Below are 230,686 nucleotides of genomic sequence, written 5' to 3' on the forward strand. Positions count from 1 at the left end.
AAATGATGTAAAACAAACTCATTATCAAATTTTAGCTTCTTCATCTTTAGAAAAACTAAATGCCGGAAACGCAGATTTATGGGATAGCGGAAAAGTGCAAAGCGACGAATCTGTAAATGTAATTTACAACGGAAAAAAGCTAAAAGACCGACAAGATGTTTACTGGAAAGTAACGGTTTTTACGAATAAAGGCGAAGTTCAATCAAAAGAAACAGCACATTTCAGTATCGGAATTTTAACTTATGCCGACTGGAAATCGACTCGTTGGATTGGTTATGAGAAAACTTCTCCGGGAGATAGTATTTCGCAATATTCTCGATTATCAGCGAGATATTTAAGAAAAGAAATTGACTTGAAAAAGAAAGTCAAAAGTGCCAAGGTTTATATCATGGGAATGGGCTTGTATGAGTTATACATTAACGGAAATAAAATTGGTGATCAAGTCTTAGCACCTGTTCCAACAGATTATACGAAGAACGTGAAATACAATGTTTTTGATGTGACTTCACAATTGAAAGAAGGAAAAAATGCATTAGGAACGATTTTAGGAAACGGACGTTTTTTTACGATGCGTCAAGACTATAAACCCTATAAAATCAAAACTTTTGGTTACCCTAAAATGGCTTTGCAATTGTTTGTAGAATATACTGATGGAAGTAAAGAGGTGATTAGAACCGATGATACTTGGAAAATCACAACTGACGGACCAATATTATCGAATAACGAATACGACGGCGAAGAATACGATGCCCGTAAAGAAATGAAAGGCTGGAATACCATTAATTTTAATGATAAAAAGTGGCTTTCAGCAGAATATGTTCAGGAACCAGGCGGATTCTATGAAGGACAGATGTCTGCGAATATGAAGATTAAACGCGAAGTAAAACCGATTTCAATCAAACAGACACCAAAAGGAACTTATATCTTAGATATGGGGCAAAATATGGTGGGCTGGTTACAATTGAAAGTAAAAGGAAATGTAGGCGACAAAATCACTATGAAATTTGCCGAATCTTTACAACCAGATGGTTCGTTATATATTGCTAATTTACGTGATGCCAAAACGACGGATATTTATACTTTAAAAGGTGAAGGCGAAGAAGTTTGGGAACCCCGTTTTATTTTTCACGGATTTAGATTTGTTGAAATTTCGGGTTTCAAAACAAAACCAACTTTAGAAAATTTCGTCGGAAAAGTCGTTTACGATGATATTGCGACAACAGGAACTTTTGATTCTTCTAACCCAATAATGAATCAGATTTTTAAGAATGCCTGGTGGGGAATCAGTGGAAATTATAAAGGAATGCCAATTGATTGTCCGCAGAGAAATGAGCGTCAGCCTTGGTTGGGAGATAGAACCACTGGAGCTTACGGCGAAAGTTTTTTATTTGATAATCAGACTTTATATGCCAAATGGTTAGACGATATTAAAAATGCCCAAACTATCGATGGCGGAATTCCAGATGTAGCACCAGCTTTCTGGCGTTATTACGGCGATAATGTGACTTGGCCGGGAACGTATATTACTGTTGCAGATATGCTGTATCAGCAGTTTGGAGATAAAAAAGTAGTAGAAAAACAATATCCGTCGATGAAAAAATGGATGGATTATATGGAAGCAAATTATTTGGTTGATGATATCATGACCAAAGATAAATACGGAGATTGGTGCGTTCCGCCAGAATCTTTGGAATTAATTCGTTCGAAAGATCCTTCACGTTTAACAGATGGTGAATTGATTTCGAGTGCGTTTTATTATCAACTTTTAAATATCATGAAGAAATTTGCAGTAATCGCCAATGCACAAAATGATATTAAACATTACGACGAATTAGCTTCAAGAATCAAAAAAGCATTCAACGCTAAATATTTTAATGCAACCAAAAACAACTACGCCAATAATACCGTAACAGCCAATTTACTGCCTTTGACTTTCGGAATGGTTCCTAAAGAATTAGAACAAAAAGTTTTTGAAAACTTAGTGCATGAAGTAGAAGTGACTAAAAATGGTCATGTAAGTACAGGTGTAATTGGAACACAGTTTTTAATGCGAACCTTAACCAATTTTGGGCGTGGCGATTTGGCTTTCAAATTAGCCTCAAACAAAACCTATCCAAGCTGGGGGTATATGGTAGAAAACGGCGCAACTACGATTTGGGAATTATGGAACGGGAATACTGCTGATCCCGCAATGAACTCGCAAAACCACGTCATGCTTTTAGGCGATTTATTGATTTGGTATTACGAAAATATGGCAGGAATCAAGAGCAATCCTGAAACTCCGGGCTTCAAACAAATTATTATGAAACCAGATTTCAACGCTGGATTGACTTATGTAAATGCTTCATACGAATCGATTTACGGAATAATTAAAAGCGATTGGAAAAAAGATAAAAAGGCTTTGGTTTGGAATATTACAGTTCCTGCAAATACTTCTGCAATTGTGTGTCTTCCTGCAAGCGATATTGCAGCTGTTTCAATCAATAAACAGAGGTTGGATAAGACTTCTTACACTTATTCGGTAGAAAAAAATCAAATAAAGGTCACACTTTCGTCAGGAAATTTTGCGATAAACGTTAAATAATCTGCATTTTTAATAATTCGGGACAGTACAGGATACATTGTTAATTTTTTAGTGTTATTTTTACACTTATTAAATATTTTTACCTAAAAAAATGTTAGGTATGTATTTAAAGTCAAAAAAAATAATTCATAATTTAATTAATAATGAAGATAACAAAATTAGCATTTGTCTTGTTTGGACTTTTCCTTTTAGGAAGTTGTAAATCGGCTTTAGAGAAAAAGACTTGGAAAGAAGGAATTTTAGTAGATCAGTTTATTTACGATAAAGCGCCTTATCCGTCTTGCCACGCCGTTACAATTGTCGAAGCTACAAATGGTGATTTAGTTGCCTCATGGTTTGGAGGAACGCACGAAAGACATCCTGACGTTTGCATTTATGTTGCCATCAAACCAAAAGGAAGCGACACTTGGAACGAAGGTGTAAAAGTAGCCGACGGTGTTATGAAAGAAGGTCCAAGATTACCAACTTGGAACCCTGTTTTATATCAGATTCCAGGAGGCGATTTAATGTTATTCTACAAAATAGGACCAAAACCATCAGAATGGTGGGGCGTAATCAGAACTTCATCTGATGGCGGAAAAACTTGGTCTGAGGCTAAAAAAATGCCGGATGGTTTCTTAGGACCAATCAAAAATAAACCTGTTTTATTAAGCAACGGAACTTTATTATGTCCGTCAAGTATTGAAGGCGATGGCTGGAGACTTCGCATGGAATATACTCCAGATTTCGGAAAAACTTGGGTTATGGGCGATACGCTTCCAAGAGGAAAACAAAAAATCAATGCGATTCAGCCAAGTATTTTGTTTCATAAGGACGGAAGTATTCAGGCCATCGGAAGAACTAGAAATAGAGCTATTTTCAGCACATTTTCAAAAGACAACGGAAAAACTTGGTCGGATGTAGAGTTAATCGGATTACCAAATAACAACTCAGGAACAGATGCTGTAACACTTAAAGACGGCAGACATTTATTGGTTTACAATCACGTACTTCCTCCAGGAAAAGAAGCAAAAGGACCAAGAACGCCTTTGAATGTTTCGGTTTCTAAAGATGGAATTCACTGGAATGCTGCTTTGGTTTTAGAAGATTCAAAAATCAGTCAATATTCATATCCATCGATGATTCAAAGTTCAGACGGTATGGTTCATATTGTTTACACTTGGAGAAGAGAAAAACTGAAATATGTAAAAGTGGATCCAAGTAAATTAGTTACACTTCCAATCAAAAATGGTATCTGGCCAGGTGAAGAAGGAAAAGTTGTTACAGCGGTAAAAGCCGAAGAAGAGTAATAAAGATATAGCCACAGATTAAAAGGATTAAATGGATTAAAAAAATCAGCTCAATCTGCCAAATCTGCGTGAAAAAAAATACTCTCGCAGATTTGGCAGATTATGGAGATTGATTAGAAAAAAATCATTTTAATCTTTTTAATCTGTGGCAAAAAAAAATATAAGCATGAAATCTAAAAGAAATTTATTTATTGCAATGCTTTTTGTGATGTCCACGACATTCAACAGTTGCGCAACGGCTCAGTCTTCCAATAAAAAGCAAAAATATAAAGTAGCGGTTTGCGATTGGATGATTTTAAAAAGACAAAAATTAGGCGCTTTTGGTTTGGCTGCTGAAATTAAAGCTGACGGAATCGAGCTAGATATGGGAGGTTTAGGAAACAGACCAACTTTTGATAGCAAACTAGGTGATCCTGTAGAAAGACAAAAGTTTTTAGATAAATCAAAAGAAACTGGAGTTGGAATCAGCTCGATTGCAATGTCTGGTTTTTATGCGCAATCTTTTGCCACCAGAGAAATCACGCCTATGATTACCGATTGTATTCAGGCGATGAAAAACATGAAAGTAAAAGTGGCATATCTTCCATTAGGAACTCAGACCGATTTAGTTAAAAATCCGGAATTGCGTCCAGAAGTAATTAAAAGATTACAATGGGCAGGAAAAGAAGTCGGGAAAATTGGTGGTGTAATTGCAATTGAAACTTCTTTGAGCGCCACAGAAGAAAAAAAACTTTTAGATGAAGTCGGTTCAAAATACATTAAAAGTTCTTTCAATTTTGCGAATGCTTTAGACAATAAAAGGGATATTTCATCAGAATTAAAAATCTTAGGCAAGAAATATCTAGCGCAGATTCATGCTTCGAATACTGATCAATTTTGGTTAGAAAACGACCCCGCGATTGACATGCCAAAAATCAAAGCAACATTAGATGAAATGAAATGGAGCGGATGGCTGATTGTAGAGCGTTCTCGTGACGTAACACAAGTTCATAATGTAAAAGCCAATTACGGAGCAAATGTGGCTTATTTGAAGAAAATTTTCCAGAATTAAAAATATAGTTTTCTCATTTTTGTCATTTCGACGAAGGAGAAATCTCCACGAGAAGCTCTACAAAGATTGATTCTCGATGCGGAGTTACTTGCGAAGATTTCTCCTTCGTCGAAATGACAAACTAGATGAGAATTTTTAATGAATTAAATTATACCATGAAATATTTACAATTACTTTTTTTATGTTTTTATGTCTCTTTCGCGACAGCGCAGAATATCACAGTTGTGAGTGATGCAAATTCGCCGAGAGCAAAATTTGGAGCAGAAAAATTATCAGAAACACTTACAGCAAAAGGTTTCAGTATAACTTCTTCAGCTAAATTCAAAAAATCAAAAGATAAAGTAATCGTAATTGGAGAAAAAGGAACCGATTTCTGGAAACAGAATGCCAAAAGCGCTAAAATTGACGACAGCAAATTAACTAAGAAAGAAGGTTTTCAGATTCGTACTCAAAATAATGTCATTTACATCGAAGGAGCAGATGCTTCAGGAACTTTGTACGGTGCATTAGAATTAGCAGATAGAATCAAAAAATCAGGTCAGCTTCCTTCAGAAATTAGTATTGATGACAGTCCGGAAATGGTTTTGAGAGGCGCTTGTATCGGAATGCAGAAACCAGTTTATCTTCCGGGACGTGATGTTTACGAATATCCGTATACGCCAGAAACTTTCCCTTGGTTTTATGATAAAGCTTTATGGGTAAAATACTTGGATATGCTGGTAGAAAACCGCATGAACTCGCTGTATTTATGGAACGGACATCCGTTTGCTTCTTTAGTAAAATTAAAGGATTATCCGTTTGCAGTTGAAGTGAGCGATGAGGATTTCAAAAAGAACGAAGAAATCTATAAATTCCTAACAGTTGAGGCAAACAAACGCGGAATCTGGGTAATTCAGATGTTCTATAATATTCTTGTTTCTAAGCCTTTTGCAGAACATTATAACATTAAAACGCAGGATCGTTCTAGACCGATTACGCCATTATTGTCAGATTACACCAGAAAATCTATTGCCGCTTTTATCGAAAAATATCCAAATGTGGGTTTAATGGTTTGTTTGGGGGAAGCAATCAACACGGTTGATGACGACGTGGAATGGTTTACCAAAACTATTATTCCAGGTGTTCGTGACGGTTTACAAGCATTAGGAAAAACAGAAGAACCGCCAATTATCCTTCGTTCTCATGATACAGACGGACCTTTGGTAATGGAAAAATCACTTCCATTATACAAAAATCTTTACACAGAAAGTAAATATACAGGAGAATCTTTAACGACTTACACGCCAGGCGGACCTTGGGGAGAAACACACAAACAGTTAAGTGCGCTTAAATCAATTCATATTGAAAACGTTCATATTTTGGCGAATCTAGAACCTTTCAGATACGGTTCACCAGATTTTATCCAGAAAACCGTAAAAGCAATGCACAGCGTTCACGGTGCAAATGCACTGCATTTATATCCGCAGGCATCGTATTGGGATTGGCCATATTCGGCAGATAAAACGAAATCGGGAGAACGTTTATTAGAAATGGATCGTGACTGGATTTGGTACAAAGCTTGGGCAAGATATGCGTGGGACAGCAAAAGAGATCGAAACGAAGAAGTTAAATTCTGGGATAATGATTTAGCTGCGAAATTCGGAACTTCTCAAGAATCAGCTAATAATATTTTAAAAGCTTACGAAGAAACAGGAGAAATTGCTCCAAAAACCTTAAGACGTTTCGGAATTACCGAAGGAAACCGTCAAACCTTATTATTAGGAATGTTCGAAAGTCAATTGGTAAATCCGTCGAAATGGAGAGTTTATCCAGGATTTCACGAATCTTGCGGACCAGCTGGTGAATTGCTTTTAGAATATGCTAAAAAAGAATGGAACAAAGAACCGCATTCTGGCGAACTTCCAACGCAGATTATTGCTGAAATCACAGAACACGGAAGATTGGCTGTTGAAGCAATTGATAAAGCTGAAGCCAGCGTAACAAAAGATAAAGAAGAATTTGCACGTCTTAAAAATGATATTCATGCCTACAAAGCGTTTGCTGATTTCTTCTCAGAAAAAGTAAAAGCCGCTTTATTGGTTTTAAGATACAGTTATTCCAATGACATTGCCGATTTAGACAAAGCAATGCCTCATTTAGAGAAAAGCATCGAGCATTACGAATTATTGGTAAACTTGACAAAAGATACCTATTACTATGCGAATAGTATGCAGACCGCTCAACGCCGAATCCCAATTGGGGGAGACGACGGAAACAACAAAACTTGGGCGGAATTATTACCTCATTACGAACGTGAGTTGGCTAATTTTAAAAGAAATTTAGAAAAGCTAAAAGCCTCAAAAGATGGTAAAATTGAAACCAAAGAAGGAAAACCTTGGAAACCGGCAGAAGTAACTTTCATCGATGAAAAACCGGGAACATATTTAGTTAAAACCGGAACAAAAGTTTACGGAACAGATATTTCTGAATTGACCAAAATAGCTCCAGAGCTTCAAAACTTAAAAGGATTTACTTTCGTAGAAAATGATCAGAACGAAAAAGGAACGCATTTAAAGTTCAGAAATACAAAATCCGTTAAATTAGTGGTGGGTTATTTCAATTCAGATCAAAAGAGATTTTTATTGCCGCCAAGTTTGGAAACAGACGCAGCAGGAAACGCGCACGGTCAGGCCGAAGTAATTTTGGCAAGCGCTATGAATTTAAAAGATTTACCACGTGTAAACATTCATACCTATACTTTCCAGCCGGGCGAAAATAAATTGGATTTAGGTAAAGGAAAAGTATTGATTCTAGGTTTTATCGATGCAGATCAAACCATAACACCACGCGATGTTGGATATATCGATGCAGGAGAAAAAGCAGCTATTGACTGGTTGTTTTATTAAAAGTATCACCACAATTTTGTCATCCTGAGGGACGAAGGATCTCCGCAAGAAACTCTACAAAGATTGGCGACATTTATATGCGGAGCTACTTGCGAAGATTCTTCCTTCGTCAGAATGACAAAAAAGCGAGGTAATCTCCGCAAGAAACTCTACAAAAAATGAGACATTTCTATGCGGAGCTGCTTACGAAGATTCTTCCTCCGTCAGAATGACAAAAAAGCGAGGTAATCTCGATAGAATAACTTAAATAACCTTATAATAATCATTTATATGGTTTAGAAAATATGAATAGAATAGTTTTTTTTATTTTTTGTTTTTTTTCAAGTCTTTGCTTTGTTTGGAGTCAGAGCAAAGATTCAGGGAAGTTTCGTAAAGAGATTTCGCTGAATTCGTCTTGGGAAACCGTAATCTTGGAAAATCTTCCCGCACAGGAAGAGAGGTTTGTAGACCATCCAGAAACTGATTCCAATTGGCAGAAGGTTAGTGTGCCTCACAATTGGGATCAGTATTATGGTTTCAGAAGAACAAAACATGGAAATTTACATGGTACCGCCTGGTACAAAAAAACGCTAAAGCTAGATATAAGAGACATTTCAAAACAGCATTTCCTTTATTTTGAGGGTGTAAGTTCGTATGCAATTGTTTGGGTAAATGGTAAAAAAGTAGGCGAACACAAAGGTGGGAGAACTACATTTACTTTAGATATTTCAAAAGTTGTTTCTTTCGACAAGGAAAATATCATTTTAGTAAAAGCTTCACATCCATCTTTTATTGCCGATTTGCCTTGGGTTTGCGGTGGCTGTTCAGGAGAATGGGGATTTTCTGAAGGTTCTCAGCCAATGGGTATTTTTAGGCCAGTTACTTTGGTAATTACAAATGATGTGAGAATTCAGCCGTTTGGTGTTCATATCTGGAACGATAAATCGGTTTCTAAACAAAAAGCGATTCTTCATACAACTACAGAAATCAAGAATTATGGCACTTCACCGCGAAATTTAACCATCGAAAATATTCTTTTGGATGCTTCAGGAAAGAAAGTTGTCATTACAAAAAGCGACAACAAAATCAATTTAGGAGAAACAAAAGAAATAGCTCAGACACTTCCTGAGATTCAGAATCCGAAATTATGGTCGCCATCGAATCCGTATTTGTATAAATTGGTGACTTCAGTTTACGAAAACGGAAAAATAATCGATCAATTAACAACGCCTTACGGAATTCGCTGGGTAAGCTGGCCAGTGAGTCGTGACGGAAAAGACAATCGTTTTTTCATTAATGATGAACCTGTTTTTATAAATGGCGTTTGCGAATACGAACACTTAATTGGAAAAAGCCATTCATTTTCAGACGAAATGATTCATTCCCGAATAGAACAAATCAAAGCGGGCGGATTTAATGCTTTTAGAGAAGCACATCAGCCTCATAATTTATTATATCAAAAAGAATTAGATGAAAACGGAATCCTTTTTTGGAGTCAGTTTTCAGCACATATTTGGTACGATACGCCAGAATTTAAAGAAAACTTCAAAACCTTATTACGAGAATGGATTAAAGAACGCAGAAACAGCCCGTCGGTTGTCATGTGGGGATTGCAAAATGAAAGTACCATTCCGAAAGAATTTGCCGAAGAATGCACACAGATTATCCGAGAAATGGATCCGTTATCTGCTTCTCAAAGAATCGTAACAACTTGTAACGGTGGAGAAGGAACAGATTGGAATGTCGTTCAAAATTGGTCGGGAACATACGGCGGAGATCCGCTAAAATACCATCTGGAAATGACAACTCAGTTATTAAATGGAGAATACGGCGCTTGGCGTTCTGCCGATTTACATACCGAAGGTGAATTTGATCAAAAAGGAATTTTAAGCGAAAACCGTTTTTCTCAATTAATGGAAATTAAAGTTCGTGAAGCTGAATCAGTAAAAGATAAAATTGCGGGACAATTCAACTGGCTTTTTGCTTCACACGAAAATCCGGGACGTGTCCAAAACGGAGAAGGTTTTAGAGATATCGATAAAGTCGGTCCAGTAAATTACAAAGGACTTTTTACCATTTGGGGCGAGCCTTTAGATGCTTTTTATATGTATCGCGCGAATTATGTTTCGAACAAAACCAATCCGATGGTGTATATCGTTTCGCACACTTGGCCAAGTCGTTGGGAAAAATCTGGAATCAAGAATGGAATCGATATCTATTCGAATTGTGATGAAGTAGAATTGTTTAATGATGTCAATAAAGCTTCACTTGGAAAACAAAAAAATCCAGGAATCGGACAACATTTTCAGTTTAACAATGTCGACATTAAATACAATGTTTTATATGCAGTTGGATATGTAAACGGAAAAGCGGTTGCTAAAGATTATATCGTTTTAAATAACTTTCCAAAAGCACCAAATTTTGATGCTTTAACGTCTGAGAAAAAGGATATAACAAAAGCTCAAAAAGGTTATAATTATATTTATAGAGTAAATTGTGGTGGTTCTGAATTGACAGATTCTGCTGGAAATACTTGGTTTACCGATACGCATAAAAACGGTCAAAATACTTGGGGTTCGTTATCATGGACAGATAATTTTGAAAAACTTCCAGACTTTTTTGCCAGTCAGAGAACAACTTTCGATCCAATAAACGGAACAAAAGATCCTGAATTATTTCAAAGTTTTAGATACGGAGTTGATAAACTACGTTATGAATTTCCTGCATCAGACGGCGAATATTTAATTGAACTATATTTCACAGAACCTTGGTACGGAACTGGCGGAGGATTAGACTGTAAAGGATGGCGTTTGTTTGATGTTGCCATCAACGAAAATGTTGTTTTAAAAGATTTCGATATTTGGGCAGAAGCAGGACATGATAATGCGCTAAAAAAGGTATTTAAGGTAAAAAGTAAAAACGGAAAAATTGTGATTTCGTTTCCAAATGTAAAGGCTTCACAAGCGATTATTTCGGCAATTGCCATTGCAACAAAAGATATTCATGCAAGACCAGCATCCGAATCTTCAAAAAACATTCAAAATCTGGTTTTAAATTCTTATGATAAAACCAACAAAGTAGCTTCATGGCTGGATATTAATTCAAAACAATATTCAGATTCTGATATTGTTTTTACCGAATTACCTTCGGAAGTTTTTGGAGCAGATTATTTACAGTTTTCATCTCATTCTAAAAATAAAGGTTCGTTTACAGCTAAAGAAGAATCGACTGTTTATATTTTAGTTGATGCTAAAATAAAGACATTAAAAAGGCTTTCAGATTATAAAAAAATAGAAGAAAAAGCGAAAAACAGCAACGGAATTTCATTTGATGTTTTCACTAAAAAAGTAAAGAAAGACGAGAAATTTCTTTTTGATAATGCTGAAATTATAAATACAATTGCCATTGTTCCCACTTACGATATGGGCGAAAAAGACGATTCAAGACCTGTTGTAATCATTGAGGCTGAAAAGACAAAAACAACGGGAACAGGAATCGAAAAAGGAAATTTCAAAAAAGCGGATTATATTGAATTCACTAAAAAGACCAATAACAGCATCGAGTTTGAAGTAAAACCTGGAGTTGCTGGAATTTATTTAATGCGTTTCCGTTTTATGAATAGAAATGAAACGCCATTAAAAGTCAAATTCAAAATGGAAGATGCCTACGGAATTTTAATGCGAAATGATACGATTGAGTTTTTTCCATCGCCTGAAAAATGGAAGATTTTGAATACGACTTCTGGAGGGTATATTAATGCAGGAACATATAAAATTACGTTGGAAGGTGATGATTTGAAGGGATTAATGTTGGACAATTTTGAGTTTCAATAGTTTTTTTTTGGTGCAAAGATTCAAAGGGACAAAGGTTCAAAGGTTCGTTAACGAATTTGATTGTAGAGACGCACTGCAGTGCGTCTAACACACAGTATGGACAATTGGAACGTAGGCGCACTGCGGTGCGTCTCTACAGAAAAATACGATTAGAATAAAAAACATATTTATGATAAAACATAAAAACATATTTCAAAAAATTACAATTGCCTTATTGTTTTCGGTATCAATTTTTGCACAAAAACAAGCCAGAATTGTGGAAGATTTCAATAAAGAGTGGAACTTCAAATTAGGAGATTATCCAGAAGCGATAAATGCCAATTTCAATGCATCAGATTGGAGAATGCTTCAATTGCCGCACGATTGGAGTATTGAAGGTGCTTTTGATAAAGACATTAAAACCAAACAAGCACAAGGATTTTTACCTGCAGGAAAAGGCTGGTATCGTAAAGTTTTTACAATTCCTGCGAATTGGAAAAACAAAACAGTTTCGATTGAATTTGATGGTGTTTTCAAGAACAGCGAAGTTTTTATAAATGGAAAATCTTTAGGAGTTCGTCCAAATGGTTATATTTCTTTTGGTTATGATTTAACGCAGTATTTAAACTTCGGGAAAGAAAATATTATTGCAGTAAAAGTTGATAACGATGCACAACCCAATTCGAGATGGTACACGGGATCTGGAATTTATAGAAATGTGCGTTTGGTTGCCAGTGAAAAATTGCATGTTGGTAAATGGGGAACTTATGTTACAACTCCAGAAGTTTCTGCAGCAAAATCAAAAATACATTTAGAAGTTACGATTGATAATGATAATGCTTCGGCAAAAGAATTTAAACTGGTTACTTCGATTGTAAATGCAGAAAATAAAGAAGTGGCCAATTATACTTCAACAGAAAAAATTGGAGCTAAAACATCTGAAAAGAAAGTTCATGATTTGGTTTTAAATCAACCGAAATTGTGGAGTACAGAAAATCCGTATTTGTATAAAGTGATTACAAAAGTGTACGAGAAATCGAAATTGGTTGATAATTACGAAACGCCTCTTGGATTTAGATATTTTAATTTTGATTCAGAGAAAGGATTTTCATTAAATGGTGTTCCAACTAAAATTTACGGCGTTTGTCTGCATCACGATAATGGCGCTTTAGGTGCGGTAGAAAACATTCATGCGGTTCGCAGAAAACTGGCTTTAATGAAAGAAATGGGAGCAAACGCGATCAGAATGTCACACAACCCGCATTCGTTGGAAATGATGCAATTGTGCGACGAAATGGGATTTATCGTTCAGGATGAAGCTTTTGATGTTTGGAAAAAGAAAAAAGTAACCAATGATTACCACAAAGATTGGGATGCTTGGCACAAACAAGATTTAGAAGATTTTATCAAAAGAGACCGTAATAATCCGTCGGTAATAATGTGGAGTATTGGTAACGAAATTAGAGAGCAGTTTGATTCAACTGGAATTGCGATTACCAGAGAATTAGCTAAAATCGTAAAAGCATTAGACACAACTCGCCCTGTAACTTCTGCTTTGACCGAAAATGTAATTGAGAAAAACTTCATTTACCAATCGGGAGCTTTAGATCTTTTAGGATTCAATTATAAACATGAAGATTATAAAGATTTTCCAACTAAATTTAAAGGACAAAAGATATTAGCTTCAGAAAGTGTTTCGGCTTTAGAAACACGCGGTCATTATGATTTTCCTGACGGAATTAAAGCCTGGCCAACCAAACATGGTGCTCCGTTTGACGGAAATGCCGATTGGACCGTTTCGGCTTACGATCAGGTAAAATCGTATTGGGGTGCAACGCACGAAGAGAACTGGAAAACAATTAAAAAACAGGATTTCATGGCGGGAACTTTTATCTGGACGGGTTTTGATTATATCGGTGAACCTGATCCGTATCCTTTTCCTGCAAGAAGTTCTTATTTCGGGATTGTTGATTTAGCCGGACTTCCAAAAGATGTGTATTATATGTACCAAAGCGAATGGTCGAATAAAACGGTTCTGCATATTTTGCCACATTGGAACTGGAAAAAAGATCAAGAAGTAGAAGTTTGGACGTATTATAATAATGCTGATGAAGTAGAATTGTTCTTAAACGGAAAATCTTTAGGAAAAAAAGCAAAACAAAATGATGATTTGCATATTTCTTGGCGTGTAAAATTTGAACCAGGAACATTAAAAGCTGTTTCAAGAAAGAACGGAAAAGTAGTTTTAGAGAAAGAAATCCGAACTGCAGGAGAAGCTTCTAAATTAGATTTGCAAGCTGATAAAACTTCAATAAAAAATGATACTTACGATTTGGTTTATGTAACCGTTTCTATGACTGATAAAGATGGAAATTTAGTGCCAAACGCCATGGATTTAGTCAACTTTGAAGTTTCTGGCGGAGGAAAATTAGTTGGTGTAGATAATGGTTATCAGGCTAATTTGGATTCTTTTAAAGCAAATTCTTGTAAATTGTTTAATGGAAAATGTATTGCTATTATTCAGTCGAATGGGAAGAAAGAGAATATTCGGTTGAAGGCGACGGCAGGCAATTTACAAATTTCTATCGAGATTAAAGTGAATTAATCTTGTAAAATGAAAAGCCCCAACTTTACTTTAGTTGAGTAGTTTAGATTTGATTCTTGTTAAAAAAACAAGCAAGAAAGATGCTATTAGTGTTTATATAAAACAAAAAGCTCCTTAAATTTAAGAAGCTTTTGTATTATAATAATTTATTGCCAGTTCAAGTATACTGTAAGCTTAACTTTATGATTTGGCAGACTTGAATTATCATACTCTAAATCAATTGATGCAGGATATGCATTGGCTCCTGTTGTGTAATCTGACATTGTAGCATATAATTTACCTCCGATATTATTACCTCCGAATCCTTCAATTTTAACTATTGTGAATTCATATTTTTTAGATAGATTACTGATTACTTTAGGAGTTTGGAGTGTCCAAGTAAGTGGTAATTGTGTTTTTGTAATATTTTTAAATATTTGTGATGAAGTCTGATCTTTATAAGTTTCATCATCTACTATAAAAAATTGAAGATTTCCAGTTTCCCATTTATTCCCTTCATAATCAGCAAATGGCATTTCAGTGACCGTAATTTTTGTTATTTTAACACTAGTTGGTACAGGTCGAGCAGTTATAGTTATATTTTTATTAGCAACTGCTGTTCCACCTGGACCAGTAGCAATTAATTGTACTTTGAAATTCCCTGTAGAAGTGTATGTATGACTTGGATTCTTTTCTAGAGAGGTTTCATTATCGCCGAAATCCCATAAATAATCTGTAGCATCAGTAGATTTATTTTCAAAATCAATTTTTGCTGGTGCCTGAGCTTCGCCTTTAAATGTAAAATCGGCAAGAGGTTTTTGTAATGTATCATCTCCTAATCTTTCGTCAGATGAACATCCTACAAAGAAAATTGATAATAATGCAAAGGATTTAATCAAATAGTTTTTCATTTTTTTTGTTTTAATATTCTTGCAATAATAATGAAAAAATATCTAAAAATGTAATCTAATTCTTTCTTTTTTTTTGAAATTATTAAAATTATAGATTTTTAAATGTTACTTTAAATTTTGCTTCCAAATAATCTTGGATTTTATACATTTATAAAATAATAAAAAAACAAAATGACTCCAACTTTCTTTGCAGATCAGTTAGAATTTAGAAAATGGCTAGAGAAAAACCACAAAGACGAAAAAGAACTTTTGGTTGGTTTTTATAAAGTTACGAGTAAAAAGCCCTCTATGAGCTGGCCAGAATCGGTTGATCAAGCGCTTTGTTTTGGTTGGATTGATGGTGTTCGAAAATCTATTGATACGGAAAGTTATACGATACGTTTTACTCCAAGAAAACCTTCTAGTATTTGGAGTGCGATTAATATTCAGAAGATAGAAGATTTGACTAAATCTGGACTTATGACAGATGCTGGTTTGAAAGCATTTAGTTTTAGAACCGAAAATAAGTCTAAGATTTATTCGCATGAAAAAGAACCAGTTCCGTTGTTAGATGCTTACGAAAAGGAGTTTAAAAACAATAAAACCGCTTGGGAATTTTTTGATAAGCAAGCGCCTTCGTATAAAAAAGTGATGATTCATTGGATTATGAGCGCCAAGCAGGAGAAAACGCAGATCTCGAGACTTGAAAAAACGATTACAGAAAGCGAAAAACAGAAAAGAGTGCTGTAATTATCTCGAATAAAATTTTTACTTTAGTGATCTGACTTTTAGCGAAATATGAAAAAAGAAAATACCACAAAAATAAAAGGGGAGATTTTGATAGGTATTATTTTTGCCTTAGAATTATTCGCCTTGCCTGTACAGTTTTATTTACTGGTAAAAAATCCTGAATTTACTTTTTTTAGCGCTGCAGTTCGTTTTTTTAGTTTTTTTACAATTTTAACCAATGCGATAGTTTTTCTTTGTGGCGCAATGTTGTTATTTGGCGGAAGTTCTAAACTGAATTCATTTTTTAAGAGATGTACAACTCTCACTGCTATAACAGTTTATATTCTAATTGTGGGAATCGTTTTTAATTTGCTTCTTCGCCCAATCATTGATTTGAAAGGACATCATCTTATTGTAAGCGAAATATTTCATACTGTTGTTCCAGTTTTATTTTTCTTCTATTGGCTGTTTTTTGTTAGTCCCGAGAAGATTTCTTTTAAAGTTATTTTTTTCTGGCTCGCATATCCGATCATTTATATTTTTTATACTTTATTTCACGGAATAATGACCAATTTTTACCCTTATCCTTTTATTGACGTAACTAAATTAGGTTTTGAGACGGCTCTCGTAAACGGATTGTTTGTTTTAATCGCTTTTGTGGTTTTGTCTGTGATTTTGATTTCGATTTCAAAAATTAGGACTAAGAAGATTAGCTTGGAAGACTAAAATATTCAATCTTCTCGTCAGGAATTGACAAAAAAAGCAACTTTATTCTTTCTTTCTTTCTTTCTTTCTTTCTTTCTTTTTTTCTTTCTTTCTTTCTTTCTCCTGAAATTTTTCTACGAACTTCCGACGGCATTAATTTAATAGATCAAAAATATCTTGGTTTTTGTATCAATACTTCATTTTGATATTGTAATTAATTGTTCCTAAAGTTGTTAAAGGTAAAAAATCATTACCTGAATATTCCGTATTTACTGGTTTAACTAATTAATTAGTATAAATATTAACCAATTAGTTTTGCTACTAATTAATTAGTAGTTATATTTGTCAAAAGATTTCTACTATGATAAAATTAGCCAAACGAGAAGAACAGATTATGCAGGTTTTTTGGGATTTAAACAAAGCCTTCATCAGAGATATTATTCCATTGTTGCCAGATCCGAAACCACATTATAATAGTGTTGCGACGATTGTCAAAATATTAGAAGAAAAAGGATTTCTAAATCGGGAAACAATAGGGAATATGCATTGCTTTTTTCCGGTAATTCAAAGAGAAGAATATCAACAATTTGCGCTGAAAGATATTGTGAGTCAGTATTTTGATAATTCGTATCCACGAATGCTTGCCTTTTTTGCTAAAGAGCAAAAATTAACCGAAAATGAATTGGACGAAATCGTAAACATGATAAAAAAAGATTCTAAATGATACCTTATATTCTATACACAGCGTTTATTCTTTTTGCTTGCCTTATGTTTTATAAGCTGCTTTTGCAGAAAGAAACTTTTTATAATTTGAATAGATTTGTTTTGCTTGGATGCATGCTAGTAGCTTTTACTTTGCCGTTGCTTCCGATTCCGCAGCAATTCTCCCTTCAAAAACAGAAAGCAACTGCAGCCATTCCTTCCATAAAAAAAACAGTTGCAAAAGAATCAATTACTGATCTAAAAACACTTCCTGTAAATGAAGTTTTAGTAAATGAAACAAAGCAACAATTTAATATGGCTTTGGTCATGCAGTGGATAGTGTATTTGTATTGGTTTGGTGTCATTGTTTTTGCGCTTAATTTTTTGATGCAAGCTGTTATATTATTTTACAGAGCGTACACATCAGAGATTATTCGGGATGGAAAATTTAGAATTGTCGAAATAACAGGCGATAAAGCACCTTGTTCTTTTGCTAATAATATTTTTATAAATCCTGAAAAATACGAATGGGAAACGTACAATCAGATTTTGCTGCATGAAAAAATTCACATTGAGCAAAAACATACTATTGATCTTTTGCTTGCAGAAATCGTACTTGTTTTTCAGTGGTTTAATCCTTTTGCTTGGCAATGGCGAAAAGCATTAGAAAGTAATCTTGAATTTTTGACTGATAACGAAATGCTACAACAAGGTAGCGTAGAAAAAGAAAGTTATCAATTTAGCCTGCTTAAAGTAGCGGCGCCACAATTTCCTTTGAGTCTTACAACTAATTATAATCAATCATTACTCAAAAAACGAATCATTATGATGAATTCAAAAAAATCAAACGTAAACACAACATGGAAATATTTTTTCCTGTTACCATTATTGGTATTGTTTGCCTGCCTTTTTAATCAACCGGCAGCGCAAAGTCAGACGCTAACTTCGAATCTTAAAAACGAAGAAACTAAAGCGAATTCAAACACTCAAAAGGGTGATCAAACCGAAGGAAACTGGTTTGCCACAATCAAAGGCAATACGGTAGAAATGGAATTTAAAAACGACGGGAATAGCCATTCTACTCATACTTATGATATTAGCGAGTTTAGCGGATTATCAAAAGATAAACAAGGAACATTTTCTCTAACGCGTGAAGCGGGAACAATGAACTTTACCGGAAAATTTGACGGAAATAGCGGAATGGGAACGTATAAGTTTGTTGGCAATAAAAATTTCGCCAAAGAAATGGCTGCACAAGGGATTACATTGGCAGATGATACAGATCTTATGGTTTTCTTTGCTGTAAATATAAAAACGTCGTATGTAAAAATGCTGCATAAAAAAGGGTATAAAAATGTAGACAAAGAACAAGTAATTCCGTTGGCGGCTTTAAACGTAAGTGAAGATTACATCGATTCTATTAAAGATGCCGGAATTGGAAATATAGATATTGAAACCTTGATTCCTTTTAAATCCTTAAACATTGATAAAGCTTTTATTGAAGACATTATTAAATCAGGTTATAAAAATGTTTCACCAGAAAATCTGATCACTTTAAAATCTCAGAATATTGACGGAAAATATATTAATGATTACCGTTCTTCGGGAAAAACAAAAAAGAATGGAAATGGAGAAGAAGATGAGGACAATATTGTTGCTTTCAAAGCTTTAAATATAGATAAGGCTTATATTGATTCTTTTAAGAAAATGGGTTATAATGATCTTTCAAACGATGACTTAATTGCTTTAAAAGCTTTAAATGTAACTCCAGAATATGTTGGCCAATTCGAAAAAGTAGGTTATAAAAACATTTCGTCTGAAAATCTTACGGCTTTAAAATCGCAAAATATCACGGCAGATTTAATTAAGGAATATAAAGATCTGGGTTTTTCAGATCTAGATTTAGATGATATTGTGGGTGCAAAAGCGGTTGGTGCAACGCCAACTTTCATTAAAGCTATGAGAGAAAAAGGACATAACTTTAAAGGTATTGAAAAGTATATAGCTTTAAAAGCAGTTGTTGGCAACTAAGCTGATATTGCTTTTGATAGTTAAAGCAATACATTTTCTCTGTAAATAAAATATTCAAGTTGTAAGACTACAATCAAAATGTACTAATAAAGCCCAAATCTACAGATTTGGGCTTTATTTTTTAGACAACTTCAAAAAACAGTTGTTTTAAAATAGTATACTCAAACGAATTATTTAAATAAAATCATTTCATACCAAAGTGCTGTAAAAAATGTTGTTGGTCGAAATTCTATTCGAAAGATTTCAATTTATAGTACATTTATGCTTTATAGACCATTTTAAAGCAGATCAGCAATGAAAAAAATATTCCTTTCCTTATGTCTTTTGGGTGTAATTTCTAATGCTTCAAGTCAGGAATTTGCGAATGCGCCAAAGCCTTTTGGACCAGTTCCGACGCAGAAACAAATCGATTGGCAGGAAATGGAATTTTACGCTTTTGTGCATTTTTCATTAAACACTTTTACCAATAAAGAATGGGGTTACGGAGACGAATCGCCAGAACTTTTTAATCCGTCGCAATTAGATGTTCGTCAATGGGCGCGCGTGGTAAAAGAAGCCGGAATGAAAGGAATTATTTTAGTTGCAAAACATCATGACGGATTCTGTTTATGGCAATCGGCTTATACAGAACGTTCTGTGAAAAATTCACCTTGGGAAAATGGAAAAGGCGATTTGGTTAAAGAATTAGCTGCTGCCTGTAAAGAATACGATTTAAAACTAGGATTATATCTTTCACCTTGGGATAGAAATCATCCGCAATACGGAAAACCTGAATATATCACGTATTTCAGAAATCAATTAAAAGAATTATTGACGAATTACGGAGATGTTTTTGAAATGTGGTTTGATGGTGCAAACGGCGGAGACGGTTATTACGGAGGTGCAAATGAAACTAGAAAAATCAATTCGCTTACGTATTATAATTGGGATGAAACCTATAAGTTAATTTACAGTATAGCACCAAAAACATTGGTTTGGGGAGTTGGTCCATCTGAAGCAAGATGGATTGGAAATGAAGAAGGTCGTGCAGGAAAAACCAATTGGTCGTTATTACGTCAGAAAGATGAATTGGCTGGAAAAGTTCATTACACTGAATTTATGTCTGGACATGAAGATGGTGAAAAATGGGTTCCTGGTGAAGCCGATGTTTCGATCAGACCGGGATGGTTTTATCATTCAGTTGAAGACGATAAGGTTCGTTCGCTTGACGAAATGGTAGATATCTATTACGAATCGATTGGGAGAAATGCAACTTTATTATTAAATCTGCCAGTTGACAGACGTGGTTTGGTTCATGAAAATGATGAAGAAAGATTAAAAGAATTAGTTGCAACAATCAAAGCCGATTTCAAAAAGGAATTATTAGCAGGAACAAAAATTCAAGCTTCAAATACAAGAGGAGTTGATTCTAATTTTGGACCTCAGAATGTTGTTGATGGGAATAAAAACACATACTGGGCAACAGACGATAAAGTAAAACAAGCTACAATTGAATTTACATTTAATAAGCCCACTGCAATTAATAGAATTTTGCTTCAAGAATATATTAAATTGGGACAGCGTGTAAAAGCATTTTCTGTTGAAGCAAATGTAAACGGACAATGGAAAACTATTGCCAATGAAACTACAATTGGCTATAAAAGAATTCTGCGTTTAGACCGCGTTACAGCTTCTGCAATTAGAGTTAATATTTTAGATGCAAAAGCGGGATTTGTAATCAATACAATTGAGGCATATAATGCGCCGACTTTTGTTAAAGAACCTCAAATTCTTCGTGATAAAAATGGTTTGGTTACGATTAAATCGGAAGAAGGAAATGCAGTTTATTATTCGCTTGATGGAAAAAATCCTTCAGAAAAAAGTACTTTATACAAAACTCCATTCATATATAATAAAGCGGTAGAAATCAAAGCTATTTCGAGAAATACGAAAGAGAAAATCAATAGTGCGGTAAAAACTGCGAAATATGGTGTTTCTAAAGAAAAATGGAAAGTGATCTCGGTTTCAAGCGGAGACGATAAATCGGTTGAACGAATTATTGATGGAGATGCAAACACAGATTGGGGATTTGGAAACGATGAAAACAAGCTGCCACAAACTGTTGTTATAGATATGGGAGAATTGGTCAGTATTAAAGGTTTTACTTATACGCCGCAACAGGTTGGTAACAATTTAAATTTGATTTCAAATTATGAATTGTATACAAGTGTAGACAGTTTTTACTGGGACAAACAATCAGAAGGAGAATTTTCGAATATTAAACATAACCCAATTGAACAAATTAAGAGTTTTACTGCAGTAAAAGCAAGATTTTTGAAATTTGTCGCTACAGCTGCTGTGGGAAAAGCGCAAACAGTTTCGATTGCAGAAATTGGAGTTGTGGAATAAAATATAGGTTTGCACTAACAATTCATTCCGTAGGAATGTTATATCGGTAGAATCAAATTGGAGTTATGGTTATACGTTCCGTAGGAACGTTTGATTAATAAAACAGATTAGAAATAAGACAAATGAAAAAAAGCTCCTCTAGAGCTTTATAATGTAAATCTTTATTCTTTTGCTATAAATATTTCGCTCCTCCGGAGCTTTATAATGTAAATCTATATCTTCTTTTTGCTATAAATATTTCGCTCCTCCGGAGCTTTATAATGTAAATCTATATCTTCTTTTGCTATAAATATTTCGCTTCTCTAAAGCTTGTAAAAAAAGAATTCCTTTTTTGAAACTGTCTTCTTTTGTCTTTTGCCGAAGCGCAGTCGTTATTAGTCGAATTTTTGTTTAGAACGGATAATTTAATTCTACTTTTAACTTAGAAATTAAATGACAAGGCATATGATTAAAGAAGATATAGGTTTTAGAGAAGCAGGAAAGTTTGAAGAAACTCGTTTTGAAAGAATTCACAATGTTATTTTCGAATCATCGCAAGAGGCATCTTTTTTGGTGGCTCAAGAAATCGCCAATTTAATTCAGAGAAAAAATGAGCTAAACGAACCTTGTGTTTTAGGTTTGGCTACAGGTTCTTCGCCAATTAAGGTTTATGAAGAATTGGTTAGAATGCACAAAGAAGAAGGGCTTAGTTTTGCAAACGTAGTTACTTTCAATTTAGATGAATATTATCCGATGGATAAAAATGATATTCAAAGTTATTATCATTTTATGCACGAACATTTATTTCATCATGTAAATATTCTTCCAGAAAATATCAATATTCCAGATGGGCAGGTGAGTGCCGAGGAATTACAGCAATATTGTATCGATTATGAAATGAAAATTAAATCGTATGGAGGTTTAGATTTTCAGCTTTTAGGAATCGGTAGAACAGGACATATTGGGTTTAATGAACCAGGTTCTCATGTTAATTCAGGAACCAGAAGTATTACCTTGGATCATTTGACTCGTATTGACGCGGCTTCTTCTTTTTTAGGAATTGACAATGTTCCGAGAAAAGCCATTACAATGGGAATTGGAACCGTTAGAAACGCAAAGAGAATCGTTTTGCTAGGCTGGGGAATCAGTAAGGCAGGAATTATAAAAGAGACAATCGAAGGGGAAGTTTCTTCGCACGTTCCAGCTACGTATTTACAAGAGCATCACAACACAACATTTGTTCTGGATACAGAAGCTTCGTCTGAATTGACACGAGTAAAAACGCCTTGGCTGGTGAAGTCTTGTGTTTGGACAGACGAATTAAAATTAAAAGCGGTGGCTTGGTTAAGTGAGTTAACGAAGAAACCTTTCCTGAAACTAACGGATAAAGATTATAACGACAACGGAATGTCGAGCCTTTTGACAGAAGAAGAAACTGCATACGATTTGAACATAAAAATGTTTAATAAAATGCAGCAAACCATCACAGGTTGGCCAGGTGGAAAACCAAATGCTGATGATACGTACAGACCAGAACGTTCTACTCCAGAGAAGAAAAGAGTAATTATTTTCAGTCCGCATCCAGATGATGATGTGATTTCGATGGGAGGAACATTCGACCGTTTGGTAGAGCAAGGACACGAGGTTCATGTAGCTTACCAAACTTCTGGAAATATTGCAGTTTCTAACGAAGAAGCTTTGAAGTTTGCAGAAATTTCAAGAGCATTAAATCCAAATTCTGAGGTTTCTAATGAAATTATAGATTTTCTTAAGAGCAGAACTGGAACAGAAATGGATTCGTCTGAAGTTAGAAAATTAAAAGGATTAATAAGAAGAAGCGAATCTTTTGGAGCGACTCGTTATATTGGTTTGCTAGATTCGAATGTAAACTTTTTAGATCTTCCGTTTTACGAAACAGGAACGGTTAAAAAGAATAATCTTTCAGATGCAGATGTTGACATTATGTGTGACATTATTGAAAGAATAAAACCGCATCAAATTTATGCCGCTGGAGATTTAGCAGATCCGCACGGAACTCATAAAGTGTGTTTAGACAGTTTGTTTGAAGCTTTGAAAAGACTAAAACACAAAAGCTTTATGGATGATTGCTGGGTTTGGTTGTACCGAGGTGCATGGCATGAATGGGAATCGTACCAAATTGACATGGCAGTTCCAATGAGTCCTGACCAAGTTTTAAAGAAACGACATGCAATTTTTTATCACCAGTCTCAAAAAGACGGCGTTATGTTTCAAGGTGATGACAGCAGAGAGTTTTGGGTTCGAGTTGAAGACAGAAATAGATTGACTGCAGAAAAATATCACAGCTTAGGTTTAGCAGATTATTCGGCTATCGAAGCGTTTAAAAGATATCATTTCTAAACTTTTGCAGCAATAAAGATAATAGACTATTTCATGGTTTATTTTGGTTAGTTACCTATAATTGAGAGAAAATGCGGTCGTGGTTGGCCGCATTTTCGTTTTTTATTATTTTGTAAAATGTTAATTGTAAAATGTGAAATGTTATTTGAAAAAGGAATAAAAAAAGTTAGACATTTTGTGTCTAACTTCTTGCTTATAACTTTTTACTTTTCACTAATCACTTCTCACTAGATCGAAGAATTCAAAATTTTCTGTTTTACTTCGTCAATATAAGATCTTCCAATAACGTAACGAAGTCCTTCAATTTCAATACTGTTTCCTTCAACGGCATCGATTTTGTCAATTGCAATTGTGTATGATCTGTGGATTCTGATAAAATCTCTTTCAGGTAATAAACTAGTGAAATCAGATAAAGTGCTGTGAATGATAAACTTCCCTGAAGTTGTACTGATTTTTAAATAATCTTTTAAACTTTCGATTACCAAAATTTCGTTCAAGAAAATCTTTTTCATTTTTTTCTTGTCTATTTTAACGAAAATAAAAGGGTTTTCTTTGCTGTTTTCCTGCGGAAGCTTACTTGCATTATTAAGACGTTTGTTGATTTTGTTTACCGCTTTCATTAATCTCGGAAACTCAATTGGTTTTACCAAATAATCTAAAACATCAAGCTCGTAAGTTTCAATTGCAAACTGATCGTAAGCACTTGTAATAATAAGCAAAGGGGGATTTTCTAAACTTTTAATAAAATTAATACCGTCTAAAACAGGCATATTTATGTCTAGAAAAATTACATCAATGGTATTGTTTTTCAAGAAATTTAATCCTTCAATAGAATTACTAAATGTATTTACTAATTCTAAATCTTCAATCTGCTCAATATAACTCTTAATAACGTTTATTGCCAATGGCTCATCATCGATAATCAAACACTTTATTTTCATTTGTAATATTATTTTTGGGCCACTATTTGGTTTTTGTAGGGATAATTCTCAAAACAGTTAAAAACGGGGTTACGTGACTTTTATAACTAGTTTAACGACAAAAATATTCTTTTTATTTTTAAATGAAAGCTTATAGTCACTTTTATTGTATCCTAATTCAAGTCTTTTTTTTACGTTTTCTATACCTATACCACTTGCCTTGTTAAAATTATCTTTATGTACGGTAAATTCGGGCATAGGGTTTGAAATTGTGAAATATAAATAATCGCCTTTCACTTTAAATCTGATATCAATGAGAACATTTCCAGTGTTTTTATTAACACCGTGTTTAAATGCATTTTCGACAAAAGTCAAAAGTAAAACGGGAGAAATTTCCTTATCATGAATATCCCCCGAAATAGACATGTCAACTTCTAAACGCTCTCCGTTTCTAATTCTTTCCAAATCCAGATAATTCTGAATACACATAATCTCATTTTCCAAAGTCTGTTTTTTGCCTTTTGTTTCATATAACATATAGCGCATCAATTCAGAAAGCTTCAAAACGATTTTTGGAGTTTTGTTTGATTTTTCTACAGAAAGCGAATAAATATTATTTAAGGTATTAAAGAAGAAGTGCGGGGAAATCTGTGACTTCAAAAACAATAATTCGGTTTCCAGCTGAGATTTCTCTAAATCTGTTACACGTCTTTGTTCTTTCAAGAAATCTAGAGTAATTTTAATTGCGGTAACGAAAGTCATTACATACAATTCTCCCATCATCATATCTATAGTATAATTGAGTGTGAGTGTGCTGATGGTTTGTGGACCTTCGGGCCAAACATTGTGCGTAATCAGTAAATAAGTCAAATTAAATTTGAGTACCACCATTACAAAAATTGCAGATAAAACGGTTACTATATATAGGAAGTATTTTTTTCGGTAAACCAAATTCGGCATCAAAACCAAAATATTTAGATAACACAATGCCATGTGAATTGGAAATCCGAGTAAAGTGGTTTTTAACGAATAAACATAATCGTTAAAATAGCTTCCCCAACGGAATGTGTTGAACACAAAATACGTCAGCCAAAAGTAAATATGATAGCGTATAGGTAAGCTGTAAGGTTTGCTTGAGTTAAAAATCATATTGTTAATTTAAAATGTCGTTTGTTACTATTTTTTGATGTTTAGAGCTGTTTAAATGTCGTCCGTCTAAAAATATTTTGGTAAAAGTTGAATTTATCTAAATTTAAAGTTAAATTAATATTGTTTTGATATGAGGAAAATTACTCTGCTTTCTCTGACGGTAATTTTTACTGCAAGTTGCAAAATAAATGTAGATAAAAATCAACATAAAGAAAGTTTTGCAACAAATTATGTAGATCCTTTTATAGGTACTGGTGGTCACGGACATACGTATCCGGGTGCAACAGTTCCATTTGGGATGCTGCAAGTAAGTCCGGATAATGGAATTTCGAGCTGGGATTGGTGCTCGGGTTATCATTATTCTGATTCTATAGTTTCTGGATTTAGTCATTTACATTTAAGCGGGACAGGAATCGGTGATTTGGCAGATATTTTATTTATGCCGACAAACAAAAAGTTAGACTTAACCGCCAAGGCCACTTCACGCGATTTCCTACCGTATAAATCAAAATATAATCATGTTAACGAAAAAGCAATACCGGGTTATTACCAAGTTTTTCTTGAAGATCCTAAAATCAATGTAGAATTAACTTCTACACAAAGAACCGCATACCATAAGTATACCTATAATAATAACGACAAACAATCTGTTGTTGTCGATTTAGGTTTTGCTATTAATTGGGATAAAGCGACAAAAACTGCCATTACAGTTGAAGACGAAAACACGATCAGCGGTTACCGTTACAGTACGGGTTGGGCAAAAAATCAGAAAGTATTTTTTGTAGCTAAGTTTTCTAAACCAATTACCGAATCTATTATCACAGCTGATAAAAAAGTAGTTTCAGCTAAGAGTGCAGAAGGCGAAAATACTGCTCTGCAATTATTCTTCGATTCTAAAAATTCTAAAGAATTAGGCGTAAAAGTTGCGCTTTCTTCTGTAAGTATCGCTAATGCGAAAGACAATTTAGATAAAGATCAAGAATTTGAAAAAGTTAAAACAGATGCATCTGCTATCTGGAATAAAGCTTTAAGTAAAATTACAGTTGAAACTCCAGTTGATTCTCTAAAAACGATTTTCTACACTGCTTTATATCACGCTCAAGTTGCGCCAGTTACATATAGTGACAAAAACGGACAATTTAGAACTGAAGACGATAAAATTGTTACTTCAAAAAATTATACAGCTTATTCTACTTTATCTCTTTGGGATACGTTTAGAGCTGAAAATCCGCTGCTTACTATTTTAGATCCAAATAGAGTTTCTGATATGGTTAATTCAATGTTAGCCTATTACGAAACTAAAAAAATACTTCCGGTTTGGACTTTATATGCAAATGAAACCAATACCATGACAGGATATCATTCGATTCCAGTTATTGCAGATGCTTATTTAAAAGGAATTAAAGGTTTTGATGCTGAAAAAGCTTTTGAAGCAATGAAAGCAACGATGATGCAGGACGAACGCGGTTTGAATTTCTACAAAAAATACGGTTACATTCCTTATAATTTATTAGATGAATCGGTTACCATTACTTTAGAATATGCTTATGACGACTGGTGTGTGGCTCAAATGGCGAAAGCTTTAGGAAAAACAGCAGATTATGAGTTTTTCTCGAAACGTGCAAAAGCTTACGAATATTTATTTGATGCGAAATCTGGTTTCATGAGAGGAAAATCTGAAGATGGAAAATCTTGGAATGAACCTTTCGATCCAAAACACTCTAACCACAGAGAGCATACAGATTATACTGAAGGAAATGCTTGGCAACACAGCTGGTTTGTGCCTCATAATGTTGACAATTTTATTTCGCTTCACGGAGGAAATGACATTTTTACAAAACGTTTAGAACAGTTATTTACAGAGAGTTCTGAAATTACAGGAAATAACGTTTCTGCAGATATTTCTGGTTTAATCGGACAATATGCGCATGGAAACGAGCCAAGCCACCACATTGCTTACATGTTTAATCATGCGAAACAGCCTTGGAGAACGCAATATTGGGTTCGTCATATTTTGGACACACAATATAATACTACTGCAAATGGTTTAAGCGGAAACGAAGATTGCGGCCAAATGTCGGCTTGGTATGTATTCAGTTCAATGGGATTATACCCAATGAATCCAGCTTCTGGTGAATACGAAATTGGAAGTCCGATTTTCGAAAAATCGACTTTAAATCTTCCAAATGGAAAAACTTTTGTAATTGAGGCAGAGAATGTTTCAGACAAAAACTTCTATATCCAATCGGCTACTTTAAACGGCAAAGCATTTAATAAAACAGCAATTTCTCACCAAGAAATGCTAAAAGGCGGCGTACTTCATTTTGTAATGGGAGCGCAGCCAAACAAAAACTGGGGTCTGAACTAACTAATTCAAAATAAATAATTTAATGAACATAATAGACGTATCAATCATCTTAATCTATATCGTACTCTCGGTCGGTATAGGAATCTGGATTTCAAGAAAAGCATCAAAAGGTCTGGACGATTATTTCCTTGGCGGGAAATCAATCAAATGGTATTTTTTAGGATTGAGCAATGGCTCAGGAATGTTTGATGTTTCAGGAACTTCCTGGATGATTGGAGTTTTATTTTTATATGGTGTAAAAAGCTTCATGTTTATGTGGCTTTGGCCAATTTGGAATCAGATTTTCGTAATGATGTTCCTTGCGGTCTGGATTAGAAGATCAAAAGTAATGACAGGTTCTGAATGGATTTTAACTCGTTTTGGAAGTGACAAAGCAGGAAAAGCATCACATATTATTGTGGCCATTTTTGCTATTATTTCTACAATTGGTTTCATTGCATATTTCTTCGTTGGAATCGGAAAATTTGTAACTATTATTCTTCCTTGGGATTTAACAGTTCACATGAATGGTGGAGTTTTCTTAACGTCAGAACAAGCTTATGCATTGTTAATCATTTTCTTAACGACAATTTATACCGTTAAAGGAGGAATGTTTTCTGTTGTGGCAACAGAAGTTGTTCAATATGTAATTATGATTATTGCAGGAGTTTTAATCGCGGGTTATGCTTTTATTAATTATACAGATATTCAGATTAATTCGGTTATTACACCAGAATGGAAAAATGTTTTCTTCGGATGGGAATTTGAAACGCAATGGGGCGATAAATTCGAAACATTCAACAAATTAATTGATACGGAAGGCTATAAAATGTTTGGCGCTTTCATTGGAATGACGCTTTTTAAAGGATTCTTCGCGAGTGTGGCAGGGCCAACTCCAAGTTACGATTTACAGCGTGTCCTTTCTACGAAATCGGTAAAAGAAGCAGCTTACATGAGTGGTTTTACTAACTTGATTTTATTCATTCCGAGATATTTATTAATTACTGGAATCGTGGTTATTGCTTTGGTGAATTTAGCTCCAGAATTAAATGCAAACGTAAATTTAACTGGCGCAGATTTAGAATTATTAATGCCAAAAGTGGTGAATCTTTATATCCCAGTTGGTATTAAAGGAATTCTTCTTGCAGGTTTATTAGCGGCGTTCATGTCTGGATTTTCAGCTTTCGTAAATGCAGGACCAGCATATATTGTAAATGATATTTATAAAAAATACTTTAAACCAGTTGCTTCAAACAAACATTATATCAAAGTAAGTCAGATTTCTTCTTTCTTAGTTGTTGGTCTTGGAGTTTTCATGGGATTCTTTGCTGATTCTATTAACTCATTAACACTTTGGATTACAAGTGCTTTATACGGAGGATACGTTGCAGCTAACTTCTTAAAATGGATTTGGTGGCGTTTCAACGGATGGGGTTATTTCTGGGGAATGGTCGGTGGATTAATTGCAGCTTCTCTTCAGTTTGTTTTAGATCAAAACAAAGGAAATTTAACAGCTGGAACATTCTTGCATGATCTTTCGCAAGTACCTTCAATTTACTTATTCCCATTAATTTTCGGAATGTCAATTTTAGGTTGCCTTTTAGGAACTTACTTAAGCAAACCAACAGATATGGAAGTTTTAAAATCTTTCTATTCAAATGTTAGACCTTGGGGATTCTGGACTCCAGTTTACAAACAATTAAAAGCGGAAGATCAATCTTTCCAAAAAAATAATGATTTCTATTTAGATATGATGAATTGTGTAATTGGTATTATTTGGCAGTCAAGTATGATTCTGCTTCCAATTTATTTCATTATCAGAGATTATCCAAAAGCGGCAGTTGCTTTGGTGGTTTTCTTAGTGACGACTACAGTGTTGAAGTTTACTTGGTTGGATCGAGTTCGTAAGATAGAAGAGTAAATTAAGTATTGCAACTTTGTCAAAGTTCAAAACTTTGACAAAGTTTTTTAACCATGAAGTTTGTCATTTCGAGGAACGAGAAATCACACTCGAAAATAGACAAAGATTGGTAATATAGATTGAGGAGTTTCTAGTGTGATCCTTCGTTCCTCAGGATGACAAAACGAAGCTTTAGAATAAAAGAACAAAAAAACTAATAAATAAAAAGAACAAAAAATGAGTACTATTCCTTGGCAAGACAGACCCGAAAACAGTAAAGATGTAATGTGGAGATATTCTGAGAATCCAATTATCGACAGATATTCGATTCCTTCATCAAACAGTATATTCAATAGTGCAGTTGTACCTTTTGGAGACGGATATGCTGGGGTTTTCAGATGTGATAATAAAGCAGTTCAGATGAATATTTTTGCTGGTTTCAGTAAAGATGGATTCAATTGGGACATCAACCACGAACCAATTGTAATGCAGTCTGGTAATACAGAAATGATCGAATCGGCTTATAAATACGATCCTCGTGTGGTTTGGATCGAAGACCGTTACTGGATTACTTGGTGTAATGGTTACAACGGACCAACAATTGGTATTGGTTATACTTTTGATTTTAAAGAATTTTTCCAATGTGAAAATGCCTTTTTACCATTCAACAGAAACGGAGTTTTGTTTCCACAAAAAATTAACGGAAAATACGCGATGTTAAGCCGTCCAAGTGATAACGGACACACGTCTTTTGGAGATATCTGGATCAGCTATAGCCCAGATATGAAATATTGGGGAGAGCACAGATTGGTGATGAAACCAAGTCCGTTTGAGCAAAGTGCTTGGCAATGTACAAAAGTTGGTGCAGGACCAATTCCAATCTTGACAGAAGAAGGATGGTTAATGATTTACCACGGAGTTATCAATACTTGTAATGGTTTCCGTTATGCAATGGGTTCAGCGCTTTTAGATGTTGATTCGCCAGACCAAGTAAAATACAGAACACAACCTTATTTATTAGGACCAGCAGAGACTTATGAAATGGTTGGAGACGTTCCAAACGTAGTATTCCCTTGTGCTGCTTTACACGATATTAAAGAAGATAAATTAGCGGTTTATTACGGTGCGGCTGATACTCACGTAGCAATCGCTTTCGGAAAATTAAGTGAAGTAATTCAGTTTACAAAAGAAAATAGTTTATAATATAAAGATGCATAGTAGAAGTAAATTATTGTCCCTAGCCGTTTTTTTTGTTGGATTGATGGGTTATTCGCAATCTGAAAAAGGGGTTACACCGAAAAGTTATATTGCGTATAAGACTTCAAAAGAAATTGTTATTGATGGAGACGGGGCAGATAAAGACTGGGAAAAAGCAGATTGGACAACACCTTTTGTCGACATAGAAGGCGTTGAAAAGCCAAAATACAATACTCAAGTCAAAATGCTTTGGGACGATAATTACTACTATATCTTGGCAAAAATAGAAGAGCCTCACGTTTGGGCAAATCTAAAACAACGCGATACAATTATTTTTTACAATAATGATTTTGAGGTTTTTATCGATCCAGATAATGATACTCACAATTATTATGAATTGGAAATAAATGCATTAAACACGGCTTGGGATTTATTTATCAATAAACCATACCGCGAAAAAAATACGGTTTTAAACGACTGGAATATTACAGGTTTAAAATCGGCGGTGAAGATTGACGGAACTTTAAATAATGCTTCAGATGTAGATAAAGGCTGGACATTAGAAATTGCAATTCCGTGGTCGGTTTATAAAACATCATATTTCGATGATATTGTTCCGAAAGATAAATTTTGGAAAGTCAATTTCTCTAGAGTGAATTGGCAGCATTCAGTCGTTGACGGAAAATATGAGCGTAAAAAAGATTCAGAAGGGAAATTTCTCCCAGAATACAATTGGGTTTGGTCGCCTATGGGAGTGATAAATATGCATGAGCCCGAAAAATGGGCTTATGTATACTTCTCTTCAAAAGAAATAGGAGGACAGGATACTTTTACAATTCCACAGGAAGAAAAAGTAAAATGGGAACTGTATACGTTGTATCGTGCTCAAAAGAGATATTTCGATAAAAATAAATCTTGGGCAAAATCACTGCAAAGTATCAGTAAAAAAAATATAGTTGTGGATGGAAAGACTTTAAAACCAGTTTTAGAAAATCATTCATCAGGATTTAATATCTTGGTAAAGAGTCCTTTTTCAAACAAAACCTTAATAATTAAAGAAGATGGTAAAATTATTACGAACGAATAAGTTACAAAAGCTGTCAAAAGTTTTAGTTTTGGCGCTTTCGCTGAGTTTATTTTCGTGCGGACAAAAAGAGAATAAAGATCAGGAAAACGGAAAATTCACTTTTGGAGTTTGGACAACTGCTGACGCTAAAAAATCGGATGCAGATTATTCGAAAGAATTCAAAAAATACAAAGACGGCGGAATCGATGAAGTTTTAATTAACACGCAAACAGATCCGAAACTATTAGCAAGATTAGTTCCTCTTGCAAAAAAAGAAGGACTAAAAGTTCACGCTTGGATTATGGCAATGAATCGTCCAAATGATTCAGTTGCTTTACAACATCCAGATTGGTATCAAGTAAGTAAAGAAGGAAAATCTTGTTTTGATAACCGTCCGTATGTAGATTATTACCAATGGCTTTGCCCAACTAAAGAAGAATCTAGAAACCACGTTTTAGGTTTAGTGGAAGGTTTAGCAAAAGTTGAAGGAATCGAAAGTGTACATTTAGATTACATTCGTTTCCCAGATATTTTCTTGCCAATCAGTTTATTGCCAAAATACAACTTGGTGCAAGATGTAGAATTACCACAATTTGATTTCTGTTATTGTGATGCCTGCGTTAGCAAATTTGAGAAAGAACATCATAAAAATCCAAAAAACAGTCACAATACTTCAATTGATATGGAATGGAAAAATTTCAGGTTAAATGCTGTAAAAGCTGTGGTTGACGACGCTTATAAAATTGCTCACAAATACAATAAAAAATTAACGGCAGCAGTATTCCCTTATCCAGAAATGGCAGATCACATGGTACGCCAGCGTTGGGATAAATGGAATATTGATGAAGTATATCCAATGATTTATCATAGTTTTTATGATGAAGAAATTGACTGGGTGGGTTACGCAACAAAGCAAGGTGTAACAGATTTAGAAGGAAAACAGACGAAAGTAAATACAGGAATTTATATTCCAGGATTAAAATCGGATGCAGAATTGAAAGAAGCGATTTTATTAGCTAAGAAAAATGGTGCAACAGGAGTTTCATTTTTTGACGGAAATGCTTTATCAGATAGTAATTTAAAAACAATTGCAGCCGTAAAAGAGGGGTTATAGACGATTTTACTGGGATTAAAAATTATTACTGATTAATTTAGCAACTATTAAGAACATTTTGTTTTTGAAAGTTGAATTAAAACAAAAAAGACATGTCAAATAGAAGAGATTTTATTAAGAAAACGACTTTAGGCACATTAGCCATTAGTTCTGTTTTGGGCGTAAGCGGATTTGCTGCAAATCACGAAAATGAACCAGAAGTAGAATCAAAAGATAAAAAACAGACAAAACCGATTATCATTTCGACATGGAATCACGGTTTGCCTGCTAATAAAGAATCTTGGAAAAACCTAAAAGAAGGAAAATCAGCATTAGACGCAATCGAAGCTGGAATGAAAATACCTGAAGCTGATCCAAACGTTCGCAGTGTTGGTTACGGAGGATATCCAGATCGCGAAGGAAAAGTAACTCTTGATGCTTGTATCATGGATCACAATAGTAATTGCGGATCTGTTTGTTTCTTACAGGGAATCATGCACCCAATTTCTGTTGCAAAAAGAGTTTTACAAAATACGCCTCACGTTATGTTAGCGGGACAAGGCGCATTACAATTTGCTTTGTCAGAAGGATTTAAAGAAGAAAATTTACTGACTCCAGAATCTGAAAAAGACTGGAAAAAATGGCTGGAAGATTCAAAATATAAACCAGTCATAAATATAGAAAATCACGATACCATAAGCATGCTAATGTTAGACCAAGATGGCAATCTTTCGGGCGGATGCACCACGAGCGGTGCGGCTTGGAAAATGCACGGACGCGTCGGTGACTCCCCAATAATCGGCGCGGGTCTTTTCTTGGACAACGAAGTAGGAGCTGCAGCAGCAACAGGTTTAGGAGAAGCTGTTATTAGAACTGCTGGAAGCGCAATGGTTGTCGAATTAATGCGTCAGGGAAAATCTCCTTATGATGCTTGTAAAGAAATTACAGAGCGTATTTACAACAAACATAAAAACCACAAAGACATGGAATACTTGCAAGTTGGTTTTATTGCTTTGAATAAAAATGGTGAATATGCTGGTTACAGCTTAAGATCAGGATTTAATTACGCCGTTTCTGATGATGTGAAAGGCCACAGAATGGAAGACGCGAAATTTAAAATGTCTTGGGATAAATAATTATCACGTTTAGAACTTTGACAAAGTTTTTCGACAGTATTGTCATTTCGACGTAAGGAGAAATCTTCGAAAGTAGCTCCACAAAGATTAGTGAATTAGTATGAGGAAGTCCTAGTCTGGTTTCTCCTTACGTCGAAATGACATACAAAAACTAAAAAAATACATCTCTAAAAATAGCTTTATAAGAAGTATCAGAGAAACCAAAAAATAAAGAATGAAAAAAATACTATTTCTATTAACCGTAATCACTTCAATTTTTTCGGCTAACGCGCAGAAAGTTTACACGGAAAGTGATATTCATATCATTCCAAAACCGAGTCAGACTCTTATTAAAACAGGTGTTTTTGAATTTACAAAAGATACAAAGTTTGTAGTAAATGGTGATTTCCAAAAAGATGCAGCAAATGCTTTGGCTTCTAAATTTGAAGTTGCTGCAGGATGGAAACCAGAAACGACAACAAAAGCTCCAATAAGCAATTTTGTTCAGTTTAAAGTAGATCCGAACTTAAAAAATGAAGCTTACGTTTTAGATGTTAATCCGACAAGTATTGTTATTTCTGCAAAAGGAAATGTTGGTTTTTTATATGGTTTAGAAAGTGTTAGACAATTGCTTCCTGAAGCAATCGAAAGTAAATATGCGATCACTTCTGCAAAATGGCAGATTCCAAGTTTAACAATTACAGACGAACCACGTTTCAAATGGAGGGGTTTAATGTTGGATTTATCTCGTCATTTTTTTGATAAAAATTATATTCTGGCTACAATTGATCGTTTGGCAATGCACAAAATGAACGTTTTGCATTTACATTTAGTTGACGATCAAGGTTGGAGAATTGAGATTAAAAGATATCCAAAATTAACCGAAGTTGGTGCTTGGAGAGTTGATCAGGAGAATACAAGCTGGAATGCTAGATTAACAACAAATCCTGATGAAAAAGGAACTTACGGTGGATTCTTTACACAAGATGAATTAAGAGAAATCGTAAAATATGCATCTTCAAAAGGAATCGAAATTATTCCTGAAATTGAAATGCCAGCACACGTAAGCAGTGCAATTGCTGCTTATCCAGAATTGGCTTGTTTCAATCAGAGAATTGGTGTTCCGTCAGGCGGAGTTTGGCCTTTGACTGATATTTATTGTGCAGGAAAAGAATCGACTTTTGAATTTTTGCAAAATGTAATTGATGAAGTAATCACGATTTTCCCTTCAAAATACATTCATATTGGTGGTGATGAAGCGACTAAAACGAATTGGGCAAAATGTCCAAACTGCCAAAAAAGAATTAAAGATGAGCATTTAAAAAGTGTTGACGAATTACAAAGCTATTTTGTAAAACGTATGGAAAAATACATCAACTCAAAAGGTAAAAAAGTTATCGGTTGGGATGAAATTTTAGAAGGAGGTTTAGCTCCAGATGCGACTGTAATGAGTTGGAGAGGAATGAAAGGCGGAATTGAAGCAGCTGATCAAGGTCATGATGTTATTATGACTCCAGAATCTCCTTGTTATTTCAACTTTTACCAAGGCCCTCAAAACGAAGAACCTTTAGCTTTTGATGCTTATAATCCGTTAAACGAAGTGTACAAATTTGATCCTGTAGTTTCAACAATGACGTCTCAGGAAGCAGCACACGTTTTAGGTGGACAAGCGAATTTATGGACAGAACATTTAGCATTGCCAAAAGATTCTGAGTATATGATTTTCCCAAGATTGGCAGCATTATCAGAAACTTTATGGAGTCCGAAAGAGAAACGCAATTGGAATGATTTTACTGCAAGATTGTTTTCATTATTCAAACGTTACGATTATTTAGGAATCAATTATGCCAAAAGTGCTTATTTGGTAACTGCTTCTTCAACAGCAGATTTGCCTAATAAACAAATTAAAGTTGAATTGAAAAATGAGTTTCCTAATCCAGACATTCGTTATGCTTTAGGAGATAAAAGTATCGATCATCACGCTATAAAATATACGGCTCCAATTGAGATTAAGGAAACAACAGTTTTAAAAGCTTCTTTATTTCAAAATGATAAACCAGTAGGAAAAACATACACAGATACAATTGTTTTCCATAAAGCATTTGCACAAAAAGTGAAGTACTTAACACCTTATAATCAGAATTATAAAGGAGATGCAAATACAATGGTGAACACTATCAGAGGAAGTAAAAATTTCCACGACGGACAATGGCAAGCTTGGCTAGTTAATGATATGGAATTGGTAATTGATCTTGAAAAAATAGAAAGCATTGAACAAGTTACAGTTGGAGCTTTAGAAAGCCAAGGTGCAGGAGTTAATTTCCCAATTCAAGTGAAAGTGTTGATTTCTACAGACGGAATTAAATATACGCAAGTTGGAAAAATAACACGCCCGTATGCAGTAAATGCAGTTCCAGAATTGAAAGATTTCAAAATCAATTTCCAAAAACAAAATGCGCGTTTCGTAAAAGTAATTGGAGGCAACTTAAAGAAAAGTCCAAAAGGAGAAAGCTCTTGGTTGTTTGTAGATGAAATTTTGGTGAATTAAATATTTTTAAACACATAGAAACATAGAGTTTTTTCTTTTGAAACTTGGTAAAAGAGTTTAGAAAGAAACTAGTTTCTAACACATAGTTTAACGTGAAATGCTTGTGACAGCTTTGTCAAAGTTTCAAACTTTGACAAAGTTTAAAGTCATAAATGTATAATCTGAAAAAAAATGAATAAGATATTATTTAAGCTCGGAGTATTATTGATTTGCTTGATGCCGTTTTTTACTATGGCACAAAGCAAAGGATTTTCTATATCTAATGGAGAATTTCAAAAAGATGGGAAAGTCATAAAAATACATTCAGGAGAAATGCACTATGAGCGTATTCCTAAAGAGTATTGGAGACATAGGCTACAAATGATTAAAGCTATGGGATTGAATACCGTAGCAACCTATGTATTTTGGAATTATCACGAAATTGAACCAGGTGTATGGGATTTTAAAACAGGAAATAGAGATTTGGCAGAGTTTTTACGTATTGCTAAAAGTGAAGGATTGTATGTGATTCTTAGACCAGGTCCGTATGCCTGTGGTGAATGGGAATTTGGAGGATATCCTTGGTGGTTGCAAAATAATCCAGATTTAGTAATTCGTACCAATAACAAAGCATTTTTAGAAGCTTGCAAAACGTATCTGGAACAATTGTATGCAGTGGTAAAAGGAAATTTTGCTAACCAGGGAGGGCCAATTATTATGGTTCAGGCTGAAAATGAATTTGGTTCTTATGTTTCTCAAAGAACCGACATTAGTGCTGAGGATCATAAAGCATACAAAACTGCAATTTACAATATGCTTAAAGAAACTGGGTTTCCAGAGCCTTTTTTTACTTCTGACGGTACTTGGTTGTTTGAAGGTGGTATGGTTGAAGGCGCGTTGCCAACTGCAAATGGGGAATCAAATATAGAAAATTTAAAAAAACAAGTTGATAAATACCATAAAGGACAAGGGCCTTATATGGTCGCAGAGTTTTATTCTGGATGGTTAGATCATTGGGCAGAACCATTTATTAAAATTGGATCTGAGGAGATTGCAAGTCAAACTAAAAAGTACCTTGATGCAGGCGTTTCTTTTAATTATTATATGGTGCACGGTGGTACTAATTTTGGATTTACCTCTGGAGCAAATTATAATGAAGAAAGTGATATTCAGCCGGACATTACAAGCTATGATTATGATGCTCCTATTAGCGAAGCAGGTTGGGCAACACCAAAATTCATGGCTATTCGTGAAGTAATGCAAAAGTATTCTAAAACAAAATTAGCTTCGATTCCAGAGAAAATACCAGTTACAAAATATCCTAATCAGCCTGTCAAATCAAGTATGGATGTTTTAAGTTGGATCAAAAAAGAAAAAGCGGTTGTAAATGACCAGCCATTAACATTTGAAAAGTTAGGTCAGGGAAATGGATATGTTTTGTATCGAAAAAGATTTACTCAGCCAATTTCTTCTGGCAAATTGAAAATCGAGGGATTGAGAGACTTTGCTACCGTTTATGTAAACGGAGTTAAGGTGGGTGAATTGAATAGAGTTTTCAAAAATTACGAGTTGACAATTTCTATTCCTTTTAACGGTATTTTAGAAATTCTAGTTGAAAATATGGGACGTATTAATTACGGAGCCGAAATTGTACATAATACTAAAGGAATTATTTCTCCAGTATTCATTAATGAATATGAAATTAGTGGTGGATGGGAAATGTATAAAATGCCAATGAATGAAGTGCCAGTTATTAAAAATGAAACGATAAAACCAGGTCGACCAGTTTTATATGAATCTACAGTTAACATAGATAAACCAGCCGATACTTTTCTTGATATGACAAATTGGGGAAAAGGAATTGTATTTGTTAACGGACACAATCTTGGTCGCTACTGGAAAGTGGGCCCGCAACAAACGCTTTATGTACCAGGATGTTGGTTGAAAGCGGGCGAGAATAAATTTGTTGTATTGGAGCAGCTTAATGAAAACACCCCAAAAGAATTAACTTTTACTGATCAACCGATACTTGATAAACTAAATTAAGATTACCTATTAAACTAAAAAACAAAGAATAATAAATTATAAATTAGATTAAAGATGAAAAAAGGAATATTCATAATCGCCCTTTTATTTTCAGCTCAGATATTCGCTCAGGCGATTTATGAAGATGAAAGATACGTACCAGAAACTGATCCGTTAGTTTTAAAGAACTTAGACGAATGGCAAGGCAAAAAATTTGGTTTGCTAATGCACTGGGGAACTTACAGCCAGTGGGGTATTGTAGAATCTTGGTCTATTTGTCCAGAAGATTATGGATGGTGTGAACGTAAAAAAGGAAGCAATCCATCTAATTATAATGATTATATTAAAGATTACGAAGGTTTAAGAAAAACGTTTAATCCTGTAAAATTTGATCCTGAAAAATGGGCTAAAGCGGCTAAATATGCGGGAATGAAATACATGGTTTTCACTACAAAACACCATGACGGATTCAATATGTATGACACTAAATATTCTGATTACAAGATTACTAGTAAAGATGTTCCTTTTCACACAAATCCTAAAGCAGATGTTTTAAAAGAAATTTTCAATTCATTTAGAGGTGAAGGTATTTCAACTGGAGCTTATTTCTCTAAACCAGACTGGCATAACGAAAACTACTGGGATCCATATTTTCCTCCATTCGACAGAAACGTAAACTACGATCCGTCTTTATATCCAGAAAAATGGCAAAAATATGTTGACTTCACTCACAACCAAATCTTAGAAATTCTTTCTAACTACGGAAAAGTTGATATCTTATGGTTAGATGGAGGATGGGTTAGAAAAAGAGACCAAGTAAACATCAAAGAAAACTATGACGAGAAATTTACTGAAAACGAATCTAAAAATGGTTTCATTAAACACAGAGTGGTAGATCAAGATCCTAAAATGGATGAATTGGTAATTAAAGCGCGTCAAAAACAACCTGGATTAATTGTAGTAGATAGAGCGGTTCACGGTAAAAACCAAAACTACTTAACTCCAGAAGGACGTGTTCCTGCTAAAACGTTGCCTTATCCTTGGGAATCTTGTATTCCAGCTGGCGGTGGATGGTCTTATTCTCCAGGTGCTACTTACATGACTGGAAGACAAGGAATTCATTTGCTGGTTGATATTGTGGCAAAAGGTGGTAACTTACTGTTAAACATTGCTCCAAGTCCAGAAGGTGAATGGGATAAAGGTGCTTACGATTTATTGCAAGCTTACGGAGATTGGATGAAAGTAAACAGCACAGCAATTTACAACACAAAACCAATCGAGCCTTACAAAGAAGAAAACATCTGTTTTACACAAAACAAAGCTGGAAATGTATTTGCATTTTATTTAGCTAAAGACGGAGAAGATAAAATTCCTGCTGCAGTTACAGTGAAATCTATCAGTCCTAAAAAAGGAACAAAAATCACGATGTTAGGTTCTAAAACTTCTTTAAAATGGACAAAAGAAGGAAACGGATTTAAAGTAATTATTCCAGAAAGCTTAAGAAAAAATCTTCCTGCGAAAGAAGCTTGGACTTTAAAAATCGACGCTATAAACAGATAAGAATGAAGCCTATGCTTTTAAATATTAAAAATAAAATGAAGACAGCATGTATTTTATACATGCTGTTTTTTAGCATAACTATTTTTGCGCAGGAACCTGCTGATTTTGTTAATCCATTTATTGGTACTTCCAATTATGGTGCGGCTTATCCGGGTCCGATTGCACCGCGCGGAATGGCAAGTATTAGTCCGTTTAATGTGGCTGGAGTAAAAAATACTCCGATGGAAAAAGACAGCCAGTGGCTTTCGAATCCGTATGTGAATGAAAATAATTTTTTGACAGGTTTCAGTCAGGTGAATTTGAGCGGAGTTGGCTGTCCAGAATTGGGTGTTATTTTATTGATGCCAACGACTGGAAATGTAGAAATAGATCACTTAAAATATGGTTCGACTTATTCTAATGAAGTTGCCAAAGCTGGCTATTACAGCGTAAACATCGACAAGTATAAAGTTAAAGGAGAATTCACTGCTTCAAAACGAGTGGGAGTAAGCAGAATCACTTTCCCGAAAGGGCAATCTAATATTTTATTAAATCTTGGTTTAGGATTAACCAATGAAGAAGGAGCAATGATAAAAGTGGTTTCTTCTACAGAAATTGAAGGAATGCGATCTGTTGGTTCGTTTTGTTACAATAGTCCAGAAGATGCTTATCCGGTTTATTTTGTGGCTCAATTTTCTAAACCTGCCGATAAATTTGGAGTTTGGAAAAAAACTGCAAAATACAACGGCGTTGAAGCGCAATGGATGGGCTACAACGGAAAAGCGAGAATAATGGAAAATACCATTAAAACCGTAGTAGGTGATAGTATTGGAAGTTATTTTACGTATAAATTCGACAAACAAGAAACGGTTGAAGTGAAGATTGGAATTTCGTACGTAAGTATCGAAAATGCCCGTGAAAACTTAGCAAAAGAAGTGGGTAACAGATCTTTTGATGCAATTTACAAAGAAACCTACAACGAATGGAACGAAGAATTGTCTAAAATTTTGGTTGAAGGTGGTACAAAAGATGAAAACACGATTTTCTACACAGCTTTGTATCACACTTTAATTCACCCAAATACTTTAAATGATATTAACGGACAATATCCCGTAATCAAAAGAAGTAAAATTGCTAAAACCGATGACACCCGTTATACCGTATTTTCTTTATGGGATACGTACCGAAATGTACATCCATTGATGTCTTTGGTTTATCCAAAACAGCAATCGGATATGGTAAAAAGTATGTTGGATATGTTTGATGAAAACGGCTGGTTACCCAAATGGGAACTGAATTCGACTGAAACTTTTACCATGGTTGGAGACCCTGCAAGTATTGTAATTACAGATACTTATATGAGAGGAATTCGTGATTATGATGTTAATAAAGCCTATTATGCGATGTTGAAAGGCGCAGATAATATTGAAAATAATCCGCTTCGTCCAGGATTGAAAGATTATATCAAAAAAGGATATTTAACAACTGACAATAAAGGTCCAGTTTCGACGACTCAGGAATACAATATTTCAGATTATTCTATTTCGCTTATGGCCAACGAATTCGGTGACAAAGACAATGTAAAACGTTTTAAAGAACGTTCATTATCCTACAGAAAATTATTTGATAAAAACTTAAATCTGCTTCGTCCAAGAACGGCTGACGGGAAATGGTACGAACCTTTTGATCCTGCGTCTGGAGCTAATTTTGAAGAAAATGTTGGTTTTATCGAAGGAAATGCGTGGCAATACGCTTTTATGGTTCCTCACGACATTGTTGGTTTAAAGAAATTAATGGGTGGTGATCAAGCTTTTTCGGCGCAATTACAGAAAACCTTTGATATAAAACAATTTGATATGGCAAATGAACCAGACATTGCTAATCCGTATTTATTCAATTATGTTAAAGGTGAAGAATATAAAGCTCAGGAAATGGTAAAGAAATTGGTTCACGAATATTTCAAAAATGAACCAAAAGGATTGCCAGGAAATGACGATACTGGAACAATGTCAGCTTGGTTAGTATATTCAATGATGGGAATTTACCCAATATCGCCGGGAGATCCAATTTACACCATTACAGCGCCAATGTTTCATAGAGTGACGATTAAATTAGATCCAAGATATTATAAAAAAGAAAGCATTGTTATTGAAAGACAAATCAATAACGGTGGAAAAATCAATTCGATTGAGCTAAACGGAAAATCAATTAACAGCTTTTTTATTTCGCACGATGATTTTGTGAATGGAACAAAGCTTAAAGTGATTCAAAACTAAACACAACACAACTATGTTACAATTAAGAATGAGAAAAACGGCCATTATTTTTGTAATGGCTGTTGGTTTTTTAAACCAAACCCACGCCCAGAAAAAGTATCTGTATCAAGATGCGAAAGCGCCTGTTGAAGACAGAGTAAAAGACTTGTTGAGCCGTATGACGCTTGAAGAAAAAGTGCGTCAGATGGATATGTATAGAGGAGATTTTTTTAAAGAGAAAGAAGATTTTGCTAAAGCTAAATCGGCAGAAAAAATCGGGAAATTAGGAATTGGAGCTATTCATGATCTTTATCCGCGTTCAGCGAAAATGATTAATGATTTGCAAACCAATGTAATCAAAGGAAACCGTTGGGGAATTCCGGCTTTGATTATGTGTGAAATGCTTCATGGTTATTTAGACGAAGGAAGTACCGCTTTCCCAATGAACATTGGACTTGGTGCAACTTGGGATACATCAGTTATTGACAAAGTTGGAAAAGTAATTGGTATGGAAGCTAGAGCGCATGGGGTTCATTTTGGATTTGGTCCAAACTTAGATTTAGGGCGCGAACCAAGATGGGGACGTGTTGCTGAAACTTTTGGTGAAGATGCTTTCTTGAATAGCGAAATTGGTTTGGCTTTCATTAAAGGACTACAAGGAGATGATTTAAAATCTGATCGTTCTATAATTGCAGAACCTAAACACTTTGCAGTTCACGGTATTCCACAAGCGGGAGGAAATTCTTCTCCAATTTTGGTTGGAGAACGTTCAGCTCGCGAAGATCATTTACCTTCTTTCCAAAAGGCATTTACAAAAGGTGGAGCGTTGGGAACAATGTGTGCTTATTCTGAGTTAGACGGAATTCCTTGTGCAGCAAATCATTGGTTATTGACTGATGTTTTGAGAAATGAATGGGGTTTTAAAGGGCTTGTAGTTTCAGATTTAGGAGCTATTAAATATATTCAGACAACTCACAAAGTTGCTGATTCTCCAAAAGATGCTATTAGAGAAGCTGTTTCAGCAGGTGTTGATATGCAGTTTTATGATTTTTCAAACGAATTCTGGCAAAATACAGTTATTGAATTGGTAAATGAAAAGAAATTGACAATGGAAAACATCGACCGTGCAGCGGGAGCAGTTTTGCGTTTGAAATTCTTGTTAGGATTATTCGAAAATCCGTACACAGATAAAAATCTGATTAAAGAGCGTTTTCATACTCCAGAAAACCAGCAAGTTGCTTTAGAAGCGGCTCAAAAATCAATGGTTTTATTGAAAAATGATAACAATACTTTGCCTTTAAGTAAAAACTTGAAAAACATTGCGGTTATCGGACCAAATGCAAATGCTTCAAGATTGGGAGGTTATGCTCCTAAAAATAGTGTCGGAATGACGGTTTACGAAGGTGTTAAGGAATTGGTTGGAAAAACTGCGAATGTAGTTTATGAAGAAGGAGTTCCGTTAATTGTAAAAGGACAGATTATTCCATCTAAATATTTATTTACTCCAGACGAATCTCAAAACGGATTAAAAGGAGAATATTTCAATAACAGAAACTTAGAAGGAACCCCAGCATTGACACGTATTGACAGTCAGTTAGAGTTTGACTGGCCTTGGGCGCCAGGTGACGGTGTAAATGTGGATGATTTTTCTATTAGATGGACAGGATTCTTAAAATCAGACCAAGCATTGGATGGCTGGTTAGGTTTAAGTTCTGATGACGGAATCAGAATGTATATCGATGATCAATTGGTAATTGACAACTGGACAAAAGGAGCAACAAGCATGGTTACAGTTCCAAAAAATATTGAAAAAGGTAAAAAATACAAAGTCCGCATTGAAATGTGGGAAGGAGGCTGGGGAGCCAGAGCGCATTTCCGTTGGAATTTAGAGAAAGTAAACTTACAGCCAGCAATCGACGCAGCTAAAAAAGCAGATGTTGCGATTGTAGTTTTAGGAGAATCTAACGAATTGGTAGAAGAAAACAGAGATGTTGCTTCTTTAGATTTATTCGGAATACAACAGCAATTGATAGAAGAGATTCAAAAAACAGGAACTCCAGTAGTTTGTGTGTTACTAAACGGTCGTCCGCTTTCTACAAACTGGATTGCAGAAAATATTCCTGCTGTTCTTGAAGGATGGTTCCCAGGAGAATTAGGAGGAAGAGCAGTTGCTGATGTTTTATTTGGAGATTACAATCCAGGAGGAAGATTGCCAATTACAGTTCCAAAATCAGTTGGGCAGTTACCTATATATTATAATCAAAAACCATCTGCTATTCACAAATATGTAGCAGAAAGCGAACATCCTTTATATACTTTCGGTTACGGATTAAGTTATACGAAGTTTGAATATTCTAATTTAAAGGTTAGTTCAAAAGAAATTAAACCAAACGGAGAACTTAAAGTTTCTGTTGATGTGAAAAACATTGGAAATTTAGATGGAGATGAAGTTGTACAATTATATGTAAATGATGTTTACAGTTCTGTTACGACTCCAGAGAAAACTTTAAGAGGTTTTAAAAGATTAAATATTAAAAAAGGAGAAACTAAAAATGTTGAATTTACACTTACTAAAGACGAGCTAGGCCTTTATAATAGGGAGATGACGTTCGTTGTCGAGCCAGGAGACTTCGAAGTTATGGTGGGCGGAAACTCTACTGATTTGCAAAAAACGACATTTAAGGTTTCTAACTAAAAAACGTTAAACACAGAATAATTTTGAACGTTTTTTAGTTAAAAAAAAGAATACAATTAAAAAAGGCCAAAATCTATTAGATTAATAGATTTTGGCCTTTAAAATAAGGCAGAGTTTGATTACAAATGAAAACGTTTTCTTTCAATAATTGGCGAAACTTTCACCAACACCTTTTGAAAATTGTCATTTGTCGAAATAATGATTCGTTAACAAAATGTATTCTTAAATTTAACATGTTATTAACTCTAAAAAAACAACTAATATGATTAAAAACGTACTAAAATTACTGTTGGTCATCTGCCTTTTTGGGTTTCAAAGCCTACAAGCACAGACTACAGTAAAAGGAACGATAACAGATGCTGTTAGCGGAATTCCGATTCCTGGAGCAAATATTATTGTTAAAGGAACAAAGACGAGTGCTTCATCAGATTTTGATGGTAAATACAGCATTAATGTTCCAGGTCAATCAGCAGTTTTAGTTTTCACTTATGTGGGATCTGCTTCAAAAGAAGTTGCTGTTGGATCACAAACTACAATTAACGTATCTTTAGGTGCAGACACGCAGCAATTAGGAGAGGTAGTAGTTACGGCTCTTGGTATTAAGAGAGAGAAAAAAGCTATTACTTATTCTGCACAAAACGTTTCAGTAGGTGAACTTTCTGAAGCAAGATCATTAAACGTTGCCAACTCTCTTTCTGGTAAAGTTGCTGGTCTTAACTTCTCTACTACTTCTAATGGTGTTGGATCTTCTTCTAGAATTACTTTAAGAGGTAACAGATCTCTTAACGGGAACAACCAGCCTCTTTATGTTGTAGATGGTGTGCCAATTAGTAACGGAACAACAACAACTAATCCTGATATTGATACAGGAGGAACTACACAGCCTGATGGTATCTCTAACATTAACCCAGAAGATATTGCTTCGATGACTGTTCTTAAAGGACCATCTGCTGCAGCTCTTTATGGATCTAGAGCATCAAATGGTGTAATCGTAATTACAACTAAATCTGGTAAAGCTGGAAAAACTTCAGTTTCGTTATCATCTAATTTCATGGCTTCTTCTGCTTACAATTTGATGAACTTACAAAACGAGTATGGTCAAGGTACAAATGGTGTTTACGTTTCTAACTCAAGCTCAAGCTGGGGAGGAAAATTAGACGGAAGTCAAGTATCAGCATGGCAATTAGTTCGTAACCCAAATTATGCTGGGCCAGCTACACAAAGCTATTCTGCACAACCAAACAACGTTATTGATTTCTACAAAACAGGTTATAACTTAGCAAACACTTTAACTGTTACAGCTGGTAACGAAAAAGCGCAAGGTTATTTCTCTTATACTAACACACGTGCTGAAGGTATTGTTGGAGGAAACCAAATGGACAGACACAATCTTAACTTAAGATTGACTAGTAAAATTTCTGACAAATTAACTTTAGATGCTAAAACAAACTACATCGTTCAAGATATTAATAACATATTGAGAACTGGTGAAGAGTCTATTGGAACATCTGCTTATTTATTACCTCGTAGTATCGCTTATAACGATTACAAAGATTTCGAATATTTTGATGCTGCTGGACAAAGACAAGTAAACTACTTTCTTGATGAAACTGGAGCTCCAGGAGGAAACCCTTTCTGGTCTGCTTTAAGAGATGATGCTCGTACAGATAAAAGAAACAGATTTATTGGTTTAGCGTCTCTTAAATATGAGTTTACAAAAACATTAAGCTTACAAGGTAGAGCTGGTTTAGACCAAATGACAAATACAACTGTTAGAAACGGATATGCAACAAATGCTTTCAATAGTAATTTGGGATCATACAGAGAATCTTATGAGACAGTTAGCGAGTTAAACGTTGATGCTTTACTTGCGTATAGCGAAAAATTTGGAGATTTTTCTATTGGACTTAATGCTGGAGCAAGTTCATTGCAACAAAATAGTTCATCGTTAAATTCAGGTGGAGTTTTAAGTAAAAGAAACTTCTTTGCATTATCGAATGTTCAAACTCCAACATCTACTTCTACAGCTTCAGAGAAAAGAATTAACTCTGTTTATGGATTTGGACAAATTGGTTTCAGAAACTATTTATTCTTAGATTTAACAGCTAGAAATGACTGGTCTTCTACTTTACCAAATGATTATTTCTACCCATCTTTCGGACTTTCAGCAGTTATCTCTGATATGGTAACATTGCCAGAAGTAATCAGTTTTGCAAAATTAAGAGCTTCTTACGCACAAGTTGGTAACGATACAGATCCTTATCAAACACAACAAAGATTTTCATACATCGGAGGTAACGGTGGTATGTTATATGGACAAAGCACAAAAGCTAATCCAAACTTGAAACCAGAGATTTCTTCTTCTTCTGAGTTTGGTGCTGATGTTAGATTTTTCAACAACCGTTTAGGTTTAGATTTCACATACTTTAAAACGTTAACTAACAACCAAATTTTCTATATCAACACTCCTGAATCTTCTGGATATTCTAGAGCAATCGTAAACGGTGGAGATATTGAAAATAAAGGTATGGAGTTCACACTTACTGCAACTCCAATTCAAACACAAAACTTTACTTGGGATATTACAGCAAACTATGCTTCTTATAAGTCAAAAGTAAAGTCTATCTTTGAAGGACGTGATGAATTAGTAATTGGTGAAGGACGTTTAGTAAGAAGTAAAGTAGTTGTTGGTGGAGAATATGGTGATTTATACATCAAAGGTTTCCAAAGAAATGATGCAGGACAAATTTTAGTTAACAGCGCTGGTATTCCTTTAGCTACAAATGGTTTTGATGTTCGTGCTGGTAACTTTAACCCAGATTGGACTGCAGGTTTCAAAAACAACTTCAAGTACAAAGATTTCTCTTTAAGCTTCCTTGTTGATTTCAGAATTGGTGGTGAGGTTATTTCATACACTCAAGCTAGACAAGCTGGTTTAGGGGTAAGCGACATTACGTTAGCTGGAAGAAATGGTGGAATTATTGTTGATGGTGTTGTTGATAACGGAAACGGAACTTATACTCAAAACACAACAAGTATTAATGCAGAGCAATATTGGACAGCAATCGGTCAAAGAACTCCAATTGCAGAACCATTCGTATATGATGCAACAAACATCAGATTAAGAGAGCTTGTATTTGGTTATTCATTGCCAAAACGTTTATTAGGTAACTCAGGATTTAGCAGTATTGACTTCTCTTTAGTGGGTAGAAACTTATTCTTCTTCTTAAACAAAGCTAAGTATTTTGATCCAGAGGCTGGAGCAGGTACAGGAAACTTACAGGGGATAGAATCTTTCAACATTCCTTCAACGAGAGATTATGGAGTTAATGTTAAATTCGGATTTTAATTAAAAAAAGAGATATCATGAAATATAGTTTTAAAATAAAAACACTAGGAGTTGCTCTAGCAATGCTATCTACTTTTTCTAGTTGTACAAAAGATTTCGACGAAATAAATACGGATCCAAATTCTCTTACAGAGAGTCAATTAGATCCAACCCTTGCAGGACCAGCATTTGCATCTGCACTTTATGCAGGTATCCACAACGGTTCTTACTCGTCACCTAGTGGTATTGATGACCAAGGTACTTGGGGTATTGCAACAGGTATTTTGTCTTCAACTTTTATTCACTACTTAAACTGTGGATATGGAACTGAAAGAAATGCTTTCGTTAACGGATACGAAGGTAGAGGATGGACAAGATTTTATACAGTTGCTGCACCAGCATTAACAAATGCTATTAAAGCTTCTGAAGGAAATGCTGAAGCATTAGCAGTTTTAAAAATCTGGAAAGTTTTCATGTACAACCAAATGGTTGATGCTTACGGACCAATTCCTTACACTCAAGCAGGTAATGGTTCAGATAAAGTTCCTTACGACAGTGTAGAATCTATCTATGAAGATTTCTTTAAATTATTAGACGAAGCTAATGCTACATTGTCTTCTACTTCAACAACTACAGTTGCATCTCTTTCTCCAAATGATAGAGTTTATGCTGGAAGCGTTGATAAATGGAGAATTTTTGGAAACAGTATGAGATTGCGTTTAGCTTTAAGAATTTCTGATAAAGATGCTGCTAAAGCAAAAACTCAAGCAGAGGCTGCTGTTGCTGCTGGAGTTATGCAAACAAACGATCAAAGCGCATTCTTTAAAGCAAGTAACATTACTCCAAACAACTTAAACATGATTGTTAACAGCTGGGGTTATGTTATGACAGCTTCTATGGAAAGTATCTTAGTAGGATACAATGATCCACGTTTATCAAAATGGTTTGCCCCAATCGATACTGGAGTTTATAGAGGAAACCCTGTTGGAGGTTTAGAAGATCAATTTGGAACTACTAAATTCTCTGCTTTTAACAATGAAGTTTTAGGAAATGGTGCAGCTAATAACCTTAGTGAATCTAAAAACATTGAAATCTTAATGGCTTCTGAAAACTACTTAAGTAGAGCAGAAGGAGCTTTAAATGGATGGAACATGGGCGGAGATGCTAAAACTTTGTATGAAACAGGTATTAGATTATCTCTTGCACAATGGGGAATCACTGATACTGCTACAGTTAATGCATATATCAATGGAGTAACTTTGCCAACATTACCAAACATTTTAACATTATACCCAACTTTAGATTTACAAGATATTCCAGTTAAATTGCCAGTTGCTTGGTCTGCATCTACTGCTGATCAAAGAACTCAAATTGCAGTTCAAAAATACTTAGCAATTTTCCCAGAATCTTGGGAAGCTTGGGCAGATTTACGTAGAAGCGATGCTAAAGTAATCTATCCAGTTTTAAATACTGATAACCCAGATGCTGGAGTTGGTAAATCTTTGATGAAAAGAATTATTTACACTACAAACGAGTACTCAGCAAACAAAGCAGCTGTTGAAGACGGAGTTTCTAAATTAGGAGGTCCAGATTCAGGTGGAACTAGACTTTGGTGGGACACAAAATAATTAATTTGGTGAGTAATGATCGACACAATCCTTACTTAAAACGCAAAAGGAGAGGTAACTCTCCTTTTGTTTTATTACAATGTCAGTATTTCTGATAATATTATGCTCTTTTAACTAAATGATGATTTTCTCCAATTTAATAAATCATCAAAACCACAAAAAACATTAAATAAAATAAAGAATGGTTAACGCAAATACCACTAACTCCTCACAAACCAAACCAAACTTATTACCAATATTAATAATCGCAAGTCTATTTTTCATTTTTGGATTCGTAACCTGGATCAATGGCGCTTTGATTCCGTTTATGAAAACCATTAACGAATTGACCTCTGCACAATCTCTATTAGTTGCTTCGGCATCTTATATTTCGTTTGTGGTTATGGCGCTTCCCGCATCTTATATTTTAGCTAAAATCGGTTATAAAAAAGGAATGTCTTTAGGATTATTCATTATGGGATTTGGAGCTCTAATCTTCATTCCCGCTGCCGAAGCTAGAACTTATTGGATGTTCTTAACTGGAATTTTTATTCAAGGAGCTGGAATGACTTTATTGCAAACCGCTTCCAATCCATATATTACTATTTTAGGACCTATCGAAAGTGCTGCAAAACGAATTTCTATTATGGGAATTTGTAATAAAATTGCAGGAGCTTTAGGTTCACTTATTTTCGGATCAATTTTATTATCTGGAATTGATGAAATTCAGGAAAAATTAAGTAAAGTCAGTGTTTCTGAAAAGAATATTTTATTGAATAATATGGCAGACAGTGTTGTAGTTCCTTATATTTCTATGGCTGTCGTTTTGTTTATTTTAGGAATATTAATTCGTAAAGCACCGCTTCCAAATGTAGAAGCAGCGCCAATAGAAGAAGCAAAAGATGGACAAACAGTAAAAACGAGTATTTTTCAGTTTCCGCATCTTTGGCTTGGAGTATTAACGTTGTTTATGTACGTTGGAGTAGAAGTAATTGCAGGTGACACCATTATCGCTTACGGAATCGCTTTAGGATTTCCTGCTGCCGATGCTAAATTCTTTACCACTTTTACTTTATTAGCAATGGTGGCAACTTACGCTTTAGGAGCATTTTTAATTCCGAAATATATTACACAAGCTTTAGCTTTAAGAGTTAGTGCAGTTTTAGGAATTATTTTGTCTTTCTGTATTGTATTTTCAACTGGATTTACGTCTGTTTTATTTGTTGCTGGTTTAGGAATCGCAAATGCTTTGGTTTGGCCAGCAGTTTGGCCACTTACACTAAATGGACTTGGAAAATTTACAAAAACTGGAGCAGCTTTATTAGTAATGGCAATTTCAGGTGGAGCAGTTATTCCGCCATTGTATGGAAAATTCGTTGACGGTGCAAAAGCAGATTTAATTGCACAAGGAATTAGCGAAGTAAATGCCTCAGCAAGTGCATCAACAAAAGGATATTGGATTTTGCTTCCTTGCTATATCTTTATTTTATATTACGCAATTTCAGGACACAAAATAGGTTTGAAGAAGAGCGAATAGTAAAAAAATGTGAAATGTAAAAAGTGAATAATTTCACTTACAGCTATCATTTGACAGCTAATAATAAATACAATAAAATGATATCAAAAACAAAATATACTGCAGTAGCTGTACTAGTGATTTTTCTTTTTTCGAATGGAATAAAAGCACAGATAAAAGCAGTAAATATTGAAAGCAGTTATATTGCAGATCCTCCAGTTACGACTAATAGTCACGCATCGACTTTGGTGGAATATAAACCAAACGAGATTTTAGCAGCTTGGTTTGGAGGAAAATATGAAGGCGCAAAAGATGTCGGAATTTATATTTCGGCTTATAAAGACAAAAAATGGTCTTCGCCTAAAAACTTAATTAAGCCTTTGATTAAAAACGGAGATACGCTTCCATGTTGGAACCCAGTTTTGTTTAAAAGCAAAAGCGAGAATCTGTATTTATTTTACAAAATTGGTAAAAATCCGAGAGAATGGTTTGGCGCTATGATTGTTTCAAAAGATAATGGAACAACTTGGGGCGAACCAAAATATCTTCCAGACGGGATTTTAGGGCCAATTCGTAACAAACCTATCGAAACTACTCCAGGCGTAATTTTATGCGGAAGCAGTACAGAAAGTGTAAATACAGACGAATGGCGCATACACGTAGAAGAATATACAGAAGCAACAGATTCTTGGAAGAAAATTGCGGTAGAAAACAATCAAAACTTAGATGTGATTCAGCCTACATTCTTAATTCATAGTTCAACTGATATCCAGATGTTGTCTCGAAGCAAACACAATAAAGTGGTATCGAGCTGGTCTGGCGATAATGGAAAAAGTTGGATTAGAACTAACACTATAAATGTGGTCAATTCAAATTCAGGCATCGATGCTTTAACTGTAAATAAAAATTTGTTTTTACTGGTAAATAATCCGCTGCCAATTGGAAAAGATTGGTTTAACGGACGAAACATTTTAGATGTCGAATATTCTAAAGATGGTCTAAATTGGACAAAATTATTTGATCTTGAAAAACAAGAAAAAGGAGAATTTAGCTATCCAGCCATAATTCAGACAACAGACAAGAAAATTCATGTTTTATATACTTACGATAGAAAATATATTAAACATACCTCTTTTGAACTAAGCTTATAATTTTAGATAAGAACAAAATATGCAAACTCTAAAATATCTTTTTTTAAGCATTTTATTTTTTGGTATTCAAGCGAATGCTCAAAATAAAGACATATCTAAAACCTTTTATAAACATGACAAATATTTGTCTTCCGATAAATTAGAAGGTCGTTTTCCAGGAACAAAAGGCAATAATGAGGCTGCAGCATACATTCAGAAGTATTTTAAAAAATACGGTTTAAAAGAATTCCACAATTCCTATTATCAGCCTTTCAAACTTTTTGTGAAAGAAGGAATTAATAAAATGAAATCGGATAGTGTTGCAACTCAAAATGTTTTCGGTTACATCGAAGGTTCAGATCCGAATCTTAAAAACGAATACATTGTCATTGGCGCACATTATGATCATTGGGGCTGGGGCGGACCAAATTCAGGAAGTAAAAAGAAAGAAGCTTTTGCCATTCACAATGGAGCCGATGATAATGCTTCTGGCGTTTCGGCATTATTGTGCATTTTGGAAGAAGTTTCTAAGATGAAAGTAAAACCAAAAAGAAGCATCATTTTTATTTCTTTTAGCGGAGAAGAAGAAGGATTGCTTGGTTCGAAATACTTTATCAATCATTTGCCAGTTCCAAAAGAAAGCGTAAAAGTAATGCTGAATATGGATATGGTTGGAAGATTAAATGATAAAAAAGAGCTTTATATGGGCGGTGCAGGAACTTTTCCGAACGGAGTTGAACTAATGAAAAAACTCCAAGCAAACAGCGGATTAAATCCAGTTATACATGCAGGAGACGTTGGAGGTTCTGATCACGTTTCTTTTTATAAAGAATCGATTTCTGCCGTAGGTTTTCATACAGGCGGACATCCGCAATATCATACGCCTGATGACGATATTGATCTGATTAATTCAGATGGAGGAGCTTTGGTTGCAAAATACATTTACAATGCCCTCACCCAAATTGCCAATTATGAAGAAGCTTTAGTTTTCATTAAACAAAATTAAAAAAGCGTTATTCAATACAAATAAGTTAAGTAGTTGAGTGAAATTATTTTAACACATAGAAGCATAGTTTTTAAAAACTTAAAAGTTTAAATGCACGTGCATAAATATTTTTCTCTTAGTCCTTCTTTTTAGGATAGAACCTATGTTCCTATGTGTTGAAATTAAATCCTGTACAATTTCACGAAATTAAGTTAAGTTAATTAGTTTTTTGTTGTTTGAAGAGGCGGTGTCTATTAAATAGTATAGACGCCGTCTTTTACTTTAAAAGCCCACGCAGCCATTGCATCAATAACGGGTAAAAGGCCATTTCCTGCATTGCTTAGTCTATAAGTAACAAATGGAGGAACAACAGGTTTTGCCTCTCGAATAACCAAACCATCTGCCTCAAGTTGTTTTAAATGCTGAATAAGCATTTTTTCTGTTACTGCCGGAATTGCTCTTTTCAATTCGCTGTAACGCTTATCTCCGGTCGATAAATGATATAAAATAATAGGTTTCCAGTAGCCTCCAATTTTTTCCATAACAAAAGTTACGGGACATTTTTCCAATGCATACTGCTTGTTTTCCTGAATAGTAGAGGATTCTTTAATTGCTGTCATGATACATACTTTAGGGTAAGTACTTGTATAAAAGTAAGTACAAAGATACCTTTGTAATGTTAAATAAAAAAACATTTTAAGATGAAAATTATAATCTCAGGTTCATTAGGGAATATCGGAAAGCCGTTAACGGCACAATTAGTAAAATCGGGACATGATGTAACGGTTATTAGCAGTAATGCTGATCGAAAAGATGCGATCGAAAATTTAGGTGCAAAAGCAGCAATTGGGTCAGTTAGCGATGCTGATTTTCTTTCTAAAACTTTATCAGGTGCGGATGCTCTTTTTGCAATGACACCTCCAAATATGGGTGGAATAAATATTGTTAAAAACACAACAGATGCTGGTCACGCTTTCGCGAAAGCAATCCAGACAGCCAACATTAAAAGAGTAGTAATGTTAAGCAGTATTGGAGCTGATTTACCGACAGGAAACGGGCCAATTGCAGGTTTGTATAATATTGAAAAGATTTACGAGAAACTGGACACTTCAATTACATTTTTGAGAGCTGGATATTTCTACTTTAATTTCTTTAATGATATTCCGATGATAAAAGGAGCGGGGATTATGGGAGCGAATTTCCCTGCATCAAACCGTATTCCGTTAGTGCATCCAGAAGATATTGCATTTGCCGCGGCAGAAGAATTGCAGAAAACACAAGAAGGTAAAAACATTCGTTATATTATTAGTGATGTTAAAACGCCTTCAGATATTGTAAAAACTTTTGGAGCTGCTATCGAAAAACCAGAACTTCCTTGGATTGAATTTACAGATGAACAATATTTTGGCGGAATGACACAAGCTGGAGTTCCTGAAGAAATGGCTGGTTTATATACCGAAATGGGAACAGGATTAAGAAACGAAACAATCGCTGCCGATTTCTTAAACAATGATGGAAACGTGCAAGGAAAAATCAAATTAGAAGATTTTGCAAAAGAATTTGCTTCAAAATTCTAATCATAACCTGTTGATTGAAATTATTTTAAACATATAGAAACATAGTTTTATAAACTTAAAAAAAGGCGTTTCACTTGTTTAAAAGCAGATAGGAAACTATGTGGAATTATTTTTTTCTTCAGCATAAATTTTACGCATAAAATCTATGTTTCTATGTGTTTAAATTTGATTCAGTTCAATTTCTCTTGATAAATTAAAAAAAACATTCCGCTTACTAAAGATAGAAGCGGAATGTTCAATTTTAAAAAAAAAATCTCAAAATGAGAGCGGTTAACGAGCTGTTTTTACAGTCGTATTTTTTTAGAATACCCCAATATAGTGGTTTCCTGGTTTGTTCAATAATTTAGCGCCTTTAGTCACTTGTCCTGAAGGAATATCAATTACATAAATGTTACCATCTTTTCCAACTGGAGTAACAGCGATGTAGAAGTTGTTTCCATCAACTACAAAACCTTGATATTGACCGAAATCTAAATCAGCATCATAAGCAATTCCTTCTACCAATGCTGCAGTTTTAGCATTCAAATCAAGTCTTGCTAAGAAACCTTGCTCAGTACCTTCGTAAGTATAAACAGCATAAGCAATTCCGTTTCCAACATATCTCCAAGCATCAATATAACTTCCTTTAACACCTAAAGCAGTATCTAAACTGAATACATAAGAGTTATCATATTCATTATTTTGGTTGATTTTTAAGATATAAGAACCTTTTTGAGTATCTCTTTGTGTTGCTTGATAGATATTTCCATCTGAAGCCACAAAACTGTTGAAACTTCTGTATCCGCTAGTGTCACCAAATCCTATAGTTGAAGTAATCACTTTTGGATTTTCCAATGAAGGATAATCAACCACAACAGATTTAGATCCTAAACGTGTGAATGATGCTGCATTTTGTCCCGTTGCAGGATCGGTTTTACGCATCCAAGTCCCGATGATTAGTTTGTTTCCAGCTTTGTTTAAAGTTGGAGCATCTAAACGGAAAATGTGGTGTCCTTGCGCTTCTTCTTCAGCAGTCAATGGAATTTCATATTGTTTGAAAGCAGAAATTAAAGTTTGCTGCATATCTAAAGATAATACTGTCGCAACACCTCTTGTATTTTTGTATGTTTTATCTTCATTTGTGTTAACAACTGGAGTAGTTACGTTAACGGCTACACCTGTTTTGTCACCATCAAAAAGTTTTACCCATCTTGGAGAAGTTCCAGCATATTGAGAAATATTTACTTTTGTCTGAGATTCTACAAAGTTATTAGCGCCGTTTACTTTGTATGTCATGAATTCACCTCCATTAGCACCTGTATATGTGATGTTGAAAAGTGTGCTTCCATCTACAGAAGACTGCAAACGTGCTGTTCTGCTAGATTGTACAGGTACACCTTGATCATAAACATTTACAGAAAAAGTAGGATCAATTGCATTTTCTTTGCTGATAGCATAAACTCTCGTTCCGCCATTTCCGTCACCAGGTTCTGTCTGCATTAAAGCTCCAGCTACCGTAATCCAACGTCCATCTGTAACAGGATTAACAGGTTCAGTATTTTTATTGTCATCGCTGCTGCAAGCTGTAGTTAAAGCAAATGCACCAACTAGTAAACTAGATGTAAATAATTTGAAAGTGTTCTTTTTCATCTTTATTGCATTAAAAAATTAGTTATTTATTGAATGATTAAAATTTATTAAGGTTGTAGTTAATTTTCAGATAAAAAGCTCTTCCCGGTTTTTGGGCAGCAAAGTTGTCGTAAACCTGTTCGTCCAAAATATTTCGGGCATCAAAACTAACAGTGAATTGTTTATTCGGAAAAACATAACTTAAACCTAAATCCTGTGGGAATTGAGCTGAAGTTCGGTCGATTTCTAGCCATGAAGTATAAAATGGAGCAACATAGCCGCAGTAGTAATACAAATTAAGCTCTGACTTACTCTGAATTACGTTTCTAAAGTTGTATTGAAGATTTCCGTTAACAGTGAAATACGGTTCATTTGGCAATTGTTTGTTGTAATAAGGAAGAATATTACCGTTTGAATCGTATTTGTCCTTATAAAGAGAATTGAATTTAGAAAGATTTATTCCTCCAAAAAGTCGATTGTTGTACGAATACTGAAGCGAAGTTTCAAAACCAACTGATTGTGCTTCTCCTAAGTTTACAAAAGGTGTTGCCTGTACTGCTTCATTTAAACGAATACTTATTTGACGTACAATTTTATCTTTTGAATTTCTTAGAAAACCATTTCCAGAAAATGTGATTTTATGATGATTAATTTCATACGGACCAAAACGAAATCCTGCATTAAAATTATTGCTTTGCTCAGGTCCTAAATTAGTATTGCCTAAAATGTTCTCGCCTGGACGCCCAAATACTTCATCTTCTGTTGGAAGCCTAATTGCTTTTTCTGCAGAAAACATCGCCATTACTTTCGGGAAAAGCGTATAAGAACCAGCTATTCCATATCCTGTAAAATTGGTGTTTTTTGATGAAACTTCAGATCCAATAGTATTCTGACCATTTTCGTTGACAATTATAGGTTTAATTTCTGTGTTGTCTAAGTCATAATTTTTGACAAACAGACTTGCTCTTAAACGTGATTCAAAAGCTGACATTTCATAACCAAAGGATGAAACAATTTTGGTTAAATCGCGCGTAACATCAAAATTTCTAATTAATTCGGGTTTCATTCTGTCAAGCTCATTTTGGTCAAAAATGTGAGTCATTACATTCGCAAGAACTTTATGATTTTCATTGATAGAATAAGTTAATCCAACTCTGGTATTGAAAACATTAGCAGTTCTGTAATTTAATGTTGCAGCTCCTTGCTGCGCTCCAGTAGTCGACAAAATGGGTTCGCCGTATAAACCAATAGCTTTTTCTCCATTCCAGTTGTAATTCCATTTTACGGTATCGCTTAGAAATTCTTTTTTGTGGCTATAAACTGCAACTGCAGAGAAATCCAGTTTTTTAATCAGGAAATCTTTTTTAGCATAAGTAAGGCTGAATACATTTGCGGCATTTTCACCATATCTTCCCTTATAAGGTTTTGTCATGTATTGACCATGTTGAATTTGGTTATAATCCTGTGATCCGTTATAACTTATTGAGAAAGTATCAGCCCAATCTACATTAGTGAAACCTGCTTCAAGTCTTCCTCCGTATGATCTGTACATACTCTCAAATCTTTTGGTTCTAATGTATTCGTAACGTCCATTTGGTAAGATGTTATAAACCCATCTTCCCCAAACTTCATAGTCATTATCAGAGTAATTTTGGAAAGCATTTGCTTTTACCGTAAAGCCATTTTTATCTCTGAAAGTTGCATTTACATTAGATTGTACAGTGTTAAATGAACCGTAAGAAACAGAAGCATTTAAGCTATTTTTAGCCCCTTTTTTCAACACCACATTAATTGCACCTCCAAGTGAATCATCTGCTAAATAAGCAGGAACGACTCCTTTAAAAACCTCAATTCTTTCAATCAAAGCGGGCGGAATACTATTTAAACTGAAAGAAGCTCCATAAGTTTGAATTGGAACGCCATCGATGAAAATTCTAATAGCATTTCCAGACATTCCGTTAATATTATAGCTTACAGCAGAACCTAGACCTCCATTTTGTCTAACTCTTACACCACCAGAACGATCTAATAAATCGTTGATTTGCAGGTTTCTTTTTGCAGCTTCTTCTGTTTCAATTACATTTACTGCAAAGCCTTTGTCAATGATTTCTTTTTTGAATGTTTTTTTCTGAATTTTAACTTCTTTCAGTGCTTTTGGGTCTGTAGCTTTTTCGAGCTGAATATTAAGTAGGAGAGAAGGACGATTAACCACAACGTTGACAGTTTTTGGTTTTGCCTCCATAGAAGAAATCTCTAAATTATAACTTCCATAAGTCAAGCCTTTTATTTCAAATTGACCGTCGTTATCGACTACAACGAAGTTTTTTGTTCCGTTAATTTGAACTGATGCTCCGTAAGCATTTTCATTATTGGTAAAATAAACTTTCCCTGTAATTTTTCCAGTTTGAGACCAGCCAGAAAAGGTTATCATAAAAAGGAGAGCGTAAAGTATTCTCATATGGCAGTTTTATTGGACTGCAAACTTATATGATAATTTAAATTTAATCTAAATAAAGCAATTAGAAGATTATTAGAATTGCGTTGTAGATTCTAATGTTTTTTTAATATTGCTTTTTGAGTTATGAATTATGAGTTGTGAGTTGTGAGTTGTGAGTTGTGAATAGGGAATTCGTATTTTGTCTTCCTGAGCGAAGTCGAAGGATACGCGTAAAGTATATAAGCATTTTTCTAATCTCGCAATCCCGATAGCTATCGGGATTGCGAGATTATTTCATTTCAATTATCAATAATATACTTTGTGTATATCCTTCTCCCGAAACTTTGGGATCGCTAAGGAAGACAACTGAATCAACCATCAACAATTAACAATTAACCATTAACCATTAACCATTAACCATTAACAATTTACAACTTATAGGAGAAGTTTTTAGATTTAATAACTTTCCCTTTATCAGTAATCATGAGACAGCTGTATTCAGGAAATTTTTGAAGTAAAAGCAAACCTTCTTTCTGGCCTAAAACCATCATAGAAGTACTCAATCCGTTGGCGGTTTCTGCATTTGGACCAAAAACGGTTACGCTACATAAACCGGTTGCAGGATAGCCAGTTGCAGGATTTATAATATGAGAATAGCGTTTTCCGTTAAAAACAACAAATTTTTCATAACTACCAGAAGTAGTCACAGCGCCTTGTTTTAGCGGAACAGTTCCAATCAATTTTTCAGGATTAAACGGATTCGTAATTCCGATTTTCCAATCGTGTCCGTTCGGTTGTTTTTCCCAAGTGCTCATATCGCCAGAACCGTTTATTATTCCAGCCTGAACACCTTTTTCGAGCATCATTTTACGACATTTATCGGTTGCATAACCTTCGCCTAAAGCGCCAAAACCAATTTTCATTCCTTTTAATTTTAGAAAAATAGTCGATTCTGTGCTGTCTAAAATGATATTTCTATAACCCACTTTCTCAACCGATTTTTTTATGGCTTCCGCCGAAGGCATTTCGGTCATCGAACCGTCAAATTTCCAAATACGATCTAAAGCTGCAAAACTAACGTCAAATCCGCCGTTGGTAATTTCAGAAAGTTTAATCGCTCTTTGCGTCAATTCGAAAACTTCACGATCTACTTTAATGGGTTTTATTCCTGCATTTTGATTAACCTCGGAAACTTGAGAATCGGGTTTCCAATCTGAAATTAAATTTTCAATTCGGGTAATTTCGCCAATAACTAGATCAATGTTTTGCTCAGCCGAAAGAGAATCTTTATCTACAATACTAATATCAAAACGTCCGCCCATAAGCAAAGTCGTTCTTTTTCGTAAAACTTGCGAATGTGCTGAAAAACAGCAAGTAATTACAAATAGAAATAAAATTTTATATGATAATAATTTGTGCATGAAAATAGTTTTAAAAGCTCCAGAGGAGCAAAATATTTATAGTTAATTGATTGATAATAGTTAACAAAGCTCCAGCGGAGCGACATATTTTACAACATTTGTGTCACCCCTCTGGGGCTTTGGCTGTATGTGGATCAAATCAAATCTATAAATATGTCATCCCTTTGGGATTTGTTTTAGAATTAAAAATTAAAAATTCCGGCTAGAGATCTAAAATCAACAATCCAAAATTAACCATCAACAATTAACAATTAATAACAGTCGGTTAAAATTTGATTATTGGCTTTATATTCTGAAAGCGTTTTTAATTGGTTTGCTGTGCACAATTCGCTCAAAACTACTTCAACATCTTTCTGCATTTGAAGCGAACCGCAAATCATGATAACGCCACCTCTTTTTAATAAATAAACAAAAAACGAAGAATCTCTTTTAATCAAATCCATTACATAAATATGTTCTGCTTCGCGCGATAAAGCAACATGAAAATTATCAAGTTGTTCTTTCTGAATCATGATTCCTGCAAACTTTTTATAAGCCATCAGCGTTGGAGTTTCCATTCTGAATCCGCTATAAAGATGCAGTTCTTTTTTAGTTTTATTTTGTTCGATCATTCCTAAGAAAGGAGCAATCCCTGTCCCGTTAGAAATAAAAGCTACTTTTTGCACTTTCTTCGGAAGATGAAAAGCAGGATTTTTAACAATCTGAGCTTTTATAACATTTCCAGGTTCTAAAGCATTCAAATATCCAGAACCTAATCCGTTTGGATGAAGTTTTACGACTAATTGAATATTTCCAGAATGATTTCCAATAGAGTACAGACGCTCTCTCGAATCATTAGCCGGATAAATTGCTAATAAATCTCCAGAACTAAATTTAGTTCTCATATTCGGACGTAGAGTCAAAATAAAAGTATGTTCGGTCTCAGAAATTGGAGTTTTATCTAAAACCATTAATTTTTGCAAACCTTTTGGAACGTGATTGTATAAAGAAGGTGTTGTAGCCAATGGAATTCCAGTTTTTACGCTCCATAATTTTGCCCATTCAACAAATTCTACAGCCGATTTATCATTTACGGTTTGTAAATCTAAAAAACGTTCTGTCCAATTTTGATTTTCTAAAAGCTGGTCAATTTCAATTGCAAATCCGCAGAAATCTGGATATGATTTAGAACCAAAACCAACTACTGAAAAATTGATTTTCTGCTCCTGATTTTGTTTTTCTAATAGTGCTTTGAATTTATTAGCATTAGAAGGAGCATCTCCCAAGCCATGCGTTGAAGAAAATACGATAATATGTTCCGCTTTCGGATAAACAGAAAAGCGATTTAATTCGGTAATAAAAGCTTTATGACCTTGATCAATTAATTGTTTTAGAATTGCATTTGCAAATCGGAAAGAACTTCCGTTTTCAGACCCAACTAAAAGAATAAAAGCGCTTTCATTTGCTTTAAATTTATTTTTAATCAGGCTTGATCTTCTTTTCAATGTAATTGTAAAACCAGAATAAATGAAGAACAAAATATTAAGACACGCAATAGCTAAAATTACAGCCCAAATTCCGTTAATTCTTCCCGTATGAAGATCAAGACTCAAAGCTGCATATTGTGCAGTTATAGGAGAAAGTTTTTCAGAAATTACAGTTCCTGTAACTTGATTTACTTCAACTTCTCGATCTTTCAATTCGATGATATAATATTCTTCTGGATCATCTGTAAACGGAAATTCGATTTTCTTTACATCTGATAATAAAGTTGTTTTGAAAATTGAAGCTGTTTTCGCTTTGGCTGAAAGTTCTGTTTTTACAGGTTTTGCTTTTTCTTCACCCATAAAAAAGTTGAATCTTTCCAGCGATAAATAAGTTCCTGTAAGCGCAATAATCAAAATCGGAATTAATGCTAATCTTCCTAAAAGAACATGATAATATTGCGCAAAATATTCTTTAATAATTTTAGAAAAGAAATTTCGGATGCCGCGCTGTCTTTTTAGAACCAGCACGAAACCCGAAATTGATATTAATAGCAAGCAAAAAGAAATAACACCAACAAAAAAACGCCCCGCTTCATGAAGAAAAAGCGAACGGTGAAAACTCGTAATCCATTTAATGAATTCTGATTTTTTTACAGGAGTTCCTAATGCTTTTCCAGTTTTTGGATCAATGTAAGCATTAACGTCATTTCCATCTTCATCAATTGCCTGAAGTCTTACAAACTGATTGTAATCTACACTCAATTCTGTAATTTCTGGATATGCCTTCTTCAAAATTGGAAGGGTTTCGCCCAAAGTTATTTTATTAAAATTTTCAGCTTTATACGGAAGTGTTTTTTCCTGAACTGCATCGACTGCCAGAATGATTCCTGTTACCGAAGCCAAAAGCAAAAAAATAGAAGAAAATAAGGCCAAAGCCAAATGTGCGTAACGCCAAAAAGAAAGAGTCATTGAGTGTATTCTAGAAATGTAATCGTATTATATTTTACTTAATCTTACGTATTTGATGTAACCTTTACCATCTGTTTTATCGGCCATACCTTCTGTTGTAAGCGGAATTTCAAGATCACTCACATAATATTTCTGATCTTCAACAGCAGATTCAAAACGTAATTTGTAACCTTTATTAATTTTAGAATTTTCGATTTCGATAGTTGTTACACTACGATCACCGCCAGTTACAGAAGCTCCAGTTTTTGCACTAATATCATCTGATTTTGCAGTGTGAAATTTATTCCATTCTTTTAAAGATTTGTACCATTTTTTATCATCGCCCATTACATAAAGCGTTTTTTCGTATTCGCCAGCTGAATTAACTAGAGAAACTACAATGTAAGCACCTTCTCCCATATAATTATTCATTTGCAGCATAATCTTGTATTTGCTTGATTGCGCTTGAGATTGGAAAGAAACTAAAAAGATAAAAGCGCTTGTAAGAGCAATTTTTAATATTGATTTCATCTGAAATTATGTATTTGTGTGGATTTGTAATGTGAAATCCCAAACACCAAATGTAAAGTTTGGAATTTGGAATTTCAAATATTGATTATTAATTAATTGTTTATTTTAAAAATTCAACAGAAACGTTGTTTTTAGTTAGAAGCTCATTTTCTTTCGCCAAAGCATAAGCCGTTTCGTCAAACTCTGTGCTGATTTCTTTTTTTGCTCCTGCAGAAACTAAATATTTCAAAATTAAATCATCTTTAGAAGTCATTGCAGCTCTGTGTAAAGCTGTTAAGCCATCTTTGTTTTTAGTGTTAATATCTACTTTTAAATCAGTAATTTTTTTAAGAAGCGAAACATCATTTTTTGTAATAGCTAAATGATACAAAGTATTTCCATCTTTTTGCGGAGCCGCTAAGTCCAGTCCTTTATCTTGAAGCAATTTAGCTTTTGCATCAAAAGGATCTGTAGTTACTTTTTCTCTTCCAGCCGGACGATAAGATTGTACTAAATACACACCTAAATTATTTCCGTCTTTATCTTTTACGTTTACATCTGCACCTTTAGCTAAAAGTAAATTTACTGCTTCTGGAGATCCGTTTCTAACTGCAAAAGTCAAAGCAGATTCTCCTTTTAAATTTTGAGCATTTATGTTTTTAGCAATAGGAAGAAGCAATTCTAAAACAGCAGTTTCTCTAGCCGCCGCCGCAGCCATTACAGGCGTATTTCCTTCTTTATCGGCTTTATTTACGTCAACACCTTTTTCTAAGAAATATTTAATGATTTCTGTCTGATTAGGTTTTCCAGCCAAAATATGCAATACATTTTGTCCGGCTTTGTTTTGAGCAGTTGCTTTAATTTTTGCTTCTTCAACCAAATATTTATAGGTTTCCAAAGTATTAGTTTCTCTACGGCTTCCTTGTGCAGCAAATAAAAGAGCATCGCTAGTTGGTTTAATTCCCTTTTCTAAAAGTTTCTTCAAAAGAGCAATATTTCCTGATCTTGCAGCATAAGTAAAAGCAGTATTTCCGTCATTATCGACATCTTTTAAAGACATTCCTTTAGTAGAAAAATATTCGGCAGCTTTTAAATCTTTATCAGATGCAATGGCTAAAAGTAGAAGATTCGCGCCATTAGCATATTTTTTTGTCGGATTAAGGCCAGCTTTGAAAAATGCGTCATACATCGCTGGAGCTGATTGACCGTTTGAAGCAGCAAAATCTGCAGGAGCAGTTCCGTGGCTGTCTTCAAAATTTACATCAGAACCTTTTGTTATAAGATATTGTACCAATTCTGTATTACCTCTATAAGCAGCCCAGTGCAGATAGATACGATTATCGTGAGTTAATTTTGTGATCGAATTTCCCGGCTGTTCAACTAAAAATTTGATTGTTGCAAAAGGAGCATCATTATTAATGGCTAATGTTGTAACGTCAAACGCGTTTACATTAGCCTCAGCTGGACTATTTCCTTTAGCGATTTCTGCCTGAACCGTTTCAACACTTGGAGAAGTTTTCCAGAACGCAGCATCTAACAACGTGTTTTTTTGCTGAGCATTTACAAATAAAGACGCAGCAAATGCAAAAGAAACGAAAAGATTCTTTTTCATATTTCGATAATTTATGGTTATTGAATTGTACAAGATTAATTTAATTTTTCGGGAATATTTTATTCTATTTAGAATAAATAAAAATAAAGCAAATGTAAAAATTAATATTCTTAAACCAAGAATAATTTGCCGTAAAAAGGAATTTGGGTCCAGTTTTACTTAAAATTAAGAATAGCTTAAGCGAATTTTAATTTTTTTTTAATCTGATAAGTTGTATGAGATGGAAAAAGCTAAAATTTGAAGTTGAAAAAAGACTCAAAAGAGCGAAACTTGACGGAAGATTTTACTTTGTTGGATGTTTATAGCATTATTCGTCTTTTAATCTTATTTCGTATCAAAAAAAGCCTTTTTCATGATCTTGTTTTTTTAAACAGAAAAGAATCTTAAAAAAAATATTGATTGTAAATATTTGTGATCAAGAATGTTGTGATTTTTTTCGTAAAAAATAGCTTCAAAAATTATTTAGAATAATTATTAATAAGAAGCTTTTTTTGATTGAAAAATGCGACTTGGATTTTGCTTTTTTTAAATCGAAGTGTTGATAACTGTTTTGCGTTTGCCCATAAAAAAGTTCGCTTTTTCATGTTGATAACTTAACATTAATTTTAAGGAAAATGCTAGCTCATTGACAATTACAAGATATTATGTTACTGTTGATAAAATTTGCGAATTTGAGGTTTTTTGAAGTTTTAAAACTGTTGATAATTGGACGGATTTTTAACATCAAAAACTGGATAAAAGAAGAACTGTGGGTTAAATTTGTAATTATAGAAATCACGCCAATCCGACCCCAAATTTGTGCGCTCGCTTTTCTATTTCAAATACGTCACTTAAAACTCTATATATGTCAATTTTTGATAAAAGAATCAATTATAAACCTTTTGAATATCCTGAGGTTCTGCAATTTACCGAAGCAATTAATAAGGCTTATTGGGTACACACTGAAGTAGATTTTACTGCCGATACGCAAGATTTTCATGCGCATTTAGATTTGGCTGAAAAAACAGCAATTAAAAATAGTTTATTGGCAATCGCACAGATTGAGGTAGCTGTAAAAAGTTTTTGGGGTAATATATATGAGCATTTTCCAAAACCAGAATTCAACGGTTTGGGAACTACTTTTGCTGAATGTGAATTTAGACATTCTGAAGCATATTCTCGTTTATTGGAAGTTTTAGGTTATAATGACGAATTTGAAAGACTTTTGGACGTTCCTGTGATTCGCAGACGTGTAGATTATCTTTCTAATGTATTGAAAGATACCAAATCTCAGGATAACAGAAAGTATATGGTTTCACTGATTCTGTTCAGTATTTTAATCGAAAATGTTTCATTATTCAGTCAGTTTGCTATTTTATTGTCGTTCACAAGATTCAAAGGATATATGAAAAATGTGAGCAATATTATCGCTTGGACTTCAATCGACGAACAAATTCATGCAAATGGCGGAATTTATATCATCAATAAAATCCGTGAAGAATTCCCTGAATATTTTGATGCTGAAACTTTAGAATTAATTAGAGAAACGGTTAAAGAATCAATTACGGTTGAGGCTGATATTTTAGATTGGATTTTTGAAAACGGAGCGATTGAAACTATTAATAAAGAAGATTTGGTAAACTTTATGAAATTTAGAATTGACGAAAGTTTGAAACAAATCAATATCGAAACAATTTTTAATGTTTCTCCAGAAGAGTATTCAAAAATGACTTGGTTTGAAGAAGAAGTTTTTGCTAACAGTTTAGATGATTTCTTTGCAAAACGTCCAGTTGAATATACGAAACACGACAAGAGTATCACTGCAAACGATCTTTTCTAATACAAGCCCATAATATATGAATACAATAGACACAAACCCAGCAAATAACAATTTTGAACCACAAAACGACAGTAAAATGTGGTGGAAAAATTCTGAAAGTGAGCAGATTTTAAACCGCGGTTATCTTTTAAAAGGAGAAACTGTAGAAGGAGCAATCGATAGAATTTGTACTGCTGCTTCAAAAAGACTTTACAAACCAGAGTTGAAAGAGTCTTTTATGGAAATGATAGAAAGAGGCTGGATGAGTATCAGTTCGCCAGTTTGGGCAAATATGGGAACAGAAAGAGGATTGCCAATTTCTTGTTTTAACGTTCACGTTCCAGATAAAATTGAAGGAATTACACATAAGCTTGGAGAAGTAATCATGCAAACTAAAATTGGAGGTGGAACTTCTGGTTATTTTGGTGAATTGCGTGAACGTGGAAGTGCTGTAACCGATAACGGAAAGAGTAGTGGAGCTGTAAGTTTTATGAAGCTTTTTGATACGGCAATGGATACCATTTCTCAAGGTGGAGTTCGTCGTGGTGCATTTGCAGCTTATTTAGATATTGACCATCCAGATATTGAAGAGTTTTTGAAAATTAAAAGTATCGGAAACCCAATTCAGAACTTGTTTACTGGAATCTGTGTACCAGATTATTGGATGCAGGAAATGATTGATGGCGATGGTGATAAAAGACAAATTTGGGCTAAAGTATTAGAAAGCCGTCAGCAAAAAGGTTTGCCTTATATTTTCTTTAGTGACAACGTAAATAAAAATAAACCACAAGTTTATAAAGATCAGAATTTAAGAATCAATGCAAGTAATTTGTGCAGTGAGATTATGCTTCCATCAACTCATGACGAGTCATTTATCTGCTGTCTTTCTTCAATGAATTTAGAGTTGTATGAAGAATGGAAAGATACTGAAGCGGTTAAACTGGCGATCTTTTTCTTAGATGCAGTTTTACAAGAATTCATTGAAAAAACAGAAGGCAACTATTATCTTTCTGCGGCTAATAAATTTGCTAAAAGACACCGTGCGTTAGGTTTAGGAGTTTTAGGATGGCATTCTTATTTACAGAAAAACATGATTCCGTTTGAAGGAATGGAAGCTAAAATGAAAACTACAGAGATTTTCAAACATATTAGCGATAAAGCCGATAAAGCAAGTCAAGAATTGGCTAGAATTTATGGCGAGCCAGAATTGTTAAAAGGTTACGGAAGACGTAATACAACCACAATGGCAATTGCACCTACAACTTCATCTTCTGCAATTTTAGGACAAACTTCGCCAGGAATTGAGCCTTTCAGCAGTAACTATTATAAAGCTGGATTAAGCAAAGGTAATTTCATGCGTAAAAATAAATACCTTAAAAAACTCTTGGAAGAAAAAGGTTTAGATAATGAAGAAGTTTGGAGAGGAATTATGCTAAACGGAGGAAGTGTTCAGCATATGGAACAATTAACTCAGCAGGAAAAAGATGTTTTTAAAACATTTAAAGAAATTAGCCAGTTAGAAATTGTACAGCAAGCAGGAATTCGTCAGAAATTTGTTGATCAAGGACAAAGTTTAAATCTTAATATTCCAGCAGAATTGGCAATTAAAGATGTAAACCGTTTAATGATAGAAGCTTGGCAGCAAGGCGTTAAAAGTTTGTACTACCAAAGAAGCCAAAGTGTTTCTAAAGAATTAGTAACAAGTCTTGTTTCTTGCAGCAGTTGTGAATCATAAAAATCAAAAGCCGAATCTAAATTAAGATTCGGCTTTTTTATAGATACTATTTGTTATTCCGAGGAACGAGGAATCATACGCGAAAATCCACAAAGATTTTCCAGATAGTTTTGTCATGTCGACGAAGGAGATATCTCCACAAGTAACTCCACAATCAAACTAAACTTAAGTCTTAGACTTCAACCGACTTAAAGTTTCCTGAGAAATATTGATATAAGAAGCCACAATTTTATTAGGAAGCCGTTTTACAATTGCAGGATTTATTTTCAAAAGCTGATTGTACCTTTCCAAAGCATCCATAGTGGTAAATGACATTAAACGATTGGCATTATTTACATACGCTTTTTCCAAATAATTGCTGTAAAACTCTCTCCATTGTGGAATAATTTTCATCAAATGATTAAAATCTTCATGAGATATAGATAGCAATTCTGATTTCTCGACAACCTGAATGTTTTCGAGAGCTGGCATTTTAGTTATAAAACTAACTAAAGCTGTAGCAAACTGATTTTCAAAAGCAATATATCGAGTTACGTCTTTTCCTTCTTCATTTATAAAAAAGATGCGCAGACAGCCTTTTGCAACAAAAAAAGTCTCCTGACTGATTTGACCTTGTGCAAGTAAAATATCGTTTTTTCCTTTTTTGATAAGTTTAAAATAGGAGAGAATGGTTTCTAAATCTTCATCAGAAACGTTAATGCTTTTTCGAATGGAATTGCCAAGCTGTTCGTATATCATATTTATTTGCAATACCCGTGGAAATGAATAAAATTTAGTTTTAACACATAGAAACATAGGTTTTGTTGCTTTTGTTTAAGATTAAAATAAAACACATAACTCTATGTGTTTTATTAAAAGTGAAAGGCCTTATGCAGAATCCTAAAAGCTATGTTTCTATGTGTTAAGAATAATTTGGTCAAACGGACTATTTATAATCTCTAACGAATTTGCGGTAATAGATAATATCTTCTATAGATAAAACCACCAAATCGTGTTCTTGTGCAAAGCTAATGATTTTGTCTAGTTTCGCCATGCTGCCGTCTTCGTTCATCAATTCGCAAAGAACGGCTTCAGGTTGCAAACCCGCCAATTTCATTAAATCGATACTTCCTTCTGTATGACCATTTCTTCCTAAAACGCCATTATTGTTTGCTCTTAGAGGAAAAATGTGTCCAGGTTTTGCTAAATCTTCTGGTTTTGCATTTGTTGCAATTGCTGTTTTTATGGTCGTAATTCGATCTTTTGCAGAAACTCCAGTCGTCACTCCGTTTTTAGCTTCAATAGTAATAGTAAACGGAGTTTGAAAACTGCTGGTATTTTCTTTTACCATGTATGGAAGTTCTAATTTATCCGCTTTTTCGTTAGTTAAACAAAGACAAACAATTCCGCTGCATTCACGAATCATTAAAGCCATATCTTGAACGTTCATATATTGGGCAGAAAAAATAAGATCGCCTTCGTTTTCTCTATTTTCATCATCGGTTACTAAGACACCTTTTCCGCTTTTAAGCTGTTCTAGGGCATTTTCAACACGATCTTTGCTGGTTAGTCCAAATTGCAATAACGGACTTATTTCTGTACTTATCATTTTGATATATTTTAAACTTATTTTGAAGAAACTAAAAAGCAAATCTAAAGTTGTTTGAAACCAAAAAGTTTGACATAAGTCAATAAATCAGTATTCTATTTTTTTATTGTTTATCTAATTTAGTTGCCATAAAATCTTAATTTAGTACCCAAAATCTATAATCCAAAATCCAATAAATACCATCTCACATGGAGAATATTACCGTTATTATAATGCTGCTTTTTGGAGTTGCTTTTCTTAGTCTTGTTAGCAAAAGATATAATTTTCCAATTCCTATTGTTCTTGTTTTATGTGGCGTTGTAATTAGTGTTGTTCCAGGACTTCCAGTAATTGCTTTAAGCCCAGAAATAGTATTTATTATATTTCTTCCGCCGCTTTTATATCACGCAGCGTGGCATACAAGTTGGTCAGACTTTAAGCAAACGATCCGACCGATAACATTAGCAGCGGTTGGTTTGGTTTTTTTTACAACAGGATTGGTTGCTGTAGCGGCGCATTGGCTTATTGATGATATTTCTTGGCCGTTAGCTTTTTTACTTGGCGCTATTGTTTCTCCACCAGATGCGGTTTCTGCAACAGCGATTACAAAAGGTTTGGGACTTAATCCAAGATTAATTGCGATTCTTGAGGGAGAAAGTTTGGTAAATGATGCAAGCGGTCTTGTTGCATATAAATATGCTCTTACAGCAATTACAGCAGGAAATTTTGTTTTATGGCAGGCAGGATTAAATTTTGTGCTGATGTCAGTTCTTGGTATCGCAATAGGTTTAGCTGTTGGTTACATAATGTTCTATATTCATAAAAGATTTGTTTGCGATGATATTATTGAGGTAACACTGACCTTATTAACGCCATTTGCATCTTATTTAATTGCAGAACATTTTGAAGGCTCGGGAGTTTTGGCTGTTGTGACAACAGGTCTTTTTCTGGCGGCGAGATCAGGAACTATTTTTTCTCATGAAAGCCGAATTATGACCAATACAATTTGGGATGTTTTAAACAACATTCTAAACGGTTTGATTTTTATTTTAATAGGACTTCAATTGAGACAAATTATTGCAGGAATTAGTAATTACTCTGGAAATTCTTTATTTATTTGGGGAGCAGTTATCAGTATAGTGGTGATTTTAGTTCGCTTTTTATGGGTTATTCCAGCGACAATTATTCCGAGAATGATTAGTAAAAAGATTCGAGAAAAGGAAACTTTCGATTATCGAAATATGATCATTTTTGGCTGGTCTGGAATGCGTGGAGTGGTTTCTATGGCTGCAGCTTTGGCACTTCCGTTAATGTTGAATAAAACAGAAGAATTTCCGCTTCGAAATTTAATTATATACTTGGTTTTTTGTGTTATACTTTCAACTTTGGTTATACAAGGTCTTACGCTTCCGTGGTTGATCAAGAAGTTGAAAATTGAACGTTATTCGATTCTTGCAGAAGAATATAATATTAGAAATGTTATTGTCTCAGAAACTATTGCCCATATTGAAGATAATTTCTCATTATTGAATGATGAATTGCTTCACAACATAAAAAGCAAATACGAAGTAAAATTCAACCGTCTGCAAAAGACAGAACTTCCTGCTAATTTCTTTGGAAATGGTAAACTTCTTGGCGGTGAAATTTTCAATGATTTCACTAAAATTCAAATTGATCTGTTAAATGTAGAAAGAGCAAAATTAGAATCGATGCATAAACTAGGTTCTGTAAACGAAGAAATCTTCCGTAAAATAGAAAAAGAACTAGATTTAGAAGAAACCCGTTTGTGGATGGAAATGTACGAGGAGAATTAATTGTGAATTGTTAATGGTGAATTGTTTATGGTTGATTGTTGATGGTTTTCAAAAAAGAAAAAGCTTTGTCAAAGTTTTAAACTTTGACAAAGCTCAATAAAGTTGTCTTGTGCTTTTTTTTTAATTCACCATCAACCATCAACAATTCACCATCAACAATTCACCATTAACCATTAACAATTCACCATTAAATTACGTTCATTTTTTGCATTAAGAATGTTGCGCTTTTGTTTTTACAGATTCCGTTTCTGAGTTTGTAATCGAAATGTAAATCGTTGTTTTGAATCTCAACTTCGAAGCATTGATTGATTAAGATTTCAGGATATTCGTTAGTAGTAAGGCAAACTTCAATGTCGTGAGTTGCGATTGCACCAATAGCTTTTTTAGAAATTATTTTCTTAACGACTTCAATTGTTCCGTTTCGTTTGTCATCAGAATTTGTACCTCTTAAAATCTCATCTAATAAAACAAAAGCAGGCTGATTTTCAAGCGCATCCATGATCTGTTTTAAACGTTTAATTTCAGCAAAAAAGTAAGATTCTGAATCAGATAAAGAATCTGACAATCGCATTGAAACTAAAACTGGAAGTGGATGAATCTTAGCTTCTGATGCACAAACAACTGAACCAATTCCGCCAAGAACCATATTGATTCCTAAGCTTCTTAAAAATGTACTTTTTCCAGACATATTGGATCCAGTCAGAATCACGAAAGATTGCGGATAAAACTGAGTGTCATTTCCAATTCTTGTTACAGGATTTAATAAAGGATGGCTTAGATTTTTAAATTCAATTTTATATTCAGAATTGATTTCAGGGAAAACAAAATCTGGATTGTTGTAAGCTAAATTTGCTAAACTGTTTAGAGCTTCAATTTCTCCAATAATAGAAACCCAATGGTTCATTTCTGAAGCATAATCTTCTTTCCACTTTAATAACGCTTTTAAAACATGCAGATTGAATAAAAATGTTCCGTTGAATAAAGTGGCTGTTACAAAGTTATTTATCGTATCCATTCTTGAAAATAACTCAGAAAGCTGTTTTAAATGCTGACTCGCTTTTGCATTCTTGAAATTTAATTGTTCTTGTAAATGAAGTAACTTTTTCGACTGGAAAGATTCGCTTTCAATTTTTTTAATTAATAAACTATATTGTTTTATGATGTTAGCGACATTATCTGCTTTTGCTATTTCCGATTGAATTCTTTTTACAGCTCTTCCTAAAACAATCAAATTGGCAATAAAGACATATGTTAAATAAGAAAGTATAATGGTTTTTGATGTAATAAAATAAGCAGCCAAAAATCCAAAAAATGTTACTGGGAGAATAAATGATAATGCAACTAAAGCTTTAGGTAATGAATTATTTGTAAAAGAAGTCCAATGCTTTATTGCTTCATAAGATTGTTTGGAATCTTGACTAATGATGGCCAAAGCCTGAAATTCCTGTCTCCAATCGATTTTACTTTTTAATTCGTTTACTGCTTCCTGATTCTCTAAAATTTTAGCTTCAGGTAGCGTATCAAGCAATAACTCTGCTAGAGTTTTTTTCCCAATAAAAGAAGCCGTTCTGTTTAGGTTTTGGAATAAAGAATGCTCTCCAAAAATATCCAAATCGTAAGCATACGGATGATGAAAATCGATAAATTCAACTCCATTTTCAAAGGGTGTTTTTTCTCTTTTTAGAAAAGCTATTTCATTTTTATTAATTTTTAAAAGCGTTTCAGCCAATAGTTTTTGAAAAGCCAGTTTAGAATGTATTCTCATTAAAACAATAAAACCAGCAAAAGATAAAACAGCTAAAATGACATAAAGTATTTCGTTTGTTTTGATGTAGTAAAACATAAAAAGCAAAAACATAAAAATACTCAATAACCTCAAAAGGCTTATGCTATTATATTTTTTGTTGGTTTTATGATATAATTCTGAATGTTTTGTAACGTTGTCCTGATATGCTTTCATTCTAATAATTTGCTTGAAATACAAATATAGCTTTTAAGTTACAAAATTATTCATAAGAACAGTTAATCTTCGTGCATAACCAAAACTGGAATTTGGACTTCTTTTGATATTTTTTTACTAAAACTAGAATCAAATAAACTTTCAAAGAAAGAACGTTTGTGTGTGATAGTTGTCAAAATATCGATGTCTTTGTAAAGAACAAAATCAAGAATGGTTTCTTTTACATCATCACTTGGCAGAACCAAAAACTCTACGTTTTCATCTGCAAATTCTTTTTCCCATTCTTTTATAGTAGCATCCGAAACGTCAGAATTGGATGTTCTTACATATAAACTTTTAACCTTTGCATCTGTTTTCTTAGCTATCTTCAAGATTTTTTTCAGCTCTTTTTTATCTTTTTCGCGATAGCGTGTAGTAAATCCGATCGTTTTGATTTTTTTGTATTTGGCATCAACAGGCACACATAAAACAGGAACTTCTACGCCAGATATTACAGAATTGGTATTTGATCCCGTAAAAAATTTTGTCCAGTCAGAAGCACCGTTTGTACCCATAATTACAAAATCAACGTTATCTTCTTCAACCGCATTTTTAAGGTTATAAATAAGATCACCATCCATTAGTCGGTGTTTTATTACGATATCTTCTAATTTTCGCTCGGCAGCGATAGCGCGCAGTTTTGGAATTTCATCCTTGAACATTTCAAATTTTGCTAATTCTATTGAACTATATATCGCAGCATAATTCTCTGGAAAGAATTGGCTGTCGTAAACAGGAATCTCAAATGTATGAAGCAAGATTAATTCAGCTTTTACAACTTTAGCAAATTCTAAAGCGTGGACAAATGCGTTTGTAGCAGCATCAGAGAAATCGGTAGGGAATAATATCTTTTTCATCGTATTTAGGATTAAGGTTTGTCTCTCAAATTTACTTATTATGTAAGGAAAACAACCTGATAATTATCAGTATTTTAACACTTAATGATTTCTTAACTATAACTAATTTACAGATTTTTTACGAGAATTGAGCACCTCTCAGTTCAGAAAAGAAATTAAGGCTTTTTTTATACCTTTGCAGCATGATAAATCAAGATTCTATAGTTGCTTTAGCCACACCATCTGGAGCTGGAGCTATCGCCATAATTCGTATTTCGGGAGCTGAAGCTATTACAATTGGTAATTCGGTTTTTAGATCTATTAAAAACAAAGATTTAACCAAACAGAAAACGCATACGTTACATTTAGGTCATATTGTAGATGGAAGTAAAACTTTAGACGAAGTTTTAGTGTCGGTATTTAAAGGTCCAAATTCATATACAGGAGAAGATACGATCGAAATTTCGTGTCACGGATCAACTTATATTCAACAGCAGATTATTCAGCTGTTACTTCGAAATGGCTGTAGAATGGCCGATGCAGGTGAATTTACGTTAAGAGCTTTCTTAAACGGAAAATTAGATTTATCGCAAGCAGAAGCAGTTGCCGATTTGATTTCGTCAGACAATGAAGCTTCTCACCAAATTGCAATGCAGCAAATGCGAGGCGGATTCAGTAATGAAATTGCAAAATTGCGAGAAGAACTATTAAATTTTGCTTCTTTAATTGAATTAGAATTAGACTTTGCAGAAGAAGATGTAGAATTTGCAGATAGAACGCAATTTCATGAATTATTAAACCGAATTGAGTTTGTTTTAAAACGTCTTATTGATTCATTTGCTGTTGGAAATGTAATTAAAAACGGAATTCCTGTTGCGATTGTTGGTGAACCAAATGTAGGAAAATCGACTTTATTAAACGCCTTATTAAACGAAGAGCGCGCGATTGTTTCTGACATTGCGGGAACAACACGCGATACAATTGAAGACGAATTGGTAATTGGCGGAATCGGATTTAGATTTATTGATACGGCCGGAATTCGTGATACAAAAGATGTCGTAGAAAGCATTGGAATCAAGAAAACTTTCGAAAAAATTGATCAGGCTCAAGTTGTGATTTATTTATTTGATGGATTGAAATTCCAAACTTCAAGTTCTGAGTTTGTAAATGAAATTGAACAAATCAAGAATAAATACCCGCTAAAACCTCTAATTATTGTAGTAAATAAAAGAGATATCCTTTCTAATGATGAAGTAGCAAATATTACGAATCAGTTAGAAAATTTAAATGCAAAACTGCTATTAATTTCTGCGAAAGAAAAAATAGGAGTAGAAGATTTAAAAAATGAATTATTGTCTTTTGTAAATACTGGTGCACTTCGAAACAATGAAACTATTGTAACCAATACAAGACATTATGATTCATTATTAAAAGCTTTAGATGAAATTCAGAAAGTGAAATTTGGTTTAGAATCTGGACTTTCAAGTGATTTAATGGCGCTTGATATTCGTGAAGCTTTATACCAATTTGGTCTTATAACTGGTCAAGTTTCTAATGACGAATTGCTGGGGAATATATTCGCTAATTTTTGCATTGGCAAGTAGAGGGGACAAAAAAATACAAAATAAAAATAACAAAAAGAGCTAAAATGTTGGTAATTAACATTTTGGCTCTTTTTTTATTGGGTTGTTTTTTGGAATATTTGGGTGTTGTTTTGCTCAGATTTGTACCCCAGTTGTACCTCGAATTTCGAGGTACAAACAAAAATTAATGATAAGGGGAAATTTTGGCACACTTTGGCACCTTATGGCACATAATGACACATCAAAAGAGGATTTAATGGACAATGTAGGGCACATAACTAAAAAATTGAAAAATTATGAGTTCAAACATGCGAATTACAAGAATCTGCCAATTCTGCAACGAAGAATTTACGGCAAAAACGACCAAAACCAAGTTCTGCTCCCTAAAATGCTCGAGTAAGAACTATAAATTAATTACCAGGCACAAGATAGTTGATATCAGCAATAAGGAAACTGAAAGGATTCGGATGCTGGATTTTGAGGCTGTCAAAAAAAGGGAATATTTAAGCATAAATAACTGCGTCCTGTTTTTTGGAATAAGCAGAAGAACACTCTACAGAATGATCGAGAGAAAGGATGTAGAAACAGTAAAACTGGGCAGACGGAATTTTGTCAGCACAAAGAGCATCCAAGCTCTGTTTGCAGTCAATGAAGCAGCTGCAGTCAAGCCGGCTGCTGAACCTCAGATTTTAGATTTAAATGAGTGCTGTACCATAACGCAGGCACAGGAACTTTACGGCATAAGCCAGACCGGGCTGTACTTTTTAATTAAAAAGCACAGCATACGCAAGTATGCATCCGGCAAATTTACTTATGTGCAGAAAAAGGATCTGGATATTTATTTAAAAAGTATTGATCATGAATAAAAGTATTATCACACTTAGAAAGAAAGCGATTTCAGGAGGACGATTATCCTTATATCTTGATTATTATCCTCCATACTGGGATTCGAAAACGAACAGTTTCTCGAGACGAGAATTTTTGAAGCTGTATCTTTACCAGAAGCCTGCAAATCAGTACGAGAAAGCCGCTAATGCTGAGAATCTCCACACTGCTGAACTTATAAGGGCAAGAAAACAGAATGAAATCAATAAAAGTGAAATCTATTCTGCATTTGAGAAAGAACAATTAGCAATACAGGAGGTTGGAAGGGAATCTTTTCTTGAGTATTATAAAAAATTAGGCGCCAAAAAAGTCGGCAACAATCTGTCAATCTGGACCTGTGCTATTACCCATTTTGAAGCCTTCCTAAAAGGGAAGGATCTAGCATTTAATGAGGTGACGGTTTCTTTAATTGAAGATTTCAGGGATTATCTTTTAAAAGCTAAAAGCTTGAGAAAGAATAAAAAGCAGCTGTCACGAAATACAGCCCTTTCCTATTATAACAAGATTAAGACAACCCTGAAGGCTGCTTATAGAGAGGATAAGCTGAAAACGGATATCAATGCCAAGATAGGATCAATAAAGGAAATGGAATCACAGCGGAATTTTATGACTCTTGAAGAAACGCGCACGCTTTTTGCAACACCCTGCCCTAATCTGACTGTACGTAAGATTTCAATGTTTTCGGTTCTTACAGGTGTAAGATATTCCGATATTGCCAAGCTGACCTGGTCCGAACTGCATTACATTGAGAATGACGGCCATTATATCATATTCAGGCAGAAGAAAACGGAAGGGGCAGTGTCCATTCCTATTTCTGATGAGGCTTTTGAGCTTTTGGGAAAGAGAAAAGGAGAAAATGAGAAGGTATTTAAAGGTTTAAACAAATGGGATGTTGACCGCGCGCTTCCGGTATGGGTGGCACTATCAGGAATAAGCAAGCATATTACTTTCCACTGCTTTAGGCATACTTATGCCACATTGCAGCTGACAGCAGGAACAGATATTTTTACCATTTCAAAAATGCTTGGGCATAAGAGCGTAAAAACGACCCAGATTTATGCAAAAGTGATTGATCAGAAGAAAAGAGACGCTGCTAACAGAATTTCCATCCAATAAATTGAAAGTGCTTATGAAATTTGAACGCCTCCTTTTTGCAAGTGAGGCGTTTTTTAGTTATGCGGTAAAGAACAGACAGATAAGCTAAGCTTCACTAGTATTGGAAGTCTGTGGATACAGAAAGAGTTTTCCAGTCCGACATCTCCTGATTCAGCTGCTCGATCTTATTTTTTGCCCTGTTGAAAGAATCGCTACCTAAAAATAAGTTTACTGGAGGGTTCTGGCTCGCGGCCAGCTGTAAAAAAACATCTGCGATCTGGTCGGGATTTCCTAGCTGCATGCCGTCCATGCTGTTCATTTTCTCATGATATTCGCGCAGATATCCATACTCCTGCATCTGGTTTTTATTGTAGGCGATTGAATCAGGTTTTGCAAAATTTGTCCTGAACCAGCCCGGCAAAACATTTGTGACATGCAGTCCAAGGGGTTTTAGATCATTTGCGAGCGCTTCGGACAATCCGCTTAGTGCAGATTTTGCTGCGCAGTACACTGGCCATCCCAATCCCGGTGCGAAACCCGCTATTGAGGAAATGTTAATGATATGCCCTGAACGCTGTTCCCTGAGGTAGGGCAGTGCATTTTGGATGACCCTTACGGCAGCAAAAAAATTCACCTCGAAATTTTCTGCCATTTCTTCAGAGGTAATTTCTTCCAGTGCGCCTCCTAAACCATAACCTGCATTATTCACAATTACATCTGCCCGGCCAAACTTTTCAATTGTTTTTTTTAACGAAAGCGCAATAGACCGTTCGCTTTTTAAATCGACCTCCAATGCCAGAAACCTGTCTCCATATTCTTCGAACTGCTCCAATGCGTCCGCCGTTCTTGAAGTGGCCGCAACGCTGTGGCCTTTAGACAGCAGCTGTTTTGTTATCGCCCTTCCCATGCCTTTAGAAGCTCCCGTAATATACCATACTTTAGTTGTGCTCATAATTTTTTATTTTGAGGCAAAGTTATGGCCGATATTCAGCGCAGTTTTGTTAAAACAGAACCATTTTTTGTCAAATTCAAACCTTTCTGATAGAAGAGGGATTGGTATTTGTCTGCTTCTTGAAAAAGTTGTTAAAATGCGCCTGGTCTTCAAAACCCAGAGCATAACTAATTTCTCCGATACTCCAATCAGTATATTTAAGCAGGGCTTTTGCTTCGGCCGCAAGCCTTTCGAAAATATGATCTGTAGTAGTGCGTCCCGTAGTTTTTTTGATTGCCCGATTGAGATAATTGACATGAACAGAAAGCTTGTCGGCTATGGCTTTGGGAGATCTCAGGGTAAAACGCTGGGAAGCAGATTCAATAGGGAACTGCCTCTCAAGAAGCTCCATAAATGCAGATGTAATTCTGGAGCCGGCGTCAATATGCCCTAAAATTTCACTGGCAGGCCGCAGCTGCAGCGCCAGATAAATCAGCTCACTGACATAGCTTTTAATCAATTCAAACTTATAGATATAATCCTTTTCAAAGGCTGCAATTACCTTTTCAAAAATGGCACCGATCTCTGCATGCTGCTGGTCACTGAGTTTGAAAACGGGATAAAATCCAACGGAAAAAAGGGGGAGCTCGCTTAGATTGATACGAAAGCTTTCCTGGAAAAAATCTTCTTTGAATACGCAAAAGCATCCTGTGGTTTCCGGTTCAAGCGAATCGTAAGTGTATGGCACCCTAGGATTGAAAAACAGGAGCGTACTGCCCTCAACGCTTATGGTCCGATCGCCGTAATGAAAATTATTAGTGCCCGAATACAGCATGATTTTAAAAAAATCCCTGCGGATATACGAGGCGGAAACTGTATTGGACTGAATGCGGTCTTCAATTCTAAAAACATTAAACTGTCCAGCGTGTCTGGCCAGATTCTGTGATAGACCGCTGAATTTATGCCCGTAAAATTCTTCGAGCGATTCTGCTGATTTTACCATATGCGAATGTATTTTGCAAATTTCAAACTTTTTGCTGTAAAACCGGCTTCTTTTGCGGACTTTTAAGTTTTATTTTAAGCCAAGAAAGCCATGTGCTGGAAAATAAGCCTGGAAGCGCGGATCCATAGGCTTTGGAGGGCCCTGTCTTTTTAACATTTATGCGGTGGCAGGCTTTAATCAAATTATGTATATTTGGTTTGACCAAACAGCAAACCAGCAGATCTTTCACAATGGAAAAAGCGATACAATTAAAAGTGAGAAAAGATTTGGATGCCCGCCAGCAGCATACCGTTCTAAAGCTTAAAGGCAGCCTGATATCAAAAGGCTATACCGAGATTATTCATATAGTGGATCAGGATGAAGAATTTCATATCAATACTTTTGAAACTTCTTCTGAAAAGCGAAATGAAGTGCAGGAGTATATAGCCGCTTTTATCAATCAGGAGAACCTAGCGGACACAATCACACTTAAATAACAATGATTCCTTTGAATGCGCTTTCACATAAGAGGATAGAGGCATTATGCTTTATAAAATCAGTTTTAAATTCTCTGCTCTAATGGGCATCATATAGCAGAACAGAAAAATCCTTTAAAGGCATGAACATTTAAATGGGACCGGACCAGTATATCAGACTCTCACAGCTCAATGACCAGATCCAGGATGCGATCAATGCCCGATTTAAGGGCCAGACGTACTGGATAGTGGCCGATATCACCAATCATTCCTTTAAGGCTGACAAGAAGATCCATTATTTTGAGCTGGTGGAGAAATCAGAAAAAGACAGCACCATTACAGCGAAGATTATGGGCAAGTCCTGGGGAACTGGGGCGCTGCGGATACTTGATTTTGAAATCGCAACCGGACAGCGCTTCACCAACAATCTTCATGTGCTGGTGCAGGTCAGCGTAGACTTCCATCCGCTTTACGGACTATCTGTAAACCTGCTGGATATCGACAGTAATTTTATGCTTGGCATTCTGGAACAGCAGCGTAATGCCACCCTGGCAAGACTGGTCAGGGAAAATGGCTATATCTGGAAAGAAGGCGAGCAGTATTCTACGCTGAACAGCCGTCTTAAGCTTCCTGCGGTAATTCAGAAGATTGCGGTAATCTCTTCCAGCAGCTCTGCCGGAAATGAGGATTTCCGCCATACGATGGTCCATAATGATTTTGGCTATGCATTCCAGATTGATGATTACCATACTGTCGTGCAGGGAGACAATAATGCAAAACTCTTTCTGAATAAGCTTATTGATGTCTATAATACCGGAATCCCTTATGACGCCATTGTTATTGCAAGAGGGGGAGGTTCGCAGTCCGATTTTCTGATTTTTGACAATTACGGTATCGGCAGGGCGGTGGCGAAGTTTCCCATTCCGGTCATTACAGGAATAGGACACCAGAAAAACGTCAGCATCACCGATCTTATGGCGCACACCAGCACTAAGACCCCTACCAAGGCCGCGGAATTCATCATTGCGCATAACCGCAGCTTTGAAGAAGGCATACTCGCATTGCAGCGGACTATTGTGATCAGATCGCAGCAGCTGTTTCTCGGACATTACAGGGAACTCAGCCAGCTGAAAAATGCTGTTTCCTATAATGCAAAAGCACTGGCTGAAAACCATAAGAAGCAGCTCGAGAGGACCAGAGAGCAGCTTGCCAGAAATTCAAGGGCAGTGCTGCATGAAAACCAGAAAAGACTGCTTGTTGCCGCCCAGCAGACCCTTCAGCGCCCGAAGATGATTCTGGCGGAGCGAAAAGGAGAACTCGTTCAGTTGAGAAATGCCATTAAAACATTCAGTAATTCTTATCTTCGCAGAGAGGAGCTTACGCTGGAGCATCATCAGAAGACCTTAAAAATAATGTCGCCGCAGAATATCCTTAGAAAAGGGTATGCGATTGTCAGAGTAAATAATGCCATTGCCAGCAGTGGCGAGAACATAGAGCAGGGGGACGATATAGAAGTGATCCTGAAAGACACCAGACTGATAAGCACCGTTAAAGAAAAAATACAATACAATGGAAGAGAACCTGACTTATGAAAAGGCTTTTGCCGAACTAAGCGCTATTTCAAAAGAAATTGAAAATGAGACCATTTCGGTGGACGAGCTGGCAGCGAAGGTAAAAAGAGCTTCAGAGCTCATTGAGTTCTGCCAGGCCAAACTCAAAGCTACCGAAGCCGAGGTGGGTAAAATCATCAGCAGCATGGAGAATCCTAAAGAATAAAATGTCGTTCCTTATACTAAAATCAAGATTTACGGCGTTATAAGGTAAATTATACTCCGACAAAACGGATGCCTCTGCTGAAAAGTTTCAGGCGTTCCTTATTTATATGCCGATACAAGACAAAGCCCATTGCTTCAGATGAACAATGGGCTTTTGTATTCAAGCAAGTGAATTAAGTTTTTTAGGCAGGGGTATTGCGATACTCGTTTTGCTACACGATTTTTTACCGTTCTTCCTGATTTTCGAGAGTATTTTTATCATATAAAAATTTCTGGGCATTCTGATTGGCTACCGCGTCAGTCTGTTCTGTCTGACCCGCAAATTTCCGCCAGGCATTGGTGTTTCCTTTCATCAGCAGAAAACAGAATTCTAAATGTAAAAAATATGTGGCAAAATATGTTATTGTTTTGATAATATTCAGTATTTTGTGAGATCAGCAGTATTTCCTACAAAAAGAAAAGCTACCTTTATGATCTAGTAACCGCTCGACGGATATAATTCGATTATTTATCGATTTTCAGCTGCCTGTATATTCCGGTGTATGGCCTTTGCAGATTTTTAGATTCTTGTCTTCTGCAACTGCATAAAATATTAGGCCATGTTACAGCAAAAGAAGCCACTCAAAGCCATTTATTTGGCTAATGATGATGCAGATGAGAGAATGCTCTTTCTCAGTGCCATGGAGGAGCTCGGCCTTCCTGTAATCGCAAAGGCTTACGAAGACGGACAGGAGCTGCTCAATATGCTTTATTAGGAGACGGCCAGCTTGCCGGAAATGATTTTTTTGGACATCCATATGCCCGTTAAAAATGGTTTTGAATGTCTGGAAGAAATCCGAAATGCCGAGGAGCCGTTAAGCTGCATAAAAGTGATCATCCTTTCCACGAGCAGCAGTCCTCAAGATATAGATCTATCCTATAAAATGGGTGCCGATTTTTACGCGATCAGGCCCTCCAGTTATAAGGAGCTTAAAGATCTGCTGCAGGACATATTGGCAATAGACTGGAGCGTGACAGCCGGAAGAAATAAAACAAAGTTTCTTCTTTTCTAAGCCCGTAAAATCAGATGTTAAATGACAGCCCAGCCGGTCAATATTTTTTTTTTGCTTTCGGAATTTTTAGTCCGTTTTTTTGTTTGGCGCTGTTTTTAATTAGGATTTTTTCTTACTATTTATAGCTGGCGGCTGCATCAGGGATAACCCTCGCTGGCGTGCAGGCCAATCTTCTATGGCTTGGAGCGTTTTGCAATTAATAGATCTATACGGCGTCGGCTTCAGTAGGAGCTGCCGCGGGATTTTCTTCAATTTGCGTGTCTTCAGCAGTTTCTGGAGAGTTCGCTTCGGCCACAATTTCTTGTTCAGCCGCCTGCAGCTGGACTGTTTTTTTCATGAGAATATAAAAATCCCTCAGATGCCACCATGCTGGACAGCGGTCTAGGGGACCGTTAAAGTTTTTGATGCCGATATAGCAGCTCTTAAGGAAAACCTGCGTATCGGTGATCTTTGCCCATTCTGTCCAGGCTACTTCTCTAGGCGGAGGATTGTTCTCAAAATGCCGTTTAATGTCTTCGTAATTCATGCTGCAAAAATAATTGAAAACTATACATCAGGCAAGGCGGACTGCGGTTTTACAGGATGTTTGGCGATTGTTTTTCATACCGTTCCAGCACTGTTCTATCATTCAGGCATTTGCTTCTGGCCTGCATGCTGGAATTGATGTAAGCGCTGTGCACGGTGCTGCTATCCGTATGCACAGATCCTTTTGTTCTTGAAATGGGAGGCAGCCGCTGCGGGTAGCGCATTATCGTTTAATCCCATCACAAAGTTCGGGCTGGAGCCGGCGGTTCGCCGCAAAAAATTCCCCCATAAATGCAGGACATCCGTCCTGCTTTATTGCGTTGCTTTCTGCGCTCGCTGGCCTCTGCCCGATGCAGGTGCTGCTATTAACCTTAAATCTGCAGCATCATGAAGACAGAAGAAAACAAAAGCTGGAAAACCGTTTCAGAAATCGATCTGGTCTACAGGACAAAAGTTAAAAATTCCGAGAGACCCCATATTACATCCTCCAGATATGCATATAATCTTATAAAGGACTGCTGGGATCCGGGCAAGATTGAATTTCTTGAGCAGTTCAAGGTTCTGCTGCTCAACCAGTCCAATAAAGTGCTCGGAATTTATGAAGCTTCTTCAGGAGGCATCACGGGAACCGTGGTGGATATCAGACTGCTGTTTGCGGCAGCGCTTAAAGCAGGTGCAGTAGGCCTGATTATCACGCACAACCATCCCTCAGGGTCGCTGCTGCCTTCAAACCCTGACCGATACATCACCGCAAAGATAGCACAGGCAGGAGAGCTGCTGGATATCAAGCTGCTGGATCATCTGATCATTACAGAAGAGAGCTATTATTCCTTTGCAGATGAAGGCGCTTTATAGCGCCTTTTTCTGTTTTTTATTCTTTTAGGAAAAGTTCCAGAGTTCTGGCTTGGCAGAGCTTAGAATCCTGCAATCTTATTGGAAGATTCTGCAAGCTTTTGGATTTTTATTCCCGTAATTTTGATTTTATATTAATAGCGATGCTGCACAATCAGCCAGAAAAAGCACAGGGGACCGGCGGGGTTCGTCTGGAGGTTCTGTACAATGATTTAGTTAGTTAGCGCATACCATTTCAGGCACCCGCCGGCTGCCGAATAGCTCCCTGTTTTTTTAGGGAGTTTTTCGTTTATTGATATAGGCAGGCCTTAGAGCAGATGCTATAAATGTATGGTCAGTGCATCTTCGGTATCCAGTATTCTATAATCGGCAGACTGCCTGTTAAAGAATATGATCTTGCTGTCGTACAATTGATAGTGCCTATAGATAGGCTCTACCATGATTTCGTTTTTGGAATTGATGAGTCCCCAGAGCCCATCCTTGACATACCATGCCCCATCTTCCTGTTCGCCCTGGTAATAATACATCAGCCCTGAAGGGTTGATTAAAAATAGATCATCCTTAAGCGTCTGTCCGATCCAGCTGTATTCAAAAGGGATGATAAGGCTTCCGTCATGGTCAAATGCACCCCATTTTCCGCCGTCCAGCGTATAGTAGCATTCGGAACCTTCCGCTTCTTTCGCCTCATAGTCACGGCCCACTTCCGCGTTTCTTTCTTCGTAAGCCAGAATAAACTTTTCGCCTTTAAAAATCAGATCATAAAGCGGGGGGATTATAGTTTTAAAGTTCTGGTCCAGAAGCCCCTGTCTGCCAATCATAAAAGTCGGATCCACATAATCGCTGCAGAAGCTTCCGATATCATAAACCGTATAGAAGGATGGGCTGTTGGCAAAATTGACCAGCCCGTATTCAAGGGTATTGAGCAGCATGCCGTTCTGGTCGAAGATCCTGTAAATGCTGCTTTCTTCTTCTTCTTTATTGATCTGTTCCCTGGCTTTGAAAATTTTTAGGGTTTTATTGTATTCAATTTCCCTGAACTTTAGAGGGATGATTATTTCAAATCTTGAATTGAGTATGCCCGCATAATCGTCAATAGTGGCCAGAAAGCTGTCATCATTGATGTCTAGCAGGGAATCGTATTGGGCGGGAAGCAGGACCTCAAAGTTTTCATCCAGCACTCCCTTTCTGGTGGTATTATAGCCATCAGGCCTGTCTCTCAGCTCGCTGAAGAAAAGGATATTTCTTTTCGTATTGGACTGGTAGACCGAGTGGTATTTATGGGTGTCAATAAGAACTTCTGCAGTCTGCGAAACTTTCAGCGCTCTTGTTTTATTTCCCTGATCATTATAAATATTAAGGACAGCGAATCCTCTTGTATCGCGAAATCCAAAGAACTCTCCGTATTTCAGGTTCAGCCTGCTGCAGATGAGATAAAAAAGATCTCTGGTCTGCTGCATTTCAGCCTGTCTTTCTTCAAATCCTTTTAGTTCTTCGGAGGTCATATATTAAATGTTAGCTGTTCAAAAATAGCATAAAAAGAAATATGGATTTAAGCTGCGCATAAACAAAAATGAATCATGCTTGGAATAGCAAAAAAGCCGTTAGAAATTTCATGCTAACGGCTTTTTCTTTCTGTTCTCTACTGTTTTTTTTCTGCTCCGAGGCGGGCAAGCTTTTCATTGAGTTCGGTAAGTCCGGCCCTGCTCAGGCAGTCTTTGGAAAGCTGTCTCATTTCTTCAATGTTCTCCTCTGGGGCGCGCTGCAGCAGCACCGAAGGGCCGCTGCCATTTTGAATCAGGCCGCGTGCGATCGCATGGTGGAGCAGCAGCACATTTTTTCGTGAAATCTTCAGATCAATCCTCACCGGTTCATTCATGCCAGGGATACTCAGTATGGTATCAAAAACCTGGGCAGCTTCATTTTCTGTCAGCATAATTCAACGTTTTTAAATTAATAATCAGCTCCTGTAAAGATAGGCAGATGCCTTAAAAGCAGCCTATTCAAAATATGGACACGATGGTAGGGATCGCTCTGCCTTTCATAACTTCGGGCAGGATTTATTTCTGGTGGCAGTGATGCCAAATGCTTCTATAGGGATTGAAGACTGCCCGCCTTGCTGCAGTCGGCCAGATGTCCGTTTGTTAAACAAACGAATCTGGCGGCCTTTCTGCTCGGAACTCGCGGGCAGCTGAAGCCTGAAGGGAAAGCATTTTAACGCTTAAAAAAAATGGAAGAAAAGAAGATGAAAAAAGAAATTTTAAACAGGACCCGCATCGCTGCGGTCAGATTTACAGCGGCAGAATATGCGGCGCTTGAAAGAAGATTCAAGGCCACCACATGCAGGCAGATGAGCGAATACCTCAGAAAATGCCTTCTAAACAGACCTGTAACGGTGAAGCACCGCGATGCCTCACTTGATGAATTCATGCTCGAATTTATACGGCTCCGAAAAGAGCTCAGCGCTCTTGGAAATAACTTTAACCAGAGCGTTAAAAAGCTGCACACCCTGCAGCAGATCCCTGAGTTCAGGCAGTGGATTTTAGAGACTGGGCTGCAGCGCGATCGGCTCCTTTTTCAGGTGTCGCAGATCCAGAATCTTGCTGCTAAAATAAGCGGGAAATGGTTGCAGTCATAAAGACGGGGCATTCGCTGCACCGCATCTTCAGCTACAATGAAAATAAGGTTCAAGATGGCCAGGCAAAATGCATCGGGGAAGGAAATTATCCTGCTGCAGCTGAAGACCTCTCCAGGGCTATGAAACTCAACAGGCTCCTGCATCAGGCGGCCCTGAATGGGAACGTGAAAAGAAGCAGCGTCCATATCTCGCTGAACTTTCATCCTTCCGAAAATCATTCTAAAGAAAAGCTCATGGAAATAGCTGATATCTATATGGAAAAAATAGGTTTTGGACAGCAGCCCTATCTGGTGTATGAGCATTTTGATGCGGGGCATCCGCACATCCATCTGGTGTCGGTTAAAATAAAGGAGGACGGTTCGAGAATCGACATGCAGAACATCGGGAGAAACCAGTCTGAAAAGGCGAGAAAAGAAATTGAAAAATCCTTTAATCTGGTGAGGGCAGAAGGACAGGAAAGAGCAGCTGTCCTATCGCTGAAACCCGTGCCTGCAGGCAGAGCGGCCTATGGAAAAATGGAATCCAAAAAAGCCATATCAAGTGTGCTGCAGCAGGTGCTTTACAATTATAGATACGCATCGCTTGCAGAGCTCAACGCGGTGCTGCAGCTCTACAATATAAAGGCGGATCGGGGCAGCGAAGATTCTAGGGTTTTCAAGTCGGGTGGGCTTGTATACCGCATACTGGATAAGGAGGGGAAGCCTGCTGGAGTTCCCATCAAGGCAAGCGATTTTGCGATCAAGCCGACCCTTGCTTTTTTAGAGAAGAGATTTGCTTTAAATGCGTCAGAAAACGCGTTTGAAAAGAAGCGGATCCGCAATGCGGTGGACACTGCTTTTCTGCAGAAAGATATGGATTTTGAAAAGCTTTTTCCAATGCTGGGGAAAGAAGGGATCCATGCCGTGCTGCGGCGCAGCAATGCCGGAAAGCTTTATGGAATCACCTATGTGGATCATGTGACCAAATGTGTTCTAAATGGAAGCGCTCTGGGTAAAAGCTACAGTGCCAAAGGCATGCTGGAGCGCTGCGGCGGCTGTGTGAAAATGGAAGGCGGTGCAGCGCATAAAACCAGCTTGAAGAATGTGAAAGCCGAGCCACAAGAAATGTCCTTTAAAAACCTTTGCGCAAGCGCGGCCGAGCCTATCGCAGCCCAAGAATTGCAGAGGCTTTTAAAGCCTGAATGGCAGCCGGACTATGCTCCTGCAGCATTCAAAAGAAAACGCGGGAAAAGAAAAGGAAAAAGACGTTCAAATCTGAATTAATCCAAATTATTAACGGTAAAATCGGGCAGCTATGCAGACAGGAGAGAATGAACAGGCGCTGAGAAAAATACTTGATATGACAAGGCTGATGAGCATCGTTTTACTGATGCTGCATTTTTATTACTGCTGCTACGGGGCATTCCGTTTCTGGGAGATGACAGGAGCTTTTGGGGATAAAATTTTAGATTCGGTCTTTAAGACGGGGCTGTTTGGCAGATTCCACACTTCCAAACTTATTTCGCTGGGGCTTTTAGTGATTTCCCTATTAGGGGCAAAGGGAAGAAAGGAGGAAAAGCTGCAGCTTAAAACCGCTTTTTATTATGCTGCTTTAGGGCTGGCTTTGTATTTTTTAAGCGGTCTTGTGCTGCTTTTTGGCGGTGCTGTTCCAGCTAATGCGGTGCTGTATATGATTGTTACGGTTTTGGGATATCTGCTGCTGCTTTCGGGTGGCACGCTGCTGTCCAGAATTATTAAAAACAGGCTGTCTGCCACAGATATTTTCAACAGCGAGAATGAAACCTTTCCGCAGGAGGAACGGCTGCTGGAGAATGAATATTCGATCAATCTTCCTGCGCAGTATTATCTAAAGGATAAGCTGCGCAGCAGCTGGATCAACATCATCAATCCTTTTCGGGGGCTGCTGGTTTTAGGCACGCCGGGTTCGGGCAAATCCTACTTTGTCATCCGCCATGTGATCACCCAGCATATTGCCAAAGGCTTCAGCATGTTTGTCTATGATTTCAAATACGATGACCTTTCCAGGATTGTCTACAATACCTTTGAAAAGTATAAGCATGTCTATAAGGTGATGCCCAAATGCTACTTCATTAATTTTGACAGCATCATGCACCGCTGCAATCCTCTGGATCCGCAGAGCATGGAAGATATTACCGATGCTTCGGAGTCTGCAAGGACTATCCTGCTGGGGCTAAACCGGGAGTGGATCAGGCGTCAGGGGGACTTTTTTGTCGAGTCGCCGATCAACTTTTTATCGGCCGTAATCTGGTATCTCAGAAGATACAATGACGGGGAGTTCTGCACGCTTCCCCATGTCATTGAGCTCATGCAGATCGATTACGACAGCCTCTTTACCCTGCTGCGGACAGACAGGGAAATCGAGGTACTCATCAACCCCTTTGTCAATGCCTACCTCAATGATGCCATGGACCAGCTGGAGGGTCAGATCGCATCGGCTAAAATAGCCATGGCAAGGCTTTCGTCGCCACAGCTTTATTATGTGCTTTCGGGAAATGATTTTACCTTGGACATCAATAATCCCGAGGAGCCTAAGATTGTCTGCATGGGAAACAACCCGCAGAAGATACAGATCTATGGAGCAGTTTTGTCGCTTTATGTGAACCGTCTGGTAAAGCTGGTCAACAAAAAAGGAAAGCTCAAATCCAGCCTTATTTTTGATGAGTTTCCGACAATCTATCTCAACAATATGGACAGCCTGATTGCCACGGCGAGAAGCAATAAAGTTTCAACCTGTCTGGGGGTGCAGGACTTCAGCCAGCTCAGAAAAGATTATGGGCGCGAACAGGCTGATGTGATTCTGAATATCACCGGAAATATCATCTCGGGACAGGTCACGGGGGATACCGCCAAACAGTTGTCAGAGCGCTTCGGGAAGATCATGCAGGACCGCGAGAGCATTTCCATCAACAGCGCCGATACCTCCATCAGCCGTTCCAGACAATTGGAAGCTGCTGTGCCGCCCTCTAAGATAGCCTCTTTAAGCTCTGGGGAGTTTGTGGGCATGGTAGCGGATAATCCGGACTGCAAGATTGCATTGAAAACATTTCATTCTGAAATCTTAAATAACCATGAAGCTATACGGAAAGAGGAGGAAGGCTATAAAGAGATACCCGCAGTAAGAAGGCTGGATAATGCGATGGTTCAGCAGAACTTCAGCCAGATCAGACGCGATGTGCAGGAGATTATCCACACTGAGATGCAGAGGCTTTTGAATGATCCGGCGCTGGCGCATCTGATTGTGGCTAAGAAGAAATGAGCTCTGTTATAAATAATTTCTCTTTTACGATAATAGATTCTGAATCAAATTTCTTTCCTCCTCTTCATTATTTCGGCGTTTATTAACTGCTATCCGACTATAAAATACAGATATGCCTGCGAACCATATTTTTCGTATCGCTTCTAAAACTCCGAAATCGCATATAATATCAAACTGTTTTATAAAGCTTGATTTAAAATTCCGGACAGCTTTCATGCGCTGCCCAATTAAACGGGCGCGAACTCTTTTATGCAAATGGCACTTTAGCTTTTTGTCTAAAACTAGAGCAGCTTCATTTTATTTAATGCTTAGTCGTAACAGGGATTCTGAAATGTTAAATTTTTTAAGTTTTTGTTTTGATGAGGTCAGTAAAAGTGGGTATTTCTATTTTTTTTGATTTTTTTTTGAATAAAATTGTCGCAAATATGGGAAACCGTAAGGATTTGAAAAAGATGGTTTTTAAGTTTGTTCTTACAATAATTCAAAAAATAATGAAATATAGAGGTTTCATTATATGAGGCTGGAAGAAAATAATACCTAGTTAGTTTCTTTTCGGACTCGTTTTGTGATAGTGGAGCCTTTAGCAGTTTAAGTGCATGTAATCAGATAAAAACTATAATTATGAAAAAAGGAAAGAGATCCGCGCCTACTTAAAATTATTATACAATTGTGCCAATACCGGTAAAAGAATCATATCCTATTTGCTGCTGGCCTAAGCTCTCCTTCTCGAATCTTCAGGAGATGCCTTTTTTACATTTTTTACTTTTTTAATTATTTTATAACACTAAACAACTATGAAAAAAATTAAGCAGAATAAAAAAACTTTAAAACTTGATAAAAAGCAGATTACAAATTTAAGTGCGGATCAAATGGAAATGATTAAGGGAGGCAAGCAGCAGGATCAGCCACAGGTGACTGTAACAGTTGATTTAACTGATACGGGAGGAAGCCTTTTATGCACACTTAGCTTATAGATAGCAGAAGTCTATCTGAATGATTTTTTAGGAACTCTGCGATTTATTCAAAGAGTTCCTTACTGATGGAAATATTTTAAAAAATTATTATGAAAAGCGTCTCTCTTATAGGCAGTAATATTTATGGCCCTGCAGGCATTAAATTTTCAGGGAACTTTAAGCTTGAGAATGAAAGCATCAATGTAGGCCTAGTTGAAGAAGAGGATCTGTCTTTAGAGCAATCTGCAGATCCAGATAATAGGGTGTTAATTAAAAAAAGGGGGATTTCATGCAATTATAGAGATAAGTCATTGATACTTAAATACGATAAGCAGATTAATGCACTGGCAGAAAGAGGAGAGGCCGGTTTTTCATATATCGGCTCTGAATTTGTTGGGGAGGTTATAGCTGTCGGCAAAAATGTTAAAACTCTTAAGATTGGAGATCGTGTTGTTGCAAATGCGGCATATCCATCTTATGCTAAGGGGTACATCGGAGGTCTTCCTTCGAACCATGCATCAAGAAGAATTGATGACTTTAATGAAAATAAGCTTATTAAAATTCCTGATGCGCTAACTGATGAAATTGCTTCAGCTTTTGTCATCGCCGCATTTACCGCATATTCGATGATTCGAAAAGTGGTTAGGCCCAATATAAAAGTTTTAGTTACGGCTGCTAAATCAAATACATCTTTGGCCGTCATTAATGCTTTAAGAAATTTTCCTGTAGAGGTGTATGCGATGACTTCAAATTTTAGGAATAATAAAATACTTTATGATTATGGAGTAAAAAAAGTTTTTGTGGTTGATCATAATGCTGACAGTTATCTTGAGGCTGATGAAATTTCTGATTTTGTCAATAAAAATGGACTTTTTGATGCAGTTATTGATCCTCTGTTCGATATCCATCTTGGCAGAGTCATAAAATTAATGAATTATGACGGCAGGTATGTCACCTGCGGCTTTTATAATCAGTTTCCGGAATTTTTGGATAATAAATTCCATCCGAGGGATTCTTTTGAGGATATAATGAAATCAGCTATGGTTAAAAATATCTCTATTATAGGAAACTGTATAGGGGTAAAAGAGGATTTTGACCTAGCGCTGGAACATTTCCTTGCAGGTAAATTTTCAATCCTAATCGATAAAGTCTTTTTTGAAGGCGAAGAAAAGGAATTTTTTGATTTGAGCTATAACTTTAAAGACAGATTGGGCAAAGTGGTCTATCTATACGATAAAAGGCCCTAAAATTTCAGCTTGAAACCAGAAATGCAAAAAAGTAATAGTTTCCAATTTTAATCTCATGGAAAAGAATAAGTATAATTTGTGCGATAAATTTGTTTTGAGGACTCCTCTTCTAAGGTTTGATTCAGATTTTTTTGCAGCATTAAAAGAAGAAGACGTAATGTCGCTTCTTGAGGATGAAGTAATTTCGGAATCGATTTATCTGGCATCCTGCGATCTATTGAATGAAGCAAATAAACAGATTGGCCTGAACAGAAAACTAAGTAAAGAAAGCCTATCTGCCTTTCTGAAATATTTTTCACGCATGAGTACAAGATGCACTCCATTTGGATTATTTGCAGGAACAGCTGTTGGAAATTTTGACGATGAAGCGAGTGCTCCAAAGCTGGGAAAGCTTAAAAATTATAAAAAGCATGTCCAACTGGATATGAACGTAATTTTCTCCATTTTCCAGCTGATCAATCAGAATAAAAAGATTAGAAAATATTTTACGTATTATACAAACACCACTATCAATTCAGGGGCATATCAAGATCGATTGACGTATGTTGAATATGTATACAGAAATGGCAAGAGGAACCATATATTAAATTCCGTAGCAAATAGTCTTTATCTGCATCTGGTTTTAGCAGAAAGTGAGGGCGGTTTGAAATTTAATGATCTGGTGAAATTGCTTGCATCAAAAGATATAGATAAAAAGGAAGCCCGCAGATACATTAATGATCTTATCGATTCACAGCTCCTAGTGAGTGAATTGGAACCTTTTACAACTGGAACCGAGCCGCTGAAATTCATATTAGAGAAGATCAATGGCATCATCGAATTAAAGGATGTGCATGAGAGTCTAAACGAAATAGACAGCATATTAGAGGATGTGAATAGGGCATTTTCAGACAGATTCTGCAGTGTTGAGCATTATTTAAGGGTACAGGAGATTTTGGACGGCCTTGATATAGCATATGATAAAAAACATCTATTTCAAGCTATCCTCACTACAGTTTTAGAAGAAAGAATGCTGTCTTCTAAAGTTCAAAAGGAAGTTTTGAAAGGAATAGAAGTATTGAACAGATTGACAGTAAAACAGTCAAATGCAAACTTAGAAACTTTCAAGAAGGAATTCTATGATCGCTATCAGGATCAGGAAGTGGTTTTATCAGAGGTTTTGGATATTGACAAAGGTGTTGGCTACTGCAATACTTCGACGAAGACCGATTCTCCGCTGCTGGAGGGGCTTTATTTTCCTGCGGGGTCCCAGAAAAGACCGGTTAAATCACAATATCTGCATGATTTTTTTATGAATAAGCTATCTGAGGCGTCCTTTTGCAACGAGAGAATAATTTATCTATCGGATAAGGATTTGGAGAATTTCGAATTAAACTGGGAAGATCTTCCGCCAACCATGTCTTCGCTGGTGGAGATTTATGCAAAAGATGATTCTCAAAACATATATGCGATCACAAATTGTGGAGGAAGTTCCGCCGCCAATCTATTGGCTCGGTTTTGCAACTCAAATTGTGAAATATCAAATTTTGTATCGGATGAAATTATTAAGGCTGAAAACGATTTAATTGATGAAAATTTTATACTCGCGGAAATTAGCCATTTGCCTGAGTCTCGAGTTGGCAATATTTTGCTGCGGCCTCAATTTAGGCAATATGAAATTCCATATCTGGCCAAATCAAATCTGCCGATTGGAAGCCAGATATTTATAAAAGATATTTGGGTTTCTCTTAGGAATGATACAATTTGCCTATATTCAAAAAAACTGAAGAAGCGTATCATTCCGATATTGACAAATGCGCATAATTATAACAATCCTTTTATGGTTTCTGCCTATCGATTTTTATGTGATGTCCAAAATCAAAGCGGAAGAACTTCCATGGGCTTTTCTTGGGGGCCGCTTTCTGAAAATTTCATTTTTCTGCCTCGTGTGCAGTATAAAAATATTGTTATATCTAAAGCATTTTGGAACTTCAAAAAATGCCACATAGCACACCTGTATGATTTGGAGAGTGAAATGCTGATATCTGAAATCCACAAATGGAGAGCAAAGTACCATATTAAAGATGAAGTGATCATCAAAGATTTTGATAATAAATTGTACATCAATTTTAATAATAGGTTATATATTGAATTGTTCCTTAGGGTATTAAAAAACAGAGATAATTTTATAATCGAAGAGTTTTTATATAGTGAATTCAAGTCAATAGTCAGATCGGATATGGGTATCCATACCAATGAATTTATTTTCCCACTTTATAAAATCAACTAATGAAAATTCAGAGAAAGTTTATTTTAGGGGACCAATGGATTTATTATAAAATTTATCTGGGTGAATTTACATCTGATCTTATCCTGGTAGACTTAATTAAAAGTCTGGTTGAGCATCTGCTGGAAGCAGGCATTATTGATAAGTTTTTCTTTATTCGCTATAATGAAGGCGGACACCACTTAAGAGTGAGATTCCATTTGGCCGGCAAAGAAAAAATTATTCATCTGATCACGCTTTTTAACGAAGCTTTTAAAGAAAGCATGGAAAAAAACTTTGTTTCAAAGATTCAGGCTGACACATATGATCGCGAACTTGAACGCTATTTTGATGAATGCATTATTTTTTCAGAAAACATATTTTACCATGACAGCATTGCCATTTTAGATTTTCTAGCCCTTATGCGAAAGAAGAATCTGGATGAAAATTACAGGTGGCTTTATGGAATCTATATGATTGATTTTTTAATAAAAGATTTTGGATTCAATATGAATGAAAGGCTTAAAATCATTGAGTCGCTTAATGAATCTTTCAGCAGGGAGTTTAGTTTGGATAAGAGGCTTAAAGATCAGCTGGATGCTAAATTCCGAGCGGAAAGGGAAAAAATAAAAAGAATGCTGAATGGTGAAAATGGAGATTTTCAATCTCGATTGAAATTGAAATCGCGTCATATTTCGTCGGATATTGCTGATTTAAAATTAAGGCTTGGCAGGGACGAACAGATTAAAATTCTCGCCAGTTACATTCATATGTCCTGCAACAGATTGTTTAGGGGCAGCCAAAGAAAACATGAATTTGTCCTATATCATTTTTTATGGAAACATTACAGGTCCGAAGTTGGAAGAGCCAATCATCATAGCAAATCTCCAAAATCAAATGAAAGCCTTCTTTGATCATATGGCAGATATGGATTATATGATTAGTGATCATTAAAATTGCGTGAGAAAAATCTTTGTAATACATGGAGATGATTTAATTGTTAATTTAAGAAAAATACTATATTTGGTTTTTATTGCCAATACAGGAAATTCATAACCCAAATCTGAAATGAAGAAAAAAATATTGCTGCTGCTGAGCTGTATCACTTTCGCAGCCAGTGCCCAACAGATCAGCGGAAGCTGGGCCGGAACCCTTAAAGTGCAGTCTTCTTCCCTGAGGCTGGTATTCCATATCTCAAAAACGGAAGCAGGCTATTCAGCATTGATGGACAGCCCGGATCAAGGGGCTTACGGGCTGCCGGCTGGCAGCGTCACTTTTACCGATCCGTCTCTTTTAATCGAAGCCCCGGCGATGGGAATTATCTATAGGGGAGAACTTAAAGATGATCATATCACAGGAGTGTTCCAGCAGGGAGGGCAGAAATTTAATGTGGATCTCTTCCGCACTCTGACGCAGGAGGCCGAAGAAAGGAAAAGGCCTCAGGAGCCTTCAGCGCCCTATCCCTATTATACGGAAGAGGTTGTTTTTAAAAATGCAAAAGAGGGCATCGAGCTCTCGGGGACGCTCTCACTTCCCAAAAAAGAAGGAGTTTTTCCAGTTGCAATCCTGATAAGCGGCAGCGGGCCCCAAAACAGGGATGAAGAACTGATGGGGCACAAACCTTTTCTGGTGCTATCTGATTATCTTGTCAGAAAGGGGATAGGCGTACTGCGCTATGATGACCGCGGCACCGCTAAATCAGGCGGAGTATTCAAAACGGCGGTCACTGCTGATTTTGCCCAAGATGCCGCATCGGCAGTGGAGTACCTGAAAACCAGAAAGGATGTCAATAAAAACAAGATAGGGCTTATCGGACACAGTGAAGGAGGCCTTATTGCGCCGATAGTGGCGAACTCATCAAAAAACACAGCTTTTATTATCCTGCTGGCTGGTCCGGCAATATCTGGAGACCAGCTGCTTCTAAAGCAGCAGGAGCTTATAGGGAAGGCTTCAGGGAAAAGCGAGGCGGAGATTCAGAAATCAAAGTCAGAGAATGAAAAAGCTTTTGAGATTGTAAAAAAGTATAGTGATCCGGCAGAATTAAAAGCTAATATGACCCGTTACATCAGCGAAATTTCCCAAAACGATCCTGCTAAGCCTGAAGGGATTTCCCAGAAGGATTATGCAGAAGCGCAGGTTGCAAGAATTCTGACCCCTTGGATGGCCAGCTTTATAAGATATAATCCTGAGCCTGTGCTGGAGAAGGTGAAGTGTCCTGTCCTAGCTTTAAACGGGGCAAAGGATCTGCAGGTGGCGCCAAAAGAGAATCTTGACGCCATGAGTAAAGCGCTGGGCAAAGGAGGCAATAAAAATATTGCCGTTAAGGAGCTGCCAGGCTTAAACCATATGTTTCAGGAATGCTCCACAGGACTGCCAAGCGAATATGGCCAGATCGAGCAGACAATTTCCCCTTTGGCTCTTAAAACAATCTCTGAATGGCTTGATTTATATATTAATTAAGAAAAATACTAATTAATTTATGTAAATTATAAGTTTTTATTTATATTTTAATTTTTTTTATTTGAATATTATTATATATTCGCAGGATAATTCCTATTACAAATAATAACCTAAAAAAATTATTTAAATGAAAAAAATCAGAAAATTTTCCAGCAGTCCGCTGGCCATTATCCTAGTGGCCATGAATTTATTATTTGCCAGCTGTTCCAGCGACGCGGCTTCATCTGCGGGCGATCAGACAGCGGCCAAGCTCAGCGGCGAAGAGCTTTTTAAATCCCTAATATTTGCGGACGGTGAATTATCAGAGGCAGTTCCGGCGCTGAAAAGCGCATTTGACATGGGCGATCTTACTGCAGAGCAGAAAGCAAACTACAAGAAAGCCGAGCAGGAGGCTATTGCCTATCTTAAAGCAAAAGATGCGGCATATTTTGAAAAATTCCAGAAGCAGATCTATTCAAAGGATCCTGAAACTATTCTTGCGAGCATCAAAAAGGTCGCTGGGGACATAAAGCCGCTTATTGACAGCAAGCTGGCGGTGTATAACCTATCGGTTGAAAAAATCAGTAAGGAGTATTACCAGAAAAACGCAAAAAATGCCCCATTGTCTGCAAAAGTGCAGGTAGAGGCTTGCGGGGTATGGGCTCTGGCTGTGGGTGTGGTAGTGGTTGCAGTGGCTGTTTTCTATGTGGCGGCAATCTCAGAGGTTACCTTCGGTCTTGTAGAGCCTGTTCCTCCAATTACAGAGGAGGCTATTGCCCTGCAGGTTGCTGAAGGAATTGATGGGCTTGAGACACCGATCGGACTAGAATGAGAAGAAGCTTTTTAAAGATAGCCTATTTCTATTTTCTGGCGGCAGTATGCTTCTGCATAATCGCATATCTTACGGTTTTGAGCGTAAAGCCCAATCCGATAACGCTGCGCTACGACCTGCCGTTTAAAAATACGTTAAATGCCCTTGCCCCTCAAGGCTGGGCATTTTTCACCAAAGACGTTAAAAAGGATTATTTCAATCTTTACACACAGGACAGAGAGGAATTTCAGCTAAAGGCTTCAGGCACCGAACAGTTCTTTGGGTTTAAGCGCGACAACAGAATCATCAATCATAAAATCGGAAGCGTACTCAATAATGTGAATGCCAAATACTGGTATTCGTTTAAGGGCGATCCCCGAAAAGTGCCGCAGGACTCCCTTACAAAACTCTCCATAAAGATAAGCCCTCCGATGGTTTACGGAGTGTTTCTGGTCGAAAAGGGGAAGCCCCTTCCATATGAGTGGCACATTTCAAAACTGAATGTGCGCCAGACCATGGATTATGTATTGCTTGAAATAAAAAAATAAACGCATGATTTTAAAACAACTCAGCGCAGCTGAATCATTTGTCAATAAAAACTGGTGGTCAAACTGGATGGGCCTTAGCAGGACCATTATGGCATCATCGCTCATTTTAACGCTGCTGTCCAACAGCAGGTACACGCTTTTTTTTACGGGCTATCAGAATGAGACTTTCCATAAGTTCACGCATTATGAATTTAATTTTTTCTCTTTCTTCAGTGATTTTCAGACCGGCATTGCCTTCGCTGTGGCAGGTCTGCTGCTGGCAGCCTCGGGAATCTATCCGCGTTTCACCTGCGTGCTGCACTGGTTTATAGCCTACAGCTTCAGCATCACATCAACCTGCATGGACGGAGGGGACCAGGTATCAGCGATACTGGCCCTGCTTTTAATGCCGATCTGCCTGCTGGATAAAAGGAAATGGCACTGGTCAGAGGATACCGCTGTACATTCCTTTTTCGCCAAAGCCACAGCTGCAGCGGCTTTTTATCTAATGTCATTTCAGATATTTGTAATCTACTTTTTCGCTTCAGTGGGAAAATTTAAAATAGAGGAATGGAAAAATGGAACTGCCCTGTACTACTGGTTTACCCAGCCATTGTTCGGTGTGACTGATTTTTTCAAGCCTTTTATTGAAGTGATTCTCAGCAGTCCGGTGCTCACAACGCTGCTTAACTGGTCGGTTCTTGTCATTGAATTATTGATTGCTTTGAGTATCTTTACAGCGGATGCAGAGAGAAAGAAAAAGATTGTTTTCGTAGGCATGCTCTTTCATTTTTTCATTGCGCTTTTTATGGGCATAATCAGTTTTTCATTCGTAATGTGTTCTGCCTTATTATTATTAATCTCTAATACAGCTAATTATGAATTCAGAAATGCTAATCTGCCTAGTGCTGCTTTTGATTTCAGGAGTCTATTATTTCTTCCAGCCAAAAAAGATAAATAGGTTTTACGGCTATAGAAGCAGCAAATCAATGAAAAATCTGTCTAACTGGCAGTATTCTAACAGGCTTGCAGCCATAGTGCTATTTTGGATAGCATTGTTCAATTCCATATTTGTATCAGTTATTTTCCTTTTAGGCGGAAGCCTGAACAAAAACATGTTCGGGATTTTTTTAATTGCCCAATTTGTTTTCATGTTTTTTTACATAGAAAGAAAGATCGGAGAATATGAAAAGAAATTGTAAATTGATTTGCAAGAATTGCTGAAGCAGCATGTAAAGCCATGTAAGCCTTAAGATTTTGACTTTTTTTTATGCTTGGGCATGGATGTAGTGCTTTTGGCAATGCATCAGATGTGCTGGCGGTTAGCTATTGCATAAAACATTTGCAGATTATCAATGATTTATAGTAGTATCGCATAAAAATTAAAACAGCCTTCGGGCTGTTTTTTTATTTTATAATCTGTTATATGCCAGATGGTTTATGGCTGTTTTCTTTTTAGGCTGTTTTTGCTTATTGATTGTTTTTTTTAGACTGTTTTTTTTAGACTGTTTTTTTTAGACTGTTTTTTTTTCATTTGGCTGGTGACAGGGATACTTATTATAGAGGGGGAGCTTTCTGATAGCTGTGCTGCAATTTAAATTTATGCGGAAGCTTTTAGTTTAGGATGCTATCCGTTTTCAATCGCAATAAAAGCAGGCCAAGCTAGCGGCCATCGCATGCGCGGTGCGCATAACGGACTCCAGCTTCTTTGTCCGCCTTCGGGGCTTATAGCGCCACTGCATTCTTCGTGCCCGCTTTTTCTGCGCTTTCTTTTTTTTTTTTTCGTTTTTTCTTTTGCAATGCAATATGTAATTAGAGGCAATGCTCTATATATATGCTTGTTGGTTTAATTTGTTTATTTACAGCGTGTTAAATTTAAATTATTATTGGGGACAGGTTTAATTTGTAAGATATTTTTTAGTTATTTTGTTTATGTGTTTTTTAATGTTAAAAAATATATTAAGCTTGTCTATCAGTGTTTTAAAAATTAGTGTCTAACATAAAATTTTGCCCAATGGAAAAAGAAATGGATTCTGGCAACGAAATGAAAAATGATTATCCAACAGTCGGCTTTCAGGATAATGCCGGCAATATTATAAGACAGATTGAGAAAATTGCAGAGCGGTATCCCCATAAATCGGCACTTGCCGATGGGGGAGGGAAAACCGCTTATGGGGACCTCAATGCCAAGGCCAATCGGCTGGCACGTTATTTACGGCTGCATGGAATTGGGCGGGGAGGGAGAGTGGGAGTGTGCCTTCCGCAGTCCGCCGACCGCATTATTGCTTTTTTGGCCATTTTAAAGTCAGGGGCAGCCTATCTTCCCATAGACGGAGAATTGCCCCAGGCACGGATACATCTGATGGCCGACGATGCTGAAATCGATCTGCTGCTGACCAGCCGGGAATATTTGGAAAAAGCCGGCAAAGATGGAATTGAAAGCATCGCATTGGACCTTCTGTTTCAGGATGATGGATATAAGCAGATGCCTGAAGACGGCATGCATGCTGAAATCCTGCCTCAGAACCCCGCTTATATCATCTATACTTCCGGGAGCACGGGAACGCCCAAAGGCGTCGTTATCGCACATGGGGCCTTTTATAATTTTGTGCGGCAGCAGGCTGAGGTTTTAGGCCTGTCTTCTGAGAGCAAAACGCTGCAGTTTGCCTCTCCCAGTTTTGATGCCGCTGTGATTGATATCTGGACGCCCCTGATAAAAGGCGCCTGCATATACCTATATCCCAACAACAGGATTGTCGGCGAGCCGCTTTTGGATTTTATTGCGGCCCATAATATCGATACAGTGCCTCTTATGCCTCCGATGGTATTGGCTTCACTGCCTCTAGATAAGCCCATAGGCAATCTAAAGGCCATCGCAGTTGGCGGTGAGGCCTGCAGTGAAAGCACTGTGAGATCCTGGTGCAGGAAAGTGCGTCTGATCAATAGCTACGGACCGACAGAGGCTACAGTTGCCGTAAGCAATTATGAGTTTAAAGAGGAAACGGATCCGAGAATTATCGGATCTGCAATGCCCAATGTAAATCTACTGGTCTTAGATGAAGATCTCAGGCCCGCAGCCAAAGGAGCCATCGGAGAGCTCTATATAGGCGGCCCCCAGCTGGCATTGGGCTATCTGAACCGGCCCGAGGATACCAGAAAAGCTTTTCTGCAGGCCCCGGAATGGCTTTCAGGCCAGCTGCAGGGCAGCGGGACTATCTATAAGACGGGAGATATGGTGCTTGAAAGGCCCGACGGAAATCTCGAATTCTGCGGCAGAAAGGACGATCAGGTCAAAATCAGAGGCTACCGCATTGAGCTTGCAGAAATTGAATACAATATGGCCAAATTGCCTCAGATTTCAAAGGCGGCAGTTAAGGTTGAAAAAAAGGCCAATGGCCTGCCCGCGCTCGTTGCTTTTGTCAAGCTCCGAGGCATTGGGGATGATCGGGCAAAATCCCTGCAGGGCATCAGAGCAAAGCTGCAGCAGGCAATGCCCCCGTATATGCTTCCCGATAAAATCATTGCCGTGGATGAAATGCCCCTGACGCATGCCGGCAAAATAGATAAAGCGCTTTTGGAAATCCCCGAGAGCCAGATTAAAAATGCCAGTCAGCCGAAATGGAAGCAAGATAACCTCACTGAAATTGTAAGGCATATCTGGAAGGAGCTGCTTTCGGCCGAAGACATTGGAGAGGAAGATGATTTTTTTGATTTGGGAGGGCATTCCCTGCTATTGGCGCAGCTTTATGCCCTTCTTCCCGAGCCTGTAAGAAATAGGATCAGCCTGCCGGAACTTTACATTTTCACGACTATTTCTGCGTTTGTAAAAGAAATTGACAAACGTATGCTTGAAACGGAGATTACGCAGCAGGCTAAGGCCCGAATAATGGCCAGCGAGCTGATTCAGGATTCGGAGCTGCGGATTGATTTTACTGTGGAGGCACTGCCGGATGCCGCTGTGCTGGGCAATCCCAAGAATGTTTTTCTGACGGGCGCGACCGGTTTTGTCGGCTCCCATCTATTGGCGGAGCTTCTGCAGGATACGGCCGCCAAAATATACTGCCTGGTGCGCGCCCCGTCTGCCAATGAGGGGCTGCAGCGCATTAGAAGCACTTTTGCAAAATTTAAGCTGCCCTGGCCTGCCGATTATGATGGCCGGATTGAAGCGATGCCAGGAGACCTGTCTCTGCCCCGCTTTGGAATGGAAGATCAGGCTTACCGCTTCATTGCAGAGGAGATGGAAGTCATATACCATTCGGGAAGCTCCGTAAGCTATGTGCAGCCGTATCCGCTGATTAAAAAGCCCAATATTGACGGGCTGCACAATATTATCGGTCTGGCCGCCGCAGCAAGAGTGAAATTTCTGGTGCTGCTCTCCTCAATGGGCGTCTTTAGCTGGGGAAGGCCTTTTACCGGAAAAACATGGATGTATGAGGATGATGCCATAGGCCAGAACCTCGAAGCGGTCTGCCGTGACTTAGGCTACATTAAAAGCAAATGGGTAATGGAAAGCATTGCCGAAAAGGCAAAGGCAAAAGGGCTTCCCATCATAAATTTCAGGCTGGGCTTTGCAGTATGCCATGGCGCTTCGGGCGCAACTGAAATGAACCAGTGGTGGGGTGCGCTCATAAGAAGCTGCGTCGAGCTGAAATCATTTCCGCTGGTGATGGGGCTAAAGGATGAACTGACAACAGTGGATTATATGTGCAGGGCCATTATGCACATCAGCAGAAAGAAGGAAGCCGTAGGCTTAAATTTCCATCTTTCCCCTCTGGCGGAAAATGACGTGTCCCTAACGGATTTCTGCGCTAAAATGAATGAATATTACGCCATGGGCTTGGAAGGGATGGAGTATCACCAATGGCTCAGCCAATGGAAATATGACCATAATCTTCCCATATATCCTCTGCTGAGCCTCTTTACAGAGGATGTGCACGAGGGCAGATCCCTGGTGGAAGCCTATGAGAATACCTATTACTATGACAGAAGCAATACAAAGCAATTCCTGGAAGATGCCGATTTGGCGCCCCCTGTTTTTGACAGGGAGCTTATGGGGAGGTACTTGGAATTTATGGGGGTCATCTAAAAGGCAAAGATTTTTTTGCAAAAGGGATAATGCCTTTTTGCCTAAGCCGGCTATGTGTTTTTTCTTTCTTTCTTTCTTTCTTTCTTTGTAAAGCTAGGGTAAAACTGACATTTTTTCGCTTATGGAAACTGAAAAAATGTCATTTTTTTTCTCTGGCATAATTTTGGTTTTTTGTCCCTGGCACTGCAAAGGCAGTGTATGTTCAAAAATATTGTATAACAATTAAAAGTAAAATGTTATGAATCTTATCAAAAGAAATGCAAACCAGCATCGTGGCCTGCAGCATACGTTTTTTGATGACGTTTTTGGCCGCGAGCTTTTCAATTGGGAAAACAAAAATTTTTCTACAACAAGCACCACCCTGCCATCGGTAAACATCAGAGAGACTGCAGAACATTTTGAAGTCGAAGTGGCCGCTCCAGGCCTGGAGAAAGACGATTTCAAAATCACCCTCGACGGAAACCTGCTGACTATTTCTTCGGAAAAGGAAAACAAGCAGACCATCGAGCAGGAGAATTTTACCCGCAGGGAATTCAGCTACCAGTCTTTCCAGAGAAGCTTTGAGCTGCCTAAAAATGTGGTGGACGAAGAAAAGATCAGTGCACGTTATGTCAATGGCCTGCTTCATCTGTCCATACCCAAAAAAGAGCAGGCGAAGCAGAAGCCGCCTAGAATGATTGAAATTGCCTGATTTCTAATCGATTATTTTACCTTTTTTATTTTAAAGCTGCCCTTCGGGGCAGCTTTAATCATTACAAAAAGCTATAATTATGTTTTCGGACTTATTTTCTGCCCTGGCCGTGCTCTGCTTTGCTGTGCTGCTGCTGATACTAGTGCTGCGCCGCTTCAGGCAGCCCTATTTTATTGCCTATATAGCTGCGGGCGTGCTTTTGGGGCCAAAACTCCTGAATATAATTCCTGATCCGGCAGTGGCGGCGGAATTGGGCGAAATCGGTATTGTCCTTCTGATGTTTTCCATTGGAACCGAGATAGACCTGCACCATTTAAGCCAGCATTTCTGCAGGCCCTTTGCAATAGCTCTGGTCCAGGTCCTCTTAAGTGCCTTATGCATGTATGTCTTGGGAATGCAGTTGGGATGGCCAGCCAGTAGGATTATATTATTATCTTTTATCATAAGCCTCAGCAGTTCGGCTATTGTATTTCAGTATTTGCAGAGAACCGGCGAGATTAAAAGCCAGTTGGGGATTATAACATGCGGTGTGCTGCTGATGCAGGACATACTGGTTGTGCCAATGGTCTTATCGCTAAATTTCATTTCAGGCAGCAATACCTCTTTTTTGGAGCTTGCCAAGGTCAGCATAGGCGGCATGCTCATACTGCTTTTTTTGCGGTCAGCCATCAATAGGAGGATTTTTAATATTCCCATGAGAAGAGAGCTTATTGCCGACCATGATCTGCAGGTATTCATCGGCTTCTGCATATGTTTTGGGATGGCCTGGGTCAGTTTCTGGTTTGGGCTCTCGCCAGCCTTTGGAGCCTTTGCAGCTGGAATTGTGATCGGGCAGGATAAGGCAACGCGCTGGCTTGGAAAATCGCTGATTCCCTTTAGGGTCTTTTTTATGGCATTTTTTTTTCTGGCCATAGGACTGCAGCTTGATGTTGGATTTTTTGTGGCCAATGCCGGCACAATTGTCTTGGTGGCTATAAGCGTTCTGATAATCAATAGCTTGATCAATAGCCTGCTTTTTAAGCTAAGCGGAAACGGCTGGAGGGACAGCATATATGCTGGCGCGCTATTGTCGCAGATTGGCGAATTCAGCTTTGTGCTGCTTACGCTTGCCGCTTCTCTTGGGCTGGTTGGAGATTATATGCATCAGATTACTCTTGCAGTGATTACCTCCACCATGCTTCTGTCAAGCATCTGGCTGGCCATCATCCAGAAGCTGATCTATAAGCTGCCGTCTCAAAAGGCTTGAACTGGTCCGGCCATTGATTAATGCTCAAACCGCTTTGGGATTGCAGGACAGTATTTCAATAAGGGTTGAAAGCTCTCAGCAATGAGGGCTTTTTTTAATTTTTGTTATTTAGTCTTTGATTTTATTCCTTTTTTAATCGGACTGTTTTTAGTATGGTTTTGTCTGCCGAAAGGTAGGGTTGCCGGAGCGGTGTTGCTATTCGGATGGGAGATTTTGACTGCTTGAGTTTTTTGCTCTTAATTTAAAATTCACCTAATGCTATCGAAACATTTTGCAGACAGGAGCTTATTGTGTTTATTTATGTGAATTTTGATATATTGCAGGTTCAGGTTTAATTGTCGGCTCTTTATCTGTCATGCGCCGCATCGAATTATATGGTGCAGCATTAATGCATGCGGCTGCCGTAATCCTGCCGCATTTTTTTTAAATTTGCGCTATGCATTATCAGCTTCTCCAACTTATTGCGCAAACGGTGGAAATTTCCGGCAGGGAAAGAGATTTGTGCACACAATATTTTGACCGGGTCGTGTGTTCCAAAAACAGTATTTTGGAAGAATCCGGAAGAATTCCCAAGTATTTATATTTTGTCGAATCAGGCTTTGTCCGTCTATTCCATTATAATAATAAGGGGGACGAGGTGACTACGCACATTAACTGCCCTCCCGGTTTTATAACATCCTATTCTAATTTTATCAGTCAGACAATTTCAGATGAAAATTTGGAATGCATCACAGATTGCGTGCTTTTACGGATTGCAAAGGCAGATCTTGATTTGCTGATGCGCCAAAGTCAGGGTTTTAGGGACTTTAGCATTTTAGTGTTTCAGCAGTCATTGGCCTATAATGAAAAGCGCTCTAAAGATCTGGCGGCGCTCACTGCCGAGCAGCGCTATTTAAAGCTTATTGATGAGCGTCCGAAGGTTCTGCATAATGTCCCAATGCAGCATATCGCTTCTTTTCTAGGGATGAATCCTAAAAGTTTGAGCCGCATCCGAAAGCAGATCATTAGGTAACATTTGTGAAGCGGATTTAAATGGGCAAAGCAGAACTTTGCGCTATCATTTAAATTAAGATTCATGACAAATAAAAACTTAGTGCTGGTGTCAGGCGCCAATGGGCACTTAGGCAATAACCTGGTAAGACTGCTGATAAAAAAAGGATTTCAGGTTAGGGCTTCTGTCCGCGACATCAATAGTAAAGGCTGTTTTAAAGATCTGGACTGCGAAGTGGTTCACGCCGATATTACGGATAAGGCTTCTTTCGTAAAGGCTCTTCGGGGTGTTGAGACATTTTATGCTGTAGGAGCCGCTTTCAAATTATGGGCAAAAGATCCTAAAAAGGAAATCTATGAAGTGAACATGGCCGGAATCCGCAACACAATAGCAGCAGCGGCGGAAGCCGGCGTAAAAAGGATTGTTTATGTGAGTTCCATTGCCGCGCTGGATTACACCCATCTCCCGACTAAAGAAAGCAATGGCTATAATCCCGATCGCAGGGATATGTACTATAACTCTAAAAATGATGGTGAAAAGCTGGCCTTTCAATTATCCAAAGAATTGGGCATTGAACTGGTGTCTGTAATGCCGGGCGCAATGATTGGAGGAGAGGCTTTTCTTCCCCTGAATGTTTCATACGGAGTGCTTAAGCTTATTTTAAACAGACAAATTCCGATGGACACCAGAATAACCTTAAATTGGGTGGACGTAAAAGACGTAGCCGAAGGCTGTCTTCTTGCTGCCCAGAAGGGGCGTTCAGGCGAACGCTACATTCTTGCCAATGAAAAATGCATGACCATTACAGATACCACAAAATTGGCTCAAAAAAATTATCCGGAACTGAAGCTCAAAATTCCTGGGTCTGTTCCTAAGTTCGTGCTATATGCAATCGCAGGCTTTATGGAGCTTTCAGCTAAAATAAGCGGCAAACCGCCGGTTATCACAACAAAAGATATTGCAATGTTCTCTGGATTGCAGCAGGATTTTGACATATCCAAATCGAGGAATGAATTAGGCTTCAATCCGAAAAATGCGGAGCAGGCTGTAAAAGAAGCCTTGGCTTATCTTATGGAGCGCAGGAATTTGCTATAAATGGTTTGATTCTCTCAGATTCCCGATCAGCATCTTTAGCGGCAAGCCAGTGCTATTTTTTGCGATGTATTCAGGCCATGCAAAAGTCAGGGCCAATAGGCTCAAAAATAGCAGATGAAGGGAAAGCATAAAGCAGCAGCGGCCGCCGGTCCGGAAGAAGATTATAGAGGCAATGGATAAGGTCTCTGAAAACGGATTGGGTTTAAGTTGGAAAATAGCAGCGGTCTGGCTGTGATCATGGGGGGGTAGGATCGCAAGCATAAAAGCCAGCTCTTTATAAAAGAAAATTTCAGCAGCAATGGAAAGCTCTCAGAAATGAGGGCTTTTTTTATTTTTAGTTATTTAGTTTTAGATTGTTTTTATTTTATTGGAGTTTTTTAGTTTGATTTTGGCCGGTGAAAGCGGAGATGTTTAAAGTGTTTTGTGTATTTGAAAGCTGTCTTTTAATGCATCGAGCCTAAGCTTCTTAATTTACAGCTTCATTTTGGTCTGTTTATTTATGGTTTGATGTTTCATTTTATAAGATGAAACCATTTAAGGGATTGAATTGGAAGTGTTTATGAGAATTGGTTTTTAATTTTATTGGATACTAATCCAATAAAACGCAATTATGAGACAGAAAGCCATATTGTTAGCCGCCGCTTTAAGCGCGCTTGCATTTTTTAATGCAGAGGCTCAGACTAAAAAGAAGCCTAATATTATAATGGTCATCTCAGACGATACCGGCTGGGGAGATTTGGGAGTCTACGGGGGAGGGGTTGGACGCGGAATGCCCACGCCCAATCTGGACCGGATGGCCAAGGAAGGGATGCAGTTCTGGTCCTTTTACGGACAGCCCAGCTGTACGCCAGGAAGGGCAGCGATGCTCACTGGGAGGATTCCCAATCGAAGCGGTATGACTACCGTTGCTTTCCAGGGACAGGGAGGCGGACTGCCTAAAGAGGAATGGACGCTGGCATCAGTTCTTAAAAAAGCCAATTACAAAACCTATTTTTCAGGTAAATGGCATTTAGGTGAAGCAGATTATTCAATGCCTATAGCACATGGTTTTGACAAAATGCAGAATGTGGTGCTTTACCATTTGAATGCCTATACCTATGCTTTCCAGTCTTGGAATCCAGAGATGTCTCCAGAGATGCTGGAACTTTTCAAAAAAGTGACCACAGGCATACTTGAAGGCGAGGCAGGCGGAAAAGCCCGCGAGGTAAGCAAGGTGACCGAAGAGAATATAGCTGAGCTTGATATGATGATGGTGGAGAACAACTTAAAGCAGCTGGATGAATACGGAAAAAGCAAAGAGCCATTTTTTATGTGCATCAATTTTGCCAAAAACCATCAGCCCAACCTTCCTTCCAAGCAGTTTGTCGGCAAATCTCCGGGCAAAAGCAAATATTCGGATGCTGTAGTGGAGATGGACTACAATGTGGGCCGAATTATGGATAAGATCCGTTCTTTGGGCATTGCCGAAAATACCATTGTTATCTACACGGTAGATAATGGCGCGTGGCAGGACGTGCATCCCGATTCTGGATATACCCCTTTCAGAGGCACTAAAGGGACAGACAGGGAAGGCGGCAGCCGCGTGCCCGCAATTGCCTGGTGGCCGGGACAGATTGAAGCGGGAAGCCAAAGCCATGATATTGTCGGAGGGCTTGATCTTATGGCAACATTTGCAAGCCTTGCCGGAGTGGAGCTTCCTAAAAAGGACAGGGCGGGAGCTGATATGGTCTTTGACAGCTATGATATGTCAAATGTGCTGTTTAAGAAGGGAACGCCGCTTCGCGATAGGTGGTTTTATTTTACTGAGGCTGAATTATCGCCGGGAGCTGTGCGTATCGGAAAATTCAAAGCGGTATTCAATACCCGTGGAGATAATGGCGCTATTGCAGGTAGTGACGCTCCTGGACAGCAGCTTGGCTGGAGAGGAGATGAAACCTATGTGGCGACAGTTCCGGCTATCTATAACCTGTGGCAGGATCCCCAAGAGCGCTATGATCTGTTTATGAACAGCTGGACAGAGAAGACATGGACGGCTATAATTTTTAATCAGGCCATTGCCGATCTGATGAAAACTTATGCCCAGATACCACCAAGAGCGCCTCAGAGCGAAACTTTTACCGGAGAGATGCAGATTGAACGATACAGGACTATCGAACAGGTGAAAAAAATGATGAACGAAAAGAAGGTGAATCTCCCGCCGCTGAGCGTAGACCCTAAATAATCGGATATTCAGCTTTTTATATTGCAAGAGACGGCCTAGCCGTCTCTTTTCATTTTCTGCAGAAAAAACATTCTTTCTTTCTTTCTTTCTTTAAGTTATTGATTCTCTTTTATATTTTTTTATGCTGTTTCGGCCGCTGAGGGAATGCTTTTGAGAAAAATTAGGACAATAAGGTTTCAGATTATAAAGTGAAACCAAAACGGGAATCATTTTCAATAATTTTCAGCACAAAGCGCTTAATTTTGGATGCAGCTGCAAATCTGCTGTTTAATAGCCTTAAAATATGATCGAATTACAGACGGCCGTTTTTTTTACTCACAGCGATATCGATTCAGAACTCCAAAGGGTGCGGCATTTTCAGGAATTCAGAAAATCTGCCGTGCTTTCTGAATTTCTGAGGTTCATCGTAAATGAAACAATGCTTGAAAGAGCCGGGTGCATTAAGCAATATGCAATTGCTGTGAATGTATTGAAATGTCCGGCTTCTTTTAACGGCAGCAATGCCATTGTCAGAACCCACGCAGTAAGGCTCAGAAAACTGCTGGGCCTATATTATCAGGCAGAAGGAAAGTATAATGATCTGCGGATAGAAGTGCCATTAGGAGGCTATATTCCGGTTTTTAAAGCTCGTGAGGCTGCTATTTGCAATGCCATCAGTGATACTGATGGCGGGCTGACCCCAGCAGTATTCCCGTTAAAAGCTCTCTGCGCTGATTCCCATGCATCTATTCAGGCTTCTTTTCTAATGCAAGAGCTCAGTGCGCAGCTTTCAGTTTACAGTGGCACTGCTGTACTAGGATGCCATCTGGCCGAAATCCTGAGAATATATGAGAAAAATGCTTCAAAGGCGGCATCTGCTGCAGACCTCTGTATCAGCAGCAGCTTTGCGGCATCGGAATCACAGTTAGTCCAGTCGGTTTATACTAGCCTCATTAAATATGAATACATTTCCAGCATACGATCCAGATTGTTGAGCTGAGATCTTAAGCTGTAAAACGGTTTTATTCTTGAGGCATTAATTAGCTTTGGATCATTTAGAGAATCTACAATGGAATGCTGGTCTGTTTTTTATTAAATTAAAGTAGGAACCTGAATTTATGGCTTAAAGATCGGAGGGATGCATCAGGAACTCCGCTAATGCCGGATTTATATCTGGTTTTTAGATGGTGCCTGCCACTGTAAAAAATATGTGCTTTATTATTTAATTGAAAATAATTTTAAAAAAAATTAAACGTATGGGTAATATATTTCACAAATTAAGAAAGGAAGAAAAAGAAGAATGTTTAGCAGCAATAGAATTTTTTACAAATTCTAAAAAACTTTTTTTAAATAAAGATTTATGCCTGGCCCAGCTATCAGAAGAAACAGGAATCACAGTTCATAAGATTTCTTATCTTATCAATGCAGAGTTTGGCCTCAATTTTAATGACTACATAAATTTAAAAAGAATTCAGTATTTGATAGAAAATCTAAATGAACCTATGCTAAAGGATCTTTCTATTGAGAAAATCTCGTCTGCCTGCGGATTTGGCTGCCGAACAAGCTGTTTTAGGGCATTTCGTAAACATAAAGGTACATCTCTATCAAATTTTTTAAATAGAATCTCCAAAATCTAATGCGATCTTTGAATTATTTGTTCTTTAATATTTTATGGAAACAGATCAATTTATGGCCTCAGGTGGACAGCAGCAAATAGTGCAGATGTGCAATCTGTTTGTAAAAATAATAATAATTGAAAATTAAAAAATAAAGGCTTGCAAAGATTTAAGTATGGTTAGTTAGTTATATGTTTTTTTTTCTCAGACTTATTTTATTTTTGGTTTTGGCCGGTGAGAGGGGAATTGGTTGGAGCAGGTTTGTTTTTTGGAATTGGATTTTTATGATGCTTCCGCTTCGCTGTCTTCAGATATTGCAAAGAAAATAGTACTGCAATATTTAACCTTAATCTTGTAATGTTAACTCCTGATTATTTTCGGTGCTGTTCCCAACCTTTTACGTTAATTGATCATCTATTGGAGTAGGGATGGGCAGCGAAACATGGCATTCGTTTTTAAAAATGCTATTCCTCTTCTGCTAAAATGGATTGGCTCAGAAGAAATGCTGTTACATCCATCTAATAAAATTAATTGAAAAAATATGTGGCAAATGAGACTTAGATTCTGCCTGTCGTGCTGTCTTTTATGCATTTTTGCATCGTGCTCGACTCAAAAAGATTCAAAATCCGGCATTAAAATTACTAAAACAGTGAGTGGAATTGTAATGGATGAAAATGGTCCGTTGCCAGGTGCCACTATAATCGTGAAAAATGAGAGAAAGGGGACTTATGCAGACATGGATGGAAAATTTGAAATCAGCATTAATGAAAATGACACATTAGTTGTAGGCTTTATAGGTTTAGAATCCAAAGAAGTTGCCATTACCTCTAAAGATTGCTATGAAGTGCATTTAGAGGCTTTTAAGCCTATTGAAAGCCGTAAGCAAAAAAGAAGAATAAGACGGGAGATGCGAAAAAACGGATATTATATCTATCCGGATTAGTACAGGCAGCCTATAGCCCCTGTTTGGCAGCATGGGTAATTTATAACTGAACAAATCGGTTCAGTTCTGTTTCTGCGGCACTCTTTTTAAAACCATTAGGCAGGGAATTGGGCTGAAATTCTTATCTTTGTAATAATGGATAAAAATCTCTATATAATAGCTGGCTGTAATGGTGCGGGTAAAACTACAGCTTCATTTACAATTCTTCCTGAGATATTACAATGCAAAGAGTTTGTAAATGCGGACGAAATTGCCAAAGGTCTTTCTCCTTTCCAGCCTGAAAAGGCCGCCTTTGAATCGGGAAGGATAATGCTTCACAGAATAAAGGAATTATTAGCCAATAATGAGGTCTTTGCTTTCGAAACTACCTTAGCGACAAAAAGCTATAAACAGAAAGTAATTGCGGCTCAGGAAAAAGGCTATAAAGTAGTGCTTTTATTTTTTTGGCTGGATAGTGTCGACCTGGCTATCGAGAGGGTGAGGACAAGAGTTCAGGAAGGAGGGCATAACATTGAAACCGATGTTATTAGACGCAGGTATAAAAACGGAATAAATAATTTATTCGATATATATCTGCCAATAGTCAATGAGGCATTGATTTTTGACAATACAGCCGTAAAAGCTGAATTGATAGCACAAAAGACATTAGGCAATCCAATTGAGATTATAAATAAAATCAAGTTAGATAGACTCAAAAATAACAGATGATGGGAGAACATAAAACAACAACGACACCGACTCAGAAAAAGATCATAGAGGCAATGGATAAGGTTTCTGAAAAATTAATTGAGTTTAAAAAGAAGAATAACAGCGATTTAGTGGTTATGAAGGATGGTAAGATCATAAGGATAAAAGCCAGTTCTTTATAAAAACAGTATTTTACTAAAACTTGAAAGCTCTCAGAAATGAGGGCTTTCTTTCTTTCTTTCTTTCTTTTCTTCTTTCTAAAGATGTTTCTGATTATGATTTTGACTGGTGACGGTAAAATTGATTGGGTTAGGGAATCTGTTTAAAAGGACAGGCTGTTTAAAAGTTAGTTAGTTATATTTTTTTTCTTGGTTCTGTCGCATCTAAGACTAAGTTTTATCTTTGGTTTTCAAAACTAATAAAAAATGAATACTAAAGGTCATTGTTATCCAAAATATGTAATCCTTCAGGCAGTGTATTTTAAATTAAGATTTACACTTAGCTATCGTGACGTTGAGGAAATAATGAAGATTAGGGGTGTGATTGTGGATCATGCAACGATTCAGCGTTGGGTATATAAGTTTGCGCCTTCACTTGAGGCAGAGATGAAGAAGAGAAAAGGCAGAGTGGGGACGAGTTGGAGATTGGATGAGACCTATATCAAAGTAAAAGGTATTTGGTGTTATTTACATAGAGCAGTGGATAGGTCTGGCAATACAGTTGATTTCTTATTAACTAAAAGAAGACAGAGAATGAGTGCCCAGTCATTTCTAATTAAAGCAATTAGTAATAACTGTAGTCCCAGAGTAATAAACATCGATAAAAGCGGTTCTAATACTGCCGCGATCAAAGTCTATAACAAACGTTCGTTCTCAAAGATTAAAATCCGACAGTGTAAATATCTCAACAATATCGTAGAGCAGGACCATCGTTTTATAAAATGGCGTATTCAAAATGGACTAGGTTTTAAAAGTTTTGAATCGGCCAAACGAACATTGAGCGGAATTGAAGTTGTACATATGCTAAGAAAGAATCAGATGATTAGACCAGAATTGTCTATGTTTAAATCATTCTGTAAATTGGCGGGCTAAATTTTAAATTACTCAAATCCTTATATTTGTTTCTGACAGATGCGACAAAACCCCATCGATTTATAAAATGGAGGATACAAAATGGGTTAGGCTTTAAAAGTTTTGAATCGGCAAGACGAACATTGAGCGGAATTGAAGCTGTGCATATGCTGAGGAAGAATCAGATGGTTAGACCAGGGATAGCTATGTTTAAATCCTTCTGTAAATTGGCGGCCTAAATTTTAAATTGCTTAAAGTGTTATATTTGATTCTGACAGATGCGACAGAACCAACAAAAATGCTGTATTTTTGCTGGAGTTAAAAAAACAGACAAGCGTTTGAAAAGATTTCTCATCATAGTACTTTCCTTTCTGATCTTATTGCCCTCTTTTGGCAGTCTGTTTGTATATGCTTCATTTAAGATTAATCAAAAAGAAATTGCCCAAACAATCTGCATTCAGCGAAAACAGGTTTTTAATACCTGCAACGGGCGCTGTGAACTTCAAAAAAGCATAAAAAAATACTCCGATAACGAAAAAGAAATGCAGGGCAGACTCAAAGATAAAATAGAGCTTGTCTACATTCAAAACGCAGCTGATGCCAGCTTCAGTTTTATGCCTTTATTTGAAGTGAAAGAAATCTATTTTGCTTCAGCTGAAAAGAAGCCGATTGCATTTTCTGATACTGCATTCCGCCCTCCTGTCTATTTTATATAGATTTAAACTCCTGTTTCAATTCTGTAATTAGATTTTAGTTGTTCTTGCTGTTCTAAACAATATTAATAATTATTTTTAATGTTTTAGTGTATGCTTAAATCACGCTGCCTGCTTTTGCATGTCTGCTGTGTTAAGTCTATATATGTGCAAAAAATTGTATTTATCATTTTTTACTGCATTAGGCCGCTGGGCCTTTCAGTGCATCTGCAATTCTTTTTTGCCGCAGTTTTGAGGCCCTAAATTTCATCACAGATTTTTTTATTTATCAACGCTGTATTTGAACTATTTACAGCACATGAAAACAATTATATATTAATGAGAAAAGCGATATTTTTTGCAGTGGCTTTGGCGGCTTCACTGCAAATCTCTGCACAAAAAAAAGACAGTATAGCCAGCAGATACACCCTAATGGACGAGGTTATTATTGAAGGGGTCAGAAAGTCCAAAGATGTATCCAGTGGACTGGCTTCCAAACTGCCGCTCAAGAACCTGGAAAATCCTCAGGTGACCGCTTCGGTTTCACCGCAGCTTATTAAAAACAGAAATTTTTTCACCCAAGGCGCAATGCTGCTAAATGCTGCTGGTGTTGCCCCAAGCTGGGCGGGAATTTCGCCTTATTATTCCATCAGGGGATTTCGCACCCGATCCAGCTTCAGAAATGGCGTAAGTGGCTATGTGGCCTCAGATATGGATCCGGTTAACATTGCCCAGCTGGAAGTGATTAAAGGACCGAGTGCCGTAATTTTTGGAGGCGGCGGTGCTACTATGGTTACTTTCGGGGGACTCATTAACCGTGTTACCGTAAAACCTCAGAATGCCGCTTTCGCCGACATTAGCGCAGCGGGAGGGTCTTACAATCTGCAGCGTTTAACCCTTGATGCCAACAGGCCTCTAGATAAAGACGGAAAGATTCTTGCACGATTGACAGGAGCTTATAACTATAATAATACTTTTCAGGACCAGGGCTTTTCAAAAACATTTTTTTTAGCTCCCAGCATTTATTACAAGCTCAGCGATGATTTGAATATTCAGCTTGATGCCGAAATTTTAAACAAAACGGCTACTAACAATCCGCTGTTCCAAGTGGCTTTGGGGACTGCTAAATCTGCTGATGAGCTCAATTTAGATTACTACCGTTCTTTTAATGACAACTCGGTTACGATGAATAATAAGGCGGTAAATATTTACGGAAAAATCATTTACAGGCTTTCAGAAAATTGGAGATCGGAAACCAATTTAATTTCGATCAATAATAAAACTCCAGGGGATTACATTAGGCTAAGATTAGATGATGACAGCCAGAATCTGACACGAAGAGTGTACAGAATGTATCCGGAAAACATTACCAGCCAGCAGATTCAGCAGGATTTTGTGGGGAATTTCAAAATCGGCAGTATGAAGAACCGGCTGGTTGCAGGTGTTGAATATTATCATTATCTCTATGGGATTGCCAGCAAATCTATGAATTTTACAAAAGTTTCGGCTACTGCTGCAGATCCTGAGAATGCTTATTTCAATAATGAGTATATCTCTGATCAATTGGCCTTAAAACCATATGGAGAGAATTATAAGGCGGTTCAGGATCATTACTCGGTATATGCTTCAGATGTTATTAACCCATTGGATAATTTAAGCGTAATGCTTAGTGCCCGAATAAATTACATCAATAACAAGGGGACAGAGGATCTATTAACCGAAACAGCTGCGGGTGATTATACACAAACGGCTTTTTCTCCGAAATTGGGAATCAATTACCAGATAATACCTGAAAGAATAGCATTGTTTGCCAATTATATGAATGGTTTTCAGCCGCAGGCACCGCAGTCTGTAAACGGGCAGATGACCAATTTCCAGCCCGTTTATGGAAACCAGTGGGAATCAGGCATTAAAGTTTCTTTGAAAAAGAACCTGTTGGATGCTGTTTTGAGCTATTATAATATTGATGTGGCCAATGTGGTAAGACAGGACCCAAATGATACGGCTTCCTATCTGCAGGACGGTGAGCAGCGCAGCAAAGGTTTTGAAGCCGATTTAGAATCAAATCCGATCAAAGGACTTTTTCTGCATACAGGTTTTGCTTATAATGATAGTAAACTCATTGTTTCTGACGCACTTACGCAAGGATTGAGGCCTGTTGATGCCGGTCCTAAACTATCCGGAACCTGGTACGTTAATTACGCTCCGCAGTCAAAAGCTTTATATGGCTTTTCCTTAGGCATAGGCGGCAGCCATTATGGCAAGGATTTGATTATTAATAACGCCAATGGCTCTTTTTACACCAATCCTTATACCTTAATCAGCTCGGTTCTAAGTTTTGAGAAAACAGGCTATGTATTTTCGCTATCTGCCAATAACCTGCTCAATGAGCACTATTGGTACGGCGGCCGCGGTATGATCACTCCGGGAACCCTTCGTCAGATCGTTTTATCTCTAAAACTAAAATTGTAATGCTGCAATCCAGAATTTCCAATGAAAAAAAAGACACTTTTTAACTAAACATTCACCTCGAATTGTTTTTCGGGATGCTGGATCTAGATAATGCATCAGTTGCTGGCCGGTTAATTATTGCATCTAACATTTGCAGATTATGAATGATTTATAGTAGTATCTCATAAAATAAAAAAACAGCCTTAGGGCTGTTTTTTTATTTTATAACCTGTTATATGCCAGCTGGTTTATGGCTGTTTTCTTTTTAGACTGTTTTCTTTTTAGACTGTTTTTACTTTTTGATTTTTGCCGCTGATGGGGATGCTGATATGGAGGTAAGCTTTCTAATGGCTGTGCTTGTAGCTTCATGAAGCAAAACGTAGATGATAGCATCAAGATTACCTGCTTCAATCATAACCTTATATTGACTCTCTGCTGAATTTTCATAGCAGGTGTTTTCTTTCCAGGTTGTCCACTTTCTTATGATTTGAAGTTAATTGAACTATTGATTAGTCTCGTGTCTCCACTAATTCATTAATGTAGCAAAAGCATCAAAATTAAGTTCTAATTTATATGAAAAGTATTCAATAAATTCAAACCCCTTTTGATGTTACATAAATTTTATTATTATATATTTGATAATAATAAATCCTGATATTTATGAGATATATCTGCTAAATATTGGTTTAAATGACTCATGTTTTCAGTAGTAATCAATAGTTAGTGGCAACAAAAAGTCAAAATTTCGCATGAAAAATTAATCCAAAAAATACAGAATGGAATTGAATTTTAAAGATTTTCCTATACTAATAACTGAAAGATTAATATTAAGAAATATTGAAAACACTGATGTTATTTTAATTCATAAATTACATTCTGATACAATTGTAAATGCTTTTGTAGGAAGAGAGAATTCATCAAGCTTAAAAAAAGCAGAAGAATACATAATTAAAATACAAAATTTAATAGCGAAAAATGAATGCGTTTATTGGGTTATAACCGAAAAAGAAAATAACAATCTAATTGGTTCAATTTGTTTATGGAATTTTGATGTTGAAAATGAAATTGTAGAAATAGGATATGAAATATTAAGTGAATTTCAAGGCAAAGGAATAATGACAGAAGCAATCAAAAAAATTATAGAATATACGTTTGAAAAAATAAAAGCAAAAATAATAACTGCTTTTCCGTCTTCTGACAATATTAATTCGGTATCAATATTAAAAAAAATGAATTTTGTATTGGAGAAAAAAAAATATAATAATACCCATCAGAATATAAAAAATCTGGTAACTTATACTTTAAGAAATAGTCAAACTAAGAACTAGACGAAAAATTAAAAATTTTCGAACCATAAAAAAAGCCCGAGAATCTATATTCTCAGGCTTTCAAAAATTTATAGTGACCTTGATGGTACAGAATTCGAACCATCTGTTAGACGATTTAAAAATTTTAAATGAGGTCTGATTTTGTGAGATTCGAGTGTAAATCCCTCCTAAGCAATAAATTAAAAAGCTTATTTTTGAAAAGAAGAAAATACTTATATTTATCTAGTGTAGCCAATACATAATGTCGGACATACATATAAGTTACCAACAAGCTTAAACAAGATGAACATACCAAAAACAACAGATGATTTTCAAAAAGAATTTTATTTGTCTATTGACTTAATGGATAAAATAGGAGATTTAAGAATAAGACAACTTATTGATAGGCTGGATAACGTTGTGGACGAAATAATTGTAAGCGCCATAATTAAAATATTCGAAAACGTAAATAGACCCAATACTCAATATACAGACCAAAAATATGCTGGAATAATATTGAATAAGCTAAAACCAAAAACAGAAATTGACTTAAGTATTGTTTTAAAATCTACAATCGAAAATTGGAACAAAAGCGTTGAAGAATTCCCTTTTTGGCTAAAGGAAAATTACGGTCTCGAATCACTCAAAAATACATTGACTGAATTTGATTCTCAAAAATTGAATGACATACAAACTGAAAAAATAAAAACAATGAAATGGTGGCTGAAAATATAAATCTTACTAAAAGCCATTAGATAAAAGTTCTTTCAAGTGATTTGCGAATTTTAGTGAGATTTTTATTTCTATTTTTGGTTAACAGAAAATCCTCCATTTAATAACTAGCAAACCCCATGTAGCCTTAGAACGTTTGTGGCAATATCTCTCAACAATAGGAAAAATCAATAACATAATGTAACAAATGATAAAATTAAAGATTATTACCCGCTTATTTATATATATTACTTCAGTATTGATTTTATCGGCTTATACTGTTGATCTAACGGAGAATAAAATGGTCTCAAAACAAAAAAAAAATAGTGTCTCAGACATTTCAGGAATTTATGAGCTTCAAACAAGTTGGCTTCAATCAACTGTTAATTTTAAATCCGATGGAACTTTTGAAATGAGCTATACAATGGGCGAAAAGCATACAACTTTTGGAACTTGGACTATTAAAAAAGATATATTAATCCTAAAAAACGATGATAATTTCCCTGCAAATAAAAAATGGCTGATTAGAAATGAAAAGCTTTATCCAATTTTAAAATCATCAAAGGAATATGATATGAATTTTTTCTATGTAGCAAAAAGACAATCTATTGAAAAAGTAAATTGTTCATTTTTAAAAAATTGTAAATTAAGATATTCCGAAACAGATGATGATTCAACTTACATAATTATTAAAGACAATGTATTTACGGAGTATCCAAATGGTGATAAAAATTATATTAAATCAAACCTAGAATGGATAAATGAGTGTGAATACAATGCAATAGTAATCGAATTAACAGCTACCGAATTAAACTATAAAATAGGCGATAAAATGAACGTGAAAATTGATAGAATTGATAATAAAATTATTTACTATACAGCGACTTTTGAAGGTGAAACAATAAAAGGAAAATTTAAAATCATTAATTGATTCAAAATACTCTTCTATGGGATTCGAACCAAAAAAAAGTCTGAGAATCTACATTCTCAGGCTTCAATGTTTTATAGTGAACTTGACGGTACAGAATTCGAACCATTTAATGCAAGATTTGAAGATTTTAGATGATCTGTAATTGCCAATTTGATTTCTTATGCAATAAAAATCCTATTTTTGATAACAAAAGAATGATATTTGTCAGACATAGTCAGGCTATATACAAGTTGTTGGCAATCCTAAAAGAAACTAAAAATTGACTGAAAATTATCTTATCACTAAAAAGAAAAAATACTATTGGAAAGACCATTTTTTTGGTCTACTATTATTTTTATTAATTGCAATTCTAACTTTTGTTAATTATACACCTAAAAACAATGCAAAAAACCTTTGTTTGATTTTGTTAATATTATCACTGATAATCATAGTTTTAATTTTACTCAATCTATTTTCAGTTAAAAATTATTGCTTTACAAAAAATGAATTAATTGAATCATCCTTCATAAAAAACAAAAAAAAAGTATACAATCTTGATGAAATTGATGGATGGACAGAAAAACAGTATAAAGGAAAATTTGAAAATTGGGAAGAAATAATAGTATATTTTAAGAATGGAGAAAAAACAAAAATATCAAGCGACTATTTTGAAAATTATTTTGAAATAAAAAACAAAATTGCACTAATCAAAAATAGAGATACACAAAAAGAGGAGTTAATCGAAAAAAGAATAAATAAAAAACTAGCAATTGCTTTTTTTATTATTTCACTTTTATTTTTTTATTGGGCTTACAACGCATTACAAGTTGAATATATAAAAAGTAATGATATTTTTGTCTTAAAAGATAAAACATCGGAGCGAATAAAATTAACTAGAGGCAAACATAAATCTATTGAGATAAAATTAGAAATGTATCCTGATTTAATTTTTAGAATAAGTGGAAATGATGCTATGAAAGCAACTCATGTCGAAAAATTAATTGAAGAAATTAAAGTAGGAGATTCAATTTTTGTGGGAATAAATAAATCAGACTACAAACAAAAGTTACTTAAAGTTGATTCTTTGACATTTGGCGACAAGTATTTTTTTAATGAAAATATTAGCGTAGAAAGTGTGAGATCTGTAAAATCTGATTATCTAAGTTTATCCGATAATAATTTGAGTAAATCCGAAAATAAATCTTGGAATTTTGGATGGTTTTTTGCATTTGGTATATTTTTTCTTTTGATGTCTATATTTGGTTGGAACAAAGAATAGATAAAAGTCTACCGCCAATAGCAAATACAGCGAATTTGGCCAATAGTCTGAAAAAGAATCGTAAAATTTTTCGCCAGATAAAAAAAGCCTGCAAAATATACACTTTGCAGGCTTTCATTTTTTTGTAGTGACCCTTACTGAACAATTTACAAACCATTTTATGAATGATTTAAAGAAATTAGCTTATTTTTAGATGAATTTGTAAGATAATTATTTTAAATTTTTACTCGAGAGCGGTTTGTATGTATTGTACGGGTTAAACGTTAAAAAATGTTAAAACAGAAGGATATTTAAATTTAATGGGATGTAAAAACTTTATAAAATTCTTGAAAATCAAATTTAGTATTGACTAAATAAAAACAGATTAGTTTTTAGTAAAATTAAACAATCATTTGGAGATTATTCAAATCAAAATTTGTTGAAGATATTAGATTTTTTAAATTGTTTTAATCTAATTAGAAGTTAATTTTGTTGGATACTTAATTTGTTAGTTTTCTGTACAAATAAAGATATTTAATTTAACTCATTAATTGTCGTTCGATTGGGGTTAAAAATTGATTTATTTTTGTCTAGTTAACTGCTGAATATTGCTCATCTGAGACAGGTTCAAGCCAAGTTACTTGAGTATCTCCCTTAAAATTGGTAATCGCAATATGAACCATTTTTGTATCCGCGGATGCGCCATGCCAATGCTTTACGTTTTCAGGGATATTTACAACATCGCCTTTTTTTATTAACTGTGCCGGTTTTCCTTCTTCTTGATAGATTCCACTTCCTTCTGTAACTAGTAAAACCTGTCCTTTAGGATGAGTATGCCAGTTGGTTCTTGCTCCTGGTTCAAATGTTACGCTTCCAGCTGAAAATTCATTGTTTTTGTCACGTGCCACTAATGGTTTTAAAAAGGCACTGCCTGTAAACCATTCGTTTGGAAGAGGCTCTCCTTGTGGAAAAATTTCTGTTGTGCTCATTTTATTTTCTGATTTAGAACTGCATGCAGTTAAAATTGAAGTTATTATAAATGTAAGAATTATTTTTTATTTTTTTTTATTCTGCAATAGCTTTAATAATTTTTGCTGGAATACCGCCGACTATTGTATTATCAGGCACATCTTTTGCAACTACCGCTCCAGCTGCGACTATTGAATTTTCTCCAACAGTTACCCCCGACAAGATAGTTGCCGCAGTTCCAATCCAAGCATTTTTTTTGATATGTACAGCTCCAGGCACAAGTGATTTTCTGTTTTGACTGGAAATGGGATGACCTTCCGAAATAATATTTACTCTTGGCGCAATCAATACATTATCTTCTATAGTAATGCCGCCTAAATCCAAAAATGTGCAGTCAAAGTTTATAAAGACGTTTTTTCCTATTCTGGTATTTTTTCCATAATTGATATGTATGGGCGTAAATACAGTAGTGGTCTGATCGATTTCGCTATTGGTGATCTCGCTTAATAGGGATCTGATTTCTGAAGGGTCAGCTGAACTATTCAAGCGGATAAGGAGCTTTTTTGTGGAAAAGGATTCTTCAAGCAGTCTGTAGGCCTGGCTATTTGCCGGAGATATGGTTTGGCCATTCATAAGCTGTTCAAAAACATCCTCTGTATCTTTTTTTATGTTCATTGCAGTTTAAGTTTAAAAGCATGAGGCTGGCTATTTTAGATTATTTTTAAAAAAAGCATCCAGCTTATCGAATGGTATTTTTTCTTTTCTGTCATACAGGTCAACATGGACCGCATCAGGTATAATCAGAAGTTCCTTAGGTTCGGCCGCCGCTTTGTAGATATCCTCGCTAAAATATCGTGAGTGTGCATTTTCACCGGCAATAATCAGTATAGGTCTTGGGGAGATTTCCTTAATGTAGGCCAGTATTGGCATATTCATCAGAGAGAAGCCATTTGTTTTTGTCCAGGCGCCATTTGAGTTTATTGAACGTTTATGAAACCCCCTTTCTGTTTTGTAATAATCGTAATAATCTCTTATAAATTGAGGTTCATCTCCTTTTATGGTATTTGGATTGGGGCAGTTTCCGTATTCAGGTCTGCCGGCTTCAGCGTCTTTCCAGCGCTGCAGGCTCATTTCTTCTAATGTTTTGGTACGCTGCTCCAAAGTTACTTTGTCATAATATCCCTTTGATGCAGCTCTTGGAATATCGTACATGCTTGTTGTGGCTACCGCTTTTATACGTTTGTCAATCGAAACAGCGTTTAAAGCAAAGCCTCCAAATCCGCATATGCCTATAATGCCAATTTTGTTTCGGTCTACATTTTTCTGCAATCCCAGAAAATCTGCTGAAGCGCTAAAATCTTCCGTATTAATGTCTGATGAAGCAATATTGCGGGGCTCGCCGCCGCTTTCTCCAGTATAAGAGGGATCAAATGCCAAGGCCGCATAGCCGCGTTCTGCCATTTGATTGGCGTATAAACCCGATGATTGTTCTTTAACCGCACCAAAAGGACCGCTTATAGCTAGCGCCGGCAATAATTTTGTCTGTGGATTTTTTGGAAGATATAGATCTCCGCAAAGCGTTATTCCATATCGGTTTTTAAAGCTTACTTTTTGGCGCGTTACCTTATCGCTCAATTGAAATGTATAATGTTCCAATTCTGTCTTCATGTTTTTTTTATTTTGAGGTGATTCTTTTTTCTGTGCGTAGGCCTGTCCAATAAATAGGAAAGACATAGCTATGAATACTGTTATTCGCATATCAAATTATATTTTAAATTACAGTGCAAAAGTAAAACGGCACCCAGTGGCGCCGTTAAAGAATATCAAACTAAAGATTAAGAATTTCAAACTTCTGCACCTCTTAAGGATTTAGGATTGGTTCCAGTATGTTTTTTGAAAAAATTATTAAAATACGTAGGGTAGGCAAAACCTAATGCATATCCTATTTCGGCAATATTCCAATCGGTATGCTGTAAAAGGGCTTTTGCCTCTGCTGTAATTCTTTCTGTAATATGGGTTGTGGTAGATTTTCCAGTAATTTCTTTAACAGCACGATTTAGATAATTGACATGGATATGCAGATTTTCGGCATAATGCTGTGCAGTTGTCAGCTTTAGCGGGTTATCAGCGTTTTCAATAGGAAATTGTCTTTCGAGAAGTTCCAAAAATATCGAAGCAATTCGGGCAGTTCCATTTTTACCAACGTTATAATTTTCTGAAGGCTGCAGTTTCAGCGATTCATGAATTATTAAATTAATGTAGTTTCGTATTAATTCATCTTTGTATATATAGTCGCTTTGCTGTTCGTCAATCATTTTCTGAAAAAGGCCATTTAGAAAAAGTCTTTGTTCTTCAGAAATTTGAAGTATGGGAGTGCCGCCAATTTTAAAGAAAGGAGACTGGTGGAGGCTTTCAGATCGTTCGGAGTTTTTTAAAAAATCCTCAGAAAAAAGTATGGTATAACCGATGTACTTTGTAGAAATCGTTTCCCATGAATAGGGAATGTTAGGGTTGCCGAAAAATAGAATAGTTCCGTCCTGATCAAAACTTTTATCAGCGTAATGTATTTTGCTATGTCCAGTGGTAAGGCAGATTTTAAAAAAGTCCTTCCTGCTATAGATGCGCGTGGCATTGCTGTCATCCTCAATCTGAAAAGCCTTGAATCCTTTTAGCTTAAGTTCACTGTTAAACTCTGAAATACTGCGTACTGTTTTCTTTTCCATAAGAGCAAAATTAATAAATTCAAATCTATTAAGTACGTTTATGAAAGACTTAAACTAATCTCCAGTTTTTAAGAAAAATTGAGGCTTGTATAAATTGCAAGCCTCAATTAAATTTTACGTACTTAATAGCCTTTCCTCAATAATGATAAAATGGCCCTCACGATAGTTTATAAGCCATTTGTCATTTTGGAATATGTATTTATCATCATATCTAACGCTGTAGTCTGTTAATACATTTTTTCCGTCAATTTCTCTTATCATTTTTATTTGGGCAAATGATACGCCAGAAGCTGTATCATTGTCAATTTGTACTTCATGCTGTCCATTAAGGGTGAAGTAGGTTTTTACCAGCGATGCATGACCAATAAATTCTTTCTCCATGTTAGTTTTTCCTGAAACTTCAGAGACAACTATCCCACCCATAAAGGCTTTATAGGTTATGTTAGGTGTAAATAATTCCATTTGCTCAGTAATTTTTTTATCATCTCCCAAAACAGCGTAATCATCAATTAGCTTTCTGAGTTTTTCTTTTTTTTCTAAAAATTCTAGTGTCATAATTTTCTATATTTAATAGTTATTGCAATATTATTCTGCCGCGGTTTCAGGTTAATACTGCTTTTTATCTATGTCAAAATTATTCTATATTTGCTAACAATTTATTAGTTGTTACCTAAAGGTTAGTGGCTAATCAAAATGTTTGCGAATGAAAAATCAAAATGAAAATAAAGAAGTAAATAAGGAGTTTACAGATGAATGCCATAAAGTATTGCTTGCAGTAAGTGATGCGCTTTATGCAATAGGAGGAAAGTGGAAACTTATGATAATTATTGCTATAGCTAGAGGTAATAATCGATTTACGGAAATTCAGAGACAGGTTACAGGAATTTCTGCAAGAGTTCTTTCGAATGAGCTCAAAGAACTTGACATGAATGGTTTTATCATTAAAAAAGTCGATGCTGGATACCCTGTAACTATAGAATATCAACTTTTACCATACAGCAATACTTTAGAAGAAGTGGTTAGTGCTATGACGAAATGGGGAATGCAGCATCGTGAAAAAATAAAAAAGGAAAGAAGTTAAGATAGTACTCTAAATTTATGCAAAATAGATTGAACTCGCTAATAGGAATTAGAGAACGGGAATAGATAAATAAATCAATTTTTAACCTCAGTTGACCTTGACGGGATTCGAACCATTGATTTTCGGTGGAGATTTGAGCCCTTTGCTTTAAAGATTTCTTTCTTTCTTTCTTTCTTTCTTTCTTTCTAAAGATGTTTTCTAATCATGATTTTGACCGGTTACGGTAAAAATTGATTAGGTTAGGGAATTTGTTTAAATGGATAGACTATTTAAAAGTTAGTTAGTTAGTTAGTTAGTTAGTTAGTTAGTTAGTTAGTTAGTTAGTTAGTTAGTTAGTTAGTTAGTTTTAGGTTTTTCTTTTCCTTTCATTTTTTTGCTTTTCATTTTTGAGGATTTTTTTATTTTGGTTTTGGCCGGTGATGGGGGGAGTCGGTTGGAGTAGGATGTTTATTTAAAAGTATACTTTTAAGATATAAGGGGAGAAAGAGGATTGTGAACATTCTCCATTATGTGCAGTTATTTAAGACGTTTGTACTGTTGCCATTTTAGCAGTGTACTTGAAAGTGTGGTGCCGGAAATTTTAATATTTTTCATAAAAAAATAACAAGATTTAAATTCATATAAGATAGCTGATATGTATATTTTATAAATAACAGCTATACTTTATAATGTAGATTTTAATTTCTGTTTAATTACAGAATTTTAAATGATAGAGCTGATCTTATTTTGGCTAATCGGATCTTTTTTGAGCAGAGCAGGATCCGAACTTTATCGCTGAAGTCCTGTTCCTGTCTATGAAAAGTTTTATATTATGTCTTTGACCAAAGCGCGTAAATAATTCTATTGAAGCAGTAAGAACTGCCGAAGCATTAAAATTTTTGTGATTTAATGTCTTGCCGCCTTATAAGTTTTCAGAGAAATTGAAAAGGAATAAACCAATTTTTCTCAGTTGGACAACATCAACAATTGAAGATATAAGAGCGGAAAATTCAAGTAATGATGAAATTACAAACCATTTTTATGGGATTTCATTATTTGCCATTAAAAAGCAATTGCAAACAATTTAGGATATTATAGAGTCCGAATTTCTCTTCTATTCTTAGTGTTCGAATCCTATTAAGTTACTGGAGGCTAAATTTTAAATTCCCACTATTTTTCTAATATTGCGAAAAAAGGAAAATTTAGAATAATAGAGCCAAACTCCTTAAGTAGGGTATACAAAAAAAGGCGCCAATTGAAGACAATTGATGCCTTTTGGCAGTTTTTATATTCACTTAAAGCCCATAAACACATGGAGCTACATTTTGTAAATAGAAGCATTACCTAAGCAATTAAATTCACAAAGGATTTTTCTTAAAAATTTTCTTCTTATGATTTAATCCCCAATCTTTCATAGCGTAGATAATTGGCGTTAAAGTATCTGCATAAGGTTCCAGACTATACGATATTTTGACAGGATAATCGTTCGTTATAATCCTTTTGATCAGCTGGTGCTGTTCAAGTTCCTTAAGTTCTTTTGAAAGAACTTTAGGAGTTAGACCGGGAATGCTTTCTTGAATTTCAGTAAATCTGCTGTTCCCTACACCTACAGAAATAATAATGGATAATTTCCATTTTCCATTAATTACATCAAGTGTGTCCCGTACTGGCTTAACGGTATTTAGGCACTCACAGTAAGGTTTCTTTTTCGACATGATAAATTGTTTATTTCGCTTTCCTTTGGGAAAGAGCTATACAAAGGAAAGTGATTTTGTTTAATTTTGCAAAATAATTAATCAAAATATTCAATTTATGAATGCTGTAGGAAAAATGCTTATAGGACTTCATCTTGGAAATGGATACGGATCTCAATCGGGAGCCTGGCGTATGCCGGGAGTTGATCCCGAAAGCTATACGAGTTTTGATATCCGTGTAAAGCAGGCTAAGGCTGCAGAGCGTGGAAAATTTCAATTTATATTTTTGCCGGACGGTCCCGGTGCAGTTGTGAAAGATATAGCAACCGAATCCCCTATTTTCAATCTTGATGTGATGATGACCCTCGCCGCAGTTGCCAGAGAAACTCAATATATTGGATTGGTCGCTACCGGATCAACCACTTTTAATGAACCCTTTAATCTAGCCAGACAATTTAAGGCCTTGGACATTATGAGCCATGGCAGGGCCGGATGGAACGCAATTACATCAAGCGGGGAAGATGTTGCAGCCAATTACGGAAAAAGAATTCCGTCGAGCCAAGATCGTTATGGCCGTGCTCATGAGGCTGTCCAGCTCATTCTATCACTTTGGGGGAGCTGGGGAAAAGATGCCTGGATACACGACCAAAAGAGTGGTCAGTTCGCAAAGAAAGATCAGATTCTTCCAATCAACTTACAGGGTAAATACGTCGGTTCAAGAGGACCTTTATACATTCCGCCGTCAGAGCAGGGACAGCCAATCATCTTTCACGCAGGCGGCAGCCCCAATGCACATCAATTGGCAGGACGTTTTGCAAGCGTTGTAATAGGTGCAGCATTTACAATTGAAGATGCAAGAGCGCAGCGTAATGCATTTAGAGCGGCTGCAAAAAGTTACGGCCGTGATCCGGATGAAATCAAATACATTGCTGGACTGATGACCACCATTGCCAAGGACAGACGCACGGCGCTCGATCGCCGAATACAGTTAGGAGGCAGTTCACTTATACAAAAATTTGACTACCTGCAAAAAATGTTGGGTATTCCACTTGATCCTTCCTTAATGAATGAACCGCTATCGGAAGCGCAGCTGGAAACTGCACGTCCATCTCGTTATGATCCCCGTTCTTCTAATGCATTGGAAATTGCTAGGCAAGGCTGGTCTGTTCTTGATATTCTTGCCCACGGCGTAATAGATTATCATCCTGTAATTGCAGGGCCTGGCGTAGAAGCGGCAGATCATATGCAGGCTTGGTATGAAGCAGGTGCTGCAGATGGGTTTTGGATTTCACCTGATGTTAATTCGGATGGAATTGATGCCTTTGTTGATCAGGTTGTTCCGCTGCTGCAGGAGCGCGGGCTTTTCCACAAAGAGTATGAAAGCAAAACTTTACGCGGACACCTTGGAGTTCCGGATCAGTATGGAATTGATCACCGTGTTGTTTGATAGGAATCATATCCCTATTAATAATTATGTCTTAAATGACCATTTAAGCCAAACTATCCGGATGACTGCGTTGATCATGCAGTAGATATAAACCGTTCAATAAACGGCTTGCCGTCAAGAAATAGTAAACAATAATAATTTTAATAAAATAAAAAAGAGAAAATGAAAATAGGAATAATTGGTACCGGTGCAATAGGCGGTACGATCGCAAAAAAAATGGCAGAAGCCGGCCATGAAGTGAAAGTTAATAATTCAGATCAGGCTGATAAATTAAAGGCTCGTGCTGAGGACTTGGGTGTTAAAGCAGCAACACTAAAGAATGTTGTAAAAGATGTAGATGTCATCATTTTATCATTGCCTACCATAGCAATACCAACTTTGCCTAAAGATTTGCTGGAAGGCGTTCCGGAAAATGTAATTGTGGTAGACACATCAAATTATTATCCATTCCGTGATGCCGATATTGAAGAGATTAAAAACGGAAAAGTAGAAAGTATCTGGGTATCCGAGCAATTGGGAAGGCCTGTTGTAAAAGCTTTCAATAATTTGCTGGCAGAGACGCTGGCAAACGGCGGAAAAAACAGCGGTGCTGAAGACAGAATAGCAATGGCTGTAGCAGGTGATGATCCGCAGGCAAAAAAAGTAATTGCCTCATTAGTTGATGATGCCGGTTACGATGCAGTTGACTCGGGCAGACTTTCTGAATCCTGGAGACATCAGCCGGGAACTCCTGCTTACTGTACGGAACTTAATGAAGAAGAATTAAAACAGGCACTAGCTGATGGTGTAAAAGAAGCAGCACCGTCATTAAGAGATAAGGCTATAGCTGATCTTTCTGCCCTGCCTTCCTATCCATCACATCCAGATGTAGTAGAATACAACAGAGGATTGTTTCAAAAAAATCCTAAGTCAAAATAATTTATAATGACTGCACTGCAAAATCCCTCTCAATAAATGAGATGGGATTTTGTTTTTTTATATTCCATCTTTTGAAACAGTGAATTAGAGCCGCAGCAATTTCGTTAAAATGTTTCATTATTGCCTACTTTTGTATCATAACCTTCTGTACTGTCTGTGCGAACTTTGTCCATATCAAAATATTAAAAATTAATATCATGGCAAAAACAATTTTTATAACAGGTGCATCGCGTGGATTCGGAAGAATTTGGGCAGAGGCATTCTTAAAACGCGGCGATAATGTGGTTGCGGCTGTTCGCAATCCTGAAACACTAACCAAGCTTAACAAAGAATTTTCATCATCTCTTTTGGTGCTAAAACTGGATGTTACTGATCGAAACGAAAGTTTTGAGTCAATTGAAACTGCAAAAAAGCACTTTGGCACCATCGACGTATTAATAAATAATGCCGGTTTTGGACACATAGGGGCGGTAGAGGAATTAAAAGAGCAGGACGTAAGGGCTCAGTTTGAAACCAATGTACTGGGATCATTATGGACTATCCAGGCAGTTCTGCCTATCATGCGCCAGCAAAAATCAGGACATATCATTCAGCTTTCAAGTGCGCTGGGTTTGAATACGGTATCACTAATGGGGCTGTATAGTGCAGCTAAATTCGCTGTTGAAGGCCTTACTGAAACACTCGCGGGTGAAGTAAGCGGATTTGGCATTAAAGTTACCATAGTAGAACCAGGTGGTTTTTCTACAGATTTCTTCGGGACCACTTCCCTTGCACTCAGTGAATCAATACCGGCTTACGACAGTGTGCGGAAAGATTTTTATCAGCATGCCAGCGAGCAGGATTCAGGTAACCCTGCAGCCACTGCCAAAGCTCTTGTCAAGCTCGTTTATTCTGAAAATCCGCCACTCAGATTACTGCTGGGTAAAACTGCTTTTCCCTGGGTGCAGCACACTTATGCAGAAAGACTGAAAACATGGGAATCATGGCAGGATGTGTCGGTGGCGGCACATGGTTAATATAAGTTTAAATTAACAGAATCTAAATTTATCGGGCTCTGTTTTTACAATTAGGAACAATGATACATTTCAAAAAAATCAGCGATCTGCATGAAGCGCTCGATATCAAGCCTCCCCAGCATCCGCTCTTTAGCGCGGCATATGGTGAACGGGACAGCTGCAGCGGTAATAGTATTCTGGAGTTTTCATCTGAATTTTATATTATAGGATTTAAAAAATTGAAATCTGGAAGCATGAAGTATGGCAAAACAAAATATGACCATGACCGTGGCTCCATGTCCTTTACGAAGCCCCGGCAGAAAGTAGTCTTTAAAAATGTGGAGTTGGAGGAAAAGGGATTTCTAATTATGATTCATGAAGATTTTTTACCGGGAACAATCCTTTACAGCGAAATCAGGAAATACAGTTATTTCGATTACCAGGTTAATGAGGCATTACATCTTTCACCTGCAGAGGAGGATATCATCTGGAATCTGTATTTCAATATTGAAAAAGAGTACAACAATAATACTGACGAACTCAGCAAAGCCATTATTGTAAGCCATCTGGATTCCATGCTTAAATATGCACAGCGCTTTTATAAAAGGCAGTTTATAAACCGTATAGAGCTCACTGGTTCTACAGTCACGAAGTTTAACGCTTTGCTTGCTTCAAATTTTGAAGAAAGAAAAACGAAAAATATTGGATTGCCAACGGTATCTCTCATGGCAGAAAAGCTGAATATATCTTCACGTTATTTAACTGATTTGCTCAAGCAGGAAACAGGAAAGACTGCCCTGGAGCTCATTCATCTTTTTTTGATCGGCGAGGCAAAAAACTTACTGGCCGAAGGCGAACTGAATATATCTGAAATTTCTCATCTGCTTGGTTTTGAAAACACGACTTATTTTTCACGTCTTTTTAAAAAAGAAGTAGGGAGCACACCAAATGAATTCAGGGCAAACATCTTAAATTAAAAAGCTGTAAACATCATAAAAAAGTAAGAGATAGACTGAACTAAGAATGAATTAAAAAATACATAAAGTTAAAAACAATAAAAATGTCAAACAATCAAAATAAAATAGCATTAGTAACAGGCGCAAGCCGTGGACTTGGAAAAGATTCGGCTTTACAGCTGGCGAAAAATGGATTTGATATCATCCTTACCTATCAGACCAAAAAAGAATTTGCTGACCAGGTGGCAAAAGAAATTGAAAGTATTGGACAAAAAGCGTTTGCATTGCCTTTGGACATTTCTTCAACTGCCGGTTTTGATCAATTTGTAACTGAAGTAAAAGATGTTTTAGATGCTCAATTTTATTCTGCCAAATTAGATGCGCTGGTAAACAATGCTGGTATCGGAATTAACCAAAGTTTTGAAACAACAACGGAAGAGATTTTGGATGCAATGGCAAATATCCATTTCAAAGGGCCTTATTTTTTAACACAAAAATTGCTGCCATTACTCAATGACGGCAGCAGCATCGTGAACACGTCTTCTGGTTTGGCAAGGTTTTCATTTGCTGGATATTCCGTTTATGGCGCCATGAAAGCGGCAGTAGATTCATTATCAAGATATCAGGCTTTGGAATTGGGAAGCAGAAAAATAAGGGTCAATTCCGTTGCTCCTGGGGCTATTGAAACTGATTTTGGCGGCGGTGCTGTACGTGATATTTCAGATTTGAATAAGCATCTGGCATCTGAAACTGCTTTAGGAAGAGTGGGGTTGCCGGATGATATTGGAAGCGTGGTAGCATTTCTTTGTTCTGATGATTCCAAATGGATTAATGCGCAGCGAATAGAAGTTTCGGGCGGATATAGAATATAATAGACTTTCACATCTTACAAAAAAACTAAATTTGAAAGGCTGGAGGATATAGATGCCATTCTATTTATTGAAAATCCCTGAATTTTAGAAGGCCTTCAAAATCAATTGATTTTGGATGCCTTTTTCTTTGTTGAATTCTTTTCGTTTTGTCGGTATCAGAAATAGAGAAGGATGCAATTAAGCATTCAGCTCAATAAATAATATTTAATAAAACGAAAACAGCAAAAAATCCGTATATATTAGAAAGATGTTATTAATCTAGGATAAATAGTACTAAAGAAAGATATATGCTAGATTTGATCAAGTAGGAGAAGTACTAATATTGTTTTTTTATTACAATTGGAATATTGTTTTTTTATGATATTCTCATTATTGATTAAATATTGACGTATTTTTTAGTTTTATTCAGAGAAATCTATTTGATATTTGCTGATAGCTTAAATTTATATAGATTTGTTTTTTATAATATTGGCCTTTAGATATTGCTTTGGAAATAAATATTGTCTTAGAAGAACTTCAAAACCAAAATAAGTCCGTTTATAAAAATGTATTCAATCATTTTTATAAAGGGCTGGTTCTATATGCCAATAATTTTCTATTTGATCAGCAGGCAAGTGAAGATGCTGTTCAGGAAGTATTTATCTCTTTATGGGAAAATGCAAAAAATATCGAAATAAAAACATCTTTGAAAGCATATTTGTATGCCATGGTGCGCAACAGATGTTTGAATTATTTGAAATCAGTTAAAGTCACCGATGATTTAAATGTCATCGATTTAAACTCGATGCTCATATTGGATGAAGATTTGGATTTAATCTCAGACCAAGAAAAAACAATTCTCTACAATCATATTTTAAAAATTATTGAAACTTTTCCAGATAGCATGCAGCAGGTCTTTAAACTTAAATTTATAGAAAATTATAAGTATGAAGAAATTGCAGAGGAAATGGGCATTTCTGTAAATACGGTAAAAACACAGCTAAAAAGAGCCAAAGTAAAAATCAGTGAATCGCTGGTTTTTGTTTTAGCGTTACTATCCATTCATTCGTAGGAAAATTATTTTGCTTTGTATATAATTTAATTTTTTCTTCATTTTTTCTTAAACTTTTGTCACCCATTATTTAGTTTCAGTTGTCTTGGTTATAAATTACATCATGTAATTGTTAATTTAAAGAGATTCTGAAAATGGAATTTAAACTGATCATAAAGAAAATAAACGATACTCTTACCCCAGAAGAAGAATCAATTTTTGCTGCATGGTACAAGGAGTCTGACTCGAACAGGGAGTATTTTAAAAGAGTGCAAAATAGGTATCAAATCGATATTGAGGAAATCGACCTTGAGAATGCCTGGGAAATTATTGGCCAAAAAATTACTCCAAAAAGAAGCAATAGAATATACTACAAATATGCAATTGCCGCATCTGCAGCTTTGTTAATAGGAATTGCTTATTTTGCCAAAACCAATACATCAATCAATAATTCAGTTGTTAAAACTGAAAATGCCTCAGCTTCAGAAAAAAAATCTAATGATATTGTACTAACCCTTTCTGACGGTTCAAAGGTAGTTTTGAATGAAGAGAAAAACGGTGTAGTGGCAAATCAGGAAGATGTTGTCATTACAAAAGACAATGAAGGGCAGATTCGTTATGGCCAAAATAATGGCGCACATACCGGAAAACCAACCTACAATACTCTAGCTACACCTAATGGAAAGACCTTTCAAATTGCATTGCCAGACGGAACTAATGTTTGGATGAATGCCGGATCTTCACTAAAATATCCAACTTATTTCAGCGGAAGCGAAAGAGCTGTAGTTTTAACAGGAGAAGCTTATTTTGAAGTAGCCCATAACGAGAAAATGCCTTTTAAAGTTTTCTCTAACGGTCAGCAGGTTGAAGTTTTAGGAACTCATTTCAATATTAGAGCCTACGAAAACGAACCAGTCTTAAAAACTACTTTACTGGAAGGAAAAATTAAAATTACAGAAGGCGGCAATTCTGCTTTAGTAAAACCAGGACAGCAGATCGTTGTTTCGCTGGATAAACATTCAATGAAAACAAAAGAGGTAAATACAGAACTCGCAATTGCCTGGAAAAACAGATTGTTTTATTTTGAAAATGCCAAGTACGACGAAATTATGCGCGAAATCGAAAGATGGTATGATGTAGATGTTATCTATAAAGGGAAAATTCCAGATGAGCGTTTTGAAGGCGCAATTCAAAAAGATTTAAAATTAAATCAGATTCTTAAAATGCTGGAGAGCAGCGATGTCCACTTTAAAGTTTCAGGAAAGGAGGTGATTGTGACACAGTAAAATTGTGAAGCAAGAACTGCCGCAAAAAAATACCCAAAGCGTTCCCGCGCCTTGGGTATGTACAGCCTAGTTCTTAAATAAGAAAAATAACCGATCCTATTTATTAAACTAACCGATTCAAATGTAATGAATTTTTTAACTAATCAAAAATTAAGCAGGGACCAGAATTCCTCTCAAAGAGATGCATTCAGGCCAAATGCAAAATGTAATTTGAAAAAATTATATTTTATATTATTTATGTTTTTTGCGTATACAGCTGTTGCGCAGACCAATAAAACCGTAACCATAGAGGGAACAGATCTTACCTTTCAGAAAGCATTTGCTGCTATTACAAAGCAGACAGGCTATGTTTTCTTTTATAATGTTAAGATTTTAGACAAAGCAAAACCGGTAAGCCTAAATATTCAAAAGAAAAGCATTTCAGAAGCCTTAGGAATTATATTCGAGGGGCAGCAGTTTACTTTCACCATTCAGGATAAAACTATTGTAGTTACCTCGACAAGTCCGCAAAGCCTTTCGACGGGTTCAATAGAGGTAAAGGGACGTGTGCTTAATTCCAGCGGAGAACCTTATCCGGGTGTAAATATTTGGGTTACAGGCACCAAAAATGGTGCAACTACAGATTTTGACGGAAGTTTTGCTCTTTACGGGGTACCAACAAATGCCATAATCGAAGCTTCGGGATTAACCATTGAAACCGTGAGATTAAACCTTGATGGCCGGTCCAATATAACAATAACAGCCAAAGAAAAAGTTTCGCTAATGAACGAGATTGTGGTAAACAACGGTTACCAGAAAATTTCCAAAACACGTGCGACAGGTTCTGTATCTACGATTACCGCAAAAGATTTGGAGAAAATTCCAGTTTCGAATGTAATGCATCAGTTAGAAGGACAGGTTGCAGGTTTGGCAATCGATGTGATGGAGTCTGATAATTCATTTGTTTACGGAAATTTATTTGGTGCAGGTGCAGCAAAAACGAGTTACAACTTCAGAATTAGAGGACAATCCACTTATGATACAAGCGGTGCCAGCAGCTTGCCTTTAATCATCTTGGACGGTACGCCTACAGAATTGGATATCAGAACCCTGAATCCAAAAGATATTGAGAAAATAACCTTCTTAAAAGATGCTGCGGCCGCTTCTATTTACGGTGCAAGATCTGCCAATGGAGTTATGGTAATCGAAACCAAAAAAGGCAAAAGAGGGAAAACAAGATTCAGCGCTTCTCAAAATTATGCCATTGCCAATAAAGCCTCTTTATCCCGCCTGCCTTTGATGAATTCTTCCCAGGTATTGAATTTAGAGCAAGAATTAGTAGACAAAGGCATTATTACAGATCCAGCGGCAGCAACTAGCTTATATTATTCAACTCCAATTAGCCAAGGTGTGGAATATATGTTTCAGGAAAAAAGAGGAACTATAACAACAGCTGAAAAAAATGCACAGTTAGATATTTTAAGGGCAAGAAATAACTACGATCAGATTACGAAGTATTTAATGCGTCCTTCTGAGTCAAATAATTTTGATTTTTCTTTTAGCGGAGGCCAAAACGATTACACCTATTTTACATCGGCTTCATTTTCTAATGAAAAGACTCAGGCTGTTGGCACTGGAGGTAAACGTATGACTTTTACTGTAAACCAGGATTTTAAGCTGCTTAATTACTTCAAAGTAAGCACGAGTTTAAAAGGGTCTATCTTTAATTACGAGCAAAACGGCTTAGGATTAAGTCCGCTTCAGGCATCTTTAACCTCATTTCTGCCATATAATGAAATAGTTGATGCTAACGGAAATTCAGTTTCATACGATCGACGTTTTTACAGTGCAGATACCCAAAGGCTTCAAAATCAAGGGTATCTGCCATGGACTTACAATTATATGGACGAATTGGATAATAGCAGCAGAGGCATTAAAGAACAAAACTATTCTGCAAATATTTCTGTCACAGCACCTTTATTCAAAGGCTTAGATGCTGTTGGAACTTATTATATTGAAACTTCAAATCTGGACAATAAAAATCTATACAATCCAGATACGTATTTCGCCAGAGATCTTGTAAACCAGTATACAACTGTTAATACAGCTACAAATGAGCTGATCTATGGAGTTCCGTTAGGAGGAATCAGCCAAAATTCAAGATTTGGCAAAGACAGCTATACAGCAAGAGGCCAGCTGGTTTACAATACTGCTTTAGCGCAAAGGCATGCTATTGATGCTCTTGGCGGCATTGAGTTTAGAGAAACCGTAGAATCAAATCAGGCAGGAACTCTGTTTGGCTATAATGAAACATCACAGACTTCTATAGATCTTCCTTCAAATACCCCTAATACAATTTATGGATATCCTCAGGGAATCAGCTACAACAATACATTAAAAAGCCAGACACGACGATTTCTGTCTTATTATGGAAATGCTTCTTATACGTACGATAACAGATATACTGTTTCTGGAAGTGCGCGTTTGGATGATTACAACAATTTTGGCGTAGATAAAAGCTATAGAAGGACGCCTTTATGGTCTACAGGTTTAAAATGGAATATCAGCAGAGAAAATTTTATGAAAAATGTAAATTTCTTTGATAATTTGAGCTTTAGAGCAAGTTATGGATATAACGGAAATATTAGTTTAGATACATTCCCATTTACGAATATTTCTTTGGCGGATGTTGATAGATTTTCACAGCAGCCATTTGCTTTTATAACTGAAGCCGCAAATCCTGCGCTGCGCTGGGAAAAAACCGGAATTATGAATTTTGGTCTTGATTTCAGCATTCTTAATTATCGCTTAAACGGAACAATTGAGTACTACAGAAAAAATAGCAAAGATTTAATTACGGAATTCGATGTGTCGCCATTTTATGGAATTCCAAACAATATGCTGACTAGAAATGCATCAACCTTAGAAGGGCATGGAATTGATTTGAATTTAAACGGATCAATTGTTAAGAGCACAGATTTTAGTTTTGATTTAAGTTTAGTTACATCTTACAACACCAACGAAGTTACCGATTCGAGATTTACAAATTTTGCCAATATCTTAAACGGCTCGGGAAGCACACCGCCACTTGCGGGATATGGAACAAACAGTGTTTTTGCTTTTAGGAATGCAGGATTAAATAATGCGGGATCAGTGCAGGTTTATGATAAAGACGGGAATATTGTGCAGTCAAATGTCATGCTGACAGATATTGAAGACATGAAATATATGGGGACCAGCACACCTAAATATTACGGAAGCTTAAGTGCCAATTTAAGCTATAAAAAACTTTCGCTTTATCTCTTAGCTACCTACAAATTGGATTATGTGCTGTTTAAACCATCTTTTGACCAGTATGTAGACAGATACGGAAGTTTCAAAGGATATGATTTAAATTCAGACATCGACCTAAGATGGAGAAATCCAGGTGACGAAGCTATAACAAACGTTCCGGGTGTAAGAGGAATGACAGGATACAGTTATTCACGCTACCGATTGAGTGATGACAAAGTAATTGATGGAGACCATGTTCGCTTCAAAGAAGTTTCGCTGAAATATGATCTGTCAAATCTTTTTGAAAATACATTTATAGACAGTGCTTCTTTAACTTGTTCTGCAAGAAACATTGGAATTATCTGGAGAAAAAATAATGACAATATCGATCCTGATTTTTTACCGGTTACCGGTACAGGCATGAAACTGCCTCCAACGGCAATGTATTCAATGGGATTCAATTTTAATTTTTAATAGCTGCAGCGATGAAAAAGTATTTAATATATATAGCCATTTTATCAGCACTTTTAACAAGTTGCGATAACTACGTAGATATACAGACAGAAGGGAAACTAATCCCGAAAGAAACCGTAAACTATAGATATCTGCTGCAAGGGGCAAGCACCTTTAACAGCACTTACAATTTAGTGGATGTAGCCTCAGATGATATTGTAATGCGTGAAGACCATGCGAATTACTTTAATCGGTATTTTTCGGGTTCTGCTTATTACAAGCCTTATTTAGAAACATATAAATGGGCAGATCAAATCATTCCTGTGGGAGAAAGAGACAGCGATATGAATTCTTTATATACGTCATTGTATACCTGCAACGTAATTATAAATGAGGTAATGACCAGCACAAATGGCACAGATGCAGAACGTTTGGCTATAAAGGGAGAAGCGCAAGTCCATAGAGCATTTATCTTTTTAACTTTAGTTAATGTATTTGGAAAAGCATATGACCCTGCAACTGCTTCTACAGATTTAGGAATACCGCTTTTAACTGTACCCACTGTAACAGAAAATATTACAAGAGCATCTGTAAAAGAAGTCTACGATCAGATTGTAAAAGATTTGACAGAAGCTATTGCATCGGGTTTAAAACCGGTAAATAGATCCAGAAGCATATGGTTTCCATCAAAAGCATCTGCGTACGGATTATTGGCAAGAACAAATCTGTATATGGGAAATTATGCAGAAGCCCTGCAGAATGCAGAATCGGCTTTAGCATTGCAAAATACTTTGTTGAATTTAGAAGACTACCAAAATGCTGGAGATTACGGATGGCCGAGAACCTTTGATGATCCGGAAAACATGCTGGCAAAAGAATCAACGGCTTATATGTATTCGCCAACTCTCTTATCTCTAAGCGATGAGCTATTAGATTCATTTGATACAAAAGATCTTAGATACCAGCTCTACACAAGATCTATTAATGCAATGACTTACGGAAGCCTTACACAGGGAAGAGCCTATTGTAAAGAACTTTTATCTGGAGACGGCCGCAACGCCGGGCCAACTGTTCCTGAAATGTATGTGATCAAAGCCGAATGCGAAGCAAGAGCAGGAAATGCATCAACAGCAATGGCAACGATTAATACATTAAGAAAGAAACGTTTTAAAGCAGTAGAATATACAGATTTAACTGCCGCTGATGCTAACGACGCCCTTATAAAAGTTTTGGCCGAGCGCCGAAAAGAATTAATGGGAAGAGCAGGTTTTAGATGGGCGGATCTGAAACGCTTAAATAAAGATCCCCGTTTTGCTAAGACCATTACGCATAAATACCTAACAGAAACTTTTACCATTGAACCGGACGGAAACCGTTATCAGTTTCCTTACGCGGCAATCTACTTTGATTACGCTCCGGATCTGCAGCAAAACAATTGAAAAAGAATTGATTCAAAAAAATATAGCACGTTCAGTTTCGCTTGAACGTGCTTAAACAAAAAGAAAATGAAAATATTAAAACTACTAACGCTTTTTATAGCTGCAAATGCATCTATATATGCGCAGGATCAGCCCAAAAGGTTTGAGATTTCGCCAGAACAGCCAAATCCAGGAGAAGAAATCACGATTACTTATGATGCATCGTCAACTGTTTTGAAAAATGCAAAACAGGTTTCAGCAAGATTATATGCCTATGATAATTTTAGATGGCTAATTAAGGATATTAATCTTAAAGCAGCTTCAGATAAAAAATGGCAGACGAAAGTAAAGCTTTCAGATCATGCTTCATTGATAACTTGTATTTTTACTTCAGACACCCTGATCGATAAAGGGGGAGAAACTACCTACAGCTGGATGCTGCCAAAATCTCCGGGCGCTTATATTGGCTGGGGAATGCTGCGTAACAAAGTTTTTGAAAATGATGTTCCAAATATCGTAGATGAATCAGCTTTTAAAAATGATTCTGTAGCCGTAATGTGGGTAAACTATGAATTGCAATACCATCCGGAGAGCCGCAAGAAAATATTTTACAATGCATTAAAAGTCGCTCAAATTGTGAGAGGCGGCGATTTCTCTCCCCGTATAAAAAAAGAAGTCCGTTTTGCACTGACAAATGAGTTAGATAATCAGGACCAATATAATGTAACCAGAACAATCGGTTTATTAGAACCGGCTGCCAATAAGGCTTTTATTGATTCAGTGCAGCAGGCATTGCTCAAAAAGTATCCAAAAGGTGTTTTAGCGCGTGATATCGAAATTAAGAAAATCTTTATGGAATCAGATTTTGACAAAAAGGTAAAGCAGTATGCTGAATTTGAAAAAAACTTTCCGGCGGAGAAATTCTCAGACATCACTACAGAAACGGAAAATCTTTTCAGCGATAAATTATTTAAAGCAATTGCTTACAATTATATCGTAAAAAACAAAGATTACAATTTCGCTTTAAACAGCGTTAAAAAAGCATCATTCAACATTGTATTGGATTACAGCTGGCACTTGGTTTCAATTCCCTTTAACAGGCATGAAGACGGAGTCGAGAAAACAGATTTGGAAACACTAAAAAAATACGCCGATATCTTCATTCCTGAAATGGAAAGCAGAGAAGCATTTGTGCCTAAAGAATATGCTCAGAAATTATCTCCTAAAGAATGGCAGGCGCAGACGATAGATTATGCCGCAAGAGAATATTTTACCTATGCAAAACTCCAGGAAATCTTTAAAAACTATGATTTAGAAAGAAGATATCTGGATAAAATTAAGCCATTTTACGGTTACAAAGACGCAAGCTACAACGAGGTGTATGCCAGAATGCTGCTTAGAGAAGGAAAAATGCTTGATGCCAAAGAATTATTGGCAATAAGCATTAGAGAAAATAAAGCGACTCCAGAAATGCTGGCTTCATTAAAAACAATTTATTTAAAGGAAGGCGGTGCCGCGGCAGGTTTTGAAGCATATGTAAATTCATTTAAATCAGACAGCAATATTCAGGAACACAAAACCAGACTGATTGCAGAACTGATCAATATGCCAATAGAAGGTTTTGATTTAGAAAGCAGCAGAGGCGGTAATGTGAAGCTAGCCGATCAAAAAGGAAAAATCGTGGTGCTTGATTTTTGGGCAATGTGGTGCGGACCATGTAAAAATGCAATGCCGGGAATGCAGATGGCAGTGGAGAAATACAGACAAGATCCTAATGTAAAATTTTATTTTGTAGATACGCAAGAATACATTAAAGACTTTAAAGCGCAGACACAGGCATTTATTAAAGAAAAAGGATTTGACTTTACGATTTTGTACGATGGAAAAAATCCAAAAACTGGAAAGTTTGATCAAGCATATGAGAAATATTCTAAAGCATTTCAATTTTCTGGAATTCCAGAAAAAATGATTATAGATCAAAACGGAAAATTAAGATGGAAATCAAATGGATATTTTGGAAGCCCAACTGAATTGGCCGACGAAATTTCGATCATTATTGAATATTTGAAAGCTGAGAAAAAATAATTTAGTTAAAGGTTAAAAAATGAAAATTGTTAATTTTTTATATCTCAGTATTGTGCTATTGTGCTGTCAGATTGGTTTTTCCCAGACCATCTGGCAGGGACAATATCAGTCCTATAGAATTATTGTGTCCGGAGATTTCGATGCCAAAAAAGATTCCCTTTCCTTTAGCATTCCTGAATTAGGTTCAGACTGCAAGGTTGCTGTAAAAGCTGCCGCTGACAGTGTTTCTTTTAAAAATGACATGTATGGCTATACTTTTAAAGGAAAATACAGTCCCGATAAAACTGCAGTTACAGGAATTTTTAATAATTACTCGATTCCAAATGCTGCTGTTGTTTTAAATAAGCAAAACCAAATAAAGCCTTTGTTTTTTGCACAGCATCCGCAGAAACCGTATCCGTATGAAGTGAAGGATTTTACCTTTGAAGGGAAGAATACCAAACTGGCTTATGGCGCAACATTGACGCTTCCGAAAAACAGAAAGAAATATCCGCTGGCCATTTTAATTTCCGGAACCGGACAGCATGACCGCAATTATACGTTTATGGGAAGAGAATTTTTCACTGTTTTAGCTGATTATCTGGCTCGTAACGGAATCGCCTCTCTTCGTGTAGACGACCGCGGATTTGGTAAAACAGCCGGCGATTTTGAAAGTGCCACAACCGGCGATTTTGCAGATGATATAGAAGAAGAAATAGCATATTTAAAAAGCGATAAAAATGTGGATGCTTCCTATATTGGTTTAATCGGCCACAGCGAAGGGGGAATGATTGCCTCTATTGTGAGTTCGAGAAACAAAGATGTAAAATTCATGATCAGCTTATCTGGAGTAGGGGTAAGCGGGCTCGAGATGCTGAATCTGCAGAATACAGCGATTTTAAAAAGCTTTAATTTTACAGATGAGGTGGTGGCCAAACAGATGGAGCTGTACAATATTCTTTTCAAAGCCGTTTACGAAACCAAAGATGATGAATCTGTAAAGCCAGTGATGGAGATAAAGCTGAAAGAATGGATGCAGAAACAAGATTCGGTCATGCTCAAGAAAGTACAGCTTTGGGAAGGACGCGAACAGACTTTTTTATACCGATATGGAAAAGATGCCGACAGAAAATGGTATCGCTATACTATCCATTACAATCCAGAAGACTATCTGCCAAAAATTAAGATTCCGGTATTTGTTGGAAATGGAGACAGGGATATTCAGGTTCCTGCTCTAGAGAATATAAATTCATTTAAGAAATACCTTGGAACAAAAGATCTTACTTTAAAAATCTATCCGGGCTTAAATCATATGTATCAGCATTGCAGAACTTGTACGCAGAAAGAAGTCAAAGAATTAGATGAAGTTTTTGCACCGGAAGTTCTCGATGATATTTCCAAATGGATTTTGCAGCGATATAAAAAATGATGATTGAAACGTATTGATATAAACACATAGAAACATAGATCTTAGAACTTTAAAAAGGCATTTCACTTCTCTTGACACACCAAAGCTATGCCTTAAAATGAGTTTGTTCTAACTATTCTTTTACAGGCAATAAGACCTATCTTTCTATGTGTTTAAATAATTTTTCTGCTTAGATGCACAGCTTTCATGATGATCCAAGCGATCATCGTCCTAAATTTCTTTTTTATGAAAAAACTAATTCTTTTTATCGCAATTTTCTTTGCGATGCATAATCTTACTGCCCAGATTTACGACCCCGTGTCGTTTAAAACGTCTGTAAAAGAGGTGGATGACTCCAGTTATGAATTAAGTATTACAGCGCAGATAGACAAAGGCTGGCACATGTATTCTCAAAAAGTTCCCGCAAACGGGCCAATGCCAACCAGCTTTGTGTTTGCAAAATCTAAAAATTATGCGGCAAAAGGAGGCATTGTTGAGCCAGACGGGCATGAAATTGATGATCCGATTTTTAATATGCGCATCAAACTTTTTGAAACAAAAGCTGTTTTTACGCAAAAAATAGAAAGAAAAAACAGCGATGCTTTTAAGGTTAAGGCAACTATAGAATTTATGGTCTGCAATGATCAAAGCTGTCTGCCGCCAAGCGAAAGGGAATTTGTTTTTGAGATTCCCAAAGGTGCTGCAAAAGAAGAATTAAAAGCGGCAGAAGAGGTCAAAAAAGATGCCATTGTTCCTGTAAAAGAAGATGCAGTTAGGGCAGAAGTTCCTGTGAAAACAGCAATAAAAAAAGAAATTGCATCGCTGCAAAAAAATGAAGATGCAGCAAGAGGAGAAAATATCTGGAGTATTTTTCTATTGAGCTTTTTAGGAGGTTTAGCGGCTTTGCTGACACCATGCGTTTTTCCTATGATTCCAATGACGGTTAGTTTTTTTACCAAACAAAGCAAAAATAAAGCGGCAGGAATTCGAAATGCTCTGCTATATGGCATTTTCATTATTATTATTTATGTAGCTTTAGGCACATTGGTAACCACTATTTTTGGTGCCGATGCCTTAAATGCATTGGCAACAAATGTCGCATTCAATTTAATATTCTTCTTATTATTAGTTGTCTTTGCCATATCATTTTTAGGCGCATTCGAAATTGTTTTACCAAGTTCATGGCTTACCAGAGTCGATAATAACTCGCAGAAAAGCGGTGTAATCGGAATCTTTTTTATGGCTTTGGCGCTTGCCATTGTATCATTTTCATGCACAGGCCCAATCGTTGGGACTTTATTGGTTCAGTCCGCAAGTCAGGGCGGTTTGGCACCCGTTATCGGAATGTTTGGATTTTCATTGGCCATCGCTTTGCCTTTTACGCTTTTTGCCGCTTTTCCGGGATGGATGAATTCACTTCCAAAATCGGGTGGCTGGCTAAATTCGGTAAAAGTAGTTTTAGGATTTTTAGAATTGGCTTTGGCTTTTAAATTTTTATCCAATGCCGATTTGGTTTTGCAGCTTCATTTATTAGAAAGGGAAGCCTTTTTGGCAATTTGGATCGCCATTTTTACAGCTTTAACCTTTTATCTATTTGGAAAAATCCAGCTTTCGCATGACTCGCCTGCAGGACACCTTTCTGTGGGAAGATTGGGTCTTGGAATTGCAGTTCTCGCTTTTACCATTTATCTGATTCCGGGATTATGGGGCGCGCCGCTGCAATGGATCAGCGGATTTCCTCCTCCAAAACAATACAGCGAATCTCCAGATGGATTAGGAATGTCGGCCACGCCAAGTACCGCCGCAGCAATCCTGGCTGAAGGTGCAGAAGAAGGTCCAAACGGAATTGCGGTTTTCAGGGATTATGATTTAGGATTGGCTTATGCCAAAAAAGTAAACAAACCCGTGATGCTTGATTTTACTGGATTTGCCTGTGTAAACTGCCGTAAAATGGAAGAACGCGTCTGGCCTGATCCTCAGGTTCTATCACAATTGAAAAATGATGTGATCGTAATTTCATTATACGTGGATGACAAAAGGCCGCTGGAAGAAAAGGAGCAGATTGCTTCAAAGATCACTGGAAAAAAATTAAAATATATCGGTCAGAAATGGAGCGAATTTCAAATCCTGAAATACAAGACAAACGCCCAGCCATATTATGTTTTAATCGATCATAATGGCGAAAACTTAAATCAGCCTACAGCTTATAATCCTGATATTGCATTTTACGCCAATTGGTTAAAAGAAGGTGTGGGGAACTTTAAGAAATGATATTAGCCTTATTATCTTTTAAGGGCATAGAAGCATAGCTTTTGCAGCCTTAATTTAGGCATTTCATTTTTAGCATATCCCAGCGCTTCTGGACTATGTGCGGGAAACGGGTTTCTTTTTGCAGGCTTTTATAGAAAGGGAGACCTATCTTTCTATGTGCTTAAATTAAAAAACAATCATTAAAAAAAAACAAAAAATATCAAATGAAAATCTTTCCATCAAAATGCTTTCTTCTGATCCTATTGATTGGATTTAAAAGCAGTGCGCAGTTTTCGACCACGATTCCGCTCAGTAAAGATGTGTCTTGGGGAACTTTAAAAAACGGAATGAAATATTACGTGCTCCATAACCAATGGCCAAAAGATCGTGTGAGTTTTTATTTCGCTCAAAATGTGGGTGCCATTCTGGAGAACGACGATCAGAACGGATTGGCACATTTCCTGGAGCACATGGCTTTTAACGGAACTCAAAACTTTGAAGGCAAAGGAATTATTGATATGCTCGAGAAAAAAGGAGTCCGTTTTGGTGCTGATATTAATGCTTACACAGCGCAGGATCAAACGGTTTATAATTTAAGCAATGTGCCTTCGACAGATGATAAATTGGTAGATTCCTGCCTTTTAGCCCTGCACGACTGGTCTGGTTTTCTTTCTTTAAAAGAAGCGGAAATCGATGCAGAACGAGGTGTTATTAGGGAAGAGTGGAGAACAAGAAGAGACTCAGATTTCAGGCTTCGTTTGGAAACGGATAAAGCCCTGTTTAAAGGTTCCAAATATGCAAAGCGTGATGTTATTGGCGATTTAAATATCATCAATAATTTTGGATATCAGGTGCTTAGAGATTATTATAAAAAATGGTACCGCCCAGATTTGCAAGCCGTTATTGTGGTTGGCGATGTCAATGTGGCGCAAGTGGAACAAAAGATTATAAAACTTTTTTCCGCGATCGAAATGCCAAAAAATCCTGCGGAACGCTATTATGCCTCAATTCCTAAAAATAAAGGAATAGAATATGTTTTGGCAAAAGATAAAGAAGCTCAGGAAACAGCGATAGTGCTTTATTATAAAAAAGATTTTGATAAAGCTAAAAATGCGGCAAGCATAAGAAAGGATTTGGTCGATAATTTATGTGCCGATATGATGAATAGGCGTTATCAGGAATTTATTCAGAATAACCAGTCATCAGTTTTGAAAATGGCGGGCGGAGCTTCAGAAGTATCAAGATTAACCAATTCATTGAGCTTGTATGTTGTTCCAAAAAACAATAAGACGGCCGCTGGGTTTAAGGAATTGATGATCGAAACCGAAAGAGCAGTCCGCTATGGTTTTACGCAAAAAGAATTAGATCGGAATAAAGAAGGAATTTTAAGCTATTACGAAGATCTGCTTCAGAATAAAGACAAAATAAGCAGCGATGAATTTGCAGAAGAACTGGTTAATTATTTCCTGAAAGCGGTTCCGTTTCAAAGCATTGAAACGCAATATGAAAACATCAAAAAAAGTCTGGCTTCGATTACGCTTTCGGAAATAAATCAGGCAGTAAAGAAACTGCAGACTGCCGATAATGTTGTTTTAACAGTTACCGGCCCTGATAAAGTCGATGCAGTCTATCCTTCAAAAGAAGATTATCTGGATATTATGGCATCGGTTAAAAAAATGCCTTTAGAAAAATACCAGCATGCAGATACGGACCAGCCTTTGATTGCGGCAGAATTAAAAGGCTCTAAAGTATCTAAAGAATTTAAAGTTGACGGAATTCCGGCAGCAAAAGGCTATGTCTTAAATAACGGAGCGAAAATTATTCTGTATCCAACAGCGCTGTCAAAAGATGAAGTCTTGTTTTCTGCATTTAGCAGAGGAGGAAGCTCTTTAATTAAAACAGAAGATATTCCATCTTCGCAGATTGCGGTTGGTTTAGTAGAAAGCTCTGGATTGGGTAAATTTAAAAGCACTGATTTACAGGATAAATTAAACGGAAAAATTGTAAGTCTAAAACCGTATATTACAGAATTGACAGAAGGTTTTAAAGGTTCGAGCAATCAAAAAGATGTAGAAACTTTATTGCAGCTGCTTTACTTGTATTTTGAGAATCCAAGATTTGATAAAGATTCGTACGCAAGAATGCTCACTGGTTTTAGCAATTCTTTAGAAAATGCGGCAAATGCAAACGCTAAAGTTTTTCAGGATACTATTTCGCTTTTAAATTCAAATCGCAATAAAAGGCTTCCAATTTTTAATGAAGCATATCTCAAACAATTGAGTTTTGAAAAAGCATCAGAAATCTATAAAAACAGGATTCAAAACGCGGCCGATTTTACTTTTATTTTCACTGGAAATCTGCCTGACAATACGCTTTCGCTGATTGAAAAATACATTGGCAGCATTTCATGCGACAGCACCAAAACCGAAAATTTTATAGACAATGGCATCAGTCCAGCTGATGGAGTTGCCAAACAGGTATTAATCCGTGAAATGAATGTGCCAAAAGCAAGTGTCTATATCCGATTTCTAAAAGAGTTTCCTTACACCTATAAAAATGTTTTTACGCTTCATATTTTATCTGAATTATTATCCAAAAAATACATGGATTTGATCCGTGAAGAAGAGGGCGGAAGCTATGGCGTGCATGTGTCTTCCAGCGTGAGCAGACTTCCTTCTGACCAGTATGCGATGACAATTAATTTTGATTCTGATCCTGAGAAAGAAGAAAAGCTGACCAAAATTGTTTACGGGCAAATTGAATCAATGCAGCAAAAAGCGGCAAAAGAAGAAGATGTCCAATCGGTAAAAAATACAGTTTTGAAATCAAGAGCCGAAAAAGTTTTAACCAATAGTTTTTGGCTTGGCAATTTAAATAGCATGCTTTTAAATAATGAAGAATTTAAAGATGACACGATTTACAGGAAAACCCTCGATGAAATTACTCCGGCAGACATAAAAGTTTTTGCCAAGCAGTTTTTTGCTGCAACAAAAACGGTTGAGGTGATTATGAAATCGAAAACTCGCAGTGCTGATCCTCAATAGTAACAATAAAATGGTTTTTCATTGATTTTTATTTTGAAGTATATGAATTAGTAAGCTTGTACATTACTTGAAAAACCTAAAAGAGCTGTTTTGCCAACAGCTCTTTTTTTTTGGCTATTGATGGGATTATAATTTAAATTATTTCGCTTGATCAGGTTCATAATTGATGCTAAAAGGAATGTTTTAATACAGTTTCGAACCTAAAGGCAAAAGGAGTTGATTTTACTATGTTTATAGTTGCTTAAAATAGCAAGTGCCACGATTTTGCCATAAAGCTAACAGTCGCATATCGTTAAAAACCGCCTAACTTTTTGTGGTAAAAATGTATCCGCTGCATTTAACTGTTGCCATATATTTTGAGATTTTCCCATTGCTTTTTCCACTGTTTTTCATTTACTCTTTTTTGGAAAAGAATTAAATCGAAATTTGGAGTTGGCTTAACTATTAAATTGAATAAATCGTATAAACCGTATGGAGCCAGAATTTCAATTTGATCATTTGGATTTAATCTTACCGAAACTGCAGTAGCTGTTTCCGGCCAGTAGGAAATTGCGTTTTCGGTATTGATATATTTAGGATGATTATTACGAAAATGCATTCGTGCCTGATTTTTGACAGACCAATTATCCTCTGGACTTATTTGAGTAAGTTGATGCTCAATTTTTTTTTCTAAGTTTTCTGAAATATTGCTTTCATCAAAAAAGACCACATCTATATCATTTAGGTTCATAGTTTTTTGTCCATGCAAAATGTCCCAAACTTTATTTCTTACAAATCCTGCGCCAATCCAGCAATCATTTAGGTTTAAATTTTTAACCCTGATGAGTGTGCTGATCATTTGTTCATCTTTTACAATTATATTAGTTAATTCATTTTCAAATTGCATTTTAAGTAGGAGCTAACGGTTGTTGACTTGGCTAATTTAAAAAATTATAGGCTTCAATATTAAATTTAGGCAAGAAATCAATTTTCAAGCCCTTGCTGCTAGCTAAGACTTCTTGAAGGCACCTGCAGCAAACCTTTTTTTTGACTCAGTCGAACAGCAATTAATAATTGAAGTTACGAGTGCGGAAAATTCAAGTAAATGTTAAACCATTTTCTAAATTAAATCGCATTATTTTCCATTTGAACAGCAGTAAAAACACTTTAAAGGAATGTAAAACTTTATAACCTTTCTTTAAATTTATCTAACTTTTCATCTAAATATTTATATTTTTTTTCTTTATTTCGATGATGATTAAAAAAAGAAAAATACATCAAAAATAAACCAAACTCATTTATTAATAGGGATATTAAAAAAAAATGGCGCGAATTGAAGACAATTGGTGCCATTTGGCTATGTAGCGGCGGGAAGCATTCAAATATCTAACCAGTTAATTGAAGATTATTAGAGTATTATCCCAGGTGCATCTTAATATTTTTTTTCGCTTATCAGTTAAAGCTGCCCAAATTTGGATAGCTTTGTGTAGTTTCTCAAACATATAAACAAGTTGGACAGCATTTAAGAAATGGCAGCAAAAGATAAAGAAATGCAAGCTGATTACAAAAATCGAATTAACCGGGTTTTTGAGTTTATTGACCAAAACTTGGACTCGGACTTATCGCTGGATGCAGTTTCGGAAATTGCTTTTTTCTCATCATTTCATTTTCATCGAGTTTTCAAATTTGTTACAGAACAAACCCTGCATGAATACGTAAAACGAAGAAGAATAGAAAAATCAGCTTCTGATTTGCTGCATAAAAACATAACAGCAGCTGAAATAGCGCATAAATATGGCTTTAGTGATAATTCTTCCTATTCCAGAGCATTTAAAAAGTATTTTGGAGTAAGCCCGACTGAATTTAAAAACCAAAATCCAAATAGATTTAGCAAGATCCGTCAACTTAAAAGCAAGAATGGACAAGAATATCCTGACTATGAAAAATACATTTGCGCCATTAATAATCTTGAAAATTGGATAAAAATGAACGCAAAAATTCAAATTAAAGAAATGCCAAAAATGAATTTGGCTTATGTATCAAGTATTGGCCCTCATAACCTTGAAAGCGCCTATGGAAAATTAATGCAATGGGCAGCACCAAAAGGATTGATGAACGACCAGACAAAAATGATAACGGTTTATCACGACAGTTTTAAAGTTACTGAAGCCAACAGAGTTAGGATGAGTGCTTCGATTTTACTCGATAAGGCAGTGGAAACAAATGGAGAAATCGGACTGAGGGCAATAGAAGCTGGAAAATTTATCATTGGAAGTTTTGAAATTGGATTAAACGAATTTGAAAAGTCGTGGACTGGATTATTTTTCTGGATGAACGAAAATGGATATAAGAAAGCTGACAGAGATCCTTTTGAAATTTATTGTAATAATTTTAAAGAACATCCTGAAAGGAAAGCTATTGTTGACTTTTGCATACCAATTGAATAAAAAATGCTTTACAGCAATGGCTATAGGTAATTGCCTGTTTTTCGCCTGCTTTTAAAAATCCCCTCGCTCTCCGGAGCATTACTTATAATGCTGCGCAAATGTCTCAGGCTTTGCGCATTTTTTTTTAATGTATTATGAAAATTTAACCCGATAAAAGTCTCTCGGTTTTTTAAGTTTTTCGCTTAAAACAAAATCCTCAAATTTATCTGAAGCTTTTCTTAATAGCTCTAACGGAATTTGAAACGATGCTCTTCGCTGTGGATCTGAGCCCTTTGCTGTAAAGATTTCTTTCTTTCTTTCTTTCTTTCTTTCTTTCTTTCTTTCTTTCTAAAGATGTTTTCTGATTATGATTTTGACCGAGGGGATAAAATTGATTAGGTTAGGGAATCTGTTTAAAAGTTAGTTAGTTAGTTAGTTAGTTAGTTAGTTAGTTAGTTAGTTAGTTAGTTAGTTAGTTAGTTAGTTAGTTTTGTTTATGTTTTTTTGAGATTGTTTTATTTTTATTTTTATTTTGACCAGTGAGGGAGATTTGGTTTGAGCGGAGTGTATTTGAAAATATCTTTTAGATTTAGAAGAGAAATAGAAATAGAAATAGAAATAGGAACAATAGCTTACACCCTCTTGTATATTGCATTTCTAATATTTTTTTCTTGCTATACCACTTAATTTACATTAATTTTAAATTGCTAATTAATCTGTAAACTCACTTAGTTTTTTGTGACAGAAATGGTACAAGATAAATAGGTAATGCTAAGAATGTGATAAAAATTTAAACTGTTTATTTAGCTTTAAAGCTTTTAGATTTTCAGTTTGATATTGCCATAACTTTATCCGGTAAAATTGCATGTAACTCCATTTTCAGATAAGTTATTTGTATTCTGTGATTTAGTAAAGGACTTGTAAAAAATAAGTATAGATTCTTTACTTTTAGTAAAAGCAGTTTGTAGAATTCAAAAATTAACTACTAGCTAATCAATCTTTCGATATAAAAATCAGAAGTTGAAAATCAAGACATAAGTTTCTTAAAAATGTTTTTAAATATTAATTGCCGTAAATAATTACGATGGAACATCTTAATAACATAAACTATTTTTCTTATGTAGATACGACACTGCGTACAATCTATTTCAACCTGAAAAGCTGCTATGATCAATCTCAGGTTGAGAGGCTCCATAAATATATTGACGAATGTGAGTATTCGCATTCACAGAAAAGCGATATTATGAGCAATATCATTGATCATAATATGCATCACAATGAGACTTTAAAATATCTTTTTTTTCATGAGTTGCATCACTATTTGCAGGGTATTGCATATCCGTATCTTTATTATCTTACATGTATTGAGATGAAAACGTTGTTTTTAGCACATCATCAAATCAACACCCACAAGGAAGAAATTGATATATCTGATTCAAAATTTATAAGAGTTGAGCAATCGTATTATACTAATTTAAGTTATCAGCTGTATAATTATCGGTTTGAATGGAAAGGTGATAAACTTACAATTGATAATAATGAAATTAACCCGGAGGCTGATGAGAATGTATTTTGTACTAATGATTTAGTTGAGAACAGTACTTCTATTTTCCATTACAAAATTATTTATGGTGAAAATGCATCTGCGGAGGGCTATTGGAAATGGCTCAGAAATCCTGCTAATAAGAGTTATAAGAATTTATTTTTATTTTTATCTAATCGCCTAGGTTACGAGATGATTTACGAATTTCTACCTGTTATTTCTCTTTTGAGTTTCTACACAACTGAACCACTGCATGCACTTTGTACCTTATTTAATAAAGTTGAATACTTCGGCGATGATTCATTGAATTATCCAAAAAAAGGAAGAATTATTCTTTCGATGACTTATCAACATCTAGATTTTGGTTTCAGTGATTATACTTTTATAACGGATACACCAGTTGGCTTCATTACCGATGAACAAATCAAAAAGTTTTTGGACGAGACGGAGACTTTTCATCTTCATTCACCTTCGAAGCAGTTTTTCGAAGAACGTGAAATTTATGAAGACGCTTTACTAAACCCCTCAAAAAACAAAAATTTTGATCTTTTGGCAAAGAATTTTCGACCGATAGCCATACACTATAATTTCACGGATTTCCAAACTAGACATACAGCATTTCATTATAATATACCAGCAGATGTAGATAGGAACAACGTAGAGTTAGAGATTGCTGAAATGGCAAAAATAAAAGATACGGTTCTGTCTCTGACTTCTCGTTTTAATACCGTTCTTCCACGAACCTGCCACCATGGTAATTGCACTTATTTCAAGCTCAATCTTTGCCATAGGTGGAACGCAATACCTAAAGATTATAATTTTTGTTCATTTCCTTCGTGGTTTGCCTTAAACTTTAATAAAGAAATTGATCCCATAAAAGAAAGACTGCTGCCTCTTTCTGAAAAGCGTCGCGAAGTCTTTTTACAAAAAGAGAATGATTATACGGATTTTCTACAAAATAAAAAAAGGTGGGACTATTTTCATGATTTGACTAGTCAAACCTATATATTAAATATTTCAAGGGAGATAGTGCAAAGAGGTGATATTGGATACGCAATTTCATTTATTAAAATGCTTAGTGAAAATAAAGGATTGCATTCTGCAAATAATTGTTTATCATTCTGTATGGCGGATTACTTAGATACCGAGGAAGAATTGTTTTGTATTGATGAAGTTGTTGAATGGTGTAAAGAACTAAAATCTTCAATGCCGGAGCTTTTTTACTATATAAACTTTAAATCACGTGAAAATGACTTTTTACAGTTCATATTTTTGGAACATACATATAAGCGCTTGCCGGGCAAATATGAAGTTACACTGGCAAATGGAGCATGGGAAAAATTTATTGACTCGGAGTTCAAAATATTTGAGATTTTTTGTAGTAGTCATCAAATGAATTACCTTTATTATTTCAAAAAAACATTTTCACCTTTAATATAACATTATGGAAGAACTATATTTAAAAATAGAAGCGGATTCAAATTATTTAAAAGAATTTCAGCAATTTTTATATGACAATGACCCAGACCTTATTGTCAATGAAACATACAAACATGAAACGGGATTCAATAAGGAGCCTGTTATAACCTCTATAATTATTGCATTAGGAGGAAGCAAAGTACTATCTTCGGTTCAAGGTATTCTGCGTACTTATACTGATCATAAAGAAAGTATGCTTAAAGAAAAAAATCGCCATGCAGAAAAAATGCTTCAATTAAGCCTAAAATATGGAAAATCTGGTTATGAAGAAATAAGTAAAGACAATTTTCTTCAGTACAAAGGAGAGTAATAAAAAAATAAGTTCTTCAAAAGTAATATCTACAATATGTGGGTGTAGATCAGAAATATACTGGTTTAACGTGTTTTGTGTTATAAGCCTTGTGAACGTTTTATGTATTCAGTTAAAAGATCTGTTCCCACTGTAGTGGCTACATCAAACAGCTATTTCCCCGATTGGAAGATAATCGTTTTTGTGATATTTTGTTTAAAAACGAGTAGGGAGAAGATGATGCCAATGAATCGGAATGCTATTTTAGATGTGAATTCGCTGATAATCGAATTTGTCATATAATATCTTTAGGTTTATAGTGTTTTTGCAGCCAGGGTAATTTGTGCATCCTAAGAAGTCTCCGTGCTTTCCTGTCCTTTTTAACATAAAGCCGCTTTCGCAGCTTGAGCATAGGAATTTATCATTTAAAATCTCCAAGCTTTTATATGTCTGATTGCAATTGGGATAGTGGGAACATCCTAAAAATTGACTGCCATTTTTTGAATTTTGTCTGATGACCAGTTTTCCTGTCTTGCAGTATGGACAATTGGCAGCGTGCAGATTTTCGTCTTTTTTCGCCAATAGGTAATTGTGGTCTGTCAGCAGCTCTTCCGTAAATAGGGAAGCGTCTGACGGAATCAGCAGTATAACTTCATTTTTTGTTCTGGTCAAGGCCACATAAAACAGCCTGCGCTCTTCTGCGAATCTGTACTCCTCTTCATCACTAAGCAGAAGAGATAGAATAGGATCATCAGTCATTTTGTTGGGAAATCCCAGCAGATGGTTTCGAAGATTGAGAATAATGACATTATCAGCTTCTGTTCCTTTAGACTTGTGCACAGTCAGATATTTGATATTGATTTCTTCAAAACCTTTGACTTCTAGAGTATCTGTTCTTTCAATATACTTTATTCTGCTGTCCGGTTTAAGTTTTATAAGATCATCGATGTCAAAGCTGTGCCTGCCTAGTACCAGGATTGATTTGTTTCCATATTTATTGGCTAGATTTTGTATCTGATTGATGAAAACATCCTCTATTTCATCCGGTTTATAGTACACAAAATGTAAGGGATTCTCCAAAGGCTCTTTGTTGGAGCTGGGCTTTTTGTAAATCTGTTTTGGGTTTTTCTGGATGTATTTTGAGCTGATATCGATAAGGGACTGGGAATTTCTATAAGTGCGCTCGATCAGCAGCTGCTCATGCTTGCCGACATGCTTCTCAAAATTGCTGAACAGGGAAACATCGCTGCCTGCAAAACGGTAGATGGACTGCCAGTCGTCTCCAACGCAGGTAAGTCTTGCGCCTGACAGATCCCGGATTTCTTTAATCAGATTAAAGCGGGAAAAGGAGATGTCTTGGTATTCGTCAATGATGATATATCTGTAGGAGTAGCTGGGCCTATTCATTTTTACAGCCTCTGCGGCTTTATTGATCATATCATTGAAATCGATCTCAGTCCTTTCTTTCAGCTTCTGGCCGTACTTTTCAAGAATGGGAAGCGTAAACTGCAGGAACATTTCCTGTCGTTCGACCATGAAATCGCCCTGGGATTTATTTTTCTCTGACAGCAGCTCCATTAACGAGCTGTGGTTCAGTTCTCTGGATTTGATGAGATTGATAAAGCTTTCAATGAGCCTGTTTATCTCCTTTCCGAAGTTTTTCCCATCTTCCGATACTTTTGAATAGATATCCTTCGTGTCTCTGGGCTTAAAAGACACATTCTCTGATATCAGCATATTCTTAAGCTTCTCCAGCAGTATTTTATCCCTGTTATAGTAGGAATACGTTTCCAGTAGCTTGGTCTTATGTTCTTTGTGCGCATTTCTTTTCAGCTCCATGTCTTCCACATATTTCTGCTCATTGAAAGGGGAGAGCCATTTTGCCTGATTATGATCATCGACGCCGAAATGCTCCAGATAAATATTATGATCTGTCAGAAAGAAATCGGGACGGTAGATCGAATCTCCATAGGCATAAGGTTTTTCATATTCGTATTCAATCCCATTCAGGTATAGGAAGTTGGCGATCATAAGCTCCTCGACACTTTTTACCCTTTCTCCATTCATGGTATTGAGATTAGGGTTTGCCACTATATTTAACGGCTCGCATTTTGATCTCAGTGTCTGGAAGTCGATTCCTTTCTCCGTGTCCAGTTTTTCTCCCAAAGAATCGTAGCTGTCATGCTCTTCGGGAATATTCATATAGCAGGCTACATATTGGATATAGGACTGCAGGGCCTGGTCATCATCCAGAATATCAGTTTTTAGATATTCCCTGATAACGGCGTTTAAAGTATTTTCATTGGTGACTGCGGGAATGTCATCATTAAATCTTTTGATGGTATCATAACCGAGCTTGTGAAAGGTGGTGGCCTGCACGTCAAGGTTAAGCTTTTGAAGCCTTTCATTCAATTCGGCAACAGTTTTTTGGGTAAAGGAGAGCAGAAGGATTTCATTAGGCTGTATGTTTTTCTGCTCTATGAGGTATTGGACTTTCCCTAGAATGGTGAGCGTTTTTCCGGAACCTGCCCCTGCAATGATGAGGTTCGAATACTCATCTGTCAGTACTGCAGTGCGCTGCTGGTCATCCAGTTTTTTTTCTTCAATATTGTCGAAATATTCTTTTAGCTTTTCTTTTTGGGAGCTGACGTAATTTTGGTTGTACTGGACGATGTACGCGTCAAAATCCTGGAAAATTCCATTGAACTTTTTTACGGTTTCCTCTTTTTTATAGAAGCTGGTCCTGTTTTTAAAGAACTGTCCAACTGATGCATATTCAGATTTTATACGGTCGCGTTCCACCCAGGTGGTATAGTCGTTTAAATTCTGGATAAGGGCAAGGAAATTTTTAGCTTCATCCAGAGTGATTAAGTATTTTTCTTTGACATACTTTTTCTTTTCTAAATATTTCTGATAGGCAATGACGGTAGCAATGAGTGCAATAGAAATGAGAATAATTGCGAGAACCATATTTACTCCTTATTTTTTTTTAATACTAATCTACTGTGTTGAATCTGTAAATGGTCACTTTTTCAAAAATACAACTTAAAATAATTTTATCGACGTTCATATACACATTCTATTGTCTAATCTATATAAATGCTTAAAAAAGGCGTATATATACGTGCTTAATTATAAAAAATAAAAGCGATGTTTATACTACATTTTTTACTGAAAATATACTAGCATATAAACTGCGAAATGTTTTTAAATCTAAAAATATTTTAAAGTTAAATTATAGCATTTTTATGATTATTTAACCAAAAAAGACTAATGACCGAAATTATAAAATTCCATTTTTATTCCTTACGATTTACACCTTATTCACACTTATCGCAAGAACATAATAGTGATTCTATTTTGAAGGATGTTGTGACATACCTTATGAATGAACTGCACGGTGGAAAGGGACATTTAATTGATCGTAACCGAAATCGTCCAAATGAAATGCCAAGAGAATTATTTGTGACTAATGCAGTTTTTATGGCAAAAGAAAGAAGAATACGATGTTCTATCGCACTATTAAGATCGGGAAGAGTGCCGAAGATTAAACCCGTGGATGAATATAAGTTAGTGCCAATTACTAGTATTGGAAAGATTGCTGAAGAGACTCATTTCTACATTGATTACTCTCGAAATTACGGAGTAGTTTGTATAGAATACAACTACCATGGTCCTCGAATTTCGGATGTTGAATATTATCTTAGAAATGTTGCTAGAGACGTCCTTAAATTATCTAAGATTACTGAGGTTAATCTTTATATGAGCAATACTATTGATAAAACGCTTGCAAGCTTAAAAAATGTTTTAAATTTAGATATTAAGCTGCAACCGCGAAAATTAGCTCAAATGGACACCGATTTGGTTGGAAAGTATTTTACAGGGATCAACTCCATAGGTAACTCATTAAAACCAAAATTTATTAAAGTTGAAGCAATGTTCCAATCTCCAGGTAAAAACATAGAAAGTGCGGAGATAAATAAGGAGGCAAATTCAATGGTAATGGAATTAGTGAGAAAGTTTAAAACTCGACCATTTAATATAGATTGTTTTGAAAATTTTGTGGTGCGGTATGAAGATAAAGAAGGAAATCAAGATTTTTTTGATTTGTTAAATGGTAAGGTCGAAATAATAAAAGAAATAGAATTGGCAACATTAACAAACAAAAGAAAATGGTATGAATTAATTGAGAAAGATTTTGATGATTTTATGATTAATTTCGGAACGCTATGATGTTAGATAAATATTTTAAAGAACCTTTGTTATGGGACTACATAATTTCGTCTGTTATAACTTGTATCTCTGTGACAGTGTATATTTATAATTTTATAGAATTGCCTAAAATTGATCGTTCATTATCTATTACTTCAGATTTATCAAATGTCGGGCTCACATCTGCAGGATTTATTTTAACATTGTTAACTGTATTGATTACTTTCAAAAGTAATGTTAAGATAACCAAAGAAAATTACAATAATGATGATCCTTTGTTTGAGTTGTTTTTTGCATCTGATTTGTACTTACTTACAGTAAAAATTTTAAAAAATTGTATAAAATCTCTTATATTCATTTCTGTATTTGGATATTGTTTAAAAATTGGTTTACCCCAAACAAAGCTGCAACTAACTTTCTTCTTCAATATATTTGGTTTAAGTATTATTGCGCTAACCTTATGGAGATGTTTGTTAATACTTACGAAAATTCTAAAAATGCAGGAGTAAAAATTCATTCTAGACGAAATGAAGTACCCAATTACCCTTTTTTAAATAAAGCAGTCAGAAACTCCAGTTTATGAGCTATTTCAAAATCATTTTTAGCGTCTTTTAAAATCTGAGCTATTTTTAGAATAAATAATGTTAATATGGTTTTGTTTCATAATGCAATTGAAAATTATTTAATAAAACAACAAAGGCCGGAGAACAAAGTTACCGACCTTTGTTTTTAAGCAATTTAAAATCTTAAAATCTGATTGAAGTCGAAATTAAATCCTTTCGATAACGAAATAATGGCTTAATATTTTTTCAGATGCGGAGCTAAGCGTAGGAACAGTAATGAAAAGTCTATCCCTTGCTCTGCTGGCTGCAACATATCTGACGCGATGTTCTTCATCATTCTTAATGTCAGATTTTACAAGGAATTCGATATCATTTTCTTCGTCCAAAACTACAAGGACATTCTCAAATTCATCTCCTTTTGCTTTATGCATTGTCTTATCGCAGCTTTTGTCTTCGGGAATTTTTACGCAAAGTGCCATCTGCTTATAGGTATGACTTTCATAAAAAGTTTTAGGTCCGCCCGTTTTTAAAGCTGTGATTTCAGGTTTTATGTGCTGTTTTACAAAAGTAAAAAATTCTAAAAGTGTTGCGTCTTTGAAGGTTTCGTAGTGGGAAAGAAGGACAGCTATAAAATCAAGGCTTTTTTTTCTCCCGGCTAAAGGATCAGATTTGCTTTTGAACTCTTTGAGCATCTCATTTACTGCGTCTTTGAATTTTCCTTCTCTTGCATATTCTATGGATTTAATGCAGATAGCCACAATTTTGCTTCTGTATTTGTTGCCGCTTCCCGGCTTGTCGATAATGTCAAGCTTTTCAAAGAGTTTTGAATCGTGAACACCTCCAAGCTGTTTTTTCATAAGGTTGGCCGTAATATTGTCTCTGGAAAGTGAGTACAGTGGGGAGTTACCGCATAAAGCCTTGGCCTTCTGGGATGATAAGGCAAGCTCACCGCAGATGATGTGTGGTCTTGGCCCCGATTCATTTCTATATTTCTGCTGGGTAATATCTTTTCTTATCACGTTGAGAACGTCAATTATCTCGTTGGTGCTCCTGCGGTTTTCTTCCATTACATAATCAACCATCCCAGGAAGTGTAAAGCCCATGAATTGATCTGGGTCTGCACCCTGAAATTTATAGATGGACTGTGCGTGGTCGCCAATGATGCCAATTATGGATTCCGAAGCACTTATTTTCTTAAGTATTTCGATCTGAATTGGACTACTGTCTTGAAATTCATCTATAAAAATATATGGGAATTTTGACCGTAATACCTCTATTACGAAAGGTTTTTTTATTATGATCTGGTAGCTGAAAAATAGTACATCATCGTGATGCACGACACCTTTTTCCCATGCCATTCTCTTATATTCCATAAAAGAATCTGACTTCAGGCTATATCCGCCAACTTTGTGGGGGTACTTTGTGTGGGCTTTTAATTCGCCGCTGCTGTCAAATTTCCAGATAATATCATAAAAAGCTTTCATAATCTTATCATTATCTTGTATACGCTTCTGTTTGGTTCTGGTTTTCCAGTCCTCAATAAAGCCATAATTTGTAAGCACTCTGTCGTCATGACCATCCATTTCTGCCGTATTCAGCCCATAATCGGCTGCAATTGCAGATGCGTAGGGTTTTACTACATGTTTGTAGAGGAAACTATGTATTGTTGAGATTTCTGCTCTTTCCGCTGATGTCCCAATTCTAGAAAGTATGGTTTCAACAGCCGTGTTAGTATAAGTGATACAAGCAATTTTTCTGGTTTTTTCCAGACGTTTGGAGTTATGCAGAACATTTTTGATATGTCCGCACAGCCAGTGCGTTTTTCCTGCTCCGGGACCAGCATAAACCCTCAAATGCTGTTCAATATTGTTCAGGACGGTGTCAGATGTGATTGAAGTTATTTGCATATCCAGTCAATAGTTTTTTTAATATACCCTGGTACGGCAAAATCTTTGTATCCAGTTGTTGATCGCAGTTCAAGATTTTCCAATAGTGAATATGATAATTCTAAAGCATTTTCCCCTTTTCCTACAGAATTGAGATAGCGGGAAGCAATCAACGCCTTCATTTTTGAATTTTCGTCCCATTGGGAGGCGTCAGCTTTTGCTAAGCCTTCTTTGATTCTTGTGTTCTCGTCGCTTGGACGTAGTACAGTTTCCATATCAGCCAGTTTTTTTCCTGCTGAATAAAGCTGCATCAACTTGCTAATTTCATCGCTATTACTGATCGAAGGGGTTAATAGTAACTCCAAGGAAGGATTTGACAGCAGGATATCATATTCCAGAGTTTTTCCGTTTATAGGATCCTGTGTGAAAAAAGTTATATTTTTATGGGTTCCCATCGGATATTTTGATGAAGACACATTAAAGTTGTAATCATAATTTACTTTATCCGCTTCGTACTCGTAAGGATAGCATCTTTTGAATTTCTCTTTTTTTCCTGTTTTGATCTTGCTCTCAGGGTCACGGTCAGTTATGCATGCCACTTTTTTATTGATGGTATGTGGCTTTGAAGAATCAAATAAATGCAGGAAATGATCAAAGTGGCGACCTCCTACATTTATCACTGCGGTGTGGCTGTCCTCCAGTGATTTGTTTTCATATTGGGCAAATACCGATAAGAGAAGCTGTTCTGCAAGCCCCTCAACCAGAATCACGTTTTTAGCAAACAGCATATCTGATTTTGTTGCATCTAAAAATCGCTGAACATACTTTTTGCTGTGTTCGTCTGGAAAAACCCTTCCCGGATAAGCTGCCGTTGTCGTTTCATCCTCTGTATTCAGGCATATTATTTCATCCAGTGAGACAGCTGAAGTGATATTAGTGGAATGTGAGGTGACAAAAATCTGCCTCACTTTCCTTTCTTTTCTGTTCTGCTTAAGGAATTTTAAAAATTTGTACTGCATTGCAGGATGCAGGTGCGCTTCGGGTTCTTCTATAGCGAGGGTTGCATATACCTTTGCATTGCTTCCCATATAATCGCCGTCTGAATTCACCTGCATTTTGGCAAGTAGCAGCGACATGTATATAAGATTGTTGTAGCCTAAGCCATTGTGCGTGGCAGGAATTTTTATGCCACTTTTATGCTCGACAATCAGTTTTAGGACCGAGAACATCTCAACATCGCTCATGCTTCCTTCGAAATCCGGTTTGGCATCGTTAAATGATGAAGCGCCAGTCTCCTTAGCATAGGAAAGTATCTGTTCTTTACCTTCCACCATTCGTTTCTGAAGCATATCAATAAGATCGTCCGCTTTATCGGAAAACTCAATTTTACGCTTTTTTATTTCAGCAATTTTTGTCTTTTTTGGTTTTACGGATTCAGGTTCCTTCTTAATTTCATAATCCATAAAAAAATCAAATACATCTCTGAGAAGAGTATTTCTTCCTGTTAGCATATCCCTTTCTACATCTCTGATGGCATCCAAGAACTGGAAATCAAATTTCTGAAGCGATTCGCTCTCAGCGGTAGCCTGGTTTACGATATCTCCGCCCCAAATTTTGTGGATGTACAGTCTGATGAAGTCGTGCTTTATGATTTTCCAAGCCTTTGCCGCCGCTTTTATCTTATCAGTTTCTGTTATGCTTTTCATGGCTTCAAGATAATGGGGCAGTTCTTTTTCAGGGAGAAAAAATTCATAGGTCAGTAGCGCCTCATAGGTGGAATCAAGTTTTGTCAGCCATCCCGCAATTGTAACCAGATCATCTGGTTCGGAATGAGTGCCTTTTACTATTTTTAGTGCAATACTGATTTTAGGAGGTGATTTTTGCAGGTCGTCTATGGAAAGCGACTTATTAAAATCATCTGTTTCCAGACGTTTGCTGCCCTTGTGGTCAATTACAAGTGATAGTGCTTTCAGCAGATTTGTTTTACCTGCGTTATTGTGTCCGATAATGACGTTTACCCCCACGTTGAATTGGATTTCACATTCTTTGAAGTTTCTAAAGTTTTTAATTTCAATCTGCGATATATACATTTTATAAGGTAATTGGTTAGTTATTTCTAGATATTGGCATATTGCCAGCAGAACAAATATAATAGTTCGTGCAGGTATTTTTTTACGGAATTCCGTAATTTGAAATATTTGAATAAGGCTGATAAATAGTTACAGATTAATCGGGTAAACATATTTTTTTTTTCTTGATCAATAAAAAAAATGTAATTTTATCATAATTTCGGACAGATTTACTACAGTTAGAAGTCTAAATTTGATAATTATTATCTTCTAAATAATTGATATATAGTTACTTATGTTTTAGGTTGCAGGTGGTGCAAAAAAAAGATGCGCTGACCTTTAGGTAAAAATAAATTTATAAGGGCAGTGTGACAATATGGAGAATAAAAGAACGACAGCTCAAGAAAATTATAACGCATTTTTGGATGCGCTTATGCAGGAACATCTATTTCTTGCGGCAAAGGATGTTCATCAAAGAGTAGTCACAAAATTTAATGTTTCAAAAGACAATGCAAGAAAGATTGTAAGCAGGGCGGCCACAAGAAGAATAATTAATTCTTCTAAGCCCTCGACTTTTGGCAACGGACAGTATATTTATTACTGCAATACCTACATGCTGGATCTTACTGCTGTGAAGAAAATTACAGAGAAGGCCAGACCGCCTATTTACAGGCTAATTGTGCTCCTGGAACTAAACAATGGTATTGTTTCTTATTACGAAGCCTTAAAGATTACCGCTTCTCCAAGCGAAGACAATAGTTCAAAAATAAGTTCGCTGGATGATATTTTAAAACTGCTTAGCAGGCTTGACTTTATATATGAAAAAAGGGATGGAGATAGTAATCGCTACATTATACAGAAAGAATTCGGCCAGATACTTGACAAACCTCATGAAAGTCGAAAAATAACTCTTCATAACCAGAAGATGATGACTGACTGTAGTCTAATGCCTGATATTTTAAGTTGGCTAATAAATGCAAATATAATCGATAATACTTCTTTTCTCTACCGGAGTAAGACCAGTCCCGGAATGGGAATAATACATAATTATTTGTACTGGGATGCCTGTGCATATACCAAAACCACAGGAATAAATGAAATATTAGGAGCAAAGGCTGATTCTAAGGAGAAACAGACTTTAGTAGTTCTTGATGTAGTTCTTGCAATGGAATATACCTTTGTGCATCTTAATGCATTTATGGCGAGAATCCAGATTAATATTAATTCCGTAAAGGAAGAAAAACGAAAAACCCTGCCGGTTATTATTTATCGCGAATGCAGCAGGGACGTTTTCTTTACCATGAGGAAAAATGGAATAATGGCTTTTAATGTCAATGCTATCTTTGGTTCTAAAATTTGTGAAATATTAAAAAAAACTAGCCAGCTGCCGATTCTTTTAAAAAGTAACCAGGATTTGGACCAGTCAGTGGAATCTATATTAGAGACTATTAAAAGTTCGGGACAGGAAGGGGCTTTAAGGGATCTGAGAGGGACGTTATTTGAATATTTAATGTTTGGTTATCTTAGCTCATTGTATCCGCATGCAGGAATTGAACAGAATGTGATTTTAAAGAAAGGAGATGGAAAACATGAATTTGATTATATTATAACTTCAAGCCATCCACCGGAATTAGTGTTTGTTGAACTAAAAGGATTACGCGATGGAACGTTTGTTTCGTTGGGAGACAGTAAAACCAAAGCGACACTTAAATGGTTTTTCAATAAATCAATGGGGCTCGCAAAGGATTTCTACAAAGATAAAAATCCTAAAAACCTTAAAATAAAAGCAGTTTTTATAACCACGGGCGGTTTCTGGAAAAATACAAAAGAGTTTAGAGAGCAGATGGAAAACAGTTCTTTTAAGTCTGCTAAATCTAAGGTTATAATAGACAGAAGTGAGCTTTTAGCTCTTTTAAATGAGAGTGGTTTTAATAATGAAGTTAAAACCATCGAAAAGTATTATTCAGAGATAGAAGAGGAATATGCCGAAAGTTCTGATTTTAATCAGAATGAGGATGAGGAGCCCGATGATCTGCCATTCTGATATCTCAAGATTGAGGATTTTTTTAGCGATTTAATTAATTATAGGTTTATAAGAATTCCTTATCAATCATTTAATAGGATTTAAATGCAAAATTATGAAATGAATGCTAAAACCAAACAGCTCATGGGCCTTGGATAATCATTTAATATTTAAAAACTGATTATTTGTTAGCAGCCATATATTTTAATGAATTATTAGGAGGTTGATTGAACAAAGACCAAGCAGATTTCTTATTTTAAAATCGAAAGCCCTATGTATTATGATTCATTTTAGAAAGTGAGTAGGTCAGATTTATCTGATTTCATTGCAAAATCAGATGGAATTAAAATGAATCTAAGCGAAAAAGTTATAATGATATTTCTATAAATCCTTTTTTTCTTCAGTATTGCTGTCATTTGGTTTTTGAAGCAATGAATGGCTGCCCGTGTCGGGATTAAAGTACCTAAACTCTCCGCTTACGTCCTCTATAAGACGAATTGAATCTGGCCATTTTACATCCACGGTTACCATTTCTTCGATATATTTTTCAATTTCCAGCAGCAGTATGATAAAGACTTGTTCCCTCATTTGCTCATATTGCGTTGCAATTTCATCAGCTGATATTCCCGGTGTATTGCTGATAGAATCTTTTATAAATTTTTTTACATGCTCCTGTGCAGCTACGATATGGTCGGAGTAGGGATTGTCAGGCTCAAAAATCAGGTTTCCTTCATAGGGATAGACAAACTCCTGGATCTTTACAGACTGGTCCAGCCATGCCGTTTCATCATGCTTTTTGAGCATGACCGGTATTCTATGTTTAGGTTGTGCACAAAGTCCATCAGCTTATTGGCTTTTGTGGTTACCATGGTGTAAGTGTTTTTTAATCTCATCTGTAACGGGATCCGTCCAGGAGGAATACAAACCTGCGAAAGTAAAGATCTCATCATCCTGCGAGTTGATCTGGTACTTATCCTTGCTTTTTCCCTTCTCATCATTCCAATGCCATTCGTAATAGGCAGATGCGATTATAAGGCATCGGTTATGGGTTATATTCTTGAAGGATGCCTTCTCATCAATGGATTCAATGCGGGTATTAAGGGTGTTTTTCCTGAACTTAATGACTTTCGCCCAGGAAGGCAGCAGTCCCCAAGTATAATCCGTTGTGATGAGATACGGAGAGGAATTCAGTATCACAGGGATATTGGGATGGGAGAACCCGTTTATAAAATCCGACTGCAGATAGGTTTCCTCATTGTCGAGTTCCGCGTTAAAGCGTCTTTTGAGATCTTCTATCGAGGTATTCTGCTGGGTGTAATAACACATAATCTTCCGTTTTAAGGCTGTTTTAAAAATGTCTTATCCTGATAATAATTTGCCCTTTTAAGGGCTTTTGTCTTTTTCATACAGCTTAAGTTTGACAAAACGATCTTATGGAATCTTATCCAATAGACATTAAACGCATTGAAAGGCTTGTAAAAGAAAATGAAAAGCGTAAGCAAAAGCATTGGAAAAGAAATAGCAGAAAACTGATGTACGGCATGCTTGTTTTCCTTTTACTCTTTTTGCTTCTCTATCATATTTAATTCATTCTTAAGGTATTGCATAAACAAATATTCAAAATTTCATTTTGTGGCGCGGCAGATTAATTTCATAATCTTGCGGATAGGGCTGCCTGTGGGTGCTGCTGACATCCTGTTTGATATTATGCTGCGTGGTATACCTTTTGTCTGAGTCCGAATATCTTGGGTCAGGAATGAAGGGCATTTTAGCCATCCTGGAAATGGTGATCGTTGGGAAATGATAGTCAATTTCCACGGTTCCCAATAGCAGGTAGCAGCCACCTCCCTGAAATGGATTATTTATAAGGCTGTCAGGGAAATGCGCCGTATCAAAATAGGCTCCCTCATTATCGATCCATGTCCCGAAATACATATTTCCCCTTTTGGTCGGCACCTGTTTGGTCGAGATCAGGTAAGCCAGCATGCGAACCTGCTTTTTATGGTGTTTCAATAGGTCGCGCACCATCACATCCCCGCGGTGTTTAGTCTTGAGCAGATCAAAAACGGTGCAGGATACCGGGAAATTCAAAAGCTCAATTTCATCAAAAGCATCCTCAAATACCGAGCGCTCCAGAACGGGCAGCTTAAATTCTTTCACTGGTTCATTTATCAGCATAAGCCCGCGGTTTTCGGGCTTGAAATTATTCATCAGAAGGCTTATCTGAACCAGCAGCTGGTTTTTAGTTTTTCCCGTAAAGCGGAAAGCGCCTATGAAAATAAGCACCTTCACATTCTCAATTCCCATAGGAACCCTATTTATAAAATCCTCCAGTGACTTGTAAATGCCGTTTCTCTCGCGCTCAAAAGCGATGAACTGCGAGAGTTTGGAATCCAGGCCCTGCAGGTGCATAAAGCCCAGATAGATATCGCTGCCGTAGAGGACAGTCTCATATCCGCTTCTGTTCACGCAGGGGGTATGGATAGCAGCGCCGGCCATTCTGGCTTCGTGCACATAGATTTCAGTGCGGTAAAATCCTCCCTGATTATTGATTACGGCAACCATAAATTCAATGGGGTAGTGCACCTTCAGGTATAGGCTCTGGTAGCTTTCCACCGCATAGGATGCAGAGTGCGCCTTGCAGAAGGAATAGCCTGCAAAGGATTCGATCTGGCGGTAGATTTCCTGGCTCAGCGCTTCGGGATGCCCCTTTGCCGCAGCTGAAATAAAAAAATCGTCCTTTACTTTCTGGAGCGCCGCTTTGGAGCGTCCCTTGCCCGACATGGCACGTCTTAGGATATCTCCGTCTGCAGCCGAAAGCCCTCCGTAATGCAGGGCAATTTTGATCACGTCTTCCTGATACACCATAATGCCATAGGTTTCTCCAAGCTCGTGCTCGAAAACCGGATGAAAATATTCAAATTTTGACGGGTTGTTATGGCGGAAGATGTATTCCTTCATCATTCCGGACTGAGCCACTCCAGGGCGTATGATCGATGATGCCGCCACGAGTGTTTTATAATCGCCGCATTTCAGACGGCGAAGCAGTCCGCGCATAGCCGGGCTTTCAATGTAAAAGCATCCGATTGTCCTGCCCTGGGCAAGATAGACGTTTGCGGACGCTTCGTTTTTTGACAGTCTTGTATCGCGGATATTGATGCGAATGCCTCTGTTCCACTCAATTATTTTCACGGTGTCATCAATATGCCCGATGCCACGCTGGCTTAGGATGTCAAATTTTTCTAGACCGATATCCTCTGCAGTATGCATATCAAAGAGCACTATCGGAAAGGCTTTTGGAGGCATTTCCAGCACGGAATAATTGGTTATCGGCTCCTCGGATATCAGTATGCCGCAGGAGTGCATGCTTCGCTGGTTGGGGTATTTTAGAAGCAGCATTCCATATTCCTGAACTTTTTTGACGATCTTATTCTGGGAATGCAGTGCCATCGGATTTTTAGCCAGCGCATCAAGCTCCTCTTTGGGAAGACCGTATACTTTTCCAACTTCACGGAATATGGATCTGTATTTGAACTCTACGTTAGTGCCGCAGAATGCCACATTTTCATAGCCGTAGCGGCCGAATATATATTCAAGGATCACATCCCTTTCCTTCCACGACCAGTCGATGTCGAAATCGGGAGGGCTTTTGCGGTTTTCATTCAGAAAGCGCTCAAAATAGAGATCAAGCTCCAAAGGGCAGATATCTGTTATTCCTAGGCAGTAGGCAATAATGCTGTTGGCGCCCGAGCCCCTTCCGATATGGAGGAATCCCTTAGAATTGCTGTATTTTATGATATCCCATGTGATGAGAAAATACCCGCTGAATTCCAGCTGGTCAATTATTTCCAGCTCCCTAAGCATTCTGGATTCAGCCTCTGGATTGTTTTTTCCGTATCGCCATTCCAGACCGTCTTTCGCCAGAGCGGTCAGCAGGGACATGTCGTTTTTTCGGCTATTGGTGTAAAATTTCTTGTTTTTGGGTGTTTTGAAGTCAAACTCAAAATTGCATTCTCTGATAATTTTCTCGGTATTGGCTATAATTCCGGGATACTGCCCGTAGCAGGACAGTATCCTTTCAGCCGCTACCATGATTTCCGAATGTCTGCAGTAATCGGCAGGCTTCAATTTAGAGAAAATGGTATTCAGGTCAATGGCGCGGAGAATTTTATGGAGTTCGTATTCTTTTTTGGTCCTGAAAGTGATAGGCTGGAGTATGACCATTTTTTCCTGCCTGTTTTTCCATTCCGATACAATCAGTTTCTGAAGCTGTTCGGGACGGATGCCTATATATTCATTCTCTCTTAAAATTAATGGAGCATTTTCCAAAGGATAGATAATGAACACTTCGGAAAAGTTAGGGGCTGCAAGGGGGAGAACTGTTTTGTCAAAGTTGTGCTGTGTCAGAAAACGGTTCATTTCCGCCAGACCTTCAGCATTTCTGGCAAGACCGATATAGCGTAATTTGTGCCTGCAGCGGAATTCTATCCCGACAAGCGGCTTTATTCCTAAGGCTTCGCAGCCTTTTATAAAATCATAAATCCCTGTTACGGTATTGATATCGGTTAAAGCTGCCGCTGTGGCACCGCAATCCGCTGCCTGTCTGATCAGATCATCCAGCGGAATGGTGCCGTAGCGCAGGGAATGAAAAGAGTGGCAGTTGAGGTACATGATCTATTTTTTGCGTTTTAAAATTTCGTCTTTAGTATTGGGTTTGAAAGATGCGCCGGCGCATCTCATCACGGCATCAAATCCGTAACGGGTCTTCATTCTGTCCATAGCCTGATAGAGCGCCAGCATTTCTTCGGTATCATTGAAAAGGTCAATCTGGTAGGTTCCCCTGACCAGTCCGCTGAAGCGGACTCCAATGAGGCGAAGCCTCATTCGGCGCTGGTACAGTTTGGTAAAGAGATTTATCACCGTCTGGATCAGAATATGATCCGCTGAGGTGTACGGCACCCTGCACTGTTTGGTTTCTGTATCAAAATTGGCGTACCTGATCTTCACGGTCACCGTTGAGGTGAGCCACTGCTCTGCACGGAGCTGATAGGCCAGTTTCTCCACCATTCCCTGCAGGATTCTGTTGAGTTTCAGCACATCGATAGTGTCCTGGGAAAAGGTGTCTTCGGTTGAAATTGATTTTCTTTCCGTGTAGGGCTCCACAGGCGTGTTGTCAATGCCATTGGCTTTTTTCCAGAGTTCGGTTCCGTTTTTGCCGATCATCTGCTGCAGGGATTCGGCAGGCATTTCAGAGAGTGTCTGGATGGTGCGGATGCCGATTCGGGAAAGAAGCTCAAAGGTTTTCTGGCCGACCATCGGAATTTTTCTAATGGAGAGCGGATTCAGAAAGGACTGGACAAGATGTTCGGGAATTTCAAGGTTCTGCTTCTGCTTGCCTTCTCCGGTTCCTATTTTCGATACGGTTTTATTAACCGAAAGCGCAAAGGTGAGAGGAAGTCCCGTCTCTTTTGTAATGCGCCGCGCGAGCTCATCAGTCCATCTGTAGCTGCCGTAGAATTTATCCATGCCGGTGATGTCCAGATAAAATTCATCAATGCTGGCTTTTTCCACCACGGGCGCTTTTTCCTGGATGATTTCGGTAATGTCGTGGGAGAGCCTCGAATAGAGCTCCATATCGCCTTTCATGATTTTTGCTTGAGGGCAGAGCTTCATGGCCATATGGATCGGCATGGCAGAATGCACGCCGAATTTTCTGGCTTCATAGGAGCAGGAAGCCACAACGCCTCTGTCACCGCCTCCAATAATAAGGGGTATGCCGTTGAGTTCAGAATTGGTAAGCCTTTCGCAGGAGACGAAAAACGTGTTCATGTCGATGTGTACAATAGCCCTGGCCATGATCTGTTCATTTTTATACGGATCAAAATTAGTACAGATAGGAACAATTTTAAAAATATTTATGTTATAGATAATAACAAATTTTAAAAAGCCTTATTTTTCAGGGCATAAAAAAAGCACCCAAACTGGTGCATTTTTCCTTTATTAGGAATTTACGGAATGATTGAAATTATTATGAAGCAGGTTCCTCGCTGATCGGCTGGGCCGATGTTTTCTTGATAAGAATGTAAAATCTTTAAGATGCCGCCAGGCAGGGCATCTTTCGATTTTTCCGTTAAAATTACGGGTGCCGGTATAACAGCTGTTGAGGAAAAACTGCGAGTCGGTAATTTTTGCCCATGGTTTCCAGTCTGCCTCTTTATCGGATTGAGAAGCAGAGTTCGAATTTAAAGTGTGGCTGCTTTTTAGTTTTTCCATAAATAGAAAAAACGGGGAAATGCTGTTTTCATTCGAAACGGCTAAAAAGGGCAGCCAAGATAGCGCCAGCCGTATGCTGCATGCGCATAACTGGCTGCGTTTCACTTCGCCAGCCCTTCGGGACTTATAGCACTCCGCATCCTTGAGCCTGCGCTTGGCTCTTGCTTTCTTTTTTTCCGTTTTTTCTTTTGAAAACAATTTTTTGAAGGGGCGGAGCGGGAGTAAGGGAAGCGGCTGGATCGGCAGCTATTGGGTAAGCGTTTCATTAACATTCATTAAACATTCATTAAACATTCATTAAACATTCATTAGCTATTGGCCAGCTGGTAATTATTTATTCACTATTAAATTTTAAGGTTATGGAAATTACGGGTAGAGTTGCATCAGATGCAAAAGCGGTTAAAGTAGGGGAAAAAGAGGTTTTGAGCTTCAGCATAGCGGTTAATGACCGCTATAAGCCAGCGGGGAGCTATGAGTTTAAAGAAGTGGCGACCTTTATCAACTGTTCGTATTGGATAAGCATGAAGGCAGGGCAGTGGGTTAAAAAAGGAGCGGTGGTGCTGTTGAGCGGAAGGCTGGGCATGCATGTGTACATCAACAGCGATGGGAATCCGATAGGGAGCATTGATTTTCATGTCGACAAAATCAGCTTTCTTGCTTTTGCCAAGCGAAGCGGCGATAAGATAGATACTGATGCTAATGCTAATGCTAATGCTAATGGAAGCGAGGGTAAGGCACAGAAAGGTAACAGCAGAAGTGCTGCGGGAAAAGACAGGGCAACAGAAGACGTGCCATTTTAAATATGGCGTTTAATCATTTAAAAATCAGAAATCATGGCACATCATATTAATTTTAATGACGGGAATGGAAGACACAGTTTTTTCAGCGTGAACGAAAAGCCTTGGCACAATCTGGGGCAGGTAGTGAAGGACTATCCGACAAGTGCTGAGGCAATGGCCCACGCAGGGCTGGATTTTGACGTGGAGAAAAGAAGGCTTTACACGCCTTCTGCTCCAATTGTAACGCAGGACTTTATAACTGCTGGCAGGCTGAATATACCAGATTACTGCAGTACAGTACGGACTGATACCGATACGGTGCTGGGAGTTGTCGGGAAGGATTATCATATCGTGCAGAACAGGGATGCATTTTCTTTTTTTGACAGCATCGTGGGCGGTGACGGCATTCTATATGAAACAGCAGGAGCATTGGGAAATGGCGAGAAGATCTTTATCACGGCAAAACTGCCTGACTATATCCGCGTGGGAAAGGAGGATCTGATTGAAAAATATCTTTTTCTCACCACCTCCCATGACGGGAGCGGAAGCATAACGGCAGCCTTTACGCCGATCCGCATTGTCTGCGCCAATACGCTCAATGCGGCCATGCAGTCCAAAACCAGCACGGTGCGCATACGCCATACTTCAAATGCGAAAGACCGTCTCGAGCAGGCTCATAAGGTTATGGGGATTTCAGATGCATTGGCTGGCAGTCTGGAAGCCGTTTTTAATTACTGGACAAAGACACACATATCCGATAAGGAGGTTAAAAAACTGATCCAGCATGCTATGGCTCCAGGAAGAGAGGTTCTTAAAAAACTGCAGGAAGGGAGAAACGCGGAATTATCGGCCTGCTTTAACAATATGGTTGACAATGCTTTTGAGTATGCGATGAGCCATCCCACACAGCAGATGGCAACCACTAAAGGAACTGTATTTGGTGCCTACAATGCTGTGACGGGCTATTTTCAGAACGTTAGAAAATACAGGGATGATCAGGCCAAGCTTTCTTCCATCCTGATGGGAGGAACGGCGCAGCTTCGGGGTCAGGCCGCTTTTAATCTGTGCCTTGATTTTGCTGTTAAAGGGTTTAGCTCTTATGTAGTGCAGAATTGAATCTGCTTAATAATGGGAATGCAGGCAGTTTTCAGCTGCCTGCATTATTTTTTCGGAGGCTCGGACGCGCTGCAAATCTTGCGATTTACAGCGCGTTTTTTTTGTAGCTGATATAATGTTTCAGCCTGCTTTTGAAAAGTTTAGACGTGATTCTGATAATGGATGATAAATCTTACGGTTTTAGATTTGCATATCATTATGGTGGCCGCATCAGTTTAATGAAATGCGGCTCATTTTTAAACTTTAGGATTATGAAATGCAGTGCAAGCATCAAAACGGTTTTTATCCAATCAGTCTGCTATCTGTTTGCTGTTCTATTTGTGTACGCTGCGGTAAGCAAAATGCTTGATTTTGAAAATTTTCAGGTGCAGCTCGGACAGTCTCCGCTTTTGAGCGCTTTTGCCCGTTGGATTTCCGTATTGGTGCTTGCAGCAGAATTAATGGCGGCACTGTTTCTTCTGACAGGCAGGCTTCGCCATATTGGCCTTTACTTCGCGCTTTCTCTTATGGTTATGTTTACGGCCTATATTTTTATTATACTGAACTACAGCTCTTTTATTCCGTGCTCCTGCGGAGGGATTTTGGAAAAGATGGGCTGGAATGCGCATCTGGCGTTCAATATTGCTTTTGTCTTTCTGGCTGCCTCCGCAATTGTTTTAGATGCATGGGTAGGGAAGGCTCGCAATGCTGGCTATGGTTTTTTGGCCCAGGCCAAATGGATAGCTGTGGCAATAGCGGCTAGCATATCGGCTGTTGCACTTCTGTATCTGTCTTCGGAGGAAGTCATGCGCCACAGCAATCCCTTTATAAGGCGATATCCCCACCATCCTGCAGAGTATTCCGCGTCTTTCAGACTAAATAACAGTTCGTATTATATTGCGGGCTTTCGAGGCCAGCGGATCTATCTGGGAAACTATGAGTTTCCTTCCTATCTGATGTCGCTGGATTCCAGCCTAAGCCATCAGAAAATGGAAAGGATTTCTTTTTCTCCGGACAGCATACCTTTTAAAAATATCTATATCAGGATTCAGGAGCCTTATTTCTATCTGTACGACGGAAGCGTTCCTGCCGTGTTTCGCGGAGATGCGAAAGACTGGAGTATCACGACAGCCTTTAAGGGGGTTCCGTATTTTACAAAACTGGCGCCGATTGATGGAGCTTCTGTTGCTTTCAGATCCAATAATTCCAAAAAGCTGGCCAATGTGCTCGGCGTTTTCAATATGGAGTCGGTTCCGAAAATAAGCTATAGAAGAAATCTGCTCCAAAAACAGATTGACGGGATCTTTGATACCGATGGCACGCTGCTGTACAGCGAAGGAATGAAAAAGATGGTGTACCTGTATTATTACCGCAATGAATTTATTGTGGCCGATAAATATGGATCGCTTGCCTACAGAGGGCATACCATTGACACTATCACCCATGCTAAAATAAAAGTGTCGGAGCTCAAGGGCGGAAGAGAGTTTGCGATGTCTGCTCCTGCAGATGTGGTGAATTCAAATGCGGCAGTTTTTGAAAATCTGCTTTTCGTCCATTCGCTTGTAAGGGGAAGATATGAGAATGAAAAGCTATGGAAGAAATCTTTTATTATTGATGTGTACGATCTGATCAGCGGCTCTTATCTTATGAGCTTTCCAATATACCATACCTCCAGCAGCTCTTTAAATTCTTTCGCCGTTGCTGGCGGATATCTGGCTGCTGTCATCGGAAATGATCTGGTTGTGTATCAGCTAAAGGATGCCCTAAAAAAGGAAATAAAAAAAGAATAGGATAGCGCTTACAGCCTGTCTGTGGGCTATCAATATAATATACTGATCAGTGTCAGGAATCAGATCGAACACCTGTAGAAAAAAGTAGATCATATTACGGTTATAAATTTTAATGCTATGAAAACGTTAGTTTTAAAAAATGTGCTGCCGGCTGCTATTGTGGCCTTGGCAGTTTCGGGAGCTTTTGCAACCACTTCGATGCAGCGCGCACCTGAAAAAAGTGCGGTTGCCTTTAAATGGGGCTATCTGCCGAATGCAAACGGAACCTGTTCCACTACGCAGGTTGCCTGCAGTGATGTTTCAAAGGATCAGCTTTGCCGCGTAGGCGACACTTCTGGTGCGATTGCATACGACAGAGACAGCCAGAACAACTGTGTTCAGCCTTTGTACCGTCTTATAAATGGACAATAATCAAAGCCTGCTGAAATGGCAATGCAGTTCCTATGGAACTGCATTGTTTTTTTAAGCCTGATTCTATTCCATTCCATTGGCAATCCAAGGATAGTTGTGATTGCCCTTTAAATGATAGCTGAACCACTCCAGAGTGCGTATTGTAATGTCTTTCTGCTGGCTAGGATCTATAAGAACGTGGCCTGCTTTTGGATAGACGAGCATAATACTTTTCTTTCGAAGCCAACGAAGGGCAAGATAAAGCTCGTAGCTCTGATGCGGATCCACCTGAGGATCCCTGTCTCCTGTCCACAAAAGCATCGGGGCCGTAATTTTAGGGGCATGGATTATAGGGGAGTTGGCTTCATAAAGTTTAGGGATCTCATAAGGCGATCCTCCCATATTAAACTGTTCTCCGCTATACCTCCATTGTTCGGGATCTCCCGCACGCGGACCGATGCTATTGTAGTGGCTGAAAAGATCCGTGATTGCTCCGCTTGCAATCCCGGCAGCAAAGAGATCTGTCTGAGACATTATAAAAGCGCTTTCAAAACCTCCGAATGAATGCCCTATGAGGCCAATCTTATCCTCTTTCACAATCCCTTTTCCGATTATTTTTTTTACGCCCGATATGACACAGTCAGCTGCTGAAATGCCGGGCTTCTGATATTCATGCTGTATGTCGGGAAGGAATACAAAATAGCCTTCAGCGTTCGCCAGAGTGATATTAAAGCCGGTTCCGTTTTGATAGGTCGGATTATCATAGATGTGAAGCTCATGGGATTTGAGCTCGTAAATGTGCACAATCATCGGATATTTTATTTTTGGATCATAATCTGCTGGATAGAATAAGACGCCTTTTAACGATCTGCCTTCCATATTTTTAAATTCGATCAGTTCAGATTTTCCCCAGAAATAGCCTTTATGATGGGGATTGCTTTTGAAAAAGCTCTTTTTGCCTTGTGTTCCTGTACTGCTCAAGAGCTCAGGAGGGCTGTCGAATTGCTGCTCCCTGAAAAAGAGGGTCTTCTTCTTTGGAGCGTAGTTTAGCTCATCGCTGTAATAATCTCCGTACGTGACTGCTTTTTCTCCTGAAGTGCTGTTCCATCTGAAATAGCCTGTTTTCCCATCACGTCCGCTGCCGCGAAGCAGCAGTTCCTGCCGCAGATCAAAACTGTCGGCAACAGGGCCGTCATAAAGATGCTTTGCGCCCAGCCTATTGGGCTGCGGTGCTATTCGAAGCTTAATGCCCAATTCCCGTCCTTTGGTGAGCCTTCTATAAGTGCTGCCGCTTGGAGACACAGCCCAGATATCAAACTGGTCATAAAGCAGGATTTCCCTGTCATCAAGGCTCCATCCCGGATTGCCGTAAGTGGATTCAGGAACAAGCTCCTGAACTTTGCCGCTGAATTTCATGCCTATTTTTTCAGATACATTTCTATGGAGGCCTGTGGCAAATTCATATACCCACCAACTGTTATCCCTAAAGTACGCAAAATATTTTCCCGAGGATGAAGGATTAAGCGCCCAAGGCAGGTAGACATGCTTTTCCAAAAGCATCTTTTTTTCAAAAGTTGTGAGATCCATGACATAGAAATCCCTGACGTCTTGGGCTTCAAACTGCGGCTGGTGGCGGGATGGGTCTGATAATACGGCATACTTCATGTCATCCGTGAGCATTAGCAACGGAAGTTCATTTGTGGTAATCTGGCGCACAAGATTCCCTGCTGGATTCCATACTGCAATTTTGGGCATTTTATCAAAACTTTCAAGAGTCTTGTGCTGGGAATATACCCATTTGTCATTTGCATTCCAGATCTGGACATCGGACTTTGATATGTTTTCAGCGGTCTCAGCTTCCTTCTGGATAGAGAAGAATACGCGCTTCAGATCGCTTGAAATTACAATGGGAGAGAATGCATCGTAGAAGATGGAGGAATGGTTCGGGAAATCAGCACAGGAATCGGATTTTAATTCATACAGCTTGTCTTCAGCGGGGATATAAAGGCCTAGTGCTTTTATTTTCTGGTCTGCTGACTGTTTTAGAAAAGCCAGTGCCCTGCCTTCTTTTTCCCAGGTAAGGCCAGCCAGCTGTTCTGCATTTTTTGCGCTGATCCACTTTGCCTTTTTTGGCTGTTTAAGGCTCAGGACAGCTGCAGTGGCTTCAGGCTCAGATAAAACAGTAAAAGCCAGCATAGTTCCGTTTGGGCTCACAGCAAATTGGCTCACATTCTTGAATGCAGTGCCTTCTGCTTTTTTAGGTGATCTGATATGCAGCATTCCTTTTTCTTCTGGACTGTCCAATAGGATAATAAGCTGATCGGTCTGTTTATCATAAGCATATTTCTGTATGCCAGAGACTGTTTCTGTTTTTAGCGTTTCCAAATCCAGAATCGTAAGATCAGAGCCGGTACTGCAGATAAAGAAATTGCTTTGCGTAAACAGCGTTTTTTCAGCATCGGTAAAAAAGTGTCTTTGGCCTGTTTTTATGTTCTGGATAAAAAGCGTATCGGCTCCGTTTTCATAAGCCATCCTGTAGGCTGCCCATTTTTCGTCATTTGAAATTTTATCCAGATGGACTTCGCCCCAGCGGGAGTAGTCAGCTGGAGAAAGATGCTTTTTTTGCATTGCCTGCCCCCAGAGGGGACAGGCTACTAATGGCAAAATAAATAATAAAAATAAAAATTCTAAAATAGGCACCGCGGTGAGCACTGCTGTTCGGCAGCTGTCGGTGAATATTGCTTTTGACATAATAGTGTATTGTTTAGTATCCGGGATTCTGCGGTCTCAGATTGGGGTTGGCACTCAGTTCGCTCTGCGGAATTGGGAATAGGCTGTCGGTCGAATTCCATCCCTGTTTGATGTGCGCCAGTTCTGCATCAAGCCTTCCAGTGCGCTTAAGGTCAAAGAATCGGTGTCCAGTTTCCGTGAATAGCTCCAGTTTTCTTTCCAGCAGCACTGCATCGAGAATTTCATTCTGCGTTTCGGCCTGCGTATCGGAAAGTCCGGCACGGCTTCTTATTCTGTTCAAATCCTCTTTGGCTCCGATCAGATCGCCCTGCCATGCTCTGGCTTCTGCTCTGATGAGGTACTGTTCAGCAAGCCTGAATACGATCGAATATTCCTTGGATACGGCCGTCGGAATGTTTTCTTTGTATTTGTAGGGATGATACCAGATAGCTGTTTCGTCTGAAAGGCTTTTAATCCAAGTGGATCTGCGAAGATCATCAGGAGCAAAGGAATCAGCCAGCGATTCGCTGAGCGATACATATCTTGGAGGCACCGAAGTAAAAATAAAGAAGGAGCCCTCCGCCGTATTCTGTCCCGCTGCACCGGACTGCAACTGCCAGATGGTTTCTCTGGAAGTGTTTAAAAATGCATCTTGCGGCTGTTCCAGACTGTAGGTCTGCTGCTAGTTTAAGACAGCAGATGCCATATTGGAGGCTTCGGGATAGGCATTGGTGTACAGAAAGGTTCTGGCAAGCAGCGCTTTGGCTGTAAAGGCATTGGGGCGGACTCTTGCCGGATCAGGATAGCTTTCCGGAAGCAGCGCAGCAGCATTTTCAAGATCAGCAATTATCTGCTCGTAGACCTGCCCGCTAGGGGTTCTTTTCACCGTGCTGTTTATTTTATAGTCGGTCTGTGTTACATAGGGTACGTCCCCAAAAAGATTTACGAGATAAAAATGCACCAGCGCCCTTACAAACAGCGCCTCGCCCTGAAGCTGTCTTTTCTGCGCATCGGTTAGATTTTTGCTTTCCGAAACGCCCTCAATAACGGCATTGGCAGCATAAATCTGATAGTAGGCCGAGTTCCAGTAGCCTGTGATGTAAGTATTGCTTGGCAGAAGCGCATTGGCATAAAAAGCAATGCTTGGATTGGAAGGGTTTTCGCTGCTGACCATCTCGTCGGAGTAGTTGCCGAGCTGATTGGATATTCCGGTTCCGTCACCGGCAAGAATGCCTTTGTCACGAAGATTGGAATAGATGTCTGCCATAGCCGCTTCCGCAGTATGATAGTCCTGAAAAATCGTTACAGCAGTAAGCTGATTTTTTGGAAGCTCCACTTCAACAAAAGAGTCGCAGGAGGTGCATGCAGTCAGGACGGCAAGCCATATCCACTGCGTCAGTATAAGATGAATCGTTTTCATAATGATAGGTTTAAAAGGTTAGCTGTATTCCCATAGTCACTACTTTGAGCGGCGGCAGGAAGCCATAGCTGGTAAATTCAGGATCTCCGTCTATGTACTTTGTAAAAGTGAGCAAGTTCTGCCCCTGAACCATAACTCTGCACTGCGTCTCCTTTAAGCCCAGAGGCAGATCATAGGAAAGGGAAATATTCTTAAGGCGTATATAGGAGGCATCCGTTACTGATGCTGTGCTCTCGTTATAGAGATAGGTGCCCATCAGGGCTGCGTAATTGTAGCCAGTGGTATAAATCTGGTAGGGAGCGATATCGCCAGGAGCGCTCCAGCTATTGCTTATCCTTTCCTGCTGGTTAGACATCATTCCGGCCGTTCCCATCGGATAGGTCCTGTTTTGCTGCTTTACAAACTGGAACAGAAAATCAAGCGTTACGCCTTTATAGGTAAACTGGTTTTGAAGCCCGCCGTAATACTGGGGATTCAGATCCACTGCATTCTGCCGGTCTTCAGGAAAAGTTATGGCACCGTCATTATTGAGATCCTCGAAGGCATATACGCCTGTCTGTGGATCAACTTCTTTAAAGCTGTACAGCAGTCTGATGTTCAATGGCTCTCCAATGCGGTACTGCTGGCTGTAGGCAGAACTTTCCAGACCCGGAAATTTGAGAAGCTTATTTTTGGCAAAGGTCAGATTCAGGTTTGTGGTCCAGTTAAAGCCATGGCCGCTAAAGTTAACCGTGCGGAGCGTAAATTCGAGTCCGCGGTTCTGCACCACTGCATCAAGATTTGCCTGATAGGAGGTAAAGCCTGTGGAGCCGGGCAGAGGAATTCCTGTCAGCTGATTGGAAGACCTGTTCTGGTACCATGCGGCAGTTGTGAAAATCCTATCCTTAAGAAATCCGAGCTCCAATGCCGCTTCAATTTTTCTATTGGTTTCCCATCCGAAGTCTGCGTTGAAGAGCCTGCTCGGAGCAAGTCCGGGTGTTCCGTTATACAATACTCCAGTGTTGGAATAGGTATCTAAAAACTGATAGTCTCCAATCTGGTCATTTCCTGTAGTTCCATAGCTTGTCCGTATTTTTCCGAAGCTCAGCCAGCTGTTGTCCTGCATAAAGGATTCATTTGAAAAAAGCCAAGCCAGTCCGGCTGCTCCAAAGCCAGCGAACTGTTTCCCGGGACCAAAACGGCTTGAGCCGTCACGGCGCGCCGTAAGATTTAGGATATAGCGCTGTTTGTAGTTGTAATTGACCCTGCCAAAAAAGGCCTGATATTTATAAAGGGTTTCATCGTTGAGCAGCACTCTTGTGGTTTTTGCCGCAGCCAGATTGTAAATAAGGCTGTTTGAAGTGAATCCCGTTCCCGACTGCTGGATGCGAAGGGACTGCTGGCTCTGGAATGTGGCTCCTAAAAGGATATCAATTATGGAAGTTTTTAGATCTTTTTTCCAGCTGATCTGCGGCTCTGCTATCCACGAGCTTCTGCTGACATCGTTGAGAAAGAGCGCTGATCTTTCACTGCTGACATTGTAGGCAGGATCATAAATGGTTGAAGGCACTATTCGCGTTTCATTATTGCTTAGATTGGTGTATCCCAGATTTGCTTTGGCGGAAAGCCCCTGAATTATTTCATAGGACAGCACGGCGCTGGCGGTAAGATCATTGGTTCTGGATTCGAATTTTGTATTTAGATTTCCCAGCGGATTGGTCCAGGTGCTGTTCTCCCAATTTAATGTTCCGTCAGCATTGTATAAGGCTGGCGCATTAGGGGGAAGGCTGCGGGCATCATAGGTGAGGTCAAATGATGGCTGGTCATTATCCTGAAGGGTGACTCCTGCCGAGAAGGCCAGTCGGAATTTCTGGTCATCCGAGATATGGCTTAAGCTGAACTGGCTACCTCCTTTCTTATATAGGAAAGTGCCGGGAAATACGGTAGACTCGGTGTGATAGGAACCGCTGAGCATAAACTGGGTGTTTTCTGATCCTCCTGATGCCGTTGCCTGAAGGTCGGTGATCTGGGCGGTGCCCCCAAGAAGCTCTTTCTGCCAGTCGGTGTAGCGGTTCTGATCCCAAGTGCCGTTGACATCATAATCCCAAGGAGAGTATGCTGTAATGCCGTCATTTTTAAATGCCTGCCTGCGCATGGAAAGGTACTGCTCGGTGTTCATGAGCTTCATGAATCTGGTGACTGTTCCTGCTCCTGTGGAGGCCGTTACGGTAAATTTTGTCCTTCCTGCTTTTCCTTTTTTTGTGGTGATCAGCACCACTCCATTGGCTCCTCTAGATCCGTAGATGGAGGTGGCATCGGCATCCTTTAGAACCTCAATGCTTTCAATGAAGTCTGGATTTATGCTATTTAAGGGGCTGGAAAGTGTTGGGAAAGTCAGGTTTGTTATGCCCGAACCGATTGGGTCTGAGGCATAGGGAACGCCGTCAATAATATATAGCGGCGCATTGGCTTCTGAACGCAGGCTGTTCTGTCCTCTGATCTTTATATCAAAGCCTCCTCCCGGGACGCCCGTTGTCTGGGTGATGCTGACTCCAGCCATGCGCCCCTGCATGGCAGCGAGCACATTGGTGACAGGCTGGGTTTCAATGTCTTTGGAGGTGATGCGGGAAATGCTTCCCGTGCGTTCGCTTTCCTTGACGCTATAATAGCCCGCATTGATTTTCACTTCCTGCAGAGTGGTGGTGTCATACTGCAGCTGGATGTCAATTCTGCTTCGCCCCTGGACAGGAATAAAGGCTTTTTTGAATCCGATGAAGGAAACGACTAGAGTGTCGTTGGCAGAGACGGAAAGCTGGTAATGGCCATTGTAGTCCGTAATCGCATTGCCTGCTGTTCTGCTTTTAATGGCGACGGTTACGCCGGGCAGAGGCGCAGTACCGTCCGTGACGGTTCCCTGAAGCTGATACTGCTGATTAGATGATTGGTAATTCCGTTTGGAATTTTTGGCGGATAGGGATGAAAAAGAAAGCAGCATGCCTGTAAAAATTAGGCAATAAAGAGCTTTTCCATCCTTGTAAAATGAAAAATAATTCATAATATTGGGATTGGTTAGTTAAATGGATATTTGATTGGCTACAGGCTCTCTATACTAGTTTGGCGACGAGGTAGAGAGCTTTTTTATGTTTGCTAAGTTGTATGCATAGGCATTAATATAAAGTTCGACATTTATGAAATGCGAAAATTTCAAATTGAAGATTTGCTGAGAATTGAAGAGAGTAAAAATAAAAGCGTGGAACTCATCTTACTGCGTTAGAGGTACTGGTATACCGTTGCAACAATAAGTGAGCCCACGCCATAAGACGTGAGCATCTTACTTATCATCTCGTTGCAAAATTACCAGTTTTCTAACGCGAGATTCAAAGCGAGTGCTTCAAATATTTTTATGAAGATTCGCAAATATATGTAATACAATGCAAATATAATAAAAAATAACAAATATGGACTATAGTCCATTGAAATTTAACAAATAATATTGGCTATTTGTATATCATGAATAATAACTTATCTGAAATAGAAAACTATATAATTGAAAGGGTTAGGACCATCCGAAAGGAAAAGGGCTTTACCCAAGAGCAATTATCTCTAAGACTGGATAAGGGCGTAGGTTTTATAGGGGATATTGAATCTTCCAAAAAAGCTAAGTATAATATTAAACACTTAAATGAAATTGCAAAAATTTTCGATTGTTCTCCGAAAGATTTTTGGCCGGATAAAGGGATTTAAATCTAACTATCAGTAATAAAGTAATATAAAAAAGCCCTTCAGATTTATTTGAAGGGCTTTTTTGAGTGAAGTGAAGATGAATTATTTTTTAGATTCTTCAATAGAAACTTTTCTAAACTCTTTTAAAAGCTTTTCAATTTCTAATGAAGATTTGCGAGCTCTTGCTCCAGCAGCTTTAACTCCTTTTTCTGCTAATGAATCAGATTCTGTTTTGAATGTTTCGATTTCAGCAGTGATTTTTGCTAGTAGGTCTTTCATAATGCCATTTTTTAATTACGGCGCAAATGTATATTTTTAATTTTATGATTTATAAAAAATATCTTTTTATTCCTGCGCTTTATTTATCTGCTCTATAAAGAAGTGCACAGGCATTCCTGTTCTGGCCTTAAATGCAAATACAAATGGCTGCGTGCTGCTGAAGCCGGCCTCCTCCGCTAATGCCGCATTTGAATAGAGCCTCATCATTTTATTTTCTTTCAGTTTCTGAATTATATAGTCTATTTTTAAATCATTGAAGTACTCTACGAATCTTTTATTTTTATAGGTCGATAAGATTTTTGAAAAATATTTTGAGTTGGTTCCCAGGGAAGAAGCTACGGCAGAAAGGCGCAGGTCTTTTTCCAGGAATTTCTTATCTGATATGAATTTTTCAAGCTCTTTGAGCACCGATTCCACTGTTTCTTGCGGTATGTCTACCATTTTTGTCTTCATGCCTTTGATCTGGCCGAAGCTTTGCAATTGCTCTGGAGGAGTTTTTTTCATCAGTTCGTCAAATTTCTTCCGGTAAAACTTTCTGTTTTTATAATGCCGCGCGGTAAGAAATATCGATAGAAGAAATAGTGCTGCAATTATCCCGATGCCGATTATATCATAATATTTTTCGCGTACGAGCTGATCCTTAATTTTCTCCTTTTCCAAAATAAGTTCTCTGGTGTCGTATTCCTTATGGATTTTCCCCGCTAGGTATTTATGGGTTTCAATAAGCATACGGTCAGCTTTTAATAGCTGGTCAATATAGTAAAGCTGGGATTTCAGGTCGCTTTTGCCTTTGTAATAATCAATGAGCAGCTCATAGACCTCACGCTGGTCGGGACGAAGAAAATTTTTCTCGATAAAAGTCCTGTCAACTTTTATAAGGTAGGGCAGAGCCTTATCTTTTTCTTTAAGTGCCCATAAGCTTTTTCCAATATAAAAATTGCCGACCGATTCATTGGCAAAATCCTTGTTCTCTCTAATAGCTGGAAGTGATGATTCAATATTGGAAACCGCCTTTCTGAAGTTAGATTTAAAATATTCATTAATGCCCTCAGAATGGATAAAGTACGCTTCCATATCGGAGTCTTTAAGCCTTTTTCCTTCAGCAATGCCCAGTGTATTCATTTCAGTGCATTCTCCATAATTTCCGATTCTATTGTAGCAGACTCCAAGCGAATGGATAGTGTTTAGGTAGGCTCTTGCGTTTTCAGCCTTAAAATAGGAGAGGCACTCACGGAATAGTGATATGGCCTCCTCGTAAAATCCAAGATAGTACTTGATTTGGGCTATCTGGTGCTTGACCTTGAAGGTCAGATAGCTGTCGTCGGTTTTTGAGATGTAGTGATTTGCGGTTATGTAATTGTTGTAAGCCTCCTCATATTTCTTCTGCCCATAATAGGCAATGCCTTTGGATAGGTATGCTGATCCTAAGAGTGCATCGTCTCCAGATTTGCCTGCGGCATACACCATGCTGTCTGCGTATACGATTCTTAAAGATTCAGGAGACTGGTGCAGTATATTCTGGTAGGCGTAGATAATTTCTTGCCAGTTCTGCTCATTTTTTGCCTTATTCAGGTATGCAGCCAGATATACTGCAGCATGGACGCTGTCTTTTCGAAGTTCATATATCCGGTCATCAAGATAGCTGTAGCTCTTGGATTTGAGGCTATCTGGAATCGGATGCTTTTGCGGCTGTGCAGAAATTGCAGTAAACAAAGAGAGAAAAAGGGAAAGGAAATAATGCTGCTTCATATGTTCATTTTTTTTGAGACGTTTCAATTGATGAATTAATCCTGAAAAATAATGGCAGCTACACAGGATCTGTTTTATATGGATGAATCAAAAATAATATAAACAATTGAAATTTAATGATTTATTCCTGTTAAAATGAATGTTGGATTCACGGAATCCAATATCCTAAATTCACGGAAAGCCACAGATACAGGCTTGCGGGGTCATATTTCTCGAAATAGCTTTGCCTTGAATTCAAAAGCAAAATGTCCAGCAGGGTGCTGGATAAAAGTTCTGCTTATCCGGATGAAATGAACTGAGAAGCAATTCTCATTCACTTTCAAAACCACTAACCATGAAAACAGTAGTATTATGTCTTACGATCACTTTTTTTACTGCATCCTGTTCAAACGATGAAATTCTAAATCAATCAGACAAAGGGCGGTTTGAGCAGATTTCTTATGATGTGCCGCAAGAAGCTCAAAATTTACGCAATCCTTTTGAAGAGACCGGGATCATTTTTTATAATGCGCTTACTGATTATGCTTCTCAAAATGGAGCCGCCGATTCTAAAGAGAAGCAGTCAGACCAGCTTCTATTTATTTGGGAGAATAGAAACGGCAAAAATAGGGAAGCCAAAAGCCTTATTACGCTGACACCTGAAATGATAGCAGCAATTCTTGCTGATCCGTATAGTAAACTGCTGGAGCTTATCGACAGTTCAGCCTTAAGCAGTCCAGTTAAGCTGAAACTCAATTATTATGTGGATGAGCTGGTAAGCAGACAGAATCAGGATTATGAAGATGTTCATGATTTTATCGTGTCCTATGAAGATGAGGTTATGGAAGATTCTGCAATAGATGAGGATGAAAAGGAAACAATTCTTAAAGTATCTGCTATTTCGAGATATTCTTTATATGAAGAAGCAAGAAACCGTGATCGGGATTGGGAAACTGCCGTGACAAATAAACCTATACAAAACGCACTGCATGGTGTTGAGCCCACATTAGCGGTTCTTGCTGCGTTTTTTAATACGCTCCATTAATAATCTGATTTACCTGTAAAATTAGCCATATGAAACTGCAGGCCGTTTTATTTATTATTCTGATGTCTTTTAATCTTTTAAGCCTTTATTTTATCCTGAATCTTTTTATCTGCAATGGCATCTTAGACTGTTGGATAAAAGAGCAGGATGGGAGAGGATATGCAAGAGGCCTGGCCTATCTGTTTTATATCACCGAACTTTTAAATCTTTATTTTTTATGCTATATAGTCATTAAAAAAGCATTCAGAGATTAGTTGAAGTGAACATGTTTTTAAAGCTTTTCCAATTGCAATGCAGCCGCTTATGCTTAATGATTTAATTAATACTGGATGCAGCAGAGAGTCTTCTGAAGCGGTACATATCTATATTGTTAAAAGGTATGCTGCCACGGTTTCAGAACGGGAGTTTTTTGCCGTAGAGAATCCTTCCGTTCTTTTAGTGAAGTCGGGAGGGCTGAAAATGCAGACAGAGGAAACAGTATTCGATTTAGGGGCTCGCGATCTGCTTTTTTTTTCGAAGAAGTCTTTTTGCAGGCTGATTGAGGTGAAAGAGAAACTGCAGTTTTCTTTAATGGTATTTTATTCGGAAAGGCTGTCCAGGGAAAATTTTAAATATCAGCAGACCTATCCTTTTTTGCATCCTAAAGGAAAAGAATTGATGAAAATCAGTTTAGAAGCAAGCGATTATCTGGTGCTCTCACTGATCTGCAGGCTGCTGCATGCGGAAGAAATGAATCGACCTGGCACCGATTTTGAATTGGAGCTTCAGCGCATCAGCACCAATCTGCTGCTGTTTGAACTCAAGCTTATCTACTCCAAGTATTTTGCTTATGGTGGACTTCACATTTCAAGGGCCGAAAAGCTGGCTGTGCAGTTTCTCACTGTGCTGTCCATCCACTGCAGAAAGCATCATACGGTGAAATTTTATGCCGGAGTGCTGTATGTCACTTCGGGCTATCTCAATAGGGTGGTGAAACAGGTTACTGGAAAACCGGCCAAGAAGATGATCACAGATGCAGTTTTGGCTGAAGCTGTAAACCTTCTGGAGGATTCTGTCTTTACCATTTCCGAGATAGCAGAAGAGCTGCAGTTCAGCTCGCCGTCTGCATTTGATATCTTTTTTAAAAAATTAATGTCCTGCACGCCGTCAGAATACCGTGCAGAAGCTGCCGAGAGATTTAAGAGTCGTTAGTCCCTATTAACTGCAATTAAAACATGAAAATGATGAAGAGCAAATATCCTTTAGAATGGCTGGATAATCTGATATTGGAACGCCTTAATCCCAATAGGGCAGATCTTAGCCAAATGTCAGAAGATGAACTGGCTGCAATTTCAGAAGATGCGGCAAAAGAATCTAAGCAGATTCAGGTTCGGATTAAAAATGAAATATTTGCCCTTAGGCGAAAGAGGCAGATCCGCCTTCTGGTCCGAAAGTACCATTCGACATTAATTTTTCTATTGGATAGGATGTCAGACAGCCAGAAAAGCATCATATTCCAATCGGCTCTTATCTCAAAATGCGGGGAAGCGGTCATTGGATGTCTGGATGGGCTGCTGTCATTTTTGGAGCAGCGCTATTCGGGCTATCTGAGTCTGGATGAAAAAGTCCCGATCACCTATCTATTGGTTTCCCGCAAGGAGCTGCAGCTGAAATTAAACAGCCTTCAGAAGCGCAGATCTAATAGCGAAGAAATGCAGGAGGCATTAAAAGTGGTGGCTCAGGAACTGGGCGAAGCGCTGTCACTGCAGAGCAGAAGCAGGGTCACTTTCCGTCAGGTGCTCTATGAGCGAACCCTGCTAAATGGGCTCGCAGAGACTGAGTGCTTGGAAGAAGGCCTATTCTCTGCGCTTGACCGGAAGCTGATCGGCTTGAATTTTAACAGCCCGGCCTATATCAGTCTGCTGGAAAGGCGCATAGTGTCTAAAATGGAGGCGAAGGAAAACTTTTCCGAAAAGGCCATTCTGCTGAGTCTGTATTTTAAGGAGTTCAGCCAGATCTATTGCAGCGATAAGCTTTTTTTTAATGCAGGGCTGCAGCCTGTTAAAACCGTTTTGGAGAATTGGTTCAAGCATGAGCTTGGCTATTTGGAGAAGCAGGCTGAACTTGCGATTGTTCTGAATGCAGAATTGAGTTCCGAGGAGAGGCATAAATATAAGCTGGAGTGCGATCTGTCTGCAGATCAGATCGCAATTATCCTTCGTGCTGCAGATGAAGCGCGCATTGTCAAGTCCAGATCCATGAGTCTGGTCTTTCAGAGGATAGTGCCCCATCTCTCAACGGCCTTTAAAAAGGACTTGTCCTACCAGTCGGTTCGAAGCAAATCCTACAATGCGGAAGAGAACGATAAAAACATAGCCATACTGACTCTGGAGAAGATGATCAGAAAGATCAGATCGTACTGATTTTTTAATTGCCTGACATTTAATGCTGTTTTTCTGAAACAAAACAGGCTCTGTATCGACTAAGTATTTAAGAAAGGGTTTTAGATCCTTTTGCTGTTAACTGTAAATACCATTAAAACTAAAACTATGATGACCTTAATTGCCATATTCTTTCCCTCGCTGTCTTTTCTTCTCAGAGGAAAGCTTCTGACCGCGCTGCTGTGCCTTATTCTTCAGATTACGCTGATCGGTTGGATTCCCGCAGCCATATGGGCGGTGGTATCGCTCCAGAATTCAAGTGCGGACAGAAGAAACGCTAAGCTTATTAAAGCAGTTAGAACTAGATAAGCTGATTATACCAATGGAGCCTCTGAAAGCGTGGGATGTTTTCAGGGGCTTTTCGCGTGCGGCTGCTCTGTATGCCTGAATGAATTTGCGGCAAGATGCTATCTGATAGTTTATAGCCGTTAGATGATATAATAGATAGACCTAATTTTTGCGGCAAAAAAGGTATTGGCCCTGCCTTCCATTGGGCTTCAGACTGCAAAAAGGATCAGGTGAAACAAGCTGGAGATTGGATCGCGCCTGTACCGGAACAAAAGCATTTGGGCTTATATATAAAGCCGTGCAAAAATAATATTTAACACAAAAAAAGCTATATTCGTACTCTCAAGTTATTAGAAGATCTGATTCAATTAACCTTAAAAATTATGATGAAAAAATTACTGTTTTTTATTCTGCTTCCTTTATTGGGTATGGGGCAGGTGCAAATTGGAGATGATATTTATGGAGAGCCCACTGCACGCCATAGCGGCAGCAGCATTTCGCTTTCCAGCAATGGCAGGACCCTTGCCATCGGATCTCCCGGCACTGACAATAGGGGGAATGAAACAGGATCTGTCAATGTCTATAAATACGATTCGGGCAGCTGGGGAAGGATAGGATACGAAATTCATGGAGTGGCGGCCGGAGATTATAGCGGCCGCAGCGTTTCCCTTTCCGGCGATGGCTATTCTCTTGCCGTTGGATCTCCGGGGAATGATCTGGGGGGAGCCGATGCGGGACTGGTCAGGCTGTATTACTATGTTTCCGGCTGGTGGCAGCAGATAGGATCCGATTTTTATGGAGAATCGGCCGGGGATAATAGCGGCAGCAGCATTTCCTTTTCCGGCAATGGCAATATCATTGCCATTGGATCTCCGGGAAATGACGCAAATGGAACCGATGCGGGATCTGTAAGGGTATATGAGAGCGTTGCCGGAGTCTGGACACAGGTGGGAGCCGATATTGATGGGGAAGCGGCTGGAGATGCCAGCGGCTCAAGCGTTTCCCTTTCCAGCGATGGCAGCACTGTGACTATCGGATCTCCCGGAAATGATGGAAATGGAACCGATTCAGGATCGGTTCGGGTGTATAAGAATGTTGCGGGAACCTGGACCAAGATTGGAGCCGATATAGATGGAGAAGCAGGAGGAGATAATAGCGGCGGCAGCGTTTCCCTTTCCAGCGATGGCAATACTGTGGCTATTGGAGCCTCGGGAAATGATGGGAATGGAGCTGATGCGGGATCAGTTCGGGTGTATCAGAATGCATCCGGCACCTGGACAAAAATAGGAGTGGATATCGATGGCGAATCGGCTGGAGACAGCAGCGGCAAAAGCATTTCCCTTTCAAGCGATGGTTCTATGCTAATAATTGGATCGCCTTTAAATAGCGGAAATGGAGCTGATGCGGGATCAGTTCGGGTGTATCAGAATGTATCGGGAACCTGGACAAAAATGGGGGCAGATATGGATGGAGTGGCGGCCGGCGATAATCTGGGCGCTAGCGTTTTCCTTTCGGGAGATGGCGCCACCCTTGCAGCCGGAGCTCCATATAATGATGGAAACGGACCTGGTGCGGGGGCAGTTTCGCTGTACGAGAATGTATCGGGCACCTGGACAAAAATGGGAAATGATATAAAAGGAGACCCATCTGAAGGCATGGTCGGCGTCAGCGCTTCCATTTCTGATGATGGCACCATCATTGCCGTAGGAGATTGGCTAAATGAGGCAAACGCAGGCGGATACCACACAGGATCGGCTAGGGTCTATAAAAATCTATCCGGCATCTGGACGCAGATAGGAGATGATATAGACGGGGAAAAAATAGGCGACTATTTGGGCTACAGCCTTTCCCTTTCGGGCAATGGCGCCATTCTGGCTGTTGGAGCTTATGCAAATGACGCCAGCGGGGACCAGGCTGGATCAGTTCGCGTCTATCAGAATGCATCTGGCGCCTGGACACAGATAGGGGACGATATTGATGGGGAAGCGGCTGGAGATAATTTTGGCATTTGTGTTTCCCTTTCCGGTGATGGCACTGTCGTGGCTATCGCAGCTCCTTATAATGATGCAAAGGGAGATGCTACAGGATCGGTTCGTGTGTATAAAAATGTGTCTGGCACTTGGACAAAAATAGGAGGGGATATAGATGGAGAAGCAGCCGGGGATTATAGCGGCAATAGCATTTCCCTTTCCAGTGATGGAAATACTTTAGCTATTGGAGCCTATCTAAACAGCGGCAGCGGAACTTATGCGGGATCAGTGCGTGTCTATCAGAATGTATCTGGTGTCTGGACGCAGATAGGTGCCGATATAGATGGGAAATCAGCCAGAGACAGAAGCGGTACGAGCGTATCCCTCTCTGGCGATGGGACAATTCTTGCCATTGGAGCTCCCGGAAATCTTGGAGACGGATCCTATAACGGATATGTCCGCGTGTATAAAAACGTTTCGGGAACCTGGACACAGTTGGGGGCCGATATAATTGGAGAAGCATTTTCCGATGAGAGCGGCTTTAGCGTCTCCCTTTCCAGTGACGGCAGCATTCTGGCGATTGGAGCCCATTACAATGATGGAAAAGGAGACCGTTCCGGATCGGTTCGTGTGTATAAAAATGTATCTGGCGCCTGGATAAAAATAGGATCCGATATAGATGGGGAAGCGCCTGGAGATGAAAGCGGCCATATTGTCTCTCTGTCTGGAGATGGCAGTGCGCTGGCCATTGGAGCCCCTTATAATGGCACAAACGGCCATGTCCGCGTCTATGGCCTATCGCCTGTTTTGAGTTCAGACAGTTTTGTTCTGGGCAGTTTTTCAGTTTATCCAAATCCAGCATCAGAGGCTGTAACCATTAGTTTGGAAGATGGTTTGGCATTGGAGGAAATAAATGTCTACAATGCTTTAGGGCAATTGGTGAAAACAGAAAAGAAGGCTGTTATTACTGTCAATTCTCTGGCAAAAGGAATATATTTTTTTCAGGTGATCACCAGTCAGGGAAAAGCCACCAAAAAGGTCATTATAAACTAGCCGCATTTAAAAGCCAGTACTAAGAATAATGCACGGGGCTTTCGCATTTGGAATAGCTTTGCTTTCTTTTTTTAAATTCACCGAAAAGAGGCAGTGCTGCAGATAAGGCGTTTTTATGGAATAGTGCCGTAACGGACTGAAAAAGAATATGAAAATTAATTATCCAATAGTAAAAGAGACGGCCTACTGGCCGTCTCTTTCGTTTTTGGTCTTTATAAGCTTTAAAAAGGCTTTTGCCGGTTCTGCCGCATCTATTTAATAGATATTGAAGGAATTTCAAAATCAGACGATAGCCAAAATTATTGTGGATCTGCATTGTAATGCAGGAGGAGATGTTTCTTCCTTAATTTTTTGCGTTAAAAAGGTATCCACTTCAAGCTGAAATTTCTTTAAAATTTGCCTCAGCTTTTTGTGGCGGAAAAATGTATCAAGTCCATTTGCCGTATGTAAAAAATAATGATTTCAATCATTATTTTTTACATACATATAGATGACTATAATTTACTGCTGTTATATATTTTCTATTGCACCTTAAAAAAAGACCTTTGAAGTTAAATATTATAACTATTAAGAATATTTTACTCCTTTACGATCTTGGAACTATGCCAGTAAATCAATCAAATTTGCAATCGTTATAAAAGACGCTTCTATTTAAGATGTTGATAGGCTTTTTGGGGGAAGCTTATGATTCCTTTTGCTCCATCCTTGCGAGATTGAATTGAATCAATATCAATAATCTAAAAGCCGCTGTTTTGGTAAAACTGACGGTCTGAATAGATATAGAAATTCAATTGCTGGCTTACAGGCCAGTGATTGAAACTATAGATAATTTACGGATGCCGTCTGGGTCTCTGAGAAAGCATGTTTTTACCTCTTGCCCTCTCTTGGCAAGTGGGATGTTTATAACTTTTAAAGGCATAAATATAAATAAATTTTTAGTGTGCAATTATAAATTTACTTTAATCATGGAGATAAATCCTATAAATAAAATATCTTTTTTTATGACTGTAAGCTCAAATTCACCTCCTGTTTTTTTGTCAAAGTATAATTTACTCTCCTAATTTCAGCGAAAATGCAATCAATAGCTTAAGATTATTTTAGAGTAACATCCAGCAAATTTATTTACCCACTTAGTACTTATTTAAATTATACGATATGAAAAAAAAATACTCATTAAATTTTATGCTTTTAATTTCTTTTGTGCTATCAGGCTTTCTAAATGCCCATTCTGTTTTGGGCGGCCCTGTATTTCAAAACAGCAGCCACTCTATATTATATTGCAAGAGTATTCCCGCAGTTGAAAGGCACCGAGTATGGCTTAATCTGACTAATAATGAAGGGCTTTTTAAGCAGCTTTTGATTGGCTACATGCAGGGGGCAACCAATGGTTATGATTACAATTACGATGCCGTTTCCATGGATGCAAATAAATATGCGGATTTTTACAGCATTAACGAAGGAAAGAAGCTGGTGATTCAAGGACGCGGCCTGCCGTTTCTTCTTAGCGATACGGTTCCTCTTGGCTACAGGTCTGAAATTGTCGGAGATTTAAGCATTTCAATTGATCATGCAGATGGCGATTTAGCTGATCAGGATATTTATCTGGAGGATAAAATGACCGGTGCTATACATAATTTGAAAAAAAGTGTTTATACATTTTCAACAGAAAAAGGAACTTTTGCAGATCGTTTTATTATTCGCTATGCTGCCAAGGTAAATTTAGGAAATGCCCAATTTGAGGATAATCCCGAAAATCTAATAGTTGTTTCAAAAAATAAAGTGATCACATTAAAATCTTACGGGAACGCCGTGGAGCAGGTTTCAATTTATGATGCGGCAGGGAGGCTCATTTACAATATTCCGCAGATAAAAACATTTGATTTAGAGATTGATGGCATCCAATCCGGCCCTCAGGTACTGCTGATTAGGGTATTTTTTGAAGATGGGAGCAAAACATCAAAAAAAATAATATTTTAATTTCACATCATAATTATATCTTTCCAGCGGCAGTTTTTTTTTAAATTCTGCCGCTTTTTTTAAATAGGGCATTAAAATATCATAAAAATGCCAATAGGCGATAAGATCGGAAGTGTCTACGAATTGAAAAATTGCACTCAGAAAGCCATTTTTAAATGGGATTTCATTATCTGCAATTGAAAAGCAATTGAAATTGATTTTTCTTCAGCATGTAAAGAATGCATCTGTTTTCCAATAATAGATTAATGCATGCTTTGATCTTTTTTTATTTTTATCAGTCAGCAATTGGCTGTATCGGATTTTTGAAAATCAAATGGATGAAAAAATACTGCTATTTTTTATTTCTAAATATACTTTTTAGTATATTTATGCCCTAATTGATTAGTAATGCTTAGTAAGGCTGAAAGAACAAAACAATTTATACTCGAAACTGCGGTGCCCCTTTATAATGAAAAAGGCATCTCGGGAGTCAATATTGATGATATCCTGGAAGCCACCAAACTTACAAAGGGCTGCCTTTACGGCCATTTTGAAAATAAAGAAGATCTGTCAGAGCAGGTTATTGATTTGTCGCTGAAAATGATTTCAGACAGAATCAGAGCGGCAGTTTATCAGGCAAAAACAGTTAAAGGCAAAGTGTCTGCATTTCTGGATTTTTATAAGGACCCAATTGAAACCTATATTTCGGGTGGCTGCCCGATACTTAATACTGCCGTAGAAGCAGATGATAATTATCCGCTTATAAAAGAGAAAGTTGCTAAAGTATTTAGAACCGGTCAGCAGGAATTGGCAGGTTTGCTTCAGGAAGGGATAAATATAGGGGAGTTTAGCGCTAAACTTGATCCTGCTGTCTTTGCGTTTAAATTAGTCGCATCGGTTGAAGGCGGTATCGTAATGTGCAGGGTTATGGGGACGGCAAAACCAATGCAGGGACTTGTCAAAAGCCTAAAGTCTGAATTGGAACAATATGCAGTATAATTTTTTTTTGATTTAAAATATACCAAAAAGTATATTTTAAAATAGACTAAAAAGTCTAAAAAAAGGAATTTGTTAGTTTGATAGCTAAAGAATAAAAAATAATTTAAATAGAAATACTAATGAAAACAGCAGGGAATACAATATTCATAAGCGGCGGAAGTGTTGGAATAGGATTGGCAATTGCTAAAAAATTAAGCAGGTCAGGCAATAGGATAATAATTAATGGGCGCAGTGAGGAACGTCTGCAGAGCGCTTTAAAACAATTGGATAATGCAGCAGCGATACAAGGCGATTTATCTGAAGAAGCCGATAGGATTCGAATTGCAAAACAATTAAAAGAAGATTACCCGGAAGTAAATTTAATCATTAACAATGCCGGGGCAGCGTTTAGTTATCTTTTGAATGAAACTTTAAATGCCCACCAAAAAGCCGCTATAGAAATGAATACCAACTATTTGAGCGTAATTCATTTTACGGAGCTTTTACTGCCCCACTTATTGCAGAAAGCAGAATCTGCTGTAGTTAATATTTCCTCTATTGCAGTGTTTGGAAGCCATAAATTGCTTCCAACTTATGGAGCAACCAAAGCGGCACTGCATAGCTATACTGCTGCACTTCGATCTACTTATGAAGAAGAGAAAAATCTTCAAATCTATGAAGTCTATCCGCCATTGGTAAATACTGAATTTTCAGCCGAGATAGGAGGGGTAAACGGCATTTCGCCGGATGAAGTTGCAGATGAATTGTTTTTGGCTCTTGATAAAAATCAGTTTGATGTTCCGGTTGGTGATTCTAAACAATTCTTTAAATAAATCATTATGGACATAAAGGGCAGAACAATATTGATCACAGGAGGGGCTTCCGGTATTGGGTTTGAAGCGGCTAAGCAGTTTTTGGCAATCGGGGCTAAAGTGATCATTACGGGAAGAAATCAAGCCAAATTAGATGCCGCTAAAAAGGCATATCCTGCGATCACAGCAATTCAAAGCGATGCGGCAGATAAAGAAGATGCAAAATTTCTTTTCAGCAGAGTAAGAGAATTGGGTGGCATTGATATTTTGTATAATAATGCCGCGGTACTGGTGCCACCGTCAAATTTAGGCATTGCAGACGACAGGCATGCCGAAGGCGCCGCCTACGAAATGGAAGTGAATTATCTGGGGGTGATAAGGCTCAATAACCTGTTTATGGACATGCTGCAATCAAGAAAAGAAGCGGCGATAATAAATACGACATCAATATTGAGCCAGGCTCCGTCATTGATTGAAGCCACCTATTCTTCGTCTAAAACGGCACTGGCTTTTTATACGGTGTCGCTTCGAGAGCATTTGAAGATAATTGGAAGCAATGTAAAAGTATTTGAACTGATCCCACCGCTTGTTGCTACAGAAATGACTGCAGACCGGAAAGATAAAAAAATATCTGCCGAAGAAATGGTAAAAGGGCTTATCGAGGGGCTTCAAAAGGAAAATTACACAATCCGCGTAGGGGATGCGAAACTATTCAGCCTAATTAACAGGTTTTTTCCAAAAACAGCCTATAGATTGATTAATCCGAAGAAAAGCCATCAACTTTTAAAAAATTAATATGAAAGCATTTGTAATAAATAAATATGGTAAAGGAGCGCTCGAGTTTGCAGATGTTGCAGCTCCTGATGTGGGCAGCAATGATGTTTTGATTGAAGTTTATGCCGCAGGCTTAAATTTACTGGATTCAAAAATAAAAACAGGAGAATTTAAATTGATGCTTCCCTATAGGCTGCCTTTGATTCTGGGGCATGATGTGGCGGGTATTGTTATCAAAGCAGGCAAAAATGTCAGAAAATTTAAAGTTGGCGACCAGGTATATTCCCGCCCTGCGGATTACCATATAGGAACCTTTGCCGAGTATATTGCTGTCAATGAAAAAGATGTGGCACTTAAGCCCAAAAACATTTCTATGAACCAGGCGGCTTCTATTCCATTGGTGGCACTAACGGCATGGCAGGCACTGGTGGAGCGTGCCGATTTGAAAAAGGGGCAGAAAGTATTTATTCAGGCAGGCTCAGGAGGTGTTGGAACCATAGCGATACAGCTGGCAAAGCACTTAGGTGCAGTGGTTGCCACTACAGCAAGCGCAAAAAGTTTTGAACTGCTTAAAAATCTTGGAGCAGATTTGCTGATCGATTACAAAACCAATTATTTTGAGCATATGCTTAAAGATTATGATGCTGTGTTAAACAGCCAGGATCAAAAAACACTTGAAAAATCATTAAACGTTTTAAAGCCCCAAGGAAAGGCTATCTCTATTTCAGGACCGCCGACGCCTGAATTTGCCAGAGAAATGGGACTGCCCTGGTATTTCAAAATCATTATGTCGCTGCTTAGTTTTGGCATAAGGAGAAAAGCCCAAAAAAAGCACGTTGATTTTAGCTTTCTATTTATGAGGGCTGAAGGAAAGCAGCTGCAGGAAATTGCGGCTCTTATTGAAGCTGGCATTATCAGACCCACAGTAGATAGAGTGTTTGCTTTTGAGCAGACTAATGAGGCCTTGCAGTATGTAGAAAGCGGCCGTGCGAAAGGTAAGGTTGTAATAGAAGTAAAGAGTGGGAAATAGTAAAGGCCGGGAGTAAAATCTCATTGATTGATGCAGGTTTTGCTCTCAGCCAATAATAAATTTTTTAATCGCCGCCAATGCAGAAAAATAGCGACAGCCTCAATAATGCCAGTGAGTATCATCTGAATCAATATCAGCAGAATGCGCCAAGATTTTCTGTGTGCGAGATTGATGCTTACTTAAAAAAATATGATAAAAAAAGGAGGAAAGCCCATGCCGAGAACCACTATCAGATCATTTGGTTTAAAAAGGGGAACGGCAGCTATTTTGTTAATTTTAAAGCCTGGGATATTAACCGGAACACTCTTTTTTTTCTATCTAAAAATGATAATCATTATTTTGACAGAAATGCCAATTACAGCGGAGTTTTAATTCAGTTTAATGAAGAGTTTCTGATTCAGGACAATAAGGATATTTCCTTTTTTTCAAAACACGGCCTGCTGGATAGCCAAAAGCATACATCCTGTTCGCTTACCCGAGATGACGCCTTTATTTTGGATGAATATTTAAAGCTGATCAAAAATGAATTGGCAGATAAAAATGAAAACAGCCATGAGGAGCTTTTAAGGTCCTATCTCAAAGCATTTCTCATTCAGGTTCATCACAGATGGGAAAAAGCGGGCACATCTGATGGGCGACAGATTTCACCTGAGAATAAAAAGCAGCTGCAATTGAGAAAATTTGTTGATCTAGTGGAGGAAAATTATAAAAATGAACTTAAAGTCTCCGAGTATGCGGCGCTTATGCAGATGTCATCCAGGACATTGTCGGGCCTTACCAGCCAATTATTAGATAAAAGCCCTTCTGAGATTATCTGCGAAAGGATCCTAGCAGAAGCAAAAAGAATGCTCCTTGAGACTAGCTACAGTATCAGTAGGATTGGCCATTGTCTGGGCTTCGATGATGATTCCTATTTTGTAAAATATTTTAAAAAATATACCGGTGTCCCGCCTTCGGATTTTAGGAGGTCCAGCCTAAAGGAAATAGCCAGGCAGGTAAGCCCTTAATAGTAATGGCTGGTAATCTTCCTTAGCGTATCATCGATTTGCCCAGTTCAGGAACAGAAAATAATTGCGTAATGTTTTTCATATCCAGCCAACCTGTTTTCGCCAGCGGTTAAACTCCTGGTCATGCGGGTGCAGGTTCATTTTGTGAACTGAAGCCATAAACTCTGCTATAGATTCTTCGTCATGCGGAGCCAGCTGGAGCTCTCTTCGCAGGCGGATCATTTCTGCCTTATCTTCTACGGGATACATGCCTCGCGCGTCAAACTGGGTGCCAAACTTCTGCGGCCTTCCTTCAAAATAGCATATCCTGTCATGCAGGTAGGCAAAGTTTTGCGGACTCACTTCATTGGCAGCTTCGGATATGAGCGCATAGCATCTTTTCATAAAAAGCGGCAGGCTGATTGCGTGCTGGACAATGAGCCAGGCTGCCTGGCTGGCTTCTTCACCGACACTTGATTTTGTAGGGTATCCGATAGAATCAATAATTTCCTCAAGCCGCTGCGCATTTTTTTTATGCACACGCTCCATATCGGGATTATAGCCTGGTGACAGCTTTCCTTCTTTTAGCAGCGCTTCACGGACCTCCAGGTCATGGCGTGCCATTTCTATTAATTCTCTGGCAATATTTTTGGTGTTCTCCATTAAAATGTCAAATGTTAGTTTCTAAAATGCATTATAATGCAACGGAAATTCCCTTGCCTTCCGACTTGGATCCTGTCTTGCATATTAAGAGCCAGCGCGGTAATATCCCTGACAGTCTGTGTAGGAGAATTACAGTCGCAATTGCTTAATCCTATAACATAAATATCGTGCTCGGGAATATAGACCGCCATTGTTTTGAAGCCGAAAATACTGCCCCCGTGTTCCCTGGATGCTATTGCGTTTACATCTTTTATGTGCCAGTCGCAGCCGTATGCGAATTCATCTCCATTGTTTAATCTATGCCTGCTGAAAGCCTTGCCGGTCTGGTTCGCTCCAAGCAGCAGGTTCTGATTTAAGGCATTCTGCCATTTGAGCATATCCCCTGCGGCAGACATCAGCGAACCCGAAGAGTAAGGCACACTAAAGCTAATTGGCGTCTTATTCAAATAGCCGTATTCTTTCTTATGGCAGCCATAAACCCTTTTTAGGATTATCTTCCGATTGCTGGCGTAGCAGGATTGGTTCATTCCCGCTTTATCAAAGATATGCTTTTTTATAAAGTCCCCATATGCTTCTCCAGAAACCAGTTCAATAATTTAACCCAGAAGAACATAGCCCGAATTGTTATACTCATACTTTTCTCCAGGCGGAAAATCAGCTGGTTCATTCTTAAAAAAAGAAGCCATCATTGCAGGTGCCATCTCTTTCTGCGCAATATCGGACAGCTGCTTCATTTTTGTAAAATCTTTAATGCCCGAAGTATGCGTAAGCAGATGATGCAGGGTTATTTTATTCCCGCCAGAATAATCGGGTATGTATTTGGAAACGGGATCCTTTGCATTCAGCTTCCCCTGTTCCTCAAGCATTAATAGGGCTCCGGGACCATTTTTGGCATTGAAATCTTTTAGTATCAGACTGTCTGCTTTGGCTTCAAGGTTTTGGGCATAAAGGCGATCAGCTGCCCCGATAATAAAAACTGCTGCCGAGAGCAGGATGCAAATGTGCTTCATTTCCGCTATAACAAATAGGTTTTTCTCCAATTAGACGTCTTAGAGTGCAATCAGGCTACAGAGAGCATGGCAAAAATTCACTTCGAAAAGCAAAACTCAATTTTTCATAGCGAACCCGATATGAAATAGTTTATTCTTAGCAATTGCATTTCCAGCTAATTTTGACAAACATTCCTGTACAATTTGATGGCTTTTATCAATGGAAAAAAATCAGTGAAGATTTTTTCATCCAAGAGGGGTAAAGCGGGGATTTTTATGCGGCATCCACTTTTTTAAAATTCAAAAGCTTTCATAGCGGTCTTTAATTAAAATAGATGTAAAGAATTGCTATTGGCTCTTTCATCTATACAGATAAAATTGCCTATATTATTTTATATAGCCTAACAAAGCAGAAATAAGTGATGGTGCAGCTCCATTATTAGGATTAAAATTTTGTTAGGTTAAACCTAAAAGAAATCTATGAACAGCGAATTGAAAACCATACGTGAACTGATATTGCATTATATAGACATTAATGACTCTGAATGGGAGCAGTGTAAGTCTATGTTTAAGCTTAAGCGCATTAGGAAAAAAGAGATAATTCTGTCTAAAGGAGAAATCAGCCGTGAAATATATTTTGTGGCAAAAGGGATATTGAGGATATATTTTGTTGATGAAAATGATGATGAAAAAACATTCCATTTTTCACTGGAAAATACTTTTGCCACCGATTATGAGAGTTTTTTAAAACAGACTTCTGCAGACTTTTACATTCAGGCGCTTGAAAATACGACCGTTATCGTAATTACTTTTGAGATGCTGCAATTTCTTTATAAGAATCTTCTTTATGGAGAAAAGTTAGGGAGGCTTATTGCAGAGGACTATTTTTTTCTGATGAATTATAAAATTAAAGGATTTTATACGCAGACCCCCATACAGCGCTATAACAGCATGAATATTATGTTTCCCAAAATACTCATCCGTGTGCCTCAGCATTATATTGCCTCTTACCTTAACATAAGCCCTGTTCATTTAAGCCGCCTCAAACAGGGTGCTGAGCAGGAATGAGCCAAAATGTAAACAAATGTTATTGCTGTTGTTTTTTTTAGAATTTAATTTTACACGATCGCAAAGCTAATATAGATTCAGCATTTTGCCATTATGGATAGTGATAAGCTGTATCTTATATTAATGCATTATTTGAATATTGTCGAGAAGAATTAAAAGATATGGTATTATGGAAATGTCAATAGGCGCTAAGATTAAAAGCATCAGGGAATTAAAAAATTACACTCAGGAATATACAGCGTATCGGCTGGGAATTACGCAGGCAGGCTACAGCAAGATTGAAAAAGGTAAAACAGGCCTGAGCCTGGAGAAGCTTCAGCAGCTTGCCGTTATTTTCGATCTCTCTGTAGAAAATATAATCAATTTTGAGATTCAGAAATATTTTAGCGAAGAAAGGCATATCAAAAAGAACGGCGCTTTAAATGGCCAAAATAACTTTCATTTAATTGCAAAACTATATGAAGATAAGATTCTGCTTTTAGAAAAGCTGCTTGGCAAGACAGATCTCGAGCTTAAATATTACAAAGAAAAATGCAGCTCCCTATAGTCTGCAATCTTAGGGGCAAGCATGATATTAGGCAAGGCCAGCGGGAAATGTAATAATGGACTTAAGCAAGCCGCTGCCCCGGGAAGCAGTTTGGCTATTTCCAGCTAAAAAAATAAGTCCCTTGAGCAGATTGCGGTTTATAAAAGAAATTATTGCTTGCTGAGAAAACAGATGCTCGAGATTATAATCTTATGTAGTTCAGCAGCTGGAAAAACTCTTAAAGTTTGGTGAGGTCTTTTAAAATGGAACTTTAGCTGATTCTCGGGATATGATTGGCTTCATTTTTCCTGAAAATTTCACATTTCGAGAAAGCAGAATAAAACCCGCTGATGCAATGAAAAAGGGCTAACTGCATCTGATTGGTGGGTGATGTTTTACATGTGGGGAAAATCTGGGCTCCCTGCCTTAAGCGGGAGGCTTTCTGCTCTTTGAAAACAGGGATGCGAAAGACTGCTTTTAAAATTATTGGTTTAGCGAAATCTTTTAAGCGTTTATGCACTACATTTGATGGGTGTAAAACCGCTTCAAGATGATGAGTTCTGAAAATTCCCGCACGGCTCCTGAAGGCGTAAATGGCGAGGAGCCTCTGAAAATTATACTGGCCGAAGATGATAAGGACGACCAGGAATTATTCATCGATGCCCTCGGGGAATCTGATGTTTCCTCTGAGGTGGTCACCGTTGAGAACGGGCAGGAGCTCGTGGACAGCCTAAAAGATAAATCCCAGCCCGATCCGGATATTATTTTTATCGATATCAATATGCCCGTTAAAGGGGGGAAGCAGGCTCTGGAAGAGATAAAGGCAGATAAAGACCTTAGGGATATTCCTGCCGTTATGCTCTCCACCTGGGATCACCCTTCGGATATTGAAGACGCCTTTGAGAAGGGGGCGGACCTTTATGTGCAGAAACCGAATTCCTTTAATGGCTTTGTGCTGATCCTAAAGAAAGTGTTCTTTCTGCACTGGGCCAAAGCTTTGCTAAACCCGGTAAAAAAATTATTTTTTATTTCAGAAAAGAATATATCTCAGGGGGACTCCTAGATGTCTTGCCGGTATTATCCGTTTATTTTTTCCCTGTGATGGTGCTTTAGGCCTTTTTCCATTTTCTGTAGCAGCTGTATTTCATTCAGATCCCCTGAAGGATAAGGTAGTCCTGTGAGAATGCTTTGGCAATTGAATATTTTATCTTCAATGTCGCAGGTGAATTTTGGGAACTCGTTGTGGGATACCGGCCAGCTGTCTTTGCCTGTATTTTAATTTTTAAATTTCTTCATATTTCAAAGAAACGGCACGAGAAGGGTTTAATACGCCCGCAATTAATGGATTGTCAAAATCGCCACTGCCAATTTTCCTAATTTTATCCAAACAATCTGTTTTAAGGCCAGATGATGAAGTTTGCCAGAGCATAATGGTTGTTTTAACTGATAAAAATTATGAAATGCAGTTCTGATATCTCTTTGCGATTATCTATTTTGCCCAATCATTAATCCAGCCCGCTACAGTCTCACACCATTCATCGCCATCATTCAGACAAGGAATTGCCAGGAATTCTTCTCCTCCATTTGCCTGAAAATCTTCTTTGGCACGCATTGCGATTTCTTCCAGAGTCTCCAAACAGTCTGAAACGAAAGCTGGCGTTACAACTGCCAATCTCTTGATTCCTTTGGCCGGCATGCTGTCAATTTCGACATCGGTATAAGGTTCCAGCCATTTGTCTCCCGCCAGGCGCGATTGAAATGTCAGACTGTATTTATCTGCAGGAAGCCCTAATAATTTTACAGCTTGTCTTGTTGTTTCGTAACATTGGTGGCGATAGCAGAAATCATGCGCAGGTGACGCTGTGCTGCAGCAGGAGCCGTCAATTTTACAGTGAGATTTAGTCACATCAGCTTTGCGGATATGGCGCTCCGGAATTCCGTGGTATGAAAACAATAGATGATCATATTCAAAACCGGCTAAATGTTTTTGGATTGAATCGGCCAGATTCTTAATGTAATCCGGTCTGTTGTAGAATGCCGGAAAATCTGTAAATTTCATATGAGGGAACTTCTTCTTGCGGATTTCTTCAGCTTTAGCCAAAATAGTCAGAGTCGAAGCCATTGCATATTGCGGATACAGCGGAAAAAGCAGCACATCTTCAACTCCCTTATCGCTCAGTTCCTGAAGCCCTTTTTCGATTGTCATGCTTCCGTAGCGCATTGCCAGCGAAACGGGAACATTCGCCAAAGGCTGAACTTTTTTGCGCATTCTTTCTGAAAGGACCACTAATGGAGAACCTTCTTCCCACCAGATTTTTGAATAGGCATGTGCGGATTCCTCCGGTCTTTTTCTTAAAATAATCCCGCGAACCAATAAGGCTCTTAACAGATATGGAAAGTCTATTACATATTTGTCCATTAAAAACTCATCTAAATACGGTTTCACATCTTTTGCTGTTGGACTCTCTGGTGATCCTAAGTTTACTATTAATACGCCCTTCATTTTTTTTTTTTGAATTTAAAGTTCCCTTATTTCTTAAAAATAGATTTTCAGCCCTGTATTTTAATCCGGTCTGAGAATATTTCTGCTTAAAATTAATTTGATATTTTTTTAAATGGTACAAAAGTAAACTAAAATGTAAAAATAAAAGTATATTTGTATACTTAAAAATATTTTTTATGAATTATAATTTACTTAAAGATATTATTGATTTGGCGGGTGACTTCGAAAAATCAAGAAAGGCAGTGGGCCAGGAAGCGGATTCCGTGGAAGGTTTTAAATCTTGGATTGCTGAGAATTTTATACCCATGCAGGATAAAGCTGAGCCAGATTGGGAGGGTAAGGCAAATGGGCGAAGCCCTGAGGGGGTGATCTGCACTATGATTGTGAGCATGAATAGATATGCTAAAATGTATTCTAGAGCGATTATCTCGGATACGGATTTTTCTACGCAGGAGGATTTTATCTATCTCATTAATCTTAGGGTTCATGGCAGGATGTCTAAAATGGAGCTTATAAAGATGAATCTGCAGGATAAGCCCACGGGAATGCAGATCATAGCAAGATTATTAAGCAGGGGATGGATACGCCAGGATTTGTCGCCAACTGACCGAAGAAGCAAGAATATCAGTATCACTGACTACGGAATCAAGATATTGGAAAAGCAGATGCCAAAGATTCGAAATGCATCTAAGATCGTAAGCGGCAATCTGACTTTTTCGGAAAAAATGGAACTGATTCGAATTTTGAGCAAGCTTGAGGATTTTCACAATCCCATTTTTAATAGAAATATAGCCCCGTCCAAATTGCTTGCGGCGCTAAATATTCAATAAAGAGCATCTTTAATCTTGCGGCAGGTGTTTTAAAAACATAGCTTAAAGCAGTGTCATGCGGCCCATTTGACGGCTATTGGATCTGAAAAGCCTTGATGGACGATATTAGAAATGGCAGTTTTAAAAAGAAAGAGATAAAAATACAGCATTTTATGAAAAATTTGTTCGACGAGCTATCATATCAGATAAGCAGGGCCACTACCCGGAAGCATTCCACCAGCTTTTCTTTTGGGATCAAAGCTTTCGGTTATGATATAATTCGGCAGATTACGAAAGCCTGCTATCAGTAAAATCGATTAAAAATTTTAATATGAATATGGAAATCATGGAAAATGTAGTTGTAATAGGAGGCAGCAAAGGAATCGGAAGAGCTATTTTGGAGCAGCAGCTAGAGCATAAGCGGGTCTGCAATATCAGCAGGACGGAACCTGAAATTCTGCATCCCAATCTGATTCACTGCAGTGCCGATGTATTAGCGGATGCGCTTCCCGAAATAGATGGCATAGATGCTCTTATCTACTGTCCGGGTTCCATAAATTTAAAGCCTATTTTGAGTTTAAGCGCCGATGATTTCAGAAATGATTTTGAAATTAATGTGATAGGCGCCGTGAAGGCGATTCAGCATTTTCTGCCTGCCTTAAAGAAGGGAAAAAATCCTTCGATAGTTCTGTTCAGCAGCGTTGCGGCAAAACTCGGAATGCCTTTCCATGCCAGCACTGCGGCTGCCAAGTCGGGAGTGGAGGGGCTGGTTAAGTCGCTCGGTGCAGAACTTGCCCCTTTGGTCCGGATTAATGCCATTGCGCCCACTATTACGGAAACTTCCCTATCTGCTTCCATTTTAAGAAATGACCGCATGAAGGAAAATATGATGCAGCGGCACCCCATGAAAAATTACCTGAAGCCAAAAGAAGTGGCTCGTATGGCAGGCTATCTGATTTCTGAAGATGCAGCTTCAATTTCGGGCCAGATTTTCCCAATGGACTATGGTTTGGTAAGCTTTAAATTGTAAAAAATGAAAATTCTCCTAACAGGCGCAACAGGCTATATAGGCAGGAGGCTTTTACCCTTGCTGCTGGAGAATGGCAGTGAAGTAATCTGCTGTGTGAGGGATAAAAGCAGATTCCGTTTTCCTGAAAAGCTAACCGATAAAATACAGGTTATCGAAGTTGATTTTTTAGATCCGGGAAGCCTCAATAAGATTCCCGATGATATTGATGCGGCCTATTATCTGATACATTCCATGTCTGGCGCTTCCAATTATGATGAACTGGAAAGCATTTCGGCAAATTATTTCATTGAAAAAATAAACAGGACAAATGCAAAACAGATCATTTATCTCAGCGGAATTGTAAACGGCCGGTCACTATCCAAGCATTTGTCATCAAGAAAGGCGGTAGAGGATATTTTAAAAACCGCAGCAGTTCCCTCAACTGTGCTTCGGGCTGGAATCATAGTTGGATCAGGAAGCGCTTCTTTTGAGATAATGCGGGATCTGGTGGATAAGCTGCCCATTATGATTGCCCCAAAATGGCTCAATACGAAATGCCAGCCGATTGCAATCGGTGACGTTTTGGAATTTTTAATCCGGTCACTCCTAAATCCATTGGCTTACAGCAAAAGTTTTGATATCGGGGGGCCAGATATATTGACCTATAAAGAAATGCTTTTGGAGTTTGCTAAAGCTAAAAACCTGAAGAGGCATATTTTTACAATACCGGTAATGACGCCAAAATTATCGTCCTACTGGCTGTATTTTGTCACCTCAACTTCCTTCAAACTGGCTTCAGCGCTGGTCAGCAGTATGAAAACAGAAGTGATCTGCAGCGATAATAATATTAATAGCATGCTGGGAATCACTCCTATTGCCTACAGGCAGGCAGTAGAGAGGGCTTTGAAAAAAATTAGTGAAGATGATATCCTCTCAAGCTGGAAGGACTCACAGGTAAGCGGGCTGCTTAGGGGAAATGTTTCCCAATACCTAAAAGTTCCAAAAAAGGGCTGCTATATTGACAGAAGGAAAAGAACGGTAATAGACCGGGAATATACTATTGCCCGAATCTGGTCTATTGGCGGAGAAACAGGATGGTATTATGCCGACTGGCTCTGGGATTTGCGCGGCTTCATCGATAAGATTTTTGGAGGTGTTGGAACCCGAAGGGGAAGGACAAATAAAAATGGGCTGCATGCAGGAGATGCACTGGATTTCTGGAGGGTGGTATATGCCAATAAAGCCGAAGGGAAACTGGTTTTATATGCCGAGATGAAGCTGCCCGGTGAAGCATGGCTGGAATTTAAAATAATCGGCAATACCTTATATCAGGCCGCTACTTTTAAGCCGCGCGGATTGATGGGCAAAGCATACTGGTATTGCGTCCTGCCGTTTCATGGCTTTATATTTGACGGGATGCTTAAAAAGCTGATTCAGCGGCCCAATTGACGGCATAACTCGATTAAATTAGGGTTTATAAGGCGCCTGTTCTAAACAGGCGCTATAAATCCGAATCCTTTTTCTCCATTAAAAATTCTACTGTGCCTTCCTGCATCTTAAATGCTTAATCTGTTCAAATGGAGCCTATTAAAGGATAGGGGACCAGAAAATAATTTTTAGTTATGCTTTTATCAGCTTTAAGAAGCGGTAAGCTTTTTTCCATTGTTTTTTTAGATGCATGACCGCTGAAAAGATTTCCTTTTTTGATTCTTTTTGTGAGGATTATAAAGGCAAAACCCGTCTGATAAAATAATAGAGGCGTCGGTTATGAATTAATTTGCCATTTAGGCCTCCGCATTTAATTATGCTTTAAATTTAAAGCATTAAACCATTGCAATGAAAATTAGTCTTATTAAAATAACTTTAAATGCGTAAAAATGAAGGCCCCAATTTTATTTATGATCTCTTTATTTCTATTACTGTCCTGCTCAAAGAACGAAGCAGATGATTCAGGCCAAGATTCCGCTTATGTGGACGATGATTTGGCCGGGCCCATTTCCAGGCCAAAAACCGGCTATGGATCAGATGGAGCCTATACTGTGGCAAAAATCAGTTTTCCAAGCCCGCTGTACAGTGGCAGAAATGTTGAAATATTTTACCCAAAAGATATTGCTTCCCCAAGACCCGTAATTTTTTATTCGCATCCATTTGGAGGAGAGGAAAGTGCATATAATATTGGATTGTATGAATTCATCGCAAAAAAAGGATATGCTGTGGTTTTTGCGCCTTATCCCACAACGGGTGTGACAGTGGATGAAAGGTATGGCGTACTATGGGAAAGCTTTAAAAAAGCTGCCACGGATTACCCTGATGTAATTGATACCAAAAAAGTAGGCTTTATGGGGCATTCATTTGGCGCAGGAGCCTCTTTTGCTTTAGCCTATAGAGGGTTTGTTGATGAAGGCTGGGGAGAGAACGGACGTTTTATTTTTGCAATGGCGCAATGGTATTCCTATGAAATCACGCAGGAGGAACTGCAAAATTTTCCGGAAAACACAAAACTGATAACCCAGGTATATAATGACGACGTAACGAATGACCATAGGATGGCAATTGATATTTTTAAGAATATAAATATTCCAAACTCTGAAAAAGATTTTATTTTAATAAAAAAATCAGTATTGCCAACTTTCACATACAGCGCGGAGCATAATCTTCCCAATACGCAAAGCTCCTATGATGCATATGATTACTATGGGATCTACAGATTGCTTGACGCGCTGATTGATTATAGTTTTAATGGAAATTCGGCAGCCAAAAATGTAGCGCTAGGAAATGGATCTAAAGAGCAGGCAACAATGCCGAGCTATAATGGGCAGGCGCTGTCTCCATTGGAAGTGACTGATGACCCTTCTCCCTTATATCCACAGAGTAAATATTCTTTCCAATGTGGAGCATCAAATAATCCGAGAATTGCAAACTGCAATTAAAAATCTGTACATTTTGAATAGATGGCTAAGACAAATAGACGCATTTTAGCTTCAGAGGCAATAAAAAGCTTGAGAGGCAGATTAATATTTCAAGAAGCTTAGAAAATGCTGTCTGCAGGCATTTCGCTGCTGTTTCAGCATTCAGATTGAACACGTCTTTTATGGCACTTTAAAGATGGGCATCACGCCCATCTTTTTTTTTGATGATTTTTAAGAGAACTGAAATAGGCAAGGCATTTTCTTCAGTTCTGTCAGGCTGCTTATGGAAATTGAGGCTTGCCATCATCATAAGGGACAGCAAGGCAAGACAAAAAGTTGTGCTTGTAATGGGGCTGATGTAATTGTTCCTTTGTCCTGCATTTAAATCAGAACGCGCTGTCTGATTTTTGCAATGGATGTTTAACGGTAAAAGAAACAGTTATGCTTGCAGATATTTCTTGGGGAGCTTATGCGGCTTCCATTATTGCTTTTGTTTTGGTGTGGTATGGATTTGTGTATTTCAGATATTATTATAAGAATATCAGCTCTGTTTTCAAAGGCAGATCGGGGAGCAGATCTTCAGTCGGGAAGAATGAAAAAAGGCTGGGGCCTTTTTCAGAATACAGCGAGCCTTTTGATACTCTTGAAGATGCTGAGGATTTGTATAATAGGCTGTTAGGCGTGTTTTCTGAAAGTAACGATAGAGGTGTGTCTAAAGCTGAATTCAGGCATTATCTGCAGTTTGTGCTTGCTGAATATCCTTTTGTAAGGCAGTCTGCTTTACGCGATAAGATAAATTCCCTTACGGTCTTGGAAAGCCGGAAGCATTCTGAATTTCTGCTGAGCGCGGAAGAGATGGATCGCTTATGGGACAATGTTGAAAAATAGGTCTTATGCAGAGGAATATCCCTGTTCGCTCTAGTGCGGTATGGCGTTTTGTGACAAAGAGATAGAAGCTGTAACAGCGGTATTTCTCTGCTTTTATTTCAAGTGATGGTTTAATTTAAATGATGGGAGATGAAAAGGTGGAATTGGAGATTGAAATTATTCTGGAGAAGGATAAAGGGCTTGGGCGCCTCATTGCTTTTTATGCTGTATTTCGGCACGGCTTACAGCCAGGATGGAGTGGCAGGAATCAATGAGGCAAACCAGAAGGTGCGCAGCTATTTTGATGCGGGAACCGAATTGATGTATGCCGTAGGAGCCATACTGGGACTTATTGGGGCAGTAAAAGTGTATCAGAAATGGAATGCGGGAGATCCTGATACGGGCAAGGTCGCCGCCGCCTGGTTTGGTAGCTGCGTGTTTCTGGTGGTGGTCGCCACGGTCATTAAATCCTTCTTTGGAGTCTGATGGCAAACAGTGTATATAAGATTAATAAAGGCATTAATCAAAGCATTGAATTCAAGGGGCTGAAAGCGCAGTATATCTGGTATTTGGGAGGTGGTATTGTTATGCTGATGATCTTATTTGCCGCGCTGTATATTATTGGAATCCCTTCCCTTGCATGCGTTGTTTTTATTGGAACGGCGGGAGGCCTTCTCGTTTTTAAAATATACAGAATGAGCAATAGGTATGGCGAGTATGGAATGATGAAGGCAATTGCCAGAAGGCAGGCTCCAAAATGCATCAAAGCCTACAGCAGGGCTATGTTTATAAAGTTATAGCTGTAAAACGTTACATGTGAATTGTGATTTATGAAAATCTTAAACTTATATGCCGGAATTGGAGGCAACAGGAAAAGCTGGACAGCCGTATCAGTGACGGCTGTGGAGCTGGATCCTTTGCTGGCTGCGATATATGCACAGAGATTTCCTGATGATACAGTGATAGTTGCCGATGCGCATCAGTATCTTTTAGACCATTTCAATGAATTTGATTTTATCTGGTCTTCTCCGCCATGCCAGTCACATTCTTCTTTCAGGCACAATATATGCGTGAGATTTAGAGGCACTGTCCCAGTCTACCCTGATATGCGGCTTTATCAGGAAATACTGTTTCTAAAGCATAACGCCTTGTGCTTCTGGGCAGTTGAGAATGTCAAGCCTTATTATAAGCCTCTTATTGAGCCGGATGCAGTGCTGCATCGTCATCTTTTCTGGTCAAATTTCACGATACATGCAGCTGATGCCCTTTCAGAAATAAAGATCAGATATGCCCAGATACCCGAACTTGAAAAAGTTTTAGGATTCAGCCTCAAGGAATTCAAGCTAAAGAATAGAAGACAGATTCTTCGCAACTGCGTGAGTCCGCAGCTTGGACTCCATATCCTAAAAATGGCAAAAGCGGCAGATGCGGGCAGCGGTAATCGTTTAGCTGTAAAACAGTAGGTAAAATACATTAAAGATGAAAAAGGAGATGAAGGAAATGCTGCCGATTATGGCAGTGGAGCATGACTGCATATTATCAAAACAGGGGGATGCAACAATAGTTTTTAAAGCGGAACTGCCTGAGATTTTCACATTGTCGGATCAGGAGTACGAAGCTTTCCACCAGTCCTGGATTAAAGCGATAAAGGTGCTCCCCAAGTTCTGCGTCTTCCATAAGCAGGACTGGTTTTTAGAGAGTGCCTATAAAGCTGATTTTTCAGGCGGTGGGGACAGTTTTCTGGCAAGAAGCAGCGAGCGTTTTTTTAATGAGAGGCCATTTCTGGACCATTGCTGCTATATCATGCTCACCAAGAAGCCGCAGGGCAGAAGGAATGCAACATCATTGTTTTCCAGTCTGCTCAGGGGCTCCATAGTTCCTGAAGAGGCTTTAAAGCCGCAGCTGCTGCAGGATTTTATCGATGTATGCGGGCAGTTTAAAAGGATTATGGAAGACAGCGGGTTTGTTAAGCTTATTCGTTTGAAGAATGATTCGCTTAGAAGCCAGAGCAGAAGGATCGGGCTGGTGGAAAAGTACTGTTTTTTATCTGAAGCGGAAGATTCATCTGTTTTTAGCGATATCAGCTTTAATGATGGGATTGCGGTTGGAGATAAGCGCTGCCAGCTTTTTACGCTTGGCGATGCGGCCGACCTGCCTGGGCTCTGCGGCTCTCGGATCAATTATGACCGCTACTCTACAGATAAGACCAAATTCAGCATAGGATTTGCCTCAACATTGGGACAGCTCTTATCCTGCAACCATATCTACAATCAGTATCTCTTTATTGAGGATGCGCAGAAGACGATCCAGAAGCTGGAGAGCAAAAGGCTTCGGCTGCAGTCCCTGTCGGCTTACAGCAGGGAAAATTTAATAGCAAGGGATGCCACAAATGATTTTCTGAACGAGGCGGTCTCCCAGCAGAGGCTTCCTGTGAAGGCGCATTTCAATGTTCTGGCATGGAGCGCTGACAGGGAAGAGCTGAAAGATATTAAAAACAAGGTGTCGTCAGCTCTGGCTCAGATGGATGCCGCCGCAAAACAGGAGACTGTGGGAGCGCCTCAGATCTATTGGGCCGGCATGCCTGGAAATGCGGCAGACTTTCCGATGAATGATGCCTTTGACACCTTCACCGAGCAGGCAGTCTGCTTTCTGAATATGGAAACAGCCTATAAGAGTTCGCTCAGTCCTGTCGGGATAAGGCTGGGAGACCGTCTGACAGGAAAGCCCGTGCATGTGGATATCAGCGATGAGCCTGTCAGGATGGGAATCTGCACCAACAGGAACAAGTTCATACTTGGGCCTTCGGGAAGCGGCAAGTCGTTTTTCACCAACCATATGGTGAGAAGCTACTACGAGCAGGGAACCCATATTGTGCTGGTGGATGTCGGGCATAGCTACAGGGGCTTATGCGATATGGTCGGCGGCTATTATTTCACCTATGATGAGAAGAATCCGATCCGGTTTAATCCGTTTTATATTTCAGAAGGGGATAATCTGGATACCGAGAAAAAGGAAAGCATCAAAACGCTTCTGCTGGCTCTGTGGAAGAAAGATGACGAAACTTTCAACAGGAGCGAGTATGTGGCGCTTTCCAACGCCCTGCAGCTGTATTATGGAAAGCTGGAAATCCATTCTGATATTTTTCCGTGTTTTAACAGCTTCTATGAGTTTTTGAAGGATGATTTTGTTTCCATTCTGGAAGATGATAAAGTGAAAGAGAAAGATTTTGATGTGAACAATTTTCTATATGTACTGCGTCCCTACTACAGGGGAGGCGAGTTTGACTATCTATTGAATGCAACAGAGAATCTGGAGCTTCTAAAGGAAAGATTCATTGTATTTGAGCTTGACAATATCAAAGACCATCCGATTCTTTTTCCAGTGGTGACAATCATTATCATGGAAGTGTTCATCAGCAAGATGAGAAAGCTCAAAGGCATCCGAAAAATGATCCTCATTGAAGAAGCTTGGAAAGCTATAGCTAAGGAAGGTATGGCAGAATATATCAAGTATCTCTTTAAGACTGTCCGCAAGTTTTTTGGGGAAGCTATAGTAGTCACGCAGGAAGTTGAGGATATCATTTCATCTCCTGTTGTAAAGCAGGCCATTATCAACAACAGCGACTGTAAGATCCTTCTGGATCAGAGCAAATACCAGAATAAGTTTGACCAGATACAGGAGCTGCTTGGTCTTACGGAGAAAGAGAAAGCCCTTGTGCTTTCGGTCAATAAAGCCAATGATCCGGATAGGAAATATAAGGAAGTCTTTATTTCTCTTGGCGGGATGCTTTCAAAAGTATACAGGACAGAGGTTTCATTGGAGGAATATCTTGCCTATACCACAGAGGAAAGCGAGAAGGTGAAAATGAATGCCTATGCGAAAAAGTTTGGAGGGGACATCAGAAAAGGAATTGCTGCAATGGCTCAGGACATTAGAAACGGAAATTAAATGAAAAGGACAAATGAAAAAGAAATTAGTTGCCTGCATGGTCTGCCTGCTGCTGATCAGCAGTCCGGCAAGACCTGCAGAAAGAGTGGCCGCGCTGCCGATACTGGAGATTGTGAAAGCGGTTACCAAAAAAGTAATCAAAGCGATTGATCTGAGAATCCAGAGGCTGCAGAATAAAACCATCTGGCTTCAGAATGCGCAGAAGCAGGCAGAGAATGTCCTTTCAAAATTAAAGCTTGATGAGATTTCAGAATGGACACAGAAGCAGAAAGACCTATACAAAGGCTATTATGAGGAACTGGGTAAGGTAAAATCAATTATCACCTATTACCAGAGGATAAGGGAAATAGCCAAAAAACAGTCCAGACTGGTTAAGGAATATGAAAGGGCCTGGAATCTTTTCAGGCAGGATCCCCATTTTAAAGACAGCGAAATCCAGTATATGGAGCGGGTCTATTCAGGCATTATGGAAGAAAGCCTTAAGAATATCGACCAGATTTTTTTGATTCTGGATTCTTTTACCACCCAGATGAGCGATCTCAAACGTCTTGAAATCATCAATAAGGCTGCGGATCAGATTGATGCCAATTACGATGACCTTACCATGTTTAACCAGCAGAACATTCTGCTGAGTCTCCAGAGGGCCAAAACGGAAGCAGATGTAAAACAGGTAAAACAATTTTACGGAATACCATAATCCAATAAAAAACATGAAAAAGATAACTGTAATTCTAATAGTGCTATGTGTTTTCAACCATAGTATGATTGGGCAGGCAAAGCAGAGAAAGGAACTGCTGCTTCAGATTGCGGCGCTTAAGGTCTATATTGACTATGCGAAGAAAGGGTATTCGGCCGTATCCAAAGGGCTGAATTTTATAGGGGATGCCAAGAGGGGCGAGGTGAACCTTCATGGCGATTATTTTGCATCGCTTCTGAAAATAAATCCAAAAGTCAGGGATTATTATAAAACAGCTGAAATTATTTCAATGCATCTTCAAATCATCAAAATCTATAAAAAGGCTCTTGCCGAACTAAAGGGAACGGATCTGTTTCATGGAGATGAACTGGATTATATAGAACGCTCCTTTAAAAGGCTTCTTGAGAACGGCAGCAGGACACTGGATGAACTGCTGGCTGTTACTGCTGATTCAAAACTGGAACTGAAAGATGACCAGAGGATCCAGCGCATTGATGCGCTGCACAGTACAATGCTGGAAGATTATAATTTCTGCATTTCTTTCAGCAGGGAAGCCAAACTGCTTTCACTCTCAAAAGCAGGCGAGAAAAAAGATTCTAAAGATTTAGATATTATCTACGGACTATAAAAATTAGCAGAGATGAAAAAGATGGCGATTATAGTACTGCTGGTTTTTCTGGGCCTGGTTCCTTATCGCACGAGAGGCCAGTCAGCAGAAATTCAGCAGCTGATCTTAAATATTGAAAAACTCTCCCAGTTCAAAAAGATTCTCAGTGACATGAAAAAGGGATACGAGCTGCTCTCGGGAGGCTATAAGACAGTTAAAGATATGACGGAAGGAAACTTCAGCCTTCATAAAACTTTTCTGGATGGCCTGATGCAGGTCAGCCCTGCAGTTAAGAACTACAAAAGGGTGGGGGATATTGCCAATTTTCAGATTCTTTTAATGAAAGAGAGCAGAAAAGGGCTTTCCAGATTTATAGAATGCGAGAGCTTCAGCGCGCAGGAAATTGCCTATTTCGAAAAGGTTTACGGGAATCTTTTGAGCCAGAGCCTGAGAAATCTTGACGAGCTGGCCACTGTGATCACTGCCGATAAGCTTAGGATGTCGGATGATGAAAGGCTTGAGGCTGTCGATGCTATCTATCTGGAGATGCAGGACAGACTGCTGTTTCTGCGAAGCTTTAATAGAGAATCAAGCGTCTTGGCGCTGCAGCGGGCTAAAGAAACCAAAGACGCATATGCATCGAAAGAACTTCAGAACTTAAAAAATTAATGTGATGGACATCTATAAATCTTTAAAGGGAGCGCTGTTTTTAAATGCCTCATTGCTGATGCCTTTTGCGGGTCAGGCTCAGGGGCTGGGAGATGATATGCAGAGCCTGCACTCCGTATTGGAGAGGCTGTATGATGAGATGATGCCGCTATGCGGCAATCTTCTGGCAGTCGGGCAGGGGATAGCAGGGTTTGGAACGATCTGGTACATAGCTTCCCGAGTCTGGCGCCAAATTGCAAACGCAGAGCCCATCGATTTTTATCCGCTGTTCCGTCCTTTTGTGATCGGATTCTGCATTATGATATTTCCATCAGTGCTGGCCCTGATCAACGGGGTGATGAAACCCACTGTAACGGCTACCGCCGCAATGGTCACCGGTTCCAATAATGCTGTTGCGGTGCTGCTGAAGGAAAAGGAAAAAGCGGTCAGGGAAACGGATCCCTGGAAAATGTATGTTGGGGTATCAGGTGCTGGAGATCGCGACAGATGGTATAAATACACCCATGATGAAGATCCTTCGGATGAGGGCATGCTTGCCGGTATAGGGAATGATGTGAAATTCGCGATGGAAAAAGCTTCCTACAGCTTCAGAAACTCTGTTAAGGAATGGATGAGCGAAGTATTGAGGGTATTATTCGAGGCGGCCGCCCTATGCATTGATACGCTCAGAACTTTTCAGCTGGTAGTGCTATCCATTCTGGGGCCTCTCGTATTTGGAATCGCCGTTTTTGACGGGTTCCAGCATACCCTCACTGTCTGGCTGGCAAGATACATCAACATATACCTCTGGCTCCCTGTTGCCAATATTTTTGGAAGCATCATCGGAAAAATCCAGGAACTGATGCTGAGGCTGGATCTGTCTCAGGTGCAGTCGACGGGAGACACCTTTTTCAGCAGGACCGATATGGCTTATCTCATCTTTATGATTATCGGCATTATAGGATATTTTACAGTTCCATCGGTGGCCAACTATATCGTCCATGCGGCTGGAGGAGGCGCTTTAGGCCAGAAAGTGACGGGTCTGCTGGGCAGTTCTGCAAGTTCGGCTGTTTCCAAAACATCCCTTGGAGCGGGTATGGCCATGGATGCTATGGGCAATGCGGCAGGAAGGATGTCCCAGAGCATGCCAGCATCTTCGGCGGGTTCGCCCTATTTTGAAGAGAAAGGAAATTATATGGGCGATAAGCTGAAAGGAAACTCAAAGTAATCTAAAAATAGCGGGGCATGTTTACCAAAATGAAAAATATAGATACGGCATTCCGATATGTCAGGGGATTTACCATGCTGGTTATCATAGGGTGCGTTATCATCTGCTGCTATACGCTCTACAGAAGCTTTGGGTCTGTGGCACAGATGCAGGACAGAGTCTATATACTGGCCAACGGCAAGGCTTTGGAGGCCTATGCATCAGAGCGGAAAGATAATGTGCCGGTTGAAGCGAGGGATCATGTAAAAACCTTCCATAAGCTTTTCTTTACCCTTGATCCCGATGACAAGGTGATTAAAACAAATATCACTAAAGCGCTCTATTTGGCAGATGACAGCGCTAAACGCATTTATGATGACCTGAAAGAGAATAATTTTTATTCCGGCATCATATCGGGAAACATAAGCCAGACTATCCAGATTGATAGCGTGAGCATCGATGTCACGGAATATCCCTACCGTTTTAAATGCTATGCGAGACAGAACATTATCCGAACTACCAGCATTCTGAAAAGAAGCCTGCTTACCGAAGGAGCCCTGCGCAATGTGTCAAGAAGCGACAACAATCCGCATGGTTTTCTTATCGAGCGGTTTAATACGGTTGAAAATAAGGATCTCTCGGCTGAAGCCAGAAAATAGAATTGCATGAAGGCCTTATTTAAAAGACAGACTGAGTCTTTTGCATATCACAGGCATTACCTGCTGGCGCAGAAAAGATGGGCAGATGAAATGCAGAGGCTCACCGGTGGCCTTTCAAGGAGACAACGGATCTGAGCTCTGCTGCTATTTACGGTTTTGGCATCAGGCTTTTTAATCTATAGCCTGTATAGGTCATTTAATACAGAAGATGAGGCTTCTGCAGATTTAATAGACGCTTCAAAAATTAAGACAATCAACTTAAAAAAGTAAAACGATGCAAGAGAAAACATTATCTCCAAAAGAATCAAAAAAGAGAAAGATGCTTCTAGTGCTGCCTCTTATTACACTTCCATTTCTAACATTCTTATTCTACTCGTTAGGAGGAGGACTTATGGAAGCCAAAACTGTAGGGAATGATGAAAAGAAGGGATTTAATTTCAATCTGCCCCTGCCTAAATTTAATGAGGACTCAGCGCTGGATAAGATGGGCTATTATGATCAGGCGGCACTTGATTCCATAAAGCTGCGCGAGCAGATAAAAAAAGATCCTAATTATTCTGAAGGTAAAGCCTCAGAAGATAAGGTAAATTCTTTTTCGGCAGATGATTTTGAATCCCGCATTCTTCCAAAAAACAGAACGGCTTTTAATTCACTGTCTTTTCAGGACCGAAGCCAGCAGAAAGTTTATGAGAAGCTCAGGGCTCTTGAAAAAGCAGTCAGCCAGCCTACTGTTGCTGCTTCGGGTTATGGACAGGACATGAGGGAATTTGAAAATTACGGCCTGTCTGGGGAATCGGATGGGATTAAAAAGCTCGAAGGGCTTATGTCCGCGATGAGCGCACCGCAGGAAGCTGATCCAGAGCTTCAGCAGCTTGGCGGCATGCTGGAGAATATCTTAGACATACAGCATCCGCAGCGGGTGCAGGAAAGGCTTAAAGAGTCTTCCGAAAGCAAAAAAGGCAGGATATTTTCCGTACAGAAAAAGGGGGCAGAGAACATTATCAGCTCGCTGGAGCAGAAGGCCGATATTCAGAGCTATCTAAAAAGCAATGCATTTTATCCGCTGGACGAAGAACCGTCCGCTGAGGAAGTGCAGAACTCTATTGAAGCTGCCGTCCATCAGACCCAGACAATTGTTAACGGCTCGGTGGTTAAGCTAAGGCTTTCGCATGATATTTATCTGCAGGGAACAGCCATACCCAAGAATACTTTTCTGTATGGAATAGCCGCCTTAAAAGGAGAGAGGCTTGAGGTAAAGATTGCCAATATACAGTACAATAATTCAATTTTTCCAGTGGATCTGGCTGTTTATGATGTTGATGGCATTGATGGCATCTATATACCCGGAGCGATCAGCAGGGATGTGGCTAAAGCATCCGCCGATCGCTCGATCCAGACTCTGGGGCTAACAGGAATAGCTGATTCCTGGGGAGCGCAGGCAGCAGGAATGGGAATCGAGGCGGCTAAAAGTTTGATTGGCAAGAAGGTTAAACTCATAAAAGTGGTGGTGAAAGCGGGCTATAGGGTCCTGCTCTATGATGAGAAACAGAAGAATATAAAACCTTAAAGAATTGAAAAAATGAAAAAAATAAAGCATCTGCTTTTAATTGGATGGCTGCTGATCTGCAGCTGCGCCTATCCGCAGCCGGCAGCAAAAGAAACGGTCTTCTATGAAGATAATTACAGCAATCTTCAGATTGGGTTTTCCAAAACAACAAGCATTGTTTTTCCTTATGCCATTAAGAGCATCGACAAAGGAAGTTCAGATGTGCTGGTGCAGAAAGCCAAAGGGGTGGAGAATATACTGCTGGTAAAGGCAGCCAAGCAGTATTTTTTCCAGACTAATCTAACAATAGTGACTTCAGATGGGAGACTGTACGTATTTGTGCTGAATTACGATGAAGACTGTCCGGACTTAAGCATTAAAGCTGAAAATGCAGTTGCAGCCAGTAAAGATATACTGTTTTCATTGGAGAACGAGAACCAGAAGAAAATAGAGCAGCTCGCATCACTTGCCTTATCAAAGAAGAAAAAGACGGGCGGTTTAAAAAAGTCAAAGTTCCGGATCAGCCTGGAGGTAAACGGCATTTTTATCCATCAGGATGTTCTGTATTTAAGGGTAGTATTCGAAAACAGATCCAAAATTAACTACGATATAGACCAGCTTCGCTTCTTTATCAGAGACCAGAGAAAATCAAAACGCACGGCATCTCAGGAAATAGAACTGCAGCCATTGTACAGCACCTCTTCATCTTCTGTTGTTCCTTATAAGTCTGAAGTGGTTAAGGTCTTTGCGCTGGAGAAGTTTACCATCCCTGAGAATAAATATCTGACGCTTCAGATGATTGAAAAAAATGGAGGCAGGCATTTGGAAGTTGATATTAATGATAATCTGACCGATAAAGTGTTTCCAATTGGCGAATCCAGCATCACTTCCAATTAAATGATAAAAATAATTATGACTATAAATATTGCTGATACTGAAATGCTTTTGGGCTTTGCTAAGGAAATGGCTTCTCTTGGCTATCGCTATGCCGCGCATCCTTTGAATCTAGTGACAGACAGCGATAGCATTGCGTTTTTTAGAACAGCAATGGGAGCGGAGGACCACTGTCTTATAGGACCTAATGATACAGACTATTTTAAGAGCATGCCAATAGATTCGCTTATTGATGGCTTAAAGATGGTGATGCAGAGCGGAATGGACACCTGCGGCAATGGGACCCTTGATCTGGCATCGTTTGTCCGATCGGAAAGCGGGAAGAGGGAATTAAGAGAAAATAACTTAAATGGAAATATTATGAATCAGAAGAATTTAGAATTTTTAGAAAACCAGATCAAATACACTGGTTTTGGAGAGTCACTGCAGACAGAGCTAAAAAAGAAGATGGAGAAGGGGGAAAAGGAGTTCACCCTTAGCCATGATGCAAGATTTGATACCGCCAGGCTTTTATCAGAGCTCAGCTTTAAGAAATCGGATCAGAGCGATCTGTATTTCTTTAACTCCTATAAGGCTATCCTTCAGAAAGAGGGCGCTCCGCATGCATTGGAGCAGATTTTTTACATAGGCAATGAGAATAACTTTACGATGAAGGAAGCTTTTAATCTGCTGGAGGGACGATCAGTGAATAAGGATCTGGTGAGCAGGGATGGGGAGATCTATAATTGCTGGGTAAAATTAGACTTTACTGATGGCGAGACCAATGGAAATTTTAAGATGCACCATTACCATCAGAACTACGGCTATAATCTGGAGGCGGCCCTTGAGAAGCATGCCATCAAAGAGCTTCAGACCCCAGAGGCTAAAGAGAGCCTCATGAACTCCCTTAAAAAGGGAAATGTGCAGGCTGTGACTTTTATCGTCGGTGGTGAGGAAAAAAGACAGTTTGTGGAGGCCAATCCGCAGTTTAAGACTATCAGGGTGTATGATTCGTCAATGCAGAGGATCAATGGCAGAGAGAGCCAAAATCAGAAGCAGCAGGATTCGCAGCAGAATGCGGTTTCTTCCTCCAAATCGCAGAAAAATGGTGCGGGTGGTGAAGTCAAAGGCGAAGATGCTTCGGAAGAGCAGCAGGAGAAGAAGGCTAAAAAAAAATCGCAGTCGATTTAAATCTAATTAGCCAGTAGATATGGAAAGCCTGAAGCCCTTAACAGATTTCTTTTCAGTGATTGAAAAGGATTACAGGATCAGCACTACGCATATTGCCATTTATGCGGCCCTTTTGCAGCTGCGATCTGTTAGGGGCTCTGGCAATCCCATTGAGGTTTTCAGAAGGGAGCTGGCGCCAATTGCCAAGATTTCCTCCAGATATACCTACCATAAATGCCTTCGGGAGCTGGACGAGTACGGCTATCTGCATTATGAGCCTTCGTTTAAGAAGACCAGAGCCAGCAGAATTTACTTTTTTGATTTTGAAATGCGTAAACTGATAGAGTAATGAAACCTTTTACTTTTGAAGACCTGCCCAATATACTCGGAACCATTATGATGCGCATGGAGAGCATTGAGAGTATGGTGAAGGACATTAGGAACAATAGGCCGCCTGAGGATTTTGATCCGGGACTGCTGACAATTCTGGAGGCTTCCAAACTTGTGAACCTTTCTGTGGCCACCATCTATTCAAAGGTGTGCCGAAATGAGATTCCGGTGAACAAGCAGGGCAAGAAGCTTTACTTTATAAAGTCCGAATTATTGGAGTGGATTAAGTCCGGGCGAATTAAGACCATTTCAGAACTGCGGTCCGAAGTGGAGCAGAGGTTTAAAGGCAGGGATTGATTTTTCCTGCCTTTTTTTTGTGGCGGGAAAGAAATCTGCGCAGATGTGCCGCATGCTTAAGGTAGGCATATTGGCTGTTGCTGAAGCCAGAAATGAAATCTCTGGGGAAGGGAGAATAATGATCACGATTCGTTTAATAAAAAAAGCACCTGTTTTTTGGACAGGTGCTTTATAAACTTCTTCTATAGTATATTATGCTACGACTACGTTTACTGCGTTTGGGCCTTTTCGGCCTTCTTGTATGTCATATCGAACCGAATCGTTTTCACGGATGTTTTCAGATAGACCTGAAGCATGAACAAAAATTTCGTTTCCTCCATTATTAGGAGTTATAAATCCGAATCCTTTTTCTTCATTGAAAAATTTTACTGTACCTTCTTGCATATTAAATATTTAATTTGTGCAAATGTACTCTATTAGATAATAGCAGCTTAGGAAATAATTTTAAATTATGCTTTAATTAACTTTAAATGAAAAAAGATCCATTTTTTGGGCGCTGCTTTAGAGGAGAAATCCTTTAAATAAATTAGGGAGGAAGAAGTGCTAATTTATTTTGGAAAGCATTAGATGATTTATTATACCATTAAATTTAATGTTATGATGCTGTCAAATCCTTAAAAATCATTATTTTGGCTGTAAAGAATAATTCAGGGAAATGTAATCTACAGCCAATGGAAAATAAAATAAATCTGGCACTCATTCTTATGATGGTGCTTTTAGGCAGATCATCTGCACAGACCCATTATGATACTTTGTCGGTTGGCGGCATAAAACAGGTAATCTCCTATACAGGAAATGCTGATCGGCCTTTAATATTATTCTTGCACGGCGGTCCGGGCAGTTCCAGAATGAGCCAGTCTGATCTTTTTTCCGCAAGGCTGCAGGATTACTTTACAGTTGTGCAGTGGGACCAGAGGGAAACAGGCAGAACACTGTCCTTAAACCAGTCGCCGGTTCCCATTACATTGGAATTAATGGAAAATGACACTTACGAACTCTTGCAGCTTCTTTTGAAAAAGTTCAGCCAAAAGAAACTGTATCTCGCCGGAGAATCCTGGGGAACTGTCCTTGGCTTCAAAATGGCTGAAAAGCATCCCGGAATGCTGCATGCCTATCTCGCATTCAGTCCTGTTATCAATCAGAGCAAAAGCGAGCAGCTGCTGCTGGACAGGCTCAAAGCGGCTGCAAAAGAAAAAGGAAATCTGGCTGCTGAAAAAGAATTGAATACAGTTAAAATTCCTTTTGAAAAATACCAGTCGCTGTATTACTCCAGAAAATGGATGTTCCATTACGATGGGCAGCCTTTTCCGGATAAAGACACCACTGCTGTTAAAGAGTATCTGAAAGGCTGGTCAGAGAAATGGCTGCCTACTTGGAATAAGGCCGTCGGGCAGAATCTTATGAGGGAGCTTCCTAAAATCAGCTGCCCAGTTTATTTTTTCATCGGCGGAAAAGATTTCCAGACTAATTATGCCATCGCTGAAGAATACTTTAAGCAGCTTAAGGCGCCGGAGAAAAAAATATTCCTGTTTGAAGATGCTGGCCATTCGGTGCTGACGGAAAAGTCTGGGGAAATCCAAAAAATAATTATCGGACAGATTTTAGATAAAAATTAAAATCCCTTCATAGGTGGGGTGGGAGGCAATTATACTGCAGGACCATATCAGTAATAAAAAAACATGATGCTGTAATGTAATTGGCAATGTCTGATAAAGCTTAGAACCTGCTGCCCAGCCATTATTCTGCTGTTTTTTATTGGTTTTCGCTGTGGTAATAGACGGCAAGCAGAAAATGATGAAAAGATTTTAATTGGCTGTTTTTCTTATATTTATATTCTAATTCTCGTGCAAATGGAAACACCAAGGGATAAGATAATCATGATTCTCGACCGGCTCGGCATGTCTGTTAAAGTTGCCGCAAAGGCGATGAACATAAAAGAGGAAACCTTTAGAAGAAACAGAAGCGAAACAGATCCGAGAAATTATTTCAACGAAAAGAATTATACGGACCTTTTGGATTTTGCCATCTCGGAACTGGAGTATCTGATTGCGTACAGCTTTGCCAATAGCACAAATGCGGACCATTATAATGATGCGGTCTCTCAGATCGGGAGAATATTTGAGGAGTATCCGGAATCTAAAAAGAAAAGGGGGTTCAGCCTTTTTGAGGAGCTAAAGGCTGTGGTGGATGGCATGGAAAAGGGAAGCGTCTTTTCAGATATGAATCTGTATGCCTTTCTTATCAATGATATCGCTGAGAAATCTTCGGCTCTTGAAAATGAGCCTGATGCCTTTACCATAAAGCGGTACAACAATTATGTGCACAGCGGAAAGAAAAGCGACCATCCGCGATGGATCAGCTTTATTAATTGCCGCAGGCAGCAGGCTGTCCACAAAATCCTTCTTCGAAATATCAGCCAGCAGCTTTAGGCCATAAAAATTGGTTGGCTGAAAAGGTTTTTATAAGTGAAGATAATAAGACTGTGACCGATAATGTAAATGTTAATTGCAATTGTCAGATAAGTTAGATGTGTTAAAATGTAGGTTTAAGTAAAAGATTAAATGTTTGTTTGTTAATAGTTTTAAATCAGCTGATTAAGTGGTTTTTAATTCTTCTCTATAGATAGATTTGGCTAATGCATTTTCAGATAAAAGAGAATAAAACTCGCATAGTACCGTTTTTTAATAAAACGATGCTATGGGTTTATTTGATTTTATGATAGTGGAAATCGCTATGGATTTGGGAACTGCCAACACTTTAATAATCCACGGAGGAAAGATTGTGGTAGACAGTCCTTCAATAGTGGCAAGAGATATCAGGAATGGGAAAATTATTGCCGTGGGCAAGGAAGCCAGCTTAATGCAGGGCAAGACACACGAGAATATTAAAACTATTCGGCCGCTTAAGGATGGGGTCATTGCTGATTTCGATGCTTCGGAAAAAATGATCAGCTGGTTTATCAGCAATATACCTGAGATAAAGAAAAATCTTTTTAAGCCGGCACTGCGTATGGTGGTCTGCATTCCAAGCGGTATTACGGAAGTTGAAATGAGAGCTGTAAAAGAGTCCTGCGAAAGGGTGAACGGAAAAGAAGTCTTCTTAATTCATGAGCCGATGGCAGCTGCTATAGGAATGGGGCTGGATGTTATGCAGCCCAAAGGAAATATCATCGTGGATATCGGCGGAGGCACCACAGAAATTGCGGTTGTTGCGCTTGGGGGCATCATCTGCGATAAATCCATTAAAATTGCGGGAGATGTCTTTACCGGAGATATACTCTATTATATGAGAACGCATCATAATCTGTATATTGGTGAAGCAACCGCAGAGCAGATAAAAATAGAAGTGGGTGCAGCAATTGAAGAGCTTGAGGATGCGCCAGATGATATGATGGTGCGCGGAAGGGACCTGCTTACAGGCAAACCCAAAGAAGTGCAGATAACTTCAAGAGAAATTGCAAGAGCTTTAGATAAATCAATACTTCGAATTGAAGATGCCATTATGGTAACGCTTTCAGTTACGCCTCCTGAGCTTGCAGCAGATATTTATAACACAGGACTGTATCTTGCAGGCGGTGGAGCAATGCTCCGCGGTCTTGATAAAAGAATTTCCCAGAAAACAGACCTGCCGGTCTATATTGCAGAAGATCCCCTGCGAGCGGTGGTAAGAGGCACGGGAATTGTTTTGAAAAATATAGACAAATATAAAAGCGTGCTGGTAAAGTAGGCTTTAAACTGTCAAGGAACAGTGAAGCAGATAAAGAAATTAAAAAAGTATAGATATGCTTATGATCCACATGGAATAACGCTTTCTGAAATTAATCTAATCCATTTGCTGTGAGAAAAAAGGCAGAAGAGAACGGTGTGGCAGTAAGTGCTATTGCAGGTAATATACTGTTCATATCAAAGGATGCCTTGTGAAGATCCGCTCCCTTTAATTTCTTTAGAAAATGAAAAACAGTCTTTACTAAGGCAAGCATCTTAAATGCTCTTTTAATTATGGCTGTTTTTAAAGGGTTTGATAGCAAGAGGGTTAATGAATCTTTTTAGATTTATTTCCTTCTGCAGATGAAATCTGGTTGAAAGGTCGATAGGAAGATAATGAAGCTTTTTTAATAAAGCTCGGATCTGGTTTCTGGAATCTGAGTGGTCAGCTATAAAAAAAATATCTTCTTTGTTTTTGTTCAGGGCTGAGATCTGTTTTTGCTTAGTTTCGACTGGATTGAACAATTTTACTACATGAGCCTGCGGAAGCAGTGAGGCTGTTATTTTATAGGTCATGGCATTTGTGATGCCTGATAGCAGCAGATGCGGATCGAAAATCAGTCCGCTTGTATGAACGACTATCTTGCCGGTCATATCAGGCAGAGACTGTATAACGTTTTCTAAATCATCCTTTGCAAGAAACAGCAGAACTATTTCAGCAGAGGCTGCCTCTTCTAAGGTTCCAATCCTTGCGTTGGGCTCCATTTTTTTTATTGCCTCTTTTATAAGACTCCCGCCCCTGGGATTGTTTATTATCACTTCATAACCTGCGTCTGATGCCCTGCAGGCTAATTCAAGTGTAAGGCTGCTGATGCCGATGACTCCAATTTTCATAATTTCTTCTTTTTTAATTATTACTGCTCACTAGTAAATTTTAAGAATGCCTATGCTGTATGTAATTGCATGTGGATCTATTGGAGAGAATGTCTTTCGCATCCGAGGAATAAATTTACAGCTATTATTTATTTGTAATCAGAGTATATTTACTTGTTTTCAATAGAAAAGGAAATTATTGAGAAGTTTTAAAAATGAAAATGCATTTTTATTTTAAAGCTGGAGATTAAACGGTTATGGGTTCGAGCGGCTAAATTTTAGATATTTTTAATATATTTGTTTTAACTACTTTGTTATCGTTCTATTGAAGACCTATTTATTTGTAAAAACAGCTCTTTTGATTTTTTATTCTGTAAGAATTTTATATTTAAAATCTTGTACCTTAATTGTACCTCGGTATAGCTTAACCCTTATAAAATAAGGAAAGTTAATTTCTGTATTGGCAAGTAGAGGGGACAAAAAAAACAAAATAAAAAAAACAAAAAGAGTTAAGGTGTTTGTAAGAAACATTTTAGCTCTTTTTTTGAATATTTAGGTTTGTGAAACGCACCTTGATGTGCCATCGCCTCCTTTTGGAAAGATGTTTACAGCCTTTTTTAAAATATCATGTTCTAATTCTTTTTCTTCTGAAGGGATAATAGCTACTTTTTTAGGGAAACAATTAATGTTAATGAATTGTAATTCAGGTTTTTAAATATTTTGGTATTCTACATTTTATCTTCTGGATTGCGATTGTATCCTTATATCGTTTAGATTTACAATATAATATTACTATCTAAAAAACCGCTAACAATGAAGAACGCAATTATTATGCTTGGTGCTGTGCTGCTCTCAAGTAGCCTTACAGCTCAGTTAAAACTGAATCCAAAAAATATTGATGCAGTCATTAAGGAAATGACCATTGAAGAAAAAGCAAATATGCTTGTAGGCTATACCTTTGGTAAATCGTATTGGGGGTTGCCGACTAACCCTGATCCTAATGCAGGAGCTATTGTACTTGGAGCAGCTGGAAATACTGCCAAAAATGACAGATTTGGGATACCTCATACAGTATTTGCTGATGGACCCGCAGGAGTGCATATAAGTGCTGAAAGGCCAAACGATCAAAAAAAATACTACTGTTCTGGTTTTCCAATCGGAACGCTGCTTGCCTCTACATGGGACACTGAACTTGTGAATGCAATAGGCTCTACGTTGGGAAGCGAGGTAAAAGAGTATGGCGTGGACGTTATATTGGGGCCGGGAATGAATCTGATGCGCAATCCGCTATGTGGGCGCAATTTTGAATATTATTCTGAAGATCCTTTTGTTTCCGGTTTGATTGCAGCGGCAATTATTAATGGAATTCAAAGCAAGGGCGTGGGAGTCTCGGCGAAGCATTTTGCGGCCAACAATCAGGAAGGAAACAGAACCCATAATAATGTGATAGCCAGCCAGCGTGTGCTCAGAGAACTGTATCTGAAAGGATTTGAAATAATGGTAAAAAAAAGCCAGCCTTGGACTATCATGAGCAGCTACAATTATATTAACGGAGTCTACACGCAGGAAAGTGAAGATCTACTCACTACAATCCTGCGTGATGAATGGGGGTTCAAAAACCTTGTCCTAACCGACTGGACGAATACGAGAAATACCGCAGCACAGGTGCATGCTGGAAATGATCTTTTGACACCAGGAAACGCTGAGCAGATCAAGCAGATTGCGGATGGATTGAAAAACGGCTCTATCTCTATGGCGGATGTCGATCGCAATCTAAAACGCGTATTGGAATATATAGTTAAAACCCCAAGATTCAATGGATATAAATTTTCAAACAATCCTGATTTAAAAGCCCATGCAGAAATAATACGTAAGGCTGCGCCACAGGGAATGGTGCTGCTGAAGAATGAAGGAAATGCGCTTCCTCTTGCTTCTTCAATGAAAAAAGCTGCTCTTTTCGGTCATA

General features: G+C 37.9%; 179 protein-coding genes and 1 pseudogene (2 of these 180 only partly in view). 133 read left to right on the forward strand and 47 right to left on the reverse strand.

What is annotated here, in order from left to right; translation table 11 throughout:
* The 6 genes from DM444_RS19575 to DM444_RS19600 form a co-directional block, all read left to right on the forward strand.
* A protein-coding gene (locus DM444_RS19575; RefSeq protein ID WP_111289769.1) for a glycoside hydrolase family 78 protein crosses the window boundary here: on the forward strand, positions 1–2,584 show its 3' portion. 167 nt of this gene lie to the left of the window's left edge; only the last 2,584 of its 2,751 coding nucleotides appear in the window; its start codon lies beyond the left edge, outside the window; it ends in the stop codon at positions 2,582–2,584.
* 143 nt (positions 2,585–2,727) lie between these two features.
* Positions 2,728–3,873: a sialidase family protein gene (locus DM444_RS19580; RefSeq protein ID WP_111289771.1), complete on the forward strand. Its 1,146-nt coding sequence runs from the start codon at positions 2,728–2,730 to the stop codon at positions 3,871–3,873.
* A gap of 166 nt (positions 3,874–4,039) precedes the next feature.
* Entirely contained in the window at positions 4,040–4,924 is an 885-nt protein-coding gene (locus DM444_RS19585; protein ID WP_111289773.1) for a sugar phosphate isomerase/epimerase family protein, read from the forward strand.
* A 125-nt stretch (positions 4,925–5,049) separates the two neighbouring features.
* Positions 5,050–7,809: an alpha-d-galacturonidase gene (locus tag DM444_RS19590; RefSeq protein ID WP_239455730.1), complete on the forward strand. Its 2,760-nt coding sequence runs from the start codon at positions 5,050–5,052 to the stop codon at positions 7,807–7,809.
* A 284-nt stretch (positions 7,810–8,093) separates the two neighbouring features.
* Entirely contained in the window at positions 8,094–11,621 is a 3,528-nt protein-coding gene (locus DM444_RS19595) for a malectin domain-containing carbohydrate-binding protein (protein WP_111289775.1), read from the forward strand.
* Positions 11,622–11,790: 169 nt separating this feature from the next.
* Positions 11,791–14,205, forward strand: coding sequence for a sugar-binding domain-containing protein (locus tag DM444_RS19600; RefSeq protein ID WP_111289777.1), 2,415 nt, complete (start codon positions 11,791–11,793; stop codon positions 14,203–14,205).
* Positions 14,206–14,351: 146 nt separating this feature from the next.
* On the opposite strand, the gene DM444_RS19605 is transcribed toward DM444_RS19600, so the two are convergent.
* Positions 14,352–15,095, reverse strand: coding sequence for a PKD domain-containing protein (locus DM444_RS19605; protein WP_111289779.1), 744 nt, complete (start codon positions 15,093–15,095; stop codon positions 14,352–14,354).
* A gap of 171 nt (positions 15,096–15,266) precedes the next feature.
* Between DM444_RS19605 and DM444_RS19610 the strand changes: the two genes are divergently transcribed.
* From DM444_RS19610 to nagB, 6 genes are all read left to right on the forward strand, one after another.
* Positions 15,267–15,824 (forward strand): YdeI/OmpD-associated family protein, encoded by a 558-nt coding sequence (locus DM444_RS19610; protein ID WP_111289781.1) that lies wholly within the window; start codon positions 15,267–15,269, stop codon positions 15,822–15,824.
* Between the two features lie 48 nt (positions 15,825–15,872).
* A complete protein-coding gene (locus tag DM444_RS19615) occupies positions 15,873–16,529 on the forward strand; it encodes a Pr6Pr family membrane protein (protein WP_111289783.1) in 657 nt (218 codons plus the stop codon).
* Between the two features lie 340 nt (positions 16,530–16,869).
* Positions 16,870–17,232, forward strand: a complete 363-nt coding sequence (locus DM444_RS19620) for a BlaI/MecI/CopY family transcriptional regulator (protein WP_111289785.1) — start codon at positions 16,870–16,872, stop codon at positions 17,230–17,232.
* Entirely contained in the window at positions 17,229–19,241 is a 2,013-nt protein-coding gene (locus DM444_RS19625) for a M56 family metallopeptidase (protein WP_111289787.1), read from the forward strand. The genes DM444_RS19620 and DM444_RS19625 overlap by 4 nt, the downstream gene beginning before the upstream one ends.
* A gap of 294 nt (positions 19,242–19,535) precedes the next feature.
* Complete coding sequence (locus DM444_RS19630) at positions 19,536–21,629, forward strand: alpha-L-fucosidase (RefSeq protein WP_111289789.1); 2,094 nt, start codon at positions 19,536–19,538, stop codon at positions 21,627–21,629.
* 444 nt (positions 21,630–22,073) lie between these two features.
* Positions 22,074–23,987: a glucosamine-6-phosphate deaminase gene (gene nagB, locus DM444_RS19635; protein WP_111289791.1), complete on the forward strand. Its 1,914-nt coding sequence runs from the start codon at positions 22,074–22,076 to the stop codon at positions 23,985–23,987.
* Between the two features lie 227 nt (positions 23,988–24,214).
* On the opposite strand, the gene DM444_RS19640 is transcribed toward nagB, so the two are convergent.
* Both DM444_RS19640 and DM444_RS19645 read right to left on the reverse strand, forming a co-directional pair.
* Positions 24,215–24,928: a LytR/AlgR family response regulator transcription factor gene (locus DM444_RS19640; protein WP_111289793.1), complete on the reverse strand. Its 714-nt coding sequence runs from the start codon at positions 24,926–24,928 to the stop codon at positions 24,215–24,217.
* Positions 24,929–24,997: 69 nt separating this feature from the next.
* Positions 24,998–26,056 carry a sensor histidine kinase gene (locus DM444_RS19645; protein WP_111289795.1) on the reverse strand — a complete coding sequence of 353 codons (1,059 nt, stop codon included), beginning with the start codon at positions 26,054–26,056 and terminating at the stop codon, positions 24,998–25,000.
* A 130-nt stretch (positions 26,057–26,186) separates the two neighbouring features.
* Between DM444_RS19645 and DM444_RS19650 the strand changes: the two genes are divergently transcribed.
* From DM444_RS19650 to DM444_RS19725, 16 genes are all read left to right on the forward strand, one after another.
* Positions 26,187–28,424 carry a GH92 family glycosyl hydrolase gene (locus DM444_RS19650; protein WP_111289797.1) on the forward strand — a complete coding sequence of 746 codons (2,238 nt, stop codon included), beginning with the start codon at positions 26,187–26,189 and terminating at the stop codon, positions 28,422–28,424.
* A 22-nt stretch (positions 28,425–28,446) separates the two neighbouring features.
* Positions 28,447–30,324, forward strand: a complete 1,878-nt coding sequence (locus DM444_RS19655) for a sodium:solute symporter family protein (protein ID WP_111289799.1) — start codon at positions 28,447–28,449, stop codon at positions 30,322–30,324.
* Between the two features lie 216 nt (positions 30,325–30,540).
* Positions 30,541–31,506, forward strand: a complete 966-nt coding sequence (locus tag DM444_RS19660) for a glycoside hydrolase family 130 protein (protein WP_111289801.1) — start codon at positions 30,541–30,543, stop codon at positions 31,504–31,506.
* A gap of 7 nt (positions 31,507–31,513) precedes the next feature.
* Complete coding sequence (locus DM444_RS19665) at positions 31,514–32,587, forward strand: carbohydrate-binding family 9-like protein (protein WP_111289803.1); 1,074 nt, start codon at positions 31,514–31,516, stop codon at positions 32,585–32,587.
* Complete coding sequence (locus tag DM444_RS19670; protein WP_111289805.1) at positions 32,562–33,680, forward strand: putative glycoside hydrolase; 1,119 nt, start codon at positions 32,562–32,564, stop codon at positions 33,678–33,680. The genes DM444_RS19665 and DM444_RS19670 overlap by 26 nt, the downstream gene beginning before the upstream one ends.
* 92 nt (positions 33,681–33,772) lie before the next feature.
* Positions 33,773–34,795 carry an isoaspartyl peptidase/L-asparaginase family protein gene (locus DM444_RS19675; protein WP_111289807.1) on the forward strand — a complete coding sequence of 341 codons (1,023 nt, stop codon included), beginning with the start codon at positions 33,773–33,775 and terminating at the stop codon, positions 34,793–34,795.
* Positions 34,796–35,009: 214 nt separating this feature from the next.
* Positions 35,010–37,322: a beta-N-acetylhexosaminidase gene (locus tag DM444_RS19680; RefSeq protein ID WP_111289809.1), complete on the forward strand. Its 2,313-nt coding sequence runs from the start codon at positions 35,010–35,012 to the stop codon at positions 37,320–37,322.
* Positions 37,323–37,493: 171 nt separating this feature from the next.
* A complete protein-coding gene (locus DM444_RS19685; RefSeq protein ID WP_111289811.1) occupies positions 37,494–39,347 on the forward strand; it encodes a glycoside hydrolase family 35 protein in 1,854 nt (617 codons plus the stop codon).
* Positions 39,348–39,401: 54 nt separating this feature from the next.
* Positions 39,402–40,886 (forward strand): alpha-L-fucosidase, encoded by a 1,485-nt coding sequence (locus DM444_RS19690; RefSeq protein WP_111289813.1) that lies wholly within the window; start codon positions 39,402–39,404, stop codon positions 40,884–40,886.
* 35 nt (positions 40,887–40,921) lie between these two features.
* Positions 40,922–43,141, forward strand: a complete 2,220-nt coding sequence (locus tag DM444_RS19695) for a GH92 family glycosyl hydrolase (protein ID WP_394364530.1) — start codon at positions 40,922–40,924, stop codon at positions 43,139–43,141.
* Between the two features lie 13 nt (positions 43,142–43,154).
* Positions 43,155–45,815 carry a glycoside hydrolase family 3 protein gene (locus tag DM444_RS19700; RefSeq protein ID WP_111289815.1) on the forward strand — a complete coding sequence of 887 codons (2,661 nt, stop codon included), beginning with the start codon at positions 43,155–43,157 and terminating at the stop codon, positions 45,813–45,815.
* 262 nt (positions 45,816–46,077) lie between these two features.
* Positions 46,078–49,164: a SusC/RagA family TonB-linked outer membrane protein gene (locus DM444_RS19705; RefSeq protein ID WP_111289817.1), complete on the forward strand. Its 3,087-nt coding sequence runs from the start codon at positions 46,078–46,080 to the stop codon at positions 49,162–49,164.
* Positions 49,165–49,181: 17 nt separating this feature from the next.
* A complete protein-coding gene (locus tag DM444_RS19710; RefSeq protein WP_111289819.1) occupies positions 49,182–50,771 on the forward strand; it encodes a SusD/RagB family nutrient-binding outer membrane lipoprotein in 1,590 nt (529 codons plus the stop codon).
* 181 nt (positions 50,772–50,952) lie between these two features.
* On the forward strand, positions 50,953–52,287 hold the full coding sequence (locus DM444_RS19715) for a sugar MFS transporter (RefSeq protein WP_111289821.1): 1,335 nt from the start codon (positions 50,953–50,955) through the stop codon (positions 52,285–52,287).
* A 77-nt stretch (positions 52,288–52,364) separates the two neighbouring features.
* Positions 52,365–53,417, forward strand: coding sequence for a sialidase family protein (locus DM444_RS19720; protein WP_111289822.1), 1,053 nt, complete (start codon positions 52,365–52,367; stop codon positions 53,415–53,417).
* Between the two features lie 19 nt (positions 53,418–53,436).
* The gene (locus DM444_RS19725; RefSeq protein ID WP_239455732.1) at positions 53,437–54,402 is read left to right on the forward strand and encodes a M20/M25/M40 family metallo-hydrolase; all 966 of its coding nucleotides are present in this window, start codon (positions 53,437–53,439) and stop codon (positions 54,400–54,402) included.
* A 233-nt stretch (positions 54,403–54,635) separates the two neighbouring features.
* On the opposite strand, the gene DM444_RS19730 is transcribed toward DM444_RS19725, so the two are convergent.
* On the reverse strand, positions 54,636–55,001 hold the full coding sequence (locus tag DM444_RS19730; protein WP_111289824.1) for a winged helix-turn-helix transcriptional regulator: 366 nt from the start codon (positions 54,999–55,001) through the stop codon (positions 54,636–54,638).
* Between the two features lie 81 nt (positions 55,002–55,082).
* Between DM444_RS19730 and DM444_RS19735 the strand changes: the two genes are divergently transcribed.
* On the forward strand, positions 55,083–55,958 hold the full coding sequence (locus tag DM444_RS19735; RefSeq protein WP_111289826.1) for an NmrA family NAD(P)-binding protein: 876 nt from the start codon (positions 55,083–55,085) through the stop codon (positions 55,956–55,958).
* A 300-nt stretch (positions 55,959–56,258) separates the two neighbouring features.
* On the opposite strand, the gene DM444_RS19740 is transcribed toward DM444_RS19735, so the two are convergent.
* From DM444_RS19740 to DM444_RS19765, 6 genes are all read right to left on the reverse strand, one after another.
* Positions 56,259–57,587 (reverse strand): hypothetical protein, encoded by a 1,329-nt coding sequence (locus tag DM444_RS19740; protein ID WP_111289828.1) that lies wholly within the window; start codon positions 57,585–57,587, stop codon positions 56,259–56,261.
* A 37-nt stretch (positions 57,588–57,624) separates the two neighbouring features.
* Positions 57,625–60,024 (reverse strand): TonB-dependent receptor, encoded by a 2,400-nt coding sequence (locus tag DM444_RS19745; RefSeq protein ID WP_239455734.1) that lies wholly within the window; start codon positions 60,022–60,024, stop codon positions 57,625–57,627.
* 407 nt (positions 60,025–60,431) lie between these two features.
* Complete coding sequence (locus tag DM444_RS19750; protein ID WP_111289830.1) at positions 60,432–61,424, reverse strand: FAD:protein FMN transferase; 993 nt, start codon at positions 61,422–61,424, stop codon at positions 60,432–60,434.
* Positions 61,425–61,675: 251 nt separating this feature from the next.
* Positions 61,676–63,859 carry a PepSY domain-containing protein gene (locus tag DM444_RS19755; protein ID WP_111289831.1) on the reverse strand — a complete coding sequence of 728 codons (2,184 nt, stop codon included), beginning with the start codon at positions 63,857–63,859 and terminating at the stop codon, positions 61,676–61,678.
* A gap of 27 nt (positions 63,860–63,886) precedes the next feature.
* The gene (locus DM444_RS19760; RefSeq protein ID WP_111289833.1) at positions 63,887–64,369 is read right to left on the reverse strand and encodes a DUF2271 domain-containing protein; all 483 of its coding nucleotides are present in this window, start codon (positions 64,367–64,369) and stop codon (positions 63,887–63,889) included.
* 100 nt (positions 64,370–64,469) lie between these two features.
* Positions 64,470–65,960, reverse strand: coding sequence for an ankyrin repeat domain-containing protein (locus DM444_RS19765; protein ID WP_111289835.1), 1,491 nt, complete (start codon positions 65,958–65,960; stop codon positions 64,470–64,472).
* A gap of 844 nt (positions 65,961–66,804) precedes the next feature.
* Between DM444_RS19765 and DM444_RS19770 the strand changes: the two genes are divergently transcribed.
* Together DM444_RS19770 and DM444_RS19775 are read left to right on the forward strand one after the other, a co-directional pair.
* Positions 66,805–67,779, forward strand: coding sequence for a ribonucleotide-diphosphate reductase subunit beta (locus DM444_RS19770; protein WP_111289837.1), 975 nt, complete (start codon positions 66,805–66,807; stop codon positions 67,777–67,779).
* Between the two features lie 16 nt (positions 67,780–67,795).
* Positions 67,796–69,493 (forward strand): ribonucleoside-diphosphate reductase subunit alpha, encoded by a 1,698-nt coding sequence (locus DM444_RS19775; protein ID WP_111289839.1) that lies wholly within the window; start codon positions 67,796–67,798, stop codon positions 69,491–69,493.
* Positions 69,494–69,658: 165 nt separating this feature from the next.
* On the opposite strand, the gene DM444_RS19780 is transcribed toward DM444_RS19775, so the two are convergent.
* The gene (locus tag DM444_RS19780) at positions 69,659–70,231 is read right to left on the reverse strand and encodes a Crp/Fnr family transcriptional regulator (RefSeq protein WP_204251697.1); all 573 of its coding nucleotides are present in this window, start codon (positions 70,229–70,231) and stop codon (positions 69,659–69,661) included.
* Between the two features lie 187 nt (positions 70,232–70,418).
* Positions 70,419–71,081 (reverse strand): 3,4-dihydroxy-2-butanone-4-phosphate synthase, encoded by a 663-nt coding sequence (ribB, locus tag DM444_RS19785; RefSeq protein WP_111289841.1) that lies wholly within the window; start codon positions 71,079–71,081, stop codon positions 70,419–70,421.
* 188 nt (positions 71,082–71,269) lie between these two features.
* Between ribB and DM444_RS19790 the strand changes: the two genes are divergently transcribed.
* The gene (locus DM444_RS19790; protein ID WP_111289843.1) at positions 71,270–72,874 is read left to right on the forward strand and encodes a Na+/H+ antiporter; all 1,605 of its coding nucleotides are present in this window, start codon (positions 71,270–71,272) and stop codon (positions 72,872–72,874) included.
* A gap of 187 nt (positions 72,875–73,061) precedes the next feature.
* On the opposite strand, the gene DM444_RS19795 is transcribed toward DM444_RS19790, so the two are convergent.
* Positions 73,062–74,834, reverse strand: a complete 1,773-nt coding sequence (locus DM444_RS19795) for a MutS-related protein (protein WP_111289845.1) — start codon at positions 74,832–74,834, stop codon at positions 73,062–73,064.
* Positions 74,835–74,896: 62 nt separating this feature from the next.
* Positions 74,897–75,730, reverse strand: a complete 834-nt coding sequence (locus tag DM444_RS19800) for a universal stress protein (protein WP_111289847.1) — start codon at positions 75,728–75,730, stop codon at positions 74,897–74,899.
* Between the two features lie 182 nt (positions 75,731–75,912).
* Between DM444_RS19800 and mnmE the strand changes: the two genes are divergently transcribed.
* The 3 genes from mnmE to DM444_RS19815 all read left to right on the forward strand — a co-directional run bounded on the left by mnmE (position 75,913) and on the right by DM444_RS19815 (position 79,293).
* Positions 75,913–77,313 (forward strand): tRNA uridine-5-carboxymethylaminomethyl(34) synthesis GTPase MnmE, encoded by a 1,401-nt coding sequence (gene mnmE / locus DM444_RS19805; RefSeq protein ID WP_111289849.1) that lies wholly within the window; start codon positions 75,913–75,915, stop codon positions 77,311–77,313.
* Between the two features lie 275 nt (positions 77,314–77,588).
* On the forward strand, positions 77,589–78,158 hold the full coding sequence (locus DM444_RS19810) for a helix-turn-helix domain-containing protein (protein WP_111289851.1): 570 nt from the start codon (positions 77,589–77,591) through the stop codon (positions 78,156–78,158).
* A complete protein-coding gene (locus DM444_RS19815; protein WP_111289853.1) occupies positions 78,151–79,293 on the forward strand; it encodes a site-specific integrase in 1,143 nt (380 codons plus the stop codon). Before DM444_RS19810 ends, DM444_RS19815 begins: the two co-directional genes overlap by 8 nt.
* Positions 79,294–79,387: 94 nt before the next feature.
* Here DM444_RS19815 and DM444_RS19820 read toward each other — a convergent pair whose 3' ends face one another.
* On the reverse strand, positions 79,388–80,224 hold the full coding sequence (locus DM444_RS19820) for an SDR family NAD(P)-dependent oxidoreductase (RefSeq protein ID WP_111289855.1): 837 nt from the start codon (positions 80,222–80,224) through the stop codon (positions 79,388–79,390).
* Positions 80,225–80,300: 76 nt separating this feature from the next.
* Entirely contained in the window at positions 80,301–81,206 is a 906-nt protein-coding gene (locus tag DM444_RS19825) for a helix-turn-helix domain-containing protein (protein ID WP_111289857.1), read from the reverse strand.
* Positions 81,207–81,436: 230 nt separating this feature from the next.
* Here DM444_RS19825 and DM444_RS19830 point away from each other — a divergent pair, with 230 nt between their 5' ends.
* From DM444_RS19830 to DM444_RS23915, 5 genes are all read left to right on the forward strand, one after another.
* Positions 81,437–81,682, forward strand: coding sequence for a hypothetical protein (locus DM444_RS19830; protein WP_111290159.1), 246 nt, complete (start codon positions 81,437–81,439; stop codon positions 81,680–81,682).
* Positions 81,683–81,816: 134 nt separating this feature from the next.
* Positions 81,817–83,253, forward strand: coding sequence for an exodeoxyribonuclease VII large subunit (gene xseA, locus DM444_RS19835; RefSeq protein ID WP_111289859.1), 1,437 nt, complete (start codon positions 81,817–81,819; stop codon positions 83,251–83,253).
* Positions 83,231–83,437, forward strand: coding sequence for an exodeoxyribonuclease VII small subunit (gene xseB / locus DM444_RS19840; RefSeq protein ID WP_111289861.1), 207 nt, complete (start codon positions 83,231–83,233; stop codon positions 83,435–83,437). Before xseA ends, xseB begins: the two co-directional genes overlap by 23 nt.
* Before the next feature lie 598 nt (positions 83,438–84,035).
* Positions 84,036–84,191, forward strand: a complete 156-nt coding sequence (locus tag DM444_RS23910) for a hypothetical protein (RefSeq protein WP_239455736.1) — start codon at positions 84,036–84,038, stop codon at positions 84,189–84,191.
* Between the two features lie 21 nt (positions 84,192–84,212).
* The gene (locus DM444_RS23915) at positions 84,213–84,488 is read left to right on the forward strand and encodes a response regulator (RefSeq protein ID WP_262510515.1); all 276 of its coding nucleotides are present in this window, start codon (positions 84,213–84,215) and stop codon (positions 84,486–84,488) included.
* Positions 84,489–84,693: 205 nt separating this feature from the next.
* On the opposite strand, the gene DM444_RS19850 is transcribed toward DM444_RS23915, so the two are convergent.
* A complete protein-coding gene (locus tag DM444_RS19850; protein WP_111289863.1) occupies positions 84,694–85,014 on the reverse strand; it encodes a DUF6965 family protein in 321 nt (106 codons plus the stop codon).
* A 383-nt stretch (positions 85,015–85,397) separates the two neighbouring features.
* Between DM444_RS19850 and DM444_RS19860 the strand changes: the two genes are divergently transcribed.
* Positions 85,398–85,868 carry a JAB domain-containing protein gene (locus tag DM444_RS19860; RefSeq protein ID WP_394364531.1) on the forward strand — a complete coding sequence of 157 codons (471 nt, stop codon included), beginning with the start codon at positions 85,398–85,400 and terminating at the stop codon, positions 85,866–85,868.
* A 317-nt stretch (positions 85,869–86,185) separates the two neighbouring features.
* Here the strand turns inward: DM444_RS19860 and DM444_RS19865 are convergent, their stop codons facing one another.
* Positions 86,186–87,367, reverse strand: coding sequence for a WG repeat-containing protein (locus DM444_RS19865; RefSeq protein ID WP_111289869.1), 1,182 nt, complete (start codon positions 87,365–87,367; stop codon positions 86,186–86,188).
* Between the two features lie 137 nt (positions 87,368–87,504).
* Positions 87,505–87,798: a hypothetical protein gene (locus DM444_RS19870; protein WP_111289871.1), complete on the reverse strand. Its 294-nt coding sequence runs from the start codon at positions 87,796–87,798 to the stop codon at positions 87,505–87,507.
* Positions 87,799–88,092: 294 nt separating this feature from the next.
* On the opposite strand from DM444_RS19870, the gene DM444_RS19875 reads away from it, so the two are divergent.
* From DM444_RS19875 to DM444_RS24110, 12 genes are all read left to right on the forward strand, one after another.
* Entirely contained in the window at positions 88,093–88,500 is a 408-nt protein-coding gene (locus DM444_RS19875; RefSeq protein ID WP_239455737.1) for a plasmid mobilization protein, read from the forward strand.
* Positions 88,485–89,762, forward strand: coding sequence for a relaxase/mobilization nuclease domain-containing protein (locus DM444_RS19880; protein ID WP_111289873.1), 1,278 nt, complete (start codon positions 88,485–88,487; stop codon positions 89,760–89,762). Before DM444_RS19875 ends, DM444_RS19880 begins: the two co-directional genes overlap by 16 nt.
* Positions 89,763–89,793: 31 nt before the next feature.
* The gene (mobC, locus tag DM444_RS19885) at positions 89,794–91,776 is read left to right on the forward strand and encodes a conjugal transfer protein MobC (RefSeq protein WP_111289875.1); all 1,983 of its coding nucleotides are present in this window, start codon (positions 89,794–89,796) and stop codon (positions 91,774–91,776) included.
* 794 nt (positions 91,777–92,570) lie between these two features.
* Entirely contained in the window at positions 92,571–92,750 is a 180-nt protein-coding gene (locus DM444_RS19895) for a class I lanthipeptide (RefSeq protein WP_111289879.1), read from the forward strand.
* 89 nt (positions 92,751–92,839) lie between these two features.
* Positions 92,840–93,976 carry a quinone oxidoreductase family protein gene (locus tag DM444_RS19900; RefSeq protein ID WP_111289881.1) on the forward strand — a complete coding sequence of 379 codons (1,137 nt, stop codon included), beginning with the start codon at positions 92,840–92,842 and terminating at the stop codon, positions 93,974–93,976.
* Positions 93,977–94,031: 55 nt separating this feature from the next.
* Positions 94,032–96,245, forward strand: a complete 2,214-nt coding sequence (locus DM444_RS19905) for a lantibiotic dehydratase family protein (protein ID WP_111289883.1) — start codon at positions 94,032–94,034, stop codon at positions 96,243–96,245.
* Positions 96,245–97,135 carry a thiopeptide-type bacteriocin biosynthesis protein gene (locus tag DM444_RS19910; protein ID WP_111289885.1) on the forward strand — a complete coding sequence of 297 codons (891 nt, stop codon included), beginning with the start codon at positions 96,245–96,247 and terminating at the stop codon, positions 97,133–97,135. The genes DM444_RS19905 and DM444_RS19910 overlap by 1 nt, the downstream gene beginning before the upstream one ends.
* Positions 97,136–97,289: 154 nt before the next feature.
* Positions 97,290–98,681, forward strand: a complete 1,392-nt coding sequence (locus DM444_RS19915; protein ID WP_111289887.1) for an alpha/beta hydrolase family protein — start codon at positions 97,290–97,292, stop codon at positions 98,679–98,681.
* A 127-nt stretch (positions 98,682–98,808) separates the two neighbouring features.
* A complete protein-coding gene (locus tag DM444_RS19920; protein ID WP_111289889.1) occupies positions 98,809–99,492 on the forward strand; it encodes a hypothetical protein in 684 nt (227 codons plus the stop codon).
* Positions 99,489–100,019 carry an SdpA family antimicrobial peptide system protein gene (locus DM444_RS19925; protein ID WP_111289891.1) on the forward strand — a complete coding sequence of 177 codons (531 nt, stop codon included), beginning with the start codon at positions 99,489–99,491 and terminating at the stop codon, positions 100,017–100,019. The genes DM444_RS19920 and DM444_RS19925 overlap by 4 nt, the downstream gene beginning before the upstream one ends.
* A 4-nt stretch (positions 100,020–100,023) precedes the next feature.
* A complete protein-coding gene (locus DM444_RS19930; RefSeq protein ID WP_111289893.1) occupies positions 100,024–100,959 on the forward strand; it encodes a sporulation-delaying protein SdpB family protein in 936 nt (311 codons plus the stop codon).
* Between the two features lie 28 nt (positions 100,960–100,987).
* Positions 100,988–101,200 carry a hypothetical protein gene (locus DM444_RS24110; protein WP_162615004.1) on the forward strand — a complete coding sequence of 71 codons (213 nt, stop codon included), beginning with the start codon at positions 100,988–100,990 and terminating at the stop codon, positions 101,198–101,200.
* 425 nt (positions 101,201–101,625) lie between these two features.
* Here DM444_RS24110 and DM444_RS19940 read toward each other — a convergent pair whose 3' ends face one another.
* Positions 101,626–101,820, reverse strand: a complete 195-nt coding sequence (locus DM444_RS19940; RefSeq protein WP_111289897.1) for a hypothetical protein — start codon at positions 101,818–101,820, stop codon at positions 101,626–101,628.
* A gap of 192 nt (positions 101,821–102,012) precedes the next feature.
* On the opposite strand from DM444_RS19940, the gene DM444_RS19945 reads away from it, so the two are divergent.
* From DM444_RS19945 to DM444_RS20030, 18 genes are all read left to right on the forward strand, one after another.
* On the forward strand, positions 102,013–105,084 hold the full coding sequence (locus tag DM444_RS19945; protein WP_204251698.1) for an amino acid adenylation domain-containing protein: 3,072 nt from the start codon (positions 102,013–102,015) through the stop codon (positions 105,082–105,084).
* Between the two features lie 238 nt (positions 105,085–105,322).
* The gene (locus DM444_RS19950; RefSeq protein WP_111289899.1) at positions 105,323–105,775 is read left to right on the forward strand and encodes an Hsp20/alpha crystallin family protein; all 453 of its coding nucleotides are present in this window, start codon (positions 105,323–105,325) and stop codon (positions 105,773–105,775) included.
* 79 nt (positions 105,776–105,854) lie between these two features.
* Complete coding sequence (locus DM444_RS19955; protein WP_111289901.1) at positions 105,855–107,021, forward strand: cation:proton antiporter domain-containing protein; 1,167 nt, start codon at positions 105,855–105,857, stop codon at positions 107,019–107,021.
* Positions 107,022–107,457: 436 nt separating this feature from the next.
* Positions 107,458–108,033, forward strand: a complete 576-nt coding sequence (locus tag DM444_RS19960) for a Crp/Fnr family transcriptional regulator (protein WP_111289903.1) — start codon at positions 107,458–107,460, stop codon at positions 108,031–108,033.
* Between the two features lie 63 nt (positions 108,034–108,096).
* On the forward strand, positions 108,097–109,107 hold the full coding sequence (locus DM444_RS19965; protein ID WP_111289905.1) for an NAD-dependent epimerase/dehydratase family protein: 1,011 nt from the start codon (positions 108,097–108,099) through the stop codon (positions 109,105–109,107).
* A gap of 610 nt (positions 109,108–109,717) precedes the next feature.
* Positions 109,718–111,328, forward strand: coding sequence for an arylsulfatase (locus tag DM444_RS19970; protein WP_162615005.1), 1,611 nt, complete (start codon positions 109,718–109,720; stop codon positions 111,326–111,328).
* 283 nt (positions 111,329–111,611) lie between these two features.
* Positions 111,612–112,307: a hypothetical protein gene (locus DM444_RS19975; RefSeq protein ID WP_111289907.1), complete on the forward strand. Its 696-nt coding sequence runs from the start codon at positions 111,612–111,614 to the stop codon at positions 112,305–112,307.
* 256 nt (positions 112,308–112,563) lie between these two features.
* Positions 112,564–112,944 (forward strand): helix-turn-helix domain-containing protein, encoded by a 381-nt coding sequence (locus DM444_RS19980; protein ID WP_111289909.1) that lies wholly within the window; start codon positions 112,564–112,566, stop codon positions 112,942–112,944.
* 628 nt (positions 112,945–113,572) lie between these two features.
* Positions 113,573–113,866 (forward strand): carboxypeptidase-like regulatory domain-containing protein, encoded by a 294-nt coding sequence (locus DM444_RS19985; protein WP_162615006.1) that lies wholly within the window; start codon positions 113,573–113,575, stop codon positions 113,864–113,866.
* A 135-nt stretch (positions 113,867–114,001) separates the two neighbouring features.
* The gene (locus DM444_RS19990) at positions 114,002–114,574 is read left to right on the forward strand and encodes an AAA family ATPase (RefSeq protein ID WP_204251699.1); all 573 of its coding nucleotides are present in this window, start codon (positions 114,002–114,004) and stop codon (positions 114,572–114,574) included.
* Positions 114,571–114,735: a hypothetical protein gene (locus DM444_RS23680; RefSeq protein ID WP_162614999.1), complete on the forward strand. Its 165-nt coding sequence runs from the start codon at positions 114,571–114,573 to the stop codon at positions 114,733–114,735. Before DM444_RS19990 ends, DM444_RS23680 begins: the two co-directional genes overlap by 4 nt.
* 243 nt (positions 114,736–114,978) lie before the next feature.
* Complete coding sequence (locus DM444_RS19995) at positions 114,979–115,644, forward strand: IS6 family transposase (RefSeq protein WP_111289915.1); 666 nt, start codon at positions 114,979–114,981, stop codon at positions 115,642–115,644.
* Positions 115,645–115,961: 317 nt separating this feature from the next.
* Positions 115,962–116,339 carry a hypothetical protein gene (locus tag DM444_RS20005; RefSeq protein WP_239455738.1) on the forward strand — a complete coding sequence of 126 codons (378 nt, stop codon included), beginning with the start codon at positions 115,962–115,964 and terminating at the stop codon, positions 116,337–116,339.
* 408 nt (positions 116,340–116,747) lie between these two features.
* The gene (locus DM444_RS20010) at positions 116,748–118,787 is read left to right on the forward strand and encodes a TonB-dependent siderophore receptor (RefSeq protein WP_239455750.1); all 2,040 of its coding nucleotides are present in this window, start codon (positions 116,748–116,750) and stop codon (positions 118,785–118,787) included.
* 755 nt (positions 118,788–119,542) lie between these two features.
* Positions 119,543–120,094 (forward strand): GNAT family N-acetyltransferase, encoded by a 552-nt coding sequence (locus DM444_RS20015; protein WP_111289923.1) that lies wholly within the window; start codon positions 119,543–119,545, stop codon positions 120,092–120,094.
* Positions 120,095–120,376: 282 nt separating this feature from the next.
* A complete protein-coding gene (locus DM444_RS20020; protein WP_162615008.1) occupies positions 120,377–120,808 on the forward strand; it encodes a hypothetical protein in 432 nt (143 codons plus the stop codon).
* A gap of 184 nt (positions 120,809–120,992) precedes the next feature.
* Positions 120,993–121,715 carry a hypothetical protein gene (locus DM444_RS20025; RefSeq protein ID WP_162615009.1) on the forward strand — a complete coding sequence of 241 codons (723 nt, stop codon included), beginning with the start codon at positions 120,993–120,995 and terminating at the stop codon, positions 121,713–121,715.
* Positions 121,716–121,974: 259 nt separating this feature from the next.
* Positions 121,975–122,973 carry a hypothetical protein gene (locus tag DM444_RS20030; RefSeq protein WP_111289929.1) on the forward strand — a complete coding sequence of 333 codons (999 nt, stop codon included), beginning with the start codon at positions 121,975–121,977 and terminating at the stop codon, positions 122,971–122,973.
* A gap of 569 nt (positions 122,974–123,542) precedes the next feature.
* Here DM444_RS20030 and DM444_RS20035 read toward each other — a convergent pair.
* From DM444_RS20035 to DM444_RS20055, 5 genes are all read right to left on the reverse strand, one after another.
* Complete coding sequence (locus DM444_RS20035; protein ID WP_111289931.1) at positions 123,543–123,941, reverse strand: (R)-mandelonitrile lyase; 399 nt, start codon at positions 123,939–123,941, stop codon at positions 123,543–123,545.
* 76 nt (positions 123,942–124,017) lie between these two features.
* Entirely contained in the window at positions 124,018–124,590 is a 573-nt protein-coding gene (locus DM444_RS20040) for a sugar O-acetyltransferase (protein ID WP_111290167.1), read from the reverse strand.
* Between the two features lie 36 nt (positions 124,591–124,626).
* The gene (locus tag DM444_RS20045) at positions 124,627–125,679 is read right to left on the reverse strand and encodes an alpha/beta hydrolase (RefSeq protein WP_111289933.1); all 1,053 of its coding nucleotides are present in this window, start codon (positions 125,677–125,679) and stop codon (positions 124,627–124,629) included.
* Positions 125,680–125,765: 86 nt separating this feature from the next.
* Positions 125,766–126,644 carry a helix-turn-helix domain-containing protein gene (locus DM444_RS20050; protein ID WP_111289935.1) on the reverse strand — a complete coding sequence of 293 codons (879 nt, stop codon included), beginning with the start codon at positions 126,642–126,644 and terminating at the stop codon, positions 125,766–125,768.
* A gap of 114 nt (positions 126,645–126,758) precedes the next feature.
* Positions 126,759–127,199, reverse strand: a complete 441-nt coding sequence (locus DM444_RS20055) for a nuclear transport factor 2 family protein (protein ID WP_111289937.1) — start codon at positions 127,197–127,199, stop codon at positions 126,759–126,761.
* A gap of 148 nt (positions 127,200–127,347) precedes the next feature.
* On the opposite strand from DM444_RS20055, the gene DM444_RS20060 reads away from it, so the two are divergent.
* Entirely contained in the window at positions 127,348–127,725 is a 378-nt protein-coding gene (locus DM444_RS20060; RefSeq protein ID WP_111289939.1) for a winged helix-turn-helix transcriptional regulator, read from the forward strand.
* 1,337 nt (positions 127,726–129,062) lie between these two features.
* Here the strand turns inward: DM444_RS20060 and DM444_RS20065 are convergent.
* Positions 129,063–129,419, reverse strand: a complete 357-nt coding sequence (locus tag DM444_RS20065; protein ID WP_111289941.1) for a winged helix-turn-helix transcriptional regulator — start codon at positions 129,417–129,419, stop codon at positions 129,063–129,065.
* A gap of 97 nt (positions 129,420–129,516) precedes the next feature.
* Between DM444_RS20065 and DM444_RS20070 the strand changes: the two genes are divergently transcribed.
* The 13 genes from DM444_RS20070 to DM444_RS20130 all read left to right on the forward strand — a co-directional run bounded on the left by DM444_RS20070 (position 129,517) and on the right by DM444_RS20130 (position 150,791).
* On the forward strand, positions 129,517–130,845 hold the full coding sequence (locus DM444_RS20070) for an NtaA/DmoA family FMN-dependent monooxygenase (RefSeq protein WP_111289943.1): 1,329 nt from the start codon (positions 129,517–129,519) through the stop codon (positions 130,843–130,845).
* Positions 130,846–131,007: 162 nt separating this feature from the next.
* Complete coding sequence (locus tag DM444_RS20075) at positions 131,008–131,763, forward strand: NADPH-dependent F420 reductase (RefSeq protein ID WP_111289945.1); 756 nt, start codon at positions 131,008–131,010, stop codon at positions 131,761–131,763.
* 197 nt (positions 131,764–131,960) lie between these two features.
* Positions 131,961–132,779 (forward strand): SDR family NAD(P)-dependent oxidoreductase, encoded by an 819-nt coding sequence (locus tag DM444_RS20080; protein ID WP_111289947.1) that lies wholly within the window; start codon positions 131,961–131,963, stop codon positions 132,777–132,779.
* Positions 132,780–132,838: 59 nt separating this feature from the next.
* A complete protein-coding gene (locus DM444_RS20085) occupies positions 132,839–133,735 on the forward strand; it encodes a helix-turn-helix domain-containing protein (RefSeq protein ID WP_111289949.1) in 897 nt (298 codons plus the stop codon).
* Positions 133,736–133,818: 83 nt separating this feature from the next.
* Positions 133,819–134,586, forward strand: coding sequence for an SDR family NAD(P)-dependent oxidoreductase (locus DM444_RS20090; protein WP_111289951.1), 768 nt, complete (start codon positions 133,819–133,821; stop codon positions 134,584–134,586).
* 487 nt (positions 134,587–135,073) lie between these two features.
* On the forward strand, positions 135,074–135,637 hold the full coding sequence (locus DM444_RS20095; RefSeq protein ID WP_162615010.1) for an RNA polymerase sigma factor: 564 nt from the start codon (positions 135,074–135,076) through the stop codon (positions 135,635–135,637).
* A gap of 134 nt (positions 135,638–135,771) precedes the next feature.
* Positions 135,772–136,902, forward strand: a complete 1,131-nt coding sequence (locus tag DM444_RS20100; protein WP_111289954.1) for a FecR family protein — start codon at positions 135,772–135,774, stop codon at positions 136,900–136,902.
* A 210-nt stretch (positions 136,903–137,112) separates the two neighbouring features.
* The gene (locus DM444_RS20105; RefSeq protein WP_162615011.1) at positions 137,113–140,628 is read left to right on the forward strand and encodes a SusC/RagA family TonB-linked outer membrane protein; all 3,516 of its coding nucleotides are present in this window, start codon (positions 137,113–137,115) and stop codon (positions 140,626–140,628) included.
* Between the two features lie 11 nt (positions 140,629–140,639).
* Positions 140,640–142,046 carry a RagB/SusD family nutrient uptake outer membrane protein gene (locus DM444_RS20110; RefSeq protein WP_111289958.1) on the forward strand — a complete coding sequence of 469 codons (1,407 nt, stop codon included), beginning with the start codon at positions 140,640–140,642 and terminating at the stop codon, positions 142,044–142,046.
* A 66-nt stretch (positions 142,047–142,112) separates the two neighbouring features.
* Positions 142,113–144,110 carry a TlpA family protein disulfide reductase gene (locus tag DM444_RS20115; RefSeq protein WP_111289960.1) on the forward strand — a complete coding sequence of 666 codons (1,998 nt, stop codon included), beginning with the start codon at positions 142,113–142,115 and terminating at the stop codon, positions 144,108–144,110.
* Positions 144,111–144,129: 19 nt separating this feature from the next.
* Positions 144,130–145,518 carry an alpha/beta hydrolase family protein gene (locus DM444_RS20120; RefSeq protein ID WP_111289961.1) on the forward strand — a complete coding sequence of 463 codons (1,389 nt, stop codon included), beginning with the start codon at positions 144,130–144,132 and terminating at the stop codon, positions 145,516–145,518.
* Between the two features lie 225 nt (positions 145,519–145,743).
* On the forward strand, positions 145,744–147,768 hold the full coding sequence (locus DM444_RS20125; protein ID WP_111289963.1) for a protein-disulfide reductase DsbD family protein: 2,025 nt from the start codon (positions 145,744–145,746) through the stop codon (positions 147,766–147,768).
* A gap of 203 nt (positions 147,769–147,971) precedes the next feature.
* On the forward strand, positions 147,972–150,791 hold the full coding sequence (locus DM444_RS20130; RefSeq protein WP_111289965.1) for a M16 family metallopeptidase: 2,820 nt from the start codon (positions 147,972–147,974) through the stop codon (positions 150,789–150,791).
* A 337-nt stretch (positions 150,792–151,128) separates the two neighbouring features.
* Here DM444_RS20130 and DM444_RS20135 read toward each other — a convergent pair whose 3' ends face one another.
* A complete protein-coding gene (locus DM444_RS20135; RefSeq protein WP_111289967.1) occupies positions 151,129–151,677 on the reverse strand; it encodes a nucleotidyltransferase family protein in 549 nt (182 codons plus the stop codon).
* Positions 151,678–152,299: 622 nt separating this feature from the next.
* Between DM444_RS20135 and DM444_RS20140 the strand changes: the two genes are divergently transcribed.
* The 3 genes from DM444_RS20140 to DM444_RS20150 all read left to right on the forward strand — a co-directional run bounded on the left by DM444_RS20140 (position 152,300) and on the right by DM444_RS20150 (position 156,528).
* Positions 152,300–153,217, forward strand: a complete 918-nt coding sequence (locus DM444_RS20140) for an AraC family transcriptional regulator (protein WP_111289969.1) — start codon at positions 152,300–152,302, stop codon at positions 153,215–153,217.
* A 1,222-nt stretch (positions 153,218–154,439) separates the two neighbouring features.
* Complete coding sequence (locus tag DM444_RS20145) at positions 154,440–156,179, forward strand: hypothetical protein (RefSeq protein WP_162615012.1); 1,740 nt, start codon at positions 154,440–154,442, stop codon at positions 156,177–156,179.
* A 4-nt stretch (positions 156,180–156,183) separates the two neighbouring features.
* Positions 156,184–156,528, forward strand: coding sequence for a hypothetical protein (locus DM444_RS20150; protein WP_111289973.1), 345 nt, complete (start codon positions 156,184–156,186; stop codon positions 156,526–156,528).
* 243 nt (positions 156,529–156,771) lie between these two features.
* Here DM444_RS20150 and DM444_RS20155 read toward each other — a convergent pair whose 3' ends face one another.
* Positions 156,772–159,477 carry a UvrD-helicase domain-containing protein gene (locus tag DM444_RS20155; RefSeq protein ID WP_111289975.1) on the reverse strand — a complete coding sequence of 902 codons (2,706 nt, stop codon included), beginning with the start codon at positions 159,475–159,477 and terminating at the stop codon, positions 156,772–156,774.
* A gap of 303 nt (positions 159,478–159,780) precedes the next feature.
* On the opposite strand from DM444_RS20155, the gene DM444_RS20160 reads away from it, so the two are divergent.
* Positions 159,781–160,740 carry a hypothetical protein gene (locus DM444_RS20160; protein WP_162615013.1) on the forward strand — a complete coding sequence of 320 codons (960 nt, stop codon included), beginning with the start codon at positions 159,781–159,783 and terminating at the stop codon, positions 160,738–160,740.
* A complete protein-coding gene (locus DM444_RS20165; protein WP_111289979.1) occupies positions 160,737–161,228 on the forward strand; it encodes a hypothetical protein in 492 nt (163 codons plus the stop codon). The genes DM444_RS20160 and DM444_RS20165 overlap by 4 nt, the downstream gene beginning before the upstream one ends.
* A gap of 260 nt (positions 161,229–161,488) precedes the next feature.
* Here the strand turns inward: DM444_RS20165 and DM444_RS20170 are convergent, their stop codons facing one another.
* Positions 161,489–163,189, reverse strand: a complete 1,701-nt coding sequence (locus DM444_RS20170) for a UvrD-helicase domain-containing protein (protein ID WP_111289981.1) — start codon at positions 163,187–163,189, stop codon at positions 161,489–161,491.
* Positions 163,180–165,258: an ATP-dependent nuclease gene (locus DM444_RS20175; RefSeq protein WP_111289983.1), complete on the reverse strand. Its 2,079-nt coding sequence runs from the start codon at positions 165,256–165,258 to the stop codon at positions 163,180–163,182. The genes DM444_RS20170 and DM444_RS20175 overlap by 10 nt, the downstream gene beginning before the upstream one ends.
* 355 nt (positions 165,259–165,613) lie before the next feature.
* Between DM444_RS20175 and DM444_RS20180 the strand changes: the two genes are divergently transcribed.
* Complete coding sequence (locus DM444_RS20180) at positions 165,614–167,281, forward strand: hypothetical protein (protein WP_111289985.1); 1,668 nt, start codon at positions 165,614–165,616, stop codon at positions 167,279–167,281.
* A 360-nt stretch (positions 167,282–167,641) separates the two neighbouring features.
* Here the strand turns inward: DM444_RS20180 and DM444_RS23920 are convergent, their stop codons facing one another.
* The 5 genes from DM444_RS23920 to DM444_RS23795 all read right to left on the reverse strand — a co-directional run bounded on the left by DM444_RS23920 (position 167,642) and on the right by DM444_RS23795 (position 173,731).
* Complete coding sequence (locus tag DM444_RS23920) at positions 167,642–168,064, reverse strand: hypothetical protein (protein ID WP_239455739.1); 423 nt, start codon at positions 168,062–168,064, stop codon at positions 167,642–167,644.
* 42 nt (positions 168,065–168,106) lie between these two features.
* Positions 168,107–168,586, reverse strand: a complete 480-nt coding sequence (locus tag DM444_RS20185; RefSeq protein WP_239455740.1) for an SOS response-associated peptidase — start codon at positions 168,584–168,586, stop codon at positions 168,107–168,109.
* Positions 168,587–168,877: 291 nt separating this feature from the next.
* Positions 168,878–171,931, reverse strand: a complete 3,054-nt coding sequence (locus DM444_RS20190) for a DNA polymerase III subunit alpha (RefSeq protein WP_111289987.1) — start codon at positions 171,929–171,931, stop codon at positions 168,878–168,880.
* A gap of 3 nt (positions 171,932–171,934) precedes the next feature.
* On the reverse strand, positions 171,935–173,116 hold the full coding sequence (gene dinB, locus DM444_RS20195) for a DNA polymerase IV (RefSeq protein ID WP_111289989.1): 1,182 nt from the start codon (positions 173,114–173,116) through the stop codon (positions 171,935–171,937).
* Positions 173,117–173,260: 144 nt separating this feature from the next.
* Positions 173,261–173,731 carry a DUF6965 family protein gene (locus tag DM444_RS23795; protein ID WP_204251701.1) on the reverse strand — a complete coding sequence of 157 codons (471 nt, stop codon included), beginning with the start codon at positions 173,729–173,731 and terminating at the stop codon, positions 173,261–173,263.
* 161 nt (positions 173,732–173,892) lie between these two features.
* Here DM444_RS23795 and DM444_RS20205 point away from each other — a divergent pair, with 161 nt between their 5' ends.
* From DM444_RS20205 to DM444_RS20220, 4 genes are all read left to right on the forward strand, one after another.
* On the forward strand, positions 173,893–174,333 hold the full coding sequence (locus DM444_RS20205; RefSeq protein WP_111289991.1) for a single-stranded DNA-binding protein: 441 nt from the start codon (positions 173,893–173,895) through the stop codon (positions 174,331–174,333).
* A 33-nt stretch (positions 174,334–174,366) separates the two neighbouring features.
* Positions 174,367–175,428 (forward strand): DUF932 domain-containing protein, encoded by a 1,062-nt coding sequence (locus DM444_RS20210; protein ID WP_111289993.1) that lies wholly within the window; start codon positions 174,367–174,369, stop codon positions 175,426–175,428.
* Positions 175,429–175,586: 158 nt separating this feature from the next.
* Positions 175,587–177,197 carry a MauE/DoxX family redox-associated membrane protein gene (locus DM444_RS20215; protein ID WP_111289995.1) on the forward strand — a complete coding sequence of 537 codons (1,611 nt, stop codon included), beginning with the start codon at positions 175,587–175,589 and terminating at the stop codon, positions 177,195–177,197.
* 117 nt (positions 177,198–177,314) lie between these two features.
* Complete coding sequence (locus DM444_RS20220) at positions 177,315–177,608, forward strand: DUF6520 family protein (RefSeq protein WP_111289997.1); 294 nt, start codon at positions 177,315–177,317, stop codon at positions 177,606–177,608.
* Between the two features lie 63 nt (positions 177,609–177,671).
* Here DM444_RS20220 and DM444_RS20225 read toward each other — a convergent pair whose 3' ends face one another.
* The 4 genes from DM444_RS20225 to DM444_RS20235 form a co-directional block, all read right to left on the reverse strand.
* A complete protein-coding gene (locus DM444_RS20225) occupies positions 177,672–180,338 on the reverse strand; it encodes an alpha/beta hydrolase family protein (protein ID WP_111289999.1) in 2,667 nt (888 codons plus the stop codon).
* A gap of 13 nt (positions 180,339–180,351) precedes the next feature.
* Positions 180,352–180,930, reverse strand: coding sequence for a RagB/SusD family nutrient uptake outer membrane protein (locus DM444_RS23925; protein ID WP_239455741.1), 579 nt, complete (start codon positions 180,928–180,930; stop codon positions 180,352–180,354).
* A gap of 69 nt (positions 180,931–180,999) precedes the next feature.
* Positions 181,000–181,737, reverse strand: a complete 738-nt coding sequence (locus tag DM444_RS23930; protein ID WP_239455743.1) for a RagB/SusD family nutrient uptake outer membrane protein — start codon at positions 181,735–181,737, stop codon at positions 181,000–181,002.
* A 10-nt stretch (positions 181,738–181,747) separates the two neighbouring features.
* The gene (locus DM444_RS20235) at positions 181,748–184,771 is read right to left on the reverse strand and encodes a SusC/RagA family TonB-linked outer membrane protein (protein ID WP_111290000.1); all 3,024 of its coding nucleotides are present in this window, start codon (positions 184,769–184,771) and stop codon (positions 181,748–181,750) included.
* 455 nt (positions 184,772–185,226) lie between these two features.
* On the opposite strand from DM444_RS20235, the gene DM444_RS20240 reads away from it, so the two are divergent.
* Positions 185,227–185,460 carry a helix-turn-helix domain-containing protein gene (locus DM444_RS20240; protein ID WP_111290002.1) on the forward strand — a complete coding sequence of 78 codons (234 nt, stop codon included), beginning with the start codon at positions 185,227–185,229 and terminating at the stop codon, positions 185,458–185,460.
* Between the two features lie 81 nt (positions 185,461–185,541).
* On the opposite strand, the gene DM444_RS20245 is transcribed toward DM444_RS20240, so the two are convergent.
* Positions 185,542–185,718 carry a histone H1 gene (locus DM444_RS20245; protein WP_111290004.1) on the reverse strand — a complete coding sequence of 59 codons (177 nt, stop codon included), beginning with the start codon at positions 185,716–185,718 and terminating at the stop codon, positions 185,542–185,544.
* A 66-nt stretch (positions 185,719–185,784) separates the two neighbouring features.
* Positions 185,785–187,467, reverse strand: coding sequence for an AraC family transcriptional regulator (locus DM444_RS20250; protein ID WP_111290169.1), 1,683 nt, complete (start codon positions 187,465–187,467; stop codon positions 185,785–185,787).
* 334 nt (positions 187,468–187,801) lie between these two features.
* Between DM444_RS20250 and DM444_RS20255 the strand changes: the two genes are divergently transcribed.
* The 11 genes from DM444_RS20255 (at position 187,802) to DM444_RS20305 (ending at position 200,779) form a co-directional block, all read left to right on the forward strand.
* Entirely contained in the window at positions 187,802–188,491 is a 690-nt protein-coding gene (locus tag DM444_RS20255; protein WP_111290006.1) for a hypothetical protein, read from the forward strand.
* A 303-nt stretch (positions 188,492–188,794) separates the two neighbouring features.
* Positions 188,795–189,682 carry a helix-turn-helix domain-containing protein gene (locus tag DM444_RS20260; protein ID WP_162615015.1) on the forward strand — a complete coding sequence of 296 codons (888 nt, stop codon included), beginning with the start codon at positions 188,795–188,797 and terminating at the stop codon, positions 189,680–189,682.
* A gap of 29 nt (positions 189,683–189,711) precedes the next feature.
* Positions 189,712–190,893, forward strand: a complete 1,182-nt coding sequence (locus DM444_RS20265) for a hypothetical protein (protein ID WP_162615016.1) — start codon at positions 189,712–189,714, stop codon at positions 190,891–190,893.
* A 129-nt stretch (positions 190,894–191,022) separates the two neighbouring features.
* Entirely contained in the window at positions 191,023–191,220 is a 198-nt protein-coding gene (locus DM444_RS20270) for a YqaE/Pmp3 family membrane protein (protein WP_111290171.1), read from the forward strand.
* Between the two features lie 362 nt (positions 191,221–191,582).
* The gene (locus tag DM444_RS20275; protein ID WP_111290012.1) at positions 191,583–194,222 is read left to right on the forward strand and encodes a T9SS type A sorting domain-containing protein; all 2,640 of its coding nucleotides are present in this window, start codon (positions 191,583–191,585) and stop codon (positions 194,220–194,222) included.
* A gap of 1,155 nt (positions 194,223–195,377) precedes the next feature.
* Positions 195,378–196,199: a T9SS sorting signal type C domain-containing protein gene (locus tag DM444_RS20280; protein WP_111290014.1), complete on the forward strand. Its 822-nt coding sequence runs from the start codon at positions 195,378–195,380 to the stop codon at positions 196,197–196,199.
* Positions 196,200–196,586: 387 nt separating this feature from the next.
* Entirely contained in the window at positions 196,587–197,177 is a 591-nt protein-coding gene (locus DM444_RS20285; protein ID WP_111290016.1) for a TetR/AcrR family transcriptional regulator, read from the forward strand.
* A gap of 119 nt (positions 197,178–197,296) precedes the next feature.
* Positions 197,297–197,989, forward strand: coding sequence for an SDR family oxidoreductase (locus DM444_RS20290; RefSeq protein WP_111290018.1), 693 nt, complete (start codon positions 197,297–197,299; stop codon positions 197,987–197,989).
* Positions 197,990–197,995: 6 nt separating this feature from the next.
* A complete protein-coding gene (locus tag DM444_RS20295) occupies positions 197,996–198,763 on the forward strand; it encodes an SDR family oxidoreductase (protein ID WP_111290020.1) in 768 nt (255 codons plus the stop codon).
* A gap of 1 nt (position 198,764) precedes the next feature.
* Positions 198,765–199,772 carry an NADP-dependent oxidoreductase gene (locus DM444_RS20300; RefSeq protein WP_111290021.1) on the forward strand — a complete coding sequence of 336 codons (1,008 nt, stop codon included), beginning with the start codon at positions 198,765–198,767 and terminating at the stop codon, positions 199,770–199,772.
* Between the two features lie 77 nt (positions 199,773–199,849).
* Positions 199,850–200,779: an AraC family transcriptional regulator gene (locus DM444_RS20305; protein ID WP_111290023.1), complete on the forward strand. Its 930-nt coding sequence runs from the start codon at positions 199,850–199,852 to the stop codon at positions 200,777–200,779.
* Between the two features lie 78 nt (positions 200,780–200,857).
* Here the strand turns inward: DM444_RS20305 and DM444_RS20310 are convergent, their stop codons facing one another.
* Together DM444_RS20310 and DM444_RS20315 are read right to left on the reverse strand one after the other, a co-directional pair.
* A complete protein-coding gene (locus tag DM444_RS20310; RefSeq protein ID WP_111290025.1) occupies positions 200,858–201,421 on the reverse strand; it encodes a DUF6624 domain-containing protein in 564 nt (187 codons plus the stop codon).
* Positions 201,422–201,435: 14 nt separating this feature from the next.
* Positions 201,436–202,431 (reverse strand): annotated as a pseudogene (locus DM444_RS20315) (serine hydrolase domain-containing protein).
* Between the two features lie 459 nt (positions 202,432–202,890).
* On the opposite strand from DM444_RS20315, the gene DM444_RS20320 reads away from it, so the two are divergent.
* The 3 genes from DM444_RS20320 to DM444_RS20330 all read left to right on the forward strand — a co-directional run bounded on the left by DM444_RS20320 (position 202,891) and on the right by DM444_RS20330 (position 205,067).
* A complete protein-coding gene (locus DM444_RS20320) occupies positions 202,891–203,478 on the forward strand; it encodes a Crp/Fnr family transcriptional regulator (protein WP_111290027.1) in 588 nt (195 codons plus the stop codon).
* Between the two features lie 169 nt (positions 203,479–203,647).
* Positions 203,648–204,025: a helix-turn-helix domain-containing protein gene (locus DM444_RS20325; RefSeq protein ID WP_111290029.1), complete on the forward strand. Its 378-nt coding sequence runs from the start codon at positions 203,648–203,650 to the stop codon at positions 204,023–204,025.
* Between the two features lie 529 nt (positions 204,026–204,554).
* On the forward strand, positions 204,555–205,067 hold the full coding sequence (locus DM444_RS20330) for a response regulator (RefSeq protein WP_111290031.1): 513 nt from the start codon (positions 204,555–204,557) through the stop codon (positions 205,065–205,067).
* 219 nt (positions 205,068–205,286) lie between these two features.
* On the opposite strand, the gene DM444_RS23685 is transcribed toward DM444_RS20330, so the two are convergent.
* Positions 205,287–205,433, reverse strand: a complete 147-nt coding sequence (locus DM444_RS23685) for a hypothetical protein (RefSeq protein ID WP_162615017.1) — start codon at positions 205,431–205,433, stop codon at positions 205,287–205,289.
* A 60-nt stretch (positions 205,434–205,493) separates the two neighbouring features.
* Entirely contained in the window at positions 205,494–206,507 is a 1,014-nt protein-coding gene (gene hemH, locus DM444_RS20335) for a ferrochelatase (protein ID WP_111290033.1), read from the reverse strand.
* A 176-nt stretch (positions 206,508–206,683) separates the two neighbouring features.
* Between hemH and DM444_RS20340 the strand changes: the two genes are divergently transcribed.
* The 19 genes from DM444_RS20340 (at position 206,684) to DM444_RS20435 (ending at position 224,143) form a co-directional block, all read left to right on the forward strand.
* Positions 206,684–207,337: a MarR family winged helix-turn-helix transcriptional regulator gene (locus DM444_RS20340; protein ID WP_111290035.1), complete on the forward strand. Its 654-nt coding sequence runs from the start codon at positions 206,684–206,686 to the stop codon at positions 207,335–207,337.
* A gap of 325 nt (positions 207,338–207,662) precedes the next feature.
* Positions 207,663–208,346, forward strand: a complete 684-nt coding sequence (locus tag DM444_RS20350; RefSeq protein WP_111290173.1) for an SDR family NAD(P)-dependent oxidoreductase — start codon at positions 207,663–207,665, stop codon at positions 208,344–208,346.
* A gap of 3 nt (positions 208,347–208,349) precedes the next feature.
* Positions 208,350–209,774, forward strand: coding sequence for an SDR family oxidoreductase (locus DM444_RS20355; RefSeq protein WP_111290037.1), 1,425 nt, complete (start codon positions 208,350–208,352; stop codon positions 209,772–209,774).
* A gap of 428 nt (positions 209,775–210,202) precedes the next feature.
* A complete protein-coding gene (locus DM444_RS20360; RefSeq protein WP_111290039.1) occupies positions 210,203–211,255 on the forward strand; it encodes an alpha/beta hydrolase family protein in 1,053 nt (350 codons plus the stop codon).
* A 420-nt stretch (positions 211,256–211,675) separates the two neighbouring features.
* The gene (locus DM444_RS20365) at positions 211,676–212,122 is read left to right on the forward strand and encodes a hypothetical protein (protein WP_111290041.1); all 447 of its coding nucleotides are present in this window, start codon (positions 211,676–211,678) and stop codon (positions 212,120–212,122) included.
* Between the two features lie 129 nt (positions 212,123–212,251).
* Positions 212,252–212,587, forward strand: a complete 336-nt coding sequence (locus DM444_RS20370) for a DUF4134 domain-containing protein (RefSeq protein WP_111290043.1) — start codon at positions 212,252–212,254, stop codon at positions 212,585–212,587.
* Entirely contained in the window at positions 212,587–212,901 is a 315-nt protein-coding gene (locus DM444_RS20375; protein ID WP_111290045.1) for a DUF4133 domain-containing protein, read from the forward strand. Before DM444_RS20370 ends, DM444_RS20375 begins: the two co-directional genes overlap by 1 nt.
* 30 nt (positions 212,902–212,931) lie before the next feature.
* Positions 212,932–213,564, forward strand: a complete 633-nt coding sequence (locus DM444_RS20380) for a DNA cytosine methyltransferase (protein ID WP_111290047.1) — start codon at positions 212,932–212,934, stop codon at positions 213,562–213,564.
* A gap of 16 nt (positions 213,565–213,580) precedes the next feature.
* Positions 213,581–216,049, forward strand: coding sequence for a TraG family conjugative transposon ATPase (locus DM444_RS20385; RefSeq protein ID WP_111290049.1), 2,469 nt, complete (start codon positions 213,581–213,583; stop codon positions 216,047–216,049).
* 13 nt (positions 216,050–216,062) lie between these two features.
* A complete protein-coding gene (locus DM444_RS20390; protein WP_111290051.1) occupies positions 216,063–216,746 on the forward strand; it encodes a conjugal transfer protein TraI in 684 nt (227 codons plus the stop codon).
* A 13-nt stretch (positions 216,747–216,759) separates the two neighbouring features.
* A complete protein-coding gene (locus DM444_RS20395) occupies positions 216,760–217,374 on the forward strand; it encodes a hypothetical protein (RefSeq protein WP_111290053.1) in 615 nt (204 codons plus the stop codon).
* 12 nt (positions 217,375–217,386) lie between these two features.
* A complete protein-coding gene (locus DM444_RS20400; RefSeq protein WP_111290055.1) occupies positions 217,387–218,022 on the forward strand; it encodes a TerB family tellurite resistance protein in 636 nt (211 codons plus the stop codon).
* Positions 218,023–218,026: 4 nt separating this feature from the next.
* The gene (gene traJ / locus DM444_RS20405; RefSeq protein WP_111290057.1) at positions 218,027–219,229 is read left to right on the forward strand and encodes a conjugative transposon protein TraJ; all 1,203 of its coding nucleotides are present in this window, start codon (positions 218,027–218,029) and stop codon (positions 219,227–219,229) included.
* Positions 219,230–219,246: 17 nt separating this feature from the next.
* Complete coding sequence (gene traK, locus DM444_RS20410) at positions 219,247–219,867, forward strand: conjugative transposon protein TraK (RefSeq protein ID WP_111290059.1); 621 nt, start codon at positions 219,247–219,249, stop codon at positions 219,865–219,867.
* A 274-nt stretch (positions 219,868–220,141) separates the two neighbouring features.
* Complete coding sequence (gene traM, locus DM444_RS20415; RefSeq protein WP_111290061.1) at positions 220,142–221,434, forward strand: conjugative transposon protein TraM; 1,293 nt, start codon at positions 220,142–220,144, stop codon at positions 221,432–221,434.
* 12 nt (positions 221,435–221,446) lie between these two features.
* Positions 221,447–222,310 (forward strand): conjugative transposon protein TraN, encoded by an 864-nt coding sequence (traN, locus tag DM444_RS20420; RefSeq protein ID WP_111290063.1) that lies wholly within the window; start codon positions 221,447–221,449, stop codon positions 222,308–222,310.
* Positions 222,311–223,477, forward strand: a complete 1,167-nt coding sequence (locus tag DM444_RS20425; RefSeq protein ID WP_239455745.1) for a hypothetical protein — start codon at positions 222,311–222,313, stop codon at positions 223,475–223,477.
* Between the two features lie 19 nt (positions 223,478–223,496).
* Positions 223,497–223,805, forward strand: coding sequence for a hypothetical protein (locus DM444_RS20430; protein WP_111290065.1), 309 nt, complete (start codon positions 223,497–223,499; stop codon positions 223,803–223,805).
* The gene (locus tag DM444_RS20435) at positions 223,805–224,143 is read left to right on the forward strand and encodes a helix-turn-helix domain-containing protein (RefSeq protein ID WP_111290067.1); all 339 of its coding nucleotides are present in this window, start codon (positions 223,805–223,807) and stop codon (positions 224,141–224,143) included. Before DM444_RS20430 ends, DM444_RS20435 begins: the two co-directional genes overlap by 1 nt.
* Before the next feature lie 192 nt (positions 224,144–224,335).
* Here the strand turns inward: DM444_RS20435 and DM444_RS20440 are convergent, their stop codons facing one another.
* Positions 224,336–224,527 carry a cold-shock protein gene (locus DM444_RS20440; RefSeq protein ID WP_111290069.1) on the reverse strand — a complete coding sequence of 64 codons (192 nt, stop codon included), beginning with the start codon at positions 224,525–224,527 and terminating at the stop codon, positions 224,336–224,338.
* 287 nt (positions 224,528–224,814) lie between these two features.
* Here DM444_RS20440 and DM444_RS20445 point away from each other — a divergent pair, with 287 nt between their 5' ends.
* From DM444_RS20445 to DM444_RS20455, 3 genes are all read left to right on the forward strand, one after another.
* Positions 224,815–225,759, forward strand: coding sequence for an alpha/beta fold hydrolase (locus DM444_RS20445; protein ID WP_111290071.1), 945 nt, complete (start codon positions 224,815–224,817; stop codon positions 225,757–225,759).
* Between the two features lie 234 nt (positions 225,760–225,993).
* A complete protein-coding gene (locus DM444_RS20450; protein WP_111290073.1) occupies positions 225,994–226,572 on the forward strand; it encodes a hypothetical protein in 579 nt (192 codons plus the stop codon).
* Positions 226,573–226,840: 268 nt separating this feature from the next.
* Positions 226,841–227,869, forward strand: a complete 1,029-nt coding sequence (locus tag DM444_RS20455; RefSeq protein WP_111290075.1) for a rod shape-determining protein — start codon at positions 226,841–226,843, stop codon at positions 227,867–227,869.
* A gap of 266 nt (positions 227,870–228,135) precedes the next feature.
* Here DM444_RS20455 and DM444_RS20460 read toward each other — a convergent pair whose 3' ends face one another.
* Complete coding sequence (locus DM444_RS20460; RefSeq protein WP_111290077.1) at positions 228,136–228,741, reverse strand: NAD(P)-binding domain-containing protein; 606 nt, start codon at positions 228,739–228,741, stop codon at positions 228,136–228,138.
* Between the two features lie 792 nt (positions 228,742–229,533).
* Between DM444_RS20460 and DM444_RS20465 the strand changes: the two genes are divergently transcribed.
* Positions 229,534–230,686, forward strand: the start of a protein-coding gene (locus DM444_RS20465) for a glycoside hydrolase family 3 C-terminal domain-containing protein (protein WP_111290079.1). The gene runs 1,163 nt beyond the window's last position; only the first 1,153 of its 2,316 coding nucleotides appear in the window; its start codon is at positions 229,534–229,536; its stop codon lies beyond the right edge, outside the window.

Source organism: Flavobacterium ginsenosidimutans (genome assembly GCF_003254625.1).
Taxonomy (GTDB): Bacteria; Bacteroidota; Bacteroidia; order Flavobacteriales; family Flavobacteriaceae; genus Flavobacterium; species Flavobacterium ginsenosidimutans.

What these genes read in the sequence shown, in the direction of transcription:
- traK (WP_111290059.1), top strand. Translation starts at nt 219,247, where the DNA reads ATGTTTACCAAAATGAAAAATATAGATACGGCATTCCGATATGTCAGG.
- DM444_RS20050 (WP_111289935.1), bottom strand. Translation starts at nt 126,644, where the DNA reads ATGGAAAAGAAAACAGTACGCAGTATTTCAGAGTTTAACAGTGAACTT.
- DM444_RS20210 (WP_111289993.1), top strand. Translation starts at nt 174,367, where the DNA reads ATGGCACATCATATTAATTTTAATGACGGGAATGGAAGACACAGTTTT.
- traN (WP_111290063.1), top strand. Translation starts at nt 221,447, where the DNA reads ATGAAAAAAATAAAGCATCTGCTTTTAATTGGATGGCTGCTGATCTGC.
- DM444_RS20100 (WP_111289954.1), top strand. Translation starts at nt 135,772, where the DNA reads ATGGAATTTAAACTGATCATAAAGAAAATAAACGATACTCTTACCCCA.
- DM444_RS19740 (WP_111289828.1), bottom strand. Translation starts at nt 57,587, where the DNA reads ATGAAAAAGAACACTTTCAAATTATTTACATCTAGTTTACTAGTTGGT.
- DM444_RS20305 (WP_111290023.1), top strand. Translation starts at nt 199,850, where the DNA reads ATGCAGAAAAATAGCGACAGCCTCAATAATGCCAGTGAGTATCATCTG.
- DM444_RS20330 (WP_111290031.1), top strand. Translation starts at nt 204,555, where the DNA reads ATGATGAGTTCTGAAAATTCCCGCACGGCTCCTGAAGGCGTAAATGGC.
- DM444_RS19680 (WP_111289809.1), top strand. Translation starts at nt 35,010, where the DNA reads ATGAAAAAAATACTATTTCTATTAACCGTAATCACTTCAATTTTTTCG.
- DM444_RS20135 (WP_111289967.1), bottom strand. Translation starts at nt 151,677, where the DNA reads ATGCAATTTGAAAATGAATTAACTAATATAATTGTAAAAGATGAACAA.
- DM444_RS19685 (WP_111289811.1), top strand. Translation starts at nt 37,494, where the DNA reads ATGAATAAGATATTATTTAAGCTCGGAGTATTATTGATTTGCTTGATG.
- ribB (WP_111289841.1), bottom strand. Translation starts at nt 71,081, where the DNA reads ATGATAAGTACAGAAATAAGTCCGTTATTGCAATTTGGACTAACCAGC.
- DM444_RS19770 (WP_111289837.1), top strand. Translation starts at nt 66,805, where the DNA reads ATGTCAATTTTTGATAAAAGAATCAATTATAAACCTTTTGAATATCCT.
- DM444_RS19650 (WP_111289797.1), top strand. Translation starts at nt 26,187, where the DNA reads ATGAGGAAAATTACTCTGCTTTCTCTGACGGTAATTTTTACTGCAAGT.
- DM444_RS20215 (WP_111289995.1), top strand. Translation starts at nt 175,587, where the DNA reads ATGGATGATAAATCTTACGGTTTTAGATTTGCATATCATTATGGTGGC.
- DM444_RS20350 (WP_111290173.1), top strand. Translation starts at nt 207,663, where the DNA reads ATGGAAAATGTAGTTGTAATAGGAGGCAGCAAAGGAATCGGAAGAGCT.
- DM444_RS20070 (WP_111289943.1), top strand. Translation starts at nt 129,517, where the DNA reads ATGAATGCTGTAGGAAAAATGCTTATAGGACTTCATCTTGGAAATGGA.
- DM444_RS19745 (WP_239455734.1), bottom strand. Translation starts at nt 60,024, where the DNA reads ATGAGAATACTTTACGCTCTCCTTTTTATGATAACCTTTTCTGGCTGG.
- DM444_RS20170 (WP_111289981.1), bottom strand. Translation starts at nt 163,189, where the DNA reads ATGCAAATAACTTCAATCACATCTGACACCGTCCTGAACAATATTGAA.
- DM444_RS20220 (WP_111289997.1), top strand. Translation starts at nt 177,315, where the DNA reads ATGAAAACGTTAGTTTTAAAAAATGTGCTGCCGGCTGCTATTGTGGCC.
- DM444_RS20450 (WP_111290073.1), top strand. Translation starts at nt 225,994, where the DNA reads ATGGAAACACCAAGGGATAAGATAATCATGATTCTCGACCGGCTCGGC.
- DM444_RS19775 (WP_111289839.1), top strand. Translation starts at nt 67,796, where the DNA reads ATGAATACAATAGACACAAACCCAGCAAATAACAATTTTGAACCACAA.
- DM444_RS20020 (WP_162615008.1), top strand. Translation starts at nt 120,377, where the DNA reads ATGAACATACCAAAAACAACAGATGATTTTCAAAAAGAATTTTATTTG.
- DM444_RS20185 (WP_239455740.1), bottom strand. Translation starts at nt 168,586, where the DNA reads ATGTGTTATTACACCCAGCAGAATACCTCGATAGAAGATCTCAAAAGA.
- DM444_RS20010 (WP_239455750.1), top strand. Translation starts at nt 116,748, where the DNA reads ATGGACGAGGTTATTATTGAAGGGGTCAGAAAGTCCAAAGATGTATCC.
- DM444_RS20270 (WP_111290171.1), top strand. Translation starts at nt 191,023, where the DNA reads ATGACCTTAATTGCCATATTCTTTCCCTCGCTGTCTTTTCTTCTCAGA.
- DM444_RS19765 (WP_111289835.1), bottom strand. Translation starts at nt 65,960, where the DNA reads ATGAAAAAGAATCTTTTCGTTTCTTTTGCATTTGCTGCGTCTTTATTT.
- DM444_RS19895 (WP_111289879.1), top strand. Translation starts at nt 92,571, where the DNA reads ATGAAAAAAATTAAGCAGAATAAAAAAACTTTAAAACTTGATAAAAAG.
- DM444_RS20360 (WP_111290039.1), top strand. Translation starts at nt 210,203, where the DNA reads ATGAAGGCCCCAATTTTATTTATGATCTCTTTATTTCTATTACTGTCC.
- DM444_RS20160 (WP_162615013.1), top strand. Translation starts at nt 159,781, where the DNA reads ATGACCGAAATTATAAAATTCCATTTTTATTCCTTACGATTTACACCT.
- DM444_RS19975 (WP_111289907.1), top strand. Translation starts at nt 111,612, where the DNA reads ATGATCGAATTACAGACGGCCGTTTTTTTTACTCACAGCGATATCGAT.
- DM444_RS19870 (WP_111289871.1), bottom strand. Translation starts at nt 87,798, where the DNA reads ATGCTGACAGAAAATGAAGCTGCCCAGGTTTTTGATACCATACTGAGT.
- DM444_RS19690 (WP_111289813.1), top strand. Translation starts at nt 39,402, where the DNA reads ATGAAAAAAGGAATATTCATAATCGCCCTTTTATTTTCAGCTCAGATA.
- DM444_RS20235 (WP_111290000.1), bottom strand. Translation starts at nt 184,771, where the DNA reads ATGAATTATTTTTCATTTTACAAGGATGGAAAAGCTCTTTATTGCCTA.
- DM444_RS20145 (WP_162615012.1), top strand. Translation starts at nt 154,440, where the DNA reads ATGAGCAATATCATTGATCATAATATGCATCACAATGAGACTTTAAAA.
- DM444_RS19990 (WP_204251699.1), top strand. Translation starts at nt 114,002, where the DNA reads ATGGATAAAAATCTCTATATAATAGCTGGCTGTAATGGTGCGGGTAAA.
- DM444_RS20280 (WP_111290014.1), top strand. Translation starts at nt 195,378, where the DNA reads ATGAAAAAAAAATACTCATTAAATTTTATGCTTTTAATTTCTTTTGTG.
- DM444_RS20370 (WP_111290043.1), top strand. Translation starts at nt 212,252, where the DNA reads ATGAAAAGGTGGAATTGGAGATTGAAATTATTCTGGAGAAGGATAAAG.
- DM444_RS19830 (WP_111290159.1), top strand. Translation starts at nt 81,437, where the DNA reads ATGGAAAAAGCGATACAATTAAAAGTGAGAAAAGATTTGGATGCCCGC.
- DM444_RS20445 (WP_111290071.1), top strand. Translation starts at nt 224,815, where the DNA reads ATGGAAAATAAAATAAATCTGGCACTCATTCTTATGATGGTGCTTTTA.
- DM444_RS20375 (WP_111290045.1), top strand. Translation starts at nt 212,587, where the DNA reads ATGGCAAACAGTGTATATAAGATTAATAAAGGCATTAATCAAAGCATT.
- DM444_RS19700 (WP_111289815.1), top strand. Translation starts at nt 43,155, where the DNA reads ATGTTACAATTAAGAATGAGAAAAACGGCCATTATTTTTGTAATGGCT.
- DM444_RS19960 (WP_111289903.1), top strand. Translation starts at nt 107,458, where the DNA reads ATGCATTATCAGCTTCTCCAACTTATTGCGCAAACGGTGGAAATTTCC.
- DM444_RS19995 (WP_111289915.1), top strand. Translation starts at nt 114,979, where the DNA reads ATGAATACTAAAGGTCATTGTTATCCAAAATATGTAATCCTTCAGGCA.
- DM444_RS20035 (WP_111289931.1), bottom strand. Translation starts at nt 123,941, where the DNA reads ATGAGCACAACAGAAATTTTTCCACAAGGAGAGCCTCTTCCAAACGAA.
- DM444_RS19720 (WP_111289822.1), top strand. Translation starts at nt 52,365, where the DNA reads ATGATATCAAAAACAAAATATACTGCAGTAGCTGTACTAGTGATTTTT.
- traM (WP_111290061.1), top strand. Translation starts at nt 220,142, where the DNA reads ATGCAAGAGAAAACATTATCTCCAAAAGAATCAAAAAAGAGAAAGATG.
- DM444_RS19910 (WP_111289885.1), top strand. Translation starts at nt 96,245, where the DNA reads ATGAAAATTCAGAGAAAGTTTATTTTAGGGGACCAATGGATTTATTAT.
- DM444_RS20015 (WP_111289923.1), top strand. Translation starts at nt 119,543, where the DNA reads ATGGAATTGAATTTTAAAGATTTTCCTATACTAATAACTGAAAGATTA.
- DM444_RS19620 (WP_111289785.1), top strand. Translation starts at nt 16,870, where the DNA reads ATGATAAAATTAGCCAAACGAGAAGAACAGATTATGCAGGTTTTTTGG.
- DM444_RS23685 (WP_162615017.1), bottom strand. Translation starts at nt 205,433, where the DNA reads ATGCTCTGGCAAACTTCATCATCTGGCCTTAAAACAGATTGTTTGGAT.
- DM444_RS20325 (WP_111290029.1), top strand. Translation starts at nt 203,648, where the DNA reads ATGGAAATGTCAATAGGCGCTAAGATTAAAAGCATCAGGGAATTAAAA.
- DM444_RS20045 (WP_111289933.1), bottom strand. Translation starts at nt 125,679, where the DNA reads ATGCGAATAACAGTATTCATAGCTATGTCTTTCCTATTTATTGGACAG.
- DM444_RS19590 (WP_239455730.1), top strand. Translation starts at nt 5,050, where the DNA reads ATGAGAATTTTTAATGAATTAAATTATACCATGAAATATTTACAATTA.
- DM444_RS20390 (WP_111290051.1), top strand. Translation starts at nt 216,063, where the DNA reads ATGAAAAAGAAATTAGTTGCCTGCATGGTCTGCCTGCTGCTGATCAGC.
- DM444_RS20260 (WP_162615015.1), top strand. Translation starts at nt 188,795, where the DNA reads ATGCTTAATGATTTAATTAATACTGGATGCAGCAGAGAGTCTTCTGAA.
- DM444_RS20320 (WP_111290027.1), top strand. Translation starts at nt 202,891, where the DNA reads ATGAACAGCGAATTGAAAACCATACGTGAACTGATATTGCATTATATA.
- DM444_RS19930 (WP_111289893.1), top strand. Translation starts at nt 100,024, where the DNA reads ATGATTTTAAAACAACTCAGCGCAGCTGAATCATTTGTCAATAAAAAC.
- DM444_RS19900 (WP_111289881.1), top strand. Translation starts at nt 92,840, where the DNA reads ATGAAAAGCGTCTCTCTTATAGGCAGTAATATTTATGGCCCTGCAGGC.
- DM444_RS20300 (WP_111290021.1), top strand. Translation starts at nt 198,765, where the DNA reads ATGAAAGCATTTGTAATAAATAAATATGGTAAAGGAGCGCTCGAGTTT.
- DM444_RS23920 (WP_239455739.1), bottom strand. Translation starts at nt 168,064, where the DNA reads ATGCTCAAAAAGCATGATGAAACGGCATGGCTGGACCAGTCTGTAAAG.
- DM444_RS20425 (WP_239455745.1), top strand. Translation starts at nt 222,311, where the DNA reads ATGATAAAAATAATTATGACTATAAATATTGCTGATACTGAAATGCTT.
- DM444_RS19925 (WP_111289891.1), top strand. Translation starts at nt 99,489, where the DNA reads ATGAGAAGAAGCTTTTTAAAGATAGCCTATTTCTATTTTCTGGCGGCA.
- DM444_RS19705 (WP_111289817.1), top strand. Translation starts at nt 46,078, where the DNA reads ATGATTAAAAACGTACTAAAATTACTGTTGGTCATCTGCCTTTTTGGG.
- DM444_RS20290 (WP_111290018.1), top strand. Translation starts at nt 197,297, where the DNA reads ATGAAAACAGCAGGGAATACAATATTCATAAGCGGCGGAAGTGTTGGA.
- DM444_RS20395 (WP_111290053.1), top strand. Translation starts at nt 216,760, where the DNA reads ATGAAAAAGATAACTGTAATTCTAATAGTGCTATGTGTTTTCAACCAT.
- DM444_RS19760 (WP_111289833.1), bottom strand. Translation starts at nt 64,369, where the DNA reads ATGAAATCAATATTAAAAATTGCTCTTACAAGCGCTTTTATCTTTTTA.
- DM444_RS19795 (WP_111289845.1), bottom strand. Translation starts at nt 74,834, where the DNA reads ATGAAAGCATATCAGGACAACGTTACAAAACATTCAGAATTATATCAT.
- DM444_RS23910 (WP_239455736.1), top strand. Translation starts at nt 84,036, where the DNA reads ATGTTACAGCAAAAGAAGCCACTCAAAGCCATTTATTTGGCTAATGAT.
- DM444_RS19810 (WP_111289851.1), top strand. Translation starts at nt 77,589, where the DNA reads ATGAGTTCAAACATGCGAATTACAAGAATCTGCCAATTCTGCAACGAA.
- DM444_RS20435 (WP_111290067.1), top strand. Translation starts at nt 223,805, where the DNA reads ATGAAACCTTTTACTTTTGAAGACCTGCCCAATATACTCGGAACCATT.
- DM444_RS19865 (WP_111289869.1), bottom strand. Translation starts at nt 87,367, where the DNA reads ATGACCTCCGAAGAACTAAAAGGATTTGAAGAAAGACAGGCTGAAATG.
- DM444_RS19780 (WP_204251697.1), bottom strand. Translation starts at nt 70,231, where the DNA reads ATGATATACGAACAGCTTGGCAATTCCATTCGAAAAAGCATTAACGTT.
- DM444_RS20440 (WP_111290069.1), bottom strand. Translation starts at nt 224,527, where the DNA reads ATGCAAGAAGGTACAGTAAAATTTTTCAATGAAGAAAAAGGATTCGGA.
- DM444_RS19970 (WP_162615005.1), top strand. Translation starts at nt 109,718, where the DNA reads ATGAGACAGAAAGCCATATTGTTAGCCGCCGCTTTAAGCGCGCTTGCA.
- DM444_RS23915 (WP_262510515.1), top strand. Translation starts at nt 84,213, where the DNA reads ATGATTTTTTTGGACATCCATATGCCCGTTAAAAATGGTTTTGAATGT.
- xseB (WP_111289861.1), top strand. Translation starts at nt 83,231, where the DNA reads ATGGAAGAGAACCTGACTTATGAAAAGGCTTTTGCCGAACTAAGCGCT.
- DM444_RS19660 (WP_111289801.1), top strand. Translation starts at nt 30,541, where the DNA reads ATGAGTACTATTCCTTGGCAAGACAGACCCGAAAACAGTAAAGATGTA.
- DM444_RS19815 (WP_111289853.1), top strand. Translation starts at nt 78,151, where the DNA reads ATGAATAAAAGTATTATCACACTTAGAAAGAAAGCGATTTCAGGAGGA.
- DM444_RS19915 (WP_111289887.1), top strand. Translation starts at nt 97,290, where the DNA reads ATGAAGAAAAAAATATTGCTGCTGCTGAGCTGTATCACTTTCGCAGCC.
- DM444_RS19630 (WP_111289789.1), top strand. Translation starts at nt 19,536, where the DNA reads ATGAAAAAAATATTCCTTTCCTTATGTCTTTTGGGTGTAATTTCTAAT.
- DM444_RS20250 (WP_111290169.1), bottom strand. Translation starts at nt 187,467, where the DNA reads ATGAAGCAGCATTATTTCCTTTCCCTTTTTCTCTCTTTGTTTACTGCA.
- DM444_RS20400 (WP_111290055.1), top strand. Translation starts at nt 217,387, where the DNA reads ATGAAAAAGATGGCGATTATAGTACTGCTGGTTTTTCTGGGCCTGGTT.
- DM444_RS19715 (WP_111289821.1), top strand. Translation starts at nt 50,953, where the DNA reads ATGGTTAACGCAAATACCACTAACTCCTCACAAACCAAACCAAACTTA.
- DM444_RS19965 (WP_111289905.1), top strand. Translation starts at nt 108,097, where the DNA reads ATGACAAATAAAAACTTAGTGCTGGTGTCAGGCGCCAATGGGCACTTA.
- DM444_RS19600 (WP_111289777.1), top strand. Translation starts at nt 11,791, where the DNA reads ATGATAAAACATAAAAACATATTTCAAAAAATTACAATTGCCTTATTG.
- DM444_RS19710 (WP_111289819.1), top strand. Translation starts at nt 49,182, where the DNA reads ATGAAATATAGTTTTAAAATAAAAACACTAGGAGTTGCTCTAGCAATG.
- DM444_RS19645 (WP_111289795.1), bottom strand. Translation starts at nt 26,056, where the DNA reads ATGATTTTTAACTCAAGCAAACCTTACAGCTTACCTATACGCTATCAT.
- DM444_RS19670 (WP_111289805.1), top strand. Translation starts at nt 32,562, where the DNA reads ATGGTAAAATTATTACGAACGAATAAGTTACAAAAGCTGTCAAAAGTT.
- DM444_RS20120 (WP_111289961.1), top strand. Translation starts at nt 144,130, where the DNA reads ATGAAAATTGTTAATTTTTTATATCTCAGTATTGTGCTATTGTGCTGT.
- DM444_RS19640 (WP_111289793.1), bottom strand. Translation starts at nt 24,928, where the DNA reads ATGAAAATAAAGTGTTTGATTATCGATGATGAGCCATTGGCAATAAAC.
- traJ (WP_111290057.1), top strand. Translation starts at nt 218,027, where the DNA reads ATGGACATCTATAAATCTTTAAAGGGAGCGCTGTTTTTAAATGCCTCA.
- DM444_RS19675 (WP_111289807.1), top strand. Translation starts at nt 33,773, where the DNA reads ATGTCAAATAGAAGAGATTTTATTAAGAAAACGACTTTAGGCACATTA.
- DM444_RS19605 (WP_111289779.1), bottom strand. Translation starts at nt 15,095, where the DNA reads ATGAAAAACTATTTGATTAAATCCTTTGCATTATTATCAATTTTCTTT.
- xseA (WP_111289859.1), top strand. Translation starts at nt 81,817, where the DNA reads ATGGGACCGGACCAGTATATCAGACTCTCACAGCTCAATGACCAGATC.
- DM444_RS24110 (WP_162615004.1), top strand. Translation starts at nt 100,988, where the DNA reads ATGAAAAATCTGTCTAACTGGCAGTATTCTAACAGGCTTGCAGCCATA.
- DM444_RS19755 (WP_111289831.1), bottom strand. Translation starts at nt 63,859, where the DNA reads ATGACTCTTTCTTTTTGGCGTTACGCACATTTGGCTTTGGCCTTATTT.
- DM444_RS20310 (WP_111290025.1), bottom strand. Translation starts at nt 201,421, where the DNA reads ATGGAGAACACCAAAAATATTGCCAGAGAATTAATAGAAATGGCACGC.
- DM444_RS23680 (WP_162614999.1), top strand. Translation starts at nt 114,571, where the DNA reads ATGATGGGAGAACATAAAACAACAACGACACCGACTCAGAAAAAGATC.
- DM444_RS20025 (WP_162615009.1), top strand. Translation starts at nt 120,993, where the DNA reads ATGATAAAATTAAAGATTATTACCCGCTTATTTATATATATTACTTCA.
- DM444_RS20075 (WP_111289945.1), top strand. Translation starts at nt 131,008, where the DNA reads ATGAAAATAGGAATAATTGGTACCGGTGCAATAGGCGGTACGATCGCA.
- DM444_RS19610 (WP_111289781.1), top strand. Translation starts at nt 15,267, where the DNA reads ATGACTCCAACTTTCTTTGCAGATCAGTTAGAATTTAGAAAATGGCTA.
- DM444_RS20385 (WP_111290049.1), top strand. Translation starts at nt 213,581, where the DNA reads ATGAAAAAGGAGATGAAGGAAATGCTGCCGATTATGGCAGTGGAGCAT.
- DM444_RS19580 (WP_111289771.1), top strand. Translation starts at nt 2,728, where the DNA reads ATGAAGATAACAAAATTAGCATTTGTCTTGTTTGGACTTTTCCTTTTA.
- DM444_RS20245 (WP_111290004.1), bottom strand. Translation starts at nt 185,718, where the DNA reads ATGAAAGACCTACTAGCAAAAATCACTGCTGAAATCGAAACATTCAAA.
- DM444_RS20080 (WP_111289947.1), top strand. Translation starts at nt 131,961, where the DNA reads ATGGCAAAAACAATTTTTATAACAGGTGCATCGCGTGGATTCGGAAGA.
- DM444_RS20285 (WP_111290016.1), top strand. Translation starts at nt 196,587, where the DNA reads ATGCTTAGTAAGGCTGAAAGAACAAAACAATTTATACTCGAAACTGCG.
- DM444_RS20150 (WP_111289973.1), top strand. Translation starts at nt 156,184, where the DNA reads ATGGAAGAACTATATTTAAAAATAGAAGCGGATTCAAATTATTTAAAA.
- DM444_RS19665 (WP_111289803.1), top strand. Translation starts at nt 31,514, where the DNA reads ATGCATAGTAGAAGTAAATTATTGTCCCTAGCCGTTTTTTTTGTTGGA.
- DM444_RS20110 (WP_111289958.1), top strand. Translation starts at nt 140,640, where the DNA reads ATGAAAAAGTATTTAATATATATAGCCATTTTATCAGCACTTTTAACA.
- DM444_RS19615 (WP_111289783.1), top strand. Translation starts at nt 15,873, where the DNA reads ATGAAAAAAGAAAATACCACAAAAATAAAAGGGGAGATTTTGATAGGT.
- DM444_RS20180 (WP_111289985.1), top strand. Translation starts at nt 165,614, where the DNA reads ATGGAGAATAAAAGAACGACAGCTCAAGAAAATTATAACGCATTTTTG.
- DM444_RS19800 (WP_111289847.1), bottom strand. Translation starts at nt 75,730, where the DNA reads ATGAAAAAGATATTATTCCCTACCGATTTCTCTGATGCTGCTACAAAC.
- DM444_RS19850 (WP_111289863.1), bottom strand. Translation starts at nt 85,014, where the DNA reads ATGAATTACGAAGACATTAAACGGCATTTTGAGAACAATCCTCCGCCT.
- DM444_RS20255 (WP_111290006.1), top strand. Translation starts at nt 187,802, where the DNA reads ATGAAAACAGTAGTATTATGTCTTACGATCACTTTTTTTACTGCATCC.
- DM444_RS20265 (WP_162615016.1), top strand. Translation starts at nt 189,712, where the DNA reads ATGATGAAGAGCAAATATCCTTTAGAATGGCTGGATAATCTGATATTG.
- DM444_RS20165 (WP_111289979.1), top strand. Translation starts at nt 160,737, where the DNA reads ATGATGTTAGATAAATATTTTAAAGAACCTTTGTTATGGGACTACATA.
- DM444_RS20240 (WP_111290002.1), top strand. Translation starts at nt 185,227, where the DNA reads ATGAATAATAACTTATCTGAAATAGAAAACTATATAATTGAAAGGGTT.
- dinB (WP_111289989.1), bottom strand. Translation starts at nt 173,116, where the DNA reads ATGGCCAGGGCTATTGTACACATCGACATGAACACGTTTTTCGTCTCC.
- DM444_RS19595 (WP_111289775.1), top strand. Translation starts at nt 8,094, where the DNA reads ATGAATAGAATAGTTTTTTTTATTTTTTGTTTTTTTTCAAGTCTTTGC.
- DM444_RS19750 (WP_111289830.1), bottom strand. Translation starts at nt 61,424, where the DNA reads ATGCACAAATTATTATCATATAAAATTTTATTTCTATTTGTAATTACT.
- DM444_RS20355 (WP_111290037.1), top strand. Translation starts at nt 208,350, where the DNA reads ATGAAAATTCTCCTAACAGGCGCAACAGGCTATATAGGCAGGAGGCTT.
- DM444_RS19735 (WP_111289826.1), top strand. Translation starts at nt 55,083, where the DNA reads ATGAAAATTATAATCTCAGGTTCATTAGGGAATATCGGAAAGCCGTTA.
- DM444_RS20055 (WP_111289937.1), bottom strand. Translation starts at nt 127,199, where the DNA reads ATGACACTAGAATTTTTAGAAAAAAAAGAAAAACTCAGAAAGCTAATT.
- DM444_RS19950 (WP_111289899.1), top strand. Translation starts at nt 105,323, where the DNA reads ATGAATCTTATCAAAAGAAATGCAAACCAGCATCGTGGCCTGCAGCAT.
- DM444_RS19790 (WP_111289843.1), top strand. Translation starts at nt 71,270, where the DNA reads ATGGAGAATATTACCGTTATTATAATGCTGCTTTTTGGAGTTGCTTTT.
- DM444_RS19880 (WP_111289873.1), top strand. Translation starts at nt 88,485, where the DNA reads ATGGTTGCAGTCATAAAGACGGGGCATTCGCTGCACCGCATCTTCAGC.
- mnmE (WP_111289849.1), top strand. Translation starts at nt 75,913, where the DNA reads ATGATAAATCAAGATTCTATAGTTGCTTTAGCCACACCATCTGGAGCT.
- DM444_RS19825 (WP_111289857.1), bottom strand. Translation starts at nt 81,206, where the DNA reads ATGGTAAAATCAGCAGAATCGCTCGAAGAATTTTACGGGCATAAATTC.
- DM444_RS20085 (WP_111289949.1), top strand. Translation starts at nt 132,839, where the DNA reads ATGATACATTTCAAAAAAATCAGCGATCTGCATGAAGCGCTCGATATC.
- hemH (WP_111290033.1), bottom strand. Translation starts at nt 206,507, where the DNA reads ATGAAGGGCGTATTAATAGTAAACTTAGGATCACCAGAGAGTCCAACA.
- DM444_RS20190 (WP_111289987.1), bottom strand. Translation starts at nt 171,931, where the DNA reads ATGTACCTCAACTGCCACTCTTTTCATTCCCTGCGCTACGGCACCATT.
- DM444_RS20125 (WP_111289963.1), top strand. Translation starts at nt 145,744, where the DNA reads ATGAAAAAACTAATTCTTTTTATCGCAATTTTCTTTGCGATGCATAAT.
- mobC (WP_111289875.1), top strand. Translation starts at nt 89,794, where the DNA reads ATGCAGACAGGAGAGAATGAACAGGCGCTGAGAAAAATACTTGATATG.
- DM444_RS19585 (WP_111289773.1), top strand. Translation starts at nt 4,040, where the DNA reads ATGAAATCTAAAAGAAATTTATTTATTGCAATGCTTTTTGTGATGTCC.
- DM444_RS19945 (WP_204251698.1), top strand. Translation starts at nt 102,013, where the DNA reads ATGGAAAAAGAAATGGATTCTGGCAACGAAATGAAAAATGATTATCCA.
- DM444_RS20295 (WP_111290020.1), top strand. Translation starts at nt 197,996, where the DNA reads ATGGACATAAAGGGCAGAACAATATTGATCACAGGAGGGGCTTCCGGT.
- DM444_RS20460 (WP_111290077.1), bottom strand. Translation starts at nt 228,741, where the DNA reads ATGAAAATTGGAGTCATCGGCATCAGCAGCCTTACACTTGAATTAGCC.
- DM444_RS19625 (WP_111289787.1), top strand. Translation starts at nt 17,229, where the DNA reads ATGATACCTTATATTCTATACACAGCGTTTATTCTTTTTGCTTGCCTT.
- DM444_RS19730 (WP_111289824.1), bottom strand. Translation starts at nt 55,001, where the DNA reads ATGACAGCAATTAAAGAATCCTCTACTATTCAGGAAAACAAGCAGTAT.
- DM444_RS19695 (WP_394364530.1), top strand. Translation starts at nt 40,922, where the DNA reads ATGAAGACAGCATGTATTTTATACATGCTGTTTTTTAGCATAACTATT.
- DM444_RS20155 (WP_111289975.1), bottom strand. Translation starts at nt 159,477, where the DNA reads ATGGTTCTCGCAATTATTCTCATTTCTATTGCACTCATTGCTACCGTC.
- DM444_RS20175 (WP_111289983.1), bottom strand. Translation starts at nt 165,258, where the DNA reads ATGTATATATCGCAGATTGAAATTAAAAACTTTAGAAACTTCAAAGAA.
- DM444_RS20140 (WP_111289969.1), top strand. Translation starts at nt 152,300, where the DNA reads ATGGCAGCAAAAGATAAAGAAATGCAAGCTGATTACAAAAATCGAATT.
- DM444_RS20130 (WP_111289965.1), top strand. Translation starts at nt 147,972, where the DNA reads ATGAAAATCTTTCCATCAAAATGCTTTCTTCTGATCCTATTGATTGGA.
- DM444_RS19820 (WP_111289855.1), bottom strand. Translation starts at nt 80,224, where the DNA reads ATGAGCACAACTAAAGTATGGTATATTACGGGAGCTTCTAAAGGCATG.
- DM444_RS23930 (WP_239455743.1), bottom strand. Translation starts at nt 181,737, where the DNA reads ATGAAAACGATTCATCTTATACTGACGCAGTGGATATGGCTTGCCGTC.
- DM444_RS20340 (WP_111290035.1), top strand. Translation starts at nt 206,684, where the DNA reads ATGAATTATAATTTACTTAAAGATATTATTGATTTGGCGGGTGACTTC.
- DM444_RS20065 (WP_111289941.1), bottom strand. Translation starts at nt 129,419, where the DNA reads ATGTCGAAAAAGAAACCTTACTGTGAGTGCCTAAATACCGTTAAGCCA.
- DM444_RS20365 (WP_111290041.1), top strand. Translation starts at nt 211,676, where the DNA reads ATGCTTGCAGATATTTCTTGGGGAGCTTATGCGGCTTCCATTATTGCT.
- DM444_RS19655 (WP_111289799.1), top strand. Translation starts at nt 28,447, where the DNA reads ATGAACATAATAGACGTATCAATCATCTTAATCTATATCGTACTCTCG.
- DM444_RS20060 (WP_111289939.1), top strand. Translation starts at nt 127,348, where the DNA reads ATGAAAAATCAAAATGAAAATAAAGAAGTAAATAAGGAGTTTACAGAT.
- DM444_RS20455 (WP_111290075.1), top strand. Translation starts at nt 226,841, where the DNA reads ATGGGTTTATTTGATTTTATGATAGTGGAAATCGCTATGGATTTGGGA.
- DM444_RS19875 (WP_239455737.1), top strand. Translation starts at nt 88,093, where the DNA reads ATGGAAGAAAAGAAGATGAAAAAAGAAATTTTAAACAGGACCCGCATC.
- DM444_RS20115 (WP_111289960.1), top strand. Translation starts at nt 142,113, where the DNA reads ATGAAAATATTAAAACTACTAACGCTTTTTATAGCTGCAAATGCATCT.
- nagB (WP_111289791.1), top strand. Translation starts at nt 22,074, where the DNA reads ATGATTAAAGAAGATATAGGTTTTAGAGAAGCAGGAAAGTTTGAAGAA.
- DM444_RS19905 (WP_111289883.1), top strand. Translation starts at nt 94,032, where the DNA reads ATGGAAAAGAATAAGTATAATTTGTGCGATAAATTTGTTTTGAGGACT.
- DM444_RS19725 (WP_239455732.1), top strand. Translation starts at nt 53,437, where the DNA reads ATGCAAACTCTAAAATATCTTTTTTTAAGCATTTTATTTTTTGGTATT.
- DM444_RS20090 (WP_111289951.1), top strand. Translation starts at nt 133,819, where the DNA reads ATGTCAAACAATCAAAATAAAATAGCATTAGTAACAGGCGCAAGCCGT.
- DM444_RS20225 (WP_111289999.1), bottom strand. Translation starts at nt 180,338, where the DNA reads ATGTCAAAAGCAATATTCACCGACAGCTGCCGAACAGCAGTGCTCACC.
- DM444_RS19955 (WP_111289901.1), top strand. Translation starts at nt 105,855, where the DNA reads ATGTTTTCGGACTTATTTTCTGCCCTGGCCGTGCTCTGCTTTGCTGTG.
- DM444_RS20380 (WP_111290047.1), top strand. Translation starts at nt 212,932, where the DNA reads ATGAAAATCTTAAACTTATATGCCGGAATTGGAGGCAACAGGAAAAGC.
- DM444_RS19980 (WP_111289909.1), top strand. Translation starts at nt 112,564, where the DNA reads ATGGGTAATATATTTCACAAATTAAGAAAGGAAGAAAAAGAAGAATGT.
- DM444_RS20205 (WP_111289991.1), top strand. Translation starts at nt 173,893, where the DNA reads ATGGAAATTACGGGTAGAGTTGCATCAGATGCAAAAGCGGTTAAAGTA.
- DM444_RS20275 (WP_111290012.1), top strand. Translation starts at nt 191,583, where the DNA reads ATGATGAAAAAATTACTGTTTTTTATTCTGCTTCCTTTATTGGGTATG.
- DM444_RS19920 (WP_111289889.1), top strand. Translation starts at nt 98,809, where the DNA reads ATGAAAAAAATCAGAAAATTTTCCAGCAGTCCGCTGGCCATTATCCTA.
- DM444_RS20430 (WP_111290065.1), top strand. Translation starts at nt 223,497, where the DNA reads ATGGAAAGCCTGAAGCCCTTAACAGATTTCTTTTCAGTGATTGAAAAG.